Raw genomic sequence first — 226,164 nt, 5'->3', positions numbered from 1 at the left:
CTACCGCCGGAGTTGGCCGACAACGTCAAGGCGATCACCACCTTCGGCGACGTGGCCACCCGCACCAAGCAATCGATAGCAGCCCAGAGCGCACTGTTCGGTGCCAAGGCGATCGACCTCTGTAACCCCATGGATCCGATCTGTCACGAGGGCCAGGGCAACGAATGGAGTGGACACACCGAGGGCTACGTCCCCGTGTACACCACCCAGGCAGCGACCTTCATCGCCGCCAGGTTGCTGACCGGGTCCGGCCAATCGGTGCCAGGGTATGGCCCGGCGCTGCCGGATTACGGTCAGCTGCCTGAGTTCGGCCCGCTGCAGGGGTCCGGCTCAGTGCCGACGTACGGACCGTTGCCGGGTAATGGGCAGACGCCGAGCTACAACCCAGACAACTCTGTGCACGGTCCCTCGCCGGCATACAGCCCCGACACACCGGGTTACGGGCAGCCAGGTCCGTCGACCCCTGCGCCCACCACGCCGTCGGCACCGATCGGCTGGGTCTGAGCGGTCGACCGGCTCACACAGACGGTAGGGAGATCGCGATCTCGGTGCCGCGCGCATCGTGAACGTCGAGCACGCCACCGAGGGCCAATACCTTGGCGCGTATCGACGCGAAGCCGATGTGGCCGGTCTCGACGCTCACCGCGAGGCGTTCCCGTTGGATCCCCACGCCGTCATCGGCGACGCACAGCGTGGCGCGCCCGTCGGAGCGCTGCAGCGTGAATGTCAGGTTCTCGGCCTTGGCGTGCTTGATCGCATTTGTCGAGAACTCCCGTGCCGCACTGTAGAGCAGGTGATCGGCGTCGGTTCGCACATCATCGGGCCAGTTCCGGCAGTCCACGTGGACGGCAAGGTTGGTACGCGCCGCGATGCCCTCGGCCAGTGCGGTGATGGCGGCCCTGAGGCCCGCTCGCGCAAGCACTTCGGGGTGCAGTTCGCGGACCACGTCGCGCAACAGCCGGGAGCACTCGCCGAGCGCCAGGTCGACGCGGTCCATCGATTCGGCGGATCCTTCTCGCACCTCTTCCATCTCGCGGCGCGAAGCCAGGACATACTGCAGCGCTCCGTCGTGCAGTCTTTCGGACAGGGTTTGTCTTTCGCGCTTTTCGAGGGTGACGATCTCTTCGAGCAGCTGGCTGCGTTCCTGGGCCAACCGGGCGATGGTCTGCTCCTTCGACTGCTGGATCCACGACAGCGTGACCGAGCCCGCAGCCAGCCCGAACAGCACTCCCGTCGTGGTGAGAATCGAACCCCACGGCTCGTCGCCGTTGGCGGCCTGGTTCACCCAGAGCACGATGACGTATGCGGCGACGGTGGGGACGGCGATCACCGCACTGACGAACGGATCGAGCTGAGCCGCTGCGATCAGGGGGATCAGAAACAGTCCGTAATGGAGCACATCGGAGGTCCAGGTATTCGGTGAGCTGAGACCCGATTCCACCGAAAGTATCGACACCACAGCGACATCCGCGCACAGCATCAGTAGCGCGACCCAACGCCGGGTCTCGATCCCGGCATGATCGGACCGGCGCAGCGCCCAGAAACCCCAGCATGCGATCGCGGCTATGTAGCCCATCCAGACCAGTGCGTAGGGCCAGCGGTAGGTCTCGGGCGGTTGCAGGAACAAGGCGAAGAATATGAACGCCACCAACAGAACCCGCAGCGCGAGTTGCAGCAGCAACCCGCGAAACGCTGCGCCCTGGGCATACTGCCCCAAAGCCGTTGCCGCGCGCCTGACCATCTTCGACTCCCGCCAACCGCAAGGTTGGCAGGAGTATAGGGCGATTCGATCACGTCCTGAGGCAGGTTAACGAAGTTTCCGCACCCGGTCTGCGATCATGGAAAACAGGTCCCTGCGTGTGACGAGACGGGGAGTTGATCGAATGTTCTCTGCGCAGCGCGAGTTTTCGGCGTATGGCCCCTCGCATCTGATCGTGCTGGCGGTGTTCGCAACGGGCGCCGTGCTTCTGGTGATGATCGGCCGTCGGCAGTCCGAGGCGCAGGCCCGCATCCTGAGCCGGGTCCTCGCGGGACTCCTGGTCGCGGCATTCCTCGTGGCCCTGGTCTACAAGCTGGTCGACCCCACCATCGACACCTCGGTACCGCTGCAGTTGTGTGACCTCGCGGAGCTGGCGGCGGCGTATGCCTTGTGGTCGCAACGGCATTGGGCCTTCGTGCTGACCTACTACTGGGGCCTCGTGCTGAGCTCGCAGGCGTTGATCACCCCGGATATCGGTACGGCCAAGGACGGCGCTCCCGACTTTCCCCACCATCTGTTCGTCACGTTCTTCACGCTGCACGTGCTCGTCGTGCTGGCGGCCATCTACCTGACGTGGGGGAGAGGGATGCGGCCGCGGTGGCGCGACTACCGCTTCGCCGTCATCGCGACCCTGGCCTGGGTGGCGTTCACCTTCACCTTCAACGTGGTCGCGGGTACCAATTACGGCTACCTCAACAGAAAGCCTCCCACCGCGTCCGTGCTGGACGTGCTGGGTCCGTGGCCGGTGTACCTACTGGCCGAGGTCGTGATCGTCCTCATCGTGTGGGCGCTGATGACCTGGCCGTGGGAGCGGGCGAGGCAACGCGCGACGACGGCCGCGTCTCAGCTGTGAAATTGCTGTCAGTTGACGGGCAAAGTGATTATTGACACCGACACTTTGACGGGCTAGGTATATTACGCGCGTTTGCGAATGTGTATCGCTTGCGACCTGTCCCACCGGCGACAGTGGCCTGATCGAAGGGGCGGGTTGTGCAGACCAAGGCACCACATACACGCATAGCCCGGACGATCCGGGCGCTGGCGGTACCCATCGTGCTCGGCTGGGTCCTGCTGACCATCCTGACCAACGTGCTGGTCCCGCCGCTTGAGAAGGTCGGCGAGGAGAACACCGTCGGGCTGAGCGCCAAAGATGCGCCGGCGATGATCGCCATGCGCAAGATCGGTGCCAACTTCCAGGAGTTCGACTCCGACAGCAACGCCATGGTGGTGCTGGAAGGGGAGCAGCCCCTCGGCGACGACGCCCACCATTACTACGACGGCATCGTCGACCAGCTCGAAGCCGACACCGCCCACGTGCAGCACGTTGCCGACTTCTGGGGCGACCCACTGACCGCCTCGGGGGCACAGAGCAACGACGGCAAGTCCGCTTACGTTCAGGTCTATCTGCGCGGCAACCAGGGCGAAACGCTGGCCAACGATTCGGTGGCCGCGGTCCGGGAGATCATCAACCAGTCGTCGCCTCCGGCCGGGATCAAGGTGTACGTGACGGGCGGGGCTCCGCTGGTGTCGGATCAGCACCATGCCGGCGACAAGAGCGTCGCCCGCGTCACCGCCATCACGCTCGTCGTGATCGCGGTGATGTTGCTGATCGTCTACCGGTCGATCGCCACCATGATCCTGGTGCTCGTCATGGTGTTCATGGAGCTCGGCGCGGCCCGCGGCATCGTGGCGTTCCTGGCCCACACCGGGGTGATCGGGTTGTCGACGTTCGCGGTCAACCTGCTGACGTTGATGGTCATCGCGGCAGGCACCGACTATGCGATCTTCGCGATCGGTCGCTATCAGGAGGCGCGTGGTGCCGGCGAAGACCGGGAAGCCGCGTACTACACGATGTTCCGTGGAACCGCGCACGTGGTTCTCGGTTCCGGGATGACGATCGCCGGCGCCATGCTGTGTCTCAGCTTCACGCGCCTGCCGTACTTCCAGACCATGGGTGTGCCGTGTGCTGTCGGTACGTTCGTCGCGGTCATCGCCGCGCTGACGATGGGCCCGGCGGTCATCGTGATCGGCAGCCGGTTCGGACGTTTCGAGCCCAAACGTAGTATCCGGTCACGGGGCTGGCGCCGTGTCGGCATCGCGGTGGTGCGGTGGCCCGGGCCGATCCTGGCCGCCACCCTGGGGCTGGCGCTCATCGGTCTGCTCACCCTGCCGGGGTACAAGACCAATTACGACGCGCGCAAGTACCTGCCCCCGGATCTGGCGGCGAATGTCGGATATGCCGCTGCCGAAAGGCATTTCAGCGCCGCACGGATGAACCCCGAACTGCTGATGATCGAGACCGATCACGACCTGCGGAACCCGGCGGACTTCCTGATCATCGACAAGATCGCCAAGGGGATCGTCCGGGTGCCGGGCATCTCCCGGGTCCAGGCGATCACCCGCCCCAACGGCCGACCGATCGAGCACACCAGTATCCCGTTCCTGCTGAGCCGGCAGGGCACGACCAACACGATGAACCGGAAGTACCAGCAGGACCGGATGGCCGACATGCTGGTACAGGCCGACGAGATGCAGAAGAGTATCGACACTCTGGAGGAGACGGCGCGGCTGACTCAGGAGATGGCCGACACCACGCACTCGATGGTGACCAAGATGAAGGCGATGACGATCGACATCGCCGAATTGCGGGACAACATATCGGATTTCGACGACTGGCTGCGCCCCATCCGCAACTACTTCTACTGGGAGCCGCACTGCGCCGACATCCCGGTGTGCTGGTCGATCCGGTCGATTTTCGACACCCTTGACGGCGTCGACACCATGACCGACGACATTCAGAAGCTCCTGCCCGACATGGAGCGGCTCGACACGCTGATGCCGCAGTTGGTCGCGCTGATGCCCCAGCAGATCGAGTCCATGAAAACCATGAAGACGATGATGCTGACGCAGCGGTCCACGCAGGCCGGTCAGCAGGATCAGATGGCCGCCATGCAGGAGAATTCGACGGCGATGGGCAAGGCCTTCGACGAGGCCCGCAATGACGACACGTTCTATCTTCCGCCGGAAGCCTTCGACAACAAGGACTTCAAGCGTGGCATGAAGAACTTCATCTCGCCCGACGGTAAGTCGGTGCGGTTCATCATCAGCCACGAGGGAGATCCCGCAACGCCGGAGGGCGTCAACCATGTGGAGCCGATCAAGCTGGCGGCGAAGGAAGCGCTCAAGGGCACGCCGCTGGAGGGCTCGAGGATCTATCTGGCCGGCACCGCGGCCACCTACAAGGACATGAAAGACGGGTCGTTCTACGATCTGCTGATCGCCGGAATCGCCGCGGTATCACTGATTTTCATCATCATGCTGCTCATCACCCGGAGCGCGGTGGCCGCGGCGGTGATCGTCGGCACGGTGCTGTTGTCCCTCGGCGCCTCATTCGGATTGTCCGTGCTCGTCTGGCAGCACCTGCTCGGGCTGGAACTGCACTGGATGGTGCTGGCGATGTCGGTCATCCTGCTGCTGGCGGTCGGCTCCGACTACAACCTGCTGCTGGTGTCCCGCTTCAAGGAGGAACTGTCGGGCGGCCTGAAGACCGGCATCATCAGGGCAATGGCGGGAACCGGCTCAGTGGTGACCTCGGCGGGCCTGGTGTTCGCCTTCACCATGGCGTCGTTCGCGTTCAGTGATCTCAAGGTGATGGCACAGGTGGGCACCACCATCGCGCTCGGCCTGCTGTTCGACACCCTTATCGTGAGGTCGTTCATGACCCCGGCGATCGCGGCGTTGATGGGCCGGTGGTTCTGGTGGCCGCAGGTCGTCCAGTCGGCGGCGTCCAAGCGGCGCCTGGCAGCGCTCCGACGGGAGTCCACATACAAAGCCTCTCCACAGCTCTGACTTAATAAGCAGGCCTAATCTAATTGGTGGAAGCCGGAAAGATCTGCTTCCGCTGACTCTGGACCGACGGGGCGATCCACAGTCTGGGTTCTGCAAGTCAGAGGGGTGTGGAAGATGTTGAAGTCCATCGCCATCAGCGCCGTCGCGGCCGGCGCATTGGGCCTGGCCGCGCTGGGTATCGGCACGGGTGTGGCCAATGCCGCGCCTGCTCCGGTCGCCGGACCGGGAGTGGGTTGGGCGGAGCACCCGGGGTGGGGTTACGGCCCCGGCCCGTGGGTGCCGCCGCCACCGCCGCCGGCCTACGGGGCTGGTTGGGGTTACGGCGGCTACGGACCGCCGTCGATCTGTGCCACCGGGCCGTTCCGGTTGGTCCAGGTCTGCAGCTGACCCGCAAACGAAACTGCCCATGTGCGGGCCGGAAACCCTCGCACATGGGCAGTTTCGTCTGAATTACTTCTTGTTGCCTCCAGGCCGCGGAGGTGGCGGCGGCTTGGCTTTGGTGGTCGGCTCGAATTTGCCGCCCTTTTTCGGATCGAAGCTTCCTGCCATGGTGATCCCTCTCGTTCGGTTCGATAGTTCCACCACTGCCCACCGTAACCACGCTGGCAAGGATTGGGGTGGCTTCCCATGATGAACAGCCGAAACCGCACTGCGCACAGCGACGCAACCGGCGAGAATCACGCTGAGCGGAACGTTGCCATCCGTCCTCGGATCAACCGCGTGGCTGCCTGCGCCGCAACACGCCGGGTCGGTTGCGACACGGTCACGGGAAGGTACCTATCAGTGCATCGCTGGTCCCATCGGCAACATTGATCACTAACGTCACATCAGCCAAGTGACGTCATGTCGACGTCCCTGCCTTGGGAAGGTGTGACATGTCGCGACGTCCTCGAGGTGCTTCGACGATGGCAGCGGCGGCCGCAATCGGACTTGTCGTTGCCGTCGGTGTGGCGCCCTCGGCATCGGCAGAACCCTGCGAAGGTGCTGCCGCGGCCGCGCAACCCCTCCCGAATCAGGCCTTTCAGATCCCGAAGCCGTCCCGGCTCGCCCCGCTCAACCGCCCGATCGGACACATGCCCGCCGGGGCCAACGACCGTGCTCCGCTGCCCAAGCTCGGCCAGTTGCCGTTGGCGCTCCTGAAGGCGCTGATGCCGAACAGCGGGCAGGTCAGGCAGAAGGCGGCCGTGGTCCCCGCACCTAATCCCGGTGGCGCCCAGCCCGTCCCGAATGTAGCGCAGCCGGCGCCTGCGGCACCCGAACCCGCGCCGGCCCCCGCGGCGGCGCAACCGGCACCGGGGGCGCCTCCCGGCACCTCGATCGTCGGGTGGGTGACCGGCCCGGACAGCCCCAACCAGACCATCAAACGCTTCGCCATCACCGGCACCGACCTCGGGATCATGTGGGACAACGGGGATCCGGTGAACCGCCAGGTGCTGATGGCGTTCGGCGATACCAACGGCTACTGCGGGATCCCCGGTAAGCAGTGGCGGTACAACGCGCTGTTCCGCAGCCAGGACGGTTCGCTGTCGCGGACCATCGCGGTGCCCGACGGTGTGGTGGCCAACAAGTACTCGGGTTCGCCGGTGTGGCGCCAGGGCATTTCGAAGCAGATCATCAACAGCATCGGCCGGGCGCCGGAGGAGACCGGGATCATTCCGACCGCGGGAATCGCGGTCGGGCGCAACCAGTATCTGAATTTCATGTCGATCCGGAACTGGGACAGCCCGGGAGCGTGGTCGACCAACTTCTCGGCGATCGCGATGTCCCCGGACAACGGTGAGAACTGGGGCGTCTACCCGGGGACCATCCGGACACCGGGCGGAGGCAACGAGAACTTCCAGATGGGCGCCTTCCTCAAGCCGGGCCCGGGTGATCCGTACGTGTACACGTTCGGCACCCCGAACGGACGCGGCGGGTCGGCGTACATCGCGAGGGTGTCCCCGGCGTTCATCCCGGACCTCACCAAGTACGAGTACTGGAATGCCGACAACAACGCATGGGTGCCGGGCAATCCGGCGGCGGCGACACCGGTGATCCCCGGCCCGGTGAGCGAGATGTCGGCCCAGTACAACACGTATCTCAAGCAGTACCTGGTGTTGTACGGCAACGGCGCCAACGATGTGGTGATGCGGACCGCGCCCGCGCCGCAGGGTCCGTGGGGACCCGAGCAGCTGATCGCACCCTCGTCACAGATCCCCGGCGGCATCTACGCGCCGTATCTGCACCCGTGGTCGACGGGCAAGGAGCTGTACTACAACCTGTCGCTGTGGTCGGCCTACAACGTCATGTTGATGAAGACCGTGCTGCCCTGAGCCGTCCGTTGGCACGGGCCGGCACAGCCAGCGGCGCCAACATCGCGTCGAGGCCGTACTCGAACACCGCGTCGTAGTCGGTGGGGGACTGCAGGGCTGCGACGAGTGCCTGATCGGGCCAGTCGGCAGTCCACAGCGACGGGTCCTCCTCCTCGTGCGCGGGGCCCCGCACAGCCGAGAAGAGCATCACTGCAGAGGCGGTCACGTGCACCTGCACGGCCCGTAACACCAGGGCGGCGTGGGTCCCGATGACCCCCGCTTCGGCCAGTTCGGCGGCGAGTTTCTGCTGGACCGGCAGGAACAGCCTCGGTGTGCGGTCCCGCTCATGGGCGATGGCCAGCAGATGCTGGCGGCGGATCAGCAGGCCGCGCTGGTTGCGGGCCAGCGAGGCGATCCGATCGACCGGAGTGTCGCCTTCCATGGGCAGTCCGGCCATCTCGGCGACCAGGCGGTCGACCAGGCTGTCGAAGAGCGCGTCACGGCCGCCGATGTGCCAGTAGATCGAGGTGACGGCCACGCCGATCCGCTCGGCGAGCCCGCGCATCGAGAACGCCTCCACCCCATCGGATTCGATGAGGCTCGCGGCCGCGTCGAGGATGACGTCGGCATCGATCGGCTTTGCCTTGGGACTCATCCGCCGGCTTCCGCCTCGCGGATGCGTTCGGCCTCGGGCAGGTCGAGGTAGCGCTCGAGATTGCGGTGCATGTTGATGATTCTCCGCTCCTCGGCGGACAGCACCAGATGGGTGAACCCCGGCTGGTGCAGCCCGCGTTGCAGGCCGTTCAGCACGGCGATGTCCTGGCTCATCACCAGACCGGGATGGGCCTCCTCGGCGTTCAGCCGGACATCGGTCGGGGTGACCCGCGGTGCCTGTGCAGGCATGCGGGTCATCAGCGTCATCACGAGTTGGCCCCGATCGGGATCGGGGCCCGGCAGGGAGGTCATCACCGTCAGGTGGTCGGCGCTGGCCAGCAGGGTCAGGTTGGGAAAGATGTTGTACTGGTGCAGGCACATCACCTGGTCGGTGCTGGCCCAGCCGATGTCGACGCCGCGACCGGCCGCGAATTCCTTGACCTGCGTGGCGATCACGTCGGCCACGGTCTGGCCGGGCGACTGCCGGTCACGGGGGAACGGCGTGCCCTCGGCGATCCCCATCAGGGCGCCCTGCGTGTCGACATAGGCGTCCCACACCTCGTCGTCGCTCAGCGCCCCGGCCAGGCGCGGACTCGGAACCCCGTAGAGGGATTCGGATTTGCCGGTGTGGCCCCAGATCTTCTGGGGCGCGTACACGTCGTCCATACACCGGTGCAGTTCGGGATGCAGGGTCTGGACATGGTAGGTCTCGCTGTAGCCGTCGGCGATGGTCTTCCAGTTGGCGTCGACGTCGATGGTCATCGTTGCGTAGCAACGGAAGTCGCCGAGCCCGCACCAGGCGATGTCGCCGGGGACCGCCTCAAGGTAGTCGGCCAGCGGCATGGCGCCGGGGTCGAGGTTGACGAACACCAACCGTTCCCAGGTGTCGACCTGTACCGCCGCCAGCGGGAACTCCGACATGTGCACCGTGCCGAATCCCTTGCGGTTCGGGATCCGTTTGAGCGCGCCGGCCAGGTCCCAGGTCCAGCCGTGGTAGCCGCACTTCAATTCCCGCAGCGACGAACCGGCGCCCGTGCACAGGGCGTTGCCGCGGTGGCGGCAGGCATTCTGGAAGGCGCGCAGCTCACCGTCATCGCCGCGGACGATGAGAACGGAGTAGGGGCCGCAACGGTATTCGAAGTAGTCGCCCGGCTCGGCCACATGATCGACCGTGCATGCCTGCTGCCACACGCGCGGCCACATGCGTGCCACTTCGAGTTGGGCGAACGACGGTGAGATGTAGCGGACGGCCGGCACCAGGGTGGGGCGTGCCGGCGGGTCGCCGATCGCATCAGCCCGTCGTGGCGTGTCGGTATCGGTCGAGCCGTGGGTCATGGGCCACCTCCCGCTGAGAAGGACAAACTCGCTACGGTCGCAATGTAACGGTGTTACATTGCGACCGTAGCGGCCTCCACGCCTCAAGGGAGCAAAAACGTGTTCGATCTCAAAATCACCGGCGGCACTGTGGTCGACGGGACCGGCGCTGATCGGTTCACCGCAGATGTCGCGATCAAGGACGGAAAGATCGTCGAGGTGCATCGGCGCGGCGCCGACGGCCCGACTCTGGCCGGTGACGCAGCCGAAACCATCGACGCCACAGGCAAGATCGTCGCCCCCGGCTTCGTCGATATTCACACCCACTACGACGGCCAGGTGTCCTGGGACGCAGTGCTCGAACCATCGAGCAACCACGGTGTCACCACCGTGGTGGCGGGCAACTGCGGCGTCGGCTTCGCCCCGGTCCGGCCCGGCCAGGAGGACTGGCTGATCAAGCTCATGGAGGGCGTCGAGGACATCCCCGGCACCGCGCTGACCGAGGGCATCACCTGGGGTTGGGAGACCTTCGGCGAGTACCTGGACGTGATCGGCCGGCGTGAACTGGCCGTCGACATGGGGACCCAGATTGCTCACGGTGCCGTGCGCGCCTATGCGATGGGAGAGCGCGGCGCCCGCAACGAACCCGCGACGCCCGACGACATCAAGGCGATGGCCGAGTTGGTGCAGGAGGCGATCGAAGCTGGTGCGCTTGGTTTTTCGTCCTCCCGTACCCTTGCCCACCGGGCCATGGACGGCGAGCCCGTCCCCGGCACCTTCGCCGCCGAGGACGAGCTGTTCGCCCTGGGCCGGGCCACCGCCGCCGGTGGTGCGGCGGTGTTCGAGCTGGCTCCGCAGGGTGCTGCAGGCGAAGACATCGTCGCCCCCAAGACGGAACTCGAGTGGATGCGCCGCCTCGGCGAGGAGATCGACTGCGCGCTCAGCTTCGCCCTGATCCAGGTCGACGCCGACCCGAACCTGTGGCGGGAGCAGCTCGACCTGTCGGCCGCCGCGCATCAGGCCGGTAGCCGGTTGTTCCCGCAGGTCGCGGCGCGACCGTTCGGCATGCTGCTGGGCTTTCCCGGTCACCACGCCTTCACCCACCGGCCGACCTACCGGCGCCTGCAGGCCGAATGCACCCGCGAGGAGCTGGCCGAGCGGCTCGCGGACCCGAAGGTACGGGCGGCGATCCTGGCCGAGGAAGACCTGCCGATCGACCCGAACAAGCTCTTCGACGGCATGTTCATGCTCGCGCAGAATGCGGCAAACCGGCTGTACCACATCGGGGAACCGCCGGACTACGAACCGACCGACGAGCGCACCGTCGCGGCGATCGCCAAGCAGCGTGGGGTGGACCCCCTGGCGGCGATGTACGACCTGATGCTCGAGGCCAATGGCGGCGCCATGCTGATGTATCCGATGTTCAACTACTCCGACGGCAACCACGATGCGATCCGGGAGATGCTCACTCACCCGGCCGGCGTGCTGGGCCTGTCCGACGGCGGCGCGCACTGCAGCATGATCTGCGACGCCTCCTACCCGACGTTCCTGCTGACGCACTGGGCGCGCGACCGTCACCGCGGCGAGAAGCTGCCGCTGGAGTACGTCATCCGCAAGCAGTCGCACGACACCGCGCAGCTCTACGGGATGTCGGACCGTGGCGTGATCAGCGTGGGTAAGAAGGCCGACGTCAACGTCATCGACCTGGATGCGCTGACCTTGCATGCGCCGCGCATGGCGTATGACCTGCCTGCCGGCGGAAAGCGGTTGGTGCAGGGCGCGAGTGGTTACGACGCGACGATCGTCAGCGGCACGGTGACCCGCCGTCACGGTGTCGACACCGGTGCCCGCCCGGGTCGTCTGGTGCGCGGGACGCGCTGAGCCGTATGGTCTTCCTCCATGGCGGATTTCCGGTATGACCCGCGTCAGCGGCCGGCGCAGCCTCCGGCACCGGCCGCTGACGCGTTCACCATCCACACTGCCGTTGTCGCCGAAGGGGTTTCGCTGGCATTCGTCCGCGAAGGTATCGGCGGAGTGCCCTTGCTGCTGGTGCACGGGTATCCCGAGACCAAGCGGATCTGGTGGCGCAACATCGAGGCCCTGGCTGCGGCGGGCTTCGAGGTCATCGTGCCGGATCTGCGCGGGATGGGGGACAGTTCGGTCCCGCCCGATGATCAGCACGACATCGTCACGTACTCCCGCGACCTGTACGCGTTGGTGCATGACGAGCTGGGTCACGAGTCCTGCCTGATCGCAGCGAGTGACGTCGGGGCGGTTGTGAGTACCGATCTGATCCATCGGTTCCCCGGATTCGTCAGCCGTTTCTGCGTTTTCAACACGGTGCCGCCCATGGCCGTCGACTACTCGGGTATCGGCACCCGACATCCGGCGTCGGTGGGCGGCGCGGCCGACCCCACCGGCGACTACCGCTGGATGCAGGGTGCCTTCCCCGATGAACTCGCCGCGATGCTGCCCACGCCCGAGGCGCGCAGGCAGTGGGTGGCCGCGATGTACACCAATCGGCTGTGGGGTTCGGCATACGCATTCGCCCAGGCCGACGTGGATTTCATGACCGAGCCGTTCGCCGACGAGGCGCGGCTACGGGCCGGCTGGGCGTCGTATCAACTCGCCTACGGTCGCGCGATGTCCGAGATCCCGCTGATGCACGCCGTGGACGTGCCCACGCTGGTGCTCTACGGCCCCGACGATCATGTGGTCGGCGAGGATTTCGTGCCTCGCTGTGAGCGGGCGTTTCTCAACCGCATTGGGCCACTGGTGGTTCCGGGTGCCGGCCATTTTCTGCAATGGGAGCGCGCCGACATCTTCAACCGGTTGATCCCCGCCGTGTTCGGCGACGTCATCGCTTCCCGTCGGCAGGTTGCGCCAGAATCGACCCGCCCAGCCACCGTCTGACAAAGCGGCGCAGCTCTTCTCGGCTCCGGCCCGGGTCGTTGGGTGCGACGAAGAACGACAGCATGGTGCGGAGCGTGAATTCGACGAGTTCGCGCAGGGCGGCTTCGTCGTATCCGTACTTCTCCCAGTCGACATCGAAGCGGGTGATCATCCGCATACCGAAGGCCTGGCCTTCGTCGGAGGCGACGTTGACCGAGCTGGCGGCGGCCTGCGGCCCGGACAGCATGATGCGCAGGTGCGGTACCCGGGCGACCTCTTCCAGGGTGAACATCACGCCTTCGGTCATCGCCTCGGCCGGGTCGGTGATGCCACGCACGCTCGCCGCGAGCCGGTCGAGAAATCCGTCGACCGTGGCGATCGCCGCCGCGTGCATCAGGGATTCGGCGGTGGGGAAGTAGCGGTACACCGTCTGGCGGATGACGCCGAGCGATGCCGCGACGTCGGCGATGCTGATCCCGGTACCCGTTTCGGCGATCAGCTGCACGGCCGCGGCCACGATGCGTTCGGAGGCTTCCTCGTCGCTGCCGGGCGGTCGCCCGTCCCACCCGCGTCTACGCGCCACGGTCCGGGTTCCTGGCCAGCCACATTCCTGCAGGATATCGCCACCCATCGTTGACGGGCCGCATTCGCGTGTAGTAATCATACAACTCAAGCGTTCTTTGTATGATTGCTCGGACAAGCGAGGTGGCACCGATGACGGATCTGATCGTGCGGAAGATGAGGTTCGCGTTCGCGGATCACCGCGTCCCGTTCCTGTGGAACGAGACCAACCCGGCGTTCTCGTCGATGGCGAACGCGGTGTCGTTCCTGGCCATCGCCTTCGAGAAGATGATCGGTCACATGATCACCGAGGCCATGCCGTACATCACCGATCCGGCGGTGGCCGAGGAGGCTCAGGCCTTCGTGCGGCAGGAAGGCCAGCACGCGATGGCCCACCGACAGCACGCCAAGGGTCTGATCAAGACCTACCCGGGCCTCAAAGAGACCCTCGACGAGGTGGTCAAGGCGTTCGACGACCTGACCGCCGAGACCCCGCTGAAGTATCGGTTGGCCTACACCGCCGATCTGGAGGCGACGTTCACCCCGGTGTTCAAGCTGATGCTCGACCATGACGACACGCTTTTCGCTCCGGGCGACGACCGGGTCGCGTCATTGTTCCTGTGGCACTTCGTCGAAGAGGTCGAGCACCGCAGCTCCGCGCTGATCATCTATGACGCGGTGGCCGACGATCCGTGGTACCGCATGCGGGTCGCTCCGTCGATCTTCAAGCACGTGTGGGCGGTGCTCAAGGTGGCCTGTGAGGGCTTCAACAAGCATGTTCCGCTGGAGGAGCGCAAGCTCGACGCGATGTCGATGTTCGGTATGCAGGCGCGGAAAAAGGCTCTGCTGCAGAAGCTTCCGTTCACCAAGACCCCGTACGACGGACCGGTGGAGAACGCGTTCGCGCATCTGCCGGTGCGCGAGATGCTGACCGCTCTCACCGGCGTCGTGCGCAGCCAGGTCCCGGGCCACAACCCGGCCCACGAGAAGCTGCCGGCATTGGCCGACGAGTGGTTCCGGCGGTACGAGGACGGCTACGAGGTCACCCAGTGGTACACCGCGGGTGACGCCGCCGAGGAGAAAGCAGCCACCGCCGATGTCTGATCTGTGTACCCCGACTTTCGCGGGATTGGCTGAACGACTGGGCTTTTCGTGTGACACTGCGGGTGGTCTGATCGAGTTCCGCAACCCGTTCGGGTTGGAGAACTGGACGCTGCCGGTGCTGGAGATCACGGTGATCGCCGGCGCGGTGCTGGCCCTGGTGTACGCGATCGTGCGGCTGCGCAGGCACAACGATCCCACCAACCTGGTGCTGTGGTTCGGCGCCATCGCCTACCTGCTGATCATCGAACCGCCGCTCTATTTCCCCGGGGCGTTCGGGATCGCCGATCACGTCGACACGATGTTCGCGCACAACGTGTTCACCGTCGACTTCCTCTGGGGCAGGCTGCCGCTCTACATCGTCGCCATCTATCCCATGATGGCCACCGTCGCCTACGAGATCGTCCGCATCCTCGGGGTCTTCCGCAGGCGCGGCGTGCTGGTGGGGGCGGTCTGCGTCGGGTTCGTCCACCATGCCTTCTATGAGATCTTCGATCACCTCGGGCCGCAGCTGCGGTGGTGGGAGTGGACGCTGGATCATCCGATGAACCAGCCGTTCTTCGCTTCGGTGCCGTTGCCCAGTGTGGTGGTGTTCGCGGCGCTGTGGCCGATGTCGCTGGCCTTCTGTGTGCAGCTGTTCGTCGGTCGCCATGTCCAGGACGGCAAGGCCTTCACCGGTCTACAGATCGTGGGTCGCACCATCGTGATCGGCGTCCTGGCATCGATCGGCACGGCGATCCTGCCGCTGCCCGCCACCCTCGCCACGTCGATCTCGGGCAGTACGACGGTGGGCGGCATCGTCTACGCGGCCGAACTGGTCGTGCTCACCGTGGTGGCGATTCCCGTGCTGATCAGTCAATGGTCGAGCCTGCGCAAGGACCGCGATCCCGCGGCCGTGCGCTATGCGAACCCGCTGATCCTGCGATATGCCGCGGTGTACCTGGCGGTGATGACGGTCCTGTGGCTGACAGCCCTGCCGGCGTACTTCGGTGCTGTCGACGGTGTCACCGCCGACGGCGATCCCACCGGGAGCCTCGTCTACACCGTGATCTGCCTGGTGATCGCCGGACTGTCGATCGCCGCGGCCGCCACCGCAAATCCCGCTGGCCTGCAACAACAGCCCGAAGCAGTGCCGGCGGGCGCGGCGGACAACCAGGAATGAGGAGCGAACCCACAGGCGCGCCACACTGCTGACGCGCCGGGCGATGGGGCAGAATTGCGGGGGTGCCGACACCGCCGCAACATCCCGGCGACCCCGGCAGGCGTGGCCGGGGCCCCGTGCCGCCGCCTGATCCGGCCACCCGCAGGCTGCCTCGGCCAGGCCGGCAAGAAGCGCCGACCGAGCAGATCCGGGCCCGCCCTCAGCGACCTGACGCCGCGACGGAGAAGTTCAACCCGCCGGAGGCCGCGACCGAGAAGATCATGCGGAACCGTCCGCCGGTGTCTCCTCGGCCGGCCGGACAGCCGCCGCAGAAACCGCCCGCCGCCGGACCCCGCGAGGCGCAGCCCGAGCTGGCGAAGTCGACTTCCCTGTGGCGCAGTCCTCAGGGGATCATCCTGGCCGCAATCATTGTCGTCGCAGTCGTGGTGATCGGCCTGACCGGCGCCGAACTCTATGCCCGGCACAAGGCCGGTTCGGTACTCGTCGCGGTCGCCGAATGCGTCGTGGAGGACAACGCCTCGGTCTCGTTCGGCGTCAATCCGCCGTTCTTGTGGCAGCACATCAACGGGCACTACACCAACATCTCGGTGGAGACCGGAGGTAAGCAGGTACAGGCCGCGAAGGGGATGACCGCGGATGTGGCGTTGTCGGACATCCGCTTGCAGGGCACCGCGGACTCCAAGGGCACCATCGGATCGTTGAGCGCCACACTGAGTTGGACGTCGGCAGGTATCAAGGACACGGTGGCGGAGAATCTGCCCGGCGTCGGTGCACTGGTCACCGATGTCAGTACCGATCCCGCTGCGGGCACCATCACGATGGCGGCGGTAGGGGACACCAAGGTGACGGCGAAACCGGTGGTGAACAACGGCAATCTCGATCTCCAGGTCACCGATGTCAGCGGCCCGTTCGACAAAGGCACTGTGCAGGCCGCCCTCGACGGCCTGACGACCAAGCTCAACGACGCCTACCCGCTGGGCATTCACGCTGACAGCGTCGCGGTGACCGACACCGGGGTGGTGGGCAAGTTCTCCAGCCAGAACGCGTCCATTCCCAACGACGAATCCGACGACGCCTGCTTCGCCAAGCTCTGATGACGAGCCGAATCGCAACGGTCGGTGCCCTCGCACTCGCGGCGCTGTCCCTCGCACCGATCGCCCGAGCAGAGGGGCCCAGCCCGCTGCAACCGCTGGTCGACGCCGCCGCGCAGCGGCTGCAGACCGCGGATCCGGTGGCCGCCAACAAGTTCCGCACCGGAGGGGCGATCGAGGATCCACGCCGTGAACAACAGGTCATCGACGCCACCACCGCTGAGGCCGGCGACCGGAATATCGATCCGGCCTACGTGAGGGACGTTTTCCGGGATCAGATCGACGCGACCGTCGCGGTGGAGTACGGGCTGTTCTCGCAATGGAAGCTCGATCCCACCACGGCTCCGGTGAGAGCTCCCGACCTGGCCGTGTCGAGGACGACCATCGACGGACTCAACCACGCGATGGTGAACGAGATCGTCAGCCAGTGGCCTGCCCTGCACTCACCGGCCTGCCGGACCGACCTGGCGAACGCGGTTGACGAGGTAGCGGCCGCACGCGATCTGGATCCGCTGTATCGGCGGGCGCTGGACCACGCCACCCGGTCGTATTGCCGCTGACCGCGCTGGCGCGTCCAGGAATTGACGTTTCTGTCGACGGTGCGTGGGTACTCCTGGCCGCAGGAGGTCTGGAAATGCCTACATGGAGTTGGATCGTCATCGTCGTAGTCGCCGTGGTCATCGTGCTGCTCGCGGTGGTCGTGGTCGCAGCGATGATGCGCCAGAAGCGCAGTGAACGACTCAGGGAACAGTTCGGGCCCGAGTATGAGCACGCTGTCGAGACAGCAGGCGGTCAGCGTGCCGCGGAGCGGGAACTGCGTGCGCGCGAACGCAAGCACAACAAGCTCAAGATCAATGAGTTGACCCCGGAATCCCGGGCCAGGTACATCGAGGCATGGGGGGTGACCCAGGCCGGGTTTGTCGACAGCCCGTCGAAGTCGGTCAGCGAGGCAGACCGCCTGGTTACCGAGGTGATGCGTGAACGGGGTTATCCGATCGACGATTTCGAGCAGCGTGCCGCTGACATCTCAGTCGACCACCCCAAGGTGGTCGAGCACTATCGTGCTGCGCACATCCTGCACCTTGCCCAAGAGAAAGGTGAGATCGGTACCGAAGCTCAGCGTGAGGCGATCGTGCACTATCGCGCACTCTTCGAGCAGTTGGTCGGCGCGGTGCCCGAAGCGAGAACCGGACTCGACGACGGGGCCGCCGAACGTGACGCCCTGACCCAGCACGACGCGGGCGGCCGTGAGGCGGACAGGCACGATGCCGGTACGGATTCGACCAAGGAGGCGCGGGCGTGACCACGCACGACGAACACACGACGACGGCCCGACCGGCCGAGGCCCGGGCGGGCAGCGAGGACAACACGTTGTTGTTCGCCGACGAACATCGCTCGGGGCTGCACTCGCGCTGGAATGACGTTCAGGCGGCCTTCGTCGACGATCCGAGAGAGTGTGTGCAGAAAGCGGACAACCTGGTGGCGGAAGTGGTCGAAGAGCTCACCGCGAGCTTCGCCGACACCCGGTCTCGACTTGAGGCGCAATGGTCCCGAGGCGAGGAGGCATCCACCGAAGACCTTCGGGTGGCGCTCACGCGCTATCGCGATTTCTTCCAGAGGTTGCTGTCGGTGTGAGGTTGCCCAAGCACTACAGGCTGTCGACGATCTCGTTCTTGAGTGCCTCGGAACTGGTGCCGAACACCGCCTGAACGCTGTTGCCGACTTCGATGACGCCTGCGGCGCCGAGCGACTTCAGCCGGTCCTGGTCGACCTTGCTCTTGTCGGCGACCTCCATCCGCAGCCGGGTGATGCAGGCGTCGACGTTCACGAGGTTTTCCTGGCCGCCGAATGCGGCGATGATCTGCTCGGCCCGCGTGTCGGCCCGCGCGGGTGCGGTGAGAGTGCCTGCGCCGCCGGCTGTGACGGTAGTCGTGGAGTCGGCGCCCTCGCCGAGGTTGGCCTGTTCCTCGGCTTCGAACTCGGCTTCGGGTTCACGGCCCGGTGTACGCATGTTCCATTTCTTGATGGCGAACCAGAACAGGACGAAGTACACGACCGAGAACGCCAGACCCATCGCGATGAGGAGCCAGATGTTCTTCGCCGCGGGTGCACCGCCGTAGAGCAACAGGTCGAGGAGGCCGGCGGAGAACGAGAAGCCCAGGTGGATGTCGAGCAGGTAGGCGATCGCGAGGGACAGCCCCGTCAGGACCGCATGGATGACGTAGAGCGGGAACGCCACGAACATGAACGCGAACTCCAGCGGTTCGGTCACGCCGGTCAGGAATGCGGTGAGGGCGGCCGCCGAGAGGATGCCGACCGCAACCTTGCGCTGCTTCTTGTTCGCGGCCAGGATCATCGCCAGCGCGGCGGCGGGCAATCCGAACATCAGGACCGGGTAGAACCCCGAGGTGAGGATCCCCGCGGTCGGGTCTCCGGCCGCGAACCGGGTGAGTTCGCCGGTGACCACGTTGCCGTCCGGCGTTTGGTAGTCGCCGTAGATGAACCACACGTACGAGTTCGGGATGTGGTGTAAGCCCAGCGGAATCAGCATGCGGTTGGCGAACCCATAGACGAACGCACCCAACGCACCGCTGCCGCCGATGAACCGGCCGAGACCGGTCAGGCCCGCATCGAAGATCGGATAGAAGTAGCTCATCAGGAAGGCGATGAACAAACTCGCCAGCGACACCACGATCGGGACGAATCGCCGTCCTCCGAAAAAGCCGAGATAGGACGGCAATTGGATGGTGTGGTAGCGGTCGAACAACCAGGCCGTCACCAGACCCACCACGATGCCGGCGAAGACGCTGTAGTTGATCTGCGCCTGGTCGCCCGCCTTGTCCACCTCGCCCGCCAGCACGATCGGGGACATGGTCTTGAAGACCGCTGCCATCACCAGGTAGCCGACCACCGCAGCCAGTGCCGTCGAGCCGTCGGCCTTGCGGGCGAAGCCGATCGCGACACCGACCGCGAAGAGCAGCGGCAGATTGGTGAACAGGGCGTCACCGGCCGCGCTCATCGCCTTGAAGAACGGGCCGATGACGGGGAAGTCGATCCGGCCCAGCAGGTCGGGTTGACCCAGCCGGAGCAGGATGCCCGCGGCGGGCAACACGGCGATGGGCAGCATGAGGCTCTTGCCGAGGCGTTGCAGCTGGGCGAAAGCGGGTATGTTCAGACCGGACTTCTCCTGTGCGCCTTCAGGTTTGGTCGTACCGCTCATAGCCCACCGTCCTCCTGACCACTCGGCGTGAACCGCCGCAAAGCTGTGCGGAAGCTTAGACGAGAACCCGCGAACGCGCGGCCGTCTTTCGGCCACCCTCGTATTGTTGGGTCACGAGCACCCCCGCCCCGCAAAGGAGCCAACACAGTGAGCAGCACGCGAGTTCTCGCCCCCGTCGCGGGGCGCGCAGTGGCACTCCAGGATGTTCCGGACCCGGTGTTCTCGGCGGGCATGGTGGGATATGGCGCGGCCGTGGACCCACCGCGGGGTGTGATCGACGCGATCGCCCCGGTCAGCGGCAAGTTGTTGAAGCTGATGCCGCACGCGTACGTCATCATGACCGCCGACAACGTCGGCGTCCTGGTTCACCTCGGGTTGGATACGGTCGCACTCAACGGTGAAGGATTCACGACGCACGTGAGCCAGGGGGATCAGGTCGACGCCGGCCAGGTGGTGATCACCTACGACGTGCCTGCCATCGAGGCGAAGGGGCTCAATCCGATTGTGCCGGTCGTGGTCATGGACGAGCGTGAACCCGGCAACGTGACCGTGGCTGCACCGGTCGCCTCGGGGCTCGACATCGACTCGGGTGCAGAGCTTTTCACGGCGAACAAGTAAATGGAAGTCATCATCCTGCCCGACGCCGCCACGATCGGCGGTCTGGCCGCCGATGCGATCGGCGCGCTCCTGGTTCGCAAACCCGATGCGGTGCTCGGGCTGGCCACCGGCTCGTCACCGCTGGCGATCTACGACGAGCTCGCCGCACGGCATGCCGCCGGGCGCATCTCCTTCCGGCAGGTTCGGGCGTTCACCCTCGACGAATACGTCGGTCTGCCCGCCGACCATCCCGAGCGCTACCGCAATGTGATCGACACCGTGTTCGTCTCACGCGTCGACTTCGCGCCTGATGCCGTGCTCGGCCCCGATGGCCTGGCGACCGACATTCCGGCGGCGTGCGCGGCGTATGAGGACGCCATTCGCGCCGCCGGCGGCGTGGATCTGCAGATCCTCGGTATCGGCACCGACGGGCACATCGGCTTCAACGAGCCCGGGTCCTCGCTGGCGTCACGCACCCGGATCAAGACGCTGACGCGGCAGACCCGCCTCGACAACGCCCGGTTCTTCGGGGACGACCTCGAAGCCGTGCCGACACACTGCCTGACCCAGGGGCTGGCCACCATCATGGCCGCCCGGCACGTGATCCTGGTGGCGCTCGGTCGCAGCAAGGCCGAAGCCGTGCACCACCTCGTCGAGGGGGCGGTGAGCGCCATGTGGCCGGCGACCATCCTGCAGCATCATCCGCATGTCACCGTTCTGCTGGATGAGGCTGCGGCACAGCGGCTTCAGCTCATCGGCTACTACCGTGAGACCTACCTGTCGAAACCGGACTGGCAGGGCATCTGAATGCTGCTGACCGCCGAAACGCTGATCACGGGCGCAGATCTGTTGCGGCCCGGATGGATTGACGTGTCCGGCGGCCGGGTGCAGGCGCTGGGTGCGGGAGAGCCGCCGCGGCCTGCCGATCGTGCCCTCGGCCCGGTGACGGTGATGCCGGGCTTCGTCGACACTCACACGCACGGCGGTGGCGGTGGCAGTTTCTCGGTGGCATCGGAAGCCGACACGTCGGCCGCGGTGGCACTGCACCGCGCGCACGGAACCACCACCATGATCGCCTCCCTGGTCACCGCGAGCCCGGACGATCTACTGCGTCAGGTCGCCGTGCTCGCCGAGCAGGTGCGGGACGGGCTGATCGACGGAATCCACCTGGAGGGCCCGTGGTTGTCGACCATGCGGTGCGGGGCCCATCAACCTGCGCTCATGCGTGATCCGGATCCGGCGGAGATCGACCGGCTGCTCGACGCCGCCGCGGGAACGATCCGGATGGTGACGATCGCGCCCGAACGGACGGGTGCCCTGGCCGCAATCCGGCGTCTGGTCGATGCCGGCGTCGTCGTCGCCGTCGGGCATACCGAGGCGACGTACGAACAGACCCGCGCCGCGATCGCGGCCGGTGCCACGGTGGGCACACATCTGTTCAATGCAATGCGCCCCATCGACCGGCGGGAGCCGGGTCCGGTGATCGCGCTGCTCGAAGACCCGTCCGTCACCGTTGAACTCATCACCGACGGGGTCCACATCGATCCGGCCATCTACCGGCATGTCACGCGTTCGGTGGGCCCGGATCGCGCTTCGCTGATCACCGACGCGATGGCGGCCACCGGCATGTCCGACGGGCGTTATCACCTGGGGCCGGTGCAGGTCGACGTGGTCGACGGGGTCGCGTTCGTCGGAGGCACCGACACCGTCGCGGGGAGCACGGCGACCATGGACCGCGTAGTCCGATTCGCCGTGGCGCATTGCGGTTTGGCCGGCGAGGAGGAGGCCCTGCTGCTCGCTGTCCGTCAGGCCTCGCTCAACCCGGCCCGGGCGCTGGGGTTTCCCGGTGGCGGCCTGATCCCCGGTGCCGCAGCCGATCTCGTCGTACTCGATGCGGATCTCGCTGTCGCCGCAGTGATGCGGCGCGGCGTATGGGAGCCGCGATCGGCGGCTTAGGCTGCCTGGAGTGAGTGCCGCCGGCGACCGAGAAGTGTTTTCTGAGGCAAAGATTCGTGTCGCGACGGCCGTGAATAGCCGTTACAAATTCTTGTACCGGCGTACCGTCACCCGGGTAAGCCGCGAACCTCTGGGGGTCGTATTTGTCGGACTGGCCATTCGTCGCACGGGATGCCGAACTGCGTGAAGCCACGCAGGCACTGCGGGGCGGCTCCCGCGGTGTGGTGCTGGCCGGAAGAGCCGGGGTGGGCAAGTCGGCGCTGGCCCGGGTGCTGGCCGAGGGTCTGGAGGCCGACGGTTGCCCGGTCCGGTTCGTGCTGGGTACCGAGACCGGGCAGGCGGTGCCGCTGGGGGCATTTCGTCACGCACTGACCCTCACCGATGCACACGACCCGACGGTGATGCTCGCCGTCGCACACGAGATGATGGCAGCCGATCCTGACCTGGTCATCGTGGCCGATGACGCGCAGTACCTGGACCCGTTGTCGGCCCTGTTGGTCCAGCAGCTCGCGGTGCACGGCGCGCCGAGGCTGATCGTCACGATCGGGAACGGCGCGGCCACATCCGATGCGGTGACGGCGTTGTGGAAGGAACAGCTGCTGCTGCGGTTGGACCTCGAACCCTTCACACGCGAGCAGACGGGCGAGTTGGCGGCGGCCGTGTTGGGCGGCGAGGTCGAGGCGCATGCGGTCGCAGAACTGCACCGGTTCTCCTCGGGAAGTCCGCTCTACCTCCGGGGTGCGCTCAACGCGGCCCTGAGCGATTCGGCGTTTGTCTGCGATCAGGGCCGGTGGCGGTTGCGCGGGCAGCTACGGGCGAGTGCCGATCTGCACGCGCTCATCGAGTCACGATTCGACACGGTGACGCCGGACGAACGTGATGTGCTTGAGGTCGTGTCCACCGCGGAGGTACTCGACTGGGACGTGCTGGTGGGCGCCTGCGACCTCGACGCGATCGCCAGGCTCGAGCGCAGGGGAGCGATCCAGGTGCTGAATGACGCGACCTGCACCGTCGTGCAGCCAGGCCATCCCATCATCGGTGAAGTGGCCCGTAGTCGATGCTCGAAAACCCGTTCCCGGCAGATCAATACGCTCCTGGCCGCGCTGTTGGGGCAACACCTGGCGTCGCCGAACCACGTCGGGCCCGCTGACGTACGTGGGCGTATTCAGCTGGCGCGATTCATGACAGGGGGCGACGGTCCGGCGGATGCGGAGGTTGTCGCCGACGCCGCTGCCAGTGCCGTCACCATGTCCAACCTGGCCCTGGGAGAAGAGCTGGCCCGATACGCCCTGGATCACGGCGCCGGGGTGCCTGCGGCGATGGTGCTGGCCGACGCGATGAGCTGGCAGGGGCGTGGCGAGCAGGCCGAGGAACTGCTGGCCCGTTCGGTGCCGCAGGCCGACGACGAGCCGATGCTGGCGCGTTGGGGTTGCCTGCGGGCCTCCAACCTGTTCTTCGGGTGTGCCCGTCCTGACGCCGCGCGGGCCGTACTCGCCCTGGTTCGCCGGCAGCTGCACTGCCCGCGGACGTTGGGACTGGTGGTGGCGATGGAGGCGGTTTTCGCGTTCTTCGCCGGTGGGCTTGCCGATGCGATCTCGATGGGTACCGAGATACTCGGCGTTGAGACTATGTCGACGGCCAATGTGTGGGCAGCGCTGGCCGGCTCGGGCGCGCTGGCCCTGTCGGGGCGCTGGGACGAGGTCTCCGCCGTTGCACAGGTGGGCGAATTGGCCGCCGAGGATTGCGAGTCAGGGCCGCAGCGTTACTGGCTGGCCTTCGCGCAGGTGTCTGCGGCGGCGGCGGAAGGGGAGCTGGCGCGGGCCCAGCGGGTCTGCGACCGCTACGCCGTGCTGGCCGCCGGTTCTCCGCAGGGCGAGGCTGTCGTCGCGGCGCTGAGTGGGCGGGTGGCGCTGGCCCACGGATGCCTTCCCTCGGCATGTGAAGCGTTTCAGGCCGCGGTATGGGCGACGCCTCATGGATTGCCGCCGGGCTGGCTCATGGTGGTCGCGTCATGGCTGGCTCAGGCCGAGGGGATGCGGGGCAACGGGCCTGGTGCACGCGCTGCGCTGCTGCGCGCCGAGGCCGCCGCGGTCGGGCCACTGGAGGTGTTCAGGCCGGACCTGGAGCTGGCGAGAGCCTGGGCGGCGGCTGCCAATGGCGACACGAGATCAGCCGTCGGTCATGCCGCCCGGGCAGCGCAGTGCGCCAAGGCGCACGAGATGGACGCAGTCGAGCTCACAGCCCTGCACACCGCGCTGAGATTCGGGGAACCGTCAGGTCACCGCAGGATCCGGCAACTGGCGCACCGCCTCGGTGGCAGGCTGACCGAGGCCATCACCGCGCACAGCGTCGGCCTGGCTCAGCATGATCCCGAACAACTTGTCGCTGCCACGGACCGTTTCGAGGCGATCGGCGCGCTGGCATTGGCCGCGGATGCAGCGGCCCACGCGGCCCGGCAGTTCGCCCAGACCGGTTGCCGGGGAGGTGAATTGGAGTCCGCTGCGAGGGCTTTGTGGCTGTCGGGTCAGACCGGTGCGCGGACGCCTGCCCTGTGCTGTGCGGGCGGCCCGCTGCCGCTCACCGAGCGGGAATGGGAGATAGCCCACCTCGTCGGCGTCGGGATGAGCAACCGCGAGATCGCAGGCAAGCTGTGCCTGTCGGTGCGCACCGTAGACGGGCATCTCTATCGCATGTTCGCCAAGCTCGGTGTGGACGACCGCGACCATCTGGCCCGGCTGGCGCGATTCGGCCCGGTCACGTGATCAGACGGGATGTTCCGGGTCCTCGCTCGTGTTGCGGTCACCCACGAAATCGAGGAGGCGCGGATCGGTGGAGGTGAACTGGTCCACTTCCTCGCCGCCGTCGCATCGCAGCAACGCGATCGTGAGGCTGTCCGGGGTACGGGTGAGCACGCGCCAGTGCGCACCGGAATCTTCCCAGCGCTGCAAATCCTGCACCCGATCCACGGTCATGCCTCCTACCATGGCATGTCATGGCCGAGAAACACCGTGTCCGGCTGGCCCGGGTGTACACCGAACCCGAACCGGACGAGGGGCAGCGGATTCTGGTCGACCGACTCTGGCCCAGGGGCATGAAGAAGACCGATCCGCGGGTGGGGCACTGGCTACCGGCGGTGGCCCCGTCCACGGAATTGCGACACTGGTACGACCACAAGCCGGAACGCTACGACGAGTTCGTCGCTCGCTATACCCAGGAGTTGCAGTCCGGCGAGGAGGCCGCGGCCTTCGATGAGCTGCGGGCGATGGCCGGCAACGGCCCGGTGACCTTGGTGACCGCGACCCGTGAAGTCGAGCTCAGCCACCTGACCGTGCTGGCCAAGCTACTGGTCTGACATCGATCGCGAGGAGGAAGGTAAACCTACCCTCACTCGCTACGGTAGGCTCGGCGCTCAAATGAGCGATATCGATACCGACGTGACTGACTTGCCCGGGGCCGCCGTACTCAAGCGCGAGCTGACTGACATCACCGACCAGGTGCGCGCCGTCGACGCTCCGCCCACCCCCGTGCTGGCCGAGCCGTACGACATCCGGGTCGCCGACGCCGACGCCGACGCCGAGCTGGTGTCGGAATGGATGAACCGTCCGCACCTGGTGGAAGCCTGGGAGTACGACTGGGAGCCGGAGCGCTGGCGCCGATACCTGCAGGCTCAGCTCGACGGTCAGTACTCGCGGCCGTTCATCGCGAGCTTCCGCGGCAAGCCTGTCGGCTACATCGAGCTGTATCGGGCGGCCAAGGATTCCATCGCGCCCCGCTATGCCGCCGATCCGCATGACATCGGCATGCACGCCGCGATTGCCGATCTCAGATTCGTCAACCGCGGAATCGGCCCGATCCTGTTGCCGCGCATCGTGGCCAACGTGTTCGAACTCGAACCGAACTGCCGGAGGGTCATGTTCGATCCGGATCATCGAAATGCCGGCGCCCGGCGGGTGTGCGAATGGGCCGGATGCGAGTTCCTGGGCGAGCACCAGATGTCCAACCGGCGGATGGCCCTCTATGCGCTGCCGCGCACACCCGACGACGCCTTCGGCGCCGCCGGGTAACCGGAGAATCGGTTCAGGCTCCGGCGAATTCGGCGTAGCCGTCGTAATCGGGCTTCATCGCCGCGGCCACCAGCTCCCACAGCACCTCATCGGTGCCGCCGCCGACGCGGGCCAGCTTCATGTCGCGCCACCACTTGCCCAGCGGCGTCTCGTCGACGAGATAGCCTGAGCCGCCGAAGATGTGCATGCACTCCGATGCCACCTCTTCGCCCAACCGCGCCGCGGTCACCTTGAAGGCCGCGGCAGCCCGGAGATCGAGCTTGCCCTGCGTCGCCGCCCCGGCCAGTGCGTAACGCAGCAGATCGACGCGGGCCTGCAGATCGGCGATCCGCATCCGCAGTGCCTGGTGCTCGTAGAGGGTGTGACCGAACTGCCGGCGTTTCATCATGCGCGCCAATGTGATTCCCAGGATCCGCTGCGATCCGGCGGCGACCTGTCCGGCGATCGACATGCGCTCGTGGGCCAGGCCCCAGGAGATCGCTGCCAGCCCGGTGCCGGCCCGCGCCACCAGATGATCGGTGGGCACCCACGTGTCGATGTGCACGGCGGCCGTGGCCAGCGGCCCGTTGCCGACCTTGCGGTAGGGCGTCTGGATCTCGACCGCCGACGTCGGGACCGCGATGACGACGACGTTGCCGTGCCGGCTGGTCGGATCGTGGTCGACGTTGCGGGCAACCACCATGATGTGATCGGCGATCGTCGACAGGGAGACGAACTTCTTGATGCCCTTTATCTCGAATCCGTCGCGGGCCGTGCGGACTTCGGTCTCCACGATCTGCAGGTCCGAACCCCCGGATTCCTCGGAGGCCGCGATGCACAGCACGGCTTCACCGCGGATGGCCTGCTCGCAGATGGTGCGGAGATGGTCCGATTTGCCGAAGCGACGTAGCAGGGCGATCGCCGAATCGTGCAGGCTGACACCCACACCGATGCCCGAAGACCCGGTCCGTCCCAGCGCGAGGGCCAGTTCGACCAGCTTGGCCACATCGGGTTGCTGCCCGTCGCCCCACTTCTCGCTGAACACCCCGTTGCGGCCGAGATGCTCGATGAGCGAGCGCGGAAAGCTCTCGGTCTCTTCGGCTTCGGCGGTCCAGGCCTTGACCTGCTCGTCGAACACCCGATCCAGCAGGTCGCGGTACTCCTCGAGCGACGTGGTGGCCGGCGCCGGCGTGGGCGTGCTCATGACTTCGCTGCCTCCAATTGTCGTTTGACCTCCAGGCGGCGCAGCTTGCCCGAGGAGGTGCGGGGGAGTGACCCCGGCGTCAGGAACACCACGTCGGCGGGCACGATGCCGCACTCGGATGCCACCTGCTGGATCACCTGGCTGCGGGCCCCGGCCTCGTCAGTTCCACGGAACTCCGCCGCGATCACCAGGCCGGAGCGCACCGATTTCTCGCCGGCGCCCACGGCCACGACGGCGCCTTCGCGAACACCCTTGACCTGAGCGGCAACCCGCTCGATCTCGGTGGGGAAGATGTTGCGCCCGGCCACCGTGATCAGTTCCTTGGTGCGCCCGCACACCACCAGGCCGCCGTCGACGAAATAGCCGAGATCGCCGGTGGCGAACCAGTCGCCGGGGTTCAGAGCCGTCTGGCCGAGGTAGCCCGACATCATCGACGTGCCGCGGATTTCCACCTCGCCCACCTCGCGGCCGACGATGCCCGCGTTGTCCTCGCTGGGCCGCAGGCGCACTTCCATCCCGGGGATGGCGTCACCGAGGACCGCGAGTTGCTGCTGGTGGGATCCGGCGTCCGTGGTGACGGTGATCTCGTCCAGCACCACCCCGAGCCCGGGTACGGGAACGGTGACCGCACAAGATGATTCGGCCATCCCGTACGACGGTGACAGGGCGCCGGGATTGAATCCGAAGCGCGACAGCTCGGTTCCGAACCGGATGGTCGCCTCGCAATCCACCGGCTCGCCTCCGTTGAGCGCGAACCGAACCGCCGACAGGTCCAGATCGGTCAGGCGTTTGGAGTACTTGCCGATCAGGCCGTAAGCCATGTTCGGTGCGGCGGTCAGGCTGGCGCGGCTCTCGGTCAGCCAGCGCACCCAGCTGAACGGTGAGGCCGCGAATGCGATGGTCGGGGCCTGCCACACCTCGATGCCGCCGAGCGCTCCGGCCAGCAGGAAGGTCAGTCCCATGTCGTGGTACAACGGCAGCCACGAGCATCCGATATCGCTGTGCGACAAGCTGATCCGCTCGCTGAGCCCACGAAGGTTGGCCAGTACCGCCGCCGGCGTCAGCTGCGCGGTGCGGGGCGTGCCGGTCGAGCCGGCGGTGCCCTGCAATACGGCGAACCGGCCGGTTCCCAGCGGCAGTGTGGTGGAGCGTTGAGCGTGCGCGACGACGGCGTCGTCGTGGATCTTCAGCGGGGTCGCGACCGTCCGTAGCAGCTCCAGGTAGCCGCCGTGGCTGAACACGGTACCCACGCCGATTCCGGCGAATCGGTTCACGGTGGATTGCGCCCAGGTGTCGGCATCTGCGCCCCGGATCGGGCCGGGCAGCACGGACACGGCTGCACCGGCCAGAACTGCGCCGAGGACCGCCGCGATGCTCTCAACGGTGGGCTCACCGACCACACCGACTGCCGTCGAACCGTCCTGGCCGATCTGTTCGGCGACGTTCTCGGCGCGCGCGTATACCTGCCCCCACGGATGGCGCGTCCAGTCGCGGGTCTCGAGGTCGTAGACCACGAGGTCGGCGTCGGTGGTGGTCAGCGACGCGGCGAGCGCCGTGGCCAGCACACTCACTGGCTGCTCTGTGCGGCAGGCACTTTCGCCAGGATGGCCGCCTCGAGATCGCCGACGGTGTCGCAGCTGAGCAGGTCCTCTTCGGACAGGGCAACCCCGAGCTTGTCCTCGATCGCCACCATGCCGACGGCGAACGCCACCGAGTCCAGGCCGACGTCGTCGATGAGTCGGGATTCCCTGGTCACCCGGCGGACATCGACGTTCATGTCGTCGCGAAGGATCTCGGTGAGGGCGGCGCTGACCGCTTCGGGTGTTGTCGACTGCATGGGGTGGCACGGTACACGGCAGAGGAAAGATAGGCTAGCCTTACCCAGACGCCTGTGAAATCAATAACTGAAGCGCGCCAGACCGGTCCCGCCGTGTCGGCGTCCGGCGTCGACAACTGTTGCCGAAGGCACCATCTCGGCGCTCACCACACCGCTCTCGCGGGTGATTTCATCGATGATCTCGAAGGCTCCCGCGATCCGGCGCGGGGTGTCCACCACGATGGTCGTCACCGGCACCTGCCGTCCGAATTGAAACAGCCGGTCCCCGTGCGGCTTGTCGTGGCCGCTGAACCCCCACACCGCGCGCAGCACGGTGGCACCTCCTGCCGCGCCCGTCTGCATCAGCCTGCGGACGATCGCCCGGTGGACGGGGACACCGTCGTGGTGCGCGGTCTCGGAGGTGTGCACCATCAGCTTCTGCCACAGCGGCAGGCCCTGGGCATCGGTGTCCGGAAGCTCGGCAGGACGGGCCAGCAGTTGACCGTCCTGCTTACACAGCTGCGCGCGCTCCACGGTGAACAGCGGGTTGTTCTCCAGAAGTTCGGTGAGCTCACCCAGCACGGCGTTCACCTGCGCCCCGGTGCCCAGTCCGATGATCATGAGCGGTACTTCGGTGTTGCGGCTGAAGAACGCGGCGCGTCGACGCCGGCCGTGCGCGGTGCCATCGACCCCGAGGAACACGGTCGCTCCCGCGAAACCGCGCCGGTGCAGCAGATCGCACACCGCGCGGTAGGCCGGCACGCCACGGATCCGCTGATGACGGCCGACGTACACGGTCAGCTTGCAGGTGTCGGTCACGGTCGGCGCGGGCGACTCGCGGCGGATCAGTTGGGCGCGTTCCACGGTGATCAGGCCACGGGGGATCAGCGCCACGGTCTGTTCGGCCAGTCCGGAGATCTTGTCTGCGGCATCGACGGCGGCGATGGCGATCGGGGGATCCTCCGAGGCGCTCAGCGTCTCGTCGGTGCGCAGGTGATGGTGTGGGCCGAAGCTGGAGATCCCGCGCAGCATCACGCTGATCGCGATGTCGCTTTCGCCGTACAGGTCCAACAGCGCATCGGCGACGAAGCGTTGCTCGTGGCGGAGCCGCTCGGCGAAGTACGCGGTCAGCTTGAGGTAATCGGTGGTGGTCACAACCGGCCTCCCACCGACATGCCCAGCCACGCCGCGACCAGGCCGAGCGCCACGCTGACGACGATATTGCTCACCGCGGGCCCGATCCGGCGCTCCTCGCCCAGCCGTTGCGTCTCCAACATCCAGGTGGAGAACGTCGTATAGGAACCGACGAATGCGGTACCGGCCAACAGTGCGGCGTGCCGGTCCAGGGCCAGGCCGCCCAGGAACCCGAGCAGGAATGCGCCGCTGAGGTTGACCGCCAGGGTGCCGAACGGGAACCCCCGGGTGTGCCGGGCGGACACCGCGCGGTCGAGCAGGAACCGGCAGACCGCCCCGACGCCGCCCAGCAGCAGGACGCCGGTCCACACCATCACGGTCGTCATCCGCGCACCGCGGCCCGGCGCACCATCGCGGTCGCGATCGCCACCGCGAGCAGACCGGCGGCGATGCTGGCCGCGGTATAGCCCGCCGCCAACGCCCAGTTTCCGTGCTCGAGCATCGTCACCGTCTCGACCTGCATCGTGGAGAACGTGGTCAACCCGCCGCACACGCCGGTGCCCAACAGTGGCCGGCGGTAACTGGACACCGGCAGTCGTTCCAGCAGCCGCGTGGTGAAGTACCCCAGCAGAAACGCGCCGACGATGTTCACGATGAACGTCGGCCACGGCCAATGTCCGGGTTGAGGTGCCGCCAGCACAGCCAGGCCGGCGCGGGCGAGGGTGCCCACGGCGCCGCCGACGAAAACCGCGGCCAATTCTCGGGGGTCATGGCCAAACATGAAGTAAAAGTATGGCGTCTGGTGTGCGAGTGCCGGGCATCGACATCCGTTCCGGAGCACAATCGGGTCCATGGCTGCCAATCCCCGCGCCGGACAACCGGCTCAACCCGAGGATCTGATCGACATCGCCGCGGTGGTGACCGCCTACTACACCCGGCGGCCCGACCCCGACGACATTGCGCAGCAGGTGGTGTTCGGAACCTCCGGGCACCGCGGCTCCAGCCTCGACACCGCGTTCAACGAAGGCCACATCCTGGCCACCACCCAGGCCATCGTCGAATACCGCGCCGCGCAGGGCACCACGGGCCCGCTGTTCCTCGGCCGTGACACCCATGCCCTGTCGGAACCGGCCTGGGCCTCGGCACTGGAGGTGCTGGCCGCCAACGATGTTGTGGCGATGATCGATTCGGCCGACCGCTACACCCCGACACCCGCCGTCAGCCACGCCATCCTGACCTTCAACCAGGGCCGGGATGCGGATCTGGCGGACGGGATCGTCGTCACCCCATCCCACAACCCGCCGCGCGACGGTGGCTTCAAATACAACCCGCCCAACGGCGGTCCCGCCGACACCGAGGCGACCAGCTGGATTGCCAAGCGCGCCAACGAGATCCTGCGTGACGGGTTCAAGGAAGTGAAACGCATGCCGCTGTCGCGGGCGTTGCAGATCGCCCAGCGGCATGACTACCTCGACGCGTATGTCGCGGATCTGGCCAATGTGGTGGACCTGCATGCGATCCGGGCCGAGGGCATTCGCATCGGTGCCGACCCGCTGGGCGGGGCCAGCGTGGACTACTGGGGCGCGATCGCCGAGCGGTACAACCTGGACCTCACGGTGGTTAACCCGCTGGTCGACGCGACGTGGCGATTCATGACCCTGGACACCGACGGCAAGATCCGGATGGACTGCAGCTCACCGAACGCCATGGCATCGCTCATCGCCAATCGAGACGAGTACCAGATCGCCACCGGCAACGACGCCGACTCTGACCGGCACGGCATCGTCACCCCGGACGGCGGGCTGATGAACCCCAACCACTATCTGGCCGTTGCCATCGACTACCTCTACACCCACCGGCCCAACTGGCCGGCAGACACCGCGGTGGGCAAGACCGCGGTGAGCAGTTCGATCATCGACCGCGTGGTGGCCGGGCTGGATCGCAAGCTGGTCGAGGTGCCGGTCGGGTTCAAGTGGTTCGTCGACGGGCTGATCGGCGGCGGTATCGGCTTCGGCGGCGAGGAGAGTGCGGGGGCCTCGTTCCTGCGCACCGACGGGTCGACCTGGACCACCGATAAGGACGGCATCATCCTGGCGCTGCTGGCCTCGGAGATCCTGGCGGTCACCGGGTCGACGCCCTCGCAGCGGTACGCCGAACTGGCCGAACGCTACGGGTCTCCTACCTATGCACGCATCGACGCGCCGGCCGACCGGGAGCAGAAGGCCCGGCTGGCCAAGTTGTCGCCCGAGCAGGTCAGCGCCACCGAGCTGGCCGGTGAGCCCATCACCGCCAAGCTGACCTCAGCACCGGGCAACGGCGCAGCGCTGGGCGGGCTGAAGGTGACGACGGAGAACGCCTGGTTCACCGCACGGCCGTCGGGCACCGAGGACGTCTACAAGATCTACGCCGAGTCTTTCCTCGGCCCCGACCATCTTGCGGAGGTGCAGGAAGCCGCCAAGGACGTGGTTAATACAGTCATTGGGTGAGCCTTACGGAGGACGACTGTCAGAGCGTCACCAAGTCGAAGCTGCCTGGTGAAGTCTGGGTCCTGATCGTCGCCAACGCGGTCATCGCGCTCGGCTACGGCGTGGTGGCGCCCGTGCTGCCGGCCTATGCGCGGCACTTCGGCGTCAGCATCAGCGCCGCGACCTTCGTCATCACCGCGTTCGCGCTGATGAGGCTGTGTTTCGCGCCGGCCACCGGCATCTTGATCCAGCGGCTGGGGGAGCGCCGGATCTATGTGTGGGGCCTGCTGATCGTTGCCGTCACCACGGGTGCCTGCGCGTTCGCGCAGACGTATTGGCAGCTGTTGTTGTTCCGGTCGCTGGGCGGTGTCGGGTCGACGATGTTCTTCGTCTCAGCCCTGGGCCTGATGATCCGCGTGAGCCCGGAGGACGCCCGCGGCCGGGTGGCCGGCATGTTCTCCTCGGCGTTCCTGGTCGGGTCGGTCGGTGGGCCGGTCCTCGGCAGCCTCACCGCTGGGCTCGGCCTGAACGCACCGTTCGTGATCTACGGCGCCGCCCTGTTGGTGGCCGCCGCGGTGGTGTTCATCAGCCTGCGCCACTCGTCGCTGGCCGCGCCCGCCCCGGACGAAGGCCCGAAGGTGACCGTGCGCACCGCGCTGCGCAACTCCGCCTACCGGGCAGCGCTGTTGTCGAACTTCGCCACCGGCTGGTCGGCCTTCGGGCTCCGAATTGCCTTGGTGCCGTTGTTCATCGTCGACGTGCTCCATCGCGGTCCTGGGATGGCGGGCCTGGCGCTGGCCACCTTCGCCGTCGGCAATGTGTCCGCGGTGATCCCCAGCGGCTACCTGTCCGACCGGGTGGGGCGACGGGTGCTGCTGATCGTCGGGCTCACCGCGGCCGGGATATCGACCGTGATGGTCGGGTTCACCGACGGGCTGACGCTGTTTCTGGTGAGCGCCTACATCGCCGGCTTCTCGACCGGAATCTTCACCGCGCCACAGCAGGCCGCGGTGGCCGACATCATCGGCAACAAGGCCCGCGGCGGCACCGCAGTGGCGACGTTCCAGATGATGGCCGACGTCGGATCGGTCGGCGGTTCACTGCTGGTGGGGCTGATCGCGCAGTACCTGTCGTTCTCGTGGGCCTTCGTGATCAGCGGGGTGATCCTGCTGGTCGCCGCCGTGGGCTGGATCTTCGCTCCGGAGACCCGCGGACGGCCCTCCGCAGAGCACACTCCGGCCCGCGCGCTGGGCCCGGAGGCCGGTGGAGAGGTCCCCTGAGCAGCGATTTTGAACCTGGGGTAGCGGTGGTGTAACTTCGTGGGGCACGACAAACGGGGCTATGGCGCAGTTGGTAGCGCACCACACTGGCAGTGTGGGGGTCAGGGGTTCGAATCCCCTTAGCTCCACGTTTGGAAAACCCGCTCTGACTTCGGTCGGGGCGGGTTTTTTGGTTTGCTGGCGGGTTGGAGTCCAGTCGAATTTTCCACGTTCGCCACCAGCGTGTGAGTGGGTTTCGTCGACCTACCTCGGCCTCGCGACCACTTCGCGCTCGACGTTGACGGACGACACCCACGATTCGACCTTCATGGGCTACATGAGCGCAGATCCGGGATGGGTGCCGGCCATTGCGTGAGGCAAGTGGCCGTCGCTCAATCACAAAATTGACGATCCAGTCAGATTATTAGTTGAAAAGCCACAGAGAAGTCTGATTGGACCGGTACCGTTCCGCTCGTGAAAAGCCAAGCGGTCAGCCGCCGCATCAAGCTATCGATCGCCGTCGCAGCAAGTTTCGCGTCCGTAGCGATGGTGGTGCCGGGAAGCGCTCACGCCGATGAGCGGAGTTACCTGGCGGCGCTGGGGCCCCAACTCTTGCCCACGACATCCTTGCTGACGCTCGGTCGTACCATCTGCGACAAGCTCCGCTACGGGGGTTCAACGCCCGAAAACGTCCTGATGTCGTGGGAGTTGGTCGGCTGGGCAAATCCTCAGATGGTGGAGGCCGCACAGCATGAGTTGTGTCCGGACACGCTCGCGCCCGCGCCCTGACGAAAGGCGGTTCTGGCCGACTTGAAGTGCCTCACTTCAAGTCGGAGAGGCCAATTCACGTGGCGGGCCCTCCGGCACACCGTTCACGGCCGATCGTCAAAAAACTTGACGATCGGCCAGATGAACAGTTGTGCGGCCTCCGCAACCCCGGACCGGGCCGGTTCGAACATGGCCGCCCGATGGCAATGCCGACCTCACTCCAAGTCGGACAACACTTTTCGCGCAGCTTCGAGTTCGGCTTCGAGCGCGGCCACCTTGGCGGCCTGCTGTGAGCGGGCCTCCTCGATGACTTCGTCGATGGGCGTGGAGAGGTCCTCGTGCAGCTCCTTGGCTGCGCGCGAGACCGCGGCGGCTGCGACCGCCACGTTGCGGGCCAGGTAGGTGGTGCCCTGCTTGAGTTCTGCGTGCCATTCGCCGTCGGCGGTACCCGTGACAGTCAGGGTCAGCTCGATGGTCTTGGCTTTCTTGCCCGGTGCCTTTTTGGCCGGCGCTTTCTTGGGCTTGTCGTCGGCAGGCGCTTCGGAGGCGGGCGCTTCGGAGGCGGGCGCGTTGCTCTCGGGTGTGCTCTCGGCCGGGGAGGTCAATGCGTCGGGAGTGTCGGCGTCGATGGTCAACGTTTCTGGCGCCTGAGTGTCTACAGTCATCGTCACGACGAACTCCTTCTAAGCATCGCTTGCGCTGGGCGGGCTGGCGGTCGCAGATATTAGAACACACGTTCGATGTGAATGGTCAAGTCGACGCGCCCACCGCGCTCACTTCGCCCGTTGGACAGCCTCGCTGATTCGAGCGCCGATGACAGAGCTCTCCAAGTGCTGGAGCAGGTCGCGCGGATCGTCGAAAATTCCCTGCGCACCGGCCTTTTCGAGCTCAGAGTCGGCAACGCCACCGCATCGCAGACCGATGAAGGGCACCCCGGCGCGGGTGGCGGCTTCCCCGTCCCACACCGCGTCACCGACGAAGACCGCCCGACCGGCGGATACGCCGGCGCGTTCGAGGGCCACCTCGACGATGCCAGGGTCGGGCTTGGCGGTGTCCACGTCCCTCGATGACGTTGCCGCCGCGATGGCGTCGTCGCTGTCGAGAATCTTTCGGGTGATGGCGAGTTCGTCTTCAGGTGCGGAACTGGCCAGCACGATCCGCACCCCGTTCTCGGCGAGTTGGTGTAGCAAGTCGCGGGCCCCGGGAAGTCGGACGATCAGGTCCGCGCTGTCTCTGTAGAGGCTGCTGTGCCGGTCCTTGAGCCGTTGCTGCACAGCATCACTGGCGTTCCCGGACAGAGTCCTCACGAGGGTGCTGCCGTCCATGCCGATACTGCGATGTATTCGCCAGGACTCCACGTCGATGTTCTCCTCGCGGAACGCCTGGGCCCAGGCGTGCACGTGAAGGTAGTTCGAGTCGACGAGCGTTCCGTCGACGTCGAACAGCACCGCAAGGGGATTGCTCGACGCACTTGGCATGCTGCGCGGTGTACCCGTCTGACAGTGGGGCAAACGGGGCGCTGGTTGCGCTCAGTCCTCAAGCCCGTATTCGTCGAACCAGTAGGCGAGCTTGCCGCGCCGGCTCACCGCGCGCAGCCGGGCTTCGGCGTCGTGCCGTGTCTTGCTGGTGGTGACGATCAGCAATTCGTCGCCGACCGCGATGCGGGTGTCCGGTAGCGGGACGAACGTGCGGCCGTTGCGGATGATCAGTGTGATGACCGCCGGGTCGGGAAGTCGCAGTTCGAGGATCGTCACATTGTGTAAGCGGGAATGAGGCTGCACGGTCATGGTCAGCAGCTCGGCGTCGAGCACGTCCAACGGTGCGGCTTCGACCTGGATCTCGCGGGTGATGTCGCGGGTGATCAACCCCAGCGCGTTCGCCACGAATTTGATACTGGGCGCCTGCACCAGGGTGAAGATCACCACGAGGACGAACACGATGTTGAGCAGCCGGTAGCTGTCCGGCACGCCTGCCACGATCGGGAACGTGGCCAGCACGATCGGCACCGCACCGCGCAGCCCCGCCCACGACAGGAAGAGCTGTTCGCGTAACGGGATCCGGAATCCCGCCAGCGACAGCACCACGGACACCGGCCGGGCGATCAGCAGCAGCACGAGCCCGATGACGATCGCTGGGATGATGTCGCCGGCGAGATCGTGCGGGTTGACCAGCAGCCCGAGCAGTACGAACAGCCCGATCTGGGCCAGCCAGCCCACCCCTTCGGCGAAGGACCGGGTGGCGGACTTGTGCGGCAGACCCGAGTTGGCCAGGACCACCGCGGACAGGTATGCGGCGATGAAACCGCTCGCATGGGCACTGCCCGCGGCGGCGAACGCGATGAAGCCCAGCCCGAAGGTGGCGATCGGGTAGAGACCCGAGGCGGGCAGCGCGATACGGCGCAAGGCGAACGCTCCGGCGAAACCCACGCCGAGGCCCAGTAGGGAACCGGTGATCAGTTCGTAGAGCAGGTCGGTGATGGCGCCTTCGGGGTGGAACACGAATGGCACCACGCTGAACATCAGCACGAGGATGACTGCCGGCGCGTCGTTGAAACCGGATTCGGCCTCCAGCAGCCCGGCTAGACGCCGCGGTAGCGGCAGGATCCGAAGCACCGAGAACACGGCCGCCGCGTCGGTCGAGGCGACGATCGCCCCGAGCAGCAGCGCGAGTTGCCAGTCCATGCCCAGCAGCAGGTGGGCGCCGACGGCGGTGATGACGGTGCTGACCACCACGCCGACGGTGGCCAGCGCCGAGGCGGGCGCCAGCACGCCGCGGATATCGGAGAACCTCGTGGTCAAACCACCTTCGACCAGCACGATCGCCAGTGCCGTCGTGCAGACGTTGCGGGCCAGCTCGACGTTGTCGAATTCCAGCCCGATCCCGTCGACACCCAGCACCATGCCGACCAGCAGGAAGAACAGCAGGCTGGGGAAGCCGATGCGGGTTGCCACGCGCGTGCCGATGATGCTCGCCAGCAGCACGATGCCGCCGGTGAGCAAGGTCAGGTACAGCTGGTTCAGGCTCATCGAGAATTAGTTAATCAGGACGAAGGGCCGTGAGTGTGCCGTGCGAATAGGCGAAAATGACTGAGTGGCGGAACGGAATATGCGAGTAGTGGTTGCCGGCGCAGGCAATGTGGGCCGTTCCGTTGCGCGCGAATTGCTCGAGAACGGCCACAAGGTCTTGCTGATCGAGCAGCTGCACCGCCGATACGAGCCGCACACGGTGCCGGGCGCCGACTGGTTGCTCGCCGATGCCTGCGAACTCTCCGCGATGGAGGAGGCCGGCATCGAAACCTGCGACGTGTTGATAGCTGCCACCGGTGACGACAAGTCCAATCTCGTGGTCGGGTTGCTGGCCAAGTCCGAGTTCGGCGTGCCGCGGGTGGTGGCCCGCATCAACGACATCCGCAACCAGTGGTTGTTCGGTCAGGAGTGGGGTATCGACGTGGCGGTGTCGACGCCGGGGTCCCTGGTGGCCGGTATCGAGGGCGCCATCGACGTCGGGCATCTGGTGCGGTTGATGACGCTGCGCGGGGGTCGCGTCGAGCTGACCAAACTCACGCTGCCCGAAGACAACCCCGTGGTCGGTCAGCGGGTGGACCGCTTGGATCTGCCGGTCGACACCGCGCTGGTCACCGTCGTGCGTGGCAACAAGGTGCGCCTTCCCAAGCCAGACGACGTGCTGGAGGCCGGCGACGAGTTGCTGTTCACCGCCAATCGCACCTCCGAGAACTCACTGCTGGCCGCCATCCATGGCGGGGAGTTCCTCCGGGAAGTGGTTTCCGACGAGCCCTAGGCTCGTGGCATGGATGCCGAAGACGCCGAAGCGCCGGAACGCCGGCTGGTCATCAGGGTCAACTCGAACACCAAGATGTCACGCGGCAAGGCTGCCGCACACGCGGTGCACGCCGCGCTGAAGCTCTACGGCATCGAGTACGACCATCCGGTCATCGTGATCGGCGGCAAGCCCGACGAGATCTTGGCGCAGACGGTGCATGTCCGCGACGCCGGGCGTACCGAACTGGAACCCGGCACGCTGACCGCGGGGGCGAGCTGGGAGTACAAGGACCGCACCGACCCCGACGAGGAGGTGTAGGCGCTATCCCGTTGCGGCCGTGTGTTCTTCGCGCCCGGAAAGGTTGGGGAGAGCCAGGCCCAGATGCTCACGTAGCGTCGTTCCTTCGTAGTCGGTGCGGAACACCCCGCGTTCCTGCAGCAGCGGCACCGCGCGGTCGACGAACGGGTCGAGCCCGCCCGGGGTGACGTGGGGGACCAGGATGAACCCGTCGCTGGCATCGGATTGCACCAGATGATTGATGGACTCGGCGATCGTGGTGGCCGAGCCGACGAAGTTCTGTCGCCCGGTGACCTCGATGATGAGCTCGCGGGTGGAGAGGTTCTCGGCTTCGGCCTTGGCGCGCCATTCGTTGGCGACCGCGACCGGGTCCCGGTGGATCCGCACGCTGGCCCGGCCCTTGGCGATGGTGTTCTCTCCGACCACCGGGTCGACGGTGGGCAGCGGCCCGTCCGGATCGTGATCGGAAAGGTCTCGGTTCCAGAGTTGTTCGAGGAATTTGATCGCGGTGGCGGGGGAGACTTGTGCCAGTCGCACCTCGTGGGCCAGCTCGGCGGCTTCGTCGTCGGTGTCCCCCAGGACGAACGTGGCTGCGGGCAGGATCAGCAACTGGTCGTGGCGGCGGCCGTACTTGGCCAGGCGGCCCTTGACGTCGGCATAGAACTTCTGGCCGTCCGCCAGCGTCCCGTATCGCGAGAAGATGGCGTCGGCGGCCGCTGCGGCGAATTCGCGGCCCCGGTCGGAGTCGCCGGCTTGGAAGATCACCGGGCGCCCCTGTGGGCTGCGCGGCACGTTGAACCGGCCACTGATGTCGAAATGGTCGTTGCGGTAGGCGAATTGGCCGGCACCGGGATCGGACAGGAACACGCCGTTTTCCTTGTCCGCGACGATCTCGTCACCGCGCCAGGAGTCGAACAGCGTATGGGCCGCGGCCAGGAAGCTCTCGGCCCGCTCGTAGCGCTGGTTCTCGGGCAGGAAGCCGCCGCGGCGGAAGTTCTCTCCGGTGAACGCATCCCATGAGGTGACGACGTTCCAGGCGGCCCGGCCTTCGGAGAGGTGATCCAGTGAGGCGAATTGCCGTGCCACCTCGTAGGGCTCGTTGAACGTCGAGTTGATGGTTCCGGTCAGTCCGAGCCGGTCGGTCACCGCCGCCAGCGCCGCCAGCACCGTGAAGGTGTCCGGGCGCCCCACGACATCGAGATCATAGATTTCGCCGCCCTGTTCGCGTAGCCGCAGCCCCTCGGCCAGGAACAGGAAATCGAACTTGCCGCGTTCGGCGGTCTCTGCGAACCGCACGAACGAATCGAACTCGATATGGCTGCCGGATTCGGGATCGCTCCACACCGTGGTGTTGTTGACCCCGGGGAAATGCGCGGCCAGATGAATCTGCTTGACGGGCTTGCTCATGGGCGTTTCCTGCTCGTGTCAGACGGTCGAGTAGCGGTTGGCGGGACGCGTGAGCCCGAGCAGGCCACGCAGCGTGGACGCTTCGTACGACTCGCGGAACAGGCCGCGGCGTTGCAGCTCGGGCACCAGCGCATCGGTGATCTGCTGTAGGTCGTGCGGCAGGGATGCCGGTCGCAGCCGGAAACCGGTGACCCCGGCGGTCTGCCAGGACTGCAACAGATCAGCCAGCTGATCCGGGGTGCCGACGAAAATCTCTGCATCACTGCGGTATTCGGTGCCGGCCAGTTCGTCGAGCCGGTCTCGCCGGGCTCGCGCGGCGTCGGGCGTGTCGTCGAGGAACACCGCCAGATCGGCGAATACCCGCACGGGCGGAAGCTGCGTGGGCCGGAGCGCCGCAATGGTGTCGACCAGGGCGGTGGCCTCGTCGCCGCTGTGCGGGGTGATGAACCCGACGTCGGTGCTGCCCGCGATGAGCTGGTAGGCAGGGTCGACGTGGCCGAGGGCTGCCACGATGGGTTGACCCTGCGGCGGCCGCGGGGTGATCGACGGCCCCTTCACGGAGAACGTCGCACCTTCGAAATCGATGTAGTGCAGTTTGTTCCGGTCGATGAACCGCCCACTGGCCACGTCCCGGATCTCGGCGTCGTCCTCCCAGCTGTCCCACAGCCGGCGCAGCACTTCCACGTAATCCGCTGCCTCGCCGAACAATTCGGCGGTGAGGGCGGCACGGTCCTCGGGCAGCTCGCGTCGACCGAAGTGGGCCGCGGCATCCCGGCGGGAGGACACCTGGACTCGCACCCCAGCCCGGCCCGTGCTCACATAGTCGAGGGTGGCGATGGATTTGGACGCATGGAACGGCTCGGTGTGGGTGGTGATGATGGTGGGCACCAGGCCGATGTGGCGGGTACGGGGTGCAACGCGGGACGCGATGAGCACGGCGTCGAGGCGCCCGCGCAGTCGGTCGGTGCGGTCATCGGGGCGGAACGGATGATCGGACTGCAGGGTGAGCCCGTCTTCGATGGTGACGAAGTCCAGTAGGCCGCGTTCGGCCTGGCTCACCAGGTCGGTCCAGTACCGCGGCGAGAGCGTGTCGCTCGCGCGGGCCGACGGCTCCCGCCAGGATGCCGGGTGCCAGCCGGTGCCATCGAGTGCGACGGCGAGGTGCAGTGGGGTGCCCATCGACGGTTCTCACTTTCAGTCGCGGTCTCTGGCGACAACGCGAGCTCACACCCGAGTAATCCCGAGCGGGAGCTGTCGCGACTGTCCAACCCAGTCTGACCTGCCTGAAGAGATCGACGCAGGGTGATGCGAAAGTGCGATTGGTCGCTGTCCACCGGCCTCGGGAGGCGAGCGACCGGGCGGACGATGTGTCAGCCCGGCCGTTTGGACCCCATGGGCTACTGCGGAGCTGCGGTTGCCCGCTGACGTGTGGATTTGATGGAGTCGGACAGCGTCCAGAAGGAAAGACCGAGCAGTGGAATGTCTTTCAAGAGGAACTCGCCGGTGAGTGAAAGCGCGGGAAACCCGCCGCCCTTGGGTTCGGTGACGCCGGGTGTGGTGAACAGAAAGCTGACCGTGGCGAGGAACAGCAGTATCGCCAACAGGCTGCCGACTATGGACAGCTTGGGCGCGATCGGCTTGACCGCGATGAGTACGGCTGCGGTGAGTTCGAATACGCCGAGCAGCGCAGAGAACGGGTAGATCGGGAGAAAGTTGTACAGCCACCCCATGAAGGGGCTGTGGGCAACCAGGGGCTGGATCTGATGAGCCTCGAAGTTCGCGAACTTGAGGGCGCCGATCCACCCGATGACCACTACGAGGCCATAACGGCCAAGAATTGCCGCGATAGTGTCGATCGTCGAAATATGGACTGCATCAAGTAGTTTCGTTCGGTTTGCCGATGTCGTCATGGTGATTCCCTTGCTAGTTGGCCGTGCCGATGGGTGTTGTGGATCAACGTAACTCAAAATGGGTTACACAACCCAAATATAATCACCAGGGCGGAGAAGACGTGGCGGTCCTGGTGTGGCCCATGTCGAAGAATGCGTTCGCACGCGGCGTCGGTGCGCGCTCTTGGGGGAAGTATTGGGTTAAGTGACCCAATCGGGTTATGATTCGAGCATCACAGGGTCCGGGTGGGCGGAGGGTGCCGCGTTGACTGTGCAGCGATCACGCCCGGAGCGGGTGGCCTTGTTCTCCGATGCCGTGTTCGCGGTGCTCATCACCATCCTGGTGCTGGAGTTGAAACCCCCGGCCGTGGACACTTTCGGAGCGCTGCTGACGCTGTGGCCCACGGCGTTGAGCTATGCGGTCAGCTACCTTTTCATCGCGATTGTCTGGATGAACCATCACCATCTGTTGAGCTATGCGCAGGCAACGACGCCTCGGCTGGTCTGGTCCAATTTCCTACACCTGTTCGCGGTGTCGTTGATTCCGTTCAGCACGGAGTGGATCGCGGATACTCAGCTGGCGTCGGCCCCCGTCACCCTTTACGCGCTGATCTTTGTCGTCGTCAACGTGACCTGTGTGGCGTTGTGTTGGGAGGCCGTCGACCAACCGTCGCACGAGGCGGCCTCCGCCAGGCTGCGGCGCCTACTGCGCATGCGTTCAGTGGTCACGATCGGGGTATTCGGCGCTTCCGCTGTGGTGGCGGTCTGGTTCCCGGCAACGGCGATGGTCCTGATCTGCGCCTGCCTGGTCCTTTATCTGCGTCCTGACCCGGTGCGGGCAGAGGGGCGGCAGGCGGTCGAGCGAGCGTGAGACCGATCCTCGTGGGTCGCTGGGACTGCCCTGGCGGTTTTACAGGTCCAAGACCAGATCACTGGCGGGCGCAGCGCAGCAGATGAGGGCCGACCCGGGTGCGGGTGGGTCAAGTGGATCGGTCACGTAATCGAAGCTGCCGGTGATCACCTCGGTCGCGCAGAGATGACATACGCCGCTCCGGCAGGAGTACCGCGTAGGGACGTCGCAGGCCTCGGCCAGTTCCAACACGGTGCGGTGTCGCGGCGACCAGGGCACAGTCAGCCCTGAGCGGGCGTAGGTCACCGCGACGCCGCTTCCGGGTTCGCCCGCTGGAGGGTGCGGGCGGCGTGTCTGCGCTGTCGGCAGGGATCCCGGATTCACCGCCTGCCGGGCACCGAACAATTCCGAGTGGATACGCGTGATTCCGGCAGCGGTCAGCGCAGCGGCCATGTCTTCCATGAACTTCGACGGTCCGCAGAGGAATGCGGTGGCGTCTACTGGCAACGCGAGCGCGGCGACCTGCACGTCGTCGAGGTGTCCGCCGGGCGCCGCGGTGTAGAAGTCGTGCCGTTCGGCATTCGGCAGTGCTGTCAACAGCGTGGTGATCTCGTCGCGGAACGCATGCGAGGACTCGTCACGCGTGGTGTGGACCCAGATGACGCGCCGGGAGCTGGACGTGGTCGCCAGGTGATGCAGCATCGCCAGCACTGGTGTGACACCGATGCCTGCCGACATCAGGATGAGTGGGCCCGGGGAATCGACAAGGCGGAAATCCCCACGCGGGGCCCCGACGTCTACAGACGTTCCGATGGTCGCCGTGTGATGGAACCACTGGCTGACGAAGCCGAGAGGCTCTCGCTTCACACTGATTCGGTACCTGTCGCCCGTTGGGGCTCCCGATAGTGAATAGCTGCGTAGGGCCGGGGGTTGCCCGAGTGCAGTGACGCGGATAGTCACGTACTGGCCGGGCAGCGGAGCAGGGAGGGGGTCGTCCGCCCGCAACTCGAATGACGCTACATCGCTGGTCTCGCGGTGGATGGCGCCGATGCGCATCGGACGAAAGCCTCGCCAAGCCGATTGGGGTTCGGCGGGGGGATCGGCCGACAGCAGCTCATGAAACGACTGTGCCCATCCAGGGCTCAATGCGGGGATTTCGGCGGCCAGGCGCATGCCGTCTTTGTCGGGATCTGGAAGGTAGAGCATTGCGTCGACCGCCGCGACGGACAACCGGTGACGGCCTTGTCGGGTTTGGACGATGTGATCGCCGGCGCAGACCCGTCCTTCGGTGATGACCCGGAAGTAGAACCCCGGGCGGTGATGGGCTACCAGAAGTCTCGGCATGTCCGCTATTCCGAGGCGCATACCCACCCTGAAACAGGTGACGCGGGGTTGGGTGACCTCGAATTCCGCGTCGCCGATCCGATATCGATCTCCGATGCACACGGTGTCGTCCGGCAGTCCGGATACGGTGAAGTTTTCGCCGAATTGCCCGGGTGACAGGTCATCGCGCCCCAACTCGCGTCGCCAGTAGTCATAGGACTCGGTCTGATAAACCATGACCGCACGGTTCTCGCCGCCGTGACCGTTGAGATCGCCCTGCCCATCGCCGTCGACATTGAGGCGGCGGACCTGAACGGGTCCCTCGACGGGCTCCTTGTAGATCGCGGTATGGATCGTCTTGCCCTGCCACGAAATATCTTTGGGCATTCCGACATTCACAGAGAGCAGCCGTGCCATGGCGCTCCTTCCCGATGCCGGTGCTGCGCGCTCGACGAGTCACCAAAGGGCCAGGACGGGCGGTAGGCAATTTTGGGTTTCCTACCCCAATATTGCACCGCAGGAGGGTGGCGTCAATCGCTGGTCGATCAGCCGGTCTGGGCGGCGCCACGGCGCGCTGACTCAATCGTGAATCTCATAATGTGGGAGGGCGGTAGACTGGTCGGCAAATGTACACCGCAGGCCCTTCCACAGGATTTACGGCCAAGGGCCGTGCTACCCGCGAACGCATCCTGCAGTCCGCCGCTCGGGTCATCCTCGATGATGGTCTGTCCGGGCTGAGCCTCGACAAAGTCCGGCAGGCCGCCTCGGTCAGCGGTTCGCAACTCAGCCACTACTACACCGACAAGCAGGCGTTGATCCGGGCGGTGATGGAACGGCAGATGGAGGTCGTGCTCGGGTTTCACCGCCAACCGGTGCTCGGCGGGCTGGACACTTTCGACGACTTCGAGCGCTGGCTCGACCTCAACATGCGCTACCTGCGCAAGATCGGTTACACCGGAACACCGACCTACCACGCGCTGGCAGGTCAGCTGATGAAGTCCGATGAGCAAACCCGGCGCGCGCTGGCGGCCGGGTATGAACAGTGGATCTCCCAGCTGGAGCAGTCGTTTCAGCGGATGCTGGATCGCGGGGTGCTGGTGACATCGGCGGACCCCAAGGCGCTGGCGATGGTCGTGGTCGCCGGCCATCAGGGCGCGGGCACACTCACATTCGCCTACCGCCAGGAGTGGCCGCTGAGTGACACGCTCCGGTTTGTCGTCAATTACCTGCGCCTGTTCGCCGCCGATCCCGCCGAACGGGTCGCACGTCCTCCGCGCCGGCAACGGGACCGGCGGAAGCCGGCAATTGCGGCTGACGACGCGTCGCAGCGATTCACGAGCAAAGGCCTTGCGACCAGGGCTCGCATCATCGACGGTGCCGCTGAATTGATGTTCCGGGACGGGGTCGGCGGCACCAGTCTCGATGATGTGCGCCGGGCGGTCGGAGTGAGCGGGTCGCAGATCGCCCACTACTTCACCGACAAGCGGGACCTGACCCGGCAGGTGATCGCGGCACGCGCAGACGATGTCCTTGAGTTTCACCGGCAGCCGGAGTTGTCGGCGCTCGGCAGCCTCGCCGCGATTCGTTCCTGGGCCAAAGCTTGTGAACGCCAACTGGAAACGGTCTACCTCCGCGGTGGATGCATCTACGGCTCATTGACCGGCGAGCTTCTCGAAGACGCCCAAGTTCTTGATGACCTGGCCGCGGGCTACGAGAAGTGGATCGACCTGTTCTGCTCCGGGCTGAGCGCGATGCGCAGTAAGGGCGAACTCGTTGAGCAAGCCGACCCGCATCACCTGGCAGTGGCGCTGGTCGCGGCGCATCAGGGCGGAACCATGCTGGCTTTCGCCACCGGTAGGCCAGAGCCGTTCCGTGCGGTGGTCGGAGCGGCGGTCGACTATGTCGCATCCTTCAGTTCCGCACCCGAGAAGCGTTCACGACGAGTGGCTCCGCGGCGCACCGCCACGTCCTAGCCGACATCGAATTCTGGCCGGTTGCAGGTCGCCCTGGACAAAATGGGTGATATGACCCAGAATATTGGGGTGTAAGACCCAATGAGCAAATGTGTTGTCTGCGGGCTGCGATCGGTCGAGCGGAACGGTCAACTCGAAGAGCGGGGAAGACTCCATGGGACTGGCTTGGCAACAGGGCCCACTGGCCTCCGGGTCCGTCGGCCAGTTTCTGACTCCGCAACCGTTGCCAGAACGGCTACTGTTCGCTGAGCCGCTGCGACGCCGAATGCGGGTCAAGTTGGGCGACAAGTGGATTGCCGACAGTCAAGACGTCGTCTTGCTGCACGAGCCCGGCCGCTACCCGGTCGCCTACTTTCCGGTGGAGGACCTCAGCCCGGGAGTCCTTGATGCCGAAGGGGTTATCACCGAACACCCCGACCTGGGCCAGGTGGAATGGTTCAGTGCCCAGTCCGCAGATCGCGCAGTCAAACGGGCCGCCTGGCGATTCAGTTCCCTCCCTTCGCACGCCGGTGTGCTCGAGAACCGGTTCGCCTTTGCCTGGCGGGCGATGGATGCGTTCTTCGAAGAGAATGAGCGCGTCGTCGGTCACGCGGCAGATGCGTACCACCGCATCGACATCCGGTCGACGTCCCGGAACCTGATCGTCCGTCACGGTGACCGGGTGATCGCCGAGACGAGCCGGCCCCTGGCGCTGTATGAATCGGGATTCGCGGTCCGCTGGTACGTTCCCCGTGCGGACATCGACGAATCCGCCCTGAAACCTGTTGAGGGGCAGACATTCTGCCCATACAAGGGGCTGGCCAGCTACTACGACATCGGCGACACGCGCCGGGCGGCATGGTCGTATACAGAGGCATGGACCGAGGTTGCCAGAGTGCGCAACCTCATCTCGTTCGAGCCGGACAAGATCGAAGTCCACCTCGACGGAAGGCGGCTGGAACTGGAGCCCGGACAGAACGTCATGCCGCACGGCGTCGACCGCGGGTTGGACCCCGCAGAGATTCTCGGCCGGTCAGAAGACGAACGGTGACGATCCAGGCCAGGCTCGAAGTCATCACCGTGCCGGTGTCCGACCCGGACCGGTCGTTGCGCTTCTATCGGGATCAGGTCGGTTTCGTACTCGATGTGGACTACGCACCGACGCCTGAATTTCGCGTGGTCCAACTGACGCCGCCCGGGTCAGGCACCTCAATCCAGTTCGGAGTCGGATTGACAGACGCCGTGCCGGGCAGCCAACGCGGCATCTACCTGGTGGTATCGGATATCGAAGGCTATCGGGACGAGCTCATCGGACGCGGTGTCGCCGTCGGTGACATCGTGCACAAAGACGCCGACGGCGGGTGGCGTGGTGGCTTCCGGCCTGGTGTTGATCCGAACCGGTCGGATTACGCGAGCTTCGCCGACTTCCTTGACCCCGACGGCAACTCCTGGGTGCTACAGGAACGTGACCACCACCCAACGACTACACACGGAACGGATTGACCATTGACCATCCAGAACTCCGAATCACACCCGCCAGACGAGGACTCCGACACCGGTATCTACGACGTCATCGTTCTGGGGGCCGGCCCGGTGGGCCAAACCGTCGCCGCCCGGGCACACGCCGCAGGCCTGACCGTTGCGGTCATCGAGCGCGAACTCGTCGGCGGTGAATGTTCTTATTGGGGTTGCGTTCCGAGCAAGGCGCTCTTGCGCCCGGTACTCGCGGTCGCCGACGCCCAACGCATAGACGGTGCGCGGGAGGCGGTTTCGGAACCCATCAACGTGAAGGGCGTGTTCGGCCGTCGGGACCGTTATGTGACCGAGTGGAATGACGGCGGCCAGGCCGAAACGGTTGCCGCCATGGGTGTCGACCTGATCCGGGGGCACGGGCGTCTCGACGGCCCGCGCCGTGTCACGGTCGCCGCGTCCGGCCGGGAGGCCCGAGTGTTGACGGCCCGCCGCGCGGTGGCGGTGTGCACGGGTAGCACGGCGGCGCTGCCTGACATACCCGGTGTGGCCGAGGCGAAGCCGTGGACGAATCGCAAAGCCACTGACAGCAGTGAGGTCCCCCCGCGGTTGGCGGTCGTGGGTGGCGGGGGAGTCGGAGTGGAGATGGCGACGGCCTGGCGCGGCCTCGGATCCGAGGTCACGTTGTTGGTGCGGACTGCCGCCCTACTGCCCAGAATGGAGACTTTCGTCGGCGAGCATGTCCTCCAGGGGCTTTCGGCATCCGGCGTCGACGTGCGCACTCAGGTCACAGTCGCCGAGCTGCGGCGCAACTCACCGGCAGAGCCCGTCGAAGTGATCCTGAATGACGGGGACCGTCTCGAAGTCGATGAGATCCTCTTCGCGACCGGACGTACGCCGAACACTGCCGACATCGGACTGGAGACGGTCGGTCTGTTGCCCGGGTCATGGCTCGACGTCGACGACACATGCACTGTCCGCGGGGTCGGAGGCGACTGGTTGTACGGACTGGGCGATGCGAACCACCGCGCGTTGCTGACCCACCAGGGCAAATATCAGGCGCGCATCGTTGGCAACGTCATCGGCGCACGGGCACAAGGGCTTCCGCTCGACGCGTCACCCTGGGGTCCGCATCTCGCCACGGCGGACGCCGTCGCCGTGCCGCAGGCATTCTTCACCGATCCTGAAGCCGGCTCGGTGGGACTGACCTACGCGCAGGCTGCCCAACAACTACGTCGAGTGAAGGCCGTCGATGTCAACATCGGTCAAACCGTTCCCGGAGCGAACTTCTACGCTGACGGCTATACCGGACAGGCCCGGCTCGTCGTAGACCTCGAACGCGAAATCCTGGTCGGAGCCAGCTTTGTCGGCCCCGGGGTGGTCGAATTGCTGCACGCGGCCACGGTCGCGGTCGCCGGGGAGGTCCCCATCGACCGCCTCTGGCATGCGGTGCCCTGCTTCCCGACCATCAGTGAGGTGTGGCTGCGGCTGCTGGAAGCGCACCGCGACTCCGACCCGTCAGACTGAGGCCACGGCCCACGGTGTCGGGGCGTTCGGGCATCCGCTCACGTCGCCTACGCGATGTGCTCTCCGGCCGTGGGGGCGGTGAAGGTGTCGTCGAGATAGCCGCGGAGTTCGCGGACGTCGGCGTCGAGCAGGGCGAGGTAGCCGTCGGGACGCACGAGTGTCAGTCCCGCGCCGCCTGCCGGAGCGGTGTCCTGCCGGATATCGATCAGGGCGGCATGGGGCCCGATGGCGGCGTGGAGTCCGCGCGGCTTCGGACCGGAATGCAGCAGGGTGAACCTGGTTGAGTCGAGGACATCGGTGCGTGGGAAGCGGTCGCCGACTTCCAGATGCGCGTCTTCGGTACCTCCGGTGCCGTCGCGGTAGGAGACGTCGAGCTGAGTCAGGGCGCGCCCCAAGACTCGCTGAACAGTGGGCCGCGCGGTGACGTGAGGTGCCAGATGACGGCGACCGAAAGCAGCAATGGGGTTGCGCAGCAGGGTCATCCGGGTTGCTCGCCGAGTGCCCTTGACCAGCCGGTGCGCCACCGGAGAGCGTTCGGCGGCGTAACTGTCCAGCAGCTCGGGTGCAGCCTGGCCGTGTACCACGGCCGCCAGTTTCCAGCCCAGGTTGAACGCGTCTTGAATGCCCGTGTTCATTCCCTGCCCGCCCACCACGGAATGCACATGCGCGGCGTCGCCGGCGAGGAACACTCGTCCGACAGAATGCCGGGCGACCTTGCGCTGGTTGATGCGAAATCGGCCGGCATAGCTGACTTGGGCGACGCGGGCCCCTGCCGGCGCACACCGGTCCACCGCCGTCTGCAGTTCCTCGAAAGTCACGTCGCCGACGGGGGATTGACCGGGCCGGTACGCGATGGTGAGGCGGTGCCGGTTGCCGGGCATCGGGAAGTAGGCGACGAATCGGCCCCGGTTGAGGAACGAGTAGAAGATGTCGTACGGCAGCGTCCAGTCCATGTGGACATCGGCGACGGCGAAGTTCTCCTCGAAAGCCGCGCCGACGAACGGTACCCCGAGCTGGTGCCGCACGGTGCTGTGGGCGCCGTCGCAGCCGATGACCCACGGCGCGTGGGCCTGCTCGGTCAGGCCGGTGCGGTGCTGCAGGGTGATTCGGACGTCGTCGGCTGACTGGGTGAGGGCGGTCAGTTCGACGCCACGTTCGACCGCCACGCCGTGCTCGGCCAGGCGGGCGGTCAGCAGTGCTTCCACCTGTGGTTGCGGCAGCATCAGCAGGTAGGGATGAGGCGTGGCCAGCGTGCCGATGTCCAGGTGCAGGAATCGCTTTCCCTCGCTGAAGACGTTGAATTGGGTGACCGGGACCCCGTCGGCCACCGACGCTTTCGCAAGGCCCAACTTCTCGAACAACTCCAGCGTTCTCGGCTGTACGCCCAGCGCGCGGGTCTCGGTCGTCGGTGCGGCAGCGCCGTCGACGATGCGGACGGCGACGCCACGCCGGGCCAACTCGATCGCCATCGTGAGCCCGGTCGGACCGGCGCCGACGATCAGAACCGCTGAAGTCATCGAGCCTGGCCGTGCGCTGGGGTGGAATCCAGGCCGGGGTACTCGGGAACCCAGGCGGTCGGACGCGGAATCCATCGTGGAACGTTGCGCCGGAATTCGTCGTACGGGGCACCGAACCGGCGGCGTAGGTGAGGTTCCTCGAAGGCCGGAATCGCGATCACCGTCAGCGTGCAGAACAGCGCGAACCAGCCGAACAGCCAGGGCGAGGCCATGACGACGGCGGTACCGAGCTGGATGCAGAACACCGCCGTCATCATCGGGTTGCGGACGTGCCGGTAGGGGCCTTCCACCACCAGGTTGACCGGTGAGCCGATGGCCAGGGCGCCCTTGCCGATGCGGTCGAACAGGATGACCGTCCACACCAGGAACCACAGCCCGAACGCGATCAACGCACTGCCCGCGATGGTGCACAGCCAGCCCGACGTGGTGCCCAGGTCGGGGGCTTCTGCGCCGGTCAGCCAGATGATCAGGCCCGGAATGAAGATTGTCATCGTTGCCGGGGCGATCAGCACAGAGATCGTGTGCCGCCACCAGAGTCGCCGTTGCGTCATGTCGAACCCCTTTCTTCAACCACTGTTGAAGAAAACGCTACGCCCTGACTTCCACATAGGTCAACGGTTGTTGAACTAAACTTCTGGGCATGTCAGAGTCCGGGCGCAGCGGCCGGTGGCGCACGGGCCAACAGAACAAGCAGCGGATCGTCGAGGCGGCCCGGGAACACTTCATGCGCGACGGCTACGAACGAGCGACCGTGCGCGGCATCGCCGCCGACGCCGGGGTGGACGTCGCAATGGTCTACTACCACTTCGGCAACAAAGAGGGGCTGTTCACCGCCTCGGTGCTCGATACTCCCCAGCACCCGTTGCACCAGCTGGCGCACCTGCTCGACGAGGGGCCCGACGAGATCGGCGCACGCCTGGTGCGCGATGTCGTCGAGCGGTGGGACGCGGGGGCGTCCTTCGACCCCCTGTTGACAGTGTTCCGGTCAGCCGAGATTCAACCGTTGGCGCGCAAGCTCTTACACGATTCCCTGGCGGGGCCGGTGGCTCAGCGGGTTTCGGCGGAATTCGGTGTCGACAACGCCGAGTTGCGGGCCGAGCTGGTGACCGTGCACCTGGTCGGTCTGGCATTCGCGCGGTATCAGCTCAAGATTGAACCGATGGCTTCGGCGAGTATCGATGATCTGGTGGCCTGGATCGGGCCGACGGTACAGCGCTATCTGACCGATCCGAATCCCTGAATGCGTAAACGCCCGCGCAGCACCGCCACGAACGGCCGCGGGTCGGCCCGCCCGTCGCGCCGGAACGGCATCGAGTCCCGCGATGCACCGATCCATTCGGAACGGGACATGTCGTCGAGGTGTAGCCGGCGCCCAGCCCTGCCGGCGAGCAGGTGCAGCAACAGGGTTCCGGTGCGCCCGTTGCCTTCTCGGAACGGATGGATCTGGTTGTAGTCGGCATAGATTCGGGCCAGCCGATAGGTCAATGTGCCGTCGTCGAGCTCGCGACCTTCGTCGGCCAGCCTGCCGATCTCAAGTTGCAGTTCCTCGAGGGCATGGGGAATGCGAGCACACGCCCAGAAATTGCTGTCGCCCTTGCGGAGTTCGACGATGCGGGGCTCGCCCGCCCACGCGTACACATCGCCGAAGACGTGTTGATGTAGTGAACGGACATCGAGATCCGTGTCCTGGTTGCGCAGGTGGACCTGAAGGATTCGGCCGGCGGTCGCCACGAACTCCAGCTGCGCGAGCGCGTCGGCGTCCTGAACGCCGAAGCTGTTGCGCAGCAGCGAGGTTCCCGGGATGAGATATGGCCGCCTGCGGGCGAACACTCGTCGCCGCGGCGGTGGGGTAGGGCCCGGAAGGTGCCGGCCGAGATACTCGCCGTACGTCTGTGCGCCCGTGAGCAGCCCGGTCAGGGATTCGATCTGGTCGGGAGTGGGCCGCCAGCCCTCCAGGCGTTCGGCGGCGACGGTCTGGGCCAGGGCGTGACACCCGGCCTCGGTCACCACGACGAGAACGTCGAGGTCGACGCCAGGTAGTCGAGTTTGCGCCGGACGCCGGTGAGTTCGCGGCCGATGCTGCGCAGGGCGGTGCGGTCCTGCGGGGGGAGATCGGACAGTTCGACGCGCTCATCGACATCGACGTCGGAATTCCAGCTGGCGGCCCGTACCCGCCAGCGGATGCTCGACCCGATGGCGTGACATTTCGCGAGCACCCGGGCGTCGTCGGCGTCGAGGTAGCGGGTGCCGGCCGCCGCCGCGATCCGGTCGGCGGTCGGCAGCGCGTCGGATCCGCAACTGAGTGCGGCCCAGCGCGCGATGCGCACGACGGGGTCGACGGCGGCGAGCTTGATGTCGACGCCGGCGTCACCGGACGTCAGCACCCGTAGCCGGGACGGGATGTAGGCGCGGGCGAAGGTGGAATCCTGCAGCATCGCCGTCAGCGAGACGGGCTGCGCCCGCGCCGCAATGCCGACCTGATCGCGTAGGTCCATGTTGCCGCCGAGGACCGGCTCGACGGGGACGGCGTCGGCCAGCAGACCGATCATCACCACGCCCCGGTCGGCGGCCGGGTCGGAGGCCCACCGTCCGATGCCGATCGCCCAGTCCTGGGCGGTGCGGTTGAACCGCACCCGTGAAGCGATCGCACCGTTGTCGTCCGCACGCAAACCGCAGCAGGCCAGCAGATCGTGGACATGCGCAGCCTGGGCCAGTGCCGACTCCGCGGTGGCTTCAGAGCTGCGGACCACGACGGTTTCCAGGTCTGATCCGGGTAGTGCGTCGCCGCGGCCGACGCTGCCCGAGGCATACCAGTCCATCCCGGGGGCCACCAGCCGCGCCGCGGTCGACAGCGCAGCGCGGGCGACGGCCGACCACGCCTCGGCGACCGAGGCTGCCCCGACCCGGGTGTCGATCACCTGCTTCACCGCATCGTGGGCGGTGGCCGCGGCCGTCACCAGGTCGCTTTCGGTGGCCGCCGCCGCAATGCGTCGGCGGGCATCGTCCAACGGAGCCACGGCCATGTCGGCGATTGTGACAGGCGATGGGTCCGGTGAGGATTCGGCAACCCAATGCTTACCGCTGGCTACATGAACGAAACACGTGGGTGACAGCTCGGACACTCCGACACGCTTATCTATCAAGTGACAGTTAAGGAGCTGGCGGCACCGCCCCGAGCCTGAGAGAAACGCCTATGACCAGCAGCGCTACCGAGCGACGGAAAGATGTGACCGCCGACCGTTCCAGCGACCACGACGACCTGGCCGAATTCGGTTATGACCAGCAGTTGCACCGTCGGCTCGGAAAGTTCGAATCCTTCGCCGCCGGCTTCTCGTTCGTGTCCATTCTGACCACGATCTTCCAGTTGTTCGGCCTTGGGTTCGGCTTCGGCGGACCCGCCTTCTTCTGGACCTGGCCCGCGGTGTTCCTCGGCCAGTTCCTCGTCGCACTGTGTTTTGCCGAGCTGGCCGCGCGCTACCCGATCTCGGGCGCCATCTATCAGTGGTCCCGTCGGATGGGCGGTGAGGTGGTCGGCTGGTTCGGCGGCTGGTTCATGATCCTGGCCCAGATCGTCACCGCGTCGGCCGCCGCGATCGCTCTGCAAGTGGTGCTGCCGTCGATCTGGTCAGGCTTCCAGGTGATCGGGGACGACCCGGCATTGACCTCGCCCAGTGGCGCGGCCAACGCGGTACTGCTCGGCACCGTTCTGCTGGTGCTCACCACCACGATCAACTGCCTTGGCGTCAAATGGATGTCACGCGTCAACAGCGCCGGGGTGATCTGCGAGATCGTCGGCGTCATCGCGGTCATCGGGGTGTTCTTCACCCATGCCCAGCGCGGCCCGCAGGTCGTGTTCGACACCGGACACGCCGGCGGCCAACCCGGTTACGTCTGGGCCTGGATCATGTCGGGCCTGATGGCGGCCTACGTCATGGTCGGTTTCGGTTCTGCCGGCGAACTCGCCGAGGAGACCCGCAACCCGCGTCGTGTCGCGCCCCGCACCATCCGTCTGGCCCTGTCGGTCTCCGCGCTCGGCGGCGGGCTGATGATCCTGGGCGCTCTGATGGCGGCCCCGAGCCTGACCGACGGACGCCTGGCCACGGAAGGCCTGCCGTACGTGCTCGACACCGTCTTGTCCTCGCCGTGGGGCACAGTGCTGCTGATCGACGTGTCCATCGCGATCACTATCTGCACCTTGGCAATTCAGACCGCCGCGTCCCGGCTGATGTTCTCGATGGCGCGCGACGGGCGGTTGCCGGCCTCGTCGATCCTGTCCCGGGTCAACAGCCACACCGGCACCCCGATCTGGCCTTCGGTGCTCATCGGCCTGCTGTGCATCGGGGTGCTGCTGGTCAACGTCGGCAACTCGGCCATTTTCGCGACCCTGGCCAGCGTCTGCATCATCCTGATCTACCTGGCCTACCTCCTGGTGACCGCGCCGCTGCTGTACCGCCGGCTCAAAGGCTGGCCCGCCCAGCGCAACCAGGTCGACGCCGAGGGCCTGCCGCTGTTCTCACTCGGCAAGTTCGGTATCGCGGTGAACATCCTGGCGGTGCTCTACGGCGCGGTGATGATCGTCAACCTCGGCTGGCCACGCGCGGAGATCTTCAACCCCACCGGCGACATGCCGATCCTGCAATGGGCCGGACCGCTGAGCATCGCCGCCGCGGTCGTCCTCGGCGCCCTGTGCTTCCCGCGCGGCAAGACCCACCCCAATCCCGTCACGATCGGAGCCTGAGATGACCACCGCGACCACCGCCGGCGCCCGCGACCATGCCCGGGCGCAGGCCGGCACCATCACCGACTCGATGCCCGTCGTACCGGCGTCGAAGTGGCCCACACCGCCGCAGGGTGTTCCATCCGAGCAATTGACCTGGGCCGAAACGGTTCCCGGCGGCCGCTACACGAGCAAGGTGCTGGCCCGCGGCACCCGGCTGCGCCTGCGCGACCTGGACGGCACCGCGTGTGCCCACCTGCTGCTGTGGCGCGCCGACGCGCCCTGGGAACGACTCAACGTCGCCGACACCGTGAAAGTGCCCTGGCAGGCCTACCTTTCGGCAGGCCATCCGCTGCTCAGCGACCAGGGACGCGTGCTGGCCACCCTGGGGTCGGACACCTCGGGTCACCATGACGCGCTGTGCGGCACCACGACCCTGTCCGGCAATACGGCCAAATACGGTGCGGGCGAGGTGGAGTCGGCCAGTCCAGCGGGACGTGAACTGCTCGTGCTGGCCGCTCTCAAGAATGGACTGACCCGACGCGACGTGGCGCCGAGCCTGTCGTTCTTCCACGGCGTGCGGGTCGAATCCGACGGCGCACTGGTTTCCACCGGATCGGCCGGCGCCGGTACCGCCGTCGAGCTGATCATCCATCTCCCGCTGATCGTGGCGATCGCCAACACTGCGCATCCGTTGGATCCGGCGCCGCAGTTCACCGTCGGCTCGCTCGAGGTGCTGGCCTGGTCGGCCCCCGGCGACCTGGCCGAGATCGATGCCACGGTCGGCGAGCGCGATCCCGAATACCAACGTGCCTACCTGAATTCCGAAGACGTCTGGAGTGCCCGATGACCATCACCGCCGCCCACACCGTTGTCGATGAAATCGTCGCGCCCCGCGCCCCGTGGTCGAAGGTCGTGCGTGCCGGCGACGTGCTCACCATCGTCGACCTGCACGGCAACCAGGCTGTGGACACCCTGTTCTACGGAGCCGACGATCACACCGTGCGCTACAGCGCACCGGCCACGATCGCGGCGCAGGGCAATATCTTCCTGACCACCGGATCGGTGCTGCGCGACAGCGACGGTGCGGCGATGCTGACCATCGTCGACGACGAGGTCGGCAACCACGACACCCTCGGCGGGGCCTGCTCGCAGGAATCGAACACCCTGCGCTACGGGCACCACACCAAACACCAGCACGCCTGCGTGGAGAACTTCATCGGCGAAGGCGCCCGCTGGGGGCTGACCAAGGCCGACGTTGTCAGCAACATCAACTTCTTCATGAACGTCCCGGTGGACCCCGACGGCTCGCTGGGCATCGTCGACGGACTATCGGCGCCAGGCAAGACAGTGTCACTGCGCGCCGAGATCGACACCCTGGTCCTGGTGTCGAACTGCCCGCAGATCAACAACCCCTGCAACGGGTTTGACCCGACGGCCGTGCGAATGATCGTGACGCGCCCATGAGGGAGTCTTCTTCAGATCCTCGCGTGCGCACCCTGGAGATCGTTCGGCCCGGAATGGCCACCACGGTCCAGGATTGGCCGGGCCGGACGGGGTACTGGCAGATCGGGGTGCCGCCGTCGGGACCGATGGACGACGTGTCCTTCCGGCTCGCCAACATCGCGGTCGGCAATCCGGAGGGCGCGCCCGGTCTGGAGGCCACGATGGGCGGACCGGCGTTACGGTTCGACACCGACACCTGGGTATGCGTCACGGGCGCGCCCGCGCCGGTGACCGTCGACGGGGCGCGGGTCGCGCAGTGGGTGCCGGTCCTGGTCGAGGCCGGTCAGATCCTTGACGTGGGGATGGTCGACGGCCCGGGTCTGCGGATCTACATCGCGGTCGAGGGTGGCCTCCAAGCCGACGAATACCTGGGCAGCGCATCGACATTCACCCTGGGCCGGTTCGGCGGCCACGAGGGCCGGACGCTGACGGTGGGGGACAAGCTGGAAACCCGCGACGCCGTGGGCGGTGTCCGCCGGCGCATCCTGTTCGAGGAACAACCGGCCATCGGCAGCCACTGGTACATCGCGGTGACCGTCGGCCCGCACTCCGCGCCGGAGTTCTTCACGCGCAACGACATCGGCACGCTGCTCGATCACGACTACGAGGTGCACTTCAACTCCGACCGCACCGGTGTGCGACTGATCGGGCCGAAGCCGGAATGGGCCCGCCCCGACGGCGGGGAAGCCGGGCTGCATCCGTCGAACATTCACGACAACGCCTATTCGGTGGGTTCGCTCGACTTCACCGGGGATACCCCGATCCTGCTCGGTCCCGATGGCCCGAGCCTCGGCGGTTTCGTCTGCCCGGTCACCGTCACCGCCGCCGACCGCTGGAAACTGGGTCAGCTCGCCCCCGGCGCCACCATCCGGTTCGTGCCGGTCCGCGCGTCGGCGGCACCGGCACCGGGCACCGTCGGCCCGGCCCGGCGTGCCTCCATCCCGGCGGTGTTCTCGCCAGGAGGCGACGAGGACGACGGAATCATCTCCGGCACAACCTCATCGGACGGCAGCACCACCGTCACCTACCGCCGGATCGGAGACGACAACGTCCTGGTCGAGTACGGCGAGATGCGACTGGACCTGGCATTGCGAGCCCGTGCGCATGCCCTGCACCACGCGCTGGAACAGCATCGGCCGGACGGGCTGATCGACCTCACGCCCGGAATCCGTTCGCTGCAGGTCAAGGTGGACCCGGCCCGGCTTCCGCAGTCGAGGCTGGTGCCGCTGCTGGCTGAGCTCGAGGCCTCGCTGCCTGCCGCGCAGGACCTCGTGGTGCCCAGCCGGACCGTACGGTTGCCGCTCAGCTGGGATGACCCGTCGACCCGGGAGGCAATCGAACGCTACATGCACGGTGTACGCGCCGACGCGCCGTGGTGCCCGTGGAACATCGAGTTCATCCGGCGGATGAACGGCCTGGCCTCGGTCGACGACGTGCACCGAATCGTCTATGACGCCGACTATCTGGTGCTTGGCCTCGGTGACGTGTATCTCGGAGCTCCGGTTGCCACGCCGCTGGATCCGCGGCACCGCCTGGTGACCACCAAATACAACCCGGCCCGGACCTGGACGCCGGAGAACGCGGTCGGCATCGGCGGGGCCTACCTGTGCATCTACGGGATGGAGGGGCCGGGCGGATACCAGTTCGTCGGCCGCACCACCCAGATCTGGAACCACCGTCACCCACTGACGGCCCAGGGATTCGATCCCGAACACCCTTGGCTGTTGCGGTTTTTCGATCGAATCCAGTGGTATCCGGTGTCCGCCGACGAGCTACTGGACCTGCGGGCCGACATGGCCGCGGGCCGTGGTCATGTCGAGATCACCGACGGAACGTTCTCACTGGCCGAGCACGACGAGTTCCTCGCCGCCAATGCCGAGGACATCGCCGCGACCCGCGCCGCGATGGAGGCGGCACGGTCCGAGGAGCGCGAGCGTTGGGCAGCAGCAGGAGAATTCGCACGAAAGGAGTCTGCGTGAGCAAGATCGCCCAGATCTATCGGAGCATCGAAGCCAGTGGACGCGACGAAGTGTTCATCCACCTGCGCCCGCAGGCCGAGGTAGAGGACGACCACCGCGCTGCGCTTGCCGATGACGGCCCACTGGCCGGTTTGGTGCTCGCCGTCAAGGACAACGTCGACGTGGCCGGGATACCGACCACTGCGGCGTGCCCAGATTTCAGCTATATTCCCGATGCCGACGCACCGGCGGTGACCGCTCTCAAGGCCGCCGGTGCTGTCGTCATCGGCAAGACCAACCTCGACCAGTTCGCCACCGGATTGGTCGGGACCCGCAGTCCCTATGGCGCCGTGCGGGATTCCCGTCGTCCGGACTACATATCCGGCGGTTCGAGTTCAGGGTCGGCGGTGGCCGTTGCGCTCGGTTTCGCCGACATCGCCATCGGCACCGACACCGCAGGGTCGGGTCGCGTTCCGGCCGGACTGCAGGGCATCGTCGGAATCAAGGCCACGGTCGGCCTCGTCTCCACCGAGGGCGTCGTCCCGGCATGTGCGAGCTATGACTGCGTGACGATATTCGCTGCCGACCTGGCCACGGCCCAGTCGGCGATGGCCGTGATGACTGCCGGTGCACCGCAACGCCAGTGGCCGGCTGACGTGCCCTTCGCGGCGCCGGTGACGCCCAGAATCGCCATCCCGGAGACCTTGACCGGGCTCGACGACGCGTGGCAGGCCGCGTTCGGTGAGGCCGTGCGGCAGGCGAAGGCTGCCGGATTCGATACGGTACCGATCCCGATGGACGACTTCTTCGCCGCGGCCGGCCTTCTCTACAACGGCGCGTTGGTCGCCGAAAGATGGGACGCGGTGGGAGAGTTCGTCAGCACGGCCGGTCCCGATGCGAAGCTGGACCCGACCGTGGCGGCTATCGTCACCGCGGCCGGAACGTACTCGGCGGCAGACCTGCTGCGAGACCGGCGGCGGGTGGAGGAATTGCGTCGCATCGCCTTGGCAGAGCTCGGGGACTGCCACGCGCTGATGGTCCCGACGGCTCCTGAGCATCCGCGCATCGACGCGGTGGCGGCGGACCCGGTCGCGGTGAACTCCCGGATGGGCCGGTACACAAACTTCTGCAACCTGTTCGACATGTGTGCGATCGCGGTTCCCGCCGGCACGGTGTCCGATGGCGCGCAGTTCGGAATCACCCTGCTGGCACCGGGATTCCACGACGGCGTCATCGCGGATCTGGCGGCTCGGTTCCTCGATGTGCCGTCAACCGAGACCTGGCCCGAATCGGGCGGCGCACCGCTGACCGAGCTCGCGGTGTTCGGCGCGCACTTGCGCGGGCAGCCGCTGGAGCATCAGCTCACCGGCCGGGGTGCACGGTGGGCCGGGCCCATCACCACCGCGCCGCACTACCGCCTCTATGCCCTCGACACGGTTCCCCCCAAGCCGGGACTGACCCGTGTTGACGAGGGCGGGGCACCGATCGTGGGTGAACGGTGGCTGTTGTCCCCGGCCGCGCTGGGGGAGTTCCTGGCCGAGTTGCCTGCGCCGATGCTGCTCGGAAAGGTGGAGCTCGACGACGGCCGCTGGATCACCGGTTTCGGTTGTGACCACATCGCTCCCGCGCATGGACGGGACATCACCGAGTACCGGGGTTGGTTGGCTGCGATGGCGTGAGTGCCTCAGTGCTGGATTTCGAGCCCGCCTGGGTGGTTCCGTCGGGCATCTGGTGAACCACAGCCCGATTCATCCCCCGGGGACGATCAGCGACACCATGGTCTCGAGCTGGCGGGCCATCTGCCGGTAGCTCATCGCACCGGTTTGTGCCTGCAACAGCGCTCCCCAGAACACCGCCTCCAGGGTGGCGAGTACTTCCGGCCAGGCTCCGCCGCCCAGAGCCGTGGAGATCCGGCGGTTGACCTCGGCAGCGATCCGGGAGCGGACGTCCTCGACCACGTCGTCGTCGGTGCTCATCAGCGCCTGGGTGCAGGCTCGGGCCAATCGCGGCTCATCGGCCATCAGCAGCGTGAGCGCGGTGAGTTGCTCGGTGACGCGGCTGGTGGGTCTGGCCGCGGGATCGATGACGAGGGGCAGCTGAATGACCCGATCCAGGTACAGCTCGGCGAAGACCACCTCGATGGACGGGAAATGCGCGTAGAGAGCTGCGGGCGCCATCTTCGCGCGTGCGGCCAGCGCCGGCACCGAGATGACGTTGTGCGCATCGAGAAGTTGCGTGGCCGCACCGAAGACACGGCGGTGCGTGCGGACGCGCTGACCGTGTGCGTCTCGTAGGCGAGTGACCGTAGCCACCGCTGGCCTGGACATGTGTCCAAGATATAGATCGGCGTAACGATCCGCAATCGTCGGATGAAACTGCCTGTATCAACACATTTTTTGTTCTGTCATTTCGGCAGTTCGTGCGCTGGTAGGCGGATCGCTGTGGTTTTCGAATCGATAAACCGGACAGGTGTCCAGTAGGATTTGTGCAGATCTGAAAGGGGAGGTCCGATGGCTTACGTGATCACGCAGAACTGCTGCAAGGACGCCAGCTGTGTTCCGGTGTGCCCGGTGGACTGCATCCGGCCGGCTGAGGACGGGCTGGAATCAGCGTCTGCCGAGATGCTCTACATCGATCCGGAATCGTGCATCGACTGCGGGGCCTGCTTCGAGGAGTGCCCGGTCGGCGCGATCCACTACGAAGAGGACCTGCCCGGCGAACTGCAGCGGTTCAAGGAGCTCAACGCCGCCTATTTCGAGCGCCATCCGCTTGAGCCGGCGTCCATACCGGTGGCCGCCTCCCGCGCACGCATCGAACCGGGATCGCTGCGGGTCGCGATCGTCGGATCCGGGCCGGCGGCCTGCTATGCCGCCGCCGAGCTGATCGGTGTGGACGGGGTGGAGATCAACCTGTTCGAGCGGCTGCCCACGCCGTTCGGATTGATCCGGGCCGGCGTGGCGCCCGATCATCAGCACACCAAGTCGGTCGTCGACATGTTCGAGCGGGTGTTCACCAATCCGCGGTTCGCCAGCCATTTCAACGTCGAGGTCGGCCGCACCATCAACCACGACGAGCTGCTGGCCCATCACCACGCGGTGATCTACGCGGTGGGTGCGGCCACCAGCCGGCGCTTGGGAATCGAAGGCGAGGACCTCATCGGGCACCACGCCGCAGCCGAGTTCGTCGGTTGGTACAACGGCCACCCCGACCACGCCGCGCACCGGTTCGACCTGTCGGGCGAGCGTGCGGTCATCGTCGGCAACGGCAATGTCGCCCTCGATGTCGCCCGGGTGCTGTTGACGGACCGGGCCGCGCTGGCTGCCACCGATATCGCCCAGCACACCCTGGATGCGTTGGCCGACAGTGCAATCCGGGAGGTGGTGATCCTGGCCCGCCGCGATATCGGGCACGCGGCGTTCTCGGCGGGGGAGTTCCTGGCCCTGGGGCACCTCGACGGGGTCGACGTGATCATCGACCCCGCGGATCTTCCTGCCGATGACGAGCACGACGACGTCGAAACCTCATTCAAGCTCGCCATCGCCCGTGAATATGCGCAGCGCAACCCGACCCCCGGCAACAAGCAGGTGGTGTTCCGCTTCGGTGTCACCCCGCTCGCCATCCTCGGCGCCGACCGCGCCGAAGGCCTGGAGATCGCCGGCGAGCGGGGGACCGAAGTGATCCAGACGCCGCTGATCCTGCGGTCGATCGGTTATCGCGGCGCGCCCGTCGCCGGACTGCCCTACGACGAGGACTCCGGGACGGTGCCCAACGAGGCGGGTCGCGTCGTCGACGATGCTCCGGTGCCCGGCACCTACGTGACCGGGTGGATCAAACGCGGACCCCGCGGAGTGATCGGCACGAATCGGCTGTGCGCCGAGCAGACCGTCGCGCAGCTGTGGGCGGATTTCGACGCGGGCCTGCTGACCCGTGAGGTCGCGGGCCGCGAGTCCCTCGACGCGCTGTTGGCCGGCCGGGGCGCCGAGCCGGTGGGGTGGCCGGGGTGGCGCGCGATCGACGCCGCCGAACGGGACCGCGGTGTGCAGGCGGCCCGGCCCCGGGTGAAGTTCGTGTCGATCGAGGAGATGCTCAGCGCGGGCCTGCGCGGCTGACTTCCTCGGGTTCGATCTGCGGGTCGGGGTCGCGTGAGGTGCGGGTCGCCAGGATCGAACCGGCGAGGATCAATGCCAGCCCGGCGACGTTGTACACGGTCAGCGGCTCACCGAGCACGATCACGCCGGCGGCCAGGGCAACGGCCGGGTTGACGTAGGTGAACACCAGCGCCCGTGCGCCTCCGACTTCGCGGATCAGCGCGAAGAACACCACGAACGCCAGCGCGGTGCAGATCACGGCGAGTGCCGTCAGCGCGATCAGCACGCGTCGCGACGGCATCTGGTCGGGCCAGGTCAGCAGCGCCGGGGTGGTGTAGATCAGGGCCGCGACCGTCAGGCATGCCGCCGTCAGCGGAAGGGTCGGGACGTCACCCAGATACCGCGCGGCGATCAGCGGAGCGATCGCGTAACAGGTTGCCACCAGCAGAACTTCGGCGATCGGCCAGCCGTGCCCACCGGCGAGACCGGGGCCCGCGAGCACCGCCACCCCGGCCAGCCCGACACCGAGGCCGGTGATCCGCTTGGCGCTCAACCGTTCTCCACCCGTGAGCCGGTCGAGCACCGCGGCGATGATCGGGGCGGTCGCGATCAGCAGACCCGTCAGCGAGCTGCTCAGGTGGCGTTCGGCGTCCGACAGCAGGAACCATGCCGCGATGATCTCGAAGAACGCGAAGGCCAGCACCGGCCGCCAGTGCCGCAGCACCGGCTCCCAGGCGGCGCGCGACATCACCAGCGGCAGCAGCACGGCCGCGCCGACGGCGGTGCGGGCCAGGACCAGCACGGGCACCGAGACACCCTCGACAGCGATCTTGATCAGCAGGTACGGGATACCCCAGATGAGGCTCATGGCGCCCAACAACAGCCATCCCCGCACGCTCACCCGGTCCAGACTACGGATGGTGCGATGTCCGTGCCCGAGGCATTCTCATGACGCGGTGAGATCGAGCGCGATGTCGACGAGCATGTCCTCCTGGCCGCCGACCATGCCCCGGCGGCCCGCCTCTTCGAGCAATGAGCGCGCGTCGACGCCGTAGCGTTCCGCGGCGACCTCGGCGTGACGCAGGAAACTCGAGTACACGCCGGCGTATCCGAGGGTGAGGGTTTCGCGGTCGACCCGGACCGGACGGTCCTGCAACGGGCGCACGATGTCATCGGCAGCGTCCTCGAGCGCGTGCAGGTCGCAGCCGTGCAGCCAGCCCAGTTTGTCGGCGGCCGCGATGAACACCTCGAGCGGGGCATTACCGGCCCCGGCGCCCATGCCGGTCAGCGAAGCGTCGACCCGGTTGGCGCCGTGCTCCACTGCGACGATCGAGTTGGCCACGCCCAGCGACAGATTGTGATGGGCATGAATGCCGATCTCGGTGGTGGGGGACAGGGCCTCGCGGAGCGCATCGACCCGGTCGGCGACATCGCGCATGGTCATCGCGCCGCCGGAGTCGACGACGTAAACGCAGGTGGCCCCGTAGCTTTCCATGAGTTCGGCTTGCCCGGCCAGCTCCGCCGGTGTGGCCATGTGGCTCATCATCAGGAAGCCGACCGTGTCCATTCCGAGATCCCTTGCGGCAGCGATGTGCTGGGCCGAGATGTCGGCTTCGGTGCAGTGCGTGGCGACGCGCACGACGGACGCGCCGGCGCGGTGGGCGTCCTTGAGGTTGTGCACGCTGCCGATCCCGGGCAACAGCAGCGTGGCGACCCGGGCGTTGCACACGACCGCGGCGACCGCTTCGATCCACTCCAGGTCGGTGTGCGCCCCGAAGCCGTAGACGCAACTCGATCCACCGAGACCGTCGCCGTGGGCGACCTCGATGGAACCCACCCCGGCCGTATCGAGGGCAGCGGCAATGGTGGTCGCCTGGTCGAGGCTGTACTGGTGGCGTACTGCGTGCATGCCGTCACGCAGCGTGACGTCGCTGACGTACAAGTCGTGAATCATGGTTGGGTGATCACGCTTTCGGAGGAGGCGATGCGTTCGGCGGTTGCCTTGGCGGCAGAGGTCATGATGTCGAGATTGCCCGCGTAGGCGGGAAGATAGTCCGCGGCGCCGGTGACTTCGAGCATCACCGTGACCTGGGTTCCGGTGAACTTCCCGGTTTCGGGGATGTGCAATGGTCGCGCGGCACTGAATGTCTCGAACTGGATCCGTTGCTTGAGCCGGTATCCCGGTACATAGCCGCTGACCTTCTCGACCACCGCCGCCACGTCATTCTCGATGGTCTGTCGGTCGGCGTCGCCGTCGACCAGGCAGTGCACGGTGTTGCGCATCAGCACCGGCGGGTCGGCCGGGTTCAGAATCATCACCGTCTTGCTCCGCTGCGCGCCTCCGACGATTTGGAGTGCAGCGGAGGTGGTTTCGGTGAACTCGTCGATATTTGCGCGAGTTCCCGGGCCTGCTGACCGTGACGAGATCGACGAGATGACCTCGGCGTAGGACACGATGCCCGACTGTGCGACGGCGGCCACGATCGGAACGGTGGCCTGGCCACCGCACGTCACCATGTTGAGATTGGGGGCGTCGAGGTGCTCGTCCAGGTTCACCACCGGCACGCAGTACGGTCCGATTGCGGCAGGCGTGAGATCGATCATCCGGACCCCCTGTTGGGACAGGCGGGCCGAGTTGGCGCGATGTGCGCCTGCCGAGGTGGCGTCGAAAACCAGTTTGACATCGGCGAATTCGGGCGTTGCGAGCAGCCCGTCGATACCGTCCGCGGTAGTCGCCACCCCGAGGCGGGCGGCGCGCGCCAGACCGTCGGACTGCGGGTCGATGCCGGCCATTGCGGCCACGGCCAGCCGCCCATCGCCGCGCAGGATCTTGATCATCAGATCGGTGCCGATGTTGCCCGAGCCGATGATGGCGACCGGATAGCGGCTCATCGACCGTCCCCGTTGTCGACCAGTCGGCGGGCCGCCTCGATCACGTTGCGTGCATGCAACTCGAACAGCGCGATCAGATCCACCGAATCGCCACCGATCTCCTTGGCGATGAACAGCCCGTCGGCGCCGGCGATGGTGTAGGTGGCCAGGTGGTGGACCTGGGCGTCGCTCAGGTCGGGCGCCCAGTCCCGAACGGTGTCGACGAGTTGGGTGAACGCCTGAGCGCGTGCCTGCAGGAACATCGCCCGGGCGCGTGGCTCGACGGGGCGGCGCTCCAGGGCGAGCATGAGGCCGAGCCGGATGAAGTCAGGGGAATCGACCAGTGCTTTGGCGACGTTCGCGCCGAATGCAGTGGCTCGTTCTTCGGCGGTCCCGTCGGCCGGCACCTGCCATGCCGTCAACCAGGTCCCGAAGCTGCGTTCGATCACCGCAGCGATCAGGTCGTCCTTGTCCTTGAAATGCCAGTAGATCGAGCTGGCGGGTAACCCGCACTTCTTGCTCACCAGCGCGATGCTGGTGCCTTCGTAACCGCGCTCGGCGGCGATCTCGGTGGCGGCGTCGAGGATCCGCTCCCGCGACTGCTCGCCGTCGAGGCGGCGGCGGCGCGGCTTGGGCTGCTCATCAGCGGGCATTTGGACTCCCGTCATTTTGCTTATTGACTCCGTAGTGATCGCTACATTACCGTAGCGATCACTACAGGACAACCTTCGATGACGAGAGAGGCCCCCGTGACTGCAGACCTCTACGACGTGGCGGTAGTCGGCTGTGGGCCGACCGGCGCCACGGCTGCCAATCTGTTGGGCCGCCAGGGATTGAAAGTGCTTGTCATCGAGCGTGATCCAGATGTTTACGGCAGAGCCCGCGCGATCAGTACCGATGAAGAGGTGCTGCGCATCTGGCAGTCTGTTGGCCTGGCGGACCGCCTGCAGCAGGACATGCTGCCCGATCGGCCCGCGGCATTCGTCGACGCCGATGGCGTGCCGTTCATCGAGACGACGATCTTCGCGCGAGGTTCGGGCCACCCGCCCCAGCAGTTCATCTACCAGCCCGCGGTCGACCATGTCCTGCGGGAGGGCGTGGCACGCTTCGACACGGTCGAGGTGCTGCTGGAACACGAATGTCTGCGGGTGCTGACCAAATCGGACCACGTCGAGCTGATGCTGGCCGACCTCCGCAACGACACCTTCAAAAGGGTGCGGGCCTCCTATGTCATCGCCGCCGACGGTGGGTCTTCCCCGACGCGCGGCCAGTTGGGCATCGGCTATTCGGGCAACACCTATGCCGAACGATGGGTTGTGATCGATACCAAGGTGCACAAGCAATGGGATGCCCACGACCGCCTCCGTTTCCACTGCAATCCGGACCGTCCTACTGTCGACTGCCCGACGCCACTGGGGCACCACCGGTGGGAGTGCCCGGCCCGAGCCGGTGAGGACGAGCAGAAACTGGTCAGCGAGCCCGAGATCTGGAAGGTGTTGGAGGACCAGGGCATCACTCGCGATAACGTCGAGATCCTCCGGGCTGTGGTCTACAGCCACCATGTCCGGGTTGCCGACCGCTGGCGGGCCGGGCGGATCTTTCTGGCCGGCGACGCCGCGCACGCCATGCCACCCTGGATCGGCCAGGGCATGTCGGCCGGCGTGCGCGACGCGGCCAACTTGTGCTGGAAACTGGCCGCCGTGCTGGCCGGCCGGGCCCCGGAAGCGCTCCTCGATTCCTATGAGGCGGAACGCAAACCGCACGTCGTCGAAGTCACCCGCCGGGCCTGTCTCGTCGGCCGGGTGATCACCGAGCGCAACCGGATGATCGCGGCCGTCCGCAACCACACCCTCAGGGCACTGACCAAGCTGCCCGGGGTGCTGCGCAGCGGACAGAAGCTCTACTGGATCCCGGATGCGCGTTACGGCGCCGGGTTTTTCGCCGGGGCCGGAAATGGCGCGGCCGGCTGGCAGATCCCGCAGCCGTGGGTCATCGACGACGCGGGCGCCACCGTCCGGCTCGACGACGTGCTGGCCGGGCGATGGGCAGTGCTCCACACCGGCGTCGCGCCGGCAGGCGCGCGGGCATGGACCGACCTGGGTGTGCCTGCCATCGCGTTGACCGGTCCCGGGGAGGGCGCCAAACCCGGCGCGATCCGCGATCTCGACGGCACCCTCGTCGCCTGGTTGCACCGCAAGAAGGCAGCCGCCGTGGTGCTGCGCCCCGACGGATTCATCTACGCCGCAGCCGAATCCGGTCAGCGGCTACCCATGCCACCGCCCGGCCACGAGCTGGCGCCGACCAGAACTGGAGCCCACACATGACCACCACCGAACTTGCCGAACACACCGTGACCGTCGCGGGCCGGCCGATCTTCTACGCCGAGGCGGGCGCCGGGCCCGTCGTGGTGATGCTGCACGGCGGCGGGCCTGGAGCCTCCGGGGTGTCCAATTACGGACGCAACATCGACGCTCTCGCCGCGCACTTCCGGGTCATCGTTCCAGACATGCCTGGCTATGGCCGCTCGGGGAAGGGCATCGACAAGGACGATCCGTTCGGGTTCCTCGCCGACATGATCCGTGGCCTGCTCGACGAATTGGGCATCGAGGCAGCGCATCTGATCGGCAACTCCTACGGCGGTGCCGCGGCGTTGCGGCTGGCGCTGGACACCCCACATCGGGTGAAAAAGCTGGTGCTGATGGGTCCCGGCGGAATCGGTACCACCCGTGCACTGCCGACGGCGGGGCTCAACAGCCTGCTGTCGTATTACACCGGCGACGGCCCGAGCCGCGACAAGCTGGGCACCTTCATCCGCAATTACCTGGTGTACGACGGCAGTTCGGTGCCCGACGAGCTGATCGACCTGCGCTACCGAGCTTCCATCGATCCCGAGGTGGTGGCCGATCCACCGCTGACCCGGCCGTCGGGGCCGAAGGCCTTGCGCACGCTGTGGCGCATGGACCTCACCCGCGACAGTCGCCTCAAGAACCTGCAGACTCCCACGCTGATCCTGTGGGGCCGTGACGACAAGGTGAACCGGCCGTCCGGCGGCCCGATGCTGCTCAATGCCATGCCCAACGCCGAACTGGTGATGACCTCACACACCGGCCATTGGATGCAGTGGGAGCGCTCCGCGCTGTTCAACCAACTCGTCACCGAGTTTCTCGGGCCGGACTCGAAGCTCGCTCATGCCTAGCGTATTCGGCAATGTCCAACTCGGATACGTCGTCATCGAAACCGAGAAGTTCGGTGATTGGCGGCGTTTCGGCCGCGATGGGGTCGGCATGCACGTCGACGACATTGCGCCCGGTGTCCTTCGATTCCGGCTGGACGAGCACGAATGCCGCTTTCTGTTGCAGCGTGGACCGGCCGAGGATGTGACCGCGCTCGGCTGGCAGCTCGACGACCACGTTACGTTCGACGACATCGTCGGACGTGTGGTGAGCCACGGGGTGCGGGTCGCAGAGGGCAGTGCAGAAGAAGCCGCACTGCGCGGGGTCGAGCGGCTGGTGCGGTTTCCCGGCCCCAACGGGTTGACCCAGGAGATATTCGTGCGTGCCCACACCGGTCAGGAACCGCTGCGGATGACTGCGCGCGGCGGGTTCGTGACCGGCGATTACGGCATCGGGCACGTGGCGATCACGACGAAGAAGCCGCAGCAGGTGCGTGGCTATTACAGCACCGTGTTCGATGCCCGGCTGTCCGATTTCATCGATGAGACCATCAGCGGCGTCAAGTTCAAGATCCGGTTCCTGCGGGTCAATCAGCGCCACCACTCGGTGGCCATCGCTTCGGTGAACCGCCTGCCCGTCAACCCGATCCGCACCCGTGTGCAGCATCTCAACATCCAGGTCGCGGAGCTCGACGACATGACCACGTCCTACCAGCGGATCAAGGAACTCGGTTTCGATATGGCGTTGGGAGTCGGGCAGCACACCAACGACCGGGAACTGTCCTATTACGCGATGACCCCATCCGGGTTTGAATGGGAGGTGGGGTGGAACCCGCTGGTCGTCGACGAGACGACCTGGGAGCCCACCACCCACCAGGGCATCAGTATCTGGGGCCACACCCCGGAAGGACGGACGGTCATCGACAAGCTCACCCAGTTCAGGACCGGCGCTCGCTCGCTGCTGCGGTCCGAGGACAGCGTCGCAGAGCTGGCCGGCGCCGGCATCGCCGACCGTTAGGGAAGGAAGATCATGAACCGAATCGACACCCACCACCACATGCTTCCCCCGGACTATCGAAAGGCGTTGCAGAAAGCCGGGATCGAGGACGCCGGGGGTAGAGCGATGCCGGACTGGAGCCCAGAAGGCTCGTTGCACACCATGGCGGAACTCGATGTCGCCACCGCAGTGCTGTCCGTATCCGCCCCGGGCACCACCTTCCTGCCGAACCCGGCCGATGCCGCCGCGCTGGCTGCCGACGTCAATGACTATGCAGCCGACATGGTGGCCTCCCAGCCCGACCGGTTCGGTTTCTTCGCCACCGTGCCGATGCCGCATGTCGACGCCGCGGTCGCCGAATCGGTGCGCGCCCTCGACCAGCGCAACGCCGACGGCATCGTCCTGCTGGCCAACCATGCCGGAACGTACCTCGGGGAGGATGGCCAGGATGACCTGTGGGCTGCCCTGGACGCCAGGTCCGCGGTGGTGTTCATCCATCCGGCCGAGTTGCCAGGGCCGACGGTCCCCGGCGTCGTTCCGTTCGCCACCGACTTCCTGCTCGACACCACCCGTGCGGCGTATCTATTGGTACGCAACGGGATACGTCGCAAGTACCCGAACATAAAATTCATCCTCAGCCACGCCGGCGGGTTCGTCCCGTACGCGTCGCACCGCATGGCGGTGGCGATCATGGGGGATACCGGCCGCAGCCCAGCCGACATCCTCGACGACTTCGCGAGTTTCTACTTCGACACCGCGCTGTCGTCGAGCGCGGCAGCGCTACCCACCCTGCTCGCGTTCGCCAAACCCGGCCACATCACGTTCGGTTCCGACTGGCCGTTCGCCCCGCTGCCGGCGAGCCAGCTGTTCGCCGCAGGCCTGGACACGTACGACGGACTCGATTCCGTTGCCCGCCAGGCGATCAACCGCAACAATGCGCTGGCGCTGTTCCCACGGCTCGGCACCGCGCCGGCGGCCCCGGCCCCCTCACCGCTGGATCAGGTGCGGCATCAGGCCACCCGGGTGGTGATGCGCGGAGTTGCCCGCCTCATCAACACCAAGTAGGCGAAACTGAAACCAGGGACAAAAGCGAGGCGTTGATTCTGTCCCTGGTTTCAGTTTCGGTGCGTGCCGGGCCGCTTCAGCTCCGGGTGAGCTCCGCGTAGCGGCCGACGTGGTAATCGGTTGAGCCGAACTCGTACTGCACCGCGGTGAGGCGCTTGAAGTAGTGACCGATCGCGAGTTCCTCGGTCATGCCCATGCCACCGTGCAACTGCACGGAGTTCTGCCCGACGAATCGCGCTGCCCGGCCGATGGTGGCCTTGGCCGCCGATACCGCCCTGGCCCGCTGCGCGGGCTCGGCATCGAGGTTCAGCACCGCGAGATAGACTGCCGCCGAAGCCTGTTCGACCTCCATGTGCATGTCGACCATCCGGTGCTGCAGCGCCTGGAAGCTGCCGATGGGCAGGCCGAACTGCTGGCGTTGTTTGCAGTACTCGACCGTGTCGGCCAGCACCTTGCGCATACCGCCGACGGCCTCGGCGCACACCGCCGCCGCTCCTTCGTCCCGGGCCAGGTCCAGCGACGGCCAGGCCTGCCCTTCGGTCCCCAGCAACGCCGAGGCAGGGACCCGGACATCGGAGAATGTCAGGTCCGATGCCCGTCGGTCGTCCACGGTGCGGTACGGGTGTGCGGTGAATCCCGTCGACAACGAGGCGATATCGACCAGGAACAGCGAGATTCCGTCGGTGTCGGCATGTTCCCCCGAGGTACGTGCGGTCACCAGCAGGTGTGTGGCCAGCGGTGCGTCGACGGCCATCACCTTGGCGCCGTCGAGCACCCATTCGTCGCCGTCACGGCGCGCGGTGGTGCAGACGTCGCGCCAGTTGTCCCCGGAGGTCGGTTCGGTGGCCGCCAGTGCGACGATGGCCGAACCCGCCACGATGTCCTCCAGCAGGGCCGCAGCCGCCGCGTCCCCGGACCGGTGCAGCAGGCCACCGGCGACCACCACGGTGTCCACGAACGGCTCGATCACCAGGGCGTGGCCCAAAGCCTCGGCGATGACCATGGTTTCGACCGGGCCGCCGCCGATACCGCCGGCCTCCTCGGGCAGGGTGGCGCCCAGGATGCCCAACTCTTCGGCGAAGCCCCGCCAGATCTCGGGTTGCCAGCCGGGGCCGGTCTTGGCCGCGGCACGGCTGGATGCCAGATCGTAGCGACTGGCCAGGAACTTGGTCAGCCCGTCGCGCAGCAGTTCCTGTTCGTTGGTCAGGTTGAAGTCCATCTAGAGCCCCAGTTCTGCCTTGGCGAGGATGTTTCGCTGAATCTCGTTGCTTCCGGCGTAGATCGAGCCCGCCCGGTCATTGAAGTAGCGCAGCGGAGCGACCGCCTGCCACGGTGCGCCGCTGTGATAGCCGTCGGCAGGCGGTTCGTACTCGGCCACCGGGCCGCCCGGGAAGGTGGCGTGCGGCTGGTAGGCGCGGGCGAGCGGGCCCGCGGCCTCCATGGACAGCTCGGTCAGGGTTTGGCTCAGTTCGGTGCTCAAGATCTTGAGCATCGACGATGCCGTGCCGGGATGGCCCCCGTCGGCGACCGCGGCCAGCACCTGGTACTCCAGGATTTCCAGTACATCGGTGCGCAGACGGGCGTCGGCGAGCCTGCGGCTGAAGGCCGCGTCGTCGATCAGCCTGCCGCCGTTGGGTCCGGGCATTTCGGCGGCAACCTCGGAGATTTCGTCGCCGAGCACCTGCAATGCCGGCGCGTTGGCACCCCCGCCGCGCTCGAACTCCAGCAGATACTTGGCAACCGTCCAGCCATCGTCGATCCTGCCGATCACGTTCGACTTCGGGACCCGGACCTCGTCGAAGAAGACCTGGTTCTGTACCTCTTCGCCGGAAGTCATGACCAGTGGCCGGATTTCGATGCCGGGGGAGGTCATGTCGATCAGGACGAACGTGATGCCCTGCTGCTTCTTGGCGCCGCGCGTGGTGCGCACGAGCGCGAACATCCAGTTGGCTTCCTGGGCGTGGGTGGTCCAGATCTTGCTGCCGGTGCAGACGAGGTCGTCTCCATCGGACACCGCCGCCATGGAAAGCGCGGCCAGGTCCGAGCCGGCCTCGGGCTCGGAGTAGCCCTGGCAGAAGAACACCTCGCCGGTCAGGATGCCGGGCAGGAAATAGTCCTTCTGCGCCTGCGTCCCGAATTTGATGATCGCGTGGGCCACCATCCGGATGCCCATGGGTGACAACGACGGGGCGCCGGCCAGCGTCGATTCACGGCTGAAGATGTAGTGCTGCGTGAGGCTCCAGTCGCAGCCGCCGTGTTCCACCGGCCACGCCGGGGCAGCCCAGCCACGCTCGTGGAGGATCTTCTGCCACGCCATGCTGGCGTCGTGATCGGCATACACGCTGGTCATCAGCTGGCCGGCACGCCGGAGCTCGGGCGTCAGATTCTTGGCGAGAAAGTCGCGCACCTCGTCGCGGAATTCCTGGTCGGTCGTCGACCACTTCAGGTCCATGCCTGCCCCTTCTGCTGGTGTCGCTCCACAGAGTAAACCTAGTTAGTCAAGTGGCGTAGGCCACCCCGGGCGCCTGCGCGCCGGACCGGAGCGGGGCGTCGTGACGTCACGTTGCTGGACGGTGGTGGCACCCGGCTGGGGCCGCAGGCGATAATCGGACTCGTGGAGCGTCGCCAGAGCGGTCAGGACCCCCAATCTCCGATGGCACTGCTGCAGAACATTCCTGCGCTGGTGGTGCTGGAGCGGTTCCCGGTGCCGGTGTTGGCAATCGCCGAAGACGGCACGATCCTCTTCGCCAACACCGCTTTCGGCGAGATGGTCGGCCGCGACACCGATGCGGTCAAGAGCATGAAGTTTGCTGAGGTGTTCCACTCGCTGCCGGCCGACGAGTCGGCGGTCTCGGTGATGCGGGCCAATGCGGGGCTGCTGGTCGACCTGGTTCACGACGACGGCTCGATCGTGCGGGCGCGGATGAGCAAGTCGGCATTGCTGCGCGGCGACGATCCGGTGGCGCTGGCGACGTTCCAGGACCTCACCGAACGGTTGTGGGCCGAAGAACTGTAGGGCTATCCCGCGGCCGGGGCTCGGCGCAGTGATTCGCGGGCCAGGAACTCGCGGAAGTAATCCAGCGATTCGCCGTTCACGATCGAGGGCAGCAACAGGTCCCACGTGGCGGCTACCCGTTCGCGCAAGTCGGTGCCGGTGGCGTTCGCCCGGGAGAGGGCCTCGGCGCCCAGCATGGACCCCAGGATCACCTCGGCCGCGCCGGCGATGTCGAGGCTGTCTCGTAGGTCGCCTTCGTCGGCGGCCTGGGTCAACTGATCCCTGAGCTCATCGAGCCAGCTCGTGTAGACGCGGGTGGCGGCGGCGTTGATGCCACTGAACGTCCGCAGCAACTGCATGCCGATCTGTGCGACCTTGTCCGAACGGGCGAAATCGGCCACCACGAACAACCCGTGGATGGTGTTTTCCAAAGCCGGCGAAGAGGATTCGGCGATGGCGCGGAAGGCGCCCAGCATCGCGGTGCCGCCGTCACTGATGATCGCCTCGGCCAGCGATTCCTTCGAGCCGAAGTGGTAGTAGAGGGCGCCCTTGGTCATCTCGGCCCGCGCGATGATGTCACCCAGCCCGGTTGCCGGGTAGCCGTGCTCGCTGAACAGGTCGACGGCGGCGTTGATGATCTTCTGCCGGGTCAGTTCGGACCGCGCCTGGCGCGCCATGTCAGGCCCGCCCGACGGCTGCGTCGGGTGCGGCGTCCGGCGAGTGCGGGTGCAGGGGCACGACCTTCTTGACGCCCACCGCGGTGCGGCGCCGGATGAACTGCTTGAGGTAGGCGAGCCGCTCGGGTTCGACGAATCCGGGCAGCGCCAGCCGCCAGCTGTGCTCGAGGTCGGTGAGGAAACGCGGGGGATCGTCGAGGTCGCTGGTCTGGCGCACCCCGAGATAGATCGACACCAACAACCGGGCGATCGTTTCCGGGTCGCTGTCGGCGGTGAAATCGCCCTCGCCGATGGCACGTTTGGCGATGCCTGCGAAACCCTGCACCCACGCATCGAGCGCCCGGCGACCCAGGCCGTCGGTCCGACCGATGGATTCGACCAGGTTCAGGCATGCCCGGGCCATCGGGTCGCCGATGTCTTCGGCGGCCACCAGGCAGGAGAGGTCGATCAAGGTCTCGGCTCCGGACAGATTGCGAGCCAGAACGTCCTCGACAGCCTGGGTGCCCCGCGCGGTGCGGTGCTCGACGATCGATACCGCCAGCGCGTGCTTGGACCGGAAGTGGAAGTACAGCGCACCCTTGGTCACCGCGGCGTCGGCCAGGATGTCGTCGAGGCTGACCAGGCTGTATGGCGTGTGAGCGAACTGGCGCGCCGCCGCCTGCAGGATCTGGAGACGGGTCAGCTCTGCTCGTCGGTCGAGCTGCTCAGTCACCTCGGGGCCTTCCTGACTCTGATTCGCCGGCGACCATGTTCTGTTCGCCGCCGTCACCAGCAGACTCAAAGTCTTCGCCGTACGTGCATAACATTCTAAAGGTATGTATCGTGCTTAGCGTGATAACTCTTGGTTCGTCGCGGTTTACCCGCCCGGCAGCGGCGCATGCCGCAGCCGCGGGCACTGTGGCGAGCGCCACCATTTGGCGGTCGGCAGTAGCCAAGGGCTATCCTGGAAGCGTTGTCATGGCCTGCACCGGCAATCCCCCTCGAATCCCGGTGCGGGCCATGACGACCTCAATTTCTGGTGCATCCCAATATGATTCGATCTTGATCGGGTTCCGCGCCGTTCGGTCGGAGTGTCGCTAGACGATGTGGGATGACGAAGTCGACGTCGTTTGCTGTGGCTCGGGCTTCGGAGCGCTGGCCGCAGCTGTTGCGGCGGCGGATGCCGGGCTCGACGTGCACCTGATCACCCCGGGGACTGCGGGCCGCACCCAATCGGTGACATCCGGTGTCGAGACACCGTGGTTGGGCGCTGGCATCGAGGATCCCGAGACCCGGGACTACCTCGACGCGTTGTCGGCGGATCTGCAGCCGGTCGACGATGCCGACTACGACAGCGCTCTGACGGTTCGGCCGGTGAGCGATTGGACCCCGGTTTCCGGACGCGGCCGGATCGCGCCTTTCTATGGCGCCCGGCTCCAGGACTGGGCGCAGGACTGCCTGACATCCCCCTACGGCGTGCTCTACACCCGGTTGGCGGACCGGGGCACAACCTCGATGAAGACCCGCGCCGGCGAGGAGATCCAGGTCAAGGTGCTCGGGACGATGAACGTCGAGAGCGAGGCCGGGGCCGTCTCCGCGCTCGGTGACTGGCTGTCGGCGCAGGCACTCGACAAGCAGATCCACACCCTGGACCGGGGCACGCTGCAACGCATCGTGTTCGAGGAGGGCGAGGTTCTCGGGGCCGTCATCGACACCGCCGACGGTCCGCTGGCGCTGCGGGCGCGCCATGGCGTGGCGCTCTCGACCGAACCCCGTGGCGGGGCACCGGCGGCGCCGGACGGTCAGGTCATCGAGCCGGGAAAGCCCCTTCAGATCGGCCTGGTCGGCTACAGCGCGAGCAGGTTCGGTCGTGTCGAACTGCTCGACCATCAGCCGGACTCCGGACGGTCGGACTACTGCCGAGCCGGGGGAGCGCACGATTCACCGCGTGAGTCGTATCGATCACGTGCGCGGCGCGGCTGAGAAATGCACGGGCACCCGCCCTTTGGCCAGTAGCGCGGCCATCTCGTGTCCGAGGATCGGCTTGGACAGCAAGAAGCCCTGAGCGCGGTAGCAGCCGTGCCGCAACAGCGTCAGCGCGGCCCGTTCCGTCTCCACGCCTTCTGCGACCAGCTGCAGGCCGAAGGCCCCGGCCAGGGCAATCACCGCGCGCACGATCGGCAGGTCGCCCGGGTCTGACCCGAGTCCGGCGACAAAGCTCCGGTCGATCTTGAGGGTGTCCACCGGGAGTGACTTGAGCAGCGACAGCGCACTGTAGCCGGTGCCGAAGTCGTCGATGGCCACCTGCACGCCCACCTTGTGCAGGCCGGTCAACGTCGAGCGGGTGGTTTCGATGTCCTGCACGACGATGCTCTCGGTGATCTCAAGGCAGACCGACCCGCGAGGCAGGCGGAATTCCTTCATGATGCCGGCCACCGAGGCGACGAATCCGTCCGTCACCAATTGCACCGGGGACACATTGATCCGCAGCACGATGTTGCGGCCGACGCCGTTGGACCGCCATCGGGCGAACTCGGCGCACGCGGTCCGCAGCACCCAGCGGCCCAGCTCGCCTGCCAGGTTTATGGATTCGGCCACCCCGATGAACGAATCGGGGGACAGCAGGCCGCGCGTCGGATGCTGCCAGCGCACCAGAGCCTCGGCCGCCAGCACCTCGCCCGTCCGCATGTCGATCTCGGGCAGGTAGTGCAGCACCAGCGCGCCGCTCTCGATCACGCTCTGCAGGTGCAGCTCGATGTCGTTGCGGAAGTCGATCTCCATCGCCATCGCATCGGAGAACACCGCTACCCGGTTGCCGCCGGAGTTCTTCGCGGTGAGCACCGCGTGATCGGCCCGGTTGAGCAGATCCGAGGTGGAGTCGCGGCCCGGAATGCCTTGGGCCAGACCGATGCTGACGGTACGGGTGAGCATCTCCCCGTCGATGGTCACCCGCTCGCGCAGCACCGACTGGAGTCGGTAGGCCAACGCGGTGGCCGCCTCGGCCGTCATCGACGCCGCGGGCACCACGACGAACTCGTCGCCGCCGAGTCGCGCGATGAGCTTGGGTGAGTCGTCCCCGCGTTGCAACCGTTCGGCCAGGATGCTGATGAAGGCATCACCGGCGGTGTGGCCCAGATAGTCGTTGATCGCCTTGAGCCGGTCCAGGTCGAAGAACATCACCACAACCGGGCCGGGCTGGCCGGGAGCCAGCCGGGCCTCCAGATGGGCCATGAGCGCCCTGCGGTTGTGCAGCCCGGTGAGATGGTCGTGATCGGCCAGGTAGCGCAGCCGGTCCTCGGCCTCGATGCGGGCCTGCACCTGGGCGAACAACGAGGCAATGGCCTTGAGTGCATTGAGCTCTGCGGGTAGCCACTCGCGGTCGCCGAATTTGACGAACCCCAGGACGCCGGTGGTGATGTCGCCGGACAGCAGCGGCACACAGGCCATCGACGTGCTCGCGATGTGCCGTCCCGCCTCGATCGTGCGCTGGTAGTCGTCGGTGGCCGGCTCCGGACGGAACACCGCCGGCTCCTTGAGGTGTTCGGCCATCGCGAACACCGGATCGGCATCGGCGAAGTGGATGACCGCGATCGGGTCGGTCTGAGTGTCCGGTGGGCGCGGCGGCCACTCGGCCACCAACCGTGTCGCGTGTGCCTCGTGATCGTTGTGCCGCAGGAAGCTCACGTCCACGTCGAAGAACGAGACCAGCTCGGCGAGCACCTGCTGGCTCACCGTGACCGAGGTCGCGGCGTCGACCGCCATCAGTTGCGTGGCAACCGATGTGACGAGCAGTTCGAGGCTGCCTGGCACCAGATACCTCCGCGTATACCTCAGCACTTTGACTCAGCCGTACCGCAGCGTCGAACCCGTATGGGCTCGGCGCCGGCTGCGTACGGTCGGGCGCGGCGCATAGGACAACCTGAGCACCAGCGCTTGTGACTCGTCGCGCTCGGTGGTGGTCAACCTGCGAAAAGCGTACTGCAGGTCGCGTAGCGCATCGGCGTGACCAGGAGAGAGTTCCTGGCGGTCCCGGTCGTCGTGGGCGTAGAGGAACACCGGCGACACGGGTTGAACGGCCAGGCCGCGGCGCTGGGCGTCGACCCAGACGGCCTCCACCGCAGATCCGGCCACGGCGTAGTCGGTGAGTCGGCGGCCCCGGATCGAGACGACCGCCAGTGCCGAACTCGACGTCACCCGCTCGTAGGTGTCGTCGCCGAGTGCCGTGCCGACGTCCCAGTCGGCGAGGTTCGCCATCACCTCGGGCCGGCGCAGGATGTCGAGTATCACCAGGTCCGCCGGGTCCAACCCGAGCGTCGTGACGTCGATACCGGTGTCGGGGTCTGAATCACCGGGCCACCGGAGCTCCGACATCATCTCGCGGTGCAGCGTCGGGGTCAGGTAGCGGATCCGATCCGCCGCCGCGAGCAGGCGTGCGGCGGTTTCGATCTCGGCCCGATCATCGAGGATCGTCAGTTTGGCGCCCTCGCCACGGGCGGCGGCCCGCAACCCGTCGAGCACGTCGGCAGCGATCGGCGTCGCCGTCCCGCGGAGCCGGTTGGTCTCCCGGGCCAGCATCGGCTCGTAGAGAGCGGCCAACTCCGGTGCGCTACCCACCGAGAATTCCGCGATCCCGTACAACGGCGTGCCTTCGTCGCCGCGGGACCACCGCAGCCGGCCGGTCAGGCCGTGGGCAGCCGCGGCGACCCGCGCGTTGAACGCGGCCGCACCGAGTGCCACCGCGCTGCCGCGGTACCCGACGTCCATCGCCGTGGTGTACTTCGTCGCCAACCGGAGGTTGATCCGATCGTCGCTCGCCTCGATCTGCCACGGCTGGACGTTGCCGCCCGAGGGTGCGCGGGTCGCCGCGTCGGTCAGGATGTCGGCGATCCCGGCCGGCTCGGCGTGCGTTTCAGCGGGGCGGGGCGCAGGTGCCGGTGCGGGCGCCTTGCCGAGAGGATCGCCGATGCGGTCCAGCGCGTCGGCGACGTCGACACGAATCCGCCCCGACGGCATCGGCTCACCCAGACCGATGCGCCGCACGGCATTGGCCACGACGGTCGCCCCGAGAACGACCTCGGAGGCGAGTTGGGGCCAGGTGCTCAAGGTCTTGCCGACCTCGACCAGCGAGGCCGCCATGCGAGGTGAGAGCTGGGGCGCGTCGAGAATGCGCAGAACATACGGAACCTTGTCCTTGCTGCTGAGCCCGGCCAGGTCTCGTGCGGCGATGTCGCCGAGCAGACCGTGAAGCACCGGCCGCGCGGGTTCCAGGTCGAACCGTTCGACGTCGAGAAGTCCACGGTCGCCCGTGGTCATCAACACCGGCAGCCGGTGGGCCCGGGCCGCCTCCCGGACAAGGACTTTCGCGTCGAGCGAGTCGCATTCCTCGACGACGACATCGAGCCCGCGCAGAAAGGCGTCGATGGATTCGGCGGCGGCACCATTGCGGTCGATGTGCACCCTGATGTACGGGTCGATCTCGGCAATCCTGCGTGCTGCCACCACCGCCTTGTTCAACCCCAGGTCGAACACGGTGCCCGGGACCCGGTTGAGGTTCGCCAACTCGAGCTCGTCGAAGTCGGTCAGATGGATCTCGCCGCACAGTCCCTCGGTGGCGAGGTTGTGGGCGATGGCGTGGCCCACGCTGAGCCCGATGACGCCGATCTTCAGCTGCGACAGTCGTCGCTGCTCATCGGCGGTGACGAGGTTGCGGTTGCGATCCAGCCGTAACCGGCCGAAGGCGGCAGGCCCCAGAATGTGGACCAGGCTCCGACGCCACGGGTAATAAGCCCACCGGGTCGGCTCGTCGAGCAATTCCTGGCCGACCGCGGGGACGAGGGTACGCAGTGCGGACTGCTGCTCGCCGCATTCATCGATGACGGTGATACGTGGGTCCGCGCGGAGCTGGTCGAGGGTGAATTGGTCGTCGATGAAGATCGCGCGATGCTGATCGGCGTCGTTGAGTTCGGTCAATTTGGAATTCTCATTGCTTGTGAGCGGGATTTCTTGGGTCATCGTCCTGCCGCGGTCCTGGTGTGTCCGTCGAAGCCGGCGGCGGCCGGGTGCGTGCCGATTCGCTGGGCCTCGGCGAAGTAGCGCGACAGCTGGGTCGGGTCGGCGTGGTGGGCGAATGTTCTGCTGTCCCACCACATCATCTTGGTCTGGTATCGCTCGTCTGGGTACGGGGTGGCCGGAATTCTGGCCGCGAGCACGCCCCCCGATGACAACCAGCGTTTGAGTACGTAGGCCGCCGCCGTGGCCATGGCAAACTGAATGTTCAAGAGTGTCATGGCATGCAGCGGCATACGCGCCAGCGTATCGGTGAGTGCGCGGCTCTGTTCCGGGTCGTCGCATACCCAGGCGGTCTTCATCTCGACCACTCCGAACGGTAAGCGGTCGGCGATCATCTTGCGCACCGAGTCGAGTGCGGGTTGCCCTCCCCACTCGACGATTGCGTGGCTGTCCTCGACGCTCCGGTGCGGTCCCTTGGCTCTCAGGCCGCCCACGACGTCGCCGGCGCGGTTGACCCCGACGCAGAACAGGGCCGTATCCTCGCCTGTCCGTAGTGTTTTCGGGTCCAGGGCCCGCTCCACTCCGTGTTTGCGGTAGTTGGAGTAGGCCCCGCGGACGTATTCGTTCCACAGCTCACGCTCCGCGGCCGGCCGGGCCACGATGATCGTGCACTCGCTGTCGGGGTCCCACCAGCTTGGGCTTTCGTCCAATTTCACGCAGCGGCGGTCTGCGGCATCGAGTTGGGGAGCGGTCATCTGGAATCCATTTCGTCGGTCAGCCGTGCCTTCCGACTCGGACGGCTGATTTTGGTGTGTAGCACGGTTGTGCGAATACGTGTGACGAGTATCGCGCCGCTTCGTATGGGAATTCCAGCGAGCCGAGAAATCTTGTCCAGTCGGGTGGTGAATTCTGTCCGTACATCCCCGATTTACTCACGGGTACATGCAATTTTGGCAAATTCAGAAATCTCCATATATGCCGTATATGTGGCTTACGGACGGATATGGCAAAAATTGAGAATTGACGTTGATGCCTAATGGGCGGTGCGCGGAAGCGGGGTCAGCCTTTTGCTGCCGCGGCCCTCAGCCAGCCGGTCGGCGATAGCGCACCGGGGTGAATGGCGATCAACTTCGGGTGTGCCCGGCCCTTTCGGGCCGGTGTTTCAATTGGTGGGTAGTGCGTCGGTCAGGAAGCTCTAGATGAGATTCTTGTGGTGATGACTCAGGAGTATCCGAAAGCGTCCACCCTGCCGGTCCACGATGTCGGCAGGCTGCTGCTGCGTTGCGCGGACCGGCCCGGCCTGGTCGCGGCGATCAGCGGCTTCCTCACCGGTGCCGGCGCCAACATCGTGTCGCTGGATCAGCACTCCACCGAGCAGTCCGGCGGCACCTTCATGCAACGCACGATCTTCCATCTGCCGGGCCTGGCCGCGGTGCGGGACGAACTCGAGCGGGATTTCCGGCGACGGGTAGCCGAGCCGTTCGAGATGGACTTCCGCCTGACGGAGGCCGCCAAGCCGAAACGGGTGGCGCTGATGGCCTCCCGCGAGGATCACTGTCTGCTGGATCTGTTGTGGCGCAACCGGCGCGGTGAACTCGACATGTCGGTCGTCATGGTCATCTCGAACCATCCCGACCTCGCCGATCAGGTGCGCGCGTTCGGTGTGCCGTTTCTGTATGTCCCCGCGACCCGGGAGAACCGGCCCGAAGCCGAGCAGCGGATCCTGGACTTGTTGCGCGGGAACGTCGATCTGGTGGTGCTGGCCCGGTACATGCAGATCCTCACGCCCGAGTTTCTCGAGGCCGTGGGCTGCCCGCTGATCAACATCCACCATTCCTTCCTGCCGGCGTTCATCGGTGCGGCTCCCTACCGCAGGGCCAAGGAACGGGGGGTCAAGTTGGTCGGTGCGACAGCGCATTACGTGACCGGCGACCTCGATGAGGGACCCATCATCGAGCAGGACGTGGTCCGGGTGGATCACCGCCACTCGGTCGGTGACCTGGTGCGGTTGGGTGCGGACGTGGAGCGGTTGGTGTTGTCCCGTGCGGTGCTGTGGCACTGTGAGGACCGCGTAATCCGGTTCGGGAATCAGACCGTAGTCTTCTGACCACGGTTCGAGAGGAGTGAGCGTGAAAATCTTCAATGGTCTTGACGAGTTCGTGGCGGCAAAGGGCAGCGAGCTGGGCCCCACCGAGTGGATGGAGGTCACCCAGGAGCGGGTGAATCTGTTCGCCGACGCCACCGATGACCATCAGTGGATTCACGTCGATCCGGAGAAGGCGGCAGGAGGACCGTTCGGCGGGACCATCGCGCACGGCCTGCTGACGCTGTCGCTGCTGCCGCATTTCACCCATCAGCTCTACCGCGTCGACAACGTCAAGTTGGCGGTCAACTACGGCTACAACAAGGTTCGGTTCATCACCCCGGTTCGGGTCGGGTCGAAGGTGCGTGCGCTTGCGGCGATCACCGACGTCGCCCAGCTGGACGGCGCGGTGCAGGCGACCATGACCGTCACCGTCGAGATCGAGGGTTCGGAGAAGCCCGCCGCGGTCGCCGAGTCGATCGTCCGCTTCATCGGCTGAGGTTCCTTTCCTCCCGCGAGCAGACGCGTAGGTACCCGAAATCTCTGCAACTCGGGTACCTACGCGTCTGCTCGCGGCGTTTCTGACACTTGTCAGAATTCATTGACGTCCGTCAAACTCCGCTGTTAGTGTTCTGGATCACAACGTGAAGGAGCACTGGGTTGCAGCGTTCACTGCCGCGGACCGCGATCATCGGCGCGGGCATCAGCGGGCTCACCGCCGGGAAGATGCTCAAGGATTACCGGGTGCCGTACACGACGTTCGAGGCGTCGGACCGGATCGGTGGCAACTGGGCCTTCGGCAACCCGAACGGGCACAGCAGTGCGTACCGATCCCTGCACATCGACACCAGCAAGCATCGGTTGTCGTTCAAGGACTTTCCGGTCCCCGAGCACTTCCCGTCCTTCCCGCACCACTCCGACATCAAGTGCTATCTGGACGCCTACGCGAACGCCTTCGGGTTGTTGGAGAACATCGAGTTCGACAATGGCGTGGTGCACGCGGCCCGGGCCGACGACGGCGGGTGGGAGATCGAGGATCAGACCGGCGCCCGGCGCGAGTTCGATCTGCTGGTTGTCGCCAACGGTCACCACTGGGACCCGCGACTGCCGGAGTTTCCCGGGACATTCACCGGTGAGGAGATCCATTCCCACCACTACATCGACCCCAAGGAACCGCTCGAGCTGACCGGCAAGCGGATTCTGGTGGTGGGCATCGGGAACAGTGCAGCCGACATCACCGTGGAGTTGTCGTCCAAGTCGCTCCAGAACAAGGTCACGCTGTCCACCCGCTCGAGCGCCTGGATCGTGCCGAAATACATTGCGGGACAACCCGGTGACAAGTATTTCCGGACCAATCCGTATCTGCCGTTGTCGTGGCAGCGCAAGCTGGTCCAGCTGATCGGGCCGATGCTCGGCACCGATCCGACGATGTACGGGTTGCCCGCGCCGAATCACAAGCTCTTCGAAGCCCACCCGACGCAGTCGGTGGAGTTGCCGCTGCGGCTGGGCTCCGGTGACGTCATCCCGAAGCCGAATGTGTCCCGTTTGGACGGCGCCACCGTGCATTTCGAGGACGGGACCACCGACGACTTCGACGCGATCGTCTACGCGACGGGCTACAACATCACCTTCCCGTTCTTCGACCGGGACGTCGTCAGCGCTCCCGGCAACCACATCCGGCTGTACAAGCGGATGTTCAAGCCCGGGATGGACGATCTGGTGTTCATGGGTTTCGCGCAGGCGATTCCGACACTGTTCCCCTTCGTGGAATGCCAGTCCCGGTTGTTGGCCGCCTACGCGGTCGGACGCTACGCGCTGCCGCCGGTGCCCGAGATGGAGCGGGTGATCGATGCCGATCAAAAGCTGCACGGTGGGCACTGCACCGACCGGCCCCGGCACACCCAGCAGGTGGACTACTTCTATTACGAGCACGACATCCGCACGCGCGAATTGCCGGCCGGAGCTGAACGCGCCGCGGCGGCCGGGCTGCCGACGGTCGCCGGGGTGACGGTATGACCTACACCGAGCTGACCTTCTATTCGGCCGGCGAGCGTTGCAGCGCCTGGCATTTCGCCGCGGCCGGTGACGGGTTCACCGGGCCGGCCGGACGACCGGTGGTGGTGATGGCGCACGGGTTCGGCGGTACCAAGGACTCGGGCCTGCAGCCGTTCGCGGAGCGCTTCAGCGCCGCCGGACTCGATGTGGTGGCCTTCGACTACCGCGGCTTCGGAGCCTCTGAAGGGCAACCGCGGCAGAGTGTTTCGGTCGAGCGGCAGATGGCCGATTACGGTGCGGCCATCGCGGCGGCCCAGCAACTGCCGGGGGTGGATCGCAGCCGGGTGGTGCTGTGGGGATCATCGTTCTCCGGTAGTCACGTCCTGCGGGTGGCCGCGCAGTGCGCCGATGTGGCCGCCGTGATCGGCATGACCCCGCTGACGAATGGGCTGGCCGCCAGCCGGGCGGCGGTGGCGCACCGAGATGTCGGGTCGGCGCTGCGCTGGACGCTCGCCGGGGTGAAGAGTCGGGTGGCGGTGGCAGCTGGTCGCACGCCGACGTTGATGCCGCTGGCGGCCAAGCCGGGGGAGCCGGGCGCATTGGCCCTCGACGGGGCATACGACAGCTACCGTGCCATCGCCGGGCCCACATGGCGCAACGAAGTCGACTCGGCCATCGGTATGGAACTCGTACAGATCCGCACCGGTGCGGCGGCCAAGGCACTGAAATGTCCTGTGCTGATTCAGATTGCCGACTTCGACCGGTTCGTACCGGCCAACTCGGTGATGAAGACGGCCGTGCAGGCCCGGGCCCAGGTCCACCACTACCCGTGCGACCACTTCGACGTGTGGCCGGGTCATGGCTGGTTCGACACCGCGGTCGCAGACCAGGTGAAGTTCCTGACCCGCACCTTGGGCAGGGGTTGATCAAGGCGCGCGAGCAGACATAAAACTGCCTAATTTCGTTGCCAAATGGGCAGTTTTGCGTCTGCTCGCGGGGGAGGCTACCTGCGGTACAACGCCGCAACGTCTCCCGGGCGCACCTTGAGGGCGGCATTGCGGGGGAGCGCGTCGACGACCGCAACGGCCACCGGCACATGATGGCTCGGTAACTCCTCGCGCACCAGATCTTTCAACTCGGCTTCGGTGGGGGCGACGGCGTCGCGTCGTAGCTCGACCGCGGCGAACGGCACCGCGCCGAGACGGGCATCCGGGACCCCCACCACGCAGGCGTCGAGCACACTGGGGTGCGAGATCAGCACCCGCCGAACCGTTTCCGGGAGGATCTTGAAGCCGCCGCGGTTGATCGCGCCGTCGCCGCGGCCGTGCAGCGTGACGAAGCCGTCCTCGTCGACGGAGGCCAGGTCGGTGGTCCGCACCCAGTCCGGTCCGATGACCGCGACGCTGGCTTCGAGCAGTCCGACGGCGCCGGCGGGGACTTCGGCGGCGGTGTCGGGGTCGACGATACGGACCCGCACGCCGGGCAGCGGCTGCCCGACGCTGTCGGGCTTGTCCGCGCCGTACCGCCGATACAGCTCGGGGGTCCAGCTGCACACCGAGCCTGCGAATTCGGTTGCCCCGTAGGCCCACAGCAGCGGTATGCCGTAGCGCCCCTCGAACTCGGCCCGCAACTCCGGCTCCAGCGGCCCGGAGCCGCCCGAGAGCCCCTCCAGCGACGCCAGATCCTCGCGAGGGACGTCGGCCTGCAGCAGCATGCGAAGTATCGCGGGCTGCACACCCGCACGGGTGATTCGGTAGGTCTTGATCGCCTCGACCCACTCGGGGACGCTGAACTTCTCCAGCAGCACCATGCGCTTGCCGGAGCACGGGGCGGCCAGCAGCTGGCAGACCCCGATGCTGCCGAACGGCCAGTACACCAGTGCGGGCGGCGTGTCGGGACCCACCACCTCGGTGCCCGCACCGATCGTCATGCTCAGCACGGTGTGCGCAAGCACGTTGGTGGCGACCGGGATTCGTTTGGGCGGCCCGGTGGTGCCACTGGTCAGGATGTGCAGACCGGACTGCTCCAACGTCGGGTCGTGTCTGCTGCCGGGGAGCCGCGTCGAGGTCACCCCGACCCGCAGCGGTTCCCCGGACAACACGAGGCCGGCGGAGCCGGAGGACGCGACGGCGCCACGGAGCTCGGGCGTCCAGTCATCCAGATCGGCGACGATCGCCGGCAGCGCCAGACTCTCGACGTCGCGGGCAATCGCGGTGGGCGACTGGTACGAGTAAATCATCACCACCGGGCGGCGTGACGCGATGAACCCGAGGATTGTCGCCGCGTGCGCGACCCGGTTGCGCACGACGATGCCGACGGGCTCGTCGGCCTGGACGCCCGACTCGGTCAGCGCCGTCGACACCCGTTCGATGAAGTCGGTTATCTCGTTGCCCGAATACCATTTTCGGGCGAATTCGATGAACGGCCGGTCACCGTACGCCTTCAGGCCGGTGGCCAGGCTGTCGGCGAAATCCGTGGCGCTGGACATGCAGACCTAGAACTGGGTGGAACCCAGATCGACCGCGACCCGGCTGGCCGTGACATACCGTGACTCGTCGCTGGCCAGCCAGACCGCCGCGTCGGCGATGTCCTCGGGCTCGGCGATGTAGTCCGGCAGGAACGGCGTCACCATCTGCATCAGCCCGGGGTTGGTGTCGTTGGCCCGGTTGAGCGCGGCCAGCATGTCGCCCGTTCCCATCGGAGTGTTGACCGCACCCGGATGCAGGCTGTTGACGCGGATCTTGTGCTTACCGAGTTCGGCGGCGAAGGCGCGAGCCATGCCTGCGACGGCGTGCTTGCTGGCCGTGTAGTGCACCATGAACGGCTGCATCTTGATCCCGGCGGCCGAGCTGATCAGGATGATCGAGCCGCCGCGTCCGCCGTCGATGATGTGCTGGGCGCCGGCCATCACGGTGTTCCAGGTGCCGGTGACGTTGATGTCCATGACGTCCCGGAATGATTCGGGGGAGGTCTCGTTCCACGGCTCGGGCACAGTGATTCCCGCGTTGGCGACGATGACATCGAGCCGGCCGAACTCGGCGACGCCCTTGCCGACGATGGTCTTCAGCGCCTCGTGGTCGCGGGTGTCGGCGGCGGTGGCGATGATGCGCTTGCCGGTGGCCTCCACCAATCGCACGGTCTCGGTCAGATCCGCAGGCGTGGCCGAGTCGTAGGGGACGCTCGGCGGCAGTGGTCCGGCGATGTCGACCGCGATGATGTCGGCTCCCTCTTTGGCCATCCGGACCGCATGCGCGCGTCCCTGACCCCGGGCCGCTCCGGTGATGAAGGCGACCTTTCCGGCGAGCCTCTCCGTCATGGATTCTCCTTGTGGGTAGCTGGTTTCAGTGCTGACGCTGGGCGGCCTTGACCAGCCCGCCGCCGATGATGAGCCGCTGGATCTCGCTGGTGCCCTCGTACAGACGCAGCAGCCGGACCTCGCGGTAGATGCGCTCGACCGGGACCTCGCGCATGTAGCCGGTGCCGCCGTGGATCTGCACCGCGAGATCGGCCACGTTGCCTGCCATTTCGGTGCAGAACAACTTGGCGGCCGACGGGGCGATTCGGCGGTCCTCACCGGACACCCACTTGGCCGCGGCGTCGCGCACCAAGGCCCGTCCGGCCATCACTCCGGTCTGCTGATCGGCGAGCATCGCCTGCACCAGTTGGAAGCTGCCGATGGGTTGACCGCCCTGCGTAGCGGCGGCCGCATAGGCGACCGACTCGTCGAGCGCGCGTTGAGCGGATCCCACCGCCAGTGCCGCGATGTGGACCCGGCCGCGGGCCAGAGAGGTCATCGCGGCGCGGTAGCCGACGTCCTCGCTGCCGCCGACGAGCGCGCTGTTCGGCACTCGGACGCCGGTGAAGTTGACGTCGGCGGTCCAGGCGCCCTCCTGACCCATCTTGGCGTCCTTGGCGCCGACTTCGACGCCGGCAGCGTCGGCCGGCACCAGGAATACCGCGATGCCCGGACCGTCGGCATCAGCAGGGCGGGTGCGGGCAAACACGACGAACAGATTCGCGGTGGGCGCGTTGGTGATGAACCGCTTCTGGCCGTCGATCACCCAGTCGTCCCCGTCCCGAACGGCCTTGGTGCGCAAGCCCGCCGGGTTGGATCCGGCGCCGGGCTCGGTCAGGGCGAAGGAGGCGACGACGTCGCCGGAGGCGATGCCCTCCAGCCATCGGGACTTCTGTTCGTCGGTGCCGAAGCCCACCAGAACCTGCCCGGCGATGCCGTTGTTGGTGCCGAACATCGACCGCAGGGCCAGCGACGTGTACCCGAATTCCATTGCCAGCTCGACGTCTTGGGCCAGGTTGAGGCCCAGGCCGCCCCACTGCTGGGGGATCGCGTAACCGAACAACCCCATGTTCTTGGCCTGCTCGCGCAGATCGTCGGGCACCTGGTCGGTGGCCAGGATCTCGTTCTCGCGGGGTACCACGGCCGAGCGGATGAAGCTGCGGGTCTGCGCGAGGATCTCGCCGAAGTCCTCGTCGTTGACTTCGGAAGTGGCCGCGGTCGTGGTCACAGGTGAGCTCCATTTCGTCGCGCGGAATCCGCGGGGGCGATGAATCTCCAATATCGTATATGAAATATGATCTGGCTCAGAAAGAGCCCCCGCGATCGAAAGTTAGGTGATCAGGTGTCGTTGCTGACCGGTCAAACTGCAGTGGTGACAGGTGGTGCCCAGGGTCTGGGCCTGGCCATCGCGAAGCGCTTCATCGGCGAGGGCGCCCGGGTCGTGTTGGGTGACGTGAACCTGGAGGCCACAGAGGCGGCCGCCCAGGAACTCGGCGGCCCCGAAGTGGCGATCGCGGTGCGTTGCGACGTGACCTCATCCGCCGAGGTGGAGGCGCTCGTGCAGGCCGCCGTCGAGCGGTTCGGCGGGCTCGACATCATGGTCAACAACGCGGGCATCACGCGGGACGCGACGTTGCGCAAGATGACCGAGGAGCAGTTCGATCAGGTCATCGCGGTGCACCTGAAGGGCACCTGGAACGGCACCAAATCGGCCGCGGCGATCATGCGCGAGAACAAGCGCGGCGCGATCGTGAACATGTCCTCGATCTCGGGCAAGGTCGGTCTGATCGGCCAGACCAACTACTCGGCGGCCAAGGCGGGCATCGTCGGCATGACCAAGGCATCGGCAAAGGAACTCGCCCACCTCGGGGTGCGGGTCAACGCCATCCAGCCGGGGCTGATCCGCTCGGCGATGACCGAGGCCATGCCGCAACGGATTTGGGACGAGAAGCTGGCCGAGATCCCGATGGGCCGCGCCGGGGAGCCCGACGAGGTGGCCAAGGTCGCCCTCTTCCTGGCCAGCGACCTGTCGTCGTACATGACCGGCACGGTGCTCGAGGTGACCGGGGGGCGGCACGTATGACGCGCGACGCGGTCATCTGCGAACCGGTCCGCACCCCGATCGGCCGCTACGGCGGCATGTTTGCGTCACTGACCGCCGTCGAACTCGGTGTCGCCGCGCTCAAGGGTCTGCTGGAACGCACCGGGGTGGCGCCCGAGCAGGTACAGGACGTGATTCTGGGGCATTGCTATCCCAACAGTGAGGCCCCGGCCATCGGCCGCGTGGTGGCGCTGGACGCCGGCCTGCCGGTGACGGTGCCCGGTATGCAGGTCGATCGCCGGTGCGGCTCCGGGTTGCAGGCGGTGATCCAGGCGTGCCTGCAGGTGCGCAGCGGAGACAACGATCTCGTGGTGGCCGGCGGCGCCGAGAGCATGAGCAACGTCGCGTTCTACTCCACCGACATGCGGTGGGGCGGGGCCCGCAGCGGCGTGCAGATCCACGACGGGCTGGCACGTGGCCGCACCACCGCCGGTGGGCAGTTCTACCCCGTGCCGGGCGGAATGCTGGAGACCGCCGAGAACCTGCGCCGCGAGTACGGCATCACCCGTGTCGAGCAGGACGAGCTCGCGGTGCGCTCACATCGCAGCGCGGTGGCGGCCCAGGAGTCCGGGGTGCTGGCCGAGGAGATCATCCCGGTCACCGTCCGCTCACGTAAGGGCGACACGGTGATCGACACCGATGAGCATCCGCGGGCCGACTCCACGGTTGAGGCGCTGGCCAAGCTCAAACCCGTTCTGCTCAAACAGGATCCGGAAGCCACCGTGACAGCGGGCAACTCCAGCGGCCAGAACGACGCCGCGTCCATGTGCATCGTGACCACCCCGGAGAAGGCGGCTGAGCTGGGCCTGCGGCCGCTGGTGCGGATGGTGTCGTGGGGCTCGGCCGGAGTCGCGCCCAACGTCATGGGCATCGGACCGGTGCCGGCCACCGAGGCGGCCCTGGCCAAGGCCGACCTGCAACTGAGCGACATCGACCTGATCGAGCTCAACGAGGCGTTCGCCGCCCAGGCGTTGGCTGTGATGAAGGAGTGGAAGTTCGGCGAGGCCGACTTCGAACGGACCAACGTCCGAGGATCCGGGATCTCGCTGGGGCATCCGGTCGGGGCGACCGGCGGGCGGATGCTCGCCACGCTGGCCCGGGAACTGGATCGGCGTCAGGCCCGCTACGGGCTGGAGACGATGTGCATCGGCGGCGGCCAGGGTCTGGCCGCTGTTTTCGAGAGGGTGTCATAGTGACCAGACTTGCGCAGACCCTGGGGCTCACCGAGTTCCAGACCGAAATCGTCTCGACCGTGCGGCAATTCGTCGACAAAGAGGTCATCCCGACCGCCCAGGCGCTGGAGCATTCCGACTCCTACCCGCAGGCCATCGTCGACCAGATGAAGGACATGGGCCTGTTCGGGTTGATGATCCCCGAGGAGTACGGCGGGCTCGGCGAATCGCTGCTCACCTACGCGCTGTGCGTCGAGGAACTGGCTCGTGGCTGGATGAGCGTGTCCGGCGTGATCAACACCCACTTCATCGTCGCGTACATGATCCGTCAGCACGGCACCGATGCCCAGAAGCAGAAGTTCCTGCCGCGCATGGCCACCGGTGAGACGCGGGGTGCCTTCTCGATGTCGGAGCCCGAGCTGGGCTCGGATGTGGCCGCCATCCGCACTCGGGCCAAGAAGAACGACGACGGCACGTACACGATCGACGGCCAGAAGATGTGGCTGACCAACGGCGGCAGCTCCACCCTGGTGGCCGCGCTGGTCCGCACCGATGAGGGCGCCGACAAGCCGCACCGCAACCTGACCGCGTTCCTGGTCGAAAAGCCCACGGGCTTCGGCGAAGTGGTGCCCGGGTTGACCATTCCCGGAAAGCTGGACAAGCTCGGCTACAAGGGCATCGACACCACCGAGCTGATCTTCGACGGCTACCGCGCCAGTGCCGACGACGTGCTCGGCGGGGTCGCCGGCCAGGGCTTCTTCCAGATGATGGACGGCGTCGAGGTCGGTCGCGTGAATGTGTCCGCGCGGGCTTGTGGGGTGGGCATCCGTGCCTTCGAGCTCGCGGTGCGCTACGCCCAACAGCGTGAGACGTTCGGCAAGCCGATCGCCGAACACCAGGCGGTGGCGTTCCAATTGGCCGAGATGGCAACAAAAGTCGAAGCGGCACATCTGATGATGGTCAACGCCGCCCGGCTCAAGGACTCCGGTGAACGCAACGACGTCGCCGCCGGTATGGCGAAGTACCTGGCCAGCGAGTTCTGCTCGGAGGTCACCCAGCAGAGCTTCCGGATCCACGGCGGCTACGGCTACTCCAAGGAATACGAGATCGAGCGGTTGATGCGTGACGCTCCGTTCCTGCTGATCGGCGAGGGCACCAGCGAGATCCAGAAGAACATCATCAGCAAGCGACTGCTCTCCGACTATCGGGTGTGACTGTGTCCATACCCGATTTCGCCTCGCGGCCACAGCTGGCCGAGGATGTGGCGCGCCTGATCCGGCGGAGGATCTTCGACGGCACGTATCCGGCGGGGAACTACATCCGGCTCGAACAGCTCGCGGCCGAGCTGGGGATCAGCGTGACGCCGGTGCGCGAGGCACTGTTCGGCCTGCGCACGGAGGGCCTGTTGACCCAGCAGCCGCGACGCGGTTTTCTGGTGCTGCCGGTGACCCGGCGCGACATCGACGACGTGGCCGGGGTACAGGCGCACATCGGCGGGCAGTTGGCGCTACGGGCCGCGGGCCAGATCAGCGACGGGCAGCTCGACGAGCTCGATCGGATCCAGCGGGAGCTGGAGGACGCCTACGCCCGCGATGATCACGACGCGGCGGTCCGGCTCAACCACGCATTCCATCGCGGGGTGAACCGGGCGGCCGAGTCGCCGAAACTGGCCCAACTGATGTCCCAGATCACCCGGTACGCACTGGAATCGGTGTACCCGACGGTCGAGGGCTGGCCCGAGCAGTCCACCCACGACCACCGCCGGATCCTGGCCGCGCTCAAGGAACGCGATGGGGATGCGGCCCGCGACGCCATGGCCGAGCATCTGTGTGCGGCCTCCAAGCCGCTGAGCGATCACCTCGACCGGCTGGGCGTACTGGAATAGACCCGCGAGCAGACGTGAAACCCCCCATTTTGGGACGACAATAGGGGATTTCGCGTCTGCTCGCCGAAGGAGGGGGAGCCAGGATGGCAGGTGTTCTCGACGGGATCCGGGTGCTCGACTACGGCCGGTTCATCGCCGCGCCGTGGTGCAGCGCGATCCTGGCCGACATGGGCGCCGATGTGCTGCGCGTGGAGAAACGCGAAGGCGGGGAAGATCGTTGGGTGCAGGCCGTCACCGAGGGCGGTGAAGGCGGCACCTTTCTGCAGTGCAACCGCAACAAGCGTTCGCTGACGCTGGACTCCACGACGGCCGAGGGGGCAGAGGTCACCCGCCGGCTGGTGGCGCAGGCCGACATCGTGATCGCCAACATGCCTGCGGCCGGGATGCGGGCCAGCGGCCTGGACTACGAGACGCTCAAGGCGGTCAAGCCCGACATCATTCTGGCCAGCGCCACGGCCTACGGCGAGGGCGGACCGTACAGCGACAAGATCGGCTTCGACGGCGCGGGGCAGGTGATGTCGGGCGCGGTCTACCGCCAGGGCCTGCCGGACCAACCGATCCGAACGGTGGTGCCCTACGCCGATTTCGGTACGGCGCTGACGCTGGCCATCGGGGTGATGATGGCGCTGTATCACCGAGACAAGACCGGCGAAGGCCAGCACGTCGAGGGTGCCCTGCTGCCCACCGCGCTGATGCTGTCGAACGCGTTCTTGATCGAGCGGGAACTGCTGCAGGTGGACAAGCCCCGGATGGGCAACAAGGGTGCGTCGGTCGCCCCGTGCGACCTGTATCGCACCGCCGACGACCAGTGGGTTCTGTTGCAGGTGGCCGGACAACCGATGTTCGAGCGGTGGTGCCGGCTGGTGGGTCGCGAAGACCTGTTCGACGATCCGCGTTTCGCCAACGACGATATCCGCTGGGCCAACGGCGACATCCTCAACGACATCATGGCCGACTGGTGTGCCGACAAGACCAAGGCCCAGGTGATGGAACTCCTGGAGAAGGCCAAAATGCCTGCCGCGCCGCTACATTCCACGCAGGACGTCCTCGACGATCCGCATGTGCAGGCCATGGGCTACCTACAGCGGGTGCCGTTTCCCGGTGCATCACGGGACGTGCCGATCATCGAGACGCCGTTCCGGATGTCGGCGACGCCGGGGACGATCCGCCGGCGGGCGCCGCTGCTCGGTGAGCACACCGACGAGGTGCTCGCCGAGATCGGTTATGACGCAGCACAGATCGCCGAGCTGCGGGCCCAGGAGATCGTCTGATTCAGAGCGCCTCGCCGATGGCGTGTAGCGCCGCGAGTTGATCGCAGAAGTGTTCGGCACTGCGCGCCTGCACCGAGCAGTTGGCGATCGTGGCGCCGACGTCGCGCAACCGGATCAGCCGACGGCGTACGGCATCCGCGTCCCCCAGTGGATCCAGCGCGGCCCCGGGCGACAGCACGACGTCGAAGTGCGCGGGCAGTCGATGCGGCGCGAGGAACTCGGCGATCGTGTCCGGCGAGAGGCCGAAAGGCATCCAGCCGTTGCCCAATTCGACGGCACGACGCAGCGAGCGCTTGGTGCGTCCGCCCACCCAGACGGCGAGATCGGTAGTGGTGGCGTGCGGTTCGATGGCGAAGCCGTCGACGACCGGCTGCCCCCATGCCGCCCGCAGCTTGGCGATGTCCCGGTCGGCCGCGGCTCCGCGCTCCTCGAACGGGGCGCCGAGCAGTTCGAATTCCTCGGTCAGCGATCCGACGCCGACACCGAGGATCACGCGCCCACCGCTGAGCCGGTCGAGCGTGCCGTAACTCTTCGCCAGTGCCACCGGGTGGTGGTACGGGAGTACCACCACGGCGGTGGTCAACCGGATACGTCGGGTCCGGGCCGCCAGGAACGACAAGGTGGCCAGCGGATCCCAATACACGGTCCCGCGGACTCCGGCGGCGGAGGCGGGTATTCCGGTGTGCTCGGCACACGTGAGGTGGTGAAATCCGAGACTGTCTGCTGCCTCGGCGATCAACGCCAGCTCGTCGGGACCGGCGTCGGTCTCCCACGGTGAGAACTCACCGGGGTGCTGCATGACGATGGGTGTGGACAGTCCGAGCTTCACGTTGTTGCCTCCTTGGCGTGGATCTCCTCCAGCATGGCGCGCAATGCGGTGTTGTCGACTTTCCCGGTGGCCCCGCATGGGACGTATTCCTCGTCGTCGAGCAGCAGCCACAGCGTGGGCACCTTGAACGGGCTGATGACCTCGCGCACGGTGGCACGCAGTGCCTCCACCGACAGGCCGTCACCCACGACTGCCGCACCGACCCGATTGGCTTGGCCGTCAGGGACGTTTACCACGTAGGCCGCGCGGACCCCGGGCACGGACCGCAGCGCCCGTTGTACCTCGCTCGGATATACCGTCGCACCACGGACTTTGAACATATCGTCGGATCTGCCGCGGTAGAACAGGAATCCGTCGGAATCGAGATAGCCCAGATCGCCCGTCGGGTAGTAGCCGTCGGATGTGAACACGTCTTCTCGGCCGCGTCGGCAGAGACCCCGCATCACGTGCGGGCCGCGGATCTGGATCGCCCCGGTCTGGCCAGGGGACAGCGGTGCGCCGGATTCGGTGTCGACGATGCGCACGTCCATACCGTCGAACGGCTTGCCGCAGCTGCCCCACGCCGATTCCGGCAGGTCGGTGTCGGCCCGGAATCCGCAGTACGGACCGAACGATTCGGTCATCCCCAACAGCGACGCCCGTGCCCCGGGCCGTGACCGCATCCGGTCGGGCAAAAGGGCCTCGAGGCTTCCCGGCTGCAATGCGCTCAGGTCCGCGGCTCCGGCGTGACGGGCCAGCGCCTCGGCCTGCTCAGGCCAGCCCCGGAACAGCGTGACCTGTTCGCGTTCAAGGAGTTCGAGCGTGGAATCCGGGCGGGGGACAGGTTCGGTCACCAGGGTGGCTCCGGCCAGCAGGGCCGAGAGGATGCCGGCGCCGAATCCGCCGACCCAGAAGAACGGCATCGGCAGATACAGCCGGGTTTCGGCGGTGATGCACCGGGCTTCGAGCCCAGAGCGCACGGCGCCCAGAGCATTACGGTGCGAATGAATGGTTCCTTTCGGCGGCCCGCTGCTTCCGGAGGTGAACATGATGACCATCGGGTCGCTTTCGCGCACGCAACCAGCCAGCGCGTCGGCGGTGCCTGGCGATCCGCTGAACCCAAGCGCTTGCCCGGTGGACCACACGGCGCGCAGCGCGGGCAGCAGATCATGGTCGACGGGGTATCGATGTCCCCGGAACTCTTCGACTGCGATGAGGAACTGCACCGACGCCATCCGCAATTGTGCGGCCAGTTCACCCGGGCGTAGCAGTGTGCTCAGCGGAACCAGAACGGCGCCGATCCGCATGAGTGCGATGGCGATCCGCACCCAGTCGACCCCGTTGGGCATGAGGAGCCCCACCCGGGATCCTTTGGTGACACCTGCGGCCATGAACCCGGCGGCCAGTTCGGCCGTGGCGGAATCGAGTTCGGCGTACGAGATCCGCGCGACGGGGTCCACCACCGCCGACTTCGTGGATGACGAACGCGCGCGTACCAGGGTGTCGATGGTGTCAGTCATCGAACAGTCCGCATAGACGGGACATATCGAGCTTGCCGCTGGAGAGCGTGGGCAGATCGGCGGGGCGACACACCGTGAATGCCCGCGGCACCTTGTATGCCGACAGCATGCTGCGCAGCCGGGCTCGCACCACCTCGATGTCGACGGGGTCATCGGCGACGATGACCGCCGCCACGAGCTGCCCGCGAACGGGATCGGGCAATCCGAACACGTGCGCGGTAATGCCCAGTGTTGCCAGCGCTTTCTCGACCTCGTCGGGAGTGACGTTGGCGCCGGCGGTCTTGATCATCGCGCCGGCCCGGCCGAGGAAGTAGAAGTAGCCGTCGTCGTCGACCCGCACGAGGTCGCCGGTGTGAAACCAGCCGTCGGCGTCGAAGCAGTCCTCGCGGTTGAGTCCGTAGTAGCCCTGCATGAGGTACGGCCCGCGCACGCACAGTTCGCCCGAGGCGAGCACCTTGGTCTCGAATCCTGGCGCGGGCCGGCCATAACTGCCGCGGCGCTGCTCGGGCTGATCACCCTCGTCGGCGTCGATCAGCACCACACTGCCGGTCTCGGTCATCCCCAGCATGTTGTGCCGGAGCTCCGGATCGGTTGGCCGGCAGTCGGGGGCCATGACGGGGTAGAGGTTGCCTCGCCGCGCCGAGAAGTGTCGGTCCGGATAGCTGGGATGACGCGTCAGGTGGGCAATGCCGGCGACGAAACCGTTGGTGATGGTGGGTTTCTCGGCCTCGATCAGATCGAGGGTGGCACCTGCGTCGGTCGCGTTCGAACAGATCAGGGTTGCCCCGGCGCTGATCGTGGCCAGCAACCCGAACGCGAACCCGCCGATCCAGAAGAACGGCGAATTGCAGAACAGACGGTCGGCGGTCGTGATCCCGCGGATCTCGTTGAGATTGCGTTGATGTGCGATCAGCGAGGCATGGGTGTGGACCACGCCCTTGGGGAAGCCGGTGGATCCCGAGGTGTAGATGATCGCCAGCGGGTCGCAGCCGTCCACGTCGTCTTCGAAGCCGGTCAACCTCGGGTCGTCGGCACGGGGCAGATCGAACAACACCTGCCGCAGGCACGGTGCTTCGATACCGGCCAGCCGTTGCTCATAGTCGTGATTGCGGAAACCGCGTGCCGACAGCAGTATCGCGGTATCGCTGTCGCGCAGCTGGGTCTCCAGCTCGGTGGCGGTCAGGAAGGTGGAGTACGGCACCGTCACCGCGCCGATGCGGGCCCCAGCCAACATCCCCACCACGAAATCGACACCGTTGGGATACAGCAGCCCGACGTGTGTGCCCTTGCCGGCACCGAGCGCGAGCAGGCCGCCGGCCACCTCGGCAGAGCGACGCTGGGCCTCCGCGTAGCTGATCCGCTGGTCGTCGCAGATCAACAGCGGTCGGTCGGTGCGCCCGCGTAGCAGTCCCGCGACGGTGTCAGACACGCGAGGCGAAATGGTCCCGTACGGCGCCGAGATCGGCCTTCCCCGAAGGTGTCCGCGGAATCGTCTCGACCAGGACGATCTCGGTGGGGATCTCGTAGCGGGCCAGCCGGCCGCCCAGGTATTCGAGCAGACCGTCGACGGTCGCGGTGCTGTGCAGCTCCACCATCGCAACGGGTGTCTCGCCCAATCGCTCATCGGGCATACCGATCACGGCCGCACCGCGCACCGCCGGATGGCTCTCGAGGGCGGTGCGGACATCGTCGGGCATCACCTTGAATCCGCCGCGGATGATGGCCTGGTCGGCGCGGCCGAGGATCCAGACGAATCCGTCGGCGTCGATCCGGGCCAGGTCGGTGGTGCGCAACCAGTCCGCGTCGGCGTCGAACTGTGCCGGCTTGACCTCCAGCAAGCCTTTCTCGTCCGGGCCGAGCGCATTGCCGTCCTCATCGACCACCCGCAGCCGGGCTCCCGCATTGGCCCGGCCCACGCTGCCGCGCTTGGCTTTCCAGTACTTCTGGTGATCAGCCAGGGTCCAGCCGGCCACGCCACCGCCGAACTCGGTCGCGGCATAGGACGTGAGTACCGGGATGCCGAACTTCTCGGTGAAGGCGTCGGCGTCGTCAGCGGACAGCGGTGCGGTGCCGGAGGTGACCACACGGACGCCGGCGAGGTCGTCGCGCGTGAGATCGGAGTGCAGCACCGTGCGCAGGGCGGCCGGGACCAGTGACACCGCGCGTGGCTGGTGTTCGCGCACGGCATCGGCCCAGCGCGTCAGCTCGAACTTGGGCAGCAGCACGAACGGCCGGGCCTCGGCGACGCACAACAACACCCGGAACACGCCGCCGACGTGTACCAGCGGCGAGTTGACGATCGCCACACCGCGCCGCAGTTCAGCTGGTGCCGGGCAACTTTCGGGATCCCGGCCGATGACGCTGCGCGCCAGCATGTCGTAGGTCAGGTCCACGCGTTTGGGCGGTCCGGTGGTACCGCTGGTCAGCATCCACACCGCCACACCTGGCCGGACGACAGCCTCAGCCGGGCTTTGGGCGAACCGTATCTCGGGTGGGGTGTCGAGATCGCGGATCGTCACCGTCGTCGTCGAGGGCGAAGGGGACGCCAGGGCGGCGATGTCCTCGGCCAGGCCGACGAGTACCGGTAGGCGCAGGGTTTCGATGTCGGCGCGGGTGCGCTCGGCGCCGCGGGATGGGTTGATCACGACGACAGTGCCGCCGGCCGCCAGCACACCGAGCAGCGCCGCCACGTGTGCGGGCTGATTGCGCAGCATGATGCCGACCCGGGTACCGGAAGCCACCGTGCCGATACGCCGCGCCAATGCGGCGACTTGGCTCCAGGTGTGCCACTGGCCTTCGTATTCGATGGCGTTCGCGGTCGGGTCCAGATCGAGCACGTCGTCGATGCGTCGCGAAAGGGGATGGGCCATCAGCGGATCCGCGGTGTTGTCTTGGGTAGCGGGTGCTCGGCCAGTTCGGCTTTGGCGATCGGGTTGCCAAGCCGGGTGTAGATGAGGCCCTGGTCCATGGCGGCCCGGTACGGCTTGTCCAGCGATTCCCAGATCGCCTTCACGGTCCCCTGCGTCGCGGTCGGCGGCTTGGCGGCGATGGAGGCGGCGATCTCGTGCGCCCGGTCCCACAACTGGTCTCTGGCCACCACCTCGGTGACCAATCCGATCCGCAGTGCGGTCTCGGCGCCGACGCGTTCGTCGTTGCCCATCAACGCCATCCGCAAGGTGTCGCCGAGCCCGACCCGGCGCATCAGGCCGATCGGCTCCAGTGCCGACACCAACCCGGCGCTGACATGGGAGTCGAAGAACGTGGCCTCCTGCGAGCAGATCACCACATCGGCTTCGTTGACGAAATACAGCGCGCCGGCTGTGCACATACCTTGCACGGCACACACCACGGGCTTCCACAGCTTCTGCCACTTCGGGCTCAGCAACTCCCCGGGATCCTCGTGGTTCCAGACGATCTCGGGCTGGCCATAGCTGGATTTCACGTCCAGCCCGGCGCTGAATGCGCGGTCGCCGGCCGCCCGAAGCACCACGGCGTTGATGCCTTCGTCATCTTTGATGGCGTGCCACGCATCGCGCATCTCGTTGCACATCGCACGGTTGAACGAGTTCAGCGCTTCGGGCCGGTTCAGCGTGACCGTGGCGACCTTTGACTGATGGTCGAAATCGAGGAGAAGTGTTTCCATTACCTGGCCTGCCAGTTGGGCTTGCGCTTCTCGACGAACGCCCGCGGTCCTTCGAGGGCATCCTCGGTGCGCACCACGCGCTCGCGGAACGTCTCGGCCAGGATCTCGCCCTCGTGCAACGGCAGATCGAGCGTCTTGTGAATGGCCAGTCGGGTTCCGCGGACCGCCAGTGGGGCGTTGAGACACACGGTGTCGGCGATCTCGTGGGCCCGCTCCAACAGCTTGTCGTGCTCGACGATCTCGGTGATCAGCCCGAGCTCGTAGGCGCGCTCGACCGTCATGCGTTCGTGCTTGCCCATCAACGCCATGCGCAACGCCACTGATCGGGGGAGTGCGCGGGCCAATCTCACCATCTCGCGGGCGGCCACCAGGCCGATGCTGACATGCGGGTCGAAGAACGTCGCCTGGTCCGAGGCGATCACGATGTCACCGGTGGTGACCCAGTCCAGGCCGGCGCCGCAACAGATTCCGTTGATCGCCACCACGACGGGCTTGGCCATGCTGCGGAACGGCGGGGTGCCCTCCTGCGGAGCCTCCCACTGTTCGTAGGTGGACAGGTAGGGCCGCTCGTTGACGACCTTTCCGTCGCCGGGGATTTCCTTGACGTCGGCGCCGGTGCAGAACGCCCGGCCGGTGGCGGTGACGATCATCAGCCAGACGTTGTCGTCGTTCTCCGCTGCGGCGTAGGCGGCCCGCAACTCGGTGATCATGTGTGGCGACAGCGCATTGAGCGCGTCGGGCCGGTTCAACGTGATGGTGGCCTTGTGGTCGTCCACCTCGTACTTGATGGTGTCGTACATGGATACCTTTCAACGGCCTTGGAAGTCCGGGTCGCGGCGTTCCCGGAACGCGGCCAGGCCCTCTTTGAAATCGGCGGTGCGGCAGGAGAGTTCCAGATTGGACAGCTCCTGGTTGAGGGATTGCGACAGGGTGGCGTGCTGGCCGTAGGCGATGGCCTGTTTGGCCAGCCCGATCGCGACGGTCGGTCCGGCGGCCAGCCGCGCCAGCAGCGAGTCGACCGCGGTGTCCACTTCGTCTGCGGCAACCGCATCGTGGATCAGCCCCCAGTCGGCAGCCTGGGATCCGGTGACCTTCTCGCCGAGCAGCAGCATCCGCTTGGCCCGGGCCACCCCGGCCAGGCGGGGCAGCAGCCAGGTCGCTCCGGAGTCGGGGGTGAACCCGCGGCTCATGAACGGCTCCCAGAATGTCGCCCCGCTGTCGGCGATGGTGAAGTCGGCGGCGAGGGCGAGGTTGCAGCCCAGTCCCACCGCCCAGCCCCGGACTGCGCACACCACCGGCAGCTGGATGGTGCTGACGAGTTCGATGACGCGGTGTGCGGTGTGCGGGATCCGCCGCACCAGGTCGCCGGTACGCGGGCGTCGGCCTGAATCGTTGGTGGCGACCCAGTCGGCCCCGGTGCAGAAGTCCTCACCGGTCCCGGTGAGGGCGATGGCCCGCAGCGAGTCGTCATAGGCGGCGGCGGTCAGGACGTCGACCAGATCGTCGATCATCTGGTGGCTCAACGAGTTACGCCGCGACGGCCGGTCGAGGGTGATGCACAGTGTTGAGTCCGCGCGGGACGTGGTCACCGAACCGTCACTCACCTGGATTCCAGCCTTTCCCAATCCATACAGTTGCCCATACAGTAGGCGATGCGGTTACTATCTTGTACAAGTTAGCAAGGAAAGGTCGTCGATGGAAGGACGCGCCCGGCGCATCCGGCAGCCCCGGGTTGCCGACATCGTCGCGTCGAAACTGCGCGACGACATCCTGTCCGGCCGGCTGCGCGAAGGGGACATCCTGCCCACGCAGGAGAGCCTGTTCCAGGAGTTCGGGGTGAGTCCGCCCGCGTTGCGTGAGGCGATCCATCTGCTGGAGACCGACGGGCTGATCTCGGTGCGCCGCGGAAACGTCGGCGGGGCGGTGGTGCAGATGCCCTCGGCGGAGCGCACCGCCCACATGATCGGCATGGTGCTGCAGGCCCGTGCCGCCACGCCGGCGGATGTCAGCGAGGCCCTGCTGCACCTGGAGCCGATCTGTGCGGGCATGTGCGCCGCCCGCGCGGACCGCGCCACCGAGGTGGTGCCCTATCTTCAGGCGGAGATCGACTGTCAGACAGCGAACTTCGACGACGCCTCGCAGTATGTCCCCAACGCCCGGCGATTCCACGAGGCGCTGGTGTCCCGGTGCGGCAATGAGCCGATGATCTTGCTGATCGGCTCGCTGGAACTGATCTGGTCGACGCACGAGTCGGGGGTGTGGACCGGTGAAGGCGAGGCGGGGATGTCGGCGTCGACCATGCGGGCCGCGCTGCGGGATCACCAGCGCCTGGTGGACGCGATCGCCGACGGCAACACCGCCCGGGCGACCAGGCTCGCCGGCGACCATCTCTCCGCCGCGCGGCGCACCACGTTGGCCGCAGGCAACGACAAAACCATTGAAGCGAGGTTGATTTCGCATGACAGATGACCGGGTGCTGTTCGAGGTCGATGCGGATCACCGCATCGCCACCATCACGCTGAACAATCCGAAGCAGCGCAACTCCTACGACGCGGCCATGCGCGACGAGATCGCCCGCTACCTCGACATCGTGGCCGAGGACGACGACCTCACCGTGGTGCTGCTGCGTGGCGCCGAGGGGGTGTTCAGCACCGGGGCGGACATGAACAACGCCTACGGTTGGTATGGGGCAGAAGCGCCCGAAGCGCAGAAGAAGTCACGTCCCAGCCAGCGACGCCGACTTACCGTGGACCGCAAGTCGTTTGGCTTCTATCACAACTTCATGGGTTTCCCGAAGGTCACCGTGGGGGAGATCAGTGGCTACGCACTCGGCGGTGGCTTCGAGATGGCGTTGATGACGGATATCTCGGTGATCGCCCGCGATACCAAGATCGGGATGCCGGCCACCCGGTTCCTCGGTCCGGCGCTGGGCAGCCTGCACATGTTCTTCCACCGTCTCGGGCCGGTGCTGGCCCGGCGGATGCTGCTGACGGGGGACATCGTCGAGGCCGGCTCGATCGAGCACCTCGGCATCTTCACCGACACGTGTGACGCCGATCAGGTGACGGCCCGCGCGCAGTACTGGGCCGCCAAGGCGGCCAAGATGCCGGCCGACGGCGTGGTGATCGCCAAGGAGGCATTCCGGCTGGTCGAGCAGAGTCAGGCCTATCAGGGCGAGGAGGTGGCGAGTTACATCTTCCACGCCTACGGCACCAACCTGCAGTTCTCGCCGGGTGAGTTCAACTTCGTCAAGACCCGCGCTCAACATGGCACGAAGGAAGCGTTCCGGCTGCGCGACGAACATTTCCACGTCCCCGAACCGCAGTAGAAGCCCGTCCTGATACCGTTACATAAACTCGACATAGCGTAAAGGTGGATCCATGCCAACACCCGTCATCGTGGGCGCTGCCCGCACCGCGATCGGCCGCTCCTTCAAGGGAACGCTGGTCAACACCCCGCCGGAAACCCTGATCACCACGGTGCTGCCCGAGGTCGTGCGCCGCGCGGGCATCGCCCCGGAGGCCATCGACGATCTGATCTTCGCCGAATCCAACTACGGCGGCGGCGATATCGCGCGCTACGCAGCCGATGCGCTGGGCTGGCAGTCGGTACCCGGTCAGGCCGTCAACCGGCACTGCGCGGGATCGCTCACCGCGATCGGCAACGCGTCGGCCCAGATCGGCTCCGGCATGGAGCGGGTCCTGGTGGCCGGCGGTGTGCAGTCCCTGTCGTCGTCGCCACTGATGAAGTGGCGGGTTCCGGGATTCGGTCCCGAGATCGAGTTCATCGAGCCCTGGATGACGCCGACGCACGTCGAGACCCCGGATGCGCCGATGCGCGACATGTCGATCACGGTCGGCTGGAACACCGCGCAAGCGGCCGGGATCACCCGTGAGGACATGGATGCCTGGGCCGCGCGGTCGCACCAGCGGGCCATCGCCGCGATCGACGCGGGCAAGTTCCTCGACGAGATCGTGCCACTGAAGGTCAGCCAACCCGATGGCTCAGTCATCGAGTTCAGCGTCGACGAGCACCCGCGCCGCGGCACCACCGCGGAGAAGCTCGCCGAACTCAAGGTCCTGCACCCGGAGATCGAAGGATTCTCCATCACCGCGGGCAACAGCAGCGGCACCAACGACGCTGCCGCTGCTGTCGCCCTGGTCGGCGACGACTATGCGGCCGCGGAGAATCTCAACGTGATGGCCAAGGTCAGGGCCTGGGGTGCGGTCGGCGTCGCCGCGCGTGACACCGGCCTCGGCGGCGTCGAGGTGATCGGCAAGGTCTTGGACCGCGCCGGGCTCAAGCCGTCGGATGTCGCGCTGTGGGAGATCAACGAGGCCTTCGCCTCGGTGCCGATCGCCGCGGTGCGCAAGTACGGCATCGACGAGGAGCTGGTGAACTTCTCCGGCAGCGGATGCAGCCTTGGCCACCCGATCTCGGCGTCCGGTGCACGCATGGTCACCACGCTGATCTACGAACTGCAGCGTCGCGGTGGCGGTATCGGCGTGGCCGCGATGTGCGCTGGTGGCGGTCAGGGCGGCGGCCTGGTCATCGAGGTCTAGACGATGGTCGGCTCTGCGTCCCCGGCGCGAGTATCCGAGAAGGATGCGCCGTGGACGCAGAGTCAGCTGGCCGCGGCCTTGCGCCGGGCGGGCGTCTTCTTCGCCTTACCGGTGTTGGCCTCGATCCGGGCCGCTGCGTGGTCGAGGATGCATTCGAGGCCGTACTCGAAGTTCTTCTCGTCGGCCGCCCCGATGCGGTGTCCCTCGCTGGTGACCTGGGCCAGCAGCGGGGTGATCTCGGGGTCGATCACCATGGTCTCTTCGTAGTCGCCGGGGGCGTTGTCGTTGGCCCGGTTCTTCTCATACAGACGGTGCAGCACAACCGACCCGCGGACGTGTACGGACACGGCCGAATACGTGTCGAAGGCGTCCTCGACCGACAGCCCGGCCTCGACCAGCCCGGAGATCGCGGTCTCCATCTCCTGCACCCCCAGGCGTGCGGCCCGGGGACTCAGTGCCGACCGAATGAGAATGAGATCACACAGGATCGGGTTACCCATGAAGGCTTTTCGCATGGTCCTGGCGTGGTTGGCCAGTGACTCACGCCAGTCCTTGGCCTCCACATAGGGGGTGGCGACGACGAACTGGCGCAGTGCGCGGTCGGTCATCGCGTTGAGCAGATCGTCCTTCTTGCGGAAGTACCAGTAGATGCTCGTGACACCGACGCCGAGATGTTTGCCGAGCAGCGGCATGCTGAGGTTGTCGATCGACACCTGCTCGGCGAGTTCGAAAGCGCCGGCGATGATGTCGTCAGGATTGATGGACCCACGTTCGCGCCGTTGACGTTTCTCAGCGGTCGGCTGCTTTGCCACTGCGGGCACCTCCATCGAATAGATTCTGTTCAAGTCGTCCCTGTGCCGCGGCTCAATCGCAGGTGAATTTACCGCCGGCCGCCACCTGAACTGCGCCTATGCGCGCGTGTCGCGGGGTCTTGTCGCTGTCAACCTTACCGGTAGCCCTTCCGTGGTGGCCTTCCGCCACTCGCGCCGAGGCGTCGCTCGAGCGTGTACCGCGGGGCGCCGTCTTTGTACTGTAATACCTATAGTAGGCTTTTCCGGGGTATCGGGCTGCGCATAGCGAAGGGGCATTTGGTGTCGGAAGTAGTTTTGCGGGAGCGTCGGGGTCGCACGCTCGTCATCACGATCAATCGTCCGGAAGCGCGCAATGCGTTCAACCTTGCGGTGGTGCAAGGGCTCGCCGAAGCCATGGACGAACTCGATGACACCCCCGAGCTGTCGGTGGCCGTTCTCACCGGTGCGGGTGGAAACTTCTGTGCCGGGATGGACCTCAAGGCGTTCGCTTCGGGTGAGCTGCCGTACGTTCCTGGTCGCGGGGCGGGATTCACCGAGCGCCCGCCGCGCAAGCCGCTGATCGCCGCCGTCGAAGGGTTCGCGCTCGCCGGCGGGACCGAGTTGGTGCTGGCGACCGATCTGGTGGTCGCCTCCAAGGTCGCCAAGTTCGGCATTCCCGAGGTCAAGCGTGGTCTGGTGGCCGGCGGTGGCGGACTGCTGCGTCTGCACCAGCGCATCCCGTACCAGAAGGCCATGGAACTCGCGCTCACCGGTGACAGCTTCACCGCCGAAGAAGCCGCCGCGTGGGGCTTCGTCAACAAGCTGACCGAGCCCGGCGGCGCGCTCGACGGCGCGCTCGAGCTCGCCGATCGGATCACGGCCAACGGTCCGCTGGCCGTGGCGGTGACCAAGGAGATCATCGCCTCGTCCTCGGAGTGGTCGGCCGACGAGATGTGGAAGAAGCAGGGCGAACTGCTCGCACCGGTGTTCTCCTCGAACGACGCCAAGGAGGGGGCCATCGCCTTCGCCGAGAAGCGCGCCCCCAATTGGACCGGTTCCTGACCATCCCATGGATCTGGGATTCGCGGGTGCGGCCACCGTCGTCGTGGGCGGTGGCCGCGGAATGGGCTTCGCGACCGCGCAATGCCTGGCCGAGGATGGCGCGCGGATCGCGATCGTGGGTCGTTCCCGCGACGTGCTCGACGCTGCCGCAACGGAGCTGACCCGCCTCGGATCGCCGGAGGCGGTGCCCATCGTCGCCGACACCTCGGACGGCTCCCAGGTCGAGCGGGCCTTCGCCGCGGTGGGCGAGCGATGGGGTGAACTGAACGCCTTGATCAACACGGTCGGTCCGGGCGCCGCGGGCAACTTCGAGGAGCTGACCGACGACCAGTGGCAGGAAGCGTTCGATGCCGGTCTGATGGGTATGGTGCGGTGTGTGCGGGCGGCATTGCCGTTGCTACGCAAGGCCGAATGGGCGCGCGTCGTCAACTTCTCGGCCCATTCCACCCAGCGGCAGAGCACCCGGCTGCCGGCGTACACGGCGGCCAAGGCGGCCGTGAACAGCGTGTCCAAGAATCTGTCGCTGTTGCTGGCGAAGGACGAGATCATGGTCAACGTGGTGTCCCCGGGCAGCATCTCGTCGGAAGCGCTGCGTGGTTGGGCTGACACCGTAGGTGTCGACGGCAACGACCCGTATGCGTTGATGGCGGCCATCGACGAGCATTTCGGTCATCCCGCCCATTTGCCACGTGCCGGACTTCCCGGCGAAATCGGTCCGGTCGCAGCATTTCTCGCTTCCAGGCGCAACTCGTACATGACCGGGGCCAACGTCAACGTGGACGGTGGGTCAGACTTCATCTAGGGGGTTGGATGGCAACGGCAGGCGAAGCGCGAGACTGGGCCCGTCACGCACTGCGCGGAATCGGTGATTCGCTATACACCCCGTTCAGCGGCGCCGACGGCGACGACATCGACTGGGATGCCTACCGGTACCTCGTGCGCTATTGCGTCGGCGACCTCGGTCACCAGATGCTGTGGTGTACCAGCGGTTTGGCCGAGTTCTGGGCCCTGACCCTGGCCGAGCGCAAGCAGCTGCTCGAGGTGGCGATCGACGAGGGGCGACGCGCCAACCCGGATGTCGTGATCCAGGCCTGCACCGCGGCGACCTCGGCCAAGGACTGCGTGGAGCTCACCCGGCATGCGCAACAGGCCGGCGCCGACATCGTCTACATCCAGACGCCCATGATGGAGGCACACGCCGGAGAGGGTGTGCTGCGCTTCTTCCGATACGTCGCCGATCGCACGGACATCGCCCTCGGGATGTTCAACTCGCCGTCCTCCGGTTATGTGCTCACACCGGAGGAAAGTGCCCGGATCGCCGAGGCGATCCCGGCGGTGTGCGCCACCAAGGAGGGCGCCTTCCGGCCGGCCGCGAGCCGCCGTCTACATGAGCTGGCGCCGTACCTGGCGGTCTGGGAATGCGACACCACCGTGTACCGGGCGGGCTGGCTTCGGGACGGCATCGTGTGCCCGGCCCAGCTGGGCACGGCGGGGTACCTGTACGAGACCCCGCAACGCCGCATCTTCACCGAGTACTGGGACCTGGTGTACGCCGACCGGCTGATCGAGGCGATGGACTTCGGCCGGGAGTCCGGACTGGATCAGTTCAGCTTCGACATGGGGTCCTGGTTCACGTGTTACCCGGGTCGAGCCGACTACTTCACCCACTGGGCCGACGCGTTCAAGCACGCGGCCTCGGTGCTGGGGCTGCCCATCGGCGATTACCCGCATTCCCGTCCGCCCCAGGCGCCGCTGCCGGATGCGGCCAAGGTCCAGATCGAGACTGCTTACCGGAAGCTCGGTTTGATCGACGCCTGAACCGTCTTTGCGCAGGTCGCGACGCCAACACCAGGCTTGCGGAATGCACTACCGATAGGTATACAGTATGTATGTCTGAACGGCTGGTGTGGCTTCGGGGAGGTAGCGGCGCATGACGGTCGCCGACAGCGTGGGAACCGATGCGGTGCTCTACGAGACGACAGATGCCGGTGTCGCCGTCATCACGCTGAACCGTCCGGACCGGCTGAACTCGTGGGGTGCGGACATCTCTGCCGGCGTCTACGCGAATTTCGATCGCGCCGAGGCCGATCGCGCGGTTCGGGCGATCGTGCTGACCGGGAGTGGGCGCGGATTCTGCGCCGGTGCCTACATGGGCGCCATGCAGGACCTGGGCGCCGGCATCACCGAGGACACCGACGTCAGCAAGATTGTCGGCGAGCGCCACCCGCATTTCCTCACCGAATTGCGCAAGCCGGTCATCGCCGCCATCAACGGCGCCTGCGTCGGCATCGGCCTCACCCACGCGCTGATGTGCGACGTCCGATTCGCCGCGGCCGGAGCGAAATTCGCCACCGCCTTCCCACGCCGGGGACTGATCGGCGAATACGGCATCACCTGGATCCTGCCGCGGCTGGCCGGCTGGGGTGCCTCGGCGGACCTGCTCTTGAGTGGCCGGACCTTCCTCGCCGAGGAAGCGGCCCAGCTCGGATTGGTGAAAGAGGTTGTGGCGCCCGAGAACCTACTGGGCCGCGCCCTGGAGTATGCCGAGGATCTGGCCCGCAACTGCTCTCCGGCGTCCATGGCGGTGATCAAGCGTCAGCTCTACGGCGACGCCAACGACAACGTCGCCGACGTGAGTGACCGGGCCGAGAAACTCATGCACGAGTCCATGGTCCGCCCCGATCTCGTCGAGGGCATCACCGCATTCTTCGAAAAACGGCCCCCGAATTTCCCGCCCCTGAAAGAAGGTTGCTGACATGCCCGAAGCTCCCGAACGGCTTCCGTACCTTGCCGTCGACGTCGACAACCACTACTACGAGCCGATCGATGCGTTCACCCGGCACCTGCCCAAGGAGTTCCGGAGCCGTGGTGTTCAGATGGTGCAGGACGGCAAACGCACGTTGGCGGTGATGGGCGGAACGGTCAACCACTTCATCCCCAACCCGACCTTCGACCCGATCATCGAACCGGGCTGCCTGGACCTGCTGTTCCGCGGCGAGATCCCCGAAGGCGTGGACCCGGCTTCCCTGATGAAGGTCGACCGGCTCTCCGATCATCCCGAATACCAGAATCGCGATGCGCGGGTGAAGGTGCTCGACCGTCAGCGCCTCGAAACCGTCTTCATGCTGCCGACTTTCGCGTGTGGCGTGGAGGAGGGGCTCAAGCACGACATCGAGGCCACCATGGCGTCAGTACACGCTTTCAACCTGTGGCTGGACGAAGACTGGGGCTTCGACCGGCCCGACGGACGGTTCGTGTCCGCGCCCATCATCTCGCTGGCGGACCCGGTCAAGGCGGTCGAGGAAGTCGAGTTCGTGATCGGCCGCGGCGCCAAGCTGGTGTGTGTGCGGCCGGCACCGGTACCGGGTGCGGTCCGGCCGCGGTCCCTGGGGGACCCGTCGCACGATCCGGTGTGGGCCCGCCTGGCCGAGGCCGGTGTCGCCGTGGTCTTCCATCTGTCGGACTCCGGATACATGGCGGTCCCGGCGTTGTGGGGCGGCAGCGGCGTATTCAAGGGGTTCGGCAAGCGCGACCCGCTCGACATGGTGATCATGGATGACCGCGCGATTCACGACACCATGGCCTCGATGATCGTGCACCAGGTCTTCACCCGGCATCCCAAGCTCAAGGTGTGCAGCATCGAGAACGGCTCGTACTTCGTCTACCGGCTGATCAAGCGGCTGAAGAAGGCGGCCAACAATGCGCCGTACCACTTCAAGGAGGATCCGGTCGAGCAGCTGCGCAACAACGTCTGGATCGCGCCGTACTACGAGGACGACGTGAAGCTGCTCGCCGACACCATCGGTGTGGACAAGATCCTGTTCGGCTCGGACTGGCCGCACGGCGAGGGCCTGGCCGACCCGACCACCTTCACCGCCGACATCCCGCAGTTCCCGGAGTTCAGCCTCGAGGACACCAGAAAAGTCATGCGGGACAACGCTCTTGAGCTTCTGGGTGACCCGACCCGGACCGCGCCTGGCGTCGCGGGCCTGGTGTCGGTCTAGCCGCCGCCATGGTCGAATGGACGATCGGCGCCGTCGTCGATGCGATCGCCGAGGCGGTGCCCGACCGCGAGATGACGGTGTGCGGCGATCGCCGCACCACCTTCGCGCAGGGCGCTGACCTGACCCGCCGGCTGGCGAACTACCTTGCCTCGCGCGGGCTGGGCGCGTTCCGGGAACGTCGGGATCTGAACCGCTGGGAGTGCGGTCAGGACGTTGTCGCGCTGGTCATGCACAACGACCGGTACCCCGAGGTGGTGATCGGCTGCCTCAAGGCGCGCACCGTCCCGGTGAACGTGAACTACTACTACACACCGGGCGAGGTGGCCGACCTGCTGGCCTACCTGAAACCGCGTGCGGTGATCTACCACCGCTCACTCGGGGACAAGTTCGCCGACGTGCTCGGTGATGGTGTCGCCGAGGTGCTGATCTCCGTCGACGACGGCGACGGTACCGAGCTGCCGAATGCCGTGAGACTGGAAGATGCGCTGGCGCAGGGGGATACCGACCGCGACATCGCCCCGTCACCCGACGATCTGCTCATGGTCTGCACGGGCGGCACGACCGGCCGTCCCAAAGGGGTGATGTGGCGCCAGGCCGACATCTACGTGTCATCGATGAACGGCGCCGACCACGACCAGGTGGGCGAAATCCACGCCAAGGTGGCCAACGCAGGCCCGCCGTGGTTCGCTGTGTCGCCGTTGATGCATGCCGCCGGGATGTGGACCGCGTTCTCCGGCTTGTTGTCCGGTCAGACTGTGGTGCTGCACGACACCAAGCCACGTTTCGACCCACGTGCGGTGCTCGAAACCGCGCAGCGGGAGAAGGTCGGGCTGATGACGATGGTGGGCGATGCCTACGCCGGACCGATCGTCGAGGAGTTGGGCCGGCGCTCCTACGACCTGTCGGCGATGTTCGCGATCGGCACCGGCGGTGCCGCGACCAACCCGAAACATCAACGTGCACTGCTGGAGCACATCCCGCAGATCACCGTCATCAACGGGTTCGGGTCCTCGGAGACCGGCAACATGGGATTCGGCCATACCCAGCGCGAAACCCCGACCGCCGAAACCTTCCAGCTGCGCGCCGGTGGCCTGGTGCTCGCCGACGACTACTCCCGCTTCCTGGCTCCCGGTGACAGCGAGGTGGGCTGGGTGGCCCGCAACGGCCGGATTCCGCTCGGCTACTTCAACGACGAGGCGGCGACGGCGAAGACCTTCCCCGAGGTGGCCGGCGAACGGGTGGTGGTCTCGGGTGACCGCGCCTCCCTCGACGCTGACGGCACCCTGCGCCTGCTGGGCCGGGATTCGCTGGTGGTCAACACCGGTGGGGAAAAGGTCTTCGTCGAGGAGATCGAGGAAGCCCTGCGGGCACACCCCCACGTGGTGGATGCCCTGGCTGTCGGCCGGCCCAGTGAGCGATGGGGTGAGGAGGTTGTCGCTCTGGTGTCGGTCCGCGACGCCGTCGACGTCGCCGCGCTGCGGGAGCACTGCGGCACCCGATTGGCCCGGTTCAAACTGCCCAAGGACGTGCTGTTCGTCGAGGAGATCCGCAGACTCGGCAACGGCAAGGCCGATTACCGCTGGGCCAAGCGCCTGGCGTCGCAACAAGCGGAGATAAAAGCATGAATCACAAGGTGATTGACTGTCTGGCCAACGTGCACTTCGGCGAGACCGAGAACCAGCCCACCTTCATGAAGAAGGTGCGCGACGATTACTTCAAGGGCCCGCAGTCGATGTACGACCCCATCGACCTGTCCGAGCTGCTCGATGAAATGGACACCCACGGGGTGCAGAAGGCCATCCTGATGGATTCCCTGGCCAAGCCGTCGGTGACCGCGCGGAAGTTCGTCGAGGCCCAGCCCGACCGGTTCGCGCTGGCGATGGGCGGGGTGAACCTGTTGCGCCCCATGCCGTCGTTGCGAGAACTGGCAGCCGTCGTGGCTGACTTGCCGGTCGCGTACGCCGTTGTGGGCCCGAGCTTCTGGGGTGACGGGCAGTATCCACCGAGCGATGCGGTCTACTACCCGCTCTACACCAAATGCGCCGAGCTGGAACTGCCGTTGTGCGTCAACACGGGCATCCCCGGTCCGCCGATCCCCGGTGAGGTGCAGAACCCCATCCACCTCGACCGGGTGTGCGTGCGGTTCCCGGAATTGAAGCTTTGCATGATCCATGGAGCGGATCCATGGTGGGACATCGCGATTCGGATGCTGATCAAGTACCAGAACCTACGGTTGATGACGTCGGCCTGGTCGCCCAAGCGGCTGCCGGAGTCCCTGCTGCACTTCATGCGGACCCGAGGGAAGGGCAAGGTCATCTTCGCCTCGGACTTCCCGGTGCTGCGCATGCAGCGCGTAGTGCCCGAGGCGCTGGCGCTCGACCTGCCTGCCGACGTGCTGGACAACTATCTCTACAACAACGCTGCGGAGTTCTTCTTCGGCGACGGCCCGGAAATGGAGCGCTGATGGACCGCTATGAACTGCGCAGGCTGGATTACAGCCTGACCGAGGACCACGTCGACCTGCAGACCGCGTACCGGCAGTTCTTCAAGACGCACTCCGACATCGAAACCGTGCGCGCGGCCGAACCGTCAGGGTTCGACAAGAGTCTGTGGGAACGGTTGTGCGCCATGGGAGCCACCACGATGGCACTCCCGGAATCCGTCGGCGGCGACGGGGCGACCCTGGTGGACCTGACCTTGGTGGCCGAGGAACTGGGGCGCTCGCTGGCGCCGGTGCCGTGGATCGACCACGTCGTGGCGGCACGCTTGCTCGCACGGCTGGGTGCTCTCGAGTCGGAGGACGTCGTCAACGGCACCCAGTTGGTGGCGATCGACCCTCAGCAGGTCGCACCAGCCGGCTCACGGCTCGTCCCGGCCGGGTCGATCGCCGACCACATCGTCGTCCGCGACGGGGAGAGCATCGTGCAGCTGGGATTCTCCAGCCGGCCGGCGCGCGTCGACAACATCGGAAAGCTGCCGATGGCGTGGGTGGATCCGGCCGCCGCGGACTCGCGGGTGGTGCTGGCCGGCGGTGCCGAAGCGGTGGCCGAATATCAACGGGCACTGGATGAATGGCGTTTGCTGACGGCCGCCGCGCTGGTGGGGCTGGTCGAGGAGACCATGACGATTGCCGCCGAGTTCGCCAAGTCGCGCTACACCCTCGGCGTGCCGATCGGCACGCTGCAAGGCATCTCCCATCCGCTGGCCAACATCGCGATCACCGTCCAGAGCGGGCGGGGCCTGGTACGTCGGGCCGCGTGGTTCCTCGACAACGAGCCCGACGAGCGGTCGGAATTGGCCCCGTCGGCGTTCGTCTTCATGGCGGAGGAGGCCGCCAAGGCCGCCACCATGGCGGTACACGTTCAAGGTGGGCTGGGGGTGTCCGCGGAGGCAGCGGCTACCGCGTACCTGGTACGGGCCCGAGGCTGGGCACTGGCCGGCGGTGACCCCGGCGCCTCCGCGGTCCGCATCGCTCAGATTGTGGCCGCCCGGGAAAGCAGCGAGGTTTAGGACAACCATGGATTTCTCAACAGTCGAACTGTCCGTGGAGGACGAGGCGTTCCGTACCGAGGTACGAGAGTTCCTGGGACGCATCGTCACCGAGGATGTCATTCGGCATGACCGCGAAACCGGCGACAACTTCCACGAGGGCGTGCACCTGGCCCTGGGCGCGGCCGGCTACCTGGAGAAGGAATTCAAGCCCGAGGCCGACGGCGGCTTCTCCCGGGTGCAGTCACGCATCTGGCAATTGGAGAAGCGACGCGCCGAGGTGCCGTGGGTGACCTGGGGGACCACCGTCATGATCGCCCGGTCGGTGGCGAAGTTCGCGTCCCCGGAGATCCGCGACGATGTGCTGCGCGGGGTTTTCGACGGCACCGTGCGAATGTGCCTGGGTTACACCGAGCCTGAGGGCGGGTCGGATGTCGCCACCTGCAAGACCCGCGCGGTGCGTGACGGTGACCAATGGGTGATCAACGGATCCAAGATGTTCACCACCGGTGCGCACAACTGCCAGTACGTCTTCCTGATCACCAACACCGATCCGGAAGCACCGAAACACAAGAGCCTGACCATGTTCCTGGTGCCGCTGGACTCCGACGGCATCGAGATCCAGGGCATCCGCACCATCGACGGTGACCGCACCAACATCGTCTACTACTCCGACGTGCGGGTCGACGACAAGTACCGGCTCGGTGATGTCAACGGTGGCTGGACGGTGGTGCGGGAGCCGCTGGATGCCGAGCACGGGGCGGTCGCGGCCGCCGACGACGGCCTGGCCGATGTCGCGATCATGATGCACCAGGCCGGATTCATGGCCGAGGCGGCCGACAATGTGGCTGCACTCGTCGGCAGGTCCGGTGCCGTCGACGATGGATCGGTGGCTTACCGCTTGGGGCGCAGTGTGGCTCGCTTGGAGGCGTCCCTGTCGTCACCCAGCATCTTCGGCCGGGTGGCGCTGGCGCAGACCATGCGTGACATTGCCCCGGACCTGATGGATATCGCGGGATCAGTCGCCGCACTGCCGGTCGGGGCCGACGGGGGAGCCGATGACCGCAGTGAGTACGTCTACCGGTTCGCGCCATTGGTGGGCATTTACGGCGGAACGCTCGAAGTGTTCCGCAACATGATCGCCCAGCACGTGCTCGGTCTCGGGAAGCCCAACTACTCAGCTCCCAAGGCGAAGGCTTCCTAGCGCGAGCAGACTACGGGCTGCATTTGCCTCCTCAAGCTTCCGCCAGATGCCGAGCAGACACGAAACTGCCCATTTCACATGTCAAACAGGCAGTTTTGTGTCTGCTCGCGAGCTTGAACGGCCGCTCAGGCGCCGGCGAGCGCCGGCGGTTTGACCGCGCCGGGATCAGGGTTGGCGATGGGCAGTCCCATGAACCGTCGTGCGTTGTCGCCCATGAAGTCGTAGGTGCGGCGAATATCCATGCCCTCGGCGTACTTCCAGAAGCCTTTCGGTTCGGCCAGGCCCTCGGGGTGCGGGTAGTCCGAGCCGAACAGCACCTTGTCCCATCCGACCGTCTCCACCACGTCGGACACGCAGCCTTCCCAGAACGGGCTGACCCAGATGTTGCGACGGAATACGTCGTGCGGATGCTCGGGGAAGTTCTGCGGCATCTTCTTGTACAGGTCTGCGAAATCGTGGAACAGCGGGAAGATCCAGCTGCTGCCGTTCTCGACGCTGGCGATGCGCAGCTCCGGGAACCGGGTCAGCGTGCCGTGGCAGATCAGTGCGGTCAGCATGTCGGCGATCTCGCGGTGTCCCAGCACCATCCACCGGAACGCGCTCTGCGCCATGAAGTTCTGAGTGTGGGGCGGCTCCCACTTGTTGACGTAGTCATCGAGCGGGGGATAGCTGGCGTGCAACACGATGGGTAGGCCGGCGGCCTCGACGTCACGCCAGAACGGGTCGAACTCCGGCAGGGCGGGGGAGCGCCAGCCATGCAGGCCGTTGACCGGACCGGGTTTGATCAGCGCGACCTTGGCCCCGTGGTCGAGGATCCATTCCAGTTCACGTTGCGCCGCATCGACTTCGGACAGATTGATGATAGGTGTCGAGAACACCCGGTCGGCGTGGTTGAAGCTCCAGTGCTCGAGAATCCACTCGTTCAGCGCGTGGACGATCGCCAGCGTGAGCTGAGGGTCGTCGGCGCTGGAGTGCTCGACGAGGCTACCCAGGGTGGGATAGTTCAGGGCCTCGACCACACCCTGGCGGTCCAGCTCCGCGACACGGTCGTCGGGGTTACGGGTGGCCGCGGGTGCGTCGATCGCCTTGCCCTGCATCTCGCGCAAGGTCAATCCCTCGGTGTTCTCGCCGGCGAAGAACTTCTCGTGCGCGCCGGGAGCCGCCACCCGCTCGAAGGTCGGATTCGGGATGAAGTCGGTGACCCGGTTGTTGATCACCACCCGGGTCTGACGGCCGATCTGGGCGTACTGCACCGCACGTGAGTACCTGTCCGGGAGAAACTTCGTCAGCGCCTCACCGGTTTCGTACATGTGCTGGTCGGCATCGAAAATCGGTGCGTCCCTGAACTGTTCGACGGAATGTTCAGTCACGGTGGTGGTTCCTTTTCTCCCGCTCGGCCATGAGAGTCAGAGCGTCAGGACGGTGGCGCCGGCGGTGCCGGGGGCGCCGTAGAGCTGGGCGAAGCCGACGCGGGGATTGCCCGGTACCTGCCGGTCGCCGGCCTGGCCACGGAGTTGCCGTACCAGTTCGTGGATCTGGCGCAGCCCGGAGGCGCCGATGGGCTCGCCGTTGGCGATCAGGCCGCCGTCGGTGTTGATCGGTAGGGAGCCGCCGATCTCGGTGGCGCCGTCGGCCAGCAGCTTCTCCTGGTCGCCGTCGGCGCAGAATCCGCATTCGGCCATGTGGATGATCTCGGCGCCGGCGTCGGTGTCCTGCAGTTGGACGACGTCGACGTCTTCGGGTGCCACACCGGCCTTCTCGAACGCGGCCCGGGCGGCGTACACCGTCGGCGCCACGTCTTCCTCCACCGGTGCGCAGGTGGTGTTGACCTCGTAGGCGCCGTACCGCCGTGTCCGGACTTCGACAGCCTTCAGATACACGGGCTTGTCGGTGTACCGGTGGGCGATGTCCGCGCGGCACATCACCACCGCCGCGGCACCCTCGTCCGGGGCACAGAACATGTACTGGGTCAACGGGTAGTTGAGCATCGTCGAGTTGAGGATGTCGTCCTCGCTGATCGGCTTGCGCCGGAACGCGTTCGGGTTCAGCGCGCCGTTGCGGAAGTTCTTGTTGGCCACCTTGGCCAGGGTGCGCTGCGAGATGTTGTGCTCGTGCAGGTAGCGGTTGGCCTTCATCCCGAAGAACTGGGTGGTGAGGTACTGGCCGTTCTCGGCGTACCAGCTGGGCATCCCGACCAGCGACGGGTCTTCGGTGAACGCGCCGCGGGGGTGCTTGTCCAGGCCGATCGCGATCCCGATGTCGTAGTCACCGAGCCGGATCCCATCGGCACAGGCCTTGGTGGCGCTGGCGGCGGTGGCGCATGCGTTGAACACGTTGGTGAACGGGATGCCGGTCAGCCCGACCATCCCGACGATCGCGTCCGGGTTCGCCACCGTCCAACTGCCGCCCGTTGCAGCTTGGATGTGGCGCCACTCTATTCCGGCATCAGCGACCGCGGCGAAGATGGCGTCCACGCCCATGGCCATCGCGGACTTGCCTTCGAAGCGGCCGAACGGGTGCAGGCCGACGCCGATGATGGCGACGTCATTGGTCATGTTGCGCGGCCTTTCTAGGCGGGCTGGAAGGCGAAGGTGACAATCTCCACCGGGTTGTCGGGGTCGTCTTCGTCCGTTGTAAGTGGAATCATGGTGAGTTCGACGTCCATGCCGAATTGCAGTTTGGCAGGGTCGTTTTCGGTGAGGCGGCCTTCGACGCGGATGACGGGTCCGGTGTCGTCGGCGAGTTCGACGAGGCCGACGCCGAAGGGAACGAAGTTCTTGCCGGTGGGTCCCTTGTAGGGGGCGCCGGGTGGGAAGCCCTGGGTGGTCCAGGCGATGACGGTGCCGCGGCGGGGGAGCAGCGTTTCGGACGTGTTGGCTCCGCTGCATCGTGGGCAACGAGGCTGGGCCGGGAAGGTGGTGGCGGTGCAGTCGGTGCAGCGGCTACCGATCAGCTGAGGTTCGGCGTCCGGCCACGTCGAGATCTCCGGCGCGAGGGCCTTCTGCATACGTTCGATTCCTCCGTGTTCGGCCGAAAATGTTTAGCAACTGTAACTCTTACAGTAACGTAGTCCAAGTGATCGAGCGTGAGGCCGAGCCCAAGGTGACGTTCTGCCGGATCTGCGAGCCGCTGTGCGGCATGATCGCCACCGTCGAGGGCGGCACGCTCACCGCACTTCGCCCAGATAAGGACCACCCACTGTCGGCCGGATTCGCCTGCCAGAAGGGCATCGCGTTCACCGAGGTCGTCAACGACCCCGATCGGATCACGACACCGCTGAAGCGCACTGTGGGCGGCTTCGAACCCGTGAGCTGGGACGAGGCCCTGGATGACATTGCCGCCCGGCTCGACGTCATACACCGGCGGCATGGTTCTGGCGCCGTCGCCTGGTACATGGGCAATCCCGCAGCCTTCAGTTATTCGCATCTGTTCGCCGCGATGGCCTTCGCCAAGGGCGTCGGCGGCGACAGTCATTTCTTCAGCTCATCCACCCAGGACACCAGCAGCCGGCTGCTGGCCAACCAATTTCTGTACGGGGCCCCGTTCCCGGTACCCATTCCGGACCTCACACGTACCGACCTCCTGGTCATGTTCGGCGCGAATCCGGTGGTGTCCCATGGCAGTTTCCTCACTGCGCCGCGGATCAAAGACCGCATGCACGACATCGTGAAGCGGGGCGGACGGGTCGTCGTCGTCGATCCACGGCGCAGCGAGACCGCGGCGCAATTCGAGTGGCTCGGGATCGTCCCGGATGCCGATTCCTGCCTGTTGTTGTCGATCCTGCAGGTGCTGTTCGCCGAGGGGCTCGTCAGTGCCCGGGCCCGGACCCAGGCCGACGGGCTGGACTGGCTGCAAGCGCAGTCCTCGCGGTTCAGCCCGGAGGCCACCCACCGGCACACCGGTGTCGATCCGGACACCGTGCGCGCGTTGGCGCGCGATCTCGCCGCCACTGAACGAGCCGCCGTGTACGGCCGGCTGGGTACCTGCGTCGGGCGCAACGGCACATTGACCACTTATCTGCTCGACGCGGTCAACCTCGTCGCGGGCAACCTGGATACCCCGGGCGGGAGCGTATTCAGCACGTTGGGCATCCCGGGACAGAAATGGGGATCGCTGGCAATGGGCGCTTCCCTGCGCCGCAGCTACCGGAACAAGCGGACGCGGGTCGGCGGCCTGCCGCTGGTCATCGGGGCGGAACCCGCCGCATTCATGGCCAAGGAGATCACGACGCCGGGTCGGCGGCAGGTCAAGGCGATGTTCATCGGTGCAGGCAACCCGGTTCTTTCGGTGCCCAATGGCTTGGAACTGGAACAGGCATTGGAATCCTTGGACCTGTCGGTCGGCCTGGATCTCTACGTCAACGAGACCACCGCGCACTGCGACTACGTGTTACCCGTGACGACGATGTACGAACGCGACGACTTCGCCGTCACGTTCCAGATGTTCCAGGCCACGCCGTTCCGGCAGGCCACCGACGCGGTGGTGGCACCGCGGGGCCAGGCTCGCACCGAGTGGGACATCGTCGTCGATCTGATCGCCCGAATGAAGGTGCGCACACCGGTTTTCGTGGCCCTTCGGCTGGCGGTCAAACGGGCCGCACGACGCGGCCAGAGGCTCAGCCCGCGGCCGATGATCGACACGATGATCCGGATGGCAGACGGCGGTGACCGCTTCGGGCTGCGCCGGGGCGGGTTGACGTTCCGCCGGCTGGCCGAACACCATCCGCACGGTGTCGTGGTGGCGCCGAACATCCGCACGGGTGTGCTGGGCGAGGTCGTGGTGTATCCGAAGGGGCGGGTTCGGCTGGTGCATGACGACATCGCCTCTGAGATCGCCGCGCTGTCACGACGCGCCGACCCGGATGGATATCCGCTCCGCATGATCGGCATGCGGGAACCGCGGTCGGAGAATTCCTGGCTGCACAATTCCCCGTTGCTCATGCGTGGCAAGAGGATTCATCGTGCGCTGATGCACACCGAGGATGCTGCGACGCGTCGCCTGGCCGATGGCGACGCGGTGCGCGTACGGTCGCCGTACGGCCAGATCGACATTGCGCTGTCGCTCACCGATGACATCATGCGCGGGACGGTCGCGATACCGCATGGGTGGGGGCACAAGGGAAGTGGGCAGTGGCGGATCGCCAACCAGGGGGGCGGCGCCAACGTCAACCAATTGACGTCGAGCGAGCCCGCCGACGTGGAGGCGTTGGCCGGCATGTCCTGGCTGACCGGAGTGCCGGTGCAGGTCGAGCACGCCTGACCTTCCCGCGAAACGGCATTCCGGCAGGCCCGTTCTCGAACTTTCTCTGCTGGAATGCGGTTTCGGCGACTGGGTATATTACTGTAAGTGTTACGGTTGTCGGCGTGAGCGAAGTCGTGGATGAGGCCGTCACCAGTGTGGACATCGGTCGGCGTGCCGCAGGCCGGGCCGAAAAGCGCATGCTCATCGACGGCGAACTGGTGGCCGCAGCCTCCGGTGCCGAATTCGACAACCTCAGCCCGGCCACCGGTCTTGTCCTCGGGACCACCGCGGCGGCCGGAGCGCGGGACATGGATGCCGCGATCGGCGCGGCCCGGCGCGCGTTCGATGACTCCGACTGGAGCACCAACCGCGGCTTGCGTCAGCGGGTACTGGCTCAACTGCAGGAGGCGATCGAATCCGAAAAGGACGATCTGCGTGAGGAGTTGATCGCCGAGGTGGGTTGCCCGGTGATGACGACGCAGAACGCTCAGCTGGACTGGCCGCTGGCCGATGCGTTGCGATACCCGGCCAGGCTGATCGACGAATTCGAATGGGAGCGCACCCTCGACGGCGGCGGGCTGTTCGGTGAGCGCAACGCCCGCACGGTGGTCAAGGAGGCTGTCGGTGTGGTCGCCGCGATCACCCCGTCGAACTTCCCGATCGAGGTGATCCTCAACAAGCTCGGGCCCGCGCTGGCCGCCGGCAATACCGTGGTGCTCAAACCTGATCCGAACACGCCGTGGAACGCCACCAGGTTGGGCCGGCTGCTCGCCGAGCGCACCGACGTCCCGCCCGGTGTGGTCAATGTGGTGCCCACGCGGTCCAACGAGGTGGCCGGGCAGCTGGGCACCGACCCACGCGTCGACATGGTGTCGTTCACGGGGTCGACTGCGGTCGGCAGGCATTTGATGCGAGTCGGCGCCGACACCATGAAGCGCACCTTCCTTGAACTCGGCGGCAAGTCGGCGATGATCGTGCTCGACGACGCCAAGCCCGGCCACATCATCCCCGGGGCGATCGGTGCCTGCGTGCACGCCGGACAGGCCTGTGCAGCCAACACCCGGATGCTGTTGCACCGCAGCCTGTTCGACGAGGCGCTCGCCAACGTGACGATGGCCTTCGGCGCGGTCCCGGTCGGTGATCCCGCCTTGCCGACCACTCTGGTCGGCCCGCTGATCAGTGCGGCCCAGAAGCAACGCGTGCTCGACGCGATCGACGGCGCCCGCCGCGACGGCGCCGACATCGCAGTGGGCGGCGGGGTGCCCGATGGATTGCCCGAGCATCTGACCGACGGGCATTTCGTCGCACCCACCGTCATCGTCGGGGCCGATCCCGGATCGGCCATTGCCCAGGACGAGGTGTTCGGACCGGTGTTGGTGATGCTGCCGTTCGATGACGACGACGAGGCGGTGCGGATCGCCAACGACAGCGCATTCGGTCTCGCGGGGGCGGTGGTGTCGGCCTCGTCCGAGCGGGCGATGGGGATCGCGAGACGGATAAGGACGGGGGCAATTGGTGTCAATGGCGGTATGTACTACGGCGCCGACGCCCCGTTCGGCGGGTACAAGAACAGCGGCGTCGGAAGACAGTGCGGGATTGAGGGGTTCGCGCAGTACACCGAGACCAAGACGATCGGCTGGCGCCTGCCCCGGCAGTAAGTCCCTGCGGAGAAAAGCTACCCGTGGACGGTGGTGAACAGCTCCGCGCGATCGAGGATGCTGTCGAGAATGTGGTCGAAGTTGCCATCGTCGGCCATGCCGATGCGATAGCCGCGCCCGGGAATCGAGGCGATCAGTGGCGTCGCGTCGGCATCGATCACCTGCTCCCAGTACTCGCGGGGGAACTGTCCTTCTGCGGGGCGGCTCTGCAAGCGTTGCAGCACGGCCGAACTGCGCACGAGCACGGAGATGGCCGTATAGGTGTCGAAGGCCTGCTTGGCCGTGAGCCCCGCGGCTACCAGCGCGGCGACCGGCTGTTCGAGCTTCTCCAGCGCGGTGCGGGCCGCCGGCACCCCCCGGGTACCGCGGATCAGGATGAGGTCGCACATGATCGGATTCGAGTTGAACATCTCGCGCATTCGATGGGCATGTGCCCGCAGCGATTCGCGCCAGGTGCCGGCGTCGATGGACGGCACGCTCAAGTCGTAATCGAGCAGGACGCGTTCGGTCATCGCATCGAGGAGCTGATCTTTGCGGCGGAAGTACCAGTAGATGCTGGTGACGCCGACATCGAGATGGCGGGCCAGCTGGGGCATGCTGAGGTTGTCGATCGACACCTCGTCGGCGATTTCGAATGCACCACGCAGGATTTCGTCGACGCTGATCGACCCGCGTTCGCGGCGCCGGCGACCGTTGGTGTGCGCGGGACTGGCCATGGCTTCGTCCTTCACCGGATCGGTTCGAACGTGACGGGAATGGCGGTGGGGGAGCGGAATGGCTGACCGAAGATGTGGGGGTCGTCCTCGGTGATCAGTTTGAGGTTGCGTATCCGGCCGAGCAGGCTCTCCATGGCCACCCGCGTTTCCATCCGGGCCAGGTGCAAGCCCATGCAGGTGTGCTCGCCGGCGGCAAAGGTGATGTGCGGCACCCGTTTCCGGAAGATGTCGAACTCCTCGGCCCGGTCCCAGCGGTTCTCGTCGCGGTTGGCCGACCCCATGCAGACGTCGATCACCGCGCCGGCCGGGAGCGCGACACCCTCGAGTTCGGTGTCCCTGGTGGCCGAGCGTTGCACGGTGGTGAGCGGTGTCTCGAAACGCAGCCCCTCTTCGATGGCCTGGCCGATGAGCTCGTGGTCGGCCTGGACCGCGGTGAATTGACCAGGGTGGGTGAGCAGCAGGTACAGCAGATTGCCCGACGAGCGATAGGTGGTCTCCAGCCCGGCGGGCAGGAGCAACCGCAGGAACGAGTAGATGGCCTCGTCGGTCAGCTTCTCGCCGTCGATCTCCGCGGTGACGAGGTCGCCGATGATGTCATCGGTGGGTTTGGAGCGGCGCAATTCGATCTGCGCGAGGAAGTAGTCCTTGAGAGCGGCGGAGGCTTCGAAGGCGCGCTTGTACTTGACCGTGTAGCTGATCAGCTCGACCGCGCGCTGCCGGAACCACGGCAGGTCTTCCTCGGGCAGGCCGAGCAACCTGGAGATCACCCTGGTGGGGAACTCGAAGGTGAAGTCGCGTACCAGATCGGCGGTGCCGGCTTCGACGAACTCGTCGACCAGGGCCTCGCAGATCGGGCGGACGATCTCGGGTTCCCAGCGCTGCAGCGAACGTGACTTGAAGGCGGCCGAAACCAGGTTGCGGTGTTCGCGGTGGGTCTTGCCCTCCATGGCCAGGATGGACGGGCCGATGAACAGTCCGATGGTGTTGTCGTAGATCTTCGAATTGAACGACTTGCCGTCCCGGAACACGGTGTTGACCGCGTCGAACGAGACCGCCGCGAATTGGTGTTCCGGCAGTAGTGATTCCGGTGTCTTCGACCAGTCCATCACCGAGCCGCGGAACACCCCGTGTTGGGCACGGTGTCGCGCGAATATGGGGTAGGGGTCGTGCAGCAGGGTGGCGGTGTCGACGGCAGAGTCGTCGACGGCCAATCCCTGAACGTCACTTTCCACAGTTCACCCCACCATTTGGAACCCATCCGCTTCGCTGGTGCATATTACTGTAAATATTACAGTAATGAAATCGGCGTGGTTCAGAGTGTGATCGGGGCCCCGTTGCTCATCGATGCGATGAAGCCCGCATCGACCTGGATGTCCTGACCGTTGATCCAGCGCGCCTCGGGGGAGGCCAGGAAGGCGATCAGTGGAACCACGTCGTCGACGGTGGCGTGCCGGCCGACGGTGGCCCGCACCAGGTCGAGTACGTCTTTGCCCATCGTCTGTTCGAAGTCGGTGAGGATAGGGGTCTCGACCGGGCCGGGGCTGACGGTGTTGACCCGCACCCCGTATTTGCTCCACGCCGGACCCGCGATCCGCTTGGCGAACAGGATCGCGGCCTGTTTGGACGTGGTGTAGACCGGGAAATCGGGATCCTGCCCGGTCTGCCACTGCGCCACCGCATCTCCGTCGGTGAGGTCGAGGAGCCCGTCGAGAATGTCGATGCGCTGTTGCCAGCCCAGGGCGGCGGTCGAGGCCACGGTGACGATCGAACCGCCGTGCCGCAGCAGTGGCAGCATGCCTTCGGCCACCAATCGCATACCCAGATAATTGACCTTGAGGACGTCGGCTGCCGGCGCGGTGCCCGGGACGCCCGCCACATGGGCGAGCATGTCCCAGCCTTCGCCGATCTCGCTCAGCAGTCGGGAGATGTCGGCGGCGTCGCGGAGATCGCAGGTGGCGTGCTCCGACGCGGGGGTGTCGTTGGGTCGCACGTCGACCGCGAGCACGTGGTCACCCCGCTCGAAGAAGTGTGCCGCGGTGGCGGCTCCGATCCCGGATCCGGCTCCGACGACGACGATCCTGCGTGCGCTCTCAGGCATGCGCCAACCTCTCACTGAATGAACGACAGTAAGGACGACTGTAAACAATTCAGGCTGGTCGGACAATCGGCTGCGACCTGCGTGGTGGGTGCTACCGTTAGCCTTACCGGAGGCAGCTTCGGCAGTGTACGGACGCCCGGGCGAGGAGACGGATTCGAATGAGCGCGATCGACGAGCGTGCGGCAGTGCAGCCGCAGCGCGACGGCCTCGATGAGCTGCTGGCCGCCCAGCGCCGGTCCTTCATCGCCGATGGTCCGCCCGATGTCGCGCTGCGCCGCAACCGCATTGACCGCCTGCTGGCGATGATCCTCGACAATTCAGAGGACTTCGTCGCCGCCACCGCTGCGGACTACGGATCGCGATCGCGCTCGGCGGCGTTCTTCGCCGAAATCTTGGGCATGCTCTCGGTCATCGAGCACACCAGGGCGCACATCCCGCAGTGGATGCGCGCGACGAGACTGATGCGGGCCGCCCGGTTCGCCGGGTTGCGCGCCGAGGTACTGCCGAGCCCGCTCGGCGTGGTCGGAATCATCGGACCATGGAACTTCCCGATCCAGTTGACGGTGCTGCCCGCGGCGGCGGCCTTCGCGGCCGGCAACCGGGTGATGATCAAGATGTCCGAGGTCACCCCGCGCACTGCCGAGTTGATGGCCGCCACCGCCCCGAAGTATTTCGACGCGACCGAACTGCGGGTCGTGACCGGTGGTCCGGAGGTGGCCGCCGAGTTCTCCGGTCTTCCGTTCGACCACCTGTTCTTCACGGGGTCCCCGTCGATCGGAGCGTTGGTGGCGCGCGCGGCAGCGGCCAATCTCGTCCCGGTGACGTTGGAGCTGGGTGGCAAGAACCCCGTGGTGGTGGCGCCCGGAGCCGACATCGAGCGGGCGGCGAACCGAATCGCCCAGGCGCGCATGGTCAATGGCGGCCAGGTCTGCGTGTGCCCGGACTATGTGTTCGTGCCGGATGCTCAGGTGGACCGGTTCGTCACGGTGGCGCGCAAGACGCTGAGCAATCTGTTTCCCACCATCGTCGGCAATCCCGATTACTGCTCCTCGGTCAACGCCGCCAACTTCGACCGGGTGGTCGGTCTCATCGCCGACGCGCGTGCCCACGGCGCCCGAATCGACTCCGTGGTGCCCGCGGGGGAGGTGCTGCCCGACCCGGGCTCACGCAAGATCGCCCCGACCATCGTGCGTGACGTCGACGATCAGATGCTGATCGCGAACGAGGAGGTGTTCGGGCCGGTGCTGGTGGTCCGCGGCTACTCCCGCCTCGCCGAGCCGATCGACCACATCAACGCCAACCCGTCCCCGCTGGTGGCGTACTGGTTCGGCCCCGACGACGCCGATTTCCGTCACTTCGTCGGTCACACCCGCAGCGGTGGGGTCGCCCGCAATGACTTTGCCGCGCACATGATCCCGTCCGACGCGCCGTTCGGAGGGGTCGGCCGTAGCGGAACTGGTGCCTACCACGGCAAAGCAGGCTTCGACGCGTTCAGCCACTACCGCACCGTGGTCGGCAGCGACCTGCCGTTCAGCGTCACCGGGCAGGCGGCCCGGCCGTTCAGCGCTTCCATGAGGGTAAGCGCGGACCTCAGCCTGCGCCGGGCCCGCAACCGAACCGCGGCCCGACTCAGGAAGTTTCGCTGACGGCCTGCTCGCGAGCCCACCGGTAGTCGGCCTTGCCGGCCGGGCTGCGCTCGATGACCGGACGGAACACCACGGCTTTGGGCAGCTTGTAACGGGCGATCGAGGTTTCGGCGTGCCCGATGAGTTCGTCGGCCGTGGCTTCGGCGCCGTCGGCGAGCGCAACAATGGCCACCACCTCCTGTCCCCAGCGCTCACTGGGGCGGCCGGTGACCACCACGTCGCGTACCGCGGGATGCGATGCAATCGCGGATTCGACCTCCTCGGCGAAGATCTTCTCCCCACCGGAGTTGATCGTCACCGAATCGCGACCGAGCAATTCGATCGCGCCGGTGTCGAGGTGGCGGGCGCGGTCACCCGGCGTGGCATAGCGAACCCCGTCGATCACCGGAAAGGTCGCCGCGGTCTTGGCGGCATCGCCCTTGTAGCCCAGCGGCACGAATCCGCGTTGCGCCAGCCAGCCCAGCCCATCGTGGCCGGCGGGCAGGACCGCGGTGAAATCCTCGGTCACCACGCAGGTATCGGGCCCGGCGTTGAAGGTGCCGGTCGACACCGCGCCCGGGGCCGACATGTGGCTCATCTGGGCGCCGGTCTCGGATGACCCGACTCCGTCGACGACGATGAGATTCTCCTTGGCGTCTATGAGTTGCTGTTTGACGTAGGGCGTCAACTGCGCGCCGCCGTTGGCCACCACTGACAGTGAGGACACATCCGCTGTCCCTGCCCTGATCGCATCGAGCAGGGGCCGGGCCATCGCGTCGCCCACCACCGTGGCCACCAACACCTGTTCGCGTTCGATGGTGCGCACCACGTCGTCGGCATCGAAACGGTCGACCACACTGGGGAATACGACGGTCTGCCCCGTGGTCACCGCCGTCATCACACCCCATTGGGCCGCGCCGTGAATCAGCGGCGGCAGGATGAGCAGCTTGGTACCCGGGTTGTCGACCGCACGCCCCACGATCTCCTCGACGGATTGTGATTTCTCACCGGTCACCATGTTGCGGCCGCCGAACGCGGTCATGAAGATATCGTGCTGGCGCCACAAAACCCCCTTGGGCATTCCGGTCGTTCCGCCGGTGTAGAGCACGTAGAGATCGTCAGGGCTGGGTTCCACAGGAGGAGCTGCCAACGTCGTGTTGGCGACGATCGTCTCGTAATCGACTGCACCGTCGAGCAGTTCGTTGCCCGAGTCGTCGGCGATCTGGATCAGTACCCGCAGCGCCGGAAGATCAGACAGGATCTCGGCCACCCGGGGTGCGAAGGCTGCGTGGTACACCAGCGCGGTCGCGCCGGAGTCGGCGAGCAGGTACTGCAATTCGTTCTTGACGTAGCGGTAGTTGACGTTGAACGGGGCGACGCGGGCCCGGAATGAGCCGAGCAGGGACTCGACGAACTCCGGTCCGTTGTAGGCGTAGATGCCCAGTAGGTCTTGCCCTACCTCGTGACCGGCGAGCTCGCCGCGTTCGGTTTGTGCGCCCAGCCCGCGCGAATGCAGGTATGCCGCCAGTCGGTTCGACCGCTCCACGATCTGGCGGTAGGTCAACCGCCGATCGCCCTGCACGATCAGCGGGCGGTCGCCGATGGCCGTGGCGACGGCTTCTGCGACAGCCGGAACGGTGAACTGCACGGTTTCTCCTATTGGCGGATCAGCGCTGCCACGCGTGCAGCAGGCGGTCGGTCGTGGTGACGGTGGCGAGAAGGGACAGGGTGTTGTCAATGACCGCGTCGGCGTAGGCGGTCGGGATTCCGGCCACCGCATCCCGCGGCAGGACCACCCGGTACCCGGCGTTGACCGCGTCCATCACCAGGTTGGTGATCGCGATGTTCACCGAGACTCCGACGGCCACGATGGTGCGCACCCCGAGGTTGCGCAGGATGGCGTCCAGATCGGTGCCGCCCATCGGGCCCAGGCCGTGCCAACGAGACAGCACGAGATCGTCTGGTTCCGGACCGAATTCGGGCAACAGCGCAGCGCCGGGACTGCCGGGCAGGATGCCGACGTCGTTACGGCCGATCGCGAAGATCTTGGCGTTGTGATTGGAACCCAACCCATCCGGGCGTCTCTGCACCAGGCAGTGCACCACCCGGGCGGAGGCGGCGCGTGCCGCCGGCAACAGCTTGCCGATGTTGGGCAATGCCTCTCGGCGGGCCTCGTCGGCCAGCGCGGCCAACCCGGCGTCGGGGCCGACCACCGCGCCCTGACATTCCTGGGTGACGATGGCGGTGTGTTCGGGCGCGACGAGTTCGGTCAGGTCGATCTTCATGCGTGCGCAACGCTGTCGGCGGGAGGGACCTCGTAAAACTGGGTGGCCCACTTACGCATCGCCATATACGGTTTCGCGTCGATCTTGGCCAGGGGCGGGTGTTCGACGTACTTCTGGTAGCGCCAGATGTCGCAGTCCTCCCACACTGTCTTGAGGAACTGCTTCTCGACGTGTCGGCGCACGTGTTCCGGGGGTATGTCGGACCCGGCAGCTGTACCCGATTCTTTAGGCCACCAGATGGAATAGAACATGTCCGACACCTCGTCGTCGACGGGGGTGCAAGCGAAGATCAACCGGTGATTCGACGAGCCCTCGAAGGCGCTCATCGCGAACCCCAGGCCGGAGAAGTGACTGTGAATCCGCAGCGCCATCTTGTCCGGATCGTCACTACGGGCGTCGGGCCAGCCCGTCAGGAACCGCCATTCCTCGTCGACGTGTTCCCAGTGCAGGCAGACCGGAGTGACGGTGGCGCCGTGCACATATCGGAAATGGGAACTGTCCGGACCGTTTTCGGCGACGATCTGGGGGTGCACCGGGATCGCATCGGCTCGGCTGGAGAACTCCGGGTAGGGCCGGTAGTACGCATTCGGGTCGGTTTCGAACTGCGGGAACTTGTGGAAGATGTCGGGCAGTTCCCACTGCGGTTCTTTACCGTCGGGCTGGTACCACATGAAGATGCAGCCGTATTGCTCCTTGACCGGGTAGGACCGCAGCCGTAGCCCGCGGTTGGGCTTGTCGGGCTGGTAGGGAATGTAGGTGTTGTTACCTTCGGGGCCCCACCGCCAGCCATGGAACGGGCACTCCACGCAGTCGCCGACCACCTTGCCGCCGTGCCCGATGTGCGCACCCAGGTGCTTGCAGTGGGCTTCGAGTACGTGCAGCTCGCCGGACTCGTCGCGGTAGGCGGCGAGGTCCTCGCCGAAATACTTCAGCGCCTTCACATCGCCGACCTCATACTCGGCCGACCAGCCGATCATGAACCAGCCGGTGACCTTCCAGGTGAACGGCACTTTCATGGACAGCTGCCTTCCTGCATCAGTGCTCTCGCATTGGCTACGGAATACATTACAGTAGAGCTTTCTGCACGGGAAGCGAACACGGGTGGGGTGCCGAACGGCGACGTTGATTCTACTGAATGGCTTACGGTAGCGTTTACAAATAAGCCGCCCGGTCCAACGCGGTGGGTGAACTGTCAGGGGTTGTTTCACGGACCGTGACTCGCTCACGGGGGCGGAGAAGGATTATCGATGACTGCGGCGACGGTGGTGTTCGACCCGTTTTCTCAAGACTTCTTCAACAGTCCCTACGAGATGTACCGGCAGATGCGTGTGCACGCACCCGTCTACTACAGCGAGCGATATGACTTCTACGCGCTGACCCGTCATGAGGATGTCGCCGCGGCGTTCAAGGACTACGAGACCTACTCCTCGGCCTATGGCGTCGACCTCGCGCAGGTGCGCAAAGGCGATGTCACCGAGCATGGTTCGATCATCGCGATGGACCCGCCGGCGCACCGCCGGATGCGCAGTCTGCTCAACAAGGTCTTCACGCCGCGCGCGATCCAATCCAAGCGTGAACTCGTCACCGAGCTGATCGACAAGCATCTGTCGGCGGTCGACCCGGCCGGGTTCGACTTCGTTCAGGACTTCTCCGCCCTCTTTCCCGTCGACGTGATGACCACGCTGCAGGGCGTCCCCGAAGGAGACCGTCAGCAGATCCGGCTGTGGATCGACGATCTGCTGCACCGGGAAGCCGGAGAGATCGAGATGGGTGAGGTCGGCATCAAATCCGCCGTCGACATGGCGATCTATTACTTTCGGCTGATCAAGAAGCGCCGCCATGAGCTCGGGGACGACTTGATCAGCCAGCTGATCGAGTCGGAGATCGAGCGCGACAACGGTGAGATGGAACCGCTGACCAACATCGAGATCACCGAATTCGCCACGCTTCTCGGTGGTGCCGGCGCGGAGACGGTCACCAAGCTGCTCGGCAATGCGGCAGTGGTGTTCGCCCAGAATCCCGGAGAATGGCAGAAGTTGCTCGACGACCGCAGCAAGGTGCCGCTGGCCGTGGAGGAACTGCTGCGCTACGAAGCGCCCGCGCAGTACAACGTGCGGCGCTCGATGCGCGAGATCGAACTACACGGCGTGACGATTCCGGCAGGCAAACCGGTGTTCCTGGTGGGTGGGTCGGCCAACCGGGACCCGGAGGCGTGGACCGAACCGGACCGGTTCGACATCGACCGCGATCGTTCGCAAGCGCAGAATCTGGGTCTGGGCTACGGAATTCACAGCTGTCTGGGGGCGGCGCTGGCCCGGCTGGAAAGCGTGATCGCCTTGGACAAGATGCTGGACTTCATGCCGCGCTACGAGGTGGACTGGGAGGGCTGCAAGCGGGTGAACATGCAGAATGTCGCGGGCTGGAGCAATGTGCCGGTTCGGGTCCTGGACTGAGCACGAGTGAGCCACGCCGGAGATATAGTGCACCGCAGTCGACCAGGAGGTGGCCCGTTGTCCGACGACATCGAAGCGATCAAGCAGCTCAAAGCCCGGTACTGCCGGTTCCTGGACACCAAGGACATCGATGCCTGGCGGGGATTGTTCGTCGACGACGTCGTGGTGAAGCTCGACATGGCCGTGTCGACCGGCGGTGCCGATCCGCAGACGGCCCCGCCGCTGACGAGCTTCGACGAGTTCTTTCCCGTGGTATGGGGCGGCGTCGAGCACGCCGCGACGGTGCACCACTGCCACACGCCAGAGATCATGTTGACCTCCGACACCACGGCAACGGGCATCTGGGCGATGGAGGACATGTTGTTCTTCCCTGATGGCAGTGAGTTGCACGGCGCGGGTCACTACCACGAGACCTACGAAAAGCGGGACGGCACATGGCAGATCACGAGTCTGCACCTGACCAGGACGCTGCTGAAGTTCAAAGGCGCTTGACTGGCTGCGTTACGGCGGTGTCTCCGAGACATTCTGATCTGCAACAAGATCCATGGTTTCACCGAACGCCTTGAGGTAGTCGAGCGCGGCCTGCGGGCCGCTGCCGTCCGCGTGGATGACGGCCCAGGTGGCACCGTGGCCCTCCAGTTCGTGCAGCACTCCGCGCCCGTGGCGGATCGAAGCGTCGTCATCGAGATCGATCGGCGGACACACCACCTGGATGTCGACGGAGCGCGGGTCGCGGCCGGCGTCTGCCAGACGGTGGTGCAGGCGTCGGACGGCGGCGCCGAACTGATCGGGATTCTCGATGGCCGTGGTGCGCATCGTCGCCGCCATGCCCGTCGTGGCGATGATCGGCATCCACCCGTTGCCGTGCTCGACCACGCGTCGGATCGCAGCGGCGCCGTTCCCGCCGATCCAGATCGGCGGATGCGGGCGCTGCGCCGGGTGCTGCAGCGAGACTGGCCCCACTGCGGCGAAATCAGCACCGGTAACCGGCATTTCGGGCTCGGTCCAGATGGCGCGCAATGCGGCCAGGGCTTCGTCCAGCAGTTCGGCACGACGCTCCAAGCTGACGCCGACCGCCGCGAACTCGGATCCTAGGTAACCCGCACCGACACCGGCGATGAGCCGACCGCCGGAGATCAGGTCCACGCTGCCGAGGGCCTTGGCCGACAGGTACGGGTTGCGGAACGGGAGCACGTACAGGTTGGTCATCAACCGGATGCGCGAGGTGACTGCTGCCATGAAACTCAGCGCGGCGATCGGGTCGAGCGTGTTGTGTCCACCGTGGTTCCGCCACTTGACCGACGGGGCCGGATGCTCGCTCAGGGCAACGGCGGAGAAGCCCGCCGCCTCAGCGTGGGTGACGACCGCCCGGATGACCTCCGGTTGCAGGAATTCGTCAGGTGCGGTGGGCAGCTCGCTGGGATATTCCAGGGTGTACTTCATCGATCTTCCCGTTTCTGACCGGATTCCGAGACGCTACTGAAAGCGTTACCGTAACATCGATCGCTGATTGTCGACCGAGATGGAGTAGCGATGGATCGCCGGCGGAAAGTACTCGTCATGGGCGCAAGCGGAAACGTCGGGGCCTGCGTCACTCGCCAACTCGTCGAACGAGGCGACGATGTGCGGGTGCTGCTTCGCCGCAGTAGTTCGACCAAGGGCATCGACGGTGTGGACGTCGAACGCTGCTACGGCGACATCTTCGACACCGATGCGGTGGCGGCGGCCATGGCCGACCGGGATGTGGTGTTCTACTGCGTCGTCGACACCCGCGCCCATCTGGCCGACCCGGCGCCGCTGTTCTCCACCAATGTCGAGGGATTGCGCAACGTCCTCGACGTCGCGGTGAACGCTGACCTGCAGCGGTTCGTCTTTCTCAGCACCATCGGCACCATCGCTGTCGGTGACGACGGCGCGACCGTCGACGAGGACACCCCGTTCAACTGGGCCGGCAAAGGCGGCCCGTACATCGAATCCCGCCGTCAGGCCGAAGACCTGGTGCTGACCTACGCCAGGGAACACGGTCTGCCCGCCGTGGCGATGTGCGTGTCCAACCCCTACGGGCCACCCGACTGGCAGCCGAGGCAGGGGGCGCTCGTGGCGATGGCTGCGTTCGGCAAGTTGCCGGTCTACGTGCGCGGCGTCGGCTCGGAGGTGGTCGGCATCGATGACGCGGCCGATGCGCTCATCCTGGCCGCCGAGTACGGCCGGATCGGCGAACGCTACATCGTGTCCGAGCGCTACATGTCCCAGCGGGAGATGTTCACCACGGCGGCCGAGGCGGTCGGTGCGCGACCGCCGCGATTCGGAATACCCATGGCCCCGTTGTATGTCTTCGGCTGGCTCGCCGGCATGTCGAATCGGCTGTTCGGCACCGACTTTCCGATGAACCTCACCGCCGCGCGACTGATGTGGCTCACCTCGCCCGCGGACCACAGCAAGGCGATGCGTGAGCTGGGGTGGAAACCGGCCCCGACCGCCGAATCGATTCGCCGGGCCGCGCAGTTCTACGTCGACCGCAAGAACCGCAACGAGAAGGTCATCGACTTGTGAGCAGCCCCGACTTCGACGCGATCGTCGTCGGCGCCGGATTCTCCGGCTTGTATGCCCTACACCGGCTACGGGAGCAGGGGCTGAGGGTGCAGGTCCTGGAGAAGGCCGACGCCGTCGGCGGCACCTGGCTGGTCAACCGGTACCCGGGCGCACGCTGTGACATCGAGAGCATCGAATACTCATACAGTTTCAGCGATGAGATCCAGCAGGAGTGGGTCTGGACCGAGACGATGCCGGCCCAGCCCGAGATCGAGGCCTACCTGAACTTCGTCGCGGACCGACTCGACCTGCGCCGCGACATCGCATTCGGTACCGAGGTCACTGCGATGACCTTCGACGAGGACAGAACGCTGTGGGCGGTCAGCACCGCCGGCGGGCAAACGCTGCACACCCCTTTCGTGGTGGCCGCCACCGGAATCCTCTCGGTGCCGCTGGAACCCGACATCCCCGGCATGAGCCGGTTCGCCGGCACCTCGCTGTTCACCGGCCGCTGGCCGCGCGAGGAGGTCGACTTCACGGGCAAGCGGGTCGGGGTCATCGGTACCGGATCAACCGGGGTGCAGCTGATCCCGGTAGTGGCCGAGCAGTGCGCACAGCTCACGGTGTTCCAGCGGTCCCCGGCGTTCACCCTGCCGTGGCAGGTGCGCCCGTTCGCGCCCGGGGAGCTCGACGCGCTCAAGACTGACTACGCGGGCATCAGGGCCGCGCAGCGGGAACACCCGGTGGGAGCGGCCCGGCTCAGTGCGTTCTCCGTGCTGCTGGACATGCTGGTGCGGCCGCCGGTGAAATCGGCGACGCCCGAGGAGAAACGACGCGCGGTCGAGGAACACGGCGTCATGGGCGCGCTGAACTGGGGCGATGTCTTCTTCGACATCGATGCCAACCGGACGGCCACCGAGTTGTACGGACAGGCGGTGGCCCGCATCGTGACCGACCCGGAGACGGCGGCGTCGCTGACACCCAGTCACCCGTTCGCCTGCAAGCGGCCGATCATCGACCAGGGTTACTACCAGACCTACAACCGGGACAACGTCACCCTCGTCGATCTGCGCAAGGGCGTCATCAACGAGGTGACGGCGACGGGGATTTCCACCGAGCAGGGCGACTTTGACCTCGATGTGATCGTGTACGCCACCGGGTTCGACGCCATGACCGGCGCGTTGAGCCGGATCGATGTGCGTGGCCGTGACGGGCTGGTGCTGGGGGAGTACTGGTCCAAGGAGGGGGCGCTGTCCTACCTCGGTCTGGCGGTGGCCGGGTTCCCGAACTTGTTCACGATCCAGGGCCCGGGAAGCCCCTCGGCAGCAACGAATTTCGTGGCCGCTCTGGAGCAGCATGTGGAGTGGATAGCGGATTGCATCGCGTACCTGAGAGCCGGTGGGTACTCGACCATCGAGGCAACGCCGCAGGCGCAGGCCGAATGGGTGGAACACACCACGGCGCTGGTGGCACCCACCGTGCTGGTGCATCCGAGCTGCAACTCCTGGTATAACGGCGGCAATGTGCCCGGCAAGAAGCGGATGTACCTCGGATACACCGCCGGCATCCCCGAGTACCGTCGCCGGTGTGACGAGATCGCCGCTGACGGCTACGCCGGGTTCATTGTTGCTTAGGGCTACCCGGATCGCCTGGGAGCTCGGTGGTGTGATGCCCCGCTCGGTGGGCGCACTGGCCGGAGCGGGGGATTGGTGTCCGCTTTCGGTCACCGGTCTGCGTCAGCTCGGTGAGGTTGCCCTCGACGAGCTCGTGGTCACGGGCATGACGCTGGCCGGCCCACCGCCGCAGTTGCCGCGGCCCCTTGGCGAATATCAATGGGCCGCCGACGAACTTGGCGCACTCGGTATCGATGGGGCGCACGCAGAGCCGGATGCATTGGAGGTCAAGAGCATTCGTCCTCGCCGATTCGGCGCACTGACGTTCGACGAGCTGGTCTTCGATCACGAAGCCGCGCTGCCGACCTCGGTGCTGGCCGACGGTCACGGCGGTGTCGCCACCGCCAGGGTGCGGTTGTATCGCTGCGGAGACGATGCCCGCCCGTGGTTGATCTGGATGCACGGGGCGGGTCAGGGTGACTCGATGGATCTGCTGGTCGCACGGGTCCGACGGCTACGTGAACTCGGCTTCAACGTGGCCCTGCCGGTCCAGCCTGGGCACGGGCCGCGCCGCGGGTCATGGCCCGAGTATCCGGCCCGCGATCCGCTGGCCAACATCGCGGGCATGATGCGTGCGGTGTCTGAGGTACGGGCGCTGATCGGCTGGCTCGAACCGCAATCGTCGTCGATCACGGTGGCCGGCCTGTCGTTGGGAAGTGCCGTGGCGGCGCTGGTGTCGCATCTGGACGCCCGAGTCGACGCGGTGGCGTTGTACACGCCGATCCTGAGTCTCAACACGATGATCGGAATGCACTTGGGGCGCTGGGGATCAGCGGGACGGCAGTCGGCGCGGGATTTGCAGTCCACCACGGTAGCGGCGATGACCTCGGTGATCGACCCGCTGCACACCCGGCCCCAGGCTGATCGCCGCCTCATCGTCGGTGCCTGGCACGACCGGATGGCGATGCGCAGTTCGGCCTTGGCCATGCACGAGCAGTGGGGCGGGGAACTCTACTGGCACGACGGCAGCCATGTCGGGCAGCTGTTCTCCGGTGCGGTACAGGATGCGACCGAGCGATTCCTAACGACCGTAGCTTGACGTGATACGGGCGCGCACACAGTCGATCTCGTGGTCGAGATCGTGGTCTTCGGGCAGGACCACCCACTGGAAAGCGATCCCGAAGATCGATCCCGTGATGTCCCGCAGTGCCATGTCGACATCGATATCAGCCCGCAGTGAACCGTCGGCGATACCGGCGTTCAGGCCGGCTTCGATCTTGACCGCGGCCGCGGCCAATTGACTGCGCACGCCCTCGCGCAGTGGCGACGTGGTCTTCACCGCCTCGAACGCCGACACGAACATCGCGCGGGTCACCGCGGCATCCTCGGCGTGAATCTCCTGCACGCGGTCGAAATGTGCCAGCACCTGCTGTAGGCCGGACGCACCCGGTTCAGGATCGGGGTTCAGGCGTGCCACATAGACGTCCTGGAAGGCGTCGAGAATGGCGTCCTTGCTGCCGTAGCGGGCGTGCACCATGGCCCGGCTGTACCCGGCGCGCCGTCCGATCTCGGCAGCAGTCGTTGCTTCCCAGCCCTTTTCGACGATCAACTCGGCGGCGGCTTGCAGCAGTCGGCGTGAAGACTGCTCTACGCGCTCGGGCTGGGTGAGCCCCTGGGTAGGCGAAGGCACCCTTGCATATTAGACGGTCGACAACTAACTTAGTTGCTCAGCGTCAAATTTGTCTGCGGAGGTCAACGATGACATCAGTCGCAGTGCCCGTGTCCGAACCGGTGCCCACAGGCATCGGTGAGGTCACCGCACCCTGGTTGACCGAAGCGCTGGGTGTGCACGTGACGGCGGTACGGGCCGAGCGCATTGCCCTGGACACCGGCTTCTCCGCGGCGCTGTACCGGATCTATCTCAACGGATCTGGCGATGTGCCAAAGACTTTGATCGTCAAGCTGCCGGCTGACTCGCTGGCGCGCGGCGGGATGGAGATGCTCGGCGGCTATCAGCGCGAGTTGTACTTCTACCGGCACATCGCGCCGAATGCGCCCATCGCCACGCCGCGCTGCTACGTGGCGCGGATGTCCGGCCCGGACTTCGTGCTCGTCCTGGAAGATCTGCAGGACTGGGAGAACGCTGACCATCTGGCCGGGCTGTCACTCCCGCGTGCGCAGCTGGCTATTCACCAGCTGGCCGGTCTACACACGTGGTCAGCAGGCGTCGAGGACATTGTGCTGCGGGAATTTCCGAGCATCGACAGCTCGATGACGCGAGACCTGCTCCTGCCCGCCTTCGCGCCCGGATGGCAGCTTTACCGGGACCACAGCGGCCGGCCCGTGCCGGAGTCGGTCGCGTATTTCGCCGAACGGTTCACCGAACTGGCACCTGTCGCGCTGGCCGCACTCTCGGATCGGAACATGTTGCTGCACGGAGACATCCGCGCCGACAACATGTTCTTCCGCGACGACGCGCTCAAGGTGGTCGACTTTCAGCTGACCGTCCGCGGCGCGGGGGCGGCGGACATCGCCTACCTGGTCAGTCAGGGATTGCCCACCGAAGTTCGTCGCGGTCACGACGAGGAACTGGTGCGTGAATACGTCAGCCTGGTTTCCGGATACCCGTTCGACGAGGCCTGGCGGCACTACCGTTTCGCGACCGCCCTGTTGCTGTATATGCCGGTGGTCGCCCTGCTCACCTGGGACGTCGCCCCCGAACGGTCCCGGCAACTGTGTCTCACGCTCATCGACCGCGCCGTCGCGGCCATCGAAGACATCGATGCATTGGAGGTGTTCGCGTGACCGTCCGGACTGCACGTGAGGTCGTGGAGCAATACAACTGGGTGGTCTGGAACGAGAAGGACTTCGTCCTTGCCGACGAACTGTTGGGGGACACCGTCACCCGCCACGACGTCGGTGAGGCGAAGGTGCTCACCCATGAAGAGGCCGTCAACCGGGTGATCGACCACTGGGCGATGTTCGAGTCCATCCGGTTCGATCTGAACCTGATCGTCGCGGGCGACGACGGCGAACATGTCGCGATCGTGTACGAATCCCCGATGACGTTCCCGGACGGCAACGCCATGACGATCAGCAGCATGGAGATCTTCCGCGTTGTCGACGGCCGGATCACCGAAGTGTGGAATTGTGGCTACAAACAAGGAGTTTGGGCGTGACCGACGAGCGCTTGCGCGAGGAGCCGAAATGACCGAACGGGTGCTGGATGAACTTGGCTACTACCTGCTGGCCGGTGCCGGTGGTGAGGGCCCGGCCACGCTGATGGACGAGGCGCGCCGTGGCGAGGAACTCGGCTTCGGTACTGCGTTCATCTCCGAACGGTGGAACGTCAAGGAGGCATCCTCGCTCGTCGGCGCTGCCTGCGCGGTCACGGATCGCATGCAGATCGCCACGGCGGCAACCAATCACAACACCCGCCATCCGCTGATCACCGGATCGTGGGCCACCACGATGCACCGGCTGTCGCGGGGCCGGTTCACCTTGGGCATCGGTCGCGGGATCGCCGCGATGTACAACGCGTTCGGGGTGCCCGCGGTGACCACCGCCCAGATGGAGGATTTCGCGCAGGTGATGCGCAGGCTGTGGCACGGCGAGGTGGTTCTCAACCACGACGGGCCGATCGGCAAGTATCAGGTGCTGTTCCTCGACCCCGACTTCAACGAGGACATCCGGCTGGCGATCGTCGCATTCGGACCGCAGACACTTGCGTTGGGCGGCCGGGAGTTCGACGACGTCATCCTGCACACGTACTTCACCCCGGAGACGCTGCAGCGCGCGGTCAAGACCGTCAAGGAAGCCGCTGAACAGGCCGGCCGGGATCCTGACAGCGTGCGGGTCTGGTCCTGCTTCGCCACCGTCGGCGATCATCTGCCCGAGGAGCTGCGGCTGAAGAAAACCGTGGCCCGCCTCGCCACCTACCTGCAGGGCTACGGCGACCTGCTGGTCAGTACCAACAATTGGGATCCGGCTGTGCTGCAACGATTCCGAGAGGATTCCGTCGTCACGTCGATTCCCGGCGGCATCGACCACAAGGCCAGCGCCGAGCAGATCGAACACATCGCCACGCTGATCCCCGACGAGTGGCTGGAACCGTCGGCCACCGGATCGGCACGCCAATGCGTCGACCGCATCCGCAAAGAGTTCGACTACGGTGCTGACGCCGTGATCATGCACGGGGCCACACCCGACGAGCTGGAGCCGATCGTCACCGAATACCGGGCCAGGTAGGCATCACCGGGAAGCGGAAATAGAACGCAGGCGGCGCGAGGGTGCGCAAACTGTCGGCGGTACACGGCGTGTCGACCGGCAGACGCGCACGCTCGCGGTGCGGGGTTACGGCATGATCAGGGTGCGGGACACCGGCTCGGCGACCGCCTGACGGCTGAAGATGCCATGCTGCAGGGTGACCAGCAGCGCGTTGCGGGTCTCCTCGGGGGAGATGAGCTCATCGAAGCCGAGGTGACCCGCCGACCGGAAGGACGCTTCGAGTTCCATCCGTTTGAGTACCTCGGCGTAGTCCTCGCCGGCGTGGGTCGCGGCGCTCAGCGCGGCCGCGCCCATCGCGCCCATCGTGGCTCCGGGATAGGCGAAGGTGGCCACCTGGTCGTCGAAACCCAAGAGCGACATCACCATCGAGCCGAAGCCGAACGCCTTGCGCAGCGTCACGTGCAGCTTGAGCGTGGTCGCGGCGGTCTGTGCGGCGAACATGCGTGCGCCGCTGCGTAATACCCCGCTGCGCTCGGACTGGCTGCCCGGGAGCATGCCGGGGTTGTCGGCGAGGAACACGATCGGTAGGTGGAACGAGTCGGCGACCGAGATGAAGTGGGCGGCCTTGTCGGCCGCGTCGGCGTCGATCGAACCGGCCATCACCTGCGGTTGATTGGCCACCACCGCAACCGGATAGCCGCCCAGGTGCGCGAGCGCACAGATGATGGCGCGGCCGAACTTCGGCTGGACCTCGAACCAGTCAGGCCGGTCGAAGACCTCGTCGAGCACGGCGCGCATGTCGTAGATGCGGCGGTTGTCGCGCGAAATGATGTCGAGAAGTTCGGGGGTGGGTCGTGGCTCGGCGGTGTCATCGGCGAGGCGGGTGGGCGGATACGACCATGCGCTCGACGGGAAGTAGGACAGGTAGCGGCGGATGTCGTCGATTACGGTCTCGTCGTCCTCGGCGTAGTTGTGGATCACGCCACTCGCCAGTGCGACATTCGGGCCGCCGAGATCTTCCTTCGAGATGTCCTCTCCGGTCGACTCTTTCACCACAGGCGGTCCCGCGGTGAAGATGGCGCCCTGCTGGCTCATGATGGTGAAGTCGCACACCGGCGCCACCAGCGCGCCGTGGCCCGCCGACGGGCCGAGAATCGCCGATACGGTGGGCACCTTCCCTGAGCATTTCGCCTGGGCGATGAGGTCGGTGGGGGTGCGCCCGTAGTGCTCGCCGCTGGGGCGAAAACCGGCGCCCTCCAACAGCATCACCAGCGGAATCTTGTTGCGTAGCGCCAGTTCGGCGAGCCGGTAGCGTTTGGCGTTACCGCCAGGCCCGATGCTGCCGGCCAGTGTGGTGAAATCCTCGGCGCCCACCATCACCGGCGTGCCGTCGACGCGGCCCGAACCGGCGACCAGCCCGTCAGAGGCGATGTCACCGCCGACCAGCGTGCCGAATTCCTGGAAGGTGCCCGGATCGAGCAGCCGCGCGATCCGGGCCCGGGCATCGAGTTTGCCCTTGCCGTGGTGTTTGGCCAGTCGTTCGGGACCACCCATGCCGAATGCGTGTTCGCGCCGGCGGACGAGGTCCTCGAGCGTTTCCTTCCACTCGGGGTCGTTGGTCATTGTGTCTCCACTTCTCGAACCGGCGGTTGGCTTGTAGCCTAACCTCGTTGACCATACTGAATTGCTTACTGTAGCGTCGACCAGGTGGTCAGGTTTTGCGCGGGGGAACAAGCTGGCAAAGGAACGCGCCGCCGATGAGTGAACCGGTTGCCCGCGCCGTCAAGGTTGACCGCGGCATTCCCAGTCGGCTTGCCGAGGTCCCGCAGATCGCCCGCGACCTGGAGGCCCACGGCTACGACGGGTGCTGGACCGGTGAGATCAACCATGACCCGTTCCTGCCCCTGGCCATTGCCGCCGAGCACACCGAGCGGATCCAGATCGGCACCAGCATCGCGGTGGCCTTCGCACGCAATCCGATGACCACGGCCCAGCTCGGCTGGGACCTGCAGACCTACTCGGGTGGCCGTTTCATTCTCGGATTGGGGACCCAGATCCAACCGCACATCGAGAAACGGTTCAGCATGCCGTGGAGTCACCCGGCGCGCCGCATGCGCGAGTACATCGAAGCGCTGCAGGCGATTTGGAGCTGTTGGCGCGACGGGACCAAGCTGCGGTTCGAGGGCGAGTTCTACACCCACAAGATCATGACGCCGATGTTCACCCCGGAGCCGTCGGCGCTGCCGTTCCCCAAGGTGTTCCTTGCCGCCGTGGGTGAACTGATGACCGAAGTGTGCGGCGAGATGGCCGACGGTCTGCTTGCTCACGCGTTCACCACCCGGCGCTATCTCGACGAGGTGACCACGGTGGCGTTGCAGCGCGGCATGGATCGCAGCGGGCGTGACCGCGGTGACTTCGAGCTGTCCTGCCCGGTCTTCCTGGTCACCGGCGCCGACGAACAGGAGATGGCCGCGGCGTCGGTCGCGACCCGCAAACAGCTCGCGTTCTACGGCTCGACCCCGGCCTACCGCAAAGTCCTGGAACTGCACGGCTGGGAAGATCGGCATACCGAACTGCACCGGCTGTCGCTGGCCGGCGAGTGGGACGCGATGGGCCAACTCATCGACGACGAGGTGCTCGGCACCTTCGCCGTGGTGGCCCCGATCCCCGAACTGGCCGCGGCGTTGCGGCGCCGCTGCGACGGCGTCATCGACCGGGTGCTCCCGGGCTTTCCCGCCGCGGTATCCCCGGAAACCGTGAACGCGGTACTGCAGGAGTTTCGCGAATGCCCGCCAGTGAGGAGCAACGTATGACCGTCCGCACCGTCGACGATGTCGCCAGGATGTTCGCCGATCCATCGGCATATGCCGACGAGGCGACATTGCATACGGCGTTGACCCACCTGCGGGCGAACGCCCCGGTGTCCTGGGTCGAGGTGCCCGACTACGCCCCGTTCTGGGCGATCACCAAGCACGCGGACATCATGGAGATCGAGCGCGCCAACGACATCTTCACCAACTCGCCGCGACCGGTACTGGTAACGCGTGAGGGCGATGAGCAGCAGGCCGCGATCGGCATCCGCACGTTGATCCACACCGACGACCCACTGCACCGCGACCTGCGGGCCATCGGAGCCAACTGGTTTCGGCCGAAGGCCATGCGCGCGTTGAAGGATCGTGCCGACGAACTGGCCAAGCGGTTCGTCGACAGGATGGTCGATGAAGGTCCGGAATGCGACTTCGTGCAGCAGGTCGCCGTGAACTATCCGCTGTACATGATCATGACGCTGCTCGGCGTGCCCGAGTCCGACTTCGGGTTCATGCTCAAGCTCACCCAGGAGCTGTTCGGCAGTGACGACGACGAGTTCAAGCGCGGTACCAGCATGGAAGAGCAGGGCATGGCGCTGCTCGAGATGTTCCAGTACTTCACCGAACTGACCGCTTCGCGTCGGGCCGATCCGACCGATGACCTGGCTTCGACGATCGCCAACGCCACCCTCAACGGGGAGCCGCTGTCCGATATCGACACGGTCTCCTATTACGCGATCATCGCCGCCGCCGGCCACGACACCAGCAGCGCCAGCATCTCCGGCGGCATGCACGCGCTACTGCAGAACCCCGACCAACTGGCCCGGCTGCAGAACGACATGAGTCTGATGCCGCTGGCGGTCGAGGAGATGGTCCGGTGGACGACACCGGTCAAGGAATTCATGCGCACCGCGCAGCAGGACTACGAGATTCGCGGTGTGCGGGTCGCGAAGGGCGAGTCGGTGCTGCTGTCCTATGTGTCGGGTAATCGCGATGAGGACGTCTTCGTCGACCCGTTCCGCTTCGATGTCGGGCGAGATCCCAACAAACACATCGCGTTCGGCTACGGTGTGCATTTCTGTCTCGGCGCCGCACTGGCCCGGATGGAGATCAACAGCTTCTTCTCCGAGCTGCTGCCGCGGCTACGGTCCGCTGAACTCGCCGGCGCACCGCAGCACATGGCCACGACGTTCGTCGGCGGGCTCAAGCACCTGCCGGTGCGTTACTCGCTCACATAGGACCGCGAGCAGACGTGAAACCCCCTAAAATCCCGTGATTCCAGGGGGTTTTGCGTCTGCTCGCGGTAGAAGATGACTACTCGGACCCGGAGTTGCCGCGGGCCGCCGCGTGCAGCGCGTCACCGCGGGTGCCCTGCTCGTGATGGCTCAGCGCCTGAATCGAAACATCATGACCCTCAGCGGCTTTACGCAGCGCGCCGACGGTGGCCTGCTCCCGTGAGATGTGGGTGAACGGATCGAACGAGTACCAGCGCATGGCGTTCTCGTGCGTCATCTTGTTGATCTCGTCGTCCGGCACGTTGTTCTCGGTCAACACGTCCCACAACTCCTCGGGGGCACCCGGCCACATCGAGTCGCTGTGCGGGTAGTCGGCTTCCCAGGCGATGTTGTCGACGCCGATCTTGTCGCGCAGGGTCACGCCGACCGGGTCGGAGATGAAGCAGGTCAGGAAGTGCTCCCGGAACACCTCGCTGGGCAGCTTGCCGCCGAAGTTCTGATGGGTCCAGGTCGAGTGCATCTCGTAGGTCCGGTCGACGCGCTCCAGGAAGTAGGGAATCCAGCCCGTGCCGCCCTCGGACAGCCCGATCTTGAGATCGGGGTAGTCCTTGATGGGCTTGGACCACAACAGGTCCGCGGCGGCCTGCACGATGTTCATCGGCTGCAGGGTGATCATCACGTCCAGCGGTGCGTCGGGTGCGGTGATGGCCAGCTTGCCCGACGAGCCGATGTGCACGTTGAGCACAGTGTTGGTGTCGCACAACGCCTTCCACAGCGGAGTCCAGTAGTCGTCATGGAAGCTGGGGTAGCCCATCGCTGCTGGGTTCTCGGTGAACGTCAGCGCGTGCACGCCCTTCTTCGAGACCCGGCGCACCTCATCAGCGCAGGCCTCGGCGTCCCAGATGACCGGCAGCGCCATCGGAATGAAGCGCGCCGGATAGGCGCCGCACCATTCGTCGATGTGCCAGTCGTTGTAGGCCTGCACCAGCGCCAGCGAGAACTCCGGGTCCTCGGTCGCGAACAAGCGTCCGGCGAACCCGGGGAAGGACGGGAAGCAGATCGAGCCGAGGATGCCGCCGGCGTTCATGTCCTTGACGCGCTCATCGACGTTGTAGCAACCCTTGCGGATCTCGTCGAGGCCCTGGGGTTCGAGCCCGTACTCCTCCTTGGGGCGCCCGGCGACCGCATTCAACGCGACGTTGGGAATGACGATGTCGCGGAACTGCCAGGTGTCGCTGCCGTCAGGGTTGTGCACCAGACGTGGTGCCTCGTCGGCGTACTTCTTCGGCAGGTGGTTCTTGAACATGTCAGGTGGTTCGACAATGTGATCGTCCACGCTGATCAGGATCATGTCGTCTTTGTTCACGAACCCGCTCCATTCATGACGGCCTTACCGTAATGGCAACAGTTTAGCCCGGGTGCCAACCTCAGAGCCAGACGATGGACAGATTGCCCGGTCAGCAGCAGCGTGCGCCGGGATTGGCCTCCGTATTGCGGTGCCGCATCTTCCAATAATCCCGCTCGGACAGCACCGGCTCACCGGGATGGGTGCGTTCCCGGTGAGCGACGTAGCGCCGATAGTGGTTGTCGCCCATCAATGTTGACCAGTACCACCCGACGTGGCGTGCGGCCTGGCGTGTGCTCCGGGCAAGGCGTCCCACTGCTTCTGCACCTCCTTCTCGACCGAGGTGGCGATCAATCCTGACGGGGCGAAGATGCGCGACGGCACCTCCTCGTCCACCGCCAGCGGCCGGCCGGCGCCGCGCAGTGCCTGCAGTGCCATCACCACGCCCGCGATGAATACGATGAGCACCAGTACCGCGAACACCACCGACAGGGTGCCTTGGATGAACGTGTTACGAATGACCGCATCGATCTGATCGGGGTTCTTCGCCGCGCCGAAGGTGGACTTACCGGCCTCCTGAGCCGCGACGTACTGCGAATGCTGCTTCCAGTAACCGACTTTCGGGTCAGCGGAGAAGATCTTCTGCCACGACGCCGTCATCGTCACGGTCAGATCCCACAGCAGCGGAACACCTGGAATCCAGGCCCACTTCACCAATCCGCGTTTGATCACCACCACGGTGACCACCGTCAGCGCGATCGCGGCCAATAGCTGGTTGGCGATGCCGAACAGCGGGAACAAGGTGTTGATGCCGCCCAAGGGGTCGGTGACGCCCATCAGCAGAATCGAACCCCACGCGGCGACGACGATGACGCTGCAGGCCCAGGCGCCCGCCCGCCAGCTGGGGTTGCGGAGTTTCTTCAGCGGCCCACCGAGATTGCCCAGGCCGTCCGACAGCATGAACCGCGCGACACGGGTACCCGCATCGACCGTGGTCAGGATGAACAGCGCCTCGAACATGATCGCGAAGTGGTACCAGAAGGCCTTGAGGCTCGCTCCGCCGAAGACCTGGTGCAGCACCTCGGACATGCCGAACGCCAGGGTGGGTGCGCCGCCGGTGCGCGACACGATCGAATGTTCGCCGACGCCTTCGGCTGCCGCGGTGATCTCCTGAGCGGTGATGGGCTGCCCGGACAGGCCAAGGCCGTTGACGTAGTCGGCGGCGGTCTGCGCGGTGGTGCCGGTTTGTGCCGTCGGCGCATTGATCGCGAAGTACAGATGCTGGTTGAGGATCGCCGCGGTGATCAGCGCCATGATCGCGACGAACGACTCGGTGAGCATGCCGCCGTAGCCGATCAACCGCATCTGGCTTTCCTTCTCCAGCAGCTTGGGCGTGGTGCCCGAGGAGATCAGCGAGTGAAAGCCCGACAGCGCGCCGCAGGCGATGGTGATGAACAGGAACGGGAACAACGAGCCGGCGAACACCGGGCCGGTGCCGCTGGTGGCGAACTGCGAGATCGCCGGTGCCTGCATCACCGGCCGGGCGATCAGGATGCCGACGGCCAACAGGGCGATGGTGCCGACCTTCATGAACGTCGACAGGTAATCACGCGGAGCCAGCAGGAACCACACCGGCAGCACCGACGCGGCCAGGCCGTAGATGATGATGCACCACGACAGGGTGACCTTCGAGAGCGTGAACCAGTCCGCGCCCCAGGATGTTTCGGCCACCCAGCCGCCGGAGACCACCGCGAGCAGCAGCAGTGCGACACCGATGAGCGAGACTTCCGAGACCCGCCCGGGACGCAGGAAGCGCAGGTACAGGCCCATGAAGATGGCGATCGGGATGGTCATCGCGATCGAGAAGACGCCCCAGGGGCTTTCGGCCAGCGCATTGACCACCACCAGGGCCAACACGGCCAGCAGGATCACCATGATGACCAGCACACCGACGATGGCCGCCACACCACCGACCACGCCGAGCTCGTCGCGCGCCATCTGCCCGAGCGAGCGGCCGCGGCGGCGCACCGAGATGGACAACACCAGGTAGTCCTGGACGCAGCCGGCCACGACGGCGCCGATGATGATCCAGATCGTGCCGGGCAGATAGCCCATCTGCATGGCCAGCACCGGGCCGACCAGCGGGCCCGCACCGGCGATCGCGGCGAAGTGGTGACCGAACAGCACCCGCCGGTCCGTCGGCATGTAATCCGTGCCGTTGTCGAAAAGCTCTGCCGGAGTGGCATTGTCGTCACGCGGCCGGACGATCTTCATCTCGATCAGCCGGGCGTAGAACCGGAAGCCGATCACGTAGGTGCAGATCGCGGCGATCACGAACCAGACCGCGTTGACGGTCTCCCCGCGGAAGAAGGCGATCACCGCCCAGGCCACCGCGCCCAGCACCGCGACGATCGCGAAGATCGCCTTGTGCTTGGCCGTGATCGGAGAGCGGTCGATGATCGCCACCGGCGGAAGGTCTTTGTCGGTGCGGATATAGGTGACGTCGCCGTCGTGCTCCTCGATGCGGTCCGCCGGTGGGGCGTCCGGTGTTGCCACGGTCTCTCCTCGCTCGCCCTGTGTCATACGCGTCGTGATGATCTTTTCATCGAGCCAAAGCGTGTGGCATCGAATCCCGGTTTCCGAACCGTAGCCGGGAATCCGGGCGCAGGTCAGGTGAGGTAGGCGCGCACCGCGTCGATCGTGTCTGCCTGATCCGGGGTCTTGTCGTCCCGGTACCGCAGCACCCGCGCGAAACGCAGGGCAACCCCACCCGGATAACGGCTCGACCGCTGGACGCCGTCGAAGGCGATCTCCACGACCTGCTCTGGACGGACCGTCACCACCCAGCCGTTGTCGTCGACCTGCAGTTGGGTGAAGCGCTCGGTCTGCCACGCCAGCATCGCGTCGGTCATGCCCTTGAATGTCTTACCCAGCATCACGTATCCGCCGGTGTCCGGGTCCCGGGCACCCAGGTGAATGTTGGACAGCTTGCCGCTGCGCCGCCCCGACCCGCGTTCGACGGCCAGCACCACCAGGTCCAGCGTGTGCACCGGTTTGACCTTGAGCCAGCCGGCGCCGCGGCGGCCGGCCTCGTAGGGCGCCGACGGGGACTTCGCCATCACTCCCTCGTGGCCGGCCCCTAGGGTGCGGTCCAGGAACTGCTGCGCCACGTCCGCGTCGGTGGTGACGACGCGGTCGACGCTCCGGTCTTGTGGAACCAGTGCGTCCAGGGACGCCAACCGCTGTTCGGTGGGCAGATCGAGCAGATCCCGGCCGTCGACGTGGAGCAGATCGAAGAAGAAGACCGACAGCGGTTCGAGATCGTTCGGCGTCTTGCGGCCGAACCGGGCGGCGGTGACCTGAAAGGGGTGCGGGCGTCCATCGGGCCGCAGGGCGATGGCCTCGGCGTCCGCGATCAGATCGGTGGCCGACAACGCGAGCGTCGCTTCGACCACCTCGGGCAGTCGGTGGGTGACGTCGTCGAGGCTGCGGGTGTACACCGACACCTTCGATCCATTGCGATGGATCTGCACGCGGGCACCGTCCAGCTTGGCCTCCAGAATCGCGGTACCGCCGAGCCGTTCGAGCGCATCGGCGACACCTGTCGCGGTCTGGGCGAGCATCGGCCCGACCGGGCGACCGACCTGCAGCTGGAACTCGGTCAGGGCGGATCGGCCGCCGGTCAGCGCTGCGGCGGCCACCGCGGGCAGATCGCCGGCGAGCATGGCCGCGCGCCGGACCTCGGCTACGGGGACGCCGGATGCCTTGGCCACCGCGTCGGCCATCACCCCGGCCAGAGCGCCCTGACGTAGTTCACCGCCCAACAGACGCCGGAGGAAGGTCTGTTCGGCGTCGGTGGCTGCCGCGAACAGGGTGCGCACCGAATCGGCGCGCAGAGCTTGTGAGCCCTTGCCTGCGATTCCCTTGATCTCGGTGAATGCGGTGTCGACGCCGGTGATGGTCAACGTCGGGACCTCTGCGGGCGTCGGAAGTGAACGCAATGCGGCCCACCCGACACCGATCTGACGCTGCGGCAACTCGCCGGACAGCCAGGACACCGTCACCGCCACCGCCAGGGCGTCACCGTCCGCCGCGGTCGCGGCGAGCAGGGTGGCAATGCGGTCGATCTTGGCCAACCGCGCCGAGGCCCCGGCAATATCGGAGGATGCGGACGCGACGTCGGCGAGCAACACGTCCTCAGCGTGCCACGGGGGTCAGACACCCTCCGGGGTTTGACCGAGGAGTTGCATCAACACCGCGGCCTGCGATTGCAGGTCCGCAGCCCGTTCGTGATGTCCGTTTGCGATGTATTCGTCGGCCGCCGTGCGCCGTTCATCGACCTCGGCCTGGACAAGAGCGCGAATCTCGGCGTCGCTCAGCACCCGGCGGGCGACCTCGGTCGAGCCCACCCCTGACACGGCCCCGGCGATCGCTCCGCCGATGCGGGTGTCGGTCTGATCGGCCTGTGGCGTCTCGGCATTGTCGATGGCGCTCAGCGCCGATCGGATCGCGGAGACGCTGCTGGTGTCGCGGGCCTTCCGTGCCGACAGCAGGGACTGGCGGAGTCGGTCGCGCCATTGCTCGGCGGGGGTCATGGCAGGCGAACCTATTCGGTCTCGGTGGCGGCGTCGAGTGATTTACGCACGCTCGTCGACGACGAGCGTGCGCTGCGTGTCGACAGAATCCGGCGTGTCGGGGGACAAACACGCACCGTCGCGGTGCAAGGGGTGGCCCAGGGGACCAGCGCATCGAACCCGAAAGGCTTACGGGAAGGCTCGATGAGATAGGTTGCTTTACGATTTCGGTCATTTTTGGAAAGGGAGCTAGATGGAGATCGAAGGCAAGAAGGCGATCGTCGTCGGCGGCGCGTCCGGCTTTGGCCGCGCCACCGCCGAGGCATTGGCCAAGCGCGGCGCCAGCGTGGCAGTGCTGGACCGACCGCAATCCAAGGGCCAGGAAGTGGCCGACGCGATCGGTGGCTCCTTCTTCGCCGTCGACGTCACCGACTTCGACGGCACCGAGAAGGTGCTGGAAGAGGCCGTCGCGGCCTTGGGCGGCCTGCACATCATCGTCACCACCGCAGGTGGCGGCATCGGTGAGCGCACGATCAAGAAGGACGGCCCGCACAGCCTGGATTCGTTCCGCTCCACCATCGACCTCAACCTGATCGGCACGTTCAACATCAGCCGGCTCGCGGCCTGGCACATGAGCAAGAACGAGCCGGTCGATGCCGAGGCAGAGGAGCGCGGCGTCATCATCAACACCGCCTCCATCGCCGCGTTCGAAGGGCAGATCGGCCAGGTCGCCTACACCGCCTCCAAGGCCGCGATCGCCGGCATGTGCCTGACCATGGCGCGCGACCTCGGCAGCCTGGGCATCCGGGTCCTGGCCATCGCGCCGAGCCTGTTCGCCACCGGTCTGACCGAGGGCATTCCCGACGAGTTCGCCGCCGTGCTGACCAAGGACGCCGCATTCCCCAAGCGTCTGGGCAAGCCCGAGGAGTACGCCAAGCTCGCTGTGGCGATCGCCGAGAACCCGATGCTCAACGGCCAGTGCCTCCGTTTGGACGCCGGTCAGCGATTCGCCCCCAAGTAGAGTGAATTCCGGCGTGATCGAGGGCGCGCCCGCGTCACCGATCACGCCGGAATCGCATACCGGGAGGCGTGATGGCGACCATTGCAGACCAAGTCATCTCCGCACTGACACTGAGCGGGGTACGGCGGGTCTACGGCCTTCCCGGTGACAGCCTCAACGGCTTCACCGACGCCATCCGCCGCAGTGGCGAGATCACCTGGCAGCACGTCCGGCACGAAGAGACCGCGGCGTTCGCGGCGGCCGCCGACGCGGCACTGACCGGTCAGTTGGCCGTGTGCGCGGGCAGTTGCGGCCCGGGCAACCTGCACCTGATCAACGGACTGTTCGACGCGCAGCGCAGCCGCGTGCCCGTGCTGGCCATCGCCGCCCACATTCCGCGTACCGAGATCGGGTCGGAGTACTTCCAGGAAACCCACCCGCAGGAGCTGTTCCGTGAGTGCAGCATCTACTGCGAACTGGTCAGCACTCCTGAGATGGCACCGCGCATCCTCGAGATGGCGATGCGGGCAGCGGTCGAGGAAAACGGTGTCGCCGTCGTCGTCATCCCCGGCGAGATCTTCCTGCAGCGTGCGGGGGAGACCGGATGGACCACGCGCCCGGTGCGGCCCACCCGGTCGATCGTGCGTCCCGACGACGAATCGGTGCGCCGCGCCGCCGACATCCTCAACGCCGCCGAGCGAGTCACCATCCTGGGCGGCGCGGGCGTGGCCGGTGCCCACGACGCCCTGATCGAGCTGGCGTCGACCCTGCAGGCTCCGATCGTTCACGCACTACGCGGCAAGGAATTCATCGAGTACGACAACCCGTTCGACGTCGGCATGACGGGACTGCTCGGCTTCGCCTCCGGCTACAAGGCCATCAAGGAGGCCGACACCCTGTTGATGCTGGGCACCGACTTCCCGTACCAGCAGTTCTATCCAGAGGGTGCCACCGTCATCCAGGTCGACATCCGCGGTCGCCACCTCGGCCGCCGCACGCCGATCGATCTGGGCTTGCGCGGCAGCGTCGCCGACACCCTGGCCGCGTTGCAGCCGCTGTTACGGCCGAAAAACAATCGCGACCACCTCGACCGGTCGCTGCGCCATTACCGCAAGACCCGCGCCACGCTCGACTCGCTGGCCGTCAACGACCGCGACAAGACCCCGATCCGGCCGGAATATGTTGCTGCTCTTGCCAACCGGCTGGCGTCCGACGACGCGGTGTTCACCTGCGACGTCGGGTCCCCCGTGGTGTGGGCGGCCCGGTACCTGACCATGAACGGGCGGCGCAGGCTGATCGGGTCGTTCAACCACGGCACCATGGCCAATGCGCTGCCGCACGCGATCGGCGCGCAGACCGCGTTCCCCAACCGGCAGGTGGTCGCCCTGGCCGGGGACGGCGGACTGACCATGCTCTTCGGCGAGCTCGTGACGCTGATCCAGAACAAGCTGCCGGTCAAGCTGATCGTGTTCAACAACTCGTCGCTGAACTTCGTGGAGCTGGAGATGAAGGCCGCAGGCATCGTCACCTTCGGTACCGAACTGGTGAACCCGGACTTCGCCGCCGTAGCTCAGGCCATGGGAGTATTCGGCAGGCGGGTCACGGAACCGGCAGACCTCGAACGCGCGATCGCCGATGCCTTCGCCCACGACGGCACGGCCGTCATCGACGTCCACACCGCGCGCCAAGAACTGTCGATACCGCCGGCGATCACCGTCGAACAGGCAAAGGGATTCTCGCTCTACGCGATCCGCACCATCCTCGCCGGGCGCGCCGATGAACTCCTGGACCTCGTCACCACCAACGTCGCCCGTCGCATCCTGGACTGATGACTCAGGCCGGGCGGGGAATCACCGCGGCCGTGCTCTGGCCCAGCCATTTCGGGATCGCTCGGCGGACGTCGGCGGATCCCGACAGCGCGACACTGCCGTCGAGCACGGCGCGGGCCCAGCCGGCGTCACCGCGCCAGATCTCGACCAGGGTGCGCAGATCGGTCTGCACGGTCCCGGCCACCTCATAACCAGGATCGAAATCGCAGACGTCGGCCTCGCCGTCGCTCACCGTCAGCCACCACCGCGACGCCTTGGGTTCGACGCCGTCGAGGATGAACGCGACCGTGGTACGTGAACGCGGCCACTCGGCGATGGGAATGGTGCGGCGCATGTCCCACATCAGCAGGTGCGGATCGAGATCCTGCTCGCCGAGTTCGCCGATCCAGCGCACTCCCCACGAACCGAGCGCGTCGACCACGTCGGCGAGTTCCTGCCCGCACGGGGTCAGGGAATAGCTTGTCCGCCCGTCGATCTCGATGCGTTCGATCACTCCGGCGCGGGTCAGCGACTTCAGTCGTTTCGACAGCAGGGCCGGTGACATCTTCGGTACCCCACGCCGGAGGTCGTTGAAGTGTGCGCTGCCGCGCAGGAGTTCCCGGACCACCAGCAAGGTCCAGCGTTCGTCGAGCAACTCCATGGCCTTGGCCACGGGACAGAACTGGCCGTACGTCGACATCGGCGATCTACCTCCCCGAAGAGTGCGGTGTCATAAGTACACCGCTGTCGGGGCCCGGAAGCCAGTACAGATTCAGAACCGGGGTCGCTACAGATCTGGTACTGGATTTGCCGCACCGGGCGAGATCACGATGAACACCATGATCACTGACAGCGAACTTGAGGCCAAACACCGGGCGCTGTGGGCGCTGGGTGACTACGCGGCGATCGCCGCCGATATCGTGCGACCACTGGGCCCGGTACTGGTCGCGGCCAGCGGCATCGGGCCCGGCGACCGCGTTCTCGACGTCGCGGCCGGCACCGGCAACGCCGCCATCCCCGCCGCGGCGGCGGGCGCGCGCGTGACCGCCAGCGACCTGTGCCCGGAACTGGTCGAAGAGGGCCGCCGCCTCAGCGCGGAGGCCGGAGTCAGGATCGACTGGGCCGAGGCCAACGCCGAGGCGTTGCCATTCGATGACGCCTCGTTCGACGCCGTGCTGTCCTGCATCGGGGTGATGTTCGCTCCGCACCATCAGCAGGCCGCCGACGAACTCCTGCGGGTGACCCGCCCGGGTGGGCGGATCGGCCTGATCTCCTGGACCCCAGAGGGTTTCATCGGGCAACTGTTCGCCACGATGAAGCCGTACGTGCCCGCGCCGCCGCCCGGGGTGTCCCCGCCGCCGAGGTGGGGAGACGAGGACTACGTACGTGGTCTTCTGGGTGAGCGGGTCGGCGAGTTGACCTGTGAGCGACGGGAACTCGACGTCGCGTTGTTCCCCGACGGAGCGGCCTTCCGCGACCACTTCAAGGCCAACTACGGCCCGACGATCTCGGCCTACCGGGCCATCGCCGCCGACGCCGACCGCGTTGCGGCACTGGACGCCGACATCGCCGCGCTCGGCGACCGGTTCCTCGACGGTGCCTCGATGCCCTGGGAATACCTGCTGACAGTGGCGAACACCCACTGAGCGGAGCAGGCAGCTGGCACCATGGCTGCATGCCCGACCATGTTCAGGAATTGCCGACACTCAGTGCCACCGACCAGGACGCCATCGGGCGCTGGCTGCGCGACCAGCACATCGGCACAACCTTGACCGATGTGGCGCCGCTGACCGGGGGAACCCAGAACATCGTGGTGGGCATGAGCGTCGACGGCCGCCGAATGGTGTTGCGGCGGCCGCCTTTACATCCCCGACCCACCAGCGACAAGACCATGCTGCGGGAAATCGCGGTGCTGCGCACCCTGGCGGGCTCGGCCGTACCGCATCCCGGTTTCATCGCCGCGTGTACCGACCTCGACGTGATCGGCGTGGTGTTCTACCTGATGGAGGAGGTCGACGGGTTCAATCCGGGTACAGATGTGAGCCCGGAGTACGCGGACGACGCCGATCTGCGCTACCGCGTCGGCCTGTCGTACGCCGGGAGTCTGGCCGAACTGGGCAACGTCGTCTGGGAGAACAGCGAACTCGCCGCCATCCGCCGGCCCGGTTCCTTTCTGGCCCGGCAGGTTCCGCAGTTCCTGGGTCTACTCGACAGCTATCGGCACGAGCGATACTCGCCCGAGTCGTTGAGCGGCGTGGGGGAGTTGGCGCAGTGGCTGGAGGACAACCGCCCGCCCGACGCCGAACCCGGCATCATGCACGGCGACGCCCACCTCAACAACGTCCTGCTGCGCCGGGACAAGCCCGAGCTCGCCGCGTTCATCGACTGGGAGATGTGCACGATCGGTGATCCCTTGCTCGATCTCGGGTGGATGCTCGTGTGCTGGCCCGACGAACCGAATCCGATCAACGCGGGGTCGACACTGGCCGCCCTCGGTGGTCTGGCCCACCGCAGTGAACTCATCGAGGCCTACCGTTCGGCCGGCGGGCGTCAGACCGACCGGCTGGATTGGTATGTGGCGCTGGCCTGCTTCAAACTCGGCATCGTCATCGAAGGCACCTGGTCGCGGTACCTGGCCGGGCGGGCCAGCCGCGATGCCGGTGAGCAACTGCACGCCTCGGCCGAGAACCTTCTCGCACTGGGGGCACGGGTCACCAAGGGGGACAACCCGTTCGAGTGAGGATCTTCGCGTCCGGAATCAGTAGGTGTCGACGGCGAGCTTGACGGCGAGGGCCACGCCCGCCGCGCCGATCAGGAATCGCAGCGGCGCGGCCGGCGCATGCCGCACGATCACCGGGCCGAGGCGCGAGCCGATCAGGCATCCGGCACCCAACGGGATGACGGCCGGCCAGTACACCGGGGCCACCACGATGAAAGCCACCGCGGCAACCGAATTGGCGACGCCGAGGATCACGTTCTTGCCGGCGTTGGCATGCGCGAGCGTCGCTCCACCGGTCCGCAGCAGCAGTGCCAGCAGCAGCACCCCGGCCGCGGCACCGAAGTAGCCGCCGTAGATGGTGATCAGGAAGATCGCACCGGCCTCGATGGCCACCTTGACCCGATGCTCCCGGTGGTCGGCCACCCGCGTCGGCTTCTGGCGGCCACGCGGCAGCAGGATCGCCACCGACGCGAACGCCAGGAGCGCCGGGACCACCTTCTCGAAGCCCTCGGCGGGAGTGCACAGCAGCAACGCGGCCCCGACCGCACCGCCGGCGATCGCGATCGGGATGATCCGTTTGATCCAGGCTCGCTGCCCGGCGAGTTCGGGCCGGGAGCCCAGCACCGAACCGATGCCGTTGAACACCAGCGCCACGGTGTTGGTCACATTGGCGGTGACCGGAGGCAGGCCGATGAGCAGCAGTGCGGGATAGGTGGCCACCGAGGCCAGGCCGGCGATGCTGCCGGTCAGTCCACCGCAGATCCCGGCGACGACGAGCAGGACAACCTCACCGACGCTCATGAGCCATCCACCCCGCCGAGACTACGGAGTCAAAAGTGTTTGCATGACCAGCCGCGCTGGGTCTAGCATCGCCAACGTGCCAAGGCGACTCGTAGTAGCAACCCGCAGCGGGGTCTGATCCGGACCGACCCCTCGCTGTGGGTCGTTCGCTACTTCGTCGGTCACTTCCTCTGATCAGAGAAGACCGGCACATGTACCTCACTTCCTCGGCACCGCAATCGGGCGCCACGTCCTCTTTCGCCGCCCATTTCTCCAATCCGCTGCCGCGTGGTCTGCGCGAAGCCGGTGAGTCGGCCTCCTGGGAGCAGTTCCTCGACGAGTACGCGGCAGGCCCGGGCACGTTGAAACTGGGGCAGTGGATCTGCACCGACACGGCGCGTTCAGCCAGCAGGCTGGGGCCGCAGGCCCGCCACTACCAGGCCACCCTGGCCCTGGGTGACACCATCAGCACGTTGACCGTGGCGGCCAGTGGACCCATCGCCGCGCTCACCGAGATGCTCTACGCACACGGGATCACCGTGGAGACCATGTCGTTTCACCAGTTGCCCATCGGCGGGCGGACCGCGACCTTCATCGAGGGCTGCGACGGCACGCACAGCGAGTGGGCCATGGGGCTCGACGACGATCCGGAACGGTCGGCGCTGCATGCCGTGATCGCGTGTGCCAACCGGCTGATGAGCAATCGGTTTCTGGCGACGGCCTGACAAAGTCGAATGGCCAGTTGTGGCACGCGAATTCCTCCGAAAGCGTGCCACAACTGGACAGTGGGCCTTCGAGCGACTCAGTGCAGCGGGCGCAGCACGATCGGCATACCGTCGATCGGCACCGGCATGCCGCCGTAGTCGTAGCGCGGCTGGTAGCCCGGGCTTGCCAGCTCCAGCTTGTACCGACGCAGCAGCCGGTGCATCACCGTCTTGATCTCCAACTGGCCGAACACCATGCCGATGCACTTGTGTGCGCCACCACCGAACGGGGCGAACGCGTAGCGGTGGCTCTTGTGCTCGCTGCGCGGCTCGGCGAACCGCTCCGGGTCGAACTTGTCCGGGTCGGTCCACAGCTCGGGCAGCCGGTGGTTGATCGACGGCCAGGTCACCACGCTCGTCCCGGCCGGGATGAAGTAGCCGAGCAACTCGGTGTCGCGCACAGCCTCGCGGAAGTTGAACGGCAGCGGCGTCATCATGCGCAGCGACTCGTTGATCACCAGGTCGTAGGTCTCCAGCTTGTCCAGCGACTCGAAGTCCAGCGGCCCGTCGCCGATCCGTGCGGAGTCGTCGCGCAGACGCTCCTGCCACTCCGGGTTGGCCGCCAGGTGGTAGGCCATCGTCGTCATCGTCGAGGTCGACGTGTCATGCGCGGCCATCATCAGGAAGATCATGTGGCTGATGATCTGGTCGTCCGTGAAGGTCTGCCCGTCCTCGTCGGCGGAATGGCACAGCACGCTGAACATGTCGGTGCTCTCCGACTGCCGCTTCTCACCGATGCGGCTGGCGAAGTAGTCCTCGAGCGTCTTGCGGGCCTGGATACCGCGCCACCATTTCAGCGGCGGCACCGAGGTCCGGACGATCGCGTTGCCGGCCCGCGTGGTGGTGGTGAACGCGTTGTTGATCGTGGTGACCAGGGCCCGGTCGGTGCCGGCGGGGACACCCATGAACACTTCGGAGGCGATGTCGAGCGTGAGCTCCTTGATCGCGGGGTGGAAGAGGAACCGCGGGTCGTTGGCGGCCCAGTCGTCGGCGAGCACGGCCGAAGCCACCGAGTCGATGTGGGAGATGTAGCCGCTGAGCCTGGTGCGGGTGAACGCTTCCTGCATGATCCGGCGGTGGAACATGTGCTCGTCGAAGTCGAGCAGCATCAGGCCGCCCTCGAAGAACGGGCCGATCACCGGATCCCAGGCGCGCTGCGAGAAATCCTTGTTGCGGTTGGAGAAGACCGCCTGGGTGGCGTCGGGACCCAACGCCATCACCGACGACAGCGCGGGTGACTGGGCGTAGTAGAGCGGGCCGTTCTTGCGGTATTGCTCCAGGATGAAGTCAGGACCGCCGCGGAAGATCTCGATCATGTGGCCGATGATCGGCAAACCGGAGTCGCCCAGGATCGGCTTGAGTCCACTGCCGGCCGGCGGCTCTGCGAACACGAACTGGTCCCAGTCCTTGGCCTTGAGGCGCTTCTCGAGGGCGCCCATGCCCGGCAGCGTGTTGGGCGTCGGGGTGAACCGACGCTTGGCCTGATCGAGCAGGTAATGCGGGGTGCTGATGGTTGCCATGGGCCGCTCCTGACCATAAAAGGCTGACGAAATGTGGTCGATGTCACCACTTGAGGCCATCCTGACTGCCAGACTTGACGCATGTCAAGTTTTGATCTGGCGCGTCGCGGGTGCAAAGGTCTAATGCCATGACCGCCGAATCGATACCGGGGAGCGGCAATGGCTCCACCGGGCGTCCGCAGGCCCGTCGGAGCCGGGGTGACCGGCAGCGCGAGGCCATCGTGGCGGCTGTGCGGGAACTGCTCGAGGAGCAGTCGTTCGCCGACATGTCGGTGAGCACCATCAGCGAGCGCGCCGGGGTGGCCCGGTCTGGCTTCTACTTCTATTTCGATTCGAAGTACGCGGTGTTGGCCGTGATCCTCGCGGATGCCATGGAAGAACTGGCCGCGTTGACGCACAACTACGCACCCCGGGAGGCGGGTGAGACCCCGGCCGCCTTCGCCGAGCGGATGGTCGGCAGCGCGGCCACGGTCTTCGCCACCAACGACCCGATCATGGCGGCCTGCACCGTCGCGCAGAACACCGATGCGCAGATCCGCGATCTGATGAACGATTTCGAGGACGCGGTGATCAGCCAGATCGTCGGCCTCGTCGAACAGGACTCAGGCGCCCGCCCCATTTCCGACGACCTTCCCGCGCTGGTGCGCACCCTCGTGGCGACCACCGCGATGACGCTGTCGCACGATTCGGCCTTCATCGGCCGGGGGACCGATCCGGCGCGCGCGCTCGACGTGGTCGAGCGACTGTGGCTCAACGCACTGTGGGGTGGCCAGGACGCCTAGCGTCACAGGTAAGGTTCACCGCTATGGGGAGCGATACCGCGGGTAACGGTCGGGCCGACTTTCGGGGGAAGAAGTGCTTGATCACCGGCGCCGCGAGCGGAATCGGCCGGGCCACCGCGCTGGCACTGGCCGCCCGCGGCGCTGAGCTCTATCTGACCGATCGCGACGAGGTGGGCCTGGCCCAGACGGTGGCCGACGCCAGGGCCCTGGGTGCCCAGGTACCGGCCCACCGGGCCTTGGACATCTCGGACTACGACCAGGTGGCAGCCTTCGGCGCCGACATCCACGCGGCGCATTCGTCGATGGACCTGGTGATGAACATCGCCGGGATCTCGGCCTGGGGGACTGTCGACCAACTCACCCATCAGCACTGGCGCTCGATGATCGACGTCAACCTGATGGGCCCGATCCACGTGATCGAGACGTTCCTGCCGCCGATGGTTCAGGCGCGCCGCGGCGGGCACCTGGTGAACGTGTCCTCGGCCGCCGGGATCGTCGCATTGCCATGGCACAGCGCCTACAGTGCGAGCAAGTACGGGTTGCGTGGGCTGAGCGAAGTGCTGCGATTCGACCTGGCGCGGCACCGTATCGGGGTGTCGGTCGTGGTGCCCGGCGCGGTGAAAACCGGCCTGGTGCAAACAGTTCAGATCGCCGGTGTGGACCGGGAGGATCCGAATGTGCAGAAATGGGTGGATCGGTTCGCCGGCCATGCGATCTCTCCGGAACGCGCCGCCGACAAGATCCTGGCCGGGGTGGGACGCAACCGTTTCCTGATCTACACCTCGGCCGATATCCGCGCCCTGTACACGTTCAAGCGCGTCGCATGGTGGCCCTACAGCGTGGCGATGCGTCAGGTCAACGTGTTGTTCAGCCGCGCGCTGCGACCGAAAACCGCTCAGCGCTAGCGTTTTCCCCAATGCCAGGAGGGCGTGTTGAGCATGCCGAAGCCGGTGACCTTCGTCTCGCCCCACTCCTTGTAGAGCTCGACCTCGATCGCGGCGCCCCGGTCCTCGTCGGCCGCCGGTGTGGTGTCCAGGAAATCGAGCAGGGCATGGGAATGCGTCACCACCACCACCTGGGATTGTTTCGTGGCGGCTTTGATGAGCGACGCCAGCGGCCGGACCAGGTCGGGATGCAGGGAGGTCTCCGGCTCGTTGAGCACCATGAGCGACGGTGGCCGGGGGCTGGCCAGTGCCGTCGCCCACAGCAGGAAACGTAGTGTGCCGTCCGATAATTCGGCTGCCCGCAAGGGGCGCAGCATGCCGCGCTGGCGTAGCTGCAGATCGAACAGCCCGTCGTTGACGGCGACGGACACCGTGGCGCCGTCGAATGCCTCGGCCACGGCGCGTTCCAGGTCGTCGAAGCCGGCCTCGATGATCGTCTGCACCGCCGCGGCCAGGTCGGCGCCGTCATCGGAGAGCACCGGGGTCCGGGTGCCGACGTGGGGCCGGCGGGCCGGGGCGCCGGCGTCGACCCGGAAGCCGTCGTAGAACCGCCAATCACGCAAGCGGTCGGAGACCGCGGACAGCTCGGGAAGTGCATGTGGGTGGGCGTATTCGGCCAGCACACTGTGATAGCTGGGCAGCGAGCGGGTCAGCTCGTCGTAACCCCGGCCCGATTGCGCCGCGACCTCGGCATAGTCGCGGGTGCGGCTCACCAGCGTCGACGCCGGTCGCAGCACCGGCCCCGCGAACACCACCTCCCGTTTGATCTCAGGGTCCTGGGCGAACGCCGTCGGGCCCGTGCCGGCCATCTGCGGCAGGCCCAGGTCGACCAGGTAACCGAAATCGTCTGCGGCGAAGCCCAGTTCGAGGGACACCGGGCGGGTCCGGACCGTGCCCTGGGTCTGCGCATTGGGCTGTTCCGGGCCCGCCCACAAGACCGACTGCAGGCCGCCCTCACGGGCCAGTGAGCCGATCACCTGGCCCCGGCCGCAGTCCGCCAGTAACCGCAATGCGCGGTAGATCGATGACTTGCCGGTGCCGTTGGCGCCGGTGACCACCGTGAGTGCGGCCAGCGGCAGGATCACCTCCCGCAGTGAGCGGTAGCCGCGAATCGCGATGGTCTGCAACATGGGGTCGAGGTTATTGGTGGGCGGTGACACTCGGGGCAGCGGGAAGATCGTCCATGGACAGCTCCAGCCGGACACCCAGCAGGCGGATCGGCCGGTCCAGCTCGAACTGGTCGAACACCGCCAGTGCGGTGTCGGTGATGAGTCCGGGGTCCGTGCTCGGCGAACCGAGCTTGCGGATCTTGGTGCGGGTGTAGAACGTCGCGGTGCGTACCGTGACCGCCACGCGGGTGACGATGCGTCCCTGCTCGACCACCTCGTCGAGCGTTCGCCGGGCCAACTCGCGGATCGCGTCGTCCATCTCGCCGCGCTCGGTGAGATCGGTGGCGAATGTGACGACGTGACTGCGTGAGCGCGGAATCCATGGCTCGGAGCTCACCTCGGTATCGCCGCCGCCTTTGGCCAGCAGCAGGATCCACAGCCCGGTGCTGGGTCCGAAGGCCGCGGTGAGCACGGTGGCATCGGTGGCGGCCAGATCGGCAACCGTGGTGATGCCCAGCGTGGCAAGCTTTTTGGTGGTCTTGGGCCCGACGCCCCACAGCGCATCCGGCGGGCGGTCACCCATCACCGACATCCAGTTGGCCTCGGTGAGCATGTAGACGCCGGCAGGCTTGGCCAGCCCGGTCGCGACCTTGGCGCGCTGTTTGTTGTCACTGATGCCGACCGAGCAGGACAGCCCGGTCTCGGCGGCGATCACGGTGCGGATGCGCTCGGCCAATTCGACGGGATCCGGCACGTCGGCGCCCAGATACGCCTCGTCCCAACCCCAGACCTCGAGCGGGTGCCCCAGATCGCGCAGCAGACCCATCACCTGTTCGGACGCCGCGTCGTAGGCATCCGGGTCTGACGGCAGGAAAGTGGCGTCGGGGCATTTGCGCGCTGCTGTGCGCAGCGGCATCCCGGCGTGGACACCGAACTCGCGTGCCTGATACGACGCGCAGGTGACCACCTTGCGCGGCTCGGTGGGATCACCGCTGCCGCCGACGATGACGGGCAGGCCCTCGAGTTCGGGGTGCCGACGCAGCTCCACCGAGGCCAGGAACTGGTCCAGGTCGACGTGGAGCACCCAGGTGGTCATGGCGCTAGCGGCCGCACAACTTGCGGGCGGTGTCCTGCCACGCGGTGATCAGGGCATCGAGACTGCGCCCGAGGGACAGTTGGTGCGCCAGGTAGTCGGCGTCCAAGAGGGCGATCAGGGCGTCGGCCTGTGCGTCGAGATCGCCTGTGGTGCCCGCTGTTTCCAGCAGCATCCGAACGTGGGTGCGGTGCAGGGTGAACGGGCCGGAGTAGCGCACGCCGGGTTCCCGGATGGCATCGGACAGCAGGGCCTGGTGGCAGTGCACGAACCGGAGTCGATCCGCGCCGTAGGCCAGCAGCCGTTCCAGCGGTGGCGCGCCGGGCCCCAGCGGGGGCGGTCCGAACATGAAGGCGTCCTGTTCGGCGGTCTCGTCCTCGTCGAGCAGCACCATCATCAGCCCCGCACGGCTGCCGAACCTTCGGAACACCGTGCCCTTCCCGACGCCGGCCTCCACCGCGATATCGTCGGTGCTGACCGCGTCCGGTCCCCGTTCGGCGATGAGCCGGCGAGCGGCATCGAGGATGAGAGCGCGGTTTCGGGCCGCATCCCCGCGTTCCTGTGGTGCCGCGTCGATGCCCGCGAGCTGGGTCGGGCGGTCGGAGGCTGCCACAACTGAACTTTAACTCAGGTGGAATTAATCGGACCACAGTCCGGTTGATGGTTGCAAGAATCGGGTGAGACGACCAAGCGAAACAAGGGAGTGGTGAAACATGGCCGATGTCAAGGTTCTGGTGTTGGTAGGAAGCCTGCGCGAGGCGTCGGTGAACCGACAGCTCGCGGAGCTGGCGGTGGAGCAGGCGCCCGACGGCGCGGAATTGCGGATCTTCGACCGCCTGGGCGAGCTGCCCTTCTATAACGAGGACATCGACACCGCCGACGTGGCCGAGCCGGTGGTCGCCCTGCGGGCGGCGGCTGCCGAGGCCGACGCCGCGCTGGTGGTCACCCCCGAATACAACGGAAGCATCCCCGGCGTGTTGAAGAACGCCATCGACTGGCTGTCGCGGCCCTTCGGCAACGGTGCGCTGAAGGACAAGCCCCTGGCCGTGGTGGGCGCTGCGCTCGGACAGTACGGCGGCGTGTGGGCGCACGACGAGACGCGCAAGTCCTTCGGCATCGCCGGGCCGCGCGTGGTCGAGGATCTCAAGCTCTCGGTGCCGTCCAAGGCGTTCGACGGCAAGCATCCGCGGGAGAACGCGGAGGTGGCCGAGGCGCTGCGCGACATTGTGGGCAAGCTCACAATTGAGGTCAGCTGAGGGTTCGTCTTCGCGTTTTGCCGTTCGCGCCGCTTTCCGGCAAAATCTTGCCGCCGGCTGGGTCGTCCCGACCCGGCCGGCGGCTTTGCTGTTGGGGGATCTTGCGCCGCGCGGCGCCCCGACTTGTCGGTGGCTGGTGCTACATCTGGTGCTGCGGCGCGACACGTTCTGTCAAGTCTGGCGCGACACGCCGTGGACGTGGTTGCTGGCAAGCTTACGACCTGGGAATTTCAAAAATGTTATTCAGAACATGTTGTATGGCTTCGAACTGTCGGCCACTAGGTGTAGTGTCTGTGAGACCGACAGGCCACCACAGTTCGGGAGCCGGCCGGAGCGTAGCGAATCCGGCCGAGTCGGTTTCAGGACCAGCCGGAGAGCGGCTTCGACCGGCAGGAATTTTGGCGGCCCGAAGGTCGCTGAACTTAAGCGAAACGTAAGACCCGAGCAGTTGCCAGTCACCTGTCTAGTTTGTTCACTTTCCGCAAGAGGAGCCGTACCGAAGATGACCGTCACCGTGTACACCAAGCCCGCATGCGTGCAGTGCAACGCCACCTACAAGGCGTTGGAAAAGCAGGGCATCGCGTTCGAGAAGGTCGACATCACCCTCGACAGCGAGGCCCGTGACTACGTCATGGCGCTCGGCTACCTGCAGGCCCCGGTCGTGGTGGCCGGCAACGAGCACTGGTCGGGTTTCCGGCCGGATCGGATCAAGGCACTCAGCACGGTCGCGGCCAGCGCGTAACGGAAGGTATCTACGGGGGAGGACGGAGAGCACGATGAGCCATCTCGTCTACTTCTCCAGTGTCTCGGAAAACACCCACCGCTTCGTTCAGAAGCTGCAGTGGCCCGAAGACCGAGTCACCCGCATTCCGCTGCACGGCCGCATCGAGGTGAACGAGCCCTACGTTCTGATCCTTCCCACCTACGGCGGCGGCCGTGCCACCCCCGACATCAACAACGGTGGCTATGTGCCCAAGCAGGTCATCGCGTTTCTGAACAATGAACACAACCGGTCGTTGATCCGCGGCGTCATCGCCGCGGGCAACAACAACTTCGGTGCGGAGTTCGCCTACGCGGGCGACGTCGTTTCGCGCAAATGCGGTGTGCCGTACCTCTACCGCTTCGAACTGATGGGTACCCCGGACGATGTCGACGCCGTCCGCGAGGGTTTGAAAGACTTTTGGAAGGACCAGACGTGCCCCCAACCGTCACAGCTGCAGAGCCTGTAACCACCGGCGCGCACGCGCTGCCCGGAGAGACTGATTACCACGCGCTCAACGCGATGCTGAATCTGTACGACGCCGACGGCAAGATTCAGTTCGACAAGGATGTGCGGGCCGCGCGGGAGTACTTCCTGCAGCACGTCAACCAGAACACGGTGTTCTTCCACAGCCAGGACGAGAAGCTCGATTACCTGATCGAGAAGGAGTACTACGAGCGCGAGGTGCTCGACCAGTACAGCCGTAACTTCGTCAAGAGCCTGCTGGATCGGGCCTACGCCAAGAAGTTCCGGTTCCCGACGTTCCTGGGGGCGTTCAAGTACTACACCTCCTACACGCTCAAGACCTTCGATGGGAAGCGCTACCTGGAGCGCTTCGAGGATCGCGTCGTGATGGTGGCGCTGACCCTGGCCTCCGGTGACACCGTGCTGGCCGAGAAGCTCGTCGACGAGATCATCGACGGCCGCTTCCAGCCGGCCACTCCCACGTTCCTCAACTCGGGCAAGAAGCAGCGTGGCGAGCCGGTGTCCTGCTTCCTGCTGCGCATCGAGGACAACATGGAGTCCATCGGGCGCTCCATCAACTCCGCTCTGCAGCTGTCCAAGCGCGGCGGCGGAGTCGCCTTGCTGCTGACCAATATTCGTGAGCACGGCGCCCCGATCAAGAACATCGAGAACCAGAGTTCGGGCGTCATCCCGATCATGAAGCTGCTGGAGGACTCGTTCTCGTACGCCAACCAGCTCGGCGCCCGCCAGGGTGCCGGTGCGGTGTACCTGCACGCGCACCACCCCGACATCTACCGGTTCCTCGACACCAAGCGCGAAAATGCCGACGAGAAGATCCGGATCAAGACGCTCTCGCTGGGTGTCGTGATCCCGGACATCACCTTCGAGCTGGCCAAGAAGAACGAGGACATGTACCTGTTCTCGCCGTACGACGTCGAGAAGGTCTACGGAGTCCCGTTCGCCGACATCTCGGTCACCGAGAAGTACCACGAGATGGTCAACGACGGCCGGATCCGCAAGACCAAGATCAAGGCGCGCGAGTTCTTCCAGACGCTGGCCGAGCTGCAGTTCGAGTCGGGCTACCCGTACATCATGTACGAGGACACGGTGAACCGGGCAAACCCGATCGCCGGCAAGATCACCCACTCCAACCTGTGCTCGGAGATCCTGCAGGTCTCCACCGCCTCGGAGTTCAACGACGACCTGTCCTACTCCAAGGTGGGCAAGGACATTTCCTGCAACCTGGGGTCGATGAACATCGCGAAGACGATGGATTCCCCGGACTTCGCGCAGTCCATCGAGGTGGCCATCCGGGCGCTGACCGCGGTGAGCGATCAGACCCACATCTGGTCCGTGCCGTCGATCGAGCAGGGCAACAACAGCTCTCACGCGATCGGCCTGGGGCAGATGAACCTGCACGGCTACCTGGCCCGCGAGCGGATCCACTACGGATCCGAAGAAGGCATCGACTTCACCAACATCTACTTCTACACCGTGCTGTTCCACGCGCTGCGCGCATCGAATCTCATTGCGATCGAACGTGGTACGAGCTTCGGCGGGTTCGAGGACTCGAAGTATGCGTCGGGTGAGTTCTTCGACAAGTACACCGAGCAGGCGTGGGAGCCGGCCACCGACAAGGTCCGGCAGATCTTCGCCGACGCGGAAATCCACATCCCGACGCAGGACGACTGGAAGCAGTTGAAGGAGTCGGTGCAGAAGCACGGCATCTACAACCAGAACCTGCAGGCTGTCCCGCCGACCGGGTCGATCTCCTACATCAACCACTCGACCTCGTCGATCCACCCGGTTGCCTCGAAGATCGAGATCCGCAAGGAAGGCAAGATCGGTCGCGTCTACTACCCGGCGCCGTACCTGACCAACGACAACCTGGAGTACTACCAGGACGCGTATGAGATCGGCTACGAGAAGATCATCGACACCTACGCCGCGGCGACGCAGCACGTGGATCAGGGTCTCTCGCTGACGTTGTTCTTCAAGGACACCGCCAACACCCGTGACGTCAACAAGGCGCAGATCTACGCCTGGCGCAAGGGAATCAAGACGCTGTACTACATCCGGCTCCGCCAAATGGCGTTGCAAGGCACTGAGGTTGAAAACTGCGTCAGCTGCATGCTGTGACGCAGCTTTGAGCGGCTCGAATGGCCAGTTGTTGCACACAATTCTCGAAAAGGTGTGCAACAACTAGCCATTCGGCATCAAAGGGCTGTGGGCAACAGACCTATTGAGCCGGCACGTAGACCTTGGTCCGCAGCCGGTCCTCGGGCACCTCGCGCGGGTCGTCGAGGTACAGGTTGTAATGGTGCGTTGTGACATCGTCAGCGGTGCGCGTCGGTGTCATCCCGTGTTCGGTCAGGTAGGCGCCGATCAGTTCGTGCGCCCGCGGAATTGCTTCGGCATACGGCCCGGTGACAGTGGCGACGACGGCTCGCCGAGCAGGGGAGGCGACCACGTTGAGTGGGGCCTGGGCCGTGGTGTGGGCGGGAACCTCGAAGAAAACCGACTCGTCGACATCGGATTCGCGAAATTCGTCGTCGTGTTCGATGCAGCCGCACAGCTGTCCCGGCGTGATTCCCTGCTGCTGCAGGGCCGGTAGGAACCGCTCCCACAACTGCCCCTCAGCGGCGTAATTCGGCATGGTGTCGCGCAGATACACGATGGTACGGGCGGGGATGGCTTCTTCGGTGACCGTGTCGGTCATGGTGAGCTCCTTCTCGGCAAGTAGGTGGTCGATGAGCCGGAGCCGCGCGTTGGCCTCGTCGGCCGCCGCGGCCAGCTCGATGCGTTGAGCCGCGAGGGCCGCGTCGAACGCGGGGGTGCCACGGATGGAAAGCAGGGCTCCGATGGCGGACACGCCGAACCCGATGTCGCGGAGCCGCCGGATCGCGGCGGCGTCGGCCAGCTGCGCGGCGGCGTACCTGCGGTAGCCGCTGATTGTGTCCACCTGCGCGGGCACCAGGACACCATGGGTGTCGTAGTGGCGCAGCATGCGAACGGAGATGCGGCTCAGCGAGGAGAACCTGCCGATCGGCATCAGGAACGGGGTGTCGGCCATGGCTACGACTGTGCCGTCTCACACGGTGTCAGAGTCAAGCCCCGATCTGAGCGATTGGAGGGCGACCGTGTGCGCGAAGATGTTCGGATGTCGACAACCGTTGAGGCGATCTTGGTCACCGCGTTGGTGCTCGGGATCGTTCTGGTGATTTTCGGCCTGATCTACGCGTGGGACAAATGGGGCAAAGGCACTCGACTGGAGCAACGCGTCGACCGTTTCTTCGACCGCCTCAGCGACATCTTCGACCGGTAGCGCCGATTTGAATGCCGGGCCTATGTGTCCGCGGCTACGGCGGCCTGCGCCGCAGGGGCCATCGGCACGAGATCGCCACGGCGAACGCGTCGTCGAATGGTCAGTTATTGCACGCGGACTGCGAAAAAGTGTGCGATAACTGGCCATTCGGCGCCTAGCGCTCGCGGGCCTGCTCGGCTCGTTGCGACTTGAGGCGTCGCTGCTCGGCCAGCACGCTCTGGTAGCTCTCGCGTTCGGCGACCAGCCACTCGGGCTTCTCCTCGAGCAGCTGATCGATCTGCTCGGTGGTGAGCGCATCTCCGACACCGCCGCGTGCGAGACCGGCGATCGAGATGCCCAGCTTGGCCGCCACGAGGTTCTTCGGATGCGGCCCGTTCTTGCGGAGGTCTTTGAGCCACTGCGGCGGGTTCTCCTGGAGTGCGGCGAGCTCACCGCGGGTGATCGCGTTCTCCTGGAACTCCGCAGGCGTCGCCGGCAAATAGACGTCCAGCTTTTTCGCCGCCGTGGCGGGTTTCATGGACTGCGCGTTCGGCCTGCTCATGGCTTCAGGGTATCGGTAACCTGAGGCGGTGACCCCGCAGTCCCTGACCCTCGGGTACGTCCCCGGCGGGACGCCCGCGAAGTGGGCGCGGATCTGGGCGGAGCGGCACCCCGGGGTGCGGCTGCAGTTGAGTGCCGTTCCCGCGGCCGCCGCGGCGGACGCCGTGAGAGACGGCACCGTCGACGTGGCGCTGCTGCGGCTGCCTTCCGACACGTCCGGCCTGGCCGTCATTCCTCTCTACCAGGAGACGACCGTGGCGGTGGTCCCGACTGATCACCTGCTCAGCGCAGTCGATGAGATCACTGCGGCCGATCTCGACAGCGAGCCGATCCTGGTGCCACTCGACAATGTCGTCGTATGGGCGGACGCTCCGGGCTCCCCGGTCGATCACCGACCCGAGTCCACCCAGGACGCGGTCGAACTCGTCGCCGCGGGGATGGGCGCGCTCGTCGTTCCGCAGTCGCTGGCGCGGCTGTATCACCGCAAGGACCTCACGTACCGTCCGATCGTCGACGCACCGACCTGCCCTGTGGCGCTTGCCTTCCCGGAAGGGCCGCAGTCGGACCTGGTCGAAGAGTTCATCGGCATCGTGCGGGGCCGCAAGGCCAGTTCGTCCCGGGGGCAGGCCGCGCCGGCCCCGAAACGCACAGCGCGGGAGAAGACCCTCGCGAAGCAGGCCGCCCGCGCGGCCGCTGGGAAAGTCGCGCGCAAGCCCGGCCGCACCGATCGCGGTCGACGCTGACGCGCGGGAATTGCGAGTCGGCGCGCACGGTTCCTGCACATATGACAACTACCGGTGATGTTGCATCGTTCGGTCCCAACGCGCCCGGATATGTATGGAAGGCGACGGCCGACGTCGAACCGATCGAGGTGTTTCCCGGAATCACCGTGCAGCCGCTCTGGAAGGGCGACAACGGTGCCAAGGCGGCGATCACAACCATCGCGCCGGGTGCGGTCTGGGTCGGTGAAGACCTCCACGACCCGGGTCCCGAAGAGGTCTATGTGGTCTCCGGCGTCTTCAACGACGGCGTCAACGACTATGCCGCAGGCACATTCCTGCACGCACCCGCCGGGTCGTGGCATGTGCCGCAATCCGCAGAGGGTTGCGTCTTGTTCCTGTTCTATCCGGAGGGCTGAGGATCAGTCGGGGAGTTCCTCGAGGATTTCCGACGCAGCCCGCTTCCACGCTGAGACATCGGGCGGCCCGGGGATGTTGCCGACCACGAGCACCACATTCGCCAGGTACCTGTCGGTGGCTATCCGCATCGCCGGGAAATCTCCTGGGCGAGTGAGCGGTTCGATGAGCATGCGTCGTCCGATGCCTGGAACCTCCGTGGCGCCCGGTTCACCGATGTCCGCGAGGAGTTCCTCGGTGATGACCCCGGTGGTGGGGGACTGGACCTTGATCGTCGCCGTGAACGACAGAACGCCACCCTCGGTGGCGTAGTAATTGCAGCTGTGCCCGACGGTGCCGTCGGAGTGCTGGATGTTGGCGTCCAGGCCGTTGTCGATTGCGACGCCCGCGAGGGCCGACATCTGCTCGCCGCTGAGTAGGCAGTCGGAGGGCAGGACATGGTCACGCCACGTCGCCGTGCTTGTCGCTGCTTCGTGACCCGTGGCGACTGGTTGCCCGGGTACGACGTGCGCGCAGGCGGTGGCACATGCGACCGACGCTAGGGCCGCCACAGATGCGCAGTATCGACCTGGCGAATGCACAGCGCAACGCTAGCTGATGCGCGGATGAGTTCGGGCAAAACGTGCGGCCACAAAAATCAATGGCAACCGCCGAGACGAGCCTTCACGCTTGAAGCATGGAGGCCCATCTGTATCAGTCGCCGGCCGATTTCGACGCCGCTGCGTGGTCCGTGTACCGCCCGGATCCGGTGCTGTTCACCCTGGAACTGACGACGCTGCACATCACGCCCTGGCCCGCCGAGCGAATCCTGCTGTCGGTCGGTAACGGAAACGATGTCGAGGGCGCGGCGGTGCAGACTCGTGACTCGGTGCTGTTGGTGAACGGCCTGCCGCCCGGGACGGCGATGACGGCGGCCGAGACGCTCGCCGCGGTGACGGCAGACCTGTCGGGGGTGCGCGGAACACCGGCGACGGCAACGGCTTTCACACAGGCATGGCATGCTGTCACGGGTGTGCGGGCGAGTGAGTCATCACGCGATGTGCTCTACCGGTTGGGGCATCTGACCGGCCCCAGCGGTGTCGCCGGTGAATGGCGACTTGCCGGACCCGGGGATGCGGAGACCGTCGTGCAATGGCTGGATGAGTTCTTCGTCGAAGCGTTCGGAGAGTCATCGAACCTGGACGCGAGTCGGGCAATGCTCACCTCCATCGTCGAATCCGGTGACCGCATCCTGCTGTGGACGGTGGACGGCGAACCGGTCAGCATGGCGCGGGTGCGCGCCGCCGTCGTCGGCGTCTCTCGGATCGGTCCGGTCTACACCCCGTCCGGACATCGTGGCCACGGTTATGCGGCCGCGGTCACCGCCGCCGCCGCACAATTCGCGCGCAACGAGGGGACGAGCGAGGTGGTGCTGTTCGCCGATACCGCCAATCCGGTGTCCAACCGGGTTTACCGGCGCATCGGTTTCGAGGCCATCGCCGACGACGTCCGGTACACGTTGGCCGCACCCTGAGGCTGCTGCCTCCCAAACTCCCGACCAAAATGTGAAGCCTCTGCGAAAAGATCGCAGAGGCTTCACATTTGGCGCTCCGAACGGCTACGTGTGCTGCGGGCTCTGGGCCTTCTTGTACAACGACTTGAGCAGCAGGTCACGGAAGGTGTGGTTGTCCAACGCCTTCAGGCCCGCACCCGCGACGGCGGGCATTCCGGCGAGCTTGTTGAAGAAGCGGCCGCGCCGGTATTCACGCCCCCACGCTGCGCGCATCCGCTGCTCGTAGTTCGTGAAGTCGTCGGGCCCGCCGTTGGTGAGCGCGGCGATCGCGCACTCGCCTGCGGTCAAACCGGATTCGAGCGCTTTGGAGATACCCGCACCGGACACCGGCTTGCCCGCACCCAGCGAGTCGCCGACGAACAGCACGCCCGGACGCCACGGCGGCCAGGCCGTGAAGCCCATGGGCAATCGCCACGCCCGCACGCTCTTGTTCTTCTTGAGTTCCTCGATCGGCGGCAGTTCCCATTCGGCGGGCAGGGTCCGCAGGAAGTCGCCCAGGAACTGGGTGGCGTTGATGGACTGCCAGTTCTTGTAGCTGTTGACATAGCCCAGACCGATGTTGAACCGGCCGCCGCCCATCGGGAAGATCCAGCCGTAACCGGGCAATTGATCGCCCTGGAACAACAGCTTGAGGTAGATCTCGAACGCATCGCTGTCGGGACGGTTGGCGTGCATCTCGGACCGGATCGCGATGGCCGAGTAGCCGTTGTACTCCGAGTCGATCTTCAGCGCGCGCTTGATGGGGGAGTAGGCACCGTCGGCCGCGATGACGGCGTCGCCGAACACCTTCTCGCCGCTCTTGAGCACGACACCGACCACGCGACCCTTGGCGTCGAACTCGGGTCCGGCGACCTCGGCGCCCTGGCGCACCTCGGCTCCCGCCGACTCGGCGTGCTTGAGCAACAGCGTGTCCAGCTCGGTGCGGCTCACGGTGTGGCCGTGATCGGGCATCCCGGGACGGCGCGGGAAGGACAGTTCCCACTCGCTGGGGCTGTACACCGTCACGTTGTTGACCCGATGGAACTTGGCGACCTCGTCGGCCAGCCCCATCTTCTGCAGATAGCTCACGGCACGGGCGGTCAGCCCGTCACCACATGGCTTGTCGCGGGGGAACTCCGCCTTGTCCAGGACCAACACCTTGGCGCCGGTCTGAGCGGCCTGCCACGCCGCGGCTGACCCGGATGGGCCCCCACCTGCTATGACCAGGTCGTATCGCTGCGTCATGAGCCTCGTCTCATTGGTTGACTGTGGCTGCGATAGTACCCAAGCGACGTGTCGGCGGCTTGACGGGCGAACGCCCGGGTCAAACGGCAAAACCGCGTGTTGTGGGGCGGTCTGGGCAGGTCAGCGCTATCAGGGCGGGTACAGTGATCGCGTGCGGCGAACGTCGAGATCACATTCCAGCGCTGGCGCGGGCGTCAAGGTCGATGCCCGCAGCGAGCGCTGGCGTGAGCACCGTAAGAAGGTGCGGTCGGAAATCGTCGACGCATCGTTCCGGGCGATCGACCGGTTGGGGCCCGAGGTCAGCCTCCGGGAGATCGCCGAAGAGGCTGGTACGGCCAAGCCCAAGATCTACCGCCACTTCGCCGACAAATCCGATCTGTTCCAGGCGATCGGTGAGCGGCTGCGCGACATGCTGTGGTCGGCGATCTACCCGGCCATCAACCTCGGTGCCGACCCGGCCCGGGAAGTCATCCGGCGCAGCGTCGAACAGTACGTGCGACTGGTCGACGAACATCCCAACGTGTTGCGGTTCCTGATCCAGGGCCGGTTCGCCGAGCAGAGCGAATCGACCATGCGGGCACTCAACGAGGGCCGCGGCATCACCCTGGCGATGGCCGACATGTTCTCCAACGAACTGCGCGAGATGGAACTCGACGGGGCCGCGATCGAGCTGGCGGCGTTCGCCACCTTCGGTGCGTGTGCGTCGGCCACGGACTGGTGGCTGGGCACCGACGAGGACAGCCCGCGCCGGATGCCGGCCGAGGAGTTCGTCAACCACCTGACCACGATCATGGTCGGGTCCATCAACGGCACCTGTGAACTGCTCGGCATCTGGATCGACCCGGACCTGCCGCTGCACGAGGGTGTCCAGCGGCGTCAGCACGCCAGCTAACCGACTCGTTGACAGTCGGGTCCCAGGTCCGGAGACTGGGAAGTATCCGGTACCGCCGTTCCCAGAAAAGGACCTGAGCTATGACGGCTGCCCAACCCTCGCCGCAGGGTCAGCAACCAATCCAGACCCGCGCCTTGATCATCGGCAGCGGGTTCTCGGGGATGGGTATGGCGATCGAGCTGCAACGCCGCGGCGTCGATTTCCTCATCCTGGAAAAGGCCGACGAGTTCGGCGGAACCTGGCGCGACAACACCTACCCGGGTTGTGCCTGCGACATCCCGTCGCACATGTACTCGTTCTCCTTCGAGCCGAAGGCGGACTGGAGCCACATGTGGTCGTTCCAGCCGGAGATCCAGGACTACCTGTTGGGCGTGGCATCCAAATACGGGCTGCGCCGCAACACCCGTTTCAACACCCACGTGGACCGCGCGCACTGGGACGATCAGGAGCTGCGCTGGCACGTGTTCAGTGACACCGGGCAGGAGTTCATCGCGCAGTTCCTGGTCTCGGGGGCCGGCGGCCTGCACATCCCGCAGATCCCGGACATCGAAGGCCGTGAGGAATTCACCGGTGCGGCTTTCCATTCCGCGCAGTGGGACCACAGCGTCGACCTCACCGGCAAGCGGGTCGCAGTGATCGGCACCGGTGCCAGCGCGATCCAGATCGTGCCCGAGATCGTCAAGGACGTCGCCGAGCTCCACCTCTACCAGCGCACCCCGCCGTGGGTCATGCCGCGGGTGAACAACAAGTTCCCGCAATGGATTCGGCGCGTGTTCAGCTATGTGCCCGGAACCCGAGCGGCGATGCGCGCGGCCATCTACTGGATCCACGAGGGCGTCGGCTTCGCGATGACGCAGCAGCCGTGGCTGCTCAAGATCGGCGAGGCGATGGGGCGCTACAACATCAACCGCAGCGTCAAGGACCCCGAGCTTCGTCGCAAACTCACCCCGCGCTACCGCGCCGGGTGCAAGCGAATCCTCAACTCCGACACTTATTACCGCGGGATCGCCAACCCCAAGACCCAGGTGATCACCGAGTCCATCGCCCGGATGACGCCCACGGGCATCGTCACCGCCGACGGTGTCGAGCATCCGGTCGACGTCGTGGTGTTCGCCACCGGCTTCCACGTCACCGACTCCTACACCTACGTCGACATCAAGGGCGCCGGCGGCGAGGATCTCGTCGACCGCTGGAACCGCGAGGGGATGGCCGCCCACCGCGGCATCGCCGTGTCGGGCATGCCCAACCTGTTCTTCCTGCTCGGGCCCAACACCGCACTGGGGCACAACTCCGTGGTGTTCATGATCGAGCAGCAGATCCGCTACGTCGGCCAGGCCATCGCCGCCGTCGACAAGGCCGGTGCCCAGGCACTGTCGCCCAGCCCCCGCGCCCAGGCGGAATTCAACACCGAGTTGCAGCACGACCTGGCGCACACGGTGTTCAACACCGGAGGTTGCCGGAGCTGGTACATGGACGCCCACGGCGTCAACCGGACCCTGTGGAGCGGCATGACCTGGCAGTACTGGCTGGCAACGCGCAAGCTGGATCCGGCGGAGTTCGATTTCATCCACGCCGGACGCGACACGAAAACACTAGATGCTGGGGTCCCCGCGGGGGCTTAGCCCCAGGGGTAGTGTCGTAGGTGCTGTCCGGCAAACAAAACAACCTGGTGAAATGGGGTTCTGGTGAGCGAAGGCATGAAGCTGATCGACCGTGTCTCAGCGATCAACTGGAACCGCCTCCAGGATGAGAAGGACGCCGAGGTCTGGGATCGGCTCACCGGCAACTTCTGGTTGCCGGAGAAGGTGCCGGTGTCCAACGACATCCCGTCGTGGGGCACGTTGACCGCGCACGAGAAGCAGCTCACCATGCGGGTGTTCACCGGCCTGACGCTGCTGGACACCATCCAGGGCACCGTCGGCGCCGTCAGCCTGATCCCCGATGCGCTCACCCCGCACGAGGAGGCTGTCTACACCAACATCGCCTTCATGGAGTCGGTGCACGCCCGCAGCTACTCCAACATCTTCTCCACGCTGTGCTCGACGGCCGAGATCGACGACGCGTTCCGCTGGTCGGAGGAGAACCCGAACCTGCAGCGCAAGGCCGAGATCGTCATGCAGTACTACAAGGGTGACGAGCCGCTCAAGCGCAAGGTGGCCTCCACGCTGCTGGAGAGCTTCCTGTTCTACTCGGGCTTCTACCTGCCGATGTACTGGAGCAGCCGGGCCAAGCTGACCAACACCGCCGACATGATCCGGCTGATCATCCGCGACGAGGCCGTGCACGGCTACTACATCGGCTACAAGTACCAGCGCGGGCTGGCCCTGGTCGACGAGGCAAAGCGCACGGAGCTCAAGGATTACACCTACGAGCTGCTCTTCGAGCTCTACGACAACGAGGTCGAGTACACCCAGGACCTCTACGACGAGGTCGGCCTGACCGAGGACGTCAAGAAGTTCCTGCGCTACAACGCCAACAAGGCGCTGATGAACCTCGGCTACGAGGCGCTGTTCCCCAAGGACGAGACCGACGTGAACCCGGCGATCCTGTCCGCGCTCTCGCCGAACGCCGACGAGAACCACGACTTCTTCTCGGGCTCGGGTTCCTCGTACGTCATCGGCAAGGCCGTCGTCACCGAAGACGAGGACTGGGACTTCTAGCTAGTTGGCGTAGGGGTTGCGCCCCTCGCCGGTGTTGAGCAGCAGGGGATTGTTCACATCGAGAGCATGGCTGCCGCCCGGGCTGAGGACGAACCCCGCCCCGTCAAAGGAATTGCTGCACACCGTCACCGTGCCGTCCGTCCCACATGTCACATCGCGGTAGCTGATGCGTGAGCCCGGCAGCAGCCGGTTCGGCAGCCCGTCGAAGACGAACAGCGGCCGGTTGTCGCTGAGGAACGTCGGCAACCCCCGTTGTCCGCCCGTCACCGCGTTGGCCCCATCCGGTGCCGCGGGCAGCGGGCCGCTGCAACCGTAATTGCCCGATCTGCGACTGATGGCGCATGCGATATCGCCCGGCACGGCAAATGCGTAGTACTCGCCGTTCTGCATCGCGAAGTCGGACGGCTTCACCGGCGCAAGCGCGTTGAGATTGAGTGGCGGTGGGGGCGGAGGTGGCGGCGGGTCCGCTGCCGCCACGCCGGGGACACCAAAACCAGTGCCGATCGCTGCGCTGACCAGGGCCACCAGCACCATCTTCTGCATCACGTCACCTTAGAGCGTCGCAATCGGACACGCGCGTATATGTGCGGCCCCGAGGACAGTAGGTAGTTCGGTCACTCAGCATCCCTCCAGCCGGCTGACAGTTGGCGTTGATATGAAATGAGCTGATGTACCAGCTCATTGCGCAGATCTCGCTGATCCACGGCTGGTTCCCCGTCGTCGTGCAGCTGATCGCGGCACTGCTGCTGGGAGCCGCCGTGGGATGGCGCACGCAACGCTGGCGGCTTCGGATCCTGCCGGCGCTGGTGGCGGCGGCTGCGGTGCTGGCGGGCCTGACCTACTGGTACATCGACTCGATCGGGGTGGCCGGAAACGCCGGGCCGGTCGAGCTGTGGGTCTGGATCGCGTTGAGCGTGCTGGCCGTCGGTGTGGCGTTGCTGGGCTGGGTGAGTGCCCAATGGTGGCGGCGTACTGCGTCGGTGGCGGCGATCGGGGTGTGCGGGCTGGCCTGTGCGCTGACCCTGAACATGTGGGTCGGATATTTCCCGACGGTGGACGGCATGTGGAAGCAGCTCACCTCCAGTCCCCTTCCGGGGCAGACGGACCGGTTGACGGTGACCAAGATGCAGCTGGCCCACTTCCGGCCGCCCAGCGGTGTCCTGGTCCCGGTGACCATCGATTCGGCGGCGTCGGGTTTCATCCACCGCGGTGAACTCGTCTATCTCCCGCCGGCGTGGTTCGCCAGCACTCCGCCGCCGCAACTGCCGGCCGTGATGATGATCGGCTCACAACTGAACACCCCGGCCGATTGGCTGCGCGCAGGCAATGTGCTGGGCATCCTCGACGGGTTCGCGTCGGCACACGGCGGCAATGCCCCGGTATTCGTGTTCGTCGACGCCACCGGCTCATTCGCCAACGACACCGAGTGTGTCAACGGTGCGCGGGGCAACGCCGCCGACCACCTGACCAAGGATGTTGTCCCGTACCTGATCTCGAACTTCGGGGTGCGTCCCGATCGCGACGGATGGGGCATCGCCGGTTGGTCGATGGGCGGCACCTGCGCAGTGGACCTGACCCTGATGCACCCGGACATGTTCCGGTCGTTCCTCGACATCGCCGGGGACCTGCGCCCCAACACCGGGGACAAGAAACAGACCATCAACCGGCTCTTCGGCGGGGACGCCGACGCCTGGGCGGCCTACGATCCCGTCACCGTCATGCGGCGGCACGGCCCGTACTCCGATGTCACGGCATGGTTCGAGGTGCCGATCTCGCAACGAGGCACCACGCGCGACGCCACGGCGAATCCTGAAGCCCAGGACGTCGCCGCGAGCACGTTGTGCAATGCGGCCCGCGCCGACAACATCACGTGCTCGGTGCAGACCGCTCCCGGCCGCCACGACTGGGCATTCGCCGCCAACGCTTTTGGCGCCGCACTACCGTGGCTTGCCGGTCAGCTGAACACCCCGGGCGTGCCACCGACCGAACTGCCGCCATCGACATTGGGGCCGCAGCCCACCAACGTCCAGGCCGCCCCGCGCTGAGAATTTCCCCGCGAGCAGACACAAAACTGCCTGAAATCACCGGATTTTGGGCAGTTTTGTGTCTGCTCGCCGAAACTACCGGCCCCGCGCGGGCTGAGCGGCCGTCGACGCCGACGAGGACGGCCGCGTCGACGGACGCTCGATGATCGTCGACTTCGGCCCGCCCACACGGTAACTGGCACCGCGATGCTCATCGGCCAGGCGGTCGCCGTTGCCGAGAAGCTTGTTGCGCAGGGTCCCCGGTGCGTATTCCGACTGGTAGGCGCCGCGTTCGGTGAGCACGGGCACGACATGGTCGATGAATTCCGCGAACGAGCCCGGTGTGATCGCGTAGGCCAGGTTGAAGCCGTCGACGTCGGTCTCCTCCACCCACTCCTGCAGGGTGTCGGCGACGTGCACGCCGGACCCGACGATGCGCGGCCCCATGCCGCCGATCTCGCCCCACTCGGCGATATCGCGCACGTTCCACTCGCCGCCCTTGTCCGAGGCGGACTGAAACGCCTTGACCGCGGACAGGATCGCGTTGGAATCGACATTGCCGATCGGCTCGTCGAGCCCGTAGCGGGCCAGGTCCACGCCCATCCAACCGGACATGAACACGAGGGCACCCTCGGGATCGCCGTACGCCAGGTACTCGGCATGCCTGGCATGGGCTTCCTCGTCGGTCTCGCCGGTGATGATGGTGGTGAGGTTGAAGATCTTGGCCGAGTACGGATCCCGGCCCGCCAACTCGAGTTCGGCGCGAATCGTGGAAACAGTCTCGCGCAGAAGTGCTTTGGTGGGTGCGGCGGTGAAGATCGCCTCGGCGTTCTCCGCGGCGAAGCGCACTCCGCGCGGCGAGGAACCGGCCTGGTAGATGACCGGCGTGCGCTGGGGCGACGGTTCGGCCAGATGTACGCCAGGAACACTGAAATGGGCGCCGGAATGACCGATGTGGTGCACCTTGGCCGGGTCGGTGAAGACTCCGCGTTCGGCATCGCGCACCACCGCGTCGTCCTCCCAGGAGCCCTCCCACAACTTGTAGAGCACCTCGAGGTACTCGTCGGCATGGTCGTAGCGCGCGTCGTGCGCCGGCTGGTCGGTCTGGCCCATATTGCGTGCCGCCGCAGGAAGATAGCCGGTCACGACGTTCCAGCCGACCCGGCCGTTGGTCAGATGGTCCAGCGTGGACATCCGCCGGGCGAACGGATACGGATGCTCGAACCCGGTACCCGTGGTGATTCCGAACCCGAGATTCTCGGTCACCAGTGCCATCGCCGACACCAGCAGCATCGGGTCGCCGACCGGGATCTGCGCGGCCTGGCGGATCGCCGCCTCGTCGCTGGCGCCGTAGACGTCGTAGGTGCCCAGGACATCGGCGATGAACAGGCCGTCAAAACGTCCGCGTTCCAATAACTTCGCCAGTTCGGTCCAGTAGGTGATGTCTTTGTATCGCCAGGACTGGTCTTCTGGATGGCGCCACAGGCCGGGCGACTGGTGGGCGACGCAGTTCATGTCGAAGGCGTTGAAACGGATCACGCGGGTCACTGCGCCGAAGATGCCCGGCTGTCTCCCGGAGGTCACCGGTTGCGCTCAGTGGGATTGTTTTGGCAATGAACCACGAATGAATGGCCGCCCAACTGTCGGCGCGTCCAGTGGTGGGTTTGCCGGGCAGCCGCGAAACTTAGCCGGGTGTCGACAAAGTCGCTGCTGATCTCGGTCCTGAACTGGCTGCGCGCCGGGTACCCGGAAGGGGTGCCGGGCACCGATCGCGTGCCGCTGCTTGCGCTGCTGCGGGCCACGCCGCTCACCGAGGAGCAGGTGGCCGAGGTGGTGCGCAATATCGCCGAAGCCTCGGCGCCGGCCGACATCGACGATCCGATCGATCGCGACGACATCGCGGAATTCATCGCCGATGTCACCGATCACGACGCCGGTCCGGAGAACATCGCGCGGGTGGCGGCCAAACTGGCGGCGGCGGGTTGGCCGTTGGCCGGCGTCGACCTGGTGGACGACGCCGGCCCCGGCGAATCCTCTGATTCCGACTAGCCGCGTAGCGAGGCGGTGTCGATCACGAAGCGGTACCGCACATCACTGGCGAGGACGCGCTCGTAGGCCTCGTTGATGTAGTCGGGCTGAATGACCTCGATCTCGGGGGTCACCTTGTGCTCGGCGCAGAAGTCGAGCATCTCCTGGGTCTCCGGGATGCCGCCGATCATCGAACCGGACAGGCTGCGGCGCATGCCGGCCAGCGGGAACGGCGGAACCTCCATCGCGTGCTCGGGCATGCCCAGCTCCACCAGGGTGCCGTCGACGGCCAGCAGGCCCAGGTAAGCGCCCAGGTCGAGGTTGGCCGACACGGTGTTGAGAATCAGGTCGAACTTGCCGCGCAGCTTACGGAAGGTGTCCGGGTCGCTGGTTGCGTAGTACTCGTCAGCGCCCAGTCGCAGCCCGTCTTCCATCTTCTTCAGCGACTGCGACAGCACGGTGACGTGTGCGCCCATCGCGTGCGCGAGCTTCACGCCCATGTGACCCAGGCCACCGAGCCCGATGACGGCGACCTTCTTGTCGGGTCCGGCGTTCCAGTGCCGCAGCGGGGAGAACAGGGTGATGCCGGCGCACAGCAGGGGAGCGGCCGCGTCCAGCGGGATGCTGTCGGGGATGCGCAGCACGTAGTTCTCGTCGACGACGATGGCCCCGCTGTAGCCGCCGTAGGTGGGGGAGCCGTCTCGTTCGGTGGAGTTGTAGGTGCCGTGCATGCCGTAATCGCCGGTGCAGTACTGCTGCAGACCGGCCTTGCAGTTGTCGCACTCCCGACAGGAGTCGATGAAACAGCCGACCCCGACGTGGTCGCCGACCTTGTACTTGGTGACCTCCGAGCCCACCGCGGTGACCACGCCGGCGATCTCATGACCGGCCACCACCGGGTAGTTGGGGGTGCCCCACTCGCCCTTCACGGTATGGATGTCGGAGTGGCAGATGCCGGCGAAGTGGATGTCGAAGGCCACGTCGTGCGGCCCTACCTCGCGGCGGGTGATGGTGGTCTTGGTCAGCGGTTCGGTCGCCGAGTTGGCGGCATAGGCATAAACAGTGCTCATCAAAGCCCTCTTTGTTCGTCGTCTGTGCGTAACACGGAAAAGATTAGTCCGGTTAACTGACTGCTGCCTGAAAGAGGCAGTCCAGGGCGTGCAACGACGGAGGCCGCAAAGGTAATCCCGCGGCCCGGTGTGACATATCTCCCGGATTCGTGCCGGGAGGGGCTCACAATCCGGGTGCGCGGACCGATCCGTTGAAGGACGTGCGTTCGCAGCGGATCAGCCCTTCCAAGGTGTAAGGATCCCGGGCGATGACGTCCTCGACTTCCTCATCGGTGAGGTCGCCGGTGATGAGAACCGCACCGGTGGCCGATTCCAGACGCCCGGCCAGCAGGATGCGGCCGGCGGCCACTTCCTCCTTGAGCCACGCGACGTGGGCGGGGCGGGTCTGGTCGACGACGTCGATGGGCTGCAGGTAAGTCGTGGTGAGGACGTGGAACATGCAATGCAGACTACGGGTCGGGTGAGTGGCTCCTGACATGTCTGTCGATCTCCCGGTGGCTACGCGACCGCAGCGCGGCGGCTTCCTCATCGGGGATGCCCAGGACGCGCATGCAAGCGTCTGCCACGTGGAACGGCATCTCGCAACGTTCCGGGCCGGCCGGCATGGACCACACGTTGACCAACGATTCGACGAGCCGGAACGGAAGGTCCGCGGCCGCTTCGTGAACGCCGGTCCGCCGGCTCAGCGCGCGACTCACAGACAGATAGTGCAGGCGTAACCGCTCCCGGTCCGACCAGAAGGGTTCGAGCTTGGCTTCGCGCAACTCGGGCAGCAGGTAGAGCGCGCCGAGGTTCCACCGGCCGGACATCAGCTGTGCGCCGTCGAACGCCGCCAACGCGTGGAGATGTTCATCGGCGGTCAACGCGGGTTCGGTGCCCAGCAGGCTCGGGATGAACTCCAGGGTCGGCGCGACGGTCTGCTCGAGCAGCGCGCACAGAATGTCGTCCTTGGTCTTGAAGTAGTGGTACAGGGATGCCTGGCGGACACCAACTGCTTCGGCGATCGCTCGTGTCGACGTCCCCGCGTAACCGGTTGCGGTGAACAATTCGCCTGCGGCGTCGAGGATTTCGTCACGAGCCGTATCTCCCTGCCTGCGTTGGGCGTGCACGCGTGGTCTTCCTGCCATACGGCCATGGTTGGCCCTCCGGCCGCGAAGAGCCAGCGCACGGGGTATCGGTCACTCGATAGAAACGCACGACACGTGACGGTTACCGGGTCCGTCAATTCCTTTACACCTCATTAACGCCTCTGACACCCAGCGACGCCGCCGCCGGTGAAAACTGTCGCTCGACAGGCTGCGACACAAAGTGGTGACGCGAAACTGCCAAATCGCTTCTGGGAGGCCCACGATGGCTGAGGCCATGATCGACATGACCTTCCCCGCGGGCCTCGGCGCGGACCCCGCGGTCGACGGCTCGGTGATCCGCACTGAGACAGCAGAACTTTCACCACCAGGGCCGGTTGCCGCCGTCGACGATCTGAGTGTCACGTTCCGTCGCAATGGCCGCGACGTCCACGCGCTGCGTGGGGTCTCCCTCACCATCGCCCCGGGGGAGATCGTCGGACTGGTCGGTGAATCCGGTTCCGGCAAGACCGTTCTCGGGTTCACCATGCTCGGACTGCTACCCAAGAGCGCCACGATCGGCGGGTCGGTCGTGGTGGCGAACTCCGACATGGTCAACGGCGGGGCGAAGGCGTTGCGCAAGGTGCGTCGCCTAGATCTCGGTGCGGTGTTCCAGGACCCGATGACCTCGCTGAACCCGACGATGCGGATCGGCAAGCAGGTGGCGGAGGCGGCAGGCAGTGAGCAGGAGGCGCTGCGGCTGCTCACCGCGGTGGGCATTCCGGAACCCAAGCGACGGATGCGGGCATATCCGCACGAACTCTCCGGCGGGTTGCGTCAGCGCGTGATGATTGCGATGGCGGTCGCGGGGGACCCCGAACTCGTCATCGCCGATGAACCGACCACCGCGCTCGATGTCACCGTGCAGGCCCAGGTGTTGCGGCTGCTGCAGCGGCTGCGGGACGAGATCGGTTGCAGCATCGTGCTGATCACCCACGACCTGGGCGTCGCCGCGCAGATCTCCGACCGCATCGCAGTGCTGTACGCGGGGCGCATCGCCGAAATCGGCCCGGCGGCAGAGGTGCTGGCCAACCCCGCCCATCCCTACACCAAAGGACTGCTCGGCAGCCGGCTCACACTGGACACCCCACGTGACCGGAAGCTCGCGGCGCTGCCCGGCGCGGTGCCCAGCCCGGCGTCGCCGTTGCCCGGATGCGCCTTCGAGCCGCGGTGTGCAGTGGCCTCAGCGGACTGCTCGAACTCACTGCCCGAACCAGTTGTCGTCGCACCCGGGCGGGTCAGCGCCTGTATTCGGCCGATGGCGGACCTCGGCGGGACGGTCGGACTCGCGACAGCCGGCGCCGAAGAGGTGTTCCCGGCCATCGAGCAGGGCGGCCCCGATCAGCCACCCGCGGTCGCGCTGGCCAACGTCACCAAGACGTTCGCAGTGTCGCGGCGGTGGCTGGACCGTTCGGCCGACAACCACGGGAAGCTGCATGCGCTGCGTGGCGTGACCATGCGGGTGCGGCAGGGCGAATCGGTGGCACTGGTCGGGGAGAGCGGCTCGGGCAAGTCGACACTGCTGCGGATCATCGCCGGGCTGGAGAGCCCTACGTCGGGGTCGGTCCAGGTAGCCGGCGGGAAATGTCCACAAATGGTCTTCCAGGATGCCGGCGCCTCACTCACCCCGTGGCTGTCGGTCGGTGAGTTGATCGGCGAACGATTGCGCGGCACCAAGATGCCTGCGGCCCGGCGCCGCACCGTGGTGAATGAGGTCCTCGAACGGGTCGGCCTTCCGGCCGAGGTCGCCAAGGCGCGCTCAGGAGAACTTTCCGGTGGTCAGCGCCAACGGGTTTCGCTGGCGCGGGCCACCGTCGTGCCGCCGTCGGTGCTGCTCTGTGACGAGCCGACCAGCGCGCTCGACGTGTCGCTCGCCGCCTCGGTGCTCAACCTGATCGCCGAACTGCGCCGCAGCCTGGACATGTCCGTCGTCTTCGTCACCCACGACCTGTCGGTGGCCCGGGTGGTGGCCGACCGGATCGCCGTGATGTACCTGGGCCGCATCGTCGAGATCGGACCGGCCGACCGCGTGATCGGCGACCCGGCCCATCCGTACACGCAGGCACTGGTCGACGCGATCCCCGACCTGGGCCGCGAATCCCGCGTGCTCCCAGGCGAACCCGCCAGCCCGCTGTCGCCGCCGGATGGTTGCGCATTCCACCCGAGATGCCCGATCTCGGTACCGGCCTGCGGCGGAAGCGAACTCGACGTCCGATTGGAGGGCACACCGGGCAATCCCCATCACGTGGCGTGTATCGAAAGGCGGGCGGTCTGATGGCGATAGCGATTGCATTCCCCACCCTGGCCGGCGGGCGCACCAGTCCGCGGCCGGCATGGTCCTGGCCGCGGTCCACCGTGCTTAACTGGGCCGGATTCTCCATGGTGATCGTGCTGACCCTGCTCGTCATCGCGGTACCGGTGATCGCCCCACACGACCCGCTCACCCCGGTGGGTATGCCGCTGCAGGCGCCGGGCAAGAACGGATTCCTGCTCGGCACAGACTCCGTCGGCCGCGACATCCTGTCCCGAGTGCTCTACGGCGCGCGCTCCAGTTGGTTCGCGGCGCTGGTCGTCGTCGCTGTCGGCCTGGCGATCGGCGGGCTGATCGGCCTGATCGCCGGCGCATCCGGAGGCTGGATCGACTCCGTGTTGATGCGCATCACCGACGCGTTCCTGTCCCTTCCCGCCCCGGTGCTGGCAATCGCGGTCGTGGCCGCGCTCGGGCCGGGCTTCGTGCACACCCTGATCGCGGTGTCCATCGTCTGGTGGCCGTTCTACGCGCGGCTGGTGCGCGGTGAGGTCGCGCGTCTGGCCGCCCGGCCACATGTCGAAGCCGCGAAACTGGCCGGGGTGAGCCGATTCCGGCTCGCGACGCGGCACCTGTTGCCCGGGGCGGTGCCGAACGCTCTCGTGGCCGCCAGCCTGGATCTGGGCACCTTGATCCTCACCGTGGCCGCGCTGTCGTTCCTCGGGCTCGGACAAGCGGCACCGGCGCCTGAACTGGGCGCCGACTCGGCCCGAAACCTCAGTTATTTCCTGCAGCAGTGGTGGATTCCGGTGATGCCTGGTCTCGGTGTCCTGGTGCTGGCGCTGGTGGGAAACATCGCGGGGGATTGCCTGCGCAACCTGATGAAGAACCGCTGAGACAGGAGTAGCGCCGATGAGCGCTTGCGCGAAGAGAGGAGTACTCGAGTGAAGACATTCGTGGCGTCCCGTGTGGGCGCGATGGTGGCGATCCTGATCGCGCTCACCGGGGTGATGTTCGTGCTGCAGCACATCTCGCCACTCGATCCGGTGAAGGCACAGTTGGGCGCACAGGCCTCGGCGCAGGCCGTCGCGGCCCGGCGCGAAGAACTCGGACTGAACCAGCCGGTGCTCGTGCAGTTCTGGCATTACCTGACCAACGCGGTGACCGGTGATCTCGGAACCTCCTACCGCACCCGCCATCCGGTGCTGTCGGACCTCGGTAGCTTCCTGCCGGCCACTTTGGAACTCGCGATCTTCGGGATCGCCATCGCGCTGGTGCTGGCGGCTCTGCTGGCATTCGGCACCACGCTGAAATGGCCTGGGGCCCAGGTGCTTCGCGCCGTGCTGTTCACCGGTGCCGCGGCGCCGATGTTCCTGCTCGGCATCCTCGGATTGATCGTGTTCTACCAAAACCTGGGATGGGTTCCGGCCAACGGCCGGATGGCGGTGGCGAATCCGCCGACCGGACCGACGGGCCTGCTCACCGTCGACGGCCTCGTGCACGGCCGGTTCGATGTGGTGGCCGACGCTGTGCACCACCTGATGCTGCCGGCCCTGGTGATCGCCATCGGCCCTGCCGTGGCGATCGGGCGGGTCCTGCGCAGCAGCCTGATGACCGACATCGACAGCGACTATGCGCGTACCGCCCGGGCCAAGGGGCTGTCGGAGGGCCGGATCATGACGCGGCACGTGCTGCGCAACTCGGTGGGATCGGCGCTGTCGATGACCGGACTTCAAGTGGGCCTGATGTTCTCGGGGGTACTCGTCGTCGAGCAGGTGTTCGGGTGGCCCGGCATCGGCCAGTACATCGCGCAGAGCATCCCGGTCGCCGACTTTCCCGCCATCGCGGGCGTCACCTTGATGCTGGGGGCGCTCTATGTAGTCATCAACACCGCCGTGGACCTGCTCCAGGCGGCAGCCGATCCCCGTATCGCAGTAATAGGAGGTTAGGTGCCCAAACAGCCACTCATCGTGGGTAATCCAGTTCTTGTCGTGGTCGACATACAGGAAGGCGGTGGAATGTCGGCCCAGGACGCCGGGATTCCGGTGATGCCCGGTCATGCCGAGCGTGTCGCTATCGCCGAAAAGCTGCTCGCCGCCGCCCGCGCCGCGGGTGTGCCGGTGGTGTTCTTCCAGGAGGTGCACCGGCCCAGTGGCATCGACTTCGGCCGCGAACTCGACGGCACCGAGGGCGTCCACTGCGTCGAGGGCCAGCCAGGCACCGACCTCGAACCCACCCTGCGACCCCGGCCCGACGAGTTCCACATCGTGAAGCGCCGCTACTCGGGTTTCATCGGAACGGATTTCGAGATCGTGCTGTCCGGCCTCAAGGCCTCGACTCTCATCTTGATCGGCGGCCTGACCGACGTCTGCGTCCATTACACCTTCGCCGACGCCCACCAGCGTGACTTCTACGCCCGCGTCGTCACCGACTGCGTGGGCGGCTCGTCGCAGTACCGGCACGACGCCGCGCTCGACGCCATGGAGTACCTGCAGACCGGCGCCCTGCGGACCTCTGACGAGATCCTCGCCGCCTTTTCCGAACTCGCCACGTCCCGACCCGTTCTCGAAGGAGCCGCCCGATGATCAAGCGATGGAAGACCGTGGCCGCCGTGAGCGCGGTGGCGGCGATGATGCTGAGTGCCTGCGGCGGATCGGATTCGGGGAGCGGCACACCCAGTGCGGCGCCGACCGACAAGGTGCTGCACCTGTCGTTCCTGCAGGATCCCGGCCAGCCGCCGGACCCCGACATCTACTACGCCGGCCAGGGCCTGCTGCTGACCACCAACATCTACGAGGGCCTGCTTCAGTACAAGGCGGGCACGGACAAGCCGGTGCTGGAACCGCTGCTGGCCACCGAGTGGAAGGCATCGCCGGACAACCGGGTGTTCGATTTCAAACTGCGTGAAGGCGTCAAGTTCCATGACGGCACCCCGTTCACCGCGGAGGCGGTCAAGGCGTCGTTCGATCGCAGGCTGGCCGTCGACCAAGGCCCGGCCTACATGGTGAAGGACGTGGAATCGGTCACCGCACACGGTGATTACGACGTCACCATCACCCTGAAGGCACCCAACGCGGCCTTCCTCGACTATCTCGCGTGTGCGTACGGGCCCAGGATGATGAGTCCTCAAGGACTGCAACAGAACGCGGGTGCCGACCACGCACAGAGCTACCTGACGAATCACGATCTGGGAACCGGCCCGTACACGCTCACCGCCGCCGAGGTCGGATCACGTTATGCGCTCGCGTCATTCCCGGAGTACTGGGGGACCAAGCCGTACTTCGAGAAGGTCGAGATGCCGGTGATCACCGACGTCTCCGCGCAGCAGCTCCAGTTCAACAACGGGCAGCTCGCCGCGATCCTGCATGACCTGCCCTCGTCAGCGGTGCAGTCCTACCTGGACAACAAGGCATTCGCCAACTACTCGCTGCCGACCATGATGTCCAACTACCTGTACGTCAACCCGCACAAGGGCATGATGACCGACGCCAAGAACCGCACCGCGGTGCTGCAGGCGATCAACATCGACGAGCTGGTCAAGCAGACGTACTTCGGACGCGGCGATGTGGCCCGACAGATCTATCCGCCCAACATGATGGCCTCGGACTTCGCCAATCAGGGTGTGGCGCACGATCCGTCGGCGCTCAGTGGCATCGCAGGGGGACTGCCCGCCGACCAGAAAGCCATCACCATCGGCTACGACTCGAGCAATCCCGACAATCAGCTGGTCAGCAATCTGCTTCAGACACAGCTCGCCGCTGCGGGATTGACCGCCAAGGTCCAGGCCTACCCGACGTCAGAAATCTACGGTTGGGTCGGCACCGACGGCCAGTCGGCTCCCGAGATCTTCACGGCCCTCGCTTGGCCCGACGCGCCGTCGCCGTACACCTGGGGGCACATCTCATGGGATCCCGACGGCGGGCTGAACTACCTGGGCTGCTCGGCACCACCGGTCACCGATGCGTTGGCCAGTGGCCTGCCCACCGGCGATGCCGCGGTGTTCTCACGGGCCGGACTGGAAGCGGTGAAGACCGGCTGCTGGCTCAACATCGCCGACGTCAACGACTTCATGGTGGCCCAGCCCTGGCTCAAGGGCGTCGAGCAGGCCCACGTCGTGACCAACCCCAACTCACTGCGGCTCGCCGCACTGTCGGTGGGCTGATGGCGACACTGGTCCGCAAGAGCGGAGTCCGCCACATCATCCTGCTCACCCTCGGGTGGGAGGAACTACCGAAATCGGTGTCGGTGTACGGAGCCCCGGCACAGGAGCGGATGCGCGAACCCGTTCCGGGAGTGCTGCTTCAGACCGACGGGGGCTGGGTGCTGCTGGACACCGGGTTCAACACCGCCCTGGTGCGCGACCCGGCGTTGTATCGCCGGTTCTTCCCGACCGTGGAGTACCGGCCGGTGCTGCCGGGCCCCGGCGAGCCGATCGAGCAGCGGCTCGCCGAGGTCGGAGTCGATATCGACGACATCCACACCGTCGCGGTGAGCCACCTGCACCACGACCATGCCGGCGGGCTCAAGCTGTTCGCCGGCAAGGTTCCGGTGCACGCACAACGTCGCGAGCTCGAGTACGGCCTGTCGAATCACCCTGAACCGGAACGCAATGCGATCGTCCGGGTGGACTTCGACGATCCGAACATCGACTGGCGGCTGGCTGACGGCGAGGCCACGATCGCGCCAGGCATCACCGCGATCCCGACGTACGGACACACGCCAGGACATCAGAGTTTCGCGGTGGAGCTCGACGAGTCTGTCGGCGGTGGCGGATTCGTGTTTGCGTTCGATGCCGCCGATCTGACCGAGAACATCGAGCACGAACTCCCGATCGGCGGATTCATCGACGTCCGGCCCGAGGAGACTGTCGAACCGATCCGCAGGCTCAAGAAGCTGGCGCACGACAAGGGATATCAGCTGATTCCCGGGCACGACCCACATGTGTGGCCCGGGCTGACCGAGCACTTTCACGAGCGCTTCGGACCTGTCACCTCGGGGGCGTCCCATGCCTGATCTGGTCCTCCGGGCGCGACAGGTGCTGCTCGACGGAGAGCTACGGCCGGCGTCCGTCGCGGTCACCGGAGGCGTGATCACGGAGATCGGGGCCGTGGATACCGCTGTGGAAGCACCGAACCGCGTCGAACTCCCGGCCCACGCCGTGCTGCTTCCCGGCTTCGTCGACACCCACGTCCACGTCAACGAACCGGGCACCGACTGGGAGGGTTTCGGAACGGCGACCGCTGCGGCCGCCGTTGCCGGGATCACCACCATCGTGGACATGCCGCTGGATTGCCGTCCGGTGACGACCACCGTGGCCGCCCTGCGGACCAAACAGGCGGTGGCCGAGGGGAACTGCCGTGTCGACGTCAAGTTCTGGGCGGGCGTGGTGCCCGAGAACCTGGGTGAACTGGAATCGCTGGCCGCTGCGGGGGTCCGCGGGTTCAAATGCTTCCTCTCCGACTCCGGCAACCCCGACTTCGGATACCTGACTCCCGCGCAGTTCCGTATCGCGATGAGCCGGATCGCCGAACTCGGCTCGGTGCTGTTGGTACACGCCGAAAGCCATCGGGTGATCGCCGAAAGCACACCGCCGCACGGGCGGCGCTACTCATCGTTTCTGCGGTCCCGCCCCGATGCCGCCGAAGAGGATGCGGTACGGCTCGTGATCGAGACGGCGGCCGCGAGTGGTGCCCACGCCCACATCGTGCACGTGTCCAGTGCGAACGTGCTGCCCATGCTCGCCGATGCCAAACGTGCAGGCATCCCGGTGACCGCCGAGACCTGTCCGCACTATCTGACATTCACGGCGAACGAGATTCCCGACGGCGGCACGGAGTTCGCCGCCTGCCCACCTGTCCGAGATGCCGCCAACCGGGAGCGACTGTGGGACGGACTGCTGGACGGGACCCTGGACATGGTGGTCTCGGATCATTCGCCGTGTTCCCCGAACCTCAAGGCCGACGGGGATTTCGGGCAGGCCTTCGGCGGCGTCAGCTCATTGCAGGTCGGGCCGAGCGCGGTGTGGGCACACGCAGCTCACCGTGGATTCGGACTGCCCGAGCTGAGTCGCTGGATGGCCCAGCGGCCTGCCGCGCTGGCCGGGCTTGCCGACCGGGGGAGCATCGCACCCGGACTGCGGGCTGACTTGTGTGCCTTCGATCCCGACGCGGAGACATCCGTACTCGCACGGGATCTGCTCCACCGGCACCGGATCAGCCCGTATTCGGGTCTGACTGTCCGGGGTGCGGCTCTGCAAACCTGGGTGGCGGGCGTACCGGTGCTGGAGAAGGTGGCCGAACCGGTATGAGGATTCTGGTACTCAATCCCAACACCTCGGGGTCGATGACCACCGAGATCGCCGCGGCGGCCACCGAAGCGGCGCATGCCGACACCGAGATCATTTGTCTGGCCCCGCGGTTCGGCAGCGTTGCGATCGACTCGGCCGCCGAGAGTTACCTGGCCGCCGTCGGCATGATGGACCTGGTCGCCGGGATGACCGAGGCGGGTGACTTCGATTTCGACGCGGTCGTCGTGGCCGGGTTCGGGGAGCACGGCAGAGATGCACTCGCCGAAATGCTCACCGTGCCGGTGTTCGACATCGCCGAGTGTTCGGCGCACGTCGCACATCTGATCGGCCGGAGGTTTTCGGTCGTGACCACGCTGGCCCGGTCCATCGCACCGATCGAAGACCGGCTGCTCCTGGCCGGCCTCGACGCGCACTGTGCGTCGGTGCGGGCCTGCGGACTCGACACCGCCACAGTCGATGCCGACCCCGAGGGCGCGATCCAGGCGATCGTGGAGGAGGCCGCCCGCGCGGTCACCGAGGACGGTGCCGATGTGATCTGCCTGGGGTGCGCGGGGATGGCCGGGGTCGTCGACGCGGTCACCGCCAAGCTGGGTGTGCCTGTGGTCGACGGTGTCGCGGCGGCTGTCGGTCTGGCCCAGGCCGTGGTCGGGCTGGGGTTGTCGACCAGCAAGGCCGGGGTGTACGCGCCGGGGCCGGCGAACCCGCGCAGCCACTGGCCGATCTCGCCCGCCCTGGGAGTGGACCGATGATCCCGGCAGCACCGGGCGTGGACCTGGCCTCCCGGGTCGTCGGAGGCAGTGTGGTTGCGGCCAGCGATGAGTCGTTCGGCTTCAAGGAACGGCTGATCGATCCGTCCGAACCGGCCTTCGTGCCGGGCACCTACGACTTGCGCGGGGAGGTGGTCGACGGCTGGGAGACCCGTCGTCACGCCGGGCCCGGTGGTGACTGGGCGATCGTGCGACTCGGTGCGCCCGGGCGGCTGTATGCGGTTGACGTCGACACCCGGTTCTTCTCGGGCAATCATCCGCAGGCGTGCCGCCTGGACGCGGCCGTGCTGGCACCGAGCGCCGATGTGACGGATCCCGCTGTGCAGTGGACAACCATCGTGGAATCCACCGGATTGAAACCGGATTCGCACAACCTGATGACGGTCGGCGATAGGCACCGCTGGACACATCTGCGGCTGGCGCTGGCGACCGACGGCGGTGTGGCCCGGCTGCGCGCCTACGGCGAGGTGATCCCCGACCCGGTGCTGTGGTCCGACGTCACCGTCGAGGTGTCCGGCCTGGAGCAGGGCGGTCGCGTCGAATGGTGCAGCGATGCGTTCTACTCCGACGCCGGGCCGCTGGTGGCTCCCAACCGGCCGCGCAACATGGGCGATGGCTGGGAAACGCGCCGGCGCCGCGACGCCGGCCCAGACGATCACGACGCTGTGGTGATCTCGTTCGCCGTACCGGCCAACCTGAAGCGCATCGAGATCGACACGTCCTACTTCGTCTTCAATGCGTCTCGGGAGGTGGCCGTGTTCGGTTCCAGAATGCGCGCCGACGACGAACATGAATGGGCAGCAGCGCCATTCGATATTCCGGTGCTCAGCCGCATCCAGTTGGCTGCAGACGCCAGGCAGGTGTTCGTCATCGATGCCCCGAACGTCACTGCGATGCGGGTGCAGGCGTATCCCGACGGAGGGATCGCCAGGGTGCGGGCCTGGGGCGCGCCGACAGAGCAAGGGATGCAACAGCTTCGCGACCGGTGGACGGAGTGCTCGTGAGCGATGTTCTCGCAGCGGATTGTGCCGGACTGTGGCGGCGCACCTTGCTGATCGAGGCCGACGGATCGCGTGACACCGCTGCCGGTGTCGCCTGGTTGCAGGCCGGCAGCGCGTACGTCGACTCGCGTGGCTTCGGAGGTGAACTCATCCAACGCGGCACGGTCTTCTCGTGGCGGCGTGATGTCGAGCTGGAGCCGTCGGGTCCGGTTCCAGATGAAGGCGACATGCATTGGGAAGGACAAACTCTGGTTGAGACCGGGGTGCATGAGGACTACGTCGAACATTGGGTGCGCGATCTCCTCCCGACGACTCCGCGCGGCGGGTTGTTCCTGCGGGCACCCGACGGTGACCGGGCCATCCTGGTCCGCGTCGGCCCGGTCTTCGGGTGGCTGGGCGCCGGTGACGTGGTGATCGACACGGTGGGCGGGCCGCGATGGGCCGCGCTCGCAATCGATCTGGAACGCAAGCAGATCCAGGCCAACGGCGTGCGCTGGGTCGTGGAACGAAGTGAAGGGACAGTGGATCTGTGAGTGGCAGTGCATCATCGTTGGCGGCGTTCAACACCGTGCCGGTCATCGACATCAGCGGGCTGCGTTCGGAACAGCGGGAGGAGCGGGAACGGGTTGCCGCCGAGATCGGCGCCGCGGCAAGAGAAGTCGGATTCTTCTACATCAGCGGGTCGGGAATCGACGAATCGGCGTTCGAGCGGATGCTCGCAGCCACGAAGGAGTTCTTCGCGCTGCCGCTCGACGAGAAGATGCGTAGCTACATCGGGCTGTCACAGTGCCATCGAGGCTACGTCCCGGTGGGGGAGGAAGGCCTCGAATCCGACAACCCGCCCGACCTCAAGGAAGCCTTCGACACCGCGCTGGACCTGCCGGACGACGACCCCGACCACCTGGCGGGCAACCCGATGCTCGGACCCAACACCTGGCCCGATCTCCCCGGATTCGCCGAGGCGGTGACGGCCTACTACCAGGCGGTGCTCGACGTCGGCAGGCAACTGTTGTGGGCGTTCGCGGTCGCGCTCGGGGAGGACCCCGAGGTGTTCTCCCGGCATGCCACCAAGACCCCCAGTCAGTTGCGGCTGATGCACTACCCGTTCAATCCCGACGCGAAGGACGCCCAGGGCATCGGCGCCCACACCGACTACGAGTGCTTCACCCTGCTCAAACCCACCGCGCCGGGTCTGGAGGTGCTCAACGGCGCCGGCGAGTGGATCGATGTCCCCCCGGTGGACGGGACGTTCGTGGTCAACATCGGGGATCTGCTCGAACTGTGGACGAACGGGACGTTCGTGGCGACCAGTCACCGCGTGCGCCGCGTGGCCGAGGAGCGCTACTCGTTCCCGTTGTTCTTCAACGTCGACTATCACACCGAGGTGAAACCGCTGCCTCGATTCGTCGCAGGCGATGGGCCGCAGCGCCCGGCACTGCGCGCAGGCGAGCACCTGTTCGCCCAGACCGCGCAGACGTTCGCCTACCTGCGCCGCCGCATGCAGGCGGGGGAGTTGGTGCTACCCGACGGGTCGCTGGCCACCGGTCAGTTCGGCAGACAGGCCGTGCACGGGGTCGACAGCCCGGTCAGTTGATCGGGGCGTTCACCCAACGCAGGTCGTCGAGGATGCCGCGGGCGGCCACGATGTTCTGCCCGGTCTGCCAGACCTCGTTGTTCACCACGAACACCCGGTTGTCCTTGGTCGCCGACAGGGCCCGCCAGGCGGGGCTCTCCAGGATCTTGGGTGCCTTGTCCCTGGCCGCCGCCGACGCGAACGAGACGTAGACGATGTCTGCGTCGGCGATCCGGTAATCGGCGTCGGTGGTGCTGAGCTCGTCGTAGGGCTTGTCGGTAAACCGTTGCGCGGCAGGGCGATCCAAGCCCACCGTGGCCAGCACGCTGCCGGGGAAGGTGTCGGCGCCGTACACCCGGACGGTGTTCTCGGTCAGCTGCACCACCGAAGCCTGGAAGTGCGCGGCGTCGTTCTGCGCGCCGGTGTCGCGGGCGGCGTCGTCGAACTTCGCGATCAGATCGGCCGCGGCATCGCCGCGCCCGGTCGCCTCACCCACCGCGCGCAGCGTGTCGCGCCACCCGGCGCCCGGCGCTCCGGTGAACACGGTCGGGGCGATCGCCGACAACGCGCCGAAGGAGGACGGCGTGATGGTGGCCGAACCCAGGATCAGCTCCGGGTTGGCCGCCTTGACGGCGTCGAGGTCCGGCGTCGTCCGCGAACCGGCGGGGGCGACCCCGTGCACGACGGCGCCCAGATAGGACGGCTGCTCCGACGCGCCGTCCGGGAGCGCGGCCGCGACGATGCGGGACTGCAGTCCCAGCGCGCACAACGCATCCAGTTGGTCACCGGACAGTGCCACGATGCGCTGCGGGTCCCCGCGCACCTCGGTGGACTCGGGGATATCGGAGCCTTCGGCCCTGGCATTGCGGACCTGGCGCGCCGACTGATCGGCGGCGGCCGGTTCGGCGGCGCACGATTCGTCGGGGCGGCGCTGATTACCCAGCACGCCTGCGTCGGCGATCTTGGTGACGCTGGTGGTCATCGACGTCTGCGCCTGCTGCGTCTGCTCGGCGGAGCCGCATCCACTGGCGAGTGTCGCGGCCGCGGCGATCACCGCGACTGCGGCGCGGGGTCGGTTGGTCAGCACCGGGCGACCGTAACATTCACGGCTTCGTCGCTGGTCAGGGCCTCGCGGCCGAAAGATGTGACGCCGGGCCGCCACGCAGTACGACAGTTTGTAGGACCCAGGGGCGGACAGACGGCCGGGAGCGTTAGGATTCAGGTCGATATGCGGGATTTCCCGACGAATCTTTGGAGGATCTCTTGGTAGCCGAAGCGCCCCCAATCGGAGAACTCGAGGCACGTCGTCCTTTTCCGGAACGGATGGGCCCCAAGGGCAACCTGATCTACAAGCTCATCACGACGACCGATCACAAGCTGATCGGCATCATGTACTGCGTCGTCTGCTTCGCCTTCTTCTTCATCGGCGGTCTGATGGCACTGTTCATGCGTACCGAGTTGGCGATGCCCGGGTTGCAGTTCCTGAGCAATGAGCAGTTCAACCAGCTGTTCACCATGCACGGCACGGTGATGCTGCTGTTCTACGCCACCCCGATCGTGTTCGGGTTCGCCAACCTGGTGCTCCCGCTGCAGATCGGCGCGCCCGACGTCGCGTTCCCGCGACTGAACGCGCTGTCGTTCTGGCTGTTCCTGTTCGGCGCGCTGATCGCCCTTGGCGGCTTCATCACCCCCGGCGGCGCCGCCGACTTCGGCTGGACGGCCTACTCGCCGCTGACCGACGCCATCCACTCGCCGGGTGCCGGCGGTGACCTGTGGATCCTGGGCCTGGCCGTCGGTGGTCTCGGCACCATCCTCGGTGGCGTCAACATGGTCACCACCGTGGTCTGCATGCGTGCGCCCGGTATGACGATGTTCCGCATGCCGGTGTTCACCTGGAACATCCTGGTGACCTCGATCCTGGTGCTGATCGCATTCCCGATCCTGACCGCCGCGCTGTTCGGCCTGGCTGCCGACCGCCACCTGGGCGCGCACATCTATGACCCGGCCAACGGCGGTGTCCTGTTGTGGCAGCACCTGTTCTGGTTCTTCGGTCACCCCGAGGTGTACATCATCGCGCTGCCATTCTTTGGCATCGTGTCCGAGATCTTCCCGGTGTTCAGCCGCAAGCCGATCTTCGGTTACACCACGCTGATCTACGCGACCATCAGCATCGCGGCCCTGTCGGTCGCGGTGTGGGCGCACCACATGTACGCCACCGGCGCGGTGCTGCTGCCGTTCTTCTCCTTCATGACGTTCCTGATCGCCGTCCCGACGGGCATCAAGTTCTTCAACTGGATCGGAACGATGTGGAAGGGCCAGTTGACCTTCGAGACGCCGATGCTGTTCTCGGTCGGCTTCCTGATCACCTTCCTGCTGGGTGGCCTGTCCGGCGTGCTGCTGGCCAGCCCGCCGATCGACTTCCACGTCACCGACAGCTACTTCGTCATCGCGCACTTCCACTACGTGCTCTTCGGCACCATCGTGTTCGCCACCTACGCGGGCATCTACTTCTGGTTCCCGAAGATGACCGGACGTCTGCTCGACGAGCGCCTGGGCAAGCTGCACTTCTGGCTGACTTTCATCGGCTTCCACACCACCTTCCTGGTGCAGCACTGGGTGGGTGACGAGGGCATGCCGCGTCGCTACGCCGACTACCTGCCCAGCGACGGCTTCACCACGCTCAACGTGGTCTCCACGATCGGTGCGTTCATCCTGGGCATCTCGACGCTGCCGTTCGTGTGGAACGTGTTCAAGAGCTGGCGTTACGGCGAGCCGGTCATGGTCGATGACCCGTGGGGTTACGGCAACTCGCTGGAGTGGGCGACCTCGTGCCCGCCGCCGCGGCACAACTTCACCGAGCTGCCCCGGATCCGTTCGGAGCGCCCGGCGTTCGAGCTGCACTACCCGCACATGGTCGAGCGGATGCGCGCCGAGGCCCACGTGGGCCGCGCGCATCACCCAGAGCTCGAGTCTGCGGACCGCTCCAGCTGACGGGTGGCAGTATCCGGGGGTGAGCACGTCGAGGATGTTTCGATGATCGGTGCTCCACGAGGGCGCTCGTCGGTACTGATCACCGTCACCGGAGTCGATCAGCCCGGTGTCACATCGGCGCTGTTCGAGGTGCTCGCCCGCCATCAGGTCGAACTACGCAACGTCGAACAGGTCGTGGTCCGCGGCCGGCTCACCTTGGGTGTGCTGGTCGCGGCGCCCGCCGAGACCGTCGACGGTGATGCGCTGCGCAGCGACGTCGAGACGGCGATCCACCGGCTCGGCCTGGACGTGGCGATCGAGCGCAGCGACGACATGCCCGTCATGCGTGAGCCGTCGACCCACACCATCGTGGTGCTGGGTCGCCCGATCACCGCCGAGTCGTTCAGCGTGGTGGCCCGCGCGGTCGCGAGCCTGGGCGTCAACATCGACACGATCCGTGGGGTGTCCGACTACCCGGTGACCGGCCTGGAACTGCGGGTGTCTGTGCCGGCCGGCGCCGCCTACGGCCAACTGCAGTCCGCGTTGGCCCAGGTGGCTGTGGACGAAGGCGTCGACATCGCACTCGAGGACTACAGCCTGGCCCGGCGGGCCAAGCGGCTGATCGTCTTCGACGTCGACTCCACCCTGATCCAAGGTGAGGTCATCGAGATGCTGGCCGCCCGGGCCGGCATGGAAGCCCAGGTGGCTGCGGTCACCGAAGCGGCGATGCGCGGCGAGCTGGATTTCGCCGAATCTCTGCACCGCCGGGTGGCGACGCTGGCCGGTCTGCCCGCCTCGGTGCTCGACGACGTGGCCGAGCAGGTGGAGCTGACCCCCGGTGCCCGGACCACCATCCGGACCCTGCGCCGGCTCGGTTTCCACTGCGGCGTGGTGTCCGGTGGCTTCCGCCAGGTCATCGAACCGCTGGCGCACGAACTCATGCTCGATTACGTCGCGGCCAACGAGCTCGAGGTCGTCGACGGCAAGCTGACCGGGCGGGTGATCGGCCAGGTGATCGACCGCCCCGGTAAAGCCAAGGCGCTGCGCGATTTCGCCCAGCAGGTCGGCGTGCCCATGGAACAGACCGTGGCGGTCGGCGACGGGGCCAACGACATCGACATGCTGGCGGCAGCCGGCCTCGGCGTCGCGTTCAACGCCAAGCCCGCCCTGCGTGAGGTCGCCGACGCGTCGCTGAGCCATCCGTACCTGGACACCGTGCTGTTCATCCTCGGCGTCACCCGCGGCGAGATCGAGGCCGCCGACGCCCAGGACGGCGTGCTGCGCCGCGTCGAGATTCCCGAGGACTGACGCCGCTACCGCTGAACGGGCGCATGCCCTGAAGTAGGGTGGGGGACATGGCGAACCTGAAGCACACAGTCGTGGTTGGCGCGTTCGCCGTGGCGGCAGTCCTGGGCCAGTTGGCGGTCGCGGCACCTGCCGAGGCCAAGCGATGCCCGTCGGGCACCGTCCAGACCAAGTTCGAGGGCGTGTGTGTGGCCGGTTCGTCCGGTGGCGGGATGGGTGCGGTGGCACCGCCGGTGATGGCGCCCAGCGCCGGGGGAACCAACATCACGAACCAGCCGGGCCAGCTGCCGACGGTGAACGGGATTCCGTGCACCATCGAGCACTACAGCACCTGCTACGCGATGTCGCAGCAGCCTTGATCGCTGACTAGACCACCAGCGTCTGCGGCTGCGCGCTGAGCGTGCCGGTGATGCTGTGCCAGGCCCGCACCAGCAGTTGCACGGCCTCTTCGAGTTCAGCCTCGGGCAGCGCGTAGGGCAGCCGGATGAACCGCTCCAGCGTGCCGTCCACGCCGAATCGTGGACCGGCGGGCACATCCAGACCCAGCCGCATCGCGGCCGCCGACAACGCGGTGCTCATCGGCGCCGGCAACTTCACCCACAATGACATCCCGCCGCGGCCGTGCCCGGGCTGCCAGTCCGGAAGCTCGCGCGCCAGCAGTGCCACCAGGAACTCGCGGCGCGCGCGGATGGTCTCGCGCCGTTCCGGAAGCACCTCGGCGCGCATCGCCAGCAGTTTCGCCGCGGCGAGTTGTTCGAGGATCGGGGTACCGAGGTCCACCGAAGGCCGGATCGCGGCGATGGTGGCCAGGGTGCCGCGCTCGGCGCGAATCCAGCCGACGCGCAGACCGCCCCAGAACGATTTCGACATCGAGCCGATGGTCAGCACCAGATCGGTGCGCGGCACCGATGCCGCCAGCGGCTCGGGCGGCGCCTCGTCGATCCACATGTCGACGATGGACTCGTCGACGATGGTGCGGGTGCGGGTGTCGGAGATGATCTGCCCCAACCGCTTTCGTTCCGCGGCAGGCATGGTGAACCCGGTCGGATTGTGGCTGTCGGGAACCAGGTAGGCCAGGCTCGGTGCCAGCTGGCGCAACGCGGCCTGCACGGCGTCGAGTTCCCAGCCGTCCTCGGCGAGCGCGACCGGGACCGCGCGGGCTCCCGCGGTCGAGATGGCCGACAGCGCACCGTGATAGGTGGGTTGCTCGACGAGCACCCGGTCACCGGGCTGGGTGTGGCTGGCCAGGATGAGCCCGATCGCGTGCTGCGCTCCGCTGGTCACCATGATCTGGCTCGGATCGGTGGGCAGTCCTCTGCGGCAATATCTTTCGGCGATCGCGGAGCGCAGCGGTCCGACGCCCATCAGTTCGTGGCCGGGCTCCCGCAGATACGGTGCGATGTCGCGGGCGGCGTCGGCGAATGCCTCCAGCACGGCGGTGCCGGGCGCGGAGAGCGCGGCGGCGGCCAGGCTGACCGTCGGCGTGGTGGCATCGGGCTCGATGTGGCCGGCCGCGGGCAGGGCGGTGACGCTGCGGGCGCCGCGCCGGGCGTGCAGGTAACCGTCCTCCCGCAACTGGGCGAAGGCCGCGGTGACCGTGGTGCGCGACACCCGCAGCGACTCGGCCAGTGCCCGCTCGCTGGGGATTCGTGAGCCCACCGGGACCCGGCCGTCCACGATCAGCAGCCGGATGGCGTCAGCCAGGCCCAGATAGGCGGGGCCACTTTGGCTGGAGGTGCGCCAGTTGCCCAACTCGCGGGTCAAAAGATCCACATCGAGGGCTCGTGCGGCCATATCCGTCGACATAATAAGGCCAGTATGTGCCAACTGGATATTGATGAGCAAGCCACATCGTCGAGATCATGGCTGCATGGCACGGAACTGGATTTCCCGATTGGCGGAGAACCTCCGCCGCGTGTACGACACCGGCAACTACGCCGGTGACTGCGATGTGGACGCCCGCCGGGTGCGTAGCGAGCTCGACGCGATCCGCGTCCGATTCCCCGATCACGCATGAGGACGGCGTTCACCCGCGGTGCCCTGCTTCTGATCGGCCTGTGCGGCTACGGCGCGTCGATGGCGATGATGGTGCGCGCCGGCCTGGGCCTCGACCCGTGGGACGTGTTCCACCAGGGGCTGACCCGGCATACACCGCTGTCGCTCGGCACGGCCTCGGCCGTCGTCGGCGTCGTCGTCCTACTGGCCTGGATCCCGCTGCGGAACCGGCCCGGGATCGGGACCGTCGCCAACGTCATCGTCATCGCGGTCACCGTCGACGCCACCCTTGCGGTGCTCCCCGCGCCGTCGGCGATGCCGGTGCGCATCGCGATGATGCTCGGCGCGGTCGTGCTCAACGCCATCAGCACGGTGCTCTACATCGGTGCAGGCCTTGGCCCCGGACCTCGCGACGGCCTGATGACCGGACTCGTCGCCCGTACCGGGTGGTCGGTGCGGCTGGTGCGCACCGCAATTGAGGCGACCGTACTGGCCGTCGGCTGGCTGATGGGTGGCACCGTCGGGATCGGCACGGTCGTCTACGCGTTCGGGATCGGGCCGCTCGTACAGCTGTTCCTGCGGCTGACCCCACGGTCATTGTTGTTCCACGATTTCAGCGGCGGGCGTGCCCGAGCGGATCGGGAACCGGTCACTACGATGAGCGAGTGGCCTCAGGGGAACGCACCGACTCGACAATCAGCGATGACGAAGACGGAACCGACCCCGACCTGTTGATCGACTTCGCCAGGGTGAGCCTGCGGCGCGGCGGCAACACCCTGGTCGGGCCCATCACCTGGACCGTCGAACTGGACGAACGCTGGGTGGTGATCGGCCCCAACGGAGCCGGAAAGACCTCACTGCTTCGGATCGCCGCCGCCACCGAACACCCGTCGTCGGGCACGGCGTACGTGCTCGGTGAACGGTTGGGTCGCACCGACATGTCCGAGCTGCGGGCCCGGGTCGGCCTGAGCAGCTCGGCGCTGTCACAGCGGATCCCGGACACCGAGGTGGTGCGCGATCTGGTGGTGTCGGCCGGCTATGCCGTCCTGGGCCGCTGGCGCGAGGACTACGAGGACATCGACTACGCCCAGGCCGTCGACATGCTGGAGAGCGTCGGTGCCGAACACCTCGCGGAGCGCACCTACGGGACGCTGTCGGAAGGCGAACGCAAACGGGTGCTGATCGCCCGGTCGCTGATGACCGATCCAGAACTCCTGCTGCTCGACGAACCCGCGGCGGGCCTCGACCTCGGGGGCCGCGAAGAGTTGGTGGCCCGGTTGACCGATCTGGCGGCCGACCCCGATGCGCCGGCCATGGTGCTGGTCACCCATCATGTCGAGGAGATTCCGGTCGGTTTCAGCCACGCGCTGATCCTGTCGGAAGGCAGGGCGGTTGCGTCCGGTCTGCTGACCGAGGTGTTGACTGCTGAGAACCTGTCCAAGGCGTTCGGTCAGTCGATCGCGCTGGACGTGATCGACGGGCGTTACTTCGCCCGGCGAACCAGGACGCGAGCGGCGCACAGGAGGCGTGAATGAGCACATCGGCCGACGAGGGCTTGCCCGGGGAGCCGACCGGCACCGACGTGGGCTTGCCCGAGGAGTCGACCGGCACCGACGAGGGCTTGCCCGAGGAGCCGACCGGCACCGACCCACTGGTGCCGCGTCCGGCGGCCACGGTGATGCTGGTCCGCGACGCCGCCGAATCGATCGAAGTCTTCATGATGCGCAGGCATGCGGCGATGGAGTTCGTGGCCGGGGTGATGGTGTTCCCGGGCGGGGGAGTCGACGACCGCGACCGCAATGCCGACATCGCCTGGTTCGGACCCGAACCCGAGTGGTGGGCCGCGCGGCTCGGCGTGGATACCGGGCTGGCCGAGGCGTTGGTGTGCGCAGCCGCCCGCGAGACCTTCGAGGAGTCCGGTGTGTTGTTCGCCGGACCGGCCGACAATCCGGACGGGATCGTGTCCGACGCCTCGGTCTACGGCGAAGCGCGCGCCGCCCTGGCCAACCACTCGCTGTCCTTCGCCGATTTCCTGCGCGACGAGAAACTGGTGCTGCGCGCCGACTTGCTGCGGCCGTGGGACAACTGGATCACGCCGAAAGAAGAACGGACCCGGCGCTACGACACCTTCTTCTTCGTCGGCGCACTGCCCGAGGGGCAGCGGGCCGACGGCGAGAACACCGAGACCGACCGCGCCTTCTGGAGTACCCCGCAGGCCGGGCTCGACGACTTCGAGCAGGGCAACTCGTTCCTGCTGCCACCTACCTGGACGCAGCTCAATTCGCTGGCAGGCCGCTCGGTCGCCGACGTGCTGGCCAGTGAACGCAAGATCGTCCCCATCGAACCCAACCTTTCGCTCGGCGAGGGCAGCTGGCAGATCGAATTCTTCGACAGCGGGCGCTACAACGCGGCGAGGAACCACCGGGCGCCTCTGGGGCGCGGGCCCGGGAGCAGGGAATCCGACCAGTGAACGAGTTCGTCAGCGCGGTCACCGGGGTGACGCCTGAGCAGGACCGCGTCGGCACCCTGATGCTGTCGCGACCGCCCACCAACGCCCTGACCCGGCAGATGTACCGCGAGGTGGTCGCCGCCGCCCACGAGCTGGGCGAGCGCACCGACATCTCGGCAGTGATCCTCTACGGCGGTCATGAGATCTTCTGCGCCGGCGATGACGTCCCCGAGCTGCGCACGCTGAACACCGGCGAGGCCGCTGCCGCCGATGCCGCGCTGCGCCAGTGCATCGAGGCCGTGGCCGCCATTCCCAAGCCCACCGTGGCCGCGATCACCGGCTATGCGCTGGGCAGCGGCCTGAACCTGGCGATGGCCGCCGATTGGCGCGTCAGCGGCGACAACGTCAAATTCGGGGCGACCGAGATATTGGCCGGATTGGCACCCCGCGCAGGCGGGGGTGCGCGGCTGGCCGAGGTCATCGGGGCCAGCAAGGCCAAGGAATTGGTGTTCAGCGGCCGCTTCGTCGGTGCCGAGGAGGCGCTGGAGCTCGGGCTGATCGACCAGATGGTGGCGCCCGACCATGTCTACGACGAGGCGCTGGCCTGGGCGCGGCGGTTCGTGGACCATCCGGTGGACGTATTGGCCGCGGCGAAGGCCGCCGTCGACGGAGTGGTGGACCGGCCCTGACACCCACCCCACCCCGGCCGTTAGGCTGCCCTGCATGACTGACATCAAGGATTCCGGCGCCGACACCGAGATTGCCGGTATGCCGACTCCTAACCCGCACGCCACGGCCGAGCAGGTCGAAGCCGCGATGCATGACAGCAAGCTCGCGCAGGTGCTCTACCACGACTGGGAAGCCGAGACCTACGACGAGAAGTGGTCGATCTCCTACGACCAGCGGTGTATCGACTATGCGCGCGGCCGGTTCGACGCGATCGTCCCCGAATCCGAGCAGCGCGACCTGCCGTACGACCGGGCCCTCGAGCTCGGCTGCGGCACCGGGTTCTTCCTGCTCAACCTCGTGCAGTCCGGGGTGGCGCGGCGCGGTTCGGTGACCGACCTGTCCCCGGGCATGGTCAAGGTCGCCACCCGCAACGGCCAGTCCCTCGGCCTGGACATCGACGGGCGGGTCGCCGACGCCGAGGGCATCCCGTACGAGGACAACACCTTCGATCTGGTCGTCGGGCACGCCGTGCTCCACCACATCCCGGATGTCGAACTCTCCCTGCGCGAGGTGGTCCGGGTGCTCAGGCCCGGCGGCCGGTTCGTCTTCGCCGGTGAGCCGACCACGGTCGGCAACAAGTACGCGCGCGAGCTGTCCACACTGACCTGGCACGCCACCACCAACCTGACCAAGCTGCCCTGGCTGAGTGGCTGGCGCCGGCCCCAGGCCGAACTCGACGAGTCCTCCCGCGCCGCGGCGCTGGAAGCCGTCGTCGACCTGCACACCTTCGACCCGGCCGACCTGGAGCGGATGGCCACCAACGCCGGCGCTGTCGAAGTACGCACCGCCAGTGAGGAATTCACCGCGGCGATGCTCGGCTGGCCGGTGCGCACCTTCGAGGCAGCGGTGCCGCCCGGGCGCCTGGGCTGGGGCTGGGCCAAGTTCGCGTTCAGCAGCTGGACCACCCTGAGCTGGGTCGACTCCAACGTGTGGCGTCGCGTGGTGCCCAAGGGCTGGTTCTACAACGTGATGGTCACGGGAGTAAAGCCCTCCTGAGCGGTGGAGTAGCGTTCGACCTCTCACACGTCGCGTATCTGCGTTCGGCGGCGGGAACCCAGGCCCTGGCTGAGGTCGCCCAGCGCCGCCTTGCCGGAGCCGGCCTGGTCGGCGACATTGCCGCGGTCCGAACGCAATTCGGTGACCGGGCCGGAATCCTGGTGGAGACCGTACAGCTGCGGCGCCGGGCTGCGGCCAAGTTCGACGACCCGGGTCGGTGGCTGTTCACCGATGAGGCGCTGCAACAGGCCACGGCCGCACCGGTGGCTGCTCACCGCGCCCGCAGGCTGGCCGGTGCCCGGGTGCACGATGCCACCTGCTCGATCGGCAGTGAGCTTGCGGCACTGCGTGATTGCACAACGCAGCTGCTCGGCAGCGACCTCGATCCGGTGCGGCTGGCGATGGCCGCGAACAATCTCGATGACGGCGGCCCCGCCGTCCCGTTGTGCCGGGCCGACGCGCTCGCGCCGATCACCCGCGACACCGTGGTGATCATCGACCCGGCCCGGCGGTCCGGCGGCCGGCGTCGCTTCGACCCACGGGCCTACACCCCGGCTCTCGATGCCGTTCTCGACGTCTACCGCGAACGAGACCTCGTGGTGAAGTGCGCTCCGGGAATCGATTTCGACGAGCTCACCAAGATGGGGTTTGCCGGGGAGATCGAGGTGACCTCGGTCGGCGGCAGCGTGCGGGAAGCCTGCCTGTGGTCGCCCGGACTGACCGAACCCGGTGTGCACAGACGAGCCAGCATGCTCGACACCCGCGAGGAGATCAGCGACGCCGAACCCGACGACTGCCCCGTCGCCGCGGCCGGCCGCTGGATCGTCGACCCTGATGGGGCGGTGGTGCGGGCCGGATTGGTACGCCACTACGCGGCGCGGCACGGACTGTGGCAGCTCGACCCCGACATCGCCTACCTGTCCGGTGATCAGCTGCCCGCCGGGGTACGTGGTTTCGAGGTCCTCGAACAGCTGCAGTTCCAGGAGCGCCGCCTGAAGGCCGCGCTGACCGCTCGGTCGGTGGGGGCGCTGGAAATCCTGGTTCGCGGCGTGGACGTGGATCCCGATGCGCTGCGCGCGCGGATGCGTCTGCGCGGCACCGAGCACCTGGCGGTGGTGATCGCGCGGTTGGGGTCCGGGGCAGCCAGCCGGGCAGCGGCATTCATTTGTCGCCCTTCGCGATAACGGCCACGTACCCTGAACGAAACGCGCCGGTGGATCCACCGGTGTGAGTTGATCGCCTGCGAGGACGACTGACGATGCGAATTTCCCCTGTGACAGCGCTGCTGGCGGCCGGTGCGCTGCTCGGCTGGCTCGGCATGCCGCTGGCGGCCGCGCAGTCGGCCTGCGCCGACCTCGGCGGCACCGTCGACGGTGACCAGACGTGTCAGGTGCACACCGCCAACGCCACCTACAGGCTGGATTACACGTTTCCGGTCGACTACCCCGATCAACAGGCCGTCGCCGCTTACCTGACCCAGACCCGCGACGGATTCGTCAACGTCTCGGGCATGCCCGGCTCACGCGATCAGCCTTACGTGCTGGACGCCAAGGGCACTGCGTACAGTTCTGGCACCCCGGCGCGCACCCAGAGCCTGGTGTTCGAGGTCTATCAGAACGTCGGCGGGGCGCACCCGCAGACCTGGTACAAGACGTTCAACTACAACGTGGCCACGCGGGCACCGATCACCTTCGACACCCTGTTCAAACCGGGCTCCAGGCCGTTGGACGTGGTGTTCCCGATCGTGCAGCGCGAACTGCAGAAGCAGTCGGGCGTCGAACAGGCCATCCCGTCAACCGTCGGTCTGGACCCCGTGCACTATCAGAACTTTGCGATCACCGACGACTCGGTGATCTTCTTCTTCGGCCAGGGTGAACTGCTGCCGGAAGCCGCCGGTGCCAGCCAGGCCAACGTGCCACGGTCCGCCGTGGCGGCGCTCCTGGCCTGATGAGGGATCAGGCCGGCGCGAACCCGTACACCTGACCGTCGCTGGTCGCGGTGACGATCCGGTGATCCTGACCGATCGACACCCCCACCGGCCAGCCGGTGGCCTCAGGAACCGGGTAGGCGTTCAGGGTGTGCCCGTCGGCGGTGTCGAACACCAACAAGGTCTGGCCGTGGCCACCCTCGCGGGCAATCGTGTAGCCGACACTGCCGGCCCGGCTCGAGGTGGTCAGCGGGACCACATCGTCACGGCCCCAGGCCACCTCACCGTGGTCGCCGGCGTCGCGCACCGCGGTCAGTTTGGCCTCCGGCCCGCCCCCGGCCACGATCAGCCCGTCCGGCGACACCGAGGGCGGGGTCTGGGCCAGATAGTTCAGCGGCACCGACCATTTCGGCGAACCGTCGGCAGAGTTGAGCGCCCACAGCTTCTGGTCGCGGCCGTTGACGTACACCGTCGAACCGTCGGCCGACAGCACCGGGCTGGCCAGCGGTCCGCGGCCGACCGCGGTGCTGGTCCATTCCTGCGTCAGGAGCGTCTCCTCGCCGGGGTGGTAGCGCAAGCCCATCAGCACCGGTGCCTCGGCGCCGGGCTGCCACACGCTGAGCACCACGATGCCGGCCTGGTGCGAGAACGCGGGCGCGGCGGCCACCGGGCACCGCGACCGGGCTGGCTGGCAGTCGCCCAGACCACGCTGCGAATCGGTCGGATCGACGCCGGCAACCAGATCCAGCGGTGTTCCGTCGACCGTGCCGCGGTGTCCGTCGAACACCAGCACCTGGCCCAGATGGGTGACCACCAGCAGTTGGCCGTCGTCCAGGAGCCTGGGCGTGGTCGGCATGCCGATCACCGGCTGGCGCCAGCGGACCCACTGGGTGGGCGGGAAGGACAGGATGGTGCCGGGTTGCCCGATGTAGACGTTGTCGAACCCGTCGAACAGGGGACTGGACCAGCCGCCGCCCAGCACCAGACGCGTGCACCAGCGCTGGCGGGCGTTGTTGTCGGCTTCCCACACCATCAATGAGCAGCCCCCGGCGGTCTGCGCGTTGACCGCCAGGCGGTTGTCCGCGCTCAGCGCCACCTGAGCACCCAGCTCACCCTTGACCGATCGGCTCCAGTCCAGGCGAAGCGCCTCCGGGCCGTGGGACCGGGTGTAACTGCTGTTGGCGGCGTCTCCGTACTGCGCTGACCAGCCTTCCGCGGCGTGCGCGTTCACCCAGGAATCGGTGTTCTCGCAACCGGCGAGCAGACCTGTGAACAGCACCGCGACCGCCAGTGCAAGGTATCGCCGGAACACGATGTCCTTTCGTCGCCGAACACCCAGGGGGATTGGTATGAGTGGCCCACGTGAGGGTACCCGGCCACGTGGCAGGACCCGGTAATGCGCCTGTTGACCTCGCGTAGGCTGTCCGGCCATGACGACGATGTGGGGCGCTCCGATTCACAAGCGCTGGCGTGGCTCCCGGCTGCGTGATCCGCGCCAGGCCGATTTCCTGACGAAGGCGTCGCTGAAATGGGTCATCGACAATCGTGCCTACACCCCGTGGTACCTGGTGCGGTACTGGCGGCTGCTGAAGTTCAAGCTGGCCAACCCGCACATCATCACCCGCGGCATGGTCTTCCTCGGCAAGGGCGTGGAGATCCAGTGCACCCCGGAACTGGCGCAGATGGAGATCGGCCGCTGGGTCCACATCGGCGACAAGAACACCATCCGCTGCCACGAAGGCTCGCTGCGCATCGGCGACAAGGTGGTGCTGGGCCGCGACAACGTGATCAACACCTACCTCGACATCGAGCTCGGCGACTCCGCGCTGATGGCCGACTGGTGCTATGTGTGCGACTTCGACCACAAGATGGACAACATCGAGATGCCCATCAAGGACCAGGGCATCGTCAAGGGCCCGGTGCGCATCGGCCCGGACACCTGGATCGCCGCCAAGGTCACCATCCTGCGCAACACCTCGATCGGCCGCGGCTGCGTGCTGGGGGCTCATGCCGTGGTCAAGGGTGAGATCCCGGATTTCTCGATCGCCGTCGGGGCGCCGGCCAAGGTGGTCAAGAACCGCAAGCTGGACTGGGAGACCTCGGCCGCCGAGCGCGCCGAACTCGCCGCGGCACTGGCCGACATCGAGCGCAAGAAGGCGGCCAACAGCAACTGACCGGGCTGCTCAGGCCCCGTTGCACACCCCCGAGTCGCGGATCACGTTGCCGTAGACGTTGGCCGTCGCGATGTTGGCGTTGATCACCCCGGCCGGCTGTTGCTTGGCGATCTTGTCGCTGATCTGCGTCAGCTGATACCACAGGTGGTAGATCGAGTCACCGTTGTACAGCGGTGAATACTGGCTCTGGTCCGGGTAATTCGTGATGTACAAGGTGTGGGCGCGGGGATCGAGGAACGCTGCCGACTGATCCACGTTGGCTTTCACGGCGTCGCCCGCGGCCTGCACGCCGGGCGCGGTCCAGTAGTCGTGCTGCCCGCCCAGGAAGTTCTGGAACCCCACGATCTGCCCCATCAACGTGCCGTACTGGGCGTTGAACCACTGGCAGGACTCGCGTTGAGCATCGATCTGCTCGGGTATGACCCGCACCTGCCACAGGTTGTAGGGGAACACCGTGTAGTTCGGCGACCAGTCCGACGGATGGGGCACGAACGCAGGCAGGGAGGGCGCGGTGCCGTTGGGTTCGGCGGTCGCCGGGGCGGCCGAGCCGAAGGCGAGCGTTGTGCCGACGAATGCGGTGAGGGCGGTACGTATGCCGAGTCTCCAGGTCCGGGTCACGCCTCGATTGTGCGTGGCCCTCGCCGCGGCTGACAGCGGATCGGCGATTCTCGAACGCCCGCGTCAGCCGGTCCAGTCGATGCCGAATCGATCGTTCAGGGCGGCACGGCCGGCAGCGGTGACAGTGAGGGCGCGGTGCCGCGGAGTGCGGCGCAGCCACTCCGCGGCCAGGAACTGGTCGAGAATGGCCCGGCCCAACCCACCGGCGATGTGGTGCCGCTGCTCAGTCCAGTCGACGCAGTAGCGCACCAGTGGCCTAGGGCCGGTGGGTAATTCGACACCCATCTGCGACAGCAGGCGGCGGCCGTCGTCGGTGAGTTGATAGGCCACATCGTGGCCCGGGCTGCTCAGCCGGTCGGTGCCGCCGGGGTGAAACCACCCGTCCCCGCCGGTGAGGACACCGCGATCGAGCAGGCTGCCCATCAGCTGCACCCCGAGCCGCCCGGCGATGTGGTCGTAACAGGTTCGGGCGGAGCGCAGCCGAGCTGCACGCGTGCCCTCCCGCAGCGAGGTGACGGGCCGGACCGGCGCCAGCCGCCCGAGTTGCTCGATGAGCGCACCGACCTCGGGCCCGGCCAGCCGGTAGTAGCGGTGACGGCCTTGCGTGCGGACCGTGAGCAGGCCTGCCTCGGTCAACTTGGCGAGATGACTGCTGGCAGTCGGACGGCTGATCCCGGCTTCCTCGGCCAGCACGCCGGCAGGCAGAGCGCGGCCGTCGTCGAGCGCCAGCAGCACCTTGCAGCGTGCCGGATCGGCCAGCAGCGCGGCCACCGCGGCGATGTCCACCTCGGTCGCCTCAGCCAGCTCCTGGGCCTCACGCATGACACGACTCCTTCCCGACGGTCTGGACGCGTGGTGTGCCCGCTCCCCGGGTGCGACGCGTCAGCCGTAGCGCCAGCACCGCGCCGACCAACTGGCAGCCGGCGCCGACCAGCAGTGCGGTCCGCACCCCGGCGGCACCACCGACGACTGTCATGGCACTACCCAACACCGCGACCCCGACAGTGATACCCAGCAGCCGGGCCAGATTCACCACGCCCGCGGCCAGCCCCGCCCGCCCCAACGGGATCGCGTCCATCGCCAGCGTCACCGCCGGGCCGGTGTTGAGAGCCAGCCCGGCACCCGCGAGCACGAAGGACAGCTCCAGCCATCCGATGCCGCCCAATGGCCCGGCCGCGGCGTAGAGCAGTGAGCCTGCCGCCATCAGCACCAGCCCTGCCGCCATCACCGGGCGCGGGCCGGCGCGACGGACCAACATGTTGGCCACCGGAATCAACAGCAGGTAGACGATCGCCATCGGCAAGAACCACACAGCAGTCGTCAACGCGCCGGTGCCCCGGAGTTGTTGGAAGGCAAAGCTGTTCACCAGCAGTAGCCCGTAGATGCCGAACGTCATCGCGAAGGTGGCCAGCAGAGCGCCGACCAGCCGGCGGCTGCCGAACAGGCCCAGCGGCAGCATCGGGTGCGGGCTCCGACTCTGGACGGCCAGGAATGCGATGAACGCGGCCACCGCCGTTGCGCTGACCAGAACCGTCTCCCGCCAATCCCAGTCGTGTCCCTCGACCAGGACCAGGGTCGCGGCACCGAGCGCCAGGACGGCCAGACCCTGACCGGGCAGATCGAGGCGGGCGGCATCCGGATCGCGCGAATCCGGCAGATGCGTGGCGCTGGCCGCCAGCGCCAGCAGACCGACCGGCACGTTGACCCAGAAGATCCAGCGCCAGCCGATGGTTTCGGCCAGGACGCCGCCGAGCAGTGGACCGAGCGCGGTGCTACTGGCCGCGGCCATCGCCCACGCCGCCGTGGCCCGGGCCCGGCCACGCGGATCCGGATAGACCGCCGCGGCGATGGCCAGGCCCTGCGGCAGCATCATCGCCGCGCCGAGTCCCTGAATCGCCCGTGCCACCAGTAACACCGTCAGCGACGGGCTCAGCGCGCAGGCGATCGACGCCGTGACGAACGTCGCCAAGCCGATGCGCAGCATGCGTCGCCGGCTGAACCGGTCTCCCAGTGACCCCGCGGTGAGCAGAAACGCCGCGAACGTCACGTTGTAGGAGTCGATGGTCCACTGCGCACCGGCCACCCCGCCGCCGAGGTCGTCGCCGATCGCCGGTAGTGCCAGGTTGACGGCGTTCGCATCGACCAGGCCGATGAACAGCCCGAGGTAAGCGGCGATCAGCGTGACGACTGGGGACCGTGGTGGAGCCATATCCGCACGCTATGTGCGGATTGATTCGACGCCGGTCGAATCAGCGGTCGGGCAGTGCGTGCTCGACGATCGGCCGGCGCGAATGTGGCTCCCGCTCGGCACGTTTGGCGGCCAGGTAGACCTGGCTGGTCTCGGCGGCCACGGTGTGCCAGTCGAAGTCGGCGCTGAGGCGCTCGCGGGCGGCGATCGCCCGGCGCTGCGCGGCCTCGGGGTCGTCGAGTACTGCGCGGACCGCCGCGGCCAGGCCCGCCACATCCCGGGGTGCGAAGGACATTCCGGTCTGGCCGTCGATCACGGCTTCGCCGAGACCGCCCACGTTGGACGTCACCAGCGGGGTTCCGGTGGCCGCGGCCTCCAGTGCCACGATGCCGAACGGCTCGTAGTGGCTGGGCAGCACGGCGGCATCGGCGGACTGCAGGGCCTGGAGCAGTTCCTCGTGGCCGAGCCGTCCGACGAACCGGGTTGCCTTGAGCACCTTGTGCTTTCGGGCTTGCTCGACGAGCCACTGCTGCTGGGTACCGTCACCGGCGATGGTCAGGGTGGTACCGGGATGTGCGCGCCGGATCCGGGGCAGGGCCGCGATCGCGTCGTGCACGCCCTTCTCGTATTCCAGGCGGCCGAGGTAGAGGAGTTCGGGTGGGCCCTGGTGGGGGCGCCGTGGGGCGAACGGCCAGAGATCGGCGTCGATCCCGTTGCGGATCACCCTGATCTCGGACAGTTCGGGACCGAACAGCTCGGTGATCTCATCGCTCATCGACGCCGAACACGTGATCAGCGAATCGGATTCGCGCACCAGCCACGATTCCACGGCGTGCACCTGGCGGCTGATCGGGCCGGAGACCCAGCCGGAATGCCGGCCCGCCTCGGTGGCATGGATGGTGGAAACCAATGGCACATCGAAGTATTCGGCCAGTGCGATGGCAGGATGGGCCACCAGCCAATCGTGGGCGTGGACCAGGTCGGGTACCCAGCGGTCACCCGAATTGTCTTTGACCGCAAGGCCGGTGCGCACCATCGAGTGACCCATGGCCAGGGTCCAGGCCATCATGTCCGTGCCGAACTCGAACTCGTGCGGATCCTGCGCAGCTGCCACCACGCGCACGCCTTCGCTGACCTCGTCGGTGGACGGGTGCGTGCTGGGGTCGGTGTCGGTGGGCCTGCGGCTGAGGACCACGATCTCGTGGCCGGCCTCGGCCAGTGCCGTGGCCAGGTGGTGCACATGCCTGCCCAGACCGCCGACGACGACGGGCGGGTACTCCCATGACACCATCAGGATCTTCATGACTGCGGGCCTTCGTGCCGGTGCGAGCGTGCGCACAATGCTGAGGTTTGGCGGGGTGTCGAGCGGCAGACGCGCACGCTCGCGCTGGTGGTCATTTTGGCAGACGCCGGGCGTCGAGGGCACCGAACAGTCCGTCGGCCTTGTTCCAGCCGTCGGCGAGGCGCTCGGCATGGTCGCGGCGGCCCGAGGCCAGGGCGTCGGAGATCTCGCGGGTGGCGTGCGCGTGCAGGTGTGCGCGGTAGCGGGCGTAATCGGCGGCCGAATCCTTGCTCACCATGAACGGCCAGTCGCTGGACACCGTCAACAGCGTCTCCCGCAGGATCTGATCGGCCACCCGGTCGCGCGCGGTCGGTGCGCCGACCGCGGCGTGCTGGGCGAGCGCCTTGTCGACCGTGCTCAGGGCGCCGTCCACCACCTCGCTGTTGAGCTGCACCAGATCGGCGACCTTCTCGCCGTTCCAGACCTGCCAGTTCTTGCCCGAACCCCATGAGCTGGGCGGCAATTCGACCGGGGCGCCGACGAATCCGCCGGCCTTGGCATCCGCGAGGGTGCCGACCCGCACCCCGGCTGCCGGCAGCGCCCGCAACACCCGGCCGAGCCACTCCGGGCCCTCGTACCACCAGTGGCCGAACAACTCGGTGTCGAATGCGGCCACGACGTGGGCCGGGCGGCCGATCCGCTCGCTCTCGCTGATCAGGCGGCGACGGACCACCTCGACGAAGTCGGCGACGTGCTCGTCGATCGCCCGGTCGGCGCGCTGCGGATCGTAGGGCGCCTTCTCCTCGGACGGGACGTTGCGACCGGTGACCCGGGCCGGCTTGAGGCCGGTGGTGTGGTCATAGGTGTGGAAATCCCGATACGCGGCATGGCCGGGGTAGCCGGACTTCGGCGACCACACGCGGTAGCTCACCTGCAGGTCGCGCCCGAAAGCCACCACATCGGACTCGCCGACCGGGCGGCCGAGCGCGGTGTCACCGTGCAGCGAGGGTCCGTCCACCATGAAGTGCCCGACCCCGGCCGCGGCGTAACCGGTCTCCATGCCGGGGGCGTACGCACATTCGGGCGCCCAGATGCCGACCGGGGTGTGAGCGAATCGCTGCTGCGCATCGGCCAGACCTTCGCGCAGGGCGAACTCGCGCAACCGCGGGTTGAGCAGCGGCTGGAACGGGTGCGACAGCGGGCCGCCGAGGAGCTCGATGGTCTCGGCGTCGATCAGCTGGCGCAACAGCCCGCTGGCGCCGTGCCGCCAGTGGGTGGTGAACTCCTCGATCGCCGCGCCGGCCTCCGCGTATTCGCGAATGCCGAACTGCCGCAAGCCTTCCGGCTCACGCAGCGTGGTGGCCTCCTGGGCTCGCAGCTGCCAGTTGGCCAGCCAGTGGTGCATGCCCGCCAGGCAATAGGGGTCGTCGAGCTGCGCGGTGACCACCGGCGTCATGCCGAGGGTGATCAGGTGGCTGCGGTCCTCGGCGGCCAGCCCGCGCAGCACCCGCATCAACGGCAGGTACGCCGCGGCCCAGGACTGGTACAGCCACTCCTCGCCGACCGGCCAGCGGCCGTGATGGGCCAGCCAGGGCAGGTGGGTGTGCAGGACGAGCGTGAACAGACCTGGTGCAGGTTCGGGGTCTGCGGTGGGATGCGTCACGGCCGCACCGCGATCGCGACCAGGTCGAGGCTGTCGTCAATGTTGCGTTCGGTCGCGGAGGTGAGATCGAAGTCGTCGATGCCGACGGCGGCCACGTCGGCGAGCAGCTGCTCGGGCCAGGGCGCGTCGGCCACGGCGCGCTGCACCTGCGCCTCGATGATCGAGCCGCCGTGCCGGGCGTCGAGTTCGGCCAGCCCGGCACCGTGAAACACCCCGAGCATCGACTCGACCTCGAAGCCCGCGTCGTGCAGCAGTTCGGTCAGCTCCGCGGCGTTGAGCTCGCGGGTGTGGAACGGGTTGAGCGGGGTGTCGCGACCGGGGGAGAAGGTGATCCGGTTGGGGGTGGAGACCAGGAACACGCCGCCGGGCCGCAGCACCCGGAAGCATTCGGAGACGAATTGACCTTGATCCCAAAGGTGTTCGATGACCTGGAAGTTCACCACGACGTCGACCGACTGGTCGGCCAGGGGCAGCTCGGCCAGGTTGCCGTGCTGGATCTGCACCCTCGGGTAGCGGGCCCGCACGTGTGCCACCGTGGCCTCGTCGTAGTCCAGTGCCACGACGCGACGTGCGACGTCGGCGATCAGGTCGGCGCCGTAGCCTTCGCCGCAGCCGGCTTCGAGGACCTCTCGGTCGACGCACCGGCCCGCCAGTCGCTGGTACACCACCTCATGCCGGCGAAACCAGTAATTCTCCTCGGCCAGGCCGGGGATGGTCCGCTCGCCGGTCAGGGGTAGGGCGTGATCCGGGTCGCCAACGAATGCGCTCATTGGAAGGCAGGCTAACCCAGCCTTGCCCAGGTTGAAGGGGTCGGTGGCCAATCAACCAACGGTTCCCATACCTCAGGGGTGTGGTAGGGGAGGCCGGAATACAAACTCCGACCAGCTATGGTGTTCCTGCGAACCATCAAAAGTTACCGACCGGTAACATGATGCTAGTTGCCTAGAACGTGATATGAGCCCGGGCCACCGGTCTCATCGAGGAGGACGAACCAGAGTCATGACGAACATCGTGGTCCTGATCAAACAGGTCCCAGACACTTGGTCGGAGCGCAAGCTGTCCGACGGCGATTTCACCCTCGACCGCGAGGCTGCCGACGCCGTGCTCGACGAGATCAACGAGCGCGCCGTGGAAGAGGCGCTGTTGATCAAGGAGCGTGAGGGCGGAGACAGCACCGTCACCGTGCTGACCGCCGGCCCGGAGCGCGCCACCGAGGCGATCCGCAAGGCGCTGTCCATGGGTGCCGACAAGGCTGTGCACCTCAAGGACGACGGCATGCACGGCTCCGACGTGATCCAGACCGGCTGGGCCCTGGCCCGCGCGCTGGGCACCATCGAGGGCACCGAGCTGGTCATCGCCGGTAACGAGGCCACCGACGGCGTCGGAGGCGCGGTCCCGGCCGTGATCGCCGAGTACCTGGGCCTGCCGCAGCTGACCCACGTGCGCAAGCTGACCGTCGAGGGCGGCAAGGTCACCGCCGAGCGTGAGACCGACGAGGGCGTGTTCACCCTCGAGGCGACGCTCCCGGCTGTGGTCAGCGTCAACGAGAAGATCAACGAGCCCCGCTTCCCCTCCTTCAAGGGCATCATGGCCGCCAAGAAGAAGGAAGTCACCGTGCTCACCCTCGCCGAGATCGGCGTGGAAGCTGACGAGGTCGGCGTCGCCAATGCCGGTTCCAAGGTGCTGTCTTCGACCCCGAAGCCGCCGAAGACCGCCGGTGAGAAGGTGACCGACGAAGGTGACGGCGGCACGAAGATCGCCGAGTACCTGGTTGCCCAAAAGCTGATCTAGCCCACCCACTTCCGAAAGACGTAACGAGAACTCATGGCTGAAGTACTTGTGCTCGTTGAGCACTCCGAAGGCGCATTGAAGAAGGTCAGCGCCGAACTCATCACCGCCGCCCGCGCCCTGGGTGAGCCCTCCGCCGTTGTGGTGGGCAAGCCGGGCACCGCGGCTCCGCTGGTCGACGGCCTGAAGGCCGCCGGTGCGGCCAAGATCTACGTCGCCGAGTCGGACGACGCAGAGACCTACCTGCTCACCCCCGTCGTCGACGTGCTGGCCGGGCTGGCCGAGTCGGCCGCCCCCGCCGGCGTGATCGTCGCGGCCACCGCTGACGGCAAGGAAATCGCCGCCCGCCTGGCCGCGCGGATCGGCTCGGGTCTGCTGGTTGACGTGGTCGAGGTCCGCGAAGGTGCCGTGGGCGTCCACAGCATCTTCGGTGGCGCCTTCACCGTCGAGGCTCAGGTCACCAGTGACACCCCGGTGATCACCGTGCGTCCGGGCGCGATCGAGGCCGCCCCGGCCGACGGTGCCGGCGAGGTCGTCAACGTCGAGGTCCCGGCCCAGGCCGAGAACGCGACCAAGATCACCAAGCGCGAGCCCGCCGTTGCCGGTGACCGCCCCGAGCTCACCGAGGCCAGCGTCGTGGTCGCCGGTGGTCGTGGTGTCGGCAGCGCCGAGAGCTTCTCGGTCGTCGAGGAGCTGGCCGACTCGCTGGGTGGCGCCGTCGGTGCCTCCCGCGCCGCGGTCGACTCGGGCTACTACCCGGGCCAGTTCCAGGTCGGCCAGACCGGCAAGACCGTGTCGCCGCAGCTGTACATCGCCCTGGGCATCTCGGGCGCGATCCAGCACCGCGCCGGCATGCAGACGTCGAAGACGATCATCGCGGTGAACAAGGACGAGGAAGCGCCGATCTTCGAGATCGCCGACCTCGGCATCGTCGGTGACCTGTTCAAGGTCAGCCCGCAGCTGACCGAGGCGGTCAAGGCCCGCAAGGGATAGATCGCCAAACGCGTCACGCAGAACCCCGGTGCACCTGGTGCGCCGGGGTTCTGTGCTGTCATGGGCAACTATCTGCGCCGACTACGGACTTTCCAGGGTTTGAATCTCGGCCCACGGTGCCAGTGTTGATCCTGTCATCTCGTCGAGAAAAGGATTCGCACAATGAAAATCACAGTCATAGGTGCCAGCGGCCAGATCGGCTCGCGGGTCGTGCGGTTGCTCACCGAAGCCGGCCACGACGTGGTGGCTGCCTCCCTGTCCTCGGGTGCGAACGTTCTCACCGGTGAGGGCCTGGTGGAGGCGCTGACCGGGGCCCAGGTGCTGGTCGACGTGGTCAACTCGCCTTCGTTCGAGGACGGCCCCGTGATGGACTTCTTCACCAAGTCCTCGCACAACCTCGCGGCTGCCGCGAAGGAGACCGGGGTCGGGCACTACGTCGCGTTGTCGATCGTGGGTGCCGACGGACTGCCGGACAGCGGCTACATGCGGGCCAAGGTGGCGCAGGAGAAGAACATCACCGCTTCCGGTCTGCCGTACACCATCGTGCGGGCCACCCAGTTCCAGGAATTCGCCGAGGCCATCACCGCGTCGCTGGCGGTCGGTGACGAGGTCCGCGTTCCCGACGCCCGGATCCAGCTGATCTCCGTCGACGATGTCGCCGCCGAGGTGGCCAAGGCCGCGCAGGCCGCGCCGCGGGGCGGAATCGTCAACATCGGTGGGCCCGACAAGTTCTCGTTCGCCGACATGGCCCGCGCGGTACTGGCCGAGCAGGGCGACGACAAGCCGGTCGTGATCGATCCGCAGGCAACGTATTTCGGGACCGCGGTCGACGACAACAGCCTGGTCACCGGTGACGACGGGATTCTCGGTGAAACCCGTTGGGCCGCATGGTCCGGGGCACACTGACATGCCGGTCTCCGCTGAGCGCGAGCAGGCGCTCCACGATGCGATGACCGTGATCGCCACCGCGACACCGCCGTTCATCCCGCCGAACGCCGAAGTGATGACCACGATCATCGAGTGGCCCGCCGGGTCACCGGGCGCGCCGCCACACCGGCACCCCGCCGGGCCCGCCTTCGGCTACGTGCTGGAGGGGGAGATGCTCTTCGAACTGGAGGGTGAGGCCCCGCGGGTGGTGAAGGCCGGCGAGGCGTTCTGGGAACCCGGTGGTGACGTGATCCACTACTCGGATGCCAACAACCGTGACGACATCCCGCTGAAGTTCCTCGTCAACATGCTGTGCGTGCCCGGCGAACCGATGCTCGTCGTCGTCGAGGACGACGAACTCGAAGCTCGCAAGGACCGCCGGGTTCGCTGATGGCCGAGTTCGGCGACGTTGTCCGGTCGCGGAGGTCATCGCGAATGTTCTTGCTGGACAAGCCGGTTCCGCGAGAGCTTCTGGACGAGGCGCTCGCGCTGGCAGTGCGGGCGCCGTCGAACTCGAACACGCAGCCCTGGCACGTCTTCTTCGCCACCGGTGAGCGGCGCGCCCGATTGGTGGACGCGCTGCTCACCGCGGTCGAGGCGGCCCCGCCGGCGATCGGCTCCGCGGGCCTGCCGCCGCGGTTCGCGCACCTGCGGCGGGAGAGCGGTGCCCTGGTCTACGGGGCGATGGGGATCGCCCGCGACGACGCCGAGGGCCGCTGGGCCGCCCAGAAGCGCAACTGGGCGTTCTTCCACGCACCCGTGGCCGGGGTGGTCTGCATGCACCGGGATTTCACGAACGTCGATGCGATGGGCGTCGGGATGTTCCTGCAGACACTGCTTCTGGCGCTGAACGAACGGGGAATCGGCAGTTGCGTGCAGGTGTCGATCTCGTTCTATCCGGAGGTGCTGCGTGAACAACTCGACATCCCCGACCATCTGACGGTCCTGAGCGGGTTGTCGATCGGCTACGCCGACCCCGACTTTCCCGCCAATCACCTGGACACACCACGCAACCCGCTCAGTGAGAACGTGGTGTTCCGGCAGGACTGACCGGGCAGGACAAAAAGTCACCTGGCGCTCACAGACATGTCACACGGGCGATGCCGTACGGAGACCCGACTGGGCGACCGTGCTGGTTATGAGCACTGCATCTGTACTCATCGCCGCTGATCACACCGACGGCACGGCGCCCGATGCGCCGCGCTACACCCTCCTGTTGTCCGCCGATTCCGAGCTCATCGAAGCCGCCCAGCGGCTCCGTCACGACGTGTTCACCTCCGAACCCGGATTCGCACTCACCGGGGCTACCGACGGACGTGACGCGGACCGATTCGACGAGCACTGCGACCACCTGCTGGTGCGTGAGGACCGCACCGGTGAACTCGTGGGCTGCTACCGGATGCTGCCGCCGCCCGGCGCGATCGCCGCGGGTGGGCTCTACACCGCCACCGAGTTCGACGTCCGCGGTCTCGACGCACTGCGGCCGTCCCTGGTCGAGATGGGCCGCGCGGTGGTGCGGGCCGACCACCGCAATGGCGCCGTCGTCCTGCTCATGTGGGCGGGCATCCTGGCCTACCTGGACCGCTCGGGATACGACTACGTGACGGGCTGCGTTTCGGTGCCCGTCGCCGGGAACGCCGACGGCCCGCCCGGAACCCAGATCCGCGGGGTCCGTGACTTCGTGCGGCGTCGCCACGCCGCACCCACCGAACACACGGTGTACCCGTACCGCCCGGTGGTCCTGGACGGCAGAGGGCTCGACGACATCGACCCGCCGTCACGCACCACGGTGCCGCCGCTGATGCGCGGCTATCTGCGCCTGGGCGCGCAGGTGTGCGGCGAGCCGGCCCACGACCCCGACTTCGGGGTCGGCGACTTCCCGGCCCTGCTGGACAAGCGCCGCGCCGACGTCCGCTACCTGAAGCGACTGCGCTCGGTGTCGGCGGCAGCCGACATGGCCGACGGGATGGGCGGAGCCGCATCATGACCACGTGTGAACATTCGTGGCTGCCCAAGGCCTCGTGCGACGGCAGCTGTGTTCATGCCGGCGGTGCCGACGCCGGCCGTCGGCTCGTGGTCTGGATTCGCACCTCGGTGCGGGTCAGCATGGCCGTGCTCCTGGCGCCCGGGGTGCCGCTGCTGGCGGTGCCGATGCCGGGCCGCTCGCATGTGCAGCGGTTCTACTGCCGGTTGATGCTGCGCTGCTTCGGAGTTCGAATCAGCCTGTCGGGTGGTCCTATTCGCAACCTGAAGGGCGTGCTCGTGGTCAGCGGGCACGTGTCGTGGCTGGACATCTTCACGATCGGTGCGGTGCTGCCCGGCTCGTTCGTGGCCCGCGCCGATCTCGTCGAATGGCCCGCGGTGGGCCGGCTGGCCCGGGTGATGAAGGTGATCCCGATCGACCGGGGCAGCCTGCGCCGGCTGCCCGCGGTGGTGCACACCGTGGCCGAACGCCTGCGCGCCGGGCACACGGTGGTGGCCTTCCCGGAAGGCACCACCTGGTGCGGCCTGGCCTACGGACCGTTCCGGCCTGCCATGTTCCAGGCCGCGATCGACGCGGCCCGGCCCGTACAGCCGCTGCGACTGGTCTACCGTCACCGCGACGGCCGGCCCTCGACGATTCCGGCCTTTGTGGGGGAGGACACCCTGCTGCGGTCGGTGCGACGGGTCATCACCGCACGTCGCACGGTGTGCCATGTCCACGTGGGGTCGCTTCAGCTGCCCGGAGACGATCGGCGGGCCCTGGCCGGGCGCTGCGAGGCGGTGGTGCGCGGCCACCAGGAGCTCCCTGGCGCTCCCGCGCACGCCCTGGCGGCCTGAGGCGGCGGGAAAGCGGGTAGTCCGCCAGCGGCTATCCTAGGAGGGTTATGGCCTCCATCCTGACCTCCTCCTCAGGCGGGCCGGTCTATCTCGATCACGCCGCCACCACCCCGATGCACGCCGCTGCCATCGAGGCGATGACCGCTGCACTGGCCACCGTCGGCAACGCGTCCTCCCTGCATGGCTCCGGTCGCCAGGCCCGCCGGCGGATGGAGGAGGCCCGCGAGACGTTGGCTCGCCTCCTGGGCTGCCGCCCGTCGGAGGTGATCTTCACCGCCGGTGGCACCGAGAGCGACAACCTCGCCGTCAAGGGCATCTACTGGGCCCGCCGCGATGCCGAGCCGGCCCGGCGCCGGATCATCACCACCGCCGTCGAGCACCACGCCGTCTTGGACGCCGTGCAGTGGCTGGTCGACCACGAAGGTGCCGAGGTGACCTGGCTGCCGGTCGACGCCGAGGGGGCTGTCGCACCCGAGTCGCTGCGCGCTGCACTCGAGGAGGGCGACGGGCCCGCTGACGTGGCCCTGATCAGCATCATGTGGGCCAACAACGAAGTCGGCACGATCATGCCGATCGCCGAGCTGGCCGCCATCGCCGCCGAGTTCGAGATCCCGATGCACAGTGACGCAATCCAGGCCGTCGGACAGATCCCGGTCGATTTCACCGCCGCCGGGCTGGCGGCGATGAGCGTCGCCGCGCACAAGTTCGGCGGTCCGATGGGCATCGGCGCACTGGTACTGCGTCGGGACACCGCGTGCGTGCCACTGCTGCACGGCGGCGGACAGGAGCGCGACGTCCGGTCCGGGACACCCGACGTGGCAGGCACCGTGGCGATGGCCGCAGCGGCCGAGGTGGCCATCGGAGGGCTGGCCGAGCACAGTGCCCGGGTTCAGGCATTGCGGGACCGGCTGATCGACGGCGTGTTGTCCACGATCGAGGACACCCAGCTCAACGGCGCGCGGGGGGCCGGGCGGCTCCCGGCGAACACCCACTTCACTTTCCGTGGCTGCGAAGGTGATTCGCTGCTGATGCTGCTCGACGCCAAGGGTGTCGAATGCTCCACCGGCTCGGCGTGCACCGCGGGTGTGGCGCAGCCGTCGCACGTCCTGATCGCCATGGGTGCCGACCCGGCCACCGCGCGTGGGTCACTGCGATTCTCGTTGGGACACACCAGCACCGACGCGGACGTCGACGCGGTGCTCGAGGTGCTGCCCGCGGCCGTCGAGCGAGCCCGGCAGGCGGCGCTGGCCAGCGCGGGGAGGACGTTCTCATGAGAGTCCTGGTCGCGATGAGCGGCGGCGTGGATTCCTCGGTGGCCGCAGCCCGGATGGTCGATGCCGGCCACGACGTCGTCGGGGTGCACATGGCATTGTCGTCGGCGCCGGGCACGTTGCGCACCGGCTCACGGGGATGCTGCTCCAAGGAGGACGCCGGCGATGCCCGCCGGGTCGCCGACATTCTCGACATCCCGTTCTACGTATGGGATTTCGCCGACCGGTTCAAGGACGACGTGATCGACGACTTCGTCGAGTCGTACGCCCGCGGCGAGACCCCGAATCCCTGTGTGCGGTGCAATGAGCGGATCAAGTTCTCCGCGCTCGCGGCACGGGCCCTGGCGCTCGGCTTCGATGCGGTGGCCACCGGCCACTACGCCCGGCTGGCCGATGGCCGGCTGCGCCGCGCGGTCGACGCCGACAAGGACCAGTCCTACGTGCTGGGTGTGCTGACCGCCGACCAGCTCGCGCATGCGATCTTCCCGATCGGCGACACCCCCAAGCCGCAGATCCGGGCCGAGGCCGCCGAGCGTGGCCTGGCCGTCGCGAAAAAGCCCGACAGTCATGACATCTGCTTCATCCCGTCCGGTGACACCCAGGCATTCCTGGGCGCCCGTATCGGCATCCGGCCCGGAGCGGTGCTCGACAACGACGGCACGGTGCTCGCCGAACACGAAGGCGTACACGGTTTCACGATCGGGCAGCGCAAGGGTCTGGGTATCCCGGGTCCCGGGGCCGACGGCCGACCACGCTATGTCACCGCCATCGACGCCGAGACCGGGACGGTGCGGGTCGGACCCGTCGAGGACCTTGAGGTGCGGGAGCTGTTCGGCGACAAGCCGGTGTTCACCAGCGGTACCCCGCTCGACGGTCCGGTGGAATGCCAGATTCAAGTGCGCGCGCACGGCGGGATCACCGACGCGGTGGCCGAGCTGCGCGACGGTCGCTTGACGGTTTCGCTGCGGGCACCGCTGCGCGGGGTGGCACCAGGCCAGACCATGGTGCTGTACCGCCCCGACGCCGAGGGCGACGAGGTCATCGCCAGCGCGACCATCGCACGCGCGTGAGTGCCTTCGCAACGGCGACCGGTATCGGATCCTGGCCCGGTACCGACGCGCGGGCCGCTGCCGAAGTCGTCGTCGGTGAACTGCACAACCTGTCGCATCTCGTGGAGCTTCCGGCCCGGGGAATCGGTGCCGACCTGATCGGGCGGGGCGGGGCGTTGCTGGTCGACATCGGCATCGACACAGTCCCGCGCGGCTACCGCATCGCCGGTCGCCGCAGCACTGCGCTGCGACGCGCGGTGAGCCTGCTCGGCGAGGACATCGACGCACTGGAAGAGGCCTGGGAGCGTGCCGGGCTGCGCGGTAGTGGCCGCGCGGTCAAGGTGCAGGCGCCGGGCCCCATCACGCTGGCCGCCCAACTCGAACTGCCCAACGGGCATCGCGTCATCACCGATCGCGGTGCGCTGCGCGATCTCTCGGCCTCACTCGCCGAGGGGTTGGCCATCCACCGGGCCGAGGTGACCCGGCGGCTGGAAACTCCGGTGGTGGTCCAGCTGGACGAGCCGTCGCTGCCCGCCGCACTGGCGGGCCGGCTCTCCGGCGTCACCAGCTTCACGCCGGTGCACCCGGCGGACGAGCCATTGGCGATGAACCTGATCGACGCCTGTGTGGCAGCGGCAGGCACCGAGGTCGCCCTGCACAGCTGCGCACCAGAGCTGCCGTGGAAGGCGTTGTTGCGCAGTGCTGTTCACGCGGTGTCGGTAGATGTCTCGACCCTGACGCCCGCGGATCTGGACGGTGTCGGGGAGTTCGTCGACTCCGGGCGCACCGTGCTGCTCGGTGTGGTGCCCTCCGTCGCGCCCGAGGGCAGGCCGTCGTTCGAAGAGGTCGCCAAGGCGGCGGTGTCGCTCACCGACCGGCTCGGGTTCGCGCGGGCCGTGCTGAGGGATCGCATCGGCATCACGCCGACCTGCGGCCTGGCGGGGGCCACATCGCAGTGGGCGCGCACCGCGGTGGAACTCACGCAGAAGGCTGCCGACGCCTTCGCCGAAGATCCGGACGCCATCTAGAAAAAGCAACCAAAAGGTTGCGTTTGACTTCCTGCGGTCGTAGGCTGAAGGGCAACTGAAAGGTTGCATATGAGTACCGATCGGATCGAGAAGGAAGTTCTGCTCAAGGCGCCCCTGGAGCGAGTGTGGCGGGCCATCAGCGATTCCGAGGAATTCGGCCGCTGGTTCGGGGTCCGGTTCGACGGGCCCTTCGTCGCGGGGGAGTCCGTCAACGGGGTGATCACGCCGACCGAGGTCGACGAGGAGGTCGCCGCCATGCAGGAGCCGTATGTGGGTGAGGCCGACGCCTGGCACATCGTGGCGGTCGAACCGCCGCATCGATTGGCCTTCCGCTGGCACCCGTACGCCGTCGAGCCCGGCTCCCGTGAGCCGGAGGCGCCCACCACCCTCGTCGAGTTCACCCTGGCCGAGGCCGACGGCGGGGTTCTGCTGCGTATCGTCGAATCGGGATTCGACGCGATTCCCGCCGAGCGGCGGAAGTCGGCGTTCGAGGCCAACAGTCAGGGTTGGGCCCATCAGGCCGAGATGGTGCGCAAGTACCTCGCGCTCGGCGAGCCGGTGTGACGGCCGCCGTCGCCGAGCGCGCACCCTTGTTCGACGCGCTCGGCGATCCCAACCGGCTACGCATCGTCACCCGGCTCTGTGAGGGCGGCCCGTGTTCGACGGTGCAGCTGACACAGGTGATTCCGGTGACGCGGCAGGCCGCGACAAAGCACTTGCTGCTGCTGGAGGCGGTGGGTCTGGTGACCAGTGATCGCAAAGGCCGCGAACGCATCTGGCGGATCCAGCCCGAACCGCTGGTGCAGGCCAGTGACTACCTCACGGCGCTGTCACGGCGCTGGGACAGCGCCATCGACCGGCTGCGGGCCTACGTCGAGGACTAACGGCCGCGGAGCTCCCGGCGCAGGATCTTGCCGGCCGACGACTTGGGGATCGCGTCGATGAACTCGACCTGGCGCACCTTCTTGTAGGGCGCGACCAGTCCGGCCACGAACGCCATCACTTCGTCGGCACTCAACTCCGACGAAGGCTGTTTGACCACAAA

219 protein-coding genes and 1 tRNA gene (2 of these 220 cut by a window edge) are annotated in these 226,164 nt (G+C 66.7%); 132 read left to right on the top strand and 88 right to left on the bottom strand.

Annotated elements, in window-relative coordinates; all coding sequences use genetic code 11:
* Positions 1-504, top strand: partial view of a cutinase family protein gene (locus tag G6N57_RS26890; RefSeq protein ID WP_077743682.1) — the 3' portion only. It extends 459 nt beyond the left edge of the window; only the last 504 of its 963 coding nucleotides appear in the window; the start codon falls outside the window, past its left edge; the stop codon is at positions 502-504.
* 13 nt (positions 505-517) lie between these two features.
* Here G6N57_RS26890 and G6N57_RS26885 read toward each other — a convergent pair whose 3' ends face one another.
* Entirely contained in the window at positions 518-1,741 is a 1,224-nt protein-coding gene (locus G6N57_RS26885) for a sensor histidine kinase (RefSeq protein ID WP_077743683.1), read from the bottom strand.
* 142 nt (positions 1,742-1,883) lie between these two features.
* On the opposite strand from G6N57_RS26885, the gene G6N57_RS26880 reads away from it, so the two are divergent.
* The 4 genes from G6N57_RS26880 (at position 1,884) to G6N57_RS26865 (ending at position 7,920) form a co-directional block, all read left to right on the top strand.
* Entirely contained in the window at positions 1,884-2,612 is a 729-nt protein-coding gene (locus tag G6N57_RS26880; RefSeq protein WP_077743684.1) for a YwaF family protein, read from the top strand.
* A 137-nt stretch (positions 2,613-2,749) separates the two neighbouring features.
* The gene (locus G6N57_RS26875) at positions 2,750-5,608 is read left to right on the top strand and encodes an MMPL/RND family transporter (RefSeq protein ID WP_077743685.1); all 2,859 of its coding nucleotides are present in this window, start codon (positions 2,750-2,752) and stop codon (positions 5,606-5,608) included.
* A 114-nt stretch (positions 5,609-5,722) separates the two neighbouring features.
* Complete coding sequence (locus G6N57_RS26870; RefSeq protein ID WP_133118321.1) at positions 5,723-5,995, top strand: hypothetical protein; 273 nt, start codon at positions 5,723-5,725, stop codon at positions 5,993-5,995.
* Between the two features lie 518 nt (positions 5,996-6,513).
* Positions 6,514-7,920 (top strand): glycoside hydrolase family 183 protein, encoded by a 1,407-nt coding sequence (locus G6N57_RS26865; RefSeq protein ID WP_097925991.1) that lies wholly within the window; start codon positions 6,514-6,516, stop codon positions 7,918-7,920.
* Here G6N57_RS26865 and G6N57_RS26860 read toward each other — a convergent pair.
* Positions 7,892-8,554, bottom strand: a complete 663-nt coding sequence (locus G6N57_RS26860) for a TetR/AcrR family transcriptional regulator (protein WP_077743688.1) — start codon at positions 8,552-8,554, stop codon at positions 7,892-7,894. The genes G6N57_RS26865 and G6N57_RS26860 overlap by 29 nt on opposite strands.
* Complete coding sequence (locus tag G6N57_RS26855) at positions 8,551-9,888, bottom strand: aromatic ring-hydroxylating oxygenase subunit alpha (protein WP_077743689.1); 1,338 nt, start codon at positions 9,886-9,888, stop codon at positions 8,551-8,553. The genes G6N57_RS26860 and G6N57_RS26855 overlap by 4 nt, the downstream gene beginning before the upstream one ends.
* 99 nt (positions 9,889-9,987) lie before the next feature.
* Here G6N57_RS26855 and G6N57_RS26850 point away from each other — a divergent pair, with 99 nt between their 5' ends.
* A complete protein-coding gene (locus tag G6N57_RS26850) occupies positions 9,988-11,748 on the top strand; it encodes an N-acyl-D-amino-acid deacylase family protein (RefSeq protein WP_077743690.1) in 1,761 nt (586 codons plus the stop codon).
* Positions 11,749-11,766: 18 nt separating this feature from the next.
* Entirely contained in the window at positions 11,767-12,780 is a 1,014-nt protein-coding gene (locus tag G6N57_RS26845; RefSeq protein ID WP_077743691.1) for an alpha/beta fold hydrolase, read from the top strand.
* Here G6N57_RS26845 and G6N57_RS26840 read toward each other — a convergent pair.
* Positions 12,725-13,342, bottom strand: a complete 618-nt coding sequence (locus tag G6N57_RS26840; RefSeq protein WP_077743891.1) for a TetR/AcrR family transcriptional regulator — start codon at positions 13,340-13,342, stop codon at positions 12,725-12,727. The genes G6N57_RS26845 and G6N57_RS26840 overlap by 56 nt on opposite strands.
* A 131-nt stretch (positions 13,343-13,473) precedes the next feature.
* Between G6N57_RS26840 and G6N57_RS26835 the strand changes: the two genes are divergently transcribed.
* From G6N57_RS26835 to G6N57_RS26810, 6 genes are all read left to right on the top strand, one after another.
* Complete coding sequence (locus G6N57_RS26835) at positions 13,474-14,424, top strand: metal-dependent hydrolase (protein ID WP_077743692.1); 951 nt, start codon at positions 13,474-13,476, stop codon at positions 14,422-14,424.
* Positions 14,417-15,583 carry a hypothetical protein gene (locus tag G6N57_RS26830; RefSeq protein WP_077743693.1) on the top strand — a complete coding sequence of 389 codons (1,167 nt, stop codon included), beginning with the start codon at positions 14,417-14,419 and terminating at the stop codon, positions 15,581-15,583. The genes G6N57_RS26835 and G6N57_RS26830 overlap by 8 nt, the downstream gene beginning before the upstream one ends.
* Before the next feature lie 62 nt (positions 15,584-15,645).
* Positions 15,646-16,677: an LmeA family phospholipid-binding protein gene (locus G6N57_RS26825; protein WP_077743694.1), complete on the top strand. Its 1,032-nt coding sequence runs from the start codon at positions 15,646-15,648 to the stop codon at positions 16,675-16,677.
* The gene (locus tag G6N57_RS26820; protein WP_077743695.1) at positions 16,677-17,234 is read left to right on the top strand and encodes a chorismate mutase; all 558 of its coding nucleotides are present in this window, start codon (positions 16,677-16,679) and stop codon (positions 17,232-17,234) included. The genes G6N57_RS26825 and G6N57_RS26820 overlap by 1 nt, the downstream gene beginning before the upstream one ends.
* Before the next feature lie 74 nt (positions 17,235-17,308).
* Positions 17,309-17,977, top strand: coding sequence for a hypothetical protein (locus G6N57_RS26815; protein ID WP_077743892.1), 669 nt, complete (start codon positions 17,309-17,311; stop codon positions 17,975-17,977).
* Entirely contained in the window at positions 17,974-18,309 is a 336-nt protein-coding gene (locus G6N57_RS26810) for a hypothetical protein (RefSeq protein ID WP_077743696.1), read from the top strand. Before G6N57_RS26815 ends, G6N57_RS26810 begins: the two co-directional genes overlap by 4 nt.
* Before the next feature lie 13 nt (positions 18,310-18,322).
* On the opposite strand, the gene G6N57_RS26805 is transcribed toward G6N57_RS26810, so the two are convergent.
* Positions 18,323-19,894, bottom strand: a complete 1,572-nt coding sequence (locus G6N57_RS26805) for a PTS transporter subunit EIIC (RefSeq protein ID WP_077743697.1) — start codon at positions 19,892-19,894, stop codon at positions 18,323-18,325.
* A gap of 147 nt (positions 19,895-20,041) precedes the next feature.
* Between G6N57_RS26805 and G6N57_RS26800 the strand changes: the two genes are divergently transcribed.
* The 4 genes from G6N57_RS26800 (at position 20,042) to G6N57_RS26785 (ending at position 25,209) form a co-directional block, all read left to right on the top strand.
* Positions 20,042-20,512 (top strand): PTS sugar transporter subunit IIA, encoded by a 471-nt coding sequence (locus tag G6N57_RS26800; RefSeq protein ID WP_077743698.1) that lies wholly within the window; start codon positions 20,042-20,044, stop codon positions 20,510-20,512.
* Positions 20,513-21,298: a glucosamine-6-phosphate deaminase gene (gene nagB / locus G6N57_RS26795; RefSeq protein WP_077743699.1), complete on the top strand. Its 786-nt coding sequence runs from the start codon at positions 20,513-20,515 to the stop codon at positions 21,296-21,298.
* Complete coding sequence (gene nagA, locus G6N57_RS26790; RefSeq protein ID WP_077743700.1) at positions 21,299-22,447, top strand: N-acetylglucosamine-6-phosphate deacetylase; 1,149 nt, start codon at positions 21,299-21,301, stop codon at positions 22,445-22,447.
* A 143-nt stretch (positions 22,448-22,590) separates the two neighbouring features.
* Entirely contained in the window at positions 22,591-25,209 is a 2,619-nt protein-coding gene (locus G6N57_RS26785; protein WP_077743701.1) for a helix-turn-helix transcriptional regulator, read from the top strand.
* Here the strand turns inward: G6N57_RS26785 and G6N57_RS26780 are convergent, their stop codons facing one another.
* Entirely contained in the window at positions 25,210-25,419 is a 210-nt protein-coding gene (locus G6N57_RS26780) for a hypothetical protein (protein WP_077743702.1), read from the bottom strand.
* A 20-nt stretch (positions 25,420-25,439) separates the two neighbouring features.
* Here G6N57_RS26780 and G6N57_RS26775 point away from each other — a divergent pair, with 20 nt between their 5' ends.
* Complete coding sequence (locus tag G6N57_RS26775) at positions 25,440-25,799, top strand: DUF488 domain-containing protein (protein ID WP_077743703.1); 360 nt, start codon at positions 25,440-25,442, stop codon at positions 25,797-25,799.
* Between the two features lie 61 nt (positions 25,800-25,860).
* Positions 25,861-26,511 carry a GNAT family N-acetyltransferase gene (locus G6N57_RS26770; RefSeq protein ID WP_077743704.1) on the top strand — a complete coding sequence of 217 codons (651 nt, stop codon included), beginning with the start codon at positions 25,861-25,863 and terminating at the stop codon, positions 26,509-26,511.
* Positions 26,512-26,524: 13 nt separating this feature from the next.
* Here the strand turns inward: G6N57_RS26770 and mbtN are convergent, their stop codons facing one another.
* The 6 genes from mbtN to crcB (G6N57_RS26740) are packed head-to-tail and all read right to left on the bottom strand — an operon-like array spanning position 26,525 to position 31,425.
* A complete protein-coding gene (mbtN, locus tag G6N57_RS26765) occupies positions 26,525-27,694 on the bottom strand; it encodes a mycobactin biosynthesis acyl-ACP dehydrogenase MbtN (protein WP_077743705.1) in 1,170 nt (389 codons plus the stop codon).
* Entirely contained in the window at positions 27,691-29,256 is a 1,566-nt protein-coding gene (gene mbtM, locus G6N57_RS26760) for a long-chain-fatty acid--ACP ligase MbtM (RefSeq protein WP_234815677.1), read from the bottom strand. The genes mbtN and mbtM overlap by 4 nt, the downstream gene beginning before the upstream one ends.
* A gap of 5 nt (positions 29,257-29,261) precedes the next feature.
* Complete coding sequence (locus G6N57_RS26755) at positions 29,262-29,531, bottom strand: mycobactin biosynthesis acyl carrier protein MbtL (RefSeq protein WP_019348478.1); 270 nt, start codon at positions 29,529-29,531, stop codon at positions 29,262-29,264.
* Positions 29,532-29,591: 60 nt separating this feature from the next.
* Complete coding sequence (locus G6N57_RS26750; RefSeq protein WP_077743707.1) at positions 29,592-30,665, bottom strand: DUF190 domain-containing protein; 1,074 nt, start codon at positions 30,663-30,665, stop codon at positions 29,592-29,594.
* Positions 30,662-31,030 carry a fluoride efflux transporter CrcB gene (crcB, locus tag G6N57_RS26745; RefSeq protein ID WP_077743708.1) on the bottom strand — a complete coding sequence of 123 codons (369 nt, stop codon included), beginning with the start codon at positions 31,028-31,030 and terminating at the stop codon, positions 30,662-30,664. The genes G6N57_RS26750 and crcB (G6N57_RS26745) overlap by 4 nt, the downstream gene beginning before the upstream one ends.
* The gene (gene crcB, locus G6N57_RS26740) at positions 31,027-31,425 is read right to left on the bottom strand and encodes a fluoride efflux transporter CrcB (RefSeq protein WP_077743709.1); all 399 of its coding nucleotides are present in this window, start codon (positions 31,423-31,425) and stop codon (positions 31,027-31,029) included. The genes crcB (G6N57_RS26745) and crcB (G6N57_RS26740) overlap by 4 nt, the downstream gene beginning before the upstream one ends.
* Positions 31,426-31,495: 70 nt before the next feature.
* Between crcB (G6N57_RS26740) and pgm the strand changes: the two genes are divergently transcribed.
* The 4 genes from pgm to G6N57_RS26720 all read left to right on the top strand — a co-directional run bounded on the left by pgm (position 31,496) and on the right by G6N57_RS26720 (position 35,157).
* Positions 31,496-33,130 (top strand): phosphoglucomutase (alpha-D-glucose-1,6-bisphosphate-dependent), encoded by a 1,635-nt coding sequence (gene pgm, locus G6N57_RS26735; RefSeq protein WP_077743710.1) that lies wholly within the window; start codon positions 31,496-31,498, stop codon positions 33,128-33,130.
* Positions 33,127-34,389, top strand: coding sequence for an MFS transporter (locus tag G6N57_RS26730; protein ID WP_077743711.1), 1,263 nt, complete (start codon positions 33,127-33,129; stop codon positions 34,387-34,389). The genes pgm and G6N57_RS26730 overlap by 4 nt, the downstream gene beginning before the upstream one ends.
* Positions 34,390-34,444: 55 nt before the next feature.
* A tRNA-Ala gene (locus tag G6N57_RS26725) sits at positions 34,445-34,517 on the top strand.
* A gap of 325 nt (positions 34,518-34,842) precedes the next feature.
* On the top strand, positions 34,843-35,157 hold the full coding sequence (locus G6N57_RS26720) for a DUF732 domain-containing protein (protein ID WP_133118322.1): 315 nt from the start codon (positions 34,843-34,845) through the stop codon (positions 35,155-35,157).
* 194 nt (positions 35,158-35,351) lie between these two features.
* Here G6N57_RS26720 and G6N57_RS26715 read toward each other — a convergent pair whose 3' ends face one another.
* From G6N57_RS26715 to G6N57_RS26705, 3 genes are all read right to left on the bottom strand, one after another.
* Positions 35,352-35,801 (bottom strand): DUF6319 family protein, encoded by a 450-nt coding sequence (locus G6N57_RS26715; protein ID WP_077743713.1) that lies wholly within the window; start codon positions 35,799-35,801, stop codon positions 35,352-35,354.
* 108 nt (positions 35,802-35,909) lie between these two features.
* Positions 35,910-36,614, bottom strand: a complete 705-nt coding sequence (locus tag G6N57_RS26710) for an HAD family hydrolase (RefSeq protein WP_077743714.1) — start codon at positions 36,612-36,614, stop codon at positions 35,910-35,912.
* Positions 36,615-36,665: 51 nt separating this feature from the next.
* Positions 36,666-38,162: a potassium/proton antiporter gene (locus G6N57_RS26705; RefSeq protein WP_077743715.1), complete on the bottom strand. Its 1,497-nt coding sequence runs from the start codon at positions 38,160-38,162 to the stop codon at positions 36,666-36,668.
* Positions 38,163-38,241: 79 nt separating this feature from the next.
* Between G6N57_RS26705 and G6N57_RS26700 the strand changes: the two genes are divergently transcribed.
* On the top strand, positions 38,242-38,934 hold the full coding sequence (locus G6N57_RS26700; protein WP_077743716.1) for a potassium channel family protein: 693 nt from the start codon (positions 38,242-38,244) through the stop codon (positions 38,932-38,934).
* Positions 38,935-38,943: 9 nt separating this feature from the next.
* Complete coding sequence (locus G6N57_RS26695) at positions 38,944-39,234, top strand: hypothetical protein (RefSeq protein WP_077743717.1); 291 nt, start codon at positions 38,944-38,946, stop codon at positions 39,232-39,234.
* A gap of 3 nt (positions 39,235-39,237) precedes the next feature.
* Here G6N57_RS26695 and G6N57_RS26690 read toward each other — a convergent pair whose 3' ends face one another.
* The 3 genes from G6N57_RS26690 to G6N57_RS26680 all read right to left on the bottom strand — a co-directional run bounded on the left by G6N57_RS26690 (position 39,238) and on the right by G6N57_RS26680 (position 42,530).
* Entirely contained in the window at positions 39,238-40,620 is a 1,383-nt protein-coding gene (locus G6N57_RS26690) for an NtaA/DmoA family FMN-dependent monooxygenase (RefSeq protein WP_077743718.1), read from the bottom strand.
* A gap of 18 nt (positions 40,621-40,638) precedes the next feature.
* Complete coding sequence (locus G6N57_RS26685) at positions 40,639-41,799, bottom strand: LLM class flavin-dependent oxidoreductase (protein ID WP_077743719.1); 1,161 nt, start codon at positions 41,797-41,799, stop codon at positions 40,639-40,641.
* A gap of 218 nt (positions 41,800-42,017) precedes the next feature.
* Positions 42,018-42,530, bottom strand: a complete 513-nt coding sequence (locus G6N57_RS26680) for a YkgB family protein (RefSeq protein WP_077743720.1) — start codon at positions 42,528-42,530, stop codon at positions 42,018-42,020.
* A gap of 250 nt (positions 42,531-42,780) precedes the next feature.
* Between G6N57_RS26680 and G6N57_RS26675 the strand changes: the two genes are divergently transcribed.
* Positions 42,781-43,380, top strand: a complete 600-nt coding sequence (locus G6N57_RS26675) for a TMEM175 family protein (RefSeq protein WP_234815678.1) — start codon at positions 42,781-42,783, stop codon at positions 43,378-43,380.
* Positions 43,381-43,419: 39 nt separating this feature from the next.
* On the opposite strand, the gene G6N57_RS26670 is transcribed toward G6N57_RS26675, so the two are convergent.
* Positions 43,420-45,099 carry an MOSC domain-containing protein gene (locus tag G6N57_RS26670; protein ID WP_077743721.1) on the bottom strand — a complete coding sequence of 560 codons (1,680 nt, stop codon included), beginning with the start codon at positions 45,097-45,099 and terminating at the stop codon, positions 43,420-43,422.
* Between the two features lie 209 nt (positions 45,100-45,308).
* Here G6N57_RS26670 and G6N57_RS26665 point away from each other — a divergent pair, with 209 nt between their 5' ends.
* The 4 genes from G6N57_RS26665 (at position 45,309) to G6N57_RS26650 (ending at position 49,631) form a co-directional block, all read left to right on the top strand.
* On the top strand, positions 45,309-46,655 hold the full coding sequence (locus G6N57_RS26665) for a TetR/AcrR family transcriptional regulator (RefSeq protein ID WP_077743722.1): 1,347 nt from the start codon (positions 45,309-45,311) through the stop codon (positions 46,653-46,655).
* Between the two features lie 154 nt (positions 46,656-46,809).
* On the top strand, positions 46,810-47,685 hold the full coding sequence (locus G6N57_RS26660; RefSeq protein ID WP_077743723.1) for a DUF427 domain-containing protein: 876 nt from the start codon (positions 46,810-46,812) through the stop codon (positions 47,683-47,685).
* Positions 47,686-47,687: 2 nt separating this feature from the next.
* Positions 47,688-48,137 (top strand): VOC family protein, encoded by a 450-nt coding sequence (locus G6N57_RS26655; RefSeq protein WP_077743894.1) that lies wholly within the window; start codon positions 47,688-47,690, stop codon positions 48,135-48,137.
* Between the two features lie 3 nt (positions 48,138-48,140).
* Positions 48,141-49,631, top strand: coding sequence for a dihydrolipoyl dehydrogenase family protein (locus G6N57_RS26650; protein WP_097925993.1), 1,491 nt, complete (start codon positions 48,141-48,143; stop codon positions 49,629-49,631).
* A gap of 47 nt (positions 49,632-49,678) precedes the next feature.
* Here G6N57_RS26650 and G6N57_RS26645 read toward each other — a convergent pair whose 3' ends face one another.
* A complete protein-coding gene (locus tag G6N57_RS26645; RefSeq protein ID WP_162564027.1) occupies positions 49,679-51,148 on the bottom strand; it encodes an FAD-dependent monooxygenase in 1,470 nt (489 codons plus the stop codon).
* Positions 51,145-51,699: a methyltransferase family protein gene (locus G6N57_RS26640; protein WP_077743725.1), complete on the bottom strand. Its 555-nt coding sequence runs from the start codon at positions 51,697-51,699 to the stop codon at positions 51,145-51,147. Before G6N57_RS26640 ends, G6N57_RS26645 begins: the two co-directional genes overlap by 4 nt.
* 89 nt (positions 51,700-51,788) lie before the next feature.
* Between G6N57_RS26640 and G6N57_RS26635 the strand changes: the two genes are divergently transcribed.
* Positions 51,789-52,388: a TetR/AcrR family transcriptional regulator gene (locus tag G6N57_RS26635; protein ID WP_077743726.1), complete on the top strand. Its 600-nt coding sequence runs from the start codon at positions 51,789-51,791 to the stop codon at positions 52,386-52,388.
* Here the strand turns inward: G6N57_RS26635 and G6N57_RS26630 are convergent.
* Together G6N57_RS26630 and G6N57_RS26625 are read right to left on the bottom strand one after the other, a co-directional pair.
* Positions 52,364-53,158, bottom strand: coding sequence for a Fic/DOC family protein (locus G6N57_RS26630; RefSeq protein ID WP_077743727.1), 795 nt, complete (start codon positions 53,156-53,158; stop codon positions 52,364-52,366). The two genes, G6N57_RS26635 and G6N57_RS26630, sit on opposite strands and share 25 nt — an antisense overlap.
* Positions 53,152-54,171 (bottom strand): putative nucleotidyltransferase substrate binding domain-containing protein, encoded by a 1,020-nt coding sequence (locus G6N57_RS26625; protein ID WP_077743728.1) that lies wholly within the window; start codon positions 54,169-54,171, stop codon positions 53,152-53,154. The genes G6N57_RS26630 and G6N57_RS26625 overlap by 7 nt, the downstream gene beginning before the upstream one ends.
* A gap of 170 nt (positions 54,172-54,341) precedes the next feature.
* Here G6N57_RS26625 and G6N57_RS26620 point away from each other — a divergent pair, with 170 nt between their 5' ends.
* The 5 genes from G6N57_RS26620 to atzF are packed head-to-tail and all read left to right on the top strand — an operon-like array spanning position 54,342 to position 61,008.
* On the top strand, positions 54,342-55,886 hold the full coding sequence (locus G6N57_RS26620) for an amino acid permease (RefSeq protein ID WP_077743729.1): 1,545 nt from the start codon (positions 54,342-54,344) through the stop codon (positions 55,884-55,886).
* A 1-nt stretch (position 55,887) separates the two neighbouring features.
* Positions 55,888-56,715, top strand: a complete 828-nt coding sequence (locus G6N57_RS26615; RefSeq protein ID WP_077743730.1) for an urea amidolyase associated protein UAAP1 — start codon at positions 55,888-55,890, stop codon at positions 56,713-56,715.
* Positions 56,712-57,332 (top strand): urea amidolyase associated protein UAAP2, encoded by a 621-nt coding sequence (locus tag G6N57_RS26610; RefSeq protein WP_077743731.1) that lies wholly within the window; start codon positions 56,712-56,714, stop codon positions 57,330-57,332. Before G6N57_RS26615 ends, G6N57_RS26610 begins: the two co-directional genes overlap by 4 nt.
* Entirely contained in the window at positions 57,329-59,350 is a 2,022-nt protein-coding gene (locus G6N57_RS26605) for a 5-oxoprolinase/urea amidolyase family protein (RefSeq protein WP_077743732.1), read from the top strand. The genes G6N57_RS26610 and G6N57_RS26605 overlap by 4 nt, the downstream gene beginning before the upstream one ends.
* Entirely contained in the window at positions 59,347-61,008 is a 1,662-nt protein-coding gene (atzF, locus tag G6N57_RS26600; protein WP_077743733.1) for an allophanate hydrolase, read from the top strand. The genes G6N57_RS26605 and atzF overlap by 4 nt, the downstream gene beginning before the upstream one ends.
* 69 nt (positions 61,009-61,077) lie before the next feature.
* Here atzF and G6N57_RS26595 read toward each other — a convergent pair whose 3' ends face one another.
* A complete protein-coding gene (locus G6N57_RS26595) occupies positions 61,078-61,656 on the bottom strand; it encodes a TetR family transcriptional regulator (RefSeq protein ID WP_234815673.1) in 579 nt (192 codons plus the stop codon).
* A gap of 183 nt (positions 61,657-61,839) precedes the next feature.
* Between G6N57_RS26595 and G6N57_RS26590 the strand changes: the two genes are divergently transcribed.
* Positions 61,840-63,438, top strand: a complete 1,599-nt coding sequence (locus tag G6N57_RS26590) for an FAD-dependent oxidoreductase (RefSeq protein ID WP_097925994.1) — start codon at positions 61,840-61,842, stop codon at positions 63,436-63,438.
* Here the strand turns inward: G6N57_RS26590 and G6N57_RS26585 are convergent.
* Genes G6N57_RS26585 through G6N57_RS26570 form a run of 4 tightly spaced genes read right to left on the bottom strand, consistent with a single transcriptional unit; the run spans position 63,416 to position 66,941 of the window.
* Complete coding sequence (locus G6N57_RS26585) at positions 63,416-64,318, bottom strand: DMT family transporter (protein WP_077743736.1); 903 nt, start codon at positions 64,316-64,318, stop codon at positions 63,416-63,418. The genes G6N57_RS26590 and G6N57_RS26585 overlap by 23 nt on opposite strands.
* Positions 64,319-64,363: 45 nt before the next feature.
* A complete protein-coding gene (dmpG, locus tag G6N57_RS26580; protein ID WP_077743737.1) occupies positions 64,364-65,371 on the bottom strand; it encodes a 4-hydroxy-2-oxovalerate aldolase in 1,008 nt (335 codons plus the stop codon).
* A complete protein-coding gene (locus tag G6N57_RS26575; protein WP_077743738.1) occupies positions 65,368-66,309 on the bottom strand; it encodes an acetaldehyde dehydrogenase (acetylating) in 942 nt (313 codons plus the stop codon). The genes dmpG and G6N57_RS26575 overlap by 4 nt, the downstream gene beginning before the upstream one ends.
* Positions 66,306-66,941 carry a TetR/AcrR family transcriptional regulator gene (locus G6N57_RS26570; RefSeq protein WP_077743739.1) on the bottom strand — a complete coding sequence of 212 codons (636 nt, stop codon included), beginning with the start codon at positions 66,939-66,941 and terminating at the stop codon, positions 66,306-66,308. The genes G6N57_RS26575 and G6N57_RS26570 overlap by 4 nt, the downstream gene beginning before the upstream one ends.
* Positions 66,942-67,019: 78 nt before the next feature.
* Here G6N57_RS26570 and G6N57_RS26565 point away from each other — a divergent pair, with 78 nt between their 5' ends.
* From G6N57_RS26565 to G6N57_RS26550, 4 genes are read left to right on the top strand one after another with little or no spacing between them, the layout of a single operon-like run.
* A complete protein-coding gene (locus tag G6N57_RS26565; protein ID WP_174814525.1) occupies positions 67,020-68,612 on the top strand; it encodes a bifunctional 3-(3-hydroxy-phenyl)propionate/3-hydroxycinnamic acid hydroxylase in 1,593 nt (530 codons plus the stop codon).
* A complete protein-coding gene (locus tag G6N57_RS26560; RefSeq protein ID WP_077743741.1) occupies positions 68,609-69,484 on the top strand; it encodes an alpha/beta fold hydrolase in 876 nt (291 codons plus the stop codon). Before G6N57_RS26565 ends, G6N57_RS26560 begins: the two co-directional genes overlap by 4 nt.
* A complete protein-coding gene (locus G6N57_RS26555; protein WP_077743742.1) occupies positions 69,477-70,478 on the top strand; it encodes a VOC family protein in 1,002 nt (333 codons plus the stop codon). The genes G6N57_RS26560 and G6N57_RS26555 overlap by 8 nt, the downstream gene beginning before the upstream one ends.
* 12 nt (positions 70,479-70,490) lie before the next feature.
* On the top strand, positions 70,491-71,522 hold the full coding sequence (locus G6N57_RS26550) for an amidohydrolase family protein (protein WP_077743743.1): 1,032 nt from the start codon (positions 70,491-70,493) through the stop codon (positions 71,520-71,522).
* A 76-nt stretch (positions 71,523-71,598) separates the two neighbouring features.
* On the opposite strand, the gene G6N57_RS26545 is transcribed toward G6N57_RS26550, so the two are convergent.
* Both G6N57_RS26545 and G6N57_RS26540 read right to left on the bottom strand, forming a co-directional pair.
* Positions 71,599-72,741, bottom strand: coding sequence for an acyl-CoA dehydrogenase family protein (locus G6N57_RS26545; RefSeq protein ID WP_077743744.1), 1,143 nt, complete (start codon positions 72,739-72,741; stop codon positions 71,599-71,601).
* Entirely contained in the window at positions 72,742-73,974 is a 1,233-nt protein-coding gene (locus G6N57_RS26540; RefSeq protein WP_077743745.1) for an acyl-CoA dehydrogenase family protein, read from the bottom strand.
* Between the two features lie 201 nt (positions 73,975-74,175).
* Between G6N57_RS26540 and G6N57_RS26535 the strand changes: the two genes are divergently transcribed.
* Entirely contained in the window at positions 74,176-74,538 is a 363-nt protein-coding gene (locus G6N57_RS26535) for a PAS domain S-box protein (RefSeq protein ID WP_174814592.1), read from the top strand.
* Between the two features lie 2 nt (positions 74,539-74,540).
* Here the strand turns inward: G6N57_RS26535 and G6N57_RS26530 are convergent, their stop codons facing one another.
* Positions 74,541-75,194: a ScbR family autoregulator-binding transcription factor gene (locus G6N57_RS26530; RefSeq protein WP_077743747.1), complete on the bottom strand. Its 654-nt coding sequence runs from the start codon at positions 75,192-75,194 to the stop codon at positions 74,541-74,543.
* A 1-nt stretch (position 75,195) separates the two neighbouring features.
* Positions 75,196-75,906 (bottom strand): TetR family transcriptional regulator, encoded by a 711-nt coding sequence (locus G6N57_RS26525; RefSeq protein ID WP_077743748.1) that lies wholly within the window; start codon positions 75,904-75,906, stop codon positions 75,196-75,198.
* Between the two features lie 371 nt (positions 75,907-76,277).
* Here G6N57_RS26525 and G6N57_RS26520 point away from each other — a divergent pair, with 371 nt between their 5' ends.
* A complete protein-coding gene (locus G6N57_RS26520) occupies positions 76,278-77,156 on the top strand; it encodes an FAD-binding protein (protein ID WP_077743749.1) in 879 nt (292 codons plus the stop codon).
* Here the strand turns inward: G6N57_RS26520 and G6N57_RS26515 are convergent.
* The 3 genes from G6N57_RS26515 to G6N57_RS26505 form a co-directional block, all read right to left on the bottom strand.
* Positions 77,136-78,935 carry a putative bifunctional diguanylate cyclase/phosphodiesterase gene (locus G6N57_RS26515; RefSeq protein ID WP_077743896.1) on the bottom strand — a complete coding sequence of 600 codons (1,800 nt, stop codon included), beginning with the start codon at positions 78,933-78,935 and terminating at the stop codon, positions 77,136-77,138. The genes G6N57_RS26520 and G6N57_RS26515 overlap by 21 nt on opposite strands.
* 81 nt (positions 78,936-79,016) lie before the next feature.
* Positions 79,017-81,185 carry an Rv1355c family protein gene (locus G6N57_RS26510; RefSeq protein ID WP_077743750.1) on the bottom strand — a complete coding sequence of 723 codons (2,169 nt, stop codon included), beginning with the start codon at positions 81,183-81,185 and terminating at the stop codon, positions 79,017-79,019.
* Positions 81,182-81,937 carry a hypothetical protein gene (locus G6N57_RS26505; RefSeq protein ID WP_077743751.1) on the bottom strand — a complete coding sequence of 252 codons (756 nt, stop codon included), beginning with the start codon at positions 81,935-81,937 and terminating at the stop codon, positions 81,182-81,184. The genes G6N57_RS26510 and G6N57_RS26505 overlap by 4 nt, the downstream gene beginning before the upstream one ends.
* A 461-nt stretch (positions 81,938-82,398) precedes the next feature.
* Here G6N57_RS26505 and purU point away from each other — a divergent pair, with 461 nt between their 5' ends.
* The 4 genes from purU (at position 82,399) to G6N57_RS26485 (ending at position 86,186) form a co-directional block, all read left to right on the top strand.
* On the top strand, positions 82,399-83,289 hold the full coding sequence (purU, locus tag G6N57_RS26500) for a formyltetrahydrofolate deformylase (RefSeq protein ID WP_077743897.1): 891 nt from the start codon (positions 82,399-82,401) through the stop codon (positions 83,287-83,289).
* A gap of 22 nt (positions 83,290-83,311) precedes the next feature.
* Positions 83,312-83,764, top strand: coding sequence for a MaoC family dehydratase (locus G6N57_RS26495; protein WP_077743898.1), 453 nt, complete (start codon positions 83,312-83,314; stop codon positions 83,762-83,764).
* 161 nt (positions 83,765-83,925) lie between these two features.
* Positions 83,926-85,281 (top strand): flavin-containing monooxygenase, encoded by a 1,356-nt coding sequence (locus G6N57_RS26490; RefSeq protein WP_077743752.1) that lies wholly within the window; start codon positions 83,926-83,928, stop codon positions 85,279-85,281.
* Positions 85,278-86,186: an alpha/beta hydrolase gene (locus tag G6N57_RS26485; protein ID WP_077743753.1), complete on the top strand. Its 909-nt coding sequence runs from the start codon at positions 85,278-85,280 to the stop codon at positions 86,184-86,186. The genes G6N57_RS26490 and G6N57_RS26485 overlap by 4 nt, the downstream gene beginning before the upstream one ends.
* 77 nt (positions 86,187-86,263) lie before the next feature.
* Here the strand turns inward: G6N57_RS26485 and G6N57_RS26480 are convergent, their stop codons facing one another.
* From G6N57_RS26480 to G6N57_RS26470, 3 genes are read right to left on the bottom strand one after another with little or no spacing between them, the layout of a single operon-like run.
* Positions 86,264-87,748 (bottom strand): class I adenylate-forming enzyme family protein, encoded by a 1,485-nt coding sequence (locus tag G6N57_RS26480; protein ID WP_077743754.1) that lies wholly within the window; start codon positions 87,746-87,748, stop codon positions 86,264-86,266.
* 6 nt (positions 87,749-87,754) lie between these two features.
* Positions 87,755-88,576: a mycofactocin-coupled SDR family oxidoreductase gene (locus tag G6N57_RS26475; protein ID WP_077743755.1), complete on the bottom strand. Its 822-nt coding sequence runs from the start codon at positions 88,574-88,576 to the stop codon at positions 87,755-87,757.
* A gap of 25 nt (positions 88,577-88,601) precedes the next feature.
* Positions 88,602-89,783: an acyl-CoA dehydrogenase family protein gene (locus tag G6N57_RS26470; RefSeq protein ID WP_077743756.1), complete on the bottom strand. Its 1,182-nt coding sequence runs from the start codon at positions 89,781-89,783 to the stop codon at positions 88,602-88,604.
* 66 nt (positions 89,784-89,849) lie between these two features.
* On the opposite strand from G6N57_RS26470, the gene fabG reads away from it, so the two are divergent.
* From fabG to G6N57_RS26445, 5 genes are all read left to right on the top strand, one after another.
* Positions 89,850-90,638 (top strand): 3-oxoacyl-ACP reductase FabG, encoded by a 789-nt coding sequence (gene fabG, locus G6N57_RS26465; RefSeq protein WP_077743757.1) that lies wholly within the window; start codon positions 89,850-89,852, stop codon positions 90,636-90,638.
* Positions 90,635-91,849, top strand: a complete 1,215-nt coding sequence (locus tag G6N57_RS26460) for an acetyl-CoA C-acetyltransferase (protein WP_077743758.1) — start codon at positions 90,635-90,637, stop codon at positions 91,847-91,849. Before fabG ends, G6N57_RS26460 begins: the two co-directional genes overlap by 4 nt.
* Positions 91,849-93,042, top strand: coding sequence for an acyl-CoA dehydrogenase family protein (locus G6N57_RS26455; RefSeq protein WP_077743759.1), 1,194 nt, complete (start codon positions 91,849-91,851; stop codon positions 93,040-93,042). The genes G6N57_RS26460 and G6N57_RS26455 overlap by 1 nt, the downstream gene beginning before the upstream one ends.
* 2 nt (positions 93,043-93,044) lie before the next feature.
* Positions 93,045-93,713, top strand: coding sequence for a GntR family transcriptional regulator (locus G6N57_RS26450; RefSeq protein WP_077743760.1), 669 nt, complete (start codon positions 93,045-93,047; stop codon positions 93,711-93,713).
* Between the two features lie 83 nt (positions 93,714-93,796).
* Entirely contained in the window at positions 93,797-94,984 is a 1,188-nt protein-coding gene (locus G6N57_RS26445) for a CaiB/BaiF CoA transferase family protein (RefSeq protein WP_077743761.1), read from the top strand.
* Between the two features lies 1 nt (position 94,985).
* Here G6N57_RS26445 and G6N57_RS26440 read toward each other — a convergent pair whose 3' ends face one another.
* From G6N57_RS26440 to G6N57_RS26410, 7 genes are read right to left on the bottom strand one after another with little or no spacing between them, the layout of a single operon-like run.
* Positions 94,986-95,813 carry a TIGR03619 family F420-dependent LLM class oxidoreductase gene (locus G6N57_RS26440; RefSeq protein ID WP_077743762.1) on the bottom strand — a complete coding sequence of 276 codons (828 nt, stop codon included), beginning with the start codon at positions 95,811-95,813 and terminating at the stop codon, positions 94,986-94,988.
* Positions 95,810-97,312: a class I adenylate-forming enzyme family protein gene (locus G6N57_RS26435; RefSeq protein ID WP_077743763.1), complete on the bottom strand. Its 1,503-nt coding sequence runs from the start codon at positions 97,310-97,312 to the stop codon at positions 95,810-95,812. The genes G6N57_RS26440 and G6N57_RS26435 overlap by 4 nt, the downstream gene beginning before the upstream one ends.
* Positions 97,305-98,741 carry a class I adenylate-forming enzyme family protein gene (locus G6N57_RS26430; RefSeq protein WP_077743764.1) on the bottom strand — a complete coding sequence of 479 codons (1,437 nt, stop codon included), beginning with the start codon at positions 98,739-98,741 and terminating at the stop codon, positions 97,305-97,307. Before G6N57_RS26430 ends, G6N57_RS26435 begins: the two co-directional genes overlap by 8 nt.
* Complete coding sequence (locus G6N57_RS32130; RefSeq protein ID WP_077743765.1) at positions 98,734-100,182, bottom strand: class I adenylate-forming enzyme family protein; 1,449 nt, start codon at positions 100,180-100,182, stop codon at positions 98,734-98,736. Before G6N57_RS32130 ends, G6N57_RS26430 begins: the two co-directional genes overlap by 8 nt.
* The gene (locus tag G6N57_RS26420; RefSeq protein WP_077743766.1) at positions 100,182-100,955 is read right to left on the bottom strand and encodes an enoyl-CoA hydratase/isomerase family protein; all 774 of its coding nucleotides are present in this window, start codon (positions 100,953-100,955) and stop codon (positions 100,182-100,184) included. The genes G6N57_RS32130 and G6N57_RS26420 overlap by 1 nt, the downstream gene beginning before the upstream one ends.
* Entirely contained in the window at positions 100,955-101,755 is an 801-nt protein-coding gene (locus tag G6N57_RS26415) for an enoyl-CoA hydratase/isomerase family protein (RefSeq protein WP_077743767.1), read from the bottom strand. The genes G6N57_RS26420 and G6N57_RS26415 overlap by 1 nt, the downstream gene beginning before the upstream one ends.
* A gap of 9 nt (positions 101,756-101,764) precedes the next feature.
* Positions 101,765-102,559, bottom strand: a complete 795-nt coding sequence (locus G6N57_RS26410) for an enoyl-CoA hydratase/isomerase family protein (RefSeq protein ID WP_174814523.1) — start codon at positions 102,557-102,559, stop codon at positions 101,765-101,767.
* Positions 102,560-102,650: 91 nt separating this feature from the next.
* Between G6N57_RS26410 and G6N57_RS26405 the strand changes: the two genes are divergently transcribed.
* From G6N57_RS26405 to G6N57_RS26395, 3 genes are read left to right on the top strand one after another with little or no spacing between them, the layout of a single operon-like run.
* Positions 102,651-103,424, top strand: a complete 774-nt coding sequence (locus tag G6N57_RS26405) for a FadR/GntR family transcriptional regulator (RefSeq protein ID WP_077743769.1) — start codon at positions 102,651-102,653, stop codon at positions 103,422-103,424.
* Complete coding sequence (locus tag G6N57_RS26400; protein ID WP_077743770.1) at positions 103,414-104,283, top strand: enoyl-CoA hydratase/isomerase family protein; 870 nt, start codon at positions 103,414-103,416, stop codon at positions 104,281-104,283. Before G6N57_RS26405 ends, G6N57_RS26400 begins: the two co-directional genes overlap by 11 nt.
* A gap of 52 nt (positions 104,284-104,335) precedes the next feature.
* On the top strand, positions 104,336-105,517 hold the full coding sequence (locus G6N57_RS26395; protein WP_077743771.1) for a thiolase family protein: 1,182 nt from the start codon (positions 104,336-104,338) through the stop codon (positions 105,515-105,517).
* Positions 105,518-105,579: 62 nt separating this feature from the next.
* On the opposite strand, the gene G6N57_RS26390 is transcribed toward G6N57_RS26395, so the two are convergent.
* A complete protein-coding gene (locus G6N57_RS26390) occupies positions 105,580-106,344 on the bottom strand; it encodes a TetR/AcrR family transcriptional regulator (RefSeq protein WP_174814522.1) in 765 nt (254 codons plus the stop codon).
* Between the two features lie 264 nt (positions 106,345-106,608).
* Here G6N57_RS26390 and G6N57_RS26385 point away from each other — a divergent pair, with 264 nt between their 5' ends.
* From G6N57_RS26385 to G6N57_RS26345, 9 genes are all read left to right on the top strand, one after another.
* Entirely contained in the window at positions 106,609-107,370 is a 762-nt protein-coding gene (locus G6N57_RS26385) for a crotonase/enoyl-CoA hydratase family protein (protein ID WP_077743900.1), read from the top strand.
* 7 nt (positions 107,371-107,377) lie between these two features.
* Entirely contained in the window at positions 107,378-108,172 is a 795-nt protein-coding gene (locus tag G6N57_RS26380) for an SDR family NAD(P)-dependent oxidoreductase (RefSeq protein WP_077743772.1), read from the top strand.
* 8 nt (positions 108,173-108,180) lie between these two features.
* Positions 108,181-109,188, top strand: coding sequence for a dihydrodipicolinate synthase family protein (locus G6N57_RS26375; protein WP_077743773.1), 1,008 nt, complete (start codon positions 108,181-108,183; stop codon positions 109,186-109,188).
* A gap of 112 nt (positions 109,189-109,300) precedes the next feature.
* On the top strand, positions 109,301-110,125 hold the full coding sequence (locus G6N57_RS26370; RefSeq protein WP_077743774.1) for an enoyl-CoA hydratase: 825 nt from the start codon (positions 109,301-109,303) through the stop codon (positions 110,123-110,125).
* 1 nt (position 110,126) lies between these two features.
* Entirely contained in the window at positions 110,127-111,374 is a 1,248-nt protein-coding gene (locus tag G6N57_RS26365; protein WP_077743775.1) for an amidohydrolase family protein, read from the top strand.
* Between the two features lie 8 nt (positions 111,375-111,382).
* A complete protein-coding gene (locus tag G6N57_RS26360) occupies positions 111,383-112,999 on the top strand; it encodes an acyl-CoA synthetase (RefSeq protein WP_077743776.1) in 1,617 nt (538 codons plus the stop codon).
* On the top strand, positions 112,996-113,838 hold the full coding sequence (locus tag G6N57_RS26355; protein WP_077743777.1) for an amidohydrolase family protein: 843 nt from the start codon (positions 112,996-112,998) through the stop codon (positions 113,836-113,838). Before G6N57_RS26360 ends, G6N57_RS26355 begins: the two co-directional genes overlap by 4 nt.
* On the top strand, positions 113,838-114,884 hold the full coding sequence (locus G6N57_RS26350) for an acyl-CoA dehydrogenase family protein (protein WP_077743778.1): 1,047 nt from the start codon (positions 113,838-113,840) through the stop codon (positions 114,882-114,884). Before G6N57_RS26355 ends, G6N57_RS26350 begins: the two co-directional genes overlap by 1 nt.
* Before the next feature lie 7 nt (positions 114,885-114,891).
* Complete coding sequence (locus G6N57_RS26345; RefSeq protein ID WP_077743779.1) at positions 114,892-116,067, top strand: acyl-CoA dehydrogenase family protein; 1,176 nt, start codon at positions 114,892-114,894, stop codon at positions 116,065-116,067.
* A gap of 125 nt (positions 116,068-116,192) precedes the next feature.
* Here the strand turns inward: G6N57_RS26345 and G6N57_RS26340 are convergent, their stop codons facing one another.
* From G6N57_RS26340 to G6N57_RS26330, 3 genes are all read right to left on the bottom strand, one after another.
* Positions 116,193-117,377: an amidohydrolase family protein gene (locus G6N57_RS26340; RefSeq protein WP_077743901.1), complete on the bottom strand. Its 1,185-nt coding sequence runs from the start codon at positions 117,375-117,377 to the stop codon at positions 116,193-116,195.
* A gap of 96 nt (positions 117,378-117,473) precedes the next feature.
* Positions 117,474-118,622 (bottom strand): thiolase family protein, encoded by a 1,149-nt coding sequence (locus tag G6N57_RS26335; protein ID WP_077743780.1) that lies wholly within the window; start codon positions 118,620-118,622, stop codon positions 117,474-117,476.
* Between the two features lie 14 nt (positions 118,623-118,636).
* Positions 118,637-119,074, bottom strand: coding sequence for a Zn-ribbon domain-containing OB-fold protein (locus G6N57_RS26330; RefSeq protein WP_077743781.1), 438 nt, complete (start codon positions 119,072-119,074; stop codon positions 118,637-118,639).
* 29 nt (positions 119,075-119,103) lie between these two features.
* Between G6N57_RS26330 and G6N57_RS26325 the strand changes: the two genes are divergently transcribed.
* Complete coding sequence (locus G6N57_RS26325) at positions 119,104-121,326, top strand: molybdopterin-containing oxidoreductase family protein (protein WP_077743782.1); 2,223 nt, start codon at positions 119,104-119,106, stop codon at positions 121,324-121,326.
* Between the two features lie 104 nt (positions 121,327-121,430).
* Positions 121,431-122,966, top strand: a complete 1,536-nt coding sequence (locus G6N57_RS26320) for an aldehyde dehydrogenase family protein (protein ID WP_077743783.1) — start codon at positions 121,431-121,433, stop codon at positions 122,964-122,966.
* Positions 122,967-122,983: 17 nt separating this feature from the next.
* Here G6N57_RS26320 and G6N57_RS26315 read toward each other — a convergent pair whose 3' ends face one another.
* The 3 genes from G6N57_RS26315 to G6N57_RS26305 all read right to left on the bottom strand — a co-directional run bounded on the left by G6N57_RS26315 (position 122,984) and on the right by G6N57_RS26305 (position 125,780).
* Complete coding sequence (locus G6N57_RS26315; RefSeq protein WP_077743902.1) at positions 122,984-123,682, bottom strand: TetR/AcrR family transcriptional regulator; 699 nt, start codon at positions 123,680-123,682, stop codon at positions 122,984-122,986.
* Between the two features lie 11 nt (positions 123,683-123,693).
* Entirely contained in the window at positions 123,694-124,914 is a 1,221-nt protein-coding gene (locus G6N57_RS26310; protein ID WP_077743784.1) for a cytochrome P450, read from the bottom strand.
* A gap of 80 nt (positions 124,915-124,994) precedes the next feature.
* Complete coding sequence (locus tag G6N57_RS26305; protein WP_077743785.1) at positions 124,995-125,780, bottom strand: SDR family oxidoreductase; 786 nt, start codon at positions 125,778-125,780, stop codon at positions 124,995-124,997.
* Positions 125,781-125,938: 158 nt separating this feature from the next.
* Here G6N57_RS26305 and G6N57_RS26300 point away from each other — a divergent pair, with 158 nt between their 5' ends.
* Positions 125,939-127,426, top strand: a complete 1,488-nt coding sequence (locus G6N57_RS26300) for an aldehyde dehydrogenase family protein (protein WP_077743786.1) — start codon at positions 125,939-125,941, stop codon at positions 127,424-127,426.
* On the opposite strand, the gene G6N57_RS26295 is transcribed toward G6N57_RS26300, so the two are convergent.
* From G6N57_RS26295 to G6N57_RS26285, 3 genes are read right to left on the bottom strand one after another with little or no spacing between them, the layout of a single operon-like run.
* Complete coding sequence (locus tag G6N57_RS26295; protein WP_077743903.1) at positions 127,410-129,065, bottom strand: medium-chain acyl-CoA ligase Mig; 1,656 nt, start codon at positions 129,063-129,065, stop codon at positions 127,410-127,412. The genes G6N57_RS26300 and G6N57_RS26295 overlap by 17 nt on opposite strands.
* A gap of 7 nt (positions 129,066-129,072) precedes the next feature.
* Positions 129,073-129,690, bottom strand: coding sequence for a cysteine hydrolase family protein (locus tag G6N57_RS26290; RefSeq protein ID WP_077743787.1), 618 nt, complete (start codon positions 129,688-129,690; stop codon positions 129,073-129,075).
* Positions 129,687-130,706 (bottom strand): Rieske 2Fe-2S domain-containing protein, encoded by a 1,020-nt coding sequence (locus G6N57_RS26285; RefSeq protein WP_097925998.1) that lies wholly within the window; start codon positions 130,704-130,706, stop codon positions 129,687-129,689. Before G6N57_RS26285 ends, G6N57_RS26290 begins: the two co-directional genes overlap by 4 nt.
* Before the next feature lie 231 nt (positions 130,707-130,937).
* Between G6N57_RS26285 and G6N57_RS26280 the strand changes: the two genes are divergently transcribed.
* The gene (locus G6N57_RS26280) at positions 130,938-132,143 is read left to right on the top strand and encodes a cytochrome P450 (RefSeq protein WP_077743789.1); all 1,206 of its coding nucleotides are present in this window, start codon (positions 130,938-130,940) and stop codon (positions 132,141-132,143) included.
* Positions 132,144-132,200: 57 nt separating this feature from the next.
* Positions 132,201-132,635, top strand: coding sequence for a nuclear transport factor 2 family protein (locus G6N57_RS26275; RefSeq protein ID WP_077743790.1), 435 nt, complete (start codon positions 132,201-132,203; stop codon positions 132,633-132,635).
* Positions 132,636-132,644: 9 nt separating this feature from the next.
* On the opposite strand, the gene G6N57_RS26270 is transcribed toward G6N57_RS26275, so the two are convergent.
* Entirely contained in the window at positions 132,645-133,586 is a 942-nt protein-coding gene (locus G6N57_RS26270) for a TIGR03619 family F420-dependent LLM class oxidoreductase (RefSeq protein ID WP_077743791.1), read from the bottom strand.
* 90 nt (positions 133,587-133,676) lie between these two features.
* Between G6N57_RS26270 and G6N57_RS26265 the strand changes: the two genes are divergently transcribed.
* The 3 genes from G6N57_RS26265 to G6N57_RS26255 are packed head-to-tail and all read left to right on the top strand — an operon-like array spanning position 133,677 to position 137,387.
* Positions 133,677-134,696, top strand: a complete 1,020-nt coding sequence (locus G6N57_RS26265; RefSeq protein ID WP_077743792.1) for an NAD-dependent epimerase/dehydratase family protein — start codon at positions 133,677-133,679, stop codon at positions 134,694-134,696.
* Positions 134,693-136,309 carry a flavin-containing monooxygenase gene (locus G6N57_RS26260; protein ID WP_077743793.1) on the top strand — a complete coding sequence of 539 codons (1,617 nt, stop codon included), beginning with the start codon at positions 134,693-134,695 and terminating at the stop codon, positions 136,307-136,309. Before G6N57_RS26265 ends, G6N57_RS26260 begins: the two co-directional genes overlap by 4 nt.
* 34 nt (positions 136,310-136,343) lie before the next feature.
* Positions 136,344-137,387 (top strand): alpha/beta fold hydrolase, encoded by a 1,044-nt coding sequence (locus G6N57_RS26255; RefSeq protein WP_077743794.1) that lies wholly within the window; start codon positions 136,344-136,346, stop codon positions 137,385-137,387.
* Here G6N57_RS26255 and G6N57_RS26250 read toward each other — a convergent pair.
* On the bottom strand, positions 137,370-137,978 hold the full coding sequence (locus tag G6N57_RS26250; protein WP_077743795.1) for a TetR/AcrR family transcriptional regulator: 609 nt from the start codon (positions 137,976-137,978) through the stop codon (positions 137,370-137,372). The two genes, G6N57_RS26255 and G6N57_RS26250, sit on opposite strands and share 18 nt — an antisense overlap.
* Positions 137,979-138,046: 68 nt before the next feature.
* Between G6N57_RS26250 and G6N57_RS26245 the strand changes: the two genes are divergently transcribed.
* The 3 genes from G6N57_RS26245 to G6N57_RS26235 are packed head-to-tail and all read left to right on the top strand — an operon-like array spanning position 138,047 to position 140,536.
* A complete protein-coding gene (locus tag G6N57_RS26245; protein WP_077743796.1) occupies positions 138,047-139,093 on the top strand; it encodes a phosphotransferase in 1,047 nt (348 codons plus the stop codon).
* Complete coding sequence (locus G6N57_RS26240) at positions 139,090-139,467, top strand: nuclear transport factor 2 family protein (RefSeq protein ID WP_077743797.1); 378 nt, start codon at positions 139,090-139,092, stop codon at positions 139,465-139,467. The genes G6N57_RS26245 and G6N57_RS26240 overlap by 4 nt, the downstream gene beginning before the upstream one ends.
* A gap of 28 nt (positions 139,468-139,495) precedes the next feature.
* Complete coding sequence (locus G6N57_RS26235) at positions 139,496-140,536, top strand: TIGR03857 family LLM class F420-dependent oxidoreductase (RefSeq protein ID WP_077743798.1); 1,041 nt, start codon at positions 139,496-139,498, stop codon at positions 140,534-140,536.
* Positions 140,537-140,641: 105 nt separating this feature from the next.
* Here G6N57_RS26235 and G6N57_RS26230 read toward each other — a convergent pair whose 3' ends face one another.
* Complete coding sequence (locus G6N57_RS26230; RefSeq protein WP_077743799.1) at positions 140,642-142,138, bottom strand: acyl-CoA carboxylase subunit beta; 1,497 nt, start codon at positions 142,136-142,138, stop codon at positions 140,642-140,644.
* A 134-nt stretch (positions 142,139-142,272) separates the two neighbouring features.
* Between G6N57_RS26230 and G6N57_RS26225 the strand changes: the two genes are divergently transcribed.
* Both G6N57_RS26225 and G6N57_RS26220 read left to right on the top strand, forming a co-directional pair.
* Entirely contained in the window at positions 142,273-143,328 is a 1,056-nt protein-coding gene (locus G6N57_RS26225) for an LLM class F420-dependent oxidoreductase (RefSeq protein WP_077743800.1), read from the top strand.
* Positions 143,325-144,560 (top strand): cytochrome P450, encoded by a 1,236-nt coding sequence (locus G6N57_RS26220; protein ID WP_077743801.1) that lies wholly within the window; start codon positions 143,325-143,327, stop codon positions 144,558-144,560. The genes G6N57_RS26225 and G6N57_RS26220 overlap by 4 nt, the downstream gene beginning before the upstream one ends.
* A 76-nt stretch (positions 144,561-144,636) precedes the next feature.
* On the opposite strand, the gene G6N57_RS26215 is transcribed toward G6N57_RS26220, so the two are convergent.
* From G6N57_RS26215 to G6N57_RS26195, 5 genes are all read right to left on the bottom strand, one after another.
* Complete coding sequence (locus G6N57_RS26215; RefSeq protein ID WP_077743802.1) at positions 144,637-145,923, bottom strand: amidohydrolase family protein; 1,287 nt, start codon at positions 145,921-145,923, stop codon at positions 144,637-144,639.
* Between the two features lie 91 nt (positions 145,924-146,014).
* Positions 146,015-146,152 (bottom strand): CstA-like transporter-associated (seleno)protein, encoded by a 138-nt coding sequence (locus G6N57_RS26210; protein ID WP_216615863.1) that lies wholly within the window; start codon positions 146,150-146,152, stop codon positions 146,015-146,017.
* Positions 146,152-148,458, bottom strand: coding sequence for a carbon starvation CstA family protein (locus tag G6N57_RS26205; protein WP_077743904.1), 2,307 nt, complete (start codon positions 148,456-148,458; stop codon positions 146,152-146,154). Before G6N57_RS26205 ends, G6N57_RS26210 begins: the two co-directional genes overlap by 1 nt.
* A 113-nt stretch (positions 148,459-148,571) precedes the next feature.
* Entirely contained in the window at positions 148,572-150,095 is a 1,524-nt protein-coding gene (locus G6N57_RS26200) for an ATP-dependent DNA ligase (protein ID WP_077743804.1), read from the bottom strand.
* A gap of 21 nt (positions 150,096-150,116) precedes the next feature.
* Positions 150,117-150,497, bottom strand: coding sequence for a GatB/YqeY domain-containing protein (locus G6N57_RS26195; RefSeq protein WP_077743805.1), 381 nt, complete (start codon positions 150,495-150,497; stop codon positions 150,117-150,119).
* A gap of 232 nt (positions 150,498-150,729) precedes the next feature.
* On the opposite strand from G6N57_RS26195, the gene G6N57_RS26190 reads away from it, so the two are divergent.
* Together G6N57_RS26190 and poxB are read left to right on the top strand one after the other, a co-directional pair.
* Positions 150,730-151,497, top strand: coding sequence for an SDR family NAD(P)-dependent oxidoreductase (locus G6N57_RS26190; RefSeq protein WP_064880808.1), 768 nt, complete (start codon positions 150,730-150,732; stop codon positions 151,495-151,497).
* A gap of 71 nt (positions 151,498-151,568) precedes the next feature.
* Positions 151,569-153,305, top strand: coding sequence for a ubiquinone-dependent pyruvate dehydrogenase (poxB, locus tag G6N57_RS26185; RefSeq protein WP_077743806.1), 1,737 nt, complete (start codon positions 151,569-151,571; stop codon positions 153,303-153,305).
* A gap of 4 nt (positions 153,306-153,309) precedes the next feature.
* Here the strand turns inward: poxB and G6N57_RS26180 are convergent, their stop codons facing one another.
* Positions 153,310-153,984: a winged helix-turn-helix transcriptional regulator gene (locus tag G6N57_RS26180; protein ID WP_077743807.1), complete on the bottom strand. Its 675-nt coding sequence runs from the start codon at positions 153,982-153,984 to the stop codon at positions 153,310-153,312.
* Between the two features lie 130 nt (positions 153,985-154,114).
* On the opposite strand from G6N57_RS26180, the gene G6N57_RS26175 reads away from it, so the two are divergent.
* Both G6N57_RS26175 and G6N57_RS26170 read left to right on the top strand, forming a co-directional pair.
* Positions 154,115-154,930 carry a class I SAM-dependent methyltransferase gene (locus G6N57_RS26175; RefSeq protein WP_097925999.1) on the top strand — a complete coding sequence of 272 codons (816 nt, stop codon included), beginning with the start codon at positions 154,115-154,117 and terminating at the stop codon, positions 154,928-154,930.
* Between the two features lie 29 nt (positions 154,931-154,959).
* Entirely contained in the window at positions 154,960-156,024 is a 1,065-nt protein-coding gene (locus G6N57_RS26170) for a phosphotransferase family protein (RefSeq protein ID WP_077743809.1), read from the top strand.
* Positions 156,025-156,042: 18 nt separating this feature from the next.
* Here G6N57_RS26170 and G6N57_RS26165 read toward each other — a convergent pair whose 3' ends face one another.
* A complete protein-coding gene (locus G6N57_RS26165) occupies positions 156,043-156,804 on the bottom strand; it encodes a sulfite exporter TauE/SafE family protein (RefSeq protein ID WP_077743810.1) in 762 nt (253 codons plus the stop codon).
* Positions 156,805-156,995: 191 nt separating this feature from the next.
* Here G6N57_RS26165 and G6N57_RS26160 point away from each other — a divergent pair, with 191 nt between their 5' ends.
* Positions 156,996-157,508: a 2-isopropylmalate synthase gene (locus G6N57_RS26160; protein ID WP_077743811.1), complete on the top strand. Its 513-nt coding sequence runs from the start codon at positions 156,996-156,998 to the stop codon at positions 157,506-157,508.
* Between the two features lie 77 nt (positions 157,509-157,585).
* On the opposite strand, the gene G6N57_RS26155 is transcribed toward G6N57_RS26160, so the two are convergent.
* Positions 157,586-159,067, bottom strand: a complete 1,482-nt coding sequence (locus G6N57_RS26155; protein WP_077743812.1) for a cytochrome P450 — start codon at positions 159,065-159,067, stop codon at positions 157,586-157,588.
* Positions 159,068-159,195: 128 nt separating this feature from the next.
* Here G6N57_RS26155 and G6N57_RS26150 point away from each other — a divergent pair, with 128 nt between their 5' ends.
* Entirely contained in the window at positions 159,196-159,849 is a 654-nt protein-coding gene (locus G6N57_RS26150) for a TetR/AcrR family transcriptional regulator (protein WP_077743813.1), read from the top strand.
* A 23-nt stretch (positions 159,850-159,872) separates the two neighbouring features.
* Positions 159,873-160,754 carry an SDR family oxidoreductase gene (locus G6N57_RS26145; RefSeq protein ID WP_077743814.1) on the top strand — a complete coding sequence of 294 codons (882 nt, stop codon included), beginning with the start codon at positions 159,873-159,875 and terminating at the stop codon, positions 160,752-160,754.
* On the opposite strand, the gene G6N57_RS26140 is transcribed toward G6N57_RS26145, so the two are convergent.
* Genes G6N57_RS26140 through G6N57_RS26130 form a run of 3 tightly spaced genes read right to left on the bottom strand, consistent with a single transcriptional unit; the run spans position 160,751 to position 163,608 of the window.
* Entirely contained in the window at positions 160,751-161,923 is a 1,173-nt protein-coding gene (locus G6N57_RS26140; RefSeq protein ID WP_077743815.1) for an AAA family ATPase, read from the bottom strand. The two genes, G6N57_RS26145 and G6N57_RS26140, sit on opposite strands and share 4 nt — an antisense overlap.
* 10 nt (positions 161,924-161,933) lie before the next feature.
* On the bottom strand, positions 161,934-162,998 hold the full coding sequence (locus G6N57_RS26135; protein WP_077743816.1) for a DNA polymerase IV: 1,065 nt from the start codon (positions 162,996-162,998) through the stop codon (positions 161,934-161,936).
* 4 nt (positions 162,999-163,002) lie between these two features.
* Positions 163,003-163,608 (bottom strand): TetR/AcrR family transcriptional regulator, encoded by a 606-nt coding sequence (locus G6N57_RS26130; protein WP_077743817.1) that lies wholly within the window; start codon positions 163,606-163,608, stop codon positions 163,003-163,005.
* A 100-nt stretch (positions 163,609-163,708) separates the two neighbouring features.
* On the opposite strand from G6N57_RS26130, the gene G6N57_RS26125 reads away from it, so the two are divergent.
* The 4 genes from G6N57_RS26125 to nrdE all read left to right on the top strand — a co-directional run bounded on the left by G6N57_RS26125 (position 163,709) and on the right by nrdE (position 167,615).
* On the top strand, positions 163,709-164,251 hold the full coding sequence (locus G6N57_RS26125) for an NAD(P)H-dependent oxidoreductase (RefSeq protein ID WP_077743818.1): 543 nt from the start codon (positions 163,709-163,711) through the stop codon (positions 164,249-164,251).
* A 502-nt stretch (positions 164,252-164,753) separates the two neighbouring features.
* Positions 164,754-164,993, top strand: a complete 240-nt coding sequence (locus G6N57_RS26120; protein WP_075919479.1) for a redoxin NrdH — start codon at positions 164,754-164,756, stop codon at positions 164,991-164,993.
* 34 nt (positions 164,994-165,027) lie between these two features.
* Positions 165,028-165,480: a class Ib ribonucleoside-diphosphate reductase assembly flavoprotein NrdI gene (gene nrdI / locus G6N57_RS26115; RefSeq protein WP_065462752.1), complete on the top strand. Its 453-nt coding sequence runs from the start codon at positions 165,028-165,030 to the stop codon at positions 165,478-165,480.
* A complete protein-coding gene (gene nrdE / locus G6N57_RS26110) occupies positions 165,447-167,615 on the top strand; it encodes a class 1b ribonucleoside-diphosphate reductase subunit alpha (RefSeq protein ID WP_077743819.1) in 2,169 nt (722 codons plus the stop codon). The genes nrdI and nrdE overlap by 34 nt, the downstream gene beginning before the upstream one ends.
* Positions 167,616-167,715: 100 nt before the next feature.
* Here the strand turns inward: nrdE and G6N57_RS26105 are convergent, their stop codons facing one another.
* Positions 167,716-168,549, bottom strand: a complete 834-nt coding sequence (locus G6N57_RS26105; protein ID WP_077743820.1) for a MerR family transcriptional regulator — start codon at positions 168,547-168,549, stop codon at positions 167,716-167,718.
* An 87-nt stretch (positions 168,550-168,636) separates the two neighbouring features.
* On the opposite strand from G6N57_RS26105, the gene G6N57_RS31730 reads away from it, so the two are divergent.
* Entirely contained in the window at positions 168,637-168,801 is a 165-nt protein-coding gene (locus G6N57_RS31730) for a hypothetical protein (RefSeq protein WP_165777769.1), read from the top strand.
* Between the two features lie 154 nt (positions 168,802-168,955).
* Here G6N57_RS31730 and G6N57_RS26100 read toward each other — a convergent pair whose 3' ends face one another.
* A complete protein-coding gene (locus G6N57_RS26100; protein ID WP_077743821.1) occupies positions 168,956-169,342 on the bottom strand; it encodes a DUF5997 family protein in 387 nt (128 codons plus the stop codon).
* A gap of 28 nt (positions 169,343-169,370) precedes the next feature.
* Here G6N57_RS26100 and G6N57_RS26095 point away from each other — a divergent pair, with 28 nt between their 5' ends.
* Both G6N57_RS26095 and G6N57_RS26090 read left to right on the top strand, forming a co-directional pair.
* Complete coding sequence (locus G6N57_RS26095; protein WP_077743822.1) at positions 169,371-170,084, top strand: LysR family substrate-binding domain-containing protein; 714 nt, start codon at positions 169,371-169,373, stop codon at positions 170,082-170,084.
* 41 nt (positions 170,085-170,125) lie between these two features.
* Positions 170,126-170,479, top strand: coding sequence for a cupin domain-containing protein (locus tag G6N57_RS26090; RefSeq protein ID WP_077743823.1), 354 nt, complete (start codon positions 170,126-170,128; stop codon positions 170,477-170,479).
* A 3-nt stretch (positions 170,480-170,482) separates the two neighbouring features.
* Here G6N57_RS26090 and G6N57_RS26085 read toward each other — a convergent pair whose 3' ends face one another.
* The gene (locus tag G6N57_RS26085; RefSeq protein ID WP_077743824.1) at positions 170,483-170,878 is read right to left on the bottom strand and encodes a hypothetical protein; all 396 of its coding nucleotides are present in this window, start codon (positions 170,876-170,878) and stop codon (positions 170,483-170,485) included.
* Positions 170,879-171,153: 275 nt separating this feature from the next.
* Here G6N57_RS26085 and G6N57_RS26080 point away from each other — a divergent pair, with 275 nt between their 5' ends.
* Complete coding sequence (locus tag G6N57_RS26080) at positions 171,154-171,990, top strand: GNAT family N-acetyltransferase (RefSeq protein ID WP_077743825.1); 837 nt, start codon at positions 171,154-171,156, stop codon at positions 171,988-171,990.
* A gap of 84 nt (positions 171,991-172,074) precedes the next feature.
* On the opposite strand, the gene G6N57_RS26075 is transcribed toward G6N57_RS26080, so the two are convergent.
* Positions 172,075-173,253 (bottom strand): NAD(P)/FAD-dependent oxidoreductase, encoded by a 1,179-nt coding sequence (locus G6N57_RS26075; protein ID WP_077743826.1) that lies wholly within the window; start codon positions 173,251-173,253, stop codon positions 172,075-172,077.
* Positions 173,254-173,404: 151 nt separating this feature from the next.
* On the opposite strand from G6N57_RS26075, the gene G6N57_RS26070 reads away from it, so the two are divergent.
* From G6N57_RS26070 to nrdF, 3 genes are all read left to right on the top strand, one after another.
* Complete coding sequence (locus G6N57_RS26070; RefSeq protein WP_077743827.1) at positions 173,405-174,145, top strand: TetR/AcrR family transcriptional regulator; 741 nt, start codon at positions 173,405-173,407, stop codon at positions 174,143-174,145.
* 80 nt (positions 174,146-174,225) lie between these two features.
* Complete coding sequence (locus G6N57_RS26065; protein ID WP_077743828.1) at positions 174,226-175,767, top strand: flavin-containing monooxygenase; 1,542 nt, start codon at positions 174,226-174,228, stop codon at positions 175,765-175,767.
* A gap of 75 nt (positions 175,768-175,842) precedes the next feature.
* On the top strand, positions 175,843-176,805 hold the full coding sequence (gene nrdF / locus G6N57_RS26060) for a class 1b ribonucleoside-diphosphate reductase subunit beta (RefSeq protein ID WP_077743905.1): 963 nt from the start codon (positions 175,843-175,845) through the stop codon (positions 176,803-176,805).
* Here nrdF and G6N57_RS26055 read toward each other — a convergent pair whose 3' ends face one another.
* Positions 176,806-177,348 carry a hypothetical protein gene (locus G6N57_RS26055; protein ID WP_234815674.1) on the bottom strand — a complete coding sequence of 181 codons (543 nt, stop codon included), beginning with the start codon at positions 177,346-177,348 and terminating at the stop codon, positions 176,806-176,808.
* A gap of 125 nt (positions 177,349-177,473) precedes the next feature.
* Between G6N57_RS26055 and G6N57_RS26050 the strand changes: the two genes are divergently transcribed.
* On the top strand, positions 177,474-178,850 hold the full coding sequence (locus tag G6N57_RS26050; RefSeq protein WP_077743829.1) for an alpha/beta hydrolase: 1,377 nt from the start codon (positions 177,474-177,476) through the stop codon (positions 178,848-178,850).
* A 75-nt stretch (positions 178,851-178,925) separates the two neighbouring features.
* On the opposite strand, the gene G6N57_RS26045 is transcribed toward G6N57_RS26050, so the two are convergent.
* Positions 178,926-180,377, bottom strand: coding sequence for an LLM class flavin-dependent oxidoreductase (locus G6N57_RS26045; RefSeq protein ID WP_077743830.1), 1,452 nt, complete (start codon positions 180,375-180,377; stop codon positions 178,926-178,928).
* 144 nt (positions 180,378-180,521) lie between these two features.
* On the opposite strand from G6N57_RS26045, the gene G6N57_RS26040 reads away from it, so the two are divergent.
* On the top strand, positions 180,522-180,878 hold the full coding sequence (locus G6N57_RS26040) for a DUF3349 domain-containing protein (RefSeq protein ID WP_036439499.1): 357 nt from the start codon (positions 180,522-180,524) through the stop codon (positions 180,876-180,878).
* Here G6N57_RS26040 and G6N57_RS26035 read toward each other — a convergent pair.
* From G6N57_RS26035 to G6N57_RS26025, 3 genes are all read right to left on the bottom strand, one after another.
* Positions 180,875-181,927: an NAD(P)-dependent alcohol dehydrogenase gene (locus tag G6N57_RS26035; RefSeq protein ID WP_077743831.1), complete on the bottom strand. Its 1,053-nt coding sequence runs from the start codon at positions 181,925-181,927 to the stop codon at positions 180,875-180,877. The genes G6N57_RS26040 and G6N57_RS26035 overlap by 4 nt on opposite strands.
* Before the next feature lie 163 nt (positions 181,928-182,090).
* The gene (locus G6N57_RS26030) at positions 182,091-182,366 is read right to left on the bottom strand and encodes a YciI family protein (protein ID WP_077743832.1); all 276 of its coding nucleotides are present in this window, start codon (positions 182,364-182,366) and stop codon (positions 182,091-182,093) included.
* Between the two features lie 10 nt (positions 182,367-182,376).
* Positions 182,377-183,054 (bottom strand): TetR/AcrR family transcriptional regulator, encoded by a 678-nt coding sequence (locus tag G6N57_RS26025; protein ID WP_077743833.1) that lies wholly within the window; start codon positions 183,052-183,054, stop codon positions 182,377-182,379.
* Between the two features lie 223 nt (positions 183,055-183,277).
* Here G6N57_RS26025 and G6N57_RS26020 point away from each other — a divergent pair, with 223 nt between their 5' ends.
* Genes G6N57_RS26020 through G6N57_RS25970 form a run of 11 tightly spaced genes read left to right on the top strand, consistent with a single transcriptional unit; the run spans position 183,278 to position 194,968 of the window.
* Entirely contained in the window at positions 183,278-185,326 is a 2,049-nt protein-coding gene (locus G6N57_RS26020; RefSeq protein ID WP_077743834.1) for a dipeptide ABC transporter ATP-binding protein, read from the top strand.
* Entirely contained in the window at positions 185,326-186,195 is an 870-nt protein-coding gene (locus G6N57_RS26015; protein WP_077743835.1) for an ABC transporter permease, read from the top strand. Before G6N57_RS26020 ends, G6N57_RS26015 begins: the two co-directional genes overlap by 1 nt.
* A 48-nt stretch (positions 186,196-186,243) precedes the next feature.
* Positions 186,244-187,248: an ABC transporter permease gene (locus tag G6N57_RS26010; RefSeq protein ID WP_077743836.1), complete on the top strand. Its 1,005-nt coding sequence runs from the start codon at positions 186,244-186,246 to the stop codon at positions 187,246-187,248.
* Entirely contained in the window at positions 187,249-187,884 is a 636-nt protein-coding gene (locus G6N57_RS26005) for a cysteine hydrolase family protein (protein ID WP_077743837.1), read from the top strand. It begins immediately after the preceding gene.
* Positions 187,881-189,461: an ABC transporter substrate-binding protein gene (locus G6N57_RS26000; RefSeq protein ID WP_077743838.1), complete on the top strand. Its 1,581-nt coding sequence runs from the start codon at positions 187,881-187,883 to the stop codon at positions 189,459-189,461. The genes G6N57_RS26005 and G6N57_RS26000 overlap by 4 nt, the downstream gene beginning before the upstream one ends.
* Positions 189,461-190,312 carry an N-acyl homoserine lactonase family protein gene (locus G6N57_RS25995; protein WP_077743839.1) on the top strand — a complete coding sequence of 284 codons (852 nt, stop codon included), beginning with the start codon at positions 189,461-189,463 and terminating at the stop codon, positions 190,310-190,312. Before G6N57_RS26000 ends, G6N57_RS25995 begins: the two co-directional genes overlap by 1 nt.
* Positions 190,305-191,606 (top strand): allantoinase AllB, encoded by a 1,302-nt coding sequence (gene allB, locus G6N57_RS25990; protein WP_077743840.1) that lies wholly within the window; start codon positions 190,305-190,307, stop codon positions 191,604-191,606. Before G6N57_RS25995 ends, allB begins: the two co-directional genes overlap by 8 nt.
* Complete coding sequence (locus G6N57_RS25985) at positions 191,603-192,355, top strand: aspartate/glutamate racemase family protein (protein WP_077743841.1); 753 nt, start codon at positions 191,603-191,605, stop codon at positions 192,353-192,355. Before allB ends, G6N57_RS25985 begins: the two co-directional genes overlap by 4 nt.
* A complete protein-coding gene (gene alc, locus G6N57_RS25980) occupies positions 192,352-193,377 on the top strand; it encodes an allantoicase (RefSeq protein WP_077743842.1) in 1,026 nt (341 codons plus the stop codon). Before G6N57_RS25985 ends, alc begins: the two co-directional genes overlap by 4 nt.
* The gene (locus tag G6N57_RS25975; protein WP_077743907.1) at positions 193,374-193,907 is read left to right on the top strand and encodes a hypothetical protein; all 534 of its coding nucleotides are present in this window, start codon (positions 193,374-193,376) and stop codon (positions 193,905-193,907) included. Before alc ends, G6N57_RS25975 begins: the two co-directional genes overlap by 4 nt.
* A complete protein-coding gene (locus G6N57_RS25970) occupies positions 193,904-194,968 on the top strand; it encodes an isopenicillin N synthase family dioxygenase (RefSeq protein ID WP_234815675.1) in 1,065 nt (354 codons plus the stop codon). Before G6N57_RS25975 ends, G6N57_RS25970 begins: the two co-directional genes overlap by 4 nt.
* Here G6N57_RS25970 and G6N57_RS25965 read toward each other — a convergent pair.
* Positions 194,961-196,034: an iron-siderophore ABC transporter substrate-binding protein gene (locus G6N57_RS25965; protein ID WP_097926000.1), complete on the bottom strand. Its 1,074-nt coding sequence runs from the start codon at positions 196,032-196,034 to the stop codon at positions 194,961-194,963. The genes G6N57_RS25970 and G6N57_RS25965 overlap by 8 nt on opposite strands.
* A 176-nt stretch (positions 196,035-196,210) precedes the next feature.
* On the opposite strand from G6N57_RS25965, the gene ctaD reads away from it, so the two are divergent.
* From ctaD to G6N57_RS25950, 3 genes are read left to right on the top strand one after another with little or no spacing between them, the layout of a single operon-like run.
* Positions 196,211-197,938 (top strand): aa3-type cytochrome oxidase subunit I, encoded by a 1,728-nt coding sequence (gene ctaD / locus G6N57_RS25960; protein WP_077743909.1) that lies wholly within the window; start codon positions 196,211-196,213, stop codon positions 197,936-197,938.
* A gap of 42 nt (positions 197,939-197,980) precedes the next feature.
* Positions 197,981-199,225: a phosphoserine phosphatase SerB gene (gene serB / locus G6N57_RS25955; protein WP_174814520.1), complete on the top strand. Its 1,245-nt coding sequence runs from the start codon at positions 197,981-197,983 to the stop codon at positions 199,223-199,225.
* A 47-nt stretch (positions 199,226-199,272) separates the two neighbouring features.
* Complete coding sequence (locus G6N57_RS25950; RefSeq protein WP_036439478.1) at positions 199,273-199,581, top strand: hypothetical protein; 309 nt, start codon at positions 199,273-199,275, stop codon at positions 199,579-199,581.
* 7 nt (positions 199,582-199,588) lie between these two features.
* On the opposite strand, the gene yczR is transcribed toward G6N57_RS25950, so the two are convergent.
* Positions 199,589-201,028 carry a MocR-like transcription factor YczR gene (gene yczR, locus G6N57_RS25945; RefSeq protein WP_097926001.1) on the bottom strand — a complete coding sequence of 480 codons (1,440 nt, stop codon included), beginning with the start codon at positions 201,026-201,028 and terminating at the stop codon, positions 199,589-199,591.
* A gap of 64 nt (positions 201,029-201,092) precedes the next feature.
* On the opposite strand from yczR, the gene G6N57_RS31725 reads away from it, so the two are divergent.
* The 8 genes from G6N57_RS31725 (at position 201,093) to G6N57_RS25910 (ending at position 207,339) form a co-directional block, all read left to right on the top strand.
* A complete protein-coding gene (locus G6N57_RS31725) occupies positions 201,093-201,239 on the top strand; it encodes a hypothetical protein (RefSeq protein WP_097926002.1) in 147 nt (48 codons plus the stop codon).
* Positions 201,236-201,952, top strand: coding sequence for a membrane protein YczE (yczE, locus tag G6N57_RS25940; protein WP_077743844.1), 717 nt, complete (start codon positions 201,236-201,238; stop codon positions 201,950-201,952). The genes G6N57_RS31725 and yczE overlap by 4 nt, the downstream gene beginning before the upstream one ends.
* The gene (locus tag G6N57_RS25935; RefSeq protein ID WP_174814519.1) at positions 201,883-202,752 is read left to right on the top strand and encodes an ABC transporter ATP-binding protein; all 870 of its coding nucleotides are present in this window, start codon (positions 201,883-201,885) and stop codon (positions 202,750-202,752) included. Before yczE ends, G6N57_RS25935 begins: the two co-directional genes overlap by 70 nt.
* 143 nt (positions 202,753-202,895) lie before the next feature.
* Complete coding sequence (locus tag G6N57_RS25930) at positions 202,896-203,687, top strand: NUDIX hydrolase (protein ID WP_097926003.1); 792 nt, start codon at positions 202,896-202,898, stop codon at positions 203,685-203,687.
* The gene (locus tag G6N57_RS25925) at positions 203,684-204,355 is read left to right on the top strand and encodes an enoyl-CoA hydratase (RefSeq protein WP_077743845.1); all 672 of its coding nucleotides are present in this window, start codon (positions 203,684-203,686) and stop codon (positions 204,353-204,355) included. The genes G6N57_RS25930 and G6N57_RS25925 overlap by 4 nt, the downstream gene beginning before the upstream one ends.
* 34 nt (positions 204,356-204,389) lie before the next feature.
* Entirely contained in the window at positions 204,390-205,391 is a 1,002-nt protein-coding gene (locus G6N57_RS25920; protein ID WP_077743846.1) for a class I SAM-dependent methyltransferase, read from the top strand.
* The gene (locus tag G6N57_RS25915; RefSeq protein ID WP_097926013.1) at positions 205,388-206,575 is read left to right on the top strand and encodes a THUMP-like domain-containing protein; all 1,188 of its coding nucleotides are present in this window, start codon (positions 205,388-205,390) and stop codon (positions 206,573-206,575) included. The genes G6N57_RS25920 and G6N57_RS25915 overlap by 4 nt, the downstream gene beginning before the upstream one ends.
* 74 nt (positions 206,576-206,649) lie before the next feature.
* Positions 206,650-207,339 (top strand): esterase, encoded by a 690-nt coding sequence (locus G6N57_RS25910; RefSeq protein ID WP_077743847.1) that lies wholly within the window; start codon positions 206,650-206,652, stop codon positions 207,337-207,339.
* Between the two features lie 7 nt (positions 207,340-207,346).
* Here the strand turns inward: G6N57_RS25910 and G6N57_RS25905 are convergent, their stop codons facing one another.
* Complete coding sequence (locus G6N57_RS25905) at positions 207,347-208,630, bottom strand: BamB-related PQQ repeat family beta-propellar protein (RefSeq protein ID WP_077743848.1); 1,284 nt, start codon at positions 208,628-208,630, stop codon at positions 207,347-207,349.
* Between the two features lie 118 nt (positions 208,631-208,748).
* Here G6N57_RS25905 and G6N57_RS25900 point away from each other — a divergent pair, with 118 nt between their 5' ends.
* Positions 208,749-209,492, top strand: coding sequence for an acyltransferase (locus G6N57_RS25900; protein ID WP_065460570.1), 744 nt, complete (start codon positions 208,749-208,751; stop codon positions 209,490-209,492).
* 9 nt (positions 209,493-209,501) lie between these two features.
* On the opposite strand, the gene G6N57_RS25895 is transcribed toward G6N57_RS25900, so the two are convergent.
* The 6 genes from G6N57_RS25895 to G6N57_RS25870 all read right to left on the bottom strand — a co-directional run bounded on the left by G6N57_RS25895 (position 209,502) and on the right by G6N57_RS25870 (position 216,013).
* Entirely contained in the window at positions 209,502-210,110 is a 609-nt protein-coding gene (locus G6N57_RS25895) for a hypothetical protein (protein WP_407665954.1), read from the bottom strand.
* 63 nt (positions 210,111-210,173) lie between these two features.
* Positions 210,174-210,932, bottom strand: a complete 759-nt coding sequence (locus tag G6N57_RS25890) for an ArsR/SmtB family transcription factor (protein ID WP_097926004.1) — start codon at positions 210,930-210,932, stop codon at positions 210,174-210,176.
* Positions 210,925-212,319: an MFS transporter gene (locus tag G6N57_RS25885; protein ID WP_077743850.1), complete on the bottom strand. Its 1,395-nt coding sequence runs from the start codon at positions 212,317-212,319 to the stop codon at positions 210,925-210,927. Before G6N57_RS25885 ends, G6N57_RS25890 begins: the two co-directional genes overlap by 8 nt.
* Positions 212,320-212,359: 40 nt before the next feature.
* Entirely contained in the window at positions 212,360-213,601 is a 1,242-nt protein-coding gene (locus G6N57_RS25880; protein ID WP_097925959.1) for a glycosyltransferase family 4 protein, read from the bottom strand.
* 91 nt (positions 213,602-213,692) lie between these two features.
* On the bottom strand, positions 213,693-215,243 hold the full coding sequence (locus tag G6N57_RS25875) for a 1,4-alpha-glucan branching protein domain-containing protein (protein WP_077743852.1): 1,551 nt from the start codon (positions 215,241-215,243) through the stop codon (positions 213,693-213,695).
* Positions 215,240-216,013, bottom strand: a complete 774-nt coding sequence (locus G6N57_RS25870) for a class I SAM-dependent methyltransferase (protein ID WP_077743853.1) — start codon at positions 216,011-216,013, stop codon at positions 215,240-215,242. The genes G6N57_RS25875 and G6N57_RS25870 overlap by 4 nt, the downstream gene beginning before the upstream one ends.
* 229 nt (positions 216,014-216,242) lie before the next feature.
* On the opposite strand from G6N57_RS25870, the gene G6N57_RS25865 reads away from it, so the two are divergent.
* The 12 genes from G6N57_RS25865 to G6N57_RS25810 all read left to right on the top strand — a co-directional run bounded on the left by G6N57_RS25865 (position 216,243) and on the right by G6N57_RS25810 (position 226,003).
* Entirely contained in the window at positions 216,243-217,034 is a 792-nt protein-coding gene (locus G6N57_RS25865) for an electron transfer flavoprotein subunit beta/FixA family protein (protein WP_036439450.1), read from the top strand.
* Between the two features lie 33 nt (positions 217,035-217,067).
* Entirely contained in the window at positions 217,068-218,024 is a 957-nt protein-coding gene (locus G6N57_RS25860) for an electron transfer flavoprotein subunit alpha/FixB family protein (protein ID WP_036439448.1), read from the top strand.
* A 162-nt stretch (positions 218,025-218,186) separates the two neighbouring features.
* The gene (locus G6N57_RS25855; protein ID WP_077743855.1) at positions 218,187-218,930 is read left to right on the top strand and encodes an SDR family oxidoreductase; all 744 of its coding nucleotides are present in this window, start codon (positions 218,187-218,189) and stop codon (positions 218,928-218,930) included.
* Position 218,931: 1 nt separating this feature from the next.
* A complete protein-coding gene (locus G6N57_RS25850) occupies positions 218,932-219,342 on the top strand; it encodes a cupin domain-containing protein (protein ID WP_077743856.1) in 411 nt (136 codons plus the stop codon).
* Positions 219,342-220,001, top strand: coding sequence for a nitroreductase (locus tag G6N57_RS25845; RefSeq protein ID WP_097925960.1), 660 nt, complete (start codon positions 219,342-219,344; stop codon positions 219,999-220,001). The genes G6N57_RS25850 and G6N57_RS25845 overlap by 1 nt, the downstream gene beginning before the upstream one ends.
* Before the next feature lie 88 nt (positions 220,002-220,089).
* On the top strand, positions 220,090-220,938 hold the full coding sequence (locus tag G6N57_RS25840; protein WP_077743857.1) for a GNAT family N-acetyltransferase: 849 nt from the start codon (positions 220,090-220,092) through the stop codon (positions 220,936-220,938).
* Positions 220,935-221,771 carry a lysophospholipid acyltransferase family protein gene (locus G6N57_RS25835; RefSeq protein WP_077743858.1) on the top strand — a complete coding sequence of 279 codons (837 nt, stop codon included), beginning with the start codon at positions 220,935-220,937 and terminating at the stop codon, positions 221,769-221,771. The genes G6N57_RS25840 and G6N57_RS25835 overlap by 4 nt, the downstream gene beginning before the upstream one ends.
* A 47-nt stretch (positions 221,772-221,818) precedes the next feature.
* The gene (locus G6N57_RS25830) at positions 221,819-223,045 is read left to right on the top strand and encodes a cysteine desulfurase family protein (protein WP_077743859.1); all 1,227 of its coding nucleotides are present in this window, start codon (positions 221,819-221,821) and stop codon (positions 223,043-223,045) included.
* Positions 223,042-224,112, top strand: coding sequence for a tRNA 2-thiouridine(34) synthase MnmA (gene mnmA / locus G6N57_RS25825; RefSeq protein ID WP_077743860.1), 1,071 nt, complete (start codon positions 223,042-223,044; stop codon positions 224,110-224,112). Before G6N57_RS25830 ends, mnmA begins: the two co-directional genes overlap by 4 nt.
* Positions 224,109-225,119, top strand: coding sequence for a uroporphyrinogen decarboxylase/cobalamine-independent methonine synthase family protein (locus tag G6N57_RS25820; RefSeq protein WP_077743861.1), 1,011 nt, complete (start codon positions 224,109-224,111; stop codon positions 225,117-225,119). The genes mnmA and G6N57_RS25820 overlap by 4 nt, the downstream gene beginning before the upstream one ends.
* A 69-nt stretch (positions 225,120-225,188) precedes the next feature.
* Positions 225,189-225,683 carry an SRPBCC family protein gene (locus G6N57_RS25815; RefSeq protein WP_077743862.1) on the top strand — a complete coding sequence of 165 codons (495 nt, stop codon included), beginning with the start codon at positions 225,189-225,191 and terminating at the stop codon, positions 225,681-225,683.
* Positions 225,680-226,003, top strand: coding sequence for an ArsR/SmtB family transcription factor (locus G6N57_RS25810; RefSeq protein WP_065460594.1), 324 nt, complete (start codon positions 225,680-225,682; stop codon positions 226,001-226,003). Before G6N57_RS25815 ends, G6N57_RS25810 begins: the two co-directional genes overlap by 4 nt.
* On the opposite strand, the gene G6N57_RS25805 is transcribed toward G6N57_RS25810, so the two are convergent.
* Positions 226,000-226,164, bottom strand: the 3' portion of a protein-coding gene (locus G6N57_RS25805) for a 4-coumarate--CoA ligase family protein (RefSeq protein WP_077743863.1). It continues 1,410 nt past the right edge of the window; only the last 165 of its 1,575 coding nucleotides appear in the window; the start codon falls outside the window, past its right edge — the gene reads right to left on this strand; it ends in the stop codon at positions 226,000-226,002. The two genes, G6N57_RS25810 and G6N57_RS25805, sit on opposite strands and share 4 nt — an antisense overlap.

Source organism: Mycolicibacterium boenickei (assembly GCF_010731295.1).
Classification (GTDB): Bacteria; Actinomycetota; Actinomycetes; order Mycobacteriales; family Mycobacteriaceae; genus Mycobacterium; species Mycobacterium boenickei.
Note: the sequence above shows the minus strand (reverse complement) of the source record. Positions and strands in the feature narration are given on the sequence as shown.

What these genes read in the sequence shown, in the direction of transcription:
- G6N57_RS26885 (WP_077743683.1), bottom strand. Translation starts at nt 1,741, where the DNA reads ATGGTCAGGCGCGCGGCAACGGCTTTGGGGCAGTATGCCCAGGGCGCA.
- G6N57_RS26880 (WP_077743684.1), top strand. Translation starts at nt 1,884, where the DNA reads ATGTTCTCTGCGCAGCGCGAGTTTTCGGCGTATGGCCCCTCGCATCTG.
- G6N57_RS26870 (WP_133118321.1), top strand. Translation starts at nt 5,723, where the DNA reads ATGTTGAAGTCCATCGCCATCAGCGCCGTCGCGGCCGGCGCATTGGGC.
- G6N57_RS26865 (WP_097925991.1), top strand. Translation starts at nt 6,514, where the DNA reads ATGGCAGCGGCGGCCGCAATCGGACTTGTCGTTGCCGTCGGTGTGGCG.
- G6N57_RS26860 (WP_077743688.1), bottom strand. Translation starts at nt 8,554, where the DNA reads ATGAGTCCCAAGGCAAAGCCGATCGATGCCGACGTCATCCTCGACGCG.
- G6N57_RS26855 (WP_077743689.1), bottom strand. Translation starts at nt 9,888, where the DNA reads ATGACCCACGGCTCGACCGATACCGACACGCCACGACGGGCTGATGCG.
- G6N57_RS26845 (WP_077743691.1), top strand. Translation starts at nt 11,767, where the DNA reads ATGGCGGATTTCCGGTATGACCCGCGTCAGCGGCCGGCGCAGCCTCCG.
- G6N57_RS26835 (WP_077743692.1), top strand. Translation starts at nt 13,474, where the DNA reads ATGACGGATCTGATCGTGCGGAAGATGAGGTTCGCGTTCGCGGATCAC.
- G6N57_RS26830 (WP_077743693.1), top strand. Translation starts at nt 14,417, where the DNA reads ATGTCTGATCTGTGTACCCCGACTTTCGCGGGATTGGCTGAACGACTG.
- G6N57_RS26820 (WP_077743695.1), top strand. Translation starts at nt 16,677, where the DNA reads ATGACGAGCCGAATCGCAACGGTCGGTGCCCTCGCACTCGCGGCGCTG.
- G6N57_RS26815 (WP_077743892.1), top strand. Translation starts at nt 17,309, where the DNA reads ATGCCTACATGGAGTTGGATCGTCATCGTCGTAGTCGCCGTGGTCATC.
- G6N57_RS26805 (WP_077743697.1), bottom strand. Translation starts at nt 19,894, where the DNA reads ATGAGCGGTACGACCAAACCTGAAGGCGCACAGGAGAAGTCCGGTCTG.
- nagB (WP_077743699.1), top strand. Translation starts at nt 20,513, where the DNA reads ATGGAAGTCATCATCCTGCCCGACGCCGCCACGATCGGCGGTCTGGCC.
- nagA (WP_077743700.1), top strand. Translation starts at nt 21,299, where the DNA reads ATGCTGCTGACCGCCGAAACGCTGATCACGGGCGCAGATCTGTTGCGG.
- G6N57_RS26780 (WP_077743702.1), bottom strand. Translation starts at nt 25,419, where the DNA reads ATGACCGTGGATCGGGTGCAGGATTTGCAGCGCTGGGAAGATTCCGGT.
- G6N57_RS26775 (WP_077743703.1), top strand. Translation starts at nt 25,440, where the DNA reads ATGGCCGAGAAACACCGTGTCCGGCTGGCCCGGGTGTACACCGAACCC.
- G6N57_RS26770 (WP_077743704.1), top strand. Translation starts at nt 25,861, where the DNA reads ATGAGCGATATCGATACCGACGTGACTGACTTGCCCGGGGCCGCCGTA.
- mbtN (WP_077743705.1), bottom strand. Translation starts at nt 27,694, where the DNA reads ATGAGCACGCCCACGCCGGCGCCGGCCACCACGTCGCTCGAGGAGTAC.
- G6N57_RS26755 (WP_019348478.1), bottom strand. Translation starts at nt 29,531, where the DNA reads ATGCAGTCGACAACACCCGAAGCGGTCAGCGCCGCCCTCACCGAGATC.
- crcB (WP_077743708.1), bottom strand. Translation starts at nt 31,030, where the DNA reads ATGACGACCGTGATGGTGTGGACCGGCGTCCTGCTGCTGGGCGGCGTC.
- crcB (WP_077743709.1), bottom strand. Translation starts at nt 31,425, where the DNA reads ATGTTTGGCCATGACCCCCGAGAATTGGCCGCGGTTTTCGTCGGCGGC.
- pgm (WP_077743710.1), top strand. Translation starts at nt 31,496, where the DNA reads ATGGCTGCCAATCCCCGCGCCGGACAACCGGCTCAACCCGAGGATCTG.
- G6N57_RS26715 (WP_077743713.1), bottom strand. Translation starts at nt 35,801, where the DNA reads ATGACTGTAGACACTCAGGCGCCAGAAACGTTGACCATCGACGCCGAC.
- G6N57_RS26710 (WP_077743714.1), bottom strand. Translation starts at nt 36,614, where the DNA reads ATGCCAAGTGCGTCGAGCAATCCCCTTGCGGTGCTGTTCGACGTCGAC.
- G6N57_RS26705 (WP_077743715.1), bottom strand. Translation starts at nt 38,162, where the DNA reads ATGAGCCTGAACCAGCTGTACCTGACCTTGCTCACCGGCGGCATCGTG.
- G6N57_RS26700 (WP_077743716.1), top strand. Translation starts at nt 38,242, where the DNA reads ATGCGAGTAGTGGTTGCCGGCGCAGGCAATGTGGGCCGTTCCGTTGCG.
- G6N57_RS26695 (WP_077743717.1), top strand. Translation starts at nt 38,944, where the DNA reads ATGGATGCCGAAGACGCCGAAGCGCCGGAACGCCGGCTGGTCATCAGG.
- G6N57_RS26690 (WP_077743718.1), bottom strand. Translation starts at nt 40,620, where the DNA reads ATGAGCAAGCCCGTCAAGCAGATTCATCTGGCCGCGCATTTCCCCGGG.
- G6N57_RS26685 (WP_077743719.1), bottom strand. Translation starts at nt 41,799, where the DNA reads ATGGGCACCCCACTGCACCTCGCCGTCGCACTCGATGGCACCGGCTGG.
- G6N57_RS26680 (WP_077743720.1), bottom strand. Translation starts at nt 42,530, where the DNA reads ATGACGACATCGGCAAACCGAACGAAACTACTTGATGCAGTCCATATT.
- G6N57_RS26670 (WP_077743721.1), bottom strand. Translation starts at nt 45,099, where the DNA reads ATGGCACGGCTGCTCTCTGTGAATGTCGGAATGCCCAAAGATATTTCG.
- G6N57_RS26665 (WP_077743722.1), top strand. Translation starts at nt 45,309, where the DNA reads ATGTACACCGCAGGCCCTTCCACAGGATTTACGGCCAAGGGCCGTGCT.
- G6N57_RS26660 (WP_077743723.1), top strand. Translation starts at nt 46,810, where the DNA reads ATGGGACTGGCTTGGCAACAGGGCCCACTGGCCTCCGGGTCCGTCGGC.
- G6N57_RS26645 (WP_162564027.1), bottom strand. Translation starts at nt 51,148, where the DNA reads ATGACTTCAGCGGTTCTGATCGTCGGCGCCGGTCCGACCGGGCTCACG.
- G6N57_RS26640 (WP_077743725.1), bottom strand. Translation starts at nt 51,699, where the DNA reads ATGACGCAACGGCGACTCTGGTGGCGGCACACGATCTCTGTGCTGATC.
- G6N57_RS26635 (WP_077743726.1), top strand. Translation starts at nt 51,789, where the DNA reads ATGTCAGAGTCCGGGCGCAGCGGCCGGTGGCGCACGGGCCAACAGAAC.
- G6N57_RS26625 (WP_077743728.1), bottom strand. Translation starts at nt 54,171, where the DNA reads ATGGCCGTGGCTCCGTTGGACGATGCCCGCCGACGCATTGCGGCGGCG.
- G6N57_RS26620 (WP_077743729.1), top strand. Translation starts at nt 54,342, where the DNA reads ATGACCAGCAGCGCTACCGAGCGACGGAAAGATGTGACCGCCGACCGT.
- G6N57_RS26615 (WP_077743730.1), top strand. Translation starts at nt 55,888, where the DNA reads ATGACCACCGCGACCACCGCCGGCGCCCGCGACCATGCCCGGGCGCAG.
- G6N57_RS26610 (WP_077743731.1), top strand. Translation starts at nt 56,712, where the DNA reads ATGACCATCACCGCCGCCCACACCGTTGTCGATGAAATCGTCGCGCCC.
- G6N57_RS26605 (WP_077743732.1), top strand. Translation starts at nt 57,329, where the DNA reads ATGAGGGAGTCTTCTTCAGATCCTCGCGTGCGCACCCTGGAGATCGTT.
- G6N57_RS26595 (WP_234815673.1), bottom strand. Translation starts at nt 61,656, where the DNA reads ATGTCCAGGCCAGCGGTGGCTACGGTCACTCGCCTACGAGACGCACAC.
- G6N57_RS26590 (WP_097925994.1), top strand. Translation starts at nt 61,840, where the DNA reads ATGGCTTACGTGATCACGCAGAACTGCTGCAAGGACGCCAGCTGTGTT.
- dmpG (WP_077743737.1), bottom strand. Translation starts at nt 65,371, where the DNA reads ATGATTCACGACTTGTACGTCAGCGACGTCACGCTGCGTGACGGCATG.
- G6N57_RS26575 (WP_077743738.1), bottom strand. Translation starts at nt 66,309, where the DNA reads ATGAGCCGCTATCCGGTCGCCATCATCGGCTCGGGCAACATCGGCACC.
- G6N57_RS26570 (WP_077743739.1), bottom strand. Translation starts at nt 66,941, where the DNA reads ATGCCCGCTGATGAGCAGCCCAAGCCGCGCCGCCGCCGCCTCGACGGC.
- G6N57_RS26565 (WP_174814525.1), top strand. Translation starts at nt 67,020, where the DNA reads ATGACGAGAGAGGCCCCCGTGACTGCAGACCTCTACGACGTGGCGGTA.
- G6N57_RS26560 (WP_077743741.1), top strand. Translation starts at nt 68,609, where the DNA reads ATGACCACCACCGAACTTGCCGAACACACCGTGACCGTCGCGGGCCGG.
- G6N57_RS26555 (WP_077743742.1), top strand. Translation starts at nt 69,477, where the DNA reads ATGCCTAGCGTATTCGGCAATGTCCAACTCGGATACGTCGTCATCGAA.
- G6N57_RS26550 (WP_077743743.1), top strand. Translation starts at nt 70,491, where the DNA reads ATGAACCGAATCGACACCCACCACCACATGCTTCCCCCGGACTATCGA.
- G6N57_RS26545 (WP_077743744.1), bottom strand. Translation starts at nt 72,741, where the DNA reads ATGGACTTCAACCTGACCAACGAACAGGAACTGCTGCGCGACGGGCTG.
- G6N57_RS26540 (WP_077743745.1), bottom strand. Translation starts at nt 73,974, where the DNA reads ATGGACCTGAAGTGGTCGACGACCGACCAGGAATTCCGCGACGAGGTG.
- G6N57_RS26535 (WP_174814592.1), top strand. Translation starts at nt 74,176, where the DNA reads ATGGCACTGCTGCAGAACATTCCTGCGCTGGTGGTGCTGGAGCGGTTC.
- G6N57_RS26530 (WP_077743747.1), bottom strand. Translation starts at nt 75,194, where the DNA reads ATGGCGCGCCAGGCGCGGTCCGAACTGACCCGGCAGAAGATCATCAAC.
- G6N57_RS26520 (WP_077743749.1), top strand. Translation starts at nt 76,278, where the DNA reads ATGTGGGATGACGAAGTCGACGTCGTTTGCTGTGGCTCGGGCTTCGGA.
- G6N57_RS26515 (WP_077743896.1), bottom strand. Translation starts at nt 78,935, where the DNA reads ATGGCGGTCGACGCCGCGACCTCGGTCACGGTGAGCCAGCAGGTGCTC.
- G6N57_RS26510 (WP_077743750.1), bottom strand. Translation starts at nt 81,185, where the DNA reads ATGACCCAAGAAATCCCGCTCACAAGCAATGAGAATTCCAAATTGACC.
- G6N57_RS26505 (WP_077743751.1), bottom strand. Translation starts at nt 81,937, where the DNA reads ATGACCGCTCCCCAACTCGATGCCGCAGACCGCCGCTGCGTGAAATTG.
- purU (WP_077743897.1), top strand. Translation starts at nt 82,399, where the DNA reads ATGACTCAGGAGTATCCGAAAGCGTCCACCCTGCCGGTCCACGATGTC.
- G6N57_RS26485 (WP_077743753.1), top strand. Translation starts at nt 85,278, where the DNA reads ATGACCTACACCGAGCTGACCTTCTATTCGGCCGGCGAGCGTTGCAGC.
- G6N57_RS26480 (WP_077743754.1), bottom strand. Translation starts at nt 87,748, where the DNA reads ATGTCCAGCGCCACGGATTTCGCCGACAGCCTGGCCACCGGCCTGAAG.
- G6N57_RS26475 (WP_077743755.1), bottom strand. Translation starts at nt 88,576, where the DNA reads ATGACGGAGAGGCTCGCCGGAAAGGTCGCCTTCATCACCGGAGCGGCC.
- fabG (WP_077743757.1), top strand. Translation starts at nt 89,850, where the DNA reads ATGATCTGGCTCAGAAAGAGCCCCCGCGATCGAAAGTTAGGTGATCAG.
- G6N57_RS26460 (WP_077743758.1), top strand. Translation starts at nt 90,635, where the DNA reads ATGACGCGCGACGCGGTCATCTGCGAACCGGTCCGCACCCCGATCGGC.
- G6N57_RS26445 (WP_077743761.1), top strand. Translation starts at nt 93,797, where the DNA reads ATGGCAGGTGTTCTCGACGGGATCCGGGTGCTCGACTACGGCCGGTTC.
- G6N57_RS26435 (WP_077743763.1), bottom strand. Translation starts at nt 97,312, where the DNA reads ATGACTGACACCATCGACACCCTGGTACGCGCGCGTTCGTCATCCACG.
- G6N57_RS32130 (WP_077743765.1), bottom strand. Translation starts at nt 100,182, where the DNA reads ATGGCCCATCCCCTTTCGCGACGCATCGACGACGTGCTCGATCTGGAC.
- G6N57_RS26420 (WP_077743766.1), bottom strand. Translation starts at nt 100,955, where the DNA reads ATGGAAACACTTCTCCTCGATTTCGACCATCAGTCAAAGGTCGCCACG.
- G6N57_RS26415 (WP_077743767.1), bottom strand. Translation starts at nt 101,755, where the DNA reads ATGTACGACACCATCAAGTACGAGGTGGACGACCACAAGGCCACCATC.
- G6N57_RS26405 (WP_077743769.1), top strand. Translation starts at nt 102,651, where the DNA reads ATGGAAGGACGCGCCCGGCGCATCCGGCAGCCCCGGGTTGCCGACATC.
- G6N57_RS26400 (WP_077743770.1), top strand. Translation starts at nt 103,414, where the DNA reads ATGACAGATGACCGGGTGCTGTTCGAGGTCGATGCGGATCACCGCATC.
- G6N57_RS26395 (WP_077743771.1), top strand. Translation starts at nt 104,336, where the DNA reads ATGCCAACACCCGTCATCGTGGGCGCTGCCCGCACCGCGATCGGCCGC.
- G6N57_RS26390 (WP_174814522.1), bottom strand. Translation starts at nt 106,344, where the DNA reads ATGGAGGTGCCCGCAGTGGCAAAGCAGCCGACCGCTGAGAAACGTCAA.
- G6N57_RS26380 (WP_077743772.1), top strand. Translation starts at nt 107,378, where the DNA reads ATGGATCTGGGATTCGCGGGTGCGGCCACCGTCGTCGTGGGCGGTGGC.
- G6N57_RS26375 (WP_077743773.1), top strand. Translation starts at nt 108,181, where the DNA reads ATGGCAACGGCAGGCGAAGCGCGAGACTGGGCCCGTCACGCACTGCGC.
- G6N57_RS26370 (WP_077743774.1), top strand. Translation starts at nt 109,301, where the DNA reads ATGACGGTCGCCGACAGCGTGGGAACCGATGCGGTGCTCTACGAGACG.
- G6N57_RS26365 (WP_077743775.1), top strand. Translation starts at nt 110,127, where the DNA reads ATGCCCGAAGCTCCCGAACGGCTTCCGTACCTTGCCGTCGACGTCGAC.
- G6N57_RS26360 (WP_077743776.1), top strand. Translation starts at nt 111,383, where the DNA reads ATGGTCGAATGGACGATCGGCGCCGTCGTCGATGCGATCGCCGAGGCG.
- G6N57_RS26355 (WP_077743777.1), top strand. Translation starts at nt 112,996, where the DNA reads ATGAATCACAAGGTGATTGACTGTCTGGCCAACGTGCACTTCGGCGAG.
- G6N57_RS26350 (WP_077743778.1), top strand. Translation starts at nt 113,838, where the DNA reads ATGGACCGCTATGAACTGCGCAGGCTGGATTACAGCCTGACCGAGGAC.
- G6N57_RS26345 (WP_077743779.1), top strand. Translation starts at nt 114,892, where the DNA reads ATGGATTTCTCAACAGTCGAACTGTCCGTGGAGGACGAGGCGTTCCGT.
- G6N57_RS26340 (WP_077743901.1), bottom strand. Translation starts at nt 117,377, where the DNA reads ATGTACGAAACCGGTGAGGCGCTGACGAAGTTTCTCCCGGACAGGTAC.
- G6N57_RS26335 (WP_077743780.1), bottom strand. Translation starts at nt 118,622, where the DNA reads ATGACCAATGACGTCGCCATCATCGGCGTCGGCCTGCACCCGTTCGGC.
- G6N57_RS26330 (WP_077743781.1), bottom strand. Translation starts at nt 119,074, where the DNA reads ATGCAGAAGGCCCTCGCGCCGGAGATCTCGACGTGGCCGGACGCCGAA.
- G6N57_RS26325 (WP_077743782.1), top strand. Translation starts at nt 119,104, where the DNA reads ATGTTTAGCAACTGTAACTCTTACAGTAACGTAGTCCAAGTGATCGAG.
- G6N57_RS26315 (WP_077743902.1), bottom strand. Translation starts at nt 123,682, where the DNA reads ATGGCCAGTCCCGCGCACACCAACGGTCGCCGGCGCCGCGAACGCGGG.
- G6N57_RS26305 (WP_077743785.1), bottom strand. Translation starts at nt 125,780, where the DNA reads ATGCCTGAGAGCGCACGCAGGATCGTCGTCGTCGGAGCCGGATCCGGG.
- G6N57_RS26300 (WP_077743786.1), top strand. Translation starts at nt 125,939, where the DNA reads ATGAGCGCGATCGACGAGCGTGCGGCAGTGCAGCCGCAGCGCGACGGC.
- G6N57_RS26290 (WP_077743787.1), bottom strand. Translation starts at nt 129,690, where the DNA reads ATGAAGATCGACCTGACCGAACTCGTCGCGCCCGAACACACCGCCATC.
- G6N57_RS26285 (WP_097925998.1), bottom strand. Translation starts at nt 130,706, where the DNA reads ATGAAAGTGCCGTTCACCTGGAAGGTCACCGGCTGGTTCATGATCGGC.
- G6N57_RS26280 (WP_077743789.1), top strand. Translation starts at nt 130,938, where the DNA reads ATGACTGCGGCGACGGTGGTGTTCGACCCGTTTTCTCAAGACTTCTTC.
- G6N57_RS26270 (WP_077743791.1), bottom strand. Translation starts at nt 133,586, where the DNA reads ATGAAGTACACCCTGGAATATCCCAGCGAGCTGCCCACCGCACCTGAC.
- G6N57_RS26265 (WP_077743792.1), top strand. Translation starts at nt 133,677, where the DNA reads ATGGATCGCCGGCGGAAAGTACTCGTCATGGGCGCAAGCGGAAACGTC.
- G6N57_RS26255 (WP_077743794.1), top strand. Translation starts at nt 136,344, where the DNA reads ATGCCCCGCTCGGTGGGCGCACTGGCCGGAGCGGGGGATTGGTGTCCG.
- G6N57_RS26245 (WP_077743796.1), top strand. Translation starts at nt 138,047, where the DNA reads ATGACATCAGTCGCAGTGCCCGTGTCCGAACCGGTGCCCACAGGCATC.
- G6N57_RS26235 (WP_077743798.1), top strand. Translation starts at nt 139,496, where the DNA reads ATGACCGAACGGGTGCTGGATGAACTTGGCTACTACCTGCTGGCCGGT.
- G6N57_RS26230 (WP_077743799.1), bottom strand. Translation starts at nt 142,138, where the DNA reads ATGACCAACGACCCCGAGTGGAAGGAAACGCTCGAGGACCTCGTCCGC.
- G6N57_RS26225 (WP_077743800.1), top strand. Translation starts at nt 142,273, where the DNA reads ATGAGTGAACCGGTTGCCCGCGCCGTCAAGGTTGACCGCGGCATTCCC.
- G6N57_RS26220 (WP_077743801.1), top strand. Translation starts at nt 143,325, where the DNA reads ATGACCGTCCGCACCGTCGACGATGTCGCCAGGATGTTCGCCGATCCA.
- G6N57_RS26210 (WP_216615863.1), bottom strand. Translation starts at nt 146,152, where the DNA reads ATGGGCGACAACCACTATCGGCGCTACGTCGCTCACCGGGAACGCACC.
- G6N57_RS26195 (WP_077743805.1), bottom strand. Translation starts at nt 150,497, where the DNA reads ATGACCCCCGCCGAGCAATGGCGCGACCGACTCCGCCAGTCCCTGCTG.
- G6N57_RS26190 (WP_064880808.1), top strand. Translation starts at nt 150,730, where the DNA reads ATGGAGATCGAAGGCAAGAAGGCGATCGTCGTCGGCGGCGCGTCCGGC.
- poxB (WP_077743806.1), top strand. Translation starts at nt 151,569, where the DNA reads ATGGCGACCATTGCAGACCAAGTCATCTCCGCACTGACACTGAGCGGG.
- G6N57_RS26180 (WP_077743807.1), bottom strand. Translation starts at nt 153,984, where the DNA reads ATGTCGACGTACGGCCAGTTCTGTCCCGTGGCCAAGGCCATGGAGTTG.
- G6N57_RS26175 (WP_097925999.1), top strand. Translation starts at nt 154,115, where the DNA reads ATGAACACCATGATCACTGACAGCGAACTTGAGGCCAAACACCGGGCG.
- G6N57_RS26170 (WP_077743809.1), top strand. Translation starts at nt 154,960, where the DNA reads ATGCCCGACCATGTTCAGGAATTGCCGACACTCAGTGCCACCGACCAG.
- G6N57_RS26165 (WP_077743810.1), bottom strand. Translation starts at nt 156,804, where the DNA reads ATGAGCGTCGGTGAGGTTGTCCTGCTCGTCGTCGCCGGGATCTGCGGT.
- G6N57_RS26160 (WP_077743811.1), top strand. Translation starts at nt 156,996, where the DNA reads ATGTACCTCACTTCCTCGGCACCGCAATCGGGCGCCACGTCCTCTTTC.
- G6N57_RS26155 (WP_077743812.1), bottom strand. Translation starts at nt 159,067, where the DNA reads ATGGCAACCATCAGCACCCCGCATTACCTGCTCGATCAGGCCAAGCGT.
- G6N57_RS26150 (WP_077743813.1), top strand. Translation starts at nt 159,196, where the DNA reads ATGACCGCCGAATCGATACCGGGGAGCGGCAATGGCTCCACCGGGCGT.
- G6N57_RS26145 (WP_077743814.1), top strand. Translation starts at nt 159,873, where the DNA reads ATGGGGAGCGATACCGCGGGTAACGGTCGGGCCGACTTTCGGGGGAAG.
- G6N57_RS26140 (WP_077743815.1), bottom strand. Translation starts at nt 161,923, where the DNA reads ATGTTGCAGACCATCGCGATTCGCGGCTACCGCTCACTGCGGGAGGTG.
- G6N57_RS26135 (WP_077743816.1), bottom strand. Translation starts at nt 162,998, where the DNA reads ATGACCACCTGGGTGCTCCACGTCGACCTGGACCAGTTCCTGGCCTCG.
- G6N57_RS26125 (WP_077743818.1), top strand. Translation starts at nt 163,709, where the DNA reads ATGGCCGATGTCAAGGTTCTGGTGTTGGTAGGAAGCCTGCGCGAGGCG.
- G6N57_RS26120 (WP_075919479.1), top strand. Translation starts at nt 164,754, where the DNA reads ATGACCGTCACCGTGTACACCAAGCCCGCATGCGTGCAGTGCAACGCC.
- nrdI (WP_065462752.1), top strand. Translation starts at nt 165,028, where the DNA reads ATGAGCCATCTCGTCTACTTCTCCAGTGTCTCGGAAAACACCCACCGC.
- G6N57_RS26105 (WP_077743820.1), bottom strand. Translation starts at nt 168,549, where the DNA reads ATGGCCGACACCCCGTTCCTGATGCCGATCGGCAGGTTCTCCTCGCTG.
- G6N57_RS31730 (WP_165777769.1), top strand. Translation starts at nt 168,637, where the DNA reads ATGTCGACAACCGTTGAGGCGATCTTGGTCACCGCGTTGGTGCTCGGG.
- G6N57_RS26100 (WP_077743821.1), bottom strand. Translation starts at nt 169,342, where the DNA reads ATGAGCAGGCCGAACGCGCAGTCCATGAAACCCGCCACGGCGGCGAAA.
- G6N57_RS26090 (WP_077743823.1), top strand. Translation starts at nt 170,126, where the DNA reads ATGACAACTACCGGTGATGTTGCATCGTTCGGTCCCAACGCGCCCGGA.
- G6N57_RS26085 (WP_077743824.1), bottom strand. Translation starts at nt 170,878, where the DNA reads ATGTCGGCCCTCGCGGGCGTCGCAATCGACAACGGCCTGGACGCCAAC.
- G6N57_RS26080 (WP_077743825.1), top strand. Translation starts at nt 171,154, where the DNA reads ATGGAGGCCCATCTGTATCAGTCGCCGGCCGATTTCGACGCCGCTGCG.
- G6N57_RS26075 (WP_077743826.1), bottom strand. Translation starts at nt 173,253, where the DNA reads ATGACGCAGCGATACGACCTGGTCATAGCAGGTGGGGGCCCATCCGGG.
- G6N57_RS26065 (WP_077743828.1), top strand. Translation starts at nt 174,226, where the DNA reads ATGACGGCTGCCCAACCCTCGCCGCAGGGTCAGCAACCAATCCAGACC.
- nrdF (WP_077743905.1), top strand. Translation starts at nt 175,843, where the DNA reads ATGAAGCTGATCGACCGTGTCTCAGCGATCAACTGGAACCGCCTCCAG.
- G6N57_RS26055 (WP_234815674.1), bottom strand. Translation starts at nt 177,348, where the DNA reads ATGCAGAAGATGGTGCTGGTGGCCCTGGTCAGCGCAGCGATCGGCACT.
- G6N57_RS26050 (WP_077743829.1), top strand. Translation starts at nt 177,474, where the DNA reads ATGTACCAGCTCATTGCGCAGATCTCGCTGATCCACGGCTGGTTCCCC.
- G6N57_RS26035 (WP_077743831.1), bottom strand. Translation starts at nt 181,927, where the DNA reads ATGAGCACTGTTTATGCCTATGCCGCCAACTCGGCGACCGAACCGCTG.
- G6N57_RS26030 (WP_077743832.1), bottom strand. Translation starts at nt 182,366, where the DNA reads ATGTTCCACGTCCTCACCACGACTTACCTGCAGCCCATCGACGTCGTC.
- G6N57_RS26025 (WP_077743833.1), bottom strand. Translation starts at nt 183,054, where the DNA reads ATGGCAGGAAGACCACGCGTGCACGCCCAACGCAGGCAGGGAGATACG.
- G6N57_RS26020 (WP_077743834.1), top strand. Translation starts at nt 183,278, where the DNA reads ATGGCTGAGGCCATGATCGACATGACCTTCCCCGCGGGCCTCGGCGCG.
- G6N57_RS26015 (WP_077743835.1), top strand. Translation starts at nt 185,326, where the DNA reads ATGGCGATAGCGATTGCATTCCCCACCCTGGCCGGCGGGCGCACCAGT.
- G6N57_RS26000 (WP_077743838.1), top strand. Translation starts at nt 187,881, where the DNA reads ATGATCAAGCGATGGAAGACCGTGGCCGCCGTGAGCGCGGTGGCGGCG.
- G6N57_RS25995 (WP_077743839.1), top strand. Translation starts at nt 189,461, where the DNA reads ATGGCGACACTGGTCCGCAAGAGCGGAGTCCGCCACATCATCCTGCTC.
- allB (WP_077743840.1), top strand. Translation starts at nt 190,305, where the DNA reads ATGCCTGATCTGGTCCTCCGGGCGCGACAGGTGCTGCTCGACGGAGAG.
- G6N57_RS25985 (WP_077743841.1), top strand. Translation starts at nt 191,603, where the DNA reads ATGAGGATTCTGGTACTCAATCCCAACACCTCGGGGTCGATGACCACC.
- alc (WP_077743842.1), top strand. Translation starts at nt 192,352, where the DNA reads ATGATCCCGGCAGCACCGGGCGTGGACCTGGCCTCCCGGGTCGTCGGA.
- serB (WP_174814520.1), top strand. Translation starts at nt 197,981, where the DNA reads ATGATCGGTGCTCCACGAGGGCGCTCGTCGGTACTGATCACCGTCACC.
- G6N57_RS25950 (WP_036439478.1), top strand. Translation starts at nt 199,273, where the DNA reads ATGGCGAACCTGAAGCACACAGTCGTGGTTGGCGCGTTCGCCGTGGCG.
- yczR (WP_097926001.1), bottom strand. Translation starts at nt 201,028, where the DNA reads ATGTCGACGGATATGGCCGCACGAGCCCTCGATGTGGATCTTTTGACC.
- G6N57_RS31725 (WP_097926002.1), top strand. Translation starts at nt 201,093, where the DNA reads ATGGCACGGAACTGGATTTCCCGATTGGCGGAGAACCTCCGCCGCGTG.
- yczE (WP_077743844.1), top strand. Translation starts at nt 201,236, where the DNA reads ATGAGGACGGCGTTCACCCGCGGTGCCCTGCTTCTGATCGGCCTGTGC.
- G6N57_RS25930 (WP_097926003.1), top strand. Translation starts at nt 202,896, where the DNA reads ATGCTGGTCCGCGACGCCGCCGAATCGATCGAAGTCTTCATGATGCGC.
- G6N57_RS25920 (WP_077743846.1), top strand. Translation starts at nt 204,390, where the DNA reads ATGACTGACATCAAGGATTCCGGCGCCGACACCGAGATTGCCGGTATG.
- G6N57_RS25910 (WP_077743847.1), top strand. Translation starts at nt 206,650, where the DNA reads ATGCGAATTTCCCCTGTGACAGCGCTGCTGGCGGCCGGTGCGCTGCTC.
- G6N57_RS25900 (WP_065460570.1), top strand. Translation starts at nt 208,749, where the DNA reads ATGACGACGATGTGGGGCGCTCCGATTCACAAGCGCTGGCGTGGCTCC.
- G6N57_RS25890 (WP_097926004.1), bottom strand. Translation starts at nt 210,932, where the DNA reads ATGCGTGAGGCCCAGGAGCTGGCTGAGGCGACCGAGGTGGACATCGCC.
- G6N57_RS25885 (WP_077743850.1), bottom strand. Translation starts at nt 212,319, where the DNA reads ATGGCTCCACCACGGTCCCCAGTCGTCACGCTGATCGCCGCTTACCTC.
- G6N57_RS25880 (WP_097925959.1), bottom strand. Translation starts at nt 213,601, where the DNA reads ATGAAGATCCTGATGGTGTCATGGGAGTACCCGCCCGTCGTCGTCGGC.
- G6N57_RS25870 (WP_077743853.1), bottom strand. Translation starts at nt 216,013, where the DNA reads ATGAGCGCATTCGTTGGCGACCCGGATCACGCCCTACCCCTGACCGGC.
- G6N57_RS25865 (WP_036439450.1), top strand. Translation starts at nt 216,243, where the DNA reads ATGACGAACATCGTGGTCCTGATCAAACAGGTCCCAGACACTTGGTCG.
- G6N57_RS25860 (WP_036439448.1), top strand. Translation starts at nt 217,068, where the DNA reads ATGGCTGAAGTACTTGTGCTCGTTGAGCACTCCGAAGGCGCATTGAAG.
- G6N57_RS25855 (WP_077743855.1), top strand. Translation starts at nt 218,187, where the DNA reads ATGAAAATCACAGTCATAGGTGCCAGCGGCCAGATCGGCTCGCGGGTC.
- G6N57_RS25850 (WP_077743856.1), top strand. Translation starts at nt 218,932, where the DNA reads ATGCCGGTCTCCGCTGAGCGCGAGCAGGCGCTCCACGATGCGATGACC.
- G6N57_RS25845 (WP_097925960.1), top strand. Translation starts at nt 219,342, where the DNA reads ATGGCCGAGTTCGGCGACGTTGTCCGGTCGCGGAGGTCATCGCGAATG.
- G6N57_RS25840 (WP_077743857.1), top strand. Translation starts at nt 220,090, where the DNA reads ATGAGCACTGCATCTGTACTCATCGCCGCTGATCACACCGACGGCACG.
- G6N57_RS25835 (WP_077743858.1), top strand. Translation starts at nt 220,935, where the DNA reads ATGACCACGTGTGAACATTCGTGGCTGCCCAAGGCCTCGTGCGACGGC.
- G6N57_RS25830 (WP_077743859.1), top strand. Translation starts at nt 221,819, where the DNA reads ATGGCCTCCATCCTGACCTCCTCCTCAGGCGGGCCGGTCTATCTCGAT.
- mnmA (WP_077743860.1), top strand. Translation starts at nt 223,042, where the DNA reads ATGAGAGTCCTGGTCGCGATGAGCGGCGGCGTGGATTCCTCGGTGGCC.
- G6N57_RS25815 (WP_077743862.1), top strand. Translation starts at nt 225,189, where the DNA reads ATGAGTACCGATCGGATCGAGAAGGAAGTTCTGCTCAAGGCGCCCCTG.